The sequence below is a fragment of the Mumia xiangluensis genome, from assembly GCF_010994095.1.
Taxonomy (GTDB): Bacteria; Actinomycetota; Actinomycetes; order Propionibacteriales; family Nocardioidaceae; genus Mumia; species Mumia xiangluensis.
This window is the reverse complement of sequence record NZ_WJYO01000003.1, coordinates 1-229,493: the sequence shown is the minus strand read 5'-3', so window position 1 is coordinate 229,493 and position 229,493 is coordinate 1. Positions and strand designations below refer to the sequence as shown.

General features: G+C 71.0%; 206 protein-coding genes and 1 pseudogene (1 of these 207 running past the window's edge). 118 read left to right on the top strand and 89 right to left on the bottom strand.

What is annotated here, in order from left to right; all coding sequences use genetic code 11:
* The 7 genes from GH747_RS11410 to GH747_RS11380 form a co-directional block, all read right to left on the bottom strand.
* A protein-coding gene (locus GH747_RS11410) for a serine hydrolase (protein WP_149769711.1) crosses the window boundary here: on the bottom strand, positions 1-195 show its 5' portion. Its footprint begins 609 nt before the window's first position; 195 of the gene's 804 nt are visible here — the first part of the coding sequence; the start codon lies at positions 193-195; its stop codon lies off the left edge, out of view.
* 1 nt (position 196) lies between these two features.
* A complete protein-coding gene (locus tag GH747_RS11405; protein ID WP_149769710.1) occupies positions 197-946 on the bottom strand; it encodes a type 1 glutamine amidotransferase in 750 nt (249 codons plus the stop codon).
* A complete protein-coding gene (locus tag GH747_RS11400) occupies positions 930-1,985 on the bottom strand; it encodes an ABC transporter ATP-binding protein (protein WP_149769709.1) in 1,056 nt (351 codons plus the stop codon). The genes GH747_RS11405 and GH747_RS11400 overlap by 17 nt, the downstream gene beginning before the upstream one ends.
* Positions 1,972-2,994 carry an ABC transporter ATP-binding protein gene (locus GH747_RS11395; RefSeq protein ID WP_205602906.1) on the bottom strand — a complete coding sequence of 341 codons (1,023 nt, stop codon included), beginning with the start codon at positions 2,992-2,994 and terminating at the stop codon, positions 1,972-1,974. Before GH747_RS11395 ends, GH747_RS11400 begins: the two co-directional genes overlap by 14 nt.
* Positions 2,995-3,002: 8 nt before the next feature.
* Positions 3,003-3,938 (bottom strand): ABC transporter permease, encoded by a 936-nt coding sequence (locus tag GH747_RS11390; protein ID WP_149769707.1) that lies wholly within the window; start codon positions 3,936-3,938, stop codon positions 3,003-3,005.
* Positions 3,931-4,935 (bottom strand): ABC transporter permease, encoded by a 1,005-nt coding sequence (locus GH747_RS11385; protein WP_149769706.1) that lies wholly within the window; start codon positions 4,933-4,935, stop codon positions 3,931-3,933. Before GH747_RS11385 ends, GH747_RS11390 begins: the two co-directional genes overlap by 8 nt.
* A gap of 106 nt (positions 4,936-5,041) precedes the next feature.
* On the bottom strand, positions 5,042-6,673 hold the full coding sequence (locus GH747_RS11380) for a peptide ABC transporter substrate-binding protein (RefSeq protein WP_163695528.1): 1,632 nt from the start codon (positions 6,671-6,673) through the stop codon (positions 5,042-5,044).
* Positions 6,674-6,940: 267 nt separating this feature from the next.
* On the opposite strand from GH747_RS11380, the gene GH747_RS11375 reads away from it, so the two are divergent.
* Positions 6,941-7,819 (top strand): Bax inhibitor-1/YccA family protein, encoded by an 879-nt coding sequence (locus tag GH747_RS11375; RefSeq protein ID WP_149769704.1) that lies wholly within the window; start codon positions 6,941-6,943, stop codon positions 7,817-7,819.
* A gap of 61 nt (positions 7,820-7,880) precedes the next feature.
* Here the strand turns inward: GH747_RS11375 and GH747_RS11370 are convergent, their stop codons facing one another.
* Positions 7,881-8,450, bottom strand: a complete 570-nt coding sequence (locus GH747_RS11370; RefSeq protein ID WP_149769703.1) for a hypothetical protein — start codon at positions 8,448-8,450, stop codon at positions 7,881-7,883.
* A gap of 25 nt (positions 8,451-8,475) precedes the next feature.
* Entirely contained in the window at positions 8,476-9,444 is a 969-nt protein-coding gene (locus GH747_RS11365) for an SGNH/GDSL hydrolase family protein (protein WP_149769702.1), read from the bottom strand.
* A 41-nt stretch (positions 9,445-9,485) separates the two neighbouring features.
* Between GH747_RS11365 and GH747_RS11360 the strand changes: the two genes are divergently transcribed.
* From GH747_RS11360 to GH747_RS11330, 7 genes are all read left to right on the top strand, one after another.
* Positions 9,486-10,859 carry a cystathionine beta-synthase gene (locus GH747_RS11360; RefSeq protein WP_149769701.1) on the top strand — a complete coding sequence of 458 codons (1,374 nt, stop codon included), beginning with the start codon at positions 9,486-9,488 and terminating at the stop codon, positions 10,857-10,859.
* Positions 10,860-10,987: 128 nt separating this feature from the next.
* The gene (locus GH747_RS11355) at positions 10,988-15,970 is read left to right on the top strand and encodes a DUF7927 domain-containing protein (RefSeq protein WP_149769700.1); all 4,983 of its coding nucleotides are present in this window, start codon (positions 10,988-10,990) and stop codon (positions 15,968-15,970) included.
* 24 nt (positions 15,971-15,994) lie between these two features.
* Positions 15,995-16,933 (top strand): LLM class F420-dependent oxidoreductase, encoded by a 939-nt coding sequence (locus tag GH747_RS11350; RefSeq protein ID WP_149769699.1) that lies wholly within the window; start codon positions 15,995-15,997, stop codon positions 16,931-16,933.
* The gene (locus tag GH747_RS11345; RefSeq protein ID WP_149769698.1) at positions 16,926-17,651 is read left to right on the top strand and encodes a tyrosine-protein phosphatase; all 726 of its coding nucleotides are present in this window, start codon (positions 16,926-16,928) and stop codon (positions 17,649-17,651) included. Before GH747_RS11350 ends, GH747_RS11345 begins: the two co-directional genes overlap by 8 nt.
* A gap of 146 nt (positions 17,652-17,797) precedes the next feature.
* Positions 17,798-18,439 (top strand): hypothetical protein, encoded by a 642-nt coding sequence (locus GH747_RS11340; protein ID WP_149769697.1) that lies wholly within the window; start codon positions 17,798-17,800, stop codon positions 18,437-18,439.
* 211 nt (positions 18,440-18,650) lie between these two features.
* A complete protein-coding gene (locus GH747_RS11335) occupies positions 18,651-18,950 on the top strand; it encodes a DUF1540 domain-containing protein (protein ID WP_149769696.1) in 300 nt (99 codons plus the stop codon).
* A gap of 51 nt (positions 18,951-19,001) precedes the next feature.
* Complete coding sequence (locus GH747_RS11330; RefSeq protein WP_149769695.1) at positions 19,002-20,039, top strand: PHP domain-containing protein; 1,038 nt, start codon at positions 19,002-19,004, stop codon at positions 20,037-20,039.
* A 30-nt stretch (positions 20,040-20,069) separates the two neighbouring features.
* Here GH747_RS11330 and GH747_RS11325 read toward each other — a convergent pair whose 3' ends face one another.
* Positions 20,070-21,683, bottom strand: coding sequence for an FAD-binding oxidoreductase (locus GH747_RS11325; protein ID WP_149769694.1), 1,614 nt, complete (start codon positions 21,681-21,683; stop codon positions 20,070-20,072).
* Between the two features lie 73 nt (positions 21,684-21,756).
* Between GH747_RS11325 and GH747_RS11320 the strand changes: the two genes are divergently transcribed.
* Positions 21,757-22,035, top strand: a complete 279-nt coding sequence (locus GH747_RS11320; RefSeq protein WP_149769693.1) for a DUF2277 domain-containing protein — start codon at positions 21,757-21,759, stop codon at positions 22,033-22,035.
* A gap of 22 nt (positions 22,036-22,057) precedes the next feature.
* On the opposite strand, the gene GH747_RS11315 is transcribed toward GH747_RS11320, so the two are convergent.
* Positions 22,058-23,152: an alpha/beta hydrolase family protein gene (locus tag GH747_RS11315; RefSeq protein WP_163695525.1), complete on the bottom strand. Its 1,095-nt coding sequence runs from the start codon at positions 23,150-23,152 to the stop codon at positions 22,058-22,060.
* 92 nt (positions 23,153-23,244) lie between these two features.
* On the bottom strand, positions 23,245-23,880 hold the full coding sequence (gene msrA / locus GH747_RS11310; RefSeq protein WP_149769692.1) for a peptide-methionine (S)-S-oxide reductase MsrA: 636 nt from the start codon (positions 23,878-23,880) through the stop codon (positions 23,245-23,247).
* 108 nt (positions 23,881-23,988) lie between these two features.
* Between msrA and GH747_RS11305 the strand changes: the two genes are divergently transcribed.
* From GH747_RS11305 to ilvA, 6 genes are all read left to right on the top strand, one after another.
* Complete coding sequence (locus tag GH747_RS11305) at positions 23,989-25,359, top strand: HNH endonuclease signature motif containing protein (RefSeq protein ID WP_149769691.1); 1,371 nt, start codon at positions 23,989-23,991, stop codon at positions 25,357-25,359.
* A 16-nt stretch (positions 25,360-25,375) separates the two neighbouring features.
* A complete protein-coding gene (locus tag GH747_RS11300) occupies positions 25,376-25,972 on the top strand; it encodes a hypothetical protein (RefSeq protein ID WP_149769690.1) in 597 nt (198 codons plus the stop codon).
* A gap of 146 nt (positions 25,973-26,118) precedes the next feature.
* Complete coding sequence (locus GH747_RS11295) at positions 26,119-27,270, top strand: glycerophosphodiester phosphodiesterase (protein WP_149769689.1); 1,152 nt, start codon at positions 26,119-26,121, stop codon at positions 27,268-27,270.
* A gap of 60 nt (positions 27,271-27,330) precedes the next feature.
* Entirely contained in the window at positions 27,331-28,485 is a 1,155-nt protein-coding gene (locus tag GH747_RS11290; RefSeq protein WP_205602905.1) for a cystathionine gamma-synthase, read from the top strand.
* On the top strand, positions 28,482-29,942 hold the full coding sequence (locus tag GH747_RS11285; RefSeq protein ID WP_228552894.1) for an AI-2E family transporter: 1,461 nt from the start codon (positions 28,482-28,484) through the stop codon (positions 29,940-29,942). Before GH747_RS11290 ends, GH747_RS11285 begins: the two co-directional genes overlap by 4 nt.
* Before the next feature lie 9 nt (positions 29,943-29,951).
* Positions 29,952-31,169, top strand: a complete 1,218-nt coding sequence (gene ilvA / locus GH747_RS11280; protein WP_149769687.1) for a threonine ammonia-lyase — start codon at positions 29,952-29,954, stop codon at positions 31,167-31,169.
* Between the two features lie 46 nt (positions 31,170-31,215).
* On the opposite strand, the gene greA is transcribed toward ilvA, so the two are convergent.
* Both greA and GH747_RS11270 read right to left on the bottom strand, forming a co-directional pair.
* Entirely contained in the window at positions 31,216-31,728 is a 513-nt protein-coding gene (gene greA / locus GH747_RS11275) for a transcription elongation factor GreA (protein ID WP_149769686.1), read from the bottom strand.
* Between the two features lie 92 nt (positions 31,729-31,820).
* Positions 31,821-32,222 (bottom strand): DUF4307 domain-containing protein, encoded by a 402-nt coding sequence (locus tag GH747_RS11270; protein WP_163695522.1) that lies wholly within the window; start codon positions 32,220-32,222, stop codon positions 31,821-31,823.
* 48 nt (positions 32,223-32,270) lie between these two features.
* Between GH747_RS11270 and mca the strand changes: the two genes are divergently transcribed.
* Together mca and GH747_RS11260 are read left to right on the top strand one after the other, a co-directional pair.
* Positions 32,271-33,140 carry a mycothiol conjugate amidase Mca gene (mca, locus tag GH747_RS11265; RefSeq protein ID WP_228552893.1) on the top strand — a complete coding sequence of 290 codons (870 nt, stop codon included), beginning with the start codon at positions 32,271-32,273 and terminating at the stop codon, positions 33,138-33,140.
* Between the two features lie 59 nt (positions 33,141-33,199).
* Complete coding sequence (locus GH747_RS11260; RefSeq protein WP_149769684.1) at positions 33,200-33,400, top strand: hypothetical protein; 201 nt, start codon at positions 33,200-33,202, stop codon at positions 33,398-33,400.
* Positions 33,401-33,406: 6 nt separating this feature from the next.
* On the opposite strand, the gene GH747_RS11255 is transcribed toward GH747_RS11260, so the two are convergent.
* On the bottom strand, positions 33,407-34,051 hold the full coding sequence (locus GH747_RS11255) for a Pr6Pr family membrane protein (protein WP_149769683.1): 645 nt from the start codon (positions 34,049-34,051) through the stop codon (positions 33,407-33,409).
* Between the two features lie 78 nt (positions 34,052-34,129).
* On the opposite strand from GH747_RS11255, the gene GH747_RS11250 reads away from it, so the two are divergent.
* Complete coding sequence (locus GH747_RS11250) at positions 34,130-34,507, top strand: MmcQ/YjbR family DNA-binding protein (protein WP_163695519.1); 378 nt, start codon at positions 34,130-34,132, stop codon at positions 34,505-34,507.
* Positions 34,508-34,531: 24 nt separating this feature from the next.
* Here GH747_RS11250 and GH747_RS11245 read toward each other — a convergent pair whose 3' ends face one another.
* The gene (locus tag GH747_RS11245) at positions 34,532-35,356 is read right to left on the bottom strand and encodes a DUF1206 domain-containing protein (RefSeq protein WP_228552892.1); all 825 of its coding nucleotides are present in this window, start codon (positions 35,354-35,356) and stop codon (positions 34,532-34,534) included.
* An 88-nt stretch (positions 35,357-35,444) separates the two neighbouring features.
* Between GH747_RS11245 and GH747_RS11240 the strand changes: the two genes are divergently transcribed.
* Positions 35,445-36,938 (top strand): APC family permease, encoded by a 1,494-nt coding sequence (locus GH747_RS11240; protein ID WP_149769682.1) that lies wholly within the window; start codon positions 35,445-35,447, stop codon positions 36,936-36,938.
* Between the two features lie 13 nt (positions 36,939-36,951).
* Complete coding sequence (locus GH747_RS11235) at positions 36,952-37,164, top strand: helix-hairpin-helix domain-containing protein (RefSeq protein ID WP_149769681.1); 213 nt, start codon at positions 36,952-36,954, stop codon at positions 37,162-37,164.
* Here GH747_RS11235 and GH747_RS11230 read toward each other — a convergent pair.
* Entirely contained in the window at positions 37,161-37,691 is a 531-nt protein-coding gene (locus GH747_RS11230) for a DUF1269 domain-containing protein (protein ID WP_149769680.1), read from the bottom strand. The two genes, GH747_RS11235 and GH747_RS11230, sit on opposite strands and share 4 nt — an antisense overlap.
* An 85-nt stretch (positions 37,692-37,776) precedes the next feature.
* Between GH747_RS11230 and GH747_RS11225 the strand changes: the two genes are divergently transcribed.
* Positions 37,777-39,789, top strand: a complete 2,013-nt coding sequence (locus GH747_RS11225) for a thioredoxin domain-containing protein (RefSeq protein WP_149769679.1) — start codon at positions 37,777-37,779, stop codon at positions 39,787-39,789.
* Positions 39,790-39,902: 113 nt separating this feature from the next.
* On the opposite strand, the gene trhA is transcribed toward GH747_RS11225, so the two are convergent.
* Entirely contained in the window at positions 39,903-40,595 is a 693-nt protein-coding gene (gene trhA, locus GH747_RS11220; RefSeq protein ID WP_194842907.1) for a PAQR family membrane homeostasis protein TrhA, read from the bottom strand.
* Between the two features lie 63 nt (positions 40,596-40,658).
* Between trhA and GH747_RS11215 the strand changes: the two genes are divergently transcribed.
* The 12 genes from GH747_RS11215 (at position 40,659) to GH747_RS11160 (ending at position 51,910) form a co-directional block, all read left to right on the top strand.
* Complete coding sequence (locus tag GH747_RS11215) at positions 40,659-41,420, top strand: isoprenyl transferase (RefSeq protein WP_149769678.1); 762 nt, start codon at positions 40,659-40,661, stop codon at positions 41,418-41,420.
* Positions 41,417-41,935: a DUF3592 domain-containing protein gene (locus GH747_RS11210; protein ID WP_149769677.1), complete on the top strand. Its 519-nt coding sequence runs from the start codon at positions 41,417-41,419 to the stop codon at positions 41,933-41,935. Before GH747_RS11215 ends, GH747_RS11210 begins: the two co-directional genes overlap by 4 nt.
* 259 nt (positions 41,936-42,194) lie before the next feature.
* Positions 42,195-43,502, top strand: a complete 1,308-nt coding sequence (locus GH747_RS11205) for a PhoH family protein (protein ID WP_377035980.1) — start codon at positions 42,195-42,197, stop codon at positions 43,500-43,502.
* 149 nt (positions 43,503-43,651) lie between these two features.
* The gene (locus tag GH747_RS11200; protein ID WP_149769675.1) at positions 43,652-44,974 is read left to right on the top strand and encodes an extracellular solute-binding protein; all 1,323 of its coding nucleotides are present in this window, start codon (positions 43,652-43,654) and stop codon (positions 44,972-44,974) included.
* A gap of 31 nt (positions 44,975-45,005) precedes the next feature.
* Positions 45,006-45,947: a carbohydrate ABC transporter permease gene (locus GH747_RS11195; RefSeq protein WP_149769674.1), complete on the top strand. Its 942-nt coding sequence runs from the start codon at positions 45,006-45,008 to the stop codon at positions 45,945-45,947.
* Between the two features lies 1 nt (position 45,948).
* Positions 45,949-46,947 (top strand): carbohydrate ABC transporter permease, encoded by a 999-nt coding sequence (locus tag GH747_RS11190; RefSeq protein ID WP_149769673.1) that lies wholly within the window; start codon positions 45,949-45,951, stop codon positions 46,945-46,947.
* 5 nt (positions 46,948-46,952) lie between these two features.
* Positions 46,953-48,140 carry an ABC transporter ATP-binding protein gene (locus tag GH747_RS11185; RefSeq protein WP_149769672.1) on the top strand — a complete coding sequence of 396 codons (1,188 nt, stop codon included), beginning with the start codon at positions 46,953-46,955 and terminating at the stop codon, positions 48,138-48,140.
* Between the two features lie 136 nt (positions 48,141-48,276).
* Complete coding sequence (locus GH747_RS22050) at positions 48,277-49,053, top strand: aggregation-promoting factor C-terminal-like domain-containing protein (RefSeq protein WP_194842906.1); 777 nt, start codon at positions 48,277-48,279, stop codon at positions 49,051-49,053.
* A gap of 19 nt (positions 49,054-49,072) precedes the next feature.
* Positions 49,073-49,243 (top strand): hypothetical protein, encoded by a 171-nt coding sequence (locus GH747_RS11175; RefSeq protein ID WP_153816624.1) that lies wholly within the window; start codon positions 49,073-49,075, stop codon positions 49,241-49,243.
* Between the two features lie 101 nt (positions 49,244-49,344).
* Positions 49,345-49,983 carry an alpha/beta hydrolase-fold protein gene (locus GH747_RS11170; RefSeq protein WP_163695516.1) on the top strand — a complete coding sequence of 213 codons (639 nt, stop codon included), beginning with the start codon at positions 49,345-49,347 and terminating at the stop codon, positions 49,981-49,983.
* A complete protein-coding gene (locus tag GH747_RS11165) occupies positions 49,980-51,449 on the top strand; it encodes a DUF2079 domain-containing protein (RefSeq protein ID WP_149769670.1) in 1,470 nt (489 codons plus the stop codon). The genes GH747_RS11170 and GH747_RS11165 overlap by 4 nt, the downstream gene beginning before the upstream one ends.
* Positions 51,450-51,475: 26 nt before the next feature.
* Positions 51,476-51,910 (top strand): hypothetical protein, encoded by a 435-nt coding sequence (locus GH747_RS11160; RefSeq protein ID WP_149769669.1) that lies wholly within the window; start codon positions 51,476-51,478, stop codon positions 51,908-51,910.
* A 14-nt stretch (positions 51,911-51,924) separates the two neighbouring features.
* Here GH747_RS11160 and GH747_RS11155 read toward each other — a convergent pair whose 3' ends face one another.
* The 11 genes from GH747_RS11155 to GH747_RS11105 all read right to left on the bottom strand — a co-directional run bounded on the left by GH747_RS11155 (position 51,925) and on the right by GH747_RS11105 (position 62,685).
* A complete protein-coding gene (locus GH747_RS11155) occupies positions 51,925-53,307 on the bottom strand; it encodes an HNH endonuclease signature motif containing protein (RefSeq protein ID WP_163695513.1) in 1,383 nt (460 codons plus the stop codon).
* Between the two features lie 104 nt (positions 53,308-53,411).
* Complete coding sequence (locus GH747_RS11150) at positions 53,412-54,377, bottom strand: sugar phosphate isomerase/epimerase family protein (protein WP_149769667.1); 966 nt, start codon at positions 54,375-54,377, stop codon at positions 53,412-53,414.
* Between the two features lie 204 nt (positions 54,378-54,581).
* On the bottom strand, positions 54,582-55,976 hold the full coding sequence (locus GH747_RS11145) for a class II fumarate hydratase (protein ID WP_149769666.1): 1,395 nt from the start codon (positions 55,974-55,976) through the stop codon (positions 54,582-54,584).
* A gap of 72 nt (positions 55,977-56,048) precedes the next feature.
* Positions 56,049-56,687: a spermidine synthase gene (locus tag GH747_RS11140; protein WP_228552890.1), complete on the bottom strand. Its 639-nt coding sequence runs from the start codon at positions 56,685-56,687 to the stop codon at positions 56,049-56,051.
* A complete protein-coding gene (locus GH747_RS11135; RefSeq protein WP_228552889.1) occupies positions 56,671-57,570 on the bottom strand; it encodes an alpha/beta fold hydrolase in 900 nt (299 codons plus the stop codon). Before GH747_RS11135 ends, GH747_RS11140 begins: the two co-directional genes overlap by 17 nt.
* The gene (locus GH747_RS11130; protein WP_149769665.1) at positions 57,567-58,487 is read right to left on the bottom strand and encodes a carbohydrate kinase family protein; all 921 of its coding nucleotides are present in this window, start codon (positions 58,485-58,487) and stop codon (positions 57,567-57,569) included. The genes GH747_RS11135 and GH747_RS11130 overlap by 4 nt, the downstream gene beginning before the upstream one ends.
* A gap of 7 nt (positions 58,488-58,494) precedes the next feature.
* Positions 58,495-59,532: a class II fructose-bisphosphatase gene (gene glpX / locus GH747_RS11125; RefSeq protein ID WP_149769664.1), complete on the bottom strand. Its 1,038-nt coding sequence runs from the start codon at positions 59,530-59,532 to the stop codon at positions 58,495-58,497.
* A 105-nt stretch (positions 59,533-59,637) separates the two neighbouring features.
* Entirely contained in the window at positions 59,638-60,639 is a 1,002-nt protein-coding gene (locus tag GH747_RS11120; RefSeq protein ID WP_149769663.1) for an ABC transporter ATP-binding protein, read from the bottom strand.
* Positions 60,636-61,475: an ABC transporter permease gene (locus tag GH747_RS11115; RefSeq protein ID WP_149769662.1), complete on the bottom strand. Its 840-nt coding sequence runs from the start codon at positions 61,473-61,475 to the stop codon at positions 60,636-60,638. The genes GH747_RS11120 and GH747_RS11115 overlap by 4 nt, the downstream gene beginning before the upstream one ends.
* Positions 61,476-61,486: 11 nt before the next feature.
* On the bottom strand, positions 61,487-62,272 hold the full coding sequence (gene modA / locus GH747_RS11110; RefSeq protein ID WP_149769661.1) for a molybdate ABC transporter substrate-binding protein: 786 nt from the start codon (positions 62,270-62,272) through the stop codon (positions 61,487-61,489).
* Positions 62,269-62,685 (bottom strand): TOBE domain-containing protein, encoded by a 417-nt coding sequence (locus GH747_RS11105; protein WP_205602903.1) that lies wholly within the window; start codon positions 62,683-62,685, stop codon positions 62,269-62,271. The genes modA and GH747_RS11105 overlap by 4 nt, the downstream gene beginning before the upstream one ends.
* Positions 62,686-62,786: 101 nt before the next feature.
* Here GH747_RS11105 and GH747_RS11100 point away from each other — a divergent pair, with 101 nt between their 5' ends.
* Complete coding sequence (locus tag GH747_RS11100) at positions 62,787-63,344, top strand: DUF4245 domain-containing protein (RefSeq protein WP_163695510.1); 558 nt, start codon at positions 62,787-62,789, stop codon at positions 63,342-63,344.
* 133 nt (positions 63,345-63,477) lie between these two features.
* Positions 63,478-65,238 carry a sulfatase gene (locus GH747_RS11095; RefSeq protein WP_163695508.1) on the top strand — a complete coding sequence of 587 codons (1,761 nt, stop codon included), beginning with the start codon at positions 63,478-63,480 and terminating at the stop codon, positions 65,236-65,238.
* A 379-nt stretch (positions 65,239-65,617) separates the two neighbouring features.
* Here the strand turns inward: GH747_RS11095 and GH747_RS11090 are convergent, their stop codons facing one another.
* Both GH747_RS11090 and xseA read right to left on the bottom strand, forming a co-directional pair.
* Positions 65,618-65,857 (bottom strand): exodeoxyribonuclease VII small subunit, encoded by a 240-nt coding sequence (locus GH747_RS11090; RefSeq protein ID WP_149769657.1) that lies wholly within the window; start codon positions 65,855-65,857, stop codon positions 65,618-65,620.
* Positions 65,857-67,098, bottom strand: a complete 1,242-nt coding sequence (xseA, locus tag GH747_RS11085) for an exodeoxyribonuclease VII large subunit (protein ID WP_149769656.1) — start codon at positions 67,096-67,098, stop codon at positions 65,857-65,859. Before xseA ends, GH747_RS11090 begins: the two co-directional genes overlap by 1 nt.
* A gap of 100 nt (positions 67,099-67,198) precedes the next feature.
* Between xseA and GH747_RS11080 the strand changes: the two genes are divergently transcribed.
* The 3 genes from GH747_RS11080 (at position 67,199) to GH747_RS11070 (ending at position 71,273) form a co-directional block, all read left to right on the top strand.
* Positions 67,199-68,200, top strand: coding sequence for a 4-hydroxy-3-methylbut-2-enyl diphosphate reductase (locus GH747_RS11080; protein WP_163695505.1), 1,002 nt, complete (start codon positions 67,199-67,201; stop codon positions 68,198-68,200).
* Between the two features lie 17 nt (positions 68,201-68,217).
* Positions 68,218-70,770: a bifunctional FO biosynthesis protein CofGH gene (locus GH747_RS11075; RefSeq protein ID WP_149770039.1), complete on the top strand. Its 2,553-nt coding sequence runs from the start codon at positions 68,218-68,220 to the stop codon at positions 70,768-70,770.
* Positions 70,771-70,892: 122 nt separating this feature from the next.
* Positions 70,893-71,273 carry an SHOCT domain-containing protein gene (locus tag GH747_RS11070; protein ID WP_205602902.1) on the top strand — a complete coding sequence of 127 codons (381 nt, stop codon included), beginning with the start codon at positions 70,893-70,895 and terminating at the stop codon, positions 71,271-71,273.
* A 93-nt stretch (positions 71,274-71,366) separates the two neighbouring features.
* Here GH747_RS11070 and GH747_RS11065 read toward each other — a convergent pair whose 3' ends face one another.
* Genes GH747_RS11065 through GH747_RS11055 form a run of 3 tightly spaced genes read right to left on the bottom strand, consistent with a single transcriptional unit; the run spans position 71,367 to position 74,326 of the window.
* Positions 71,367-71,831 (bottom strand): DUF6542 domain-containing protein, encoded by a 465-nt coding sequence (locus GH747_RS11065; protein ID WP_149769655.1) that lies wholly within the window; start codon positions 71,829-71,831, stop codon positions 71,367-71,369.
* 27 nt (positions 71,832-71,858) lie between these two features.
* The gene (locus tag GH747_RS11060; RefSeq protein WP_149769654.1) at positions 71,859-73,037 is read right to left on the bottom strand and encodes a DNA recombination protein RmuC; all 1,179 of its coding nucleotides are present in this window, start codon (positions 73,035-73,037) and stop codon (positions 71,859-71,861) included.
* On the bottom strand, positions 73,034-74,326 hold the full coding sequence (locus tag GH747_RS11055; RefSeq protein WP_205602901.1) for an MFS transporter: 1,293 nt from the start codon (positions 74,324-74,326) through the stop codon (positions 73,034-73,036). The genes GH747_RS11060 and GH747_RS11055 overlap by 4 nt, the downstream gene beginning before the upstream one ends.
* A gap of 56 nt (positions 74,327-74,382) precedes the next feature.
* Between GH747_RS11055 and GH747_RS11050 the strand changes: the two genes are divergently transcribed.
* The 3 genes from GH747_RS11050 to ychF are packed head-to-tail and all read left to right on the top strand — an operon-like array spanning position 74,383 to position 77,090.
* The gene (locus GH747_RS11050; RefSeq protein ID WP_149769653.1) at positions 74,383-75,396 is read left to right on the top strand and encodes an ArsR/SmtB family transcription factor; all 1,014 of its coding nucleotides are present in this window, start codon (positions 74,383-74,385) and stop codon (positions 75,394-75,396) included.
* On the top strand, positions 75,393-76,007 hold the full coding sequence (locus GH747_RS11045; protein WP_149769652.1) for a GNAT family N-acetyltransferase: 615 nt from the start codon (positions 75,393-75,395) through the stop codon (positions 76,005-76,007). The genes GH747_RS11050 and GH747_RS11045 overlap by 4 nt, the downstream gene beginning before the upstream one ends.
* A 6-nt stretch (positions 76,008-76,013) precedes the next feature.
* Complete coding sequence (gene ychF, locus GH747_RS11040) at positions 76,014-77,090, top strand: redox-regulated ATPase YchF (protein WP_149769651.1); 1,077 nt, start codon at positions 76,014-76,016, stop codon at positions 77,088-77,090.
* A 42-nt stretch (positions 77,091-77,132) separates the two neighbouring features.
* Here the strand turns inward: ychF and GH747_RS11035 are convergent, their stop codons facing one another.
* Both GH747_RS11035 and GH747_RS11030 read right to left on the bottom strand, forming a co-directional pair.
* A complete protein-coding gene (locus GH747_RS11035; RefSeq protein ID WP_149769650.1) occupies positions 77,133-78,311 on the bottom strand; it encodes an MFS transporter in 1,179 nt (392 codons plus the stop codon).
* Between the two features lie 43 nt (positions 78,312-78,354).
* Positions 78,355-79,923 (bottom strand): HD domain-containing phosphohydrolase, encoded by a 1,569-nt coding sequence (locus GH747_RS11030; protein ID WP_149769649.1) that lies wholly within the window; start codon positions 79,921-79,923, stop codon positions 78,355-78,357.
* 77 nt (positions 79,924-80,000) lie between these two features.
* On the opposite strand from GH747_RS11030, the pseudogene GH747_RS22500 reads away from it, so the two are divergent.
* The 4 genes and pseudogenes from GH747_RS22500 to GH747_RS11010 all read left to right on the top strand — a co-directional run.
* Positions 80,001-80,954, top strand: a pseudogene (locus tag GH747_RS22500) (FAD-dependent monooxygenase); the annotation flags it as partial.
* A gap of 196 nt (positions 80,955-81,150) precedes the next feature.
* Complete coding sequence (locus GH747_RS11020) at positions 81,151-81,933, top strand: alpha/beta fold hydrolase (protein WP_149769648.1); 783 nt, start codon at positions 81,151-81,153, stop codon at positions 81,931-81,933.
* Positions 81,934-81,982: 49 nt separating this feature from the next.
* Complete coding sequence (locus GH747_RS11015) at positions 81,983-83,488, top strand: CYTH and CHAD domain-containing protein (protein WP_149769647.1); 1,506 nt, start codon at positions 81,983-81,985, stop codon at positions 83,486-83,488.
* A gap of 97 nt (positions 83,489-83,585) precedes the next feature.
* Complete coding sequence (locus GH747_RS11010; protein ID WP_149769646.1) at positions 83,586-85,568, top strand: LPXTG cell wall anchor domain-containing protein; 1,983 nt, start codon at positions 83,586-83,588, stop codon at positions 85,566-85,568.
* A 63-nt stretch (positions 85,569-85,631) separates the two neighbouring features.
* Here GH747_RS11010 and GH747_RS11005 read toward each other — a convergent pair whose 3' ends face one another.
* Positions 85,632-86,321 carry a M23 family metallopeptidase gene (locus tag GH747_RS11005; protein WP_228552887.1) on the bottom strand — a complete coding sequence of 230 codons (690 nt, stop codon included), beginning with the start codon at positions 86,319-86,321 and terminating at the stop codon, positions 85,632-85,634.
* On the bottom strand, positions 86,318-89,080 hold the full coding sequence (locus GH747_RS11000; RefSeq protein ID WP_149769645.1) for an LPXTG cell wall anchor domain-containing protein: 2,763 nt from the start codon (positions 89,078-89,080) through the stop codon (positions 86,318-86,320). The genes GH747_RS11005 and GH747_RS11000 overlap by 4 nt, the downstream gene beginning before the upstream one ends.
* A gap of 194 nt (positions 89,081-89,274) precedes the next feature.
* On the opposite strand from GH747_RS11000, the gene GH747_RS10995 reads away from it, so the two are divergent.
* Together GH747_RS10995 and GH747_RS10990 are read left to right on the top strand one after the other, a co-directional pair.
* On the top strand, positions 89,275-90,063 hold the full coding sequence (locus GH747_RS10995; protein WP_205602900.1) for an ABC transporter ATP-binding protein: 789 nt from the start codon (positions 89,275-89,277) through the stop codon (positions 90,061-90,063).
* Positions 90,045-91,610, top strand: a complete 1,566-nt coding sequence (locus GH747_RS10990; protein WP_149769644.1) for a hypothetical protein — start codon at positions 90,045-90,047, stop codon at positions 91,608-91,610. The genes GH747_RS10995 and GH747_RS10990 overlap by 19 nt, the downstream gene beginning before the upstream one ends.
* A 9-nt stretch (positions 91,611-91,619) precedes the next feature.
* Here the strand turns inward: GH747_RS10990 and GH747_RS10985 are convergent, their stop codons facing one another.
* Positions 91,620-92,018, bottom strand: a complete 399-nt coding sequence (locus tag GH747_RS10985) for an antibiotic biosynthesis monooxygenase family protein (protein WP_149769643.1) — start codon at positions 92,016-92,018, stop codon at positions 91,620-91,622.
* A 43-nt stretch (positions 92,019-92,061) separates the two neighbouring features.
* Entirely contained in the window at positions 92,062-92,499 is a 438-nt protein-coding gene (locus tag GH747_RS10980) for a hypothetical protein (protein ID WP_149769642.1), read from the bottom strand.
* Between the two features lie 95 nt (positions 92,500-92,594).
* Here GH747_RS10980 and GH747_RS10975 point away from each other — a divergent pair, with 95 nt between their 5' ends.
* Positions 92,595-93,722 carry an N-acetylglucosamine-6-phosphate deacetylase gene (locus GH747_RS10975; RefSeq protein WP_205602899.1) on the top strand — a complete coding sequence of 376 codons (1,128 nt, stop codon included), beginning with the start codon at positions 92,595-92,597 and terminating at the stop codon, positions 93,720-93,722.
* Between the two features lie 16 nt (positions 93,723-93,738).
* On the opposite strand, the gene GH747_RS10970 is transcribed toward GH747_RS10975, so the two are convergent.
* Together GH747_RS10970 and GH747_RS10965 are read right to left on the bottom strand one after the other, a co-directional pair.
* Positions 93,739-94,974 carry a YibE/F family protein gene (locus GH747_RS10970; protein ID WP_149769640.1) on the bottom strand — a complete coding sequence of 412 codons (1,236 nt, stop codon included), beginning with the start codon at positions 94,972-94,974 and terminating at the stop codon, positions 93,739-93,741.
* Between the two features lie 45 nt (positions 94,975-95,019).
* Positions 95,020-95,334, bottom strand: a complete 315-nt coding sequence (locus tag GH747_RS10965) for a 4a-hydroxytetrahydrobiopterin dehydratase (RefSeq protein ID WP_149769639.1) — start codon at positions 95,332-95,334, stop codon at positions 95,020-95,022.
* Positions 95,335-95,406: 72 nt separating this feature from the next.
* Here GH747_RS10965 and GH747_RS22265 point away from each other — a divergent pair, with 72 nt between their 5' ends.
* Entirely contained in the window at positions 95,407-96,123 is a 717-nt protein-coding gene (locus GH747_RS22265) for a (deoxy)nucleoside triphosphate pyrophosphohydrolase (RefSeq protein WP_228552886.1), read from the top strand.
* A gap of 166 nt (positions 96,124-96,289) precedes the next feature.
* On the opposite strand, the gene GH747_RS10955 is transcribed toward GH747_RS22265, so the two are convergent.
* From GH747_RS10955 to GH747_RS10940, 4 genes are all read right to left on the bottom strand, one after another.
* Positions 96,290-98,416: a S9 family peptidase gene (locus tag GH747_RS10955; RefSeq protein ID WP_149769638.1), complete on the bottom strand. Its 2,127-nt coding sequence runs from the start codon at positions 98,414-98,416 to the stop codon at positions 96,290-96,292.
* A gap of 23 nt (positions 98,417-98,439) precedes the next feature.
* The gene (locus GH747_RS10950; protein WP_149769637.1) at positions 98,440-99,603 is read right to left on the bottom strand and encodes a zinc-binding dehydrogenase; all 1,164 of its coding nucleotides are present in this window, start codon (positions 99,601-99,603) and stop codon (positions 98,440-98,442) included.
* Positions 99,600-101,096, bottom strand: coding sequence for a flavin-containing monooxygenase (locus GH747_RS10945; protein ID WP_149769636.1), 1,497 nt, complete (start codon positions 101,094-101,096; stop codon positions 99,600-99,602). Before GH747_RS10945 ends, GH747_RS10950 begins: the two co-directional genes overlap by 4 nt.
* Positions 101,097-101,197: 101 nt before the next feature.
* Positions 101,198-102,193: an AraC family transcriptional regulator gene (locus GH747_RS10940; protein WP_228552912.1), complete on the bottom strand. Its 996-nt coding sequence runs from the start codon at positions 102,191-102,193 to the stop codon at positions 101,198-101,200.
* A 33-nt stretch (positions 102,194-102,226) separates the two neighbouring features.
* Between GH747_RS10940 and mshB the strand changes: the two genes are divergently transcribed.
* Genes mshB through GH747_RS10920 form a run of 4 tightly spaced genes read left to right on the top strand, consistent with a single transcriptional unit; the run spans position 102,227 to position 105,938 of the window.
* On the top strand, positions 102,227-103,141 hold the full coding sequence (mshB, locus tag GH747_RS10935) for an N-acetyl-1-D-myo-inositol-2-amino-2-deoxy-alpha-D-glucopyranoside deacetylase (RefSeq protein ID WP_149769634.1): 915 nt from the start codon (positions 102,227-102,229) through the stop codon (positions 103,139-103,141).
* 10 nt (positions 103,142-103,151) lie between these two features.
* Positions 103,152-103,538: a DUF6113 family protein gene (locus tag GH747_RS10930; protein ID WP_149769633.1), complete on the top strand. Its 387-nt coding sequence runs from the start codon at positions 103,152-103,154 to the stop codon at positions 103,536-103,538.
* Entirely contained in the window at positions 103,535-104,137 is a 603-nt protein-coding gene (locus tag GH747_RS10925) for a flavin reductase family protein (RefSeq protein ID WP_228552885.1), read from the top strand. The genes GH747_RS10930 and GH747_RS10925 overlap by 4 nt, the downstream gene beginning before the upstream one ends.
* 34 nt (positions 104,138-104,171) lie before the next feature.
* A complete protein-coding gene (locus GH747_RS10920) occupies positions 104,172-105,938 on the top strand; it encodes a VanW family protein (protein ID WP_163695501.1) in 1,767 nt (588 codons plus the stop codon).
* Positions 105,939-105,959: 21 nt separating this feature from the next.
* Here GH747_RS10920 and GH747_RS10915 read toward each other — a convergent pair whose 3' ends face one another.
* Positions 105,960-106,973 carry a GNAT family N-acetyltransferase gene (locus GH747_RS10915; protein ID WP_149769631.1) on the bottom strand — a complete coding sequence of 338 codons (1,014 nt, stop codon included), beginning with the start codon at positions 106,971-106,973 and terminating at the stop codon, positions 105,960-105,962.
* Between the two features lie 120 nt (positions 106,974-107,093).
* Between GH747_RS10915 and fdxA the strand changes: the two genes are divergently transcribed.
* From fdxA to GH747_RS10895, 4 genes are all read left to right on the top strand, one after another.
* Complete coding sequence (gene fdxA / locus GH747_RS10910) at positions 107,094-107,417, top strand: ferredoxin (RefSeq protein WP_149769630.1); 324 nt, start codon at positions 107,094-107,096, stop codon at positions 107,415-107,417.
* A complete protein-coding gene (gene dapC / locus GH747_RS10905; RefSeq protein WP_149769629.1) occupies positions 107,417-108,577 on the top strand; it encodes a succinyldiaminopimelate transaminase in 1,161 nt (386 codons plus the stop codon). The genes fdxA and dapC overlap by 1 nt, the downstream gene beginning before the upstream one ends.
* Positions 108,578-108,705: 128 nt before the next feature.
* Complete coding sequence (locus GH747_RS10900) at positions 108,706-109,731, top strand: hypothetical protein (RefSeq protein WP_149769628.1); 1,026 nt, start codon at positions 108,706-108,708, stop codon at positions 109,729-109,731.
* A gap of 87 nt (positions 109,732-109,818) precedes the next feature.
* A complete protein-coding gene (locus GH747_RS10895) occupies positions 109,819-110,412 on the top strand; it encodes a hypothetical protein (protein ID WP_149769627.1) in 594 nt (197 codons plus the stop codon).
* 1 nt (position 110,413) lies between these two features.
* Here GH747_RS10895 and GH747_RS10890 read toward each other — a convergent pair whose 3' ends face one another.
* Together GH747_RS10890 and dapD are read right to left on the bottom strand one after the other, a co-directional pair.
* A complete protein-coding gene (locus GH747_RS10890; RefSeq protein ID WP_149769626.1) occupies positions 110,414-111,391 on the bottom strand; it encodes a VldE C-terminal domain-containing protein in 978 nt (325 codons plus the stop codon).
* Positions 111,392-111,396: 5 nt separating this feature from the next.
* Positions 111,397-112,332, bottom strand: a complete 936-nt coding sequence (dapD, locus tag GH747_RS10885; protein WP_149769625.1) for a 2,3,4,5-tetrahydropyridine-2,6-dicarboxylate N-succinyltransferase — start codon at positions 112,330-112,332, stop codon at positions 111,397-111,399.
* A 74-nt stretch (positions 112,333-112,406) separates the two neighbouring features.
* Between dapD and dapE the strand changes: the two genes are divergently transcribed.
* From dapE to GH747_RS10855, 6 genes are read left to right on the top strand one after another with little or no spacing between them, the layout of a single operon-like run.
* On the top strand, positions 112,407-113,489 hold the full coding sequence (gene dapE / locus GH747_RS10880; protein ID WP_149769624.1) for a succinyl-diaminopimelate desuccinylase: 1,083 nt from the start codon (positions 112,407-112,409) through the stop codon (positions 113,487-113,489).
* Complete coding sequence (locus tag GH747_RS10875; RefSeq protein ID WP_205602898.1) at positions 113,482-114,237, top strand: LOG family protein; 756 nt, start codon at positions 113,482-113,484, stop codon at positions 114,235-114,237. The genes dapE and GH747_RS10875 overlap by 8 nt, the downstream gene beginning before the upstream one ends.
* Positions 114,238-114,288: 51 nt before the next feature.
* On the top strand, positions 114,289-114,888 hold the full coding sequence (locus GH747_RS10870; RefSeq protein ID WP_149769623.1) for a TetR/AcrR family transcriptional regulator: 600 nt from the start codon (positions 114,289-114,291) through the stop codon (positions 114,886-114,888).
* A gap of 54 nt (positions 114,889-114,942) precedes the next feature.
* A complete protein-coding gene (locus tag GH747_RS10865) occupies positions 114,943-115,314 on the top strand; it encodes a DivIVA domain-containing protein (protein ID WP_228552884.1) in 372 nt (123 codons plus the stop codon).
* Positions 115,307-115,882 (top strand): DNA-3-methyladenine glycosylase I, encoded by a 576-nt coding sequence (locus tag GH747_RS10860; protein ID WP_149769622.1) that lies wholly within the window; start codon positions 115,307-115,309, stop codon positions 115,880-115,882. The genes GH747_RS10865 and GH747_RS10860 overlap by 8 nt, the downstream gene beginning before the upstream one ends.
* Before the next feature lie 15 nt (positions 115,883-115,897).
* Positions 115,898-116,695, top strand: a complete 798-nt coding sequence (locus tag GH747_RS10855; RefSeq protein ID WP_149769621.1) for a M14 family zinc carboxypeptidase — start codon at positions 115,898-115,900, stop codon at positions 116,693-116,695.
* Positions 116,696-116,764: 69 nt separating this feature from the next.
* Here GH747_RS10855 and GH747_RS10850 read toward each other — a convergent pair whose 3' ends face one another.
* On the bottom strand, positions 116,765-117,559 hold the full coding sequence (locus GH747_RS10850; protein ID WP_149769620.1) for an enoyl-CoA hydratase-related protein: 795 nt from the start codon (positions 117,557-117,559) through the stop codon (positions 116,765-116,767).
* Between the two features lie 101 nt (positions 117,560-117,660).
* On the opposite strand from GH747_RS10850, the gene GH747_RS10845 reads away from it, so the two are divergent.
* On the top strand, positions 117,661-117,822 hold the full coding sequence (locus GH747_RS10845) for a DUF3117 domain-containing protein (RefSeq protein ID WP_149769619.1): 162 nt from the start codon (positions 117,661-117,663) through the stop codon (positions 117,820-117,822).
* Complete coding sequence (locus GH747_RS10840; protein ID WP_149769618.1) at positions 117,823-118,173, top strand: hypothetical protein; 351 nt, start codon at positions 117,823-117,825, stop codon at positions 118,171-118,173. It abuts the gene before it with no gap.
* Positions 118,174-118,248: 75 nt separating this feature from the next.
* On the opposite strand, the gene GH747_RS10835 is transcribed toward GH747_RS10840, so the two are convergent.
* Both GH747_RS10835 and GH747_RS10830 read right to left on the bottom strand, forming a co-directional pair.
* Positions 118,249-120,408 carry an alpha/beta hydrolase gene (locus tag GH747_RS10835; protein WP_149769617.1) on the bottom strand — a complete coding sequence of 720 codons (2,160 nt, stop codon included), beginning with the start codon at positions 120,406-120,408 and terminating at the stop codon, positions 118,249-118,251.
* Positions 120,409-120,503: 95 nt separating this feature from the next.
* Positions 120,504-121,580, bottom strand: a complete 1,077-nt coding sequence (locus GH747_RS10830) for a class I SAM-dependent methyltransferase (protein ID WP_205602897.1) — start codon at positions 121,578-121,580, stop codon at positions 120,504-120,506.
* A gap of 133 nt (positions 121,581-121,713) precedes the next feature.
* Between GH747_RS10830 and GH747_RS10825 the strand changes: the two genes are divergently transcribed.
* Positions 121,714-124,476: an AAA family ATPase gene (locus GH747_RS10825; protein ID WP_163695499.1), complete on the top strand. Its 2,763-nt coding sequence runs from the start codon at positions 121,714-121,716 to the stop codon at positions 124,474-124,476.
* Positions 124,477-124,723: 247 nt separating this feature from the next.
* Here GH747_RS10825 and GH747_RS10820 read toward each other — a convergent pair whose 3' ends face one another.
* Entirely contained in the window at positions 124,724-125,407 is a 684-nt protein-coding gene (locus GH747_RS10820; protein ID WP_276208345.1) for an O-methyltransferase, read from the bottom strand.
* A 213-nt stretch (positions 125,408-125,620) separates the two neighbouring features.
* Between GH747_RS10820 and sigE the strand changes: the two genes are divergently transcribed.
* The gene (gene sigE, locus GH747_RS10815) at positions 125,621-126,226 is read left to right on the top strand and encodes an RNA polymerase sigma factor SigE (RefSeq protein ID WP_149769615.1); all 606 of its coding nucleotides are present in this window, start codon (positions 125,621-125,623) and stop codon (positions 126,224-126,226) included.
* Entirely contained in the window at positions 126,226-127,485 is a 1,260-nt protein-coding gene (locus tag GH747_RS10810; protein WP_149769614.1) for an anti-sigma factor family protein, read from the top strand. Before sigE ends, GH747_RS10810 begins: the two co-directional genes overlap by 1 nt.
* Before the next feature lie 65 nt (positions 127,486-127,550).
* Here the strand turns inward: GH747_RS10810 and GH747_RS10805 are convergent, their stop codons facing one another.
* The 7 genes from GH747_RS10805 to GH747_RS10775 form a co-directional block, all read right to left on the bottom strand.
* Positions 127,551-127,895, bottom strand: coding sequence for a sec-independent translocase (locus GH747_RS10805; RefSeq protein ID WP_149769613.1), 345 nt, complete (start codon positions 127,893-127,895; stop codon positions 127,551-127,553).
* Positions 127,896-127,927: 32 nt separating this feature from the next.
* Entirely contained in the window at positions 127,928-129,073 is a 1,146-nt protein-coding gene (locus GH747_RS10800) for an Mrp/NBP35 family ATP-binding protein (protein WP_149769612.1), read from the bottom strand.
* Between the two features lie 28 nt (positions 129,074-129,101).
* On the bottom strand, positions 129,102-129,647 hold the full coding sequence (locus GH747_RS10795; RefSeq protein WP_149769611.1) for a DUF1003 domain-containing protein: 546 nt from the start codon (positions 129,645-129,647) through the stop codon (positions 129,102-129,104).
* Positions 129,644-130,891, bottom strand: a complete 1,248-nt coding sequence (locus tag GH747_RS10790) for a magnesium transporter MgtE N-terminal domain-containing protein (RefSeq protein WP_228552882.1) — start codon at positions 130,889-130,891, stop codon at positions 129,644-129,646. The genes GH747_RS10795 and GH747_RS10790 overlap by 4 nt, the downstream gene beginning before the upstream one ends.
* A gap of 104 nt (positions 130,892-130,995) precedes the next feature.
* The gene (locus GH747_RS10785) at positions 130,996-131,745 is read right to left on the bottom strand and encodes a hypothetical protein (RefSeq protein ID WP_149769610.1); all 750 of its coding nucleotides are present in this window, start codon (positions 131,743-131,745) and stop codon (positions 130,996-130,998) included.
* Between the two features lie 110 nt (positions 131,746-131,855).
* The gene (locus tag GH747_RS10780; RefSeq protein ID WP_149769609.1) at positions 131,856-134,108 is read right to left on the bottom strand and encodes an FdhF/YdeP family oxidoreductase; all 2,253 of its coding nucleotides are present in this window, start codon (positions 134,106-134,108) and stop codon (positions 131,856-131,858) included.
* Positions 134,105-134,659 carry a hypothetical protein gene (locus GH747_RS10775; RefSeq protein ID WP_149769608.1) on the bottom strand — a complete coding sequence of 185 codons (555 nt, stop codon included), beginning with the start codon at positions 134,657-134,659 and terminating at the stop codon, positions 134,105-134,107. Before GH747_RS10775 ends, GH747_RS10780 begins: the two co-directional genes overlap by 4 nt.
* Between GH747_RS10775 and GH747_RS10770 the strand changes: the two genes are divergently transcribed.
* From GH747_RS10770 to GH747_RS10755, 4 genes are all read left to right on the top strand, one after another.
* Positions 134,658-135,620, top strand: coding sequence for a DMT family transporter (locus GH747_RS10770; protein ID WP_205602896.1), 963 nt, complete (start codon positions 134,658-134,660; stop codon positions 135,618-135,620). The two genes, GH747_RS10775 and GH747_RS10770, sit on opposite strands and share 2 nt — an antisense overlap.
* 109 nt (positions 135,621-135,729) lie before the next feature.
* The gene (locus GH747_RS10765; protein WP_228552881.1) at positions 135,730-136,707 is read left to right on the top strand and encodes an HpcH/HpaI aldolase/citrate lyase family protein; all 978 of its coding nucleotides are present in this window, start codon (positions 135,730-135,732) and stop codon (positions 136,705-136,707) included.
* 61 nt (positions 136,708-136,768) lie between these two features.
* Complete coding sequence (locus GH747_RS10760; protein ID WP_149769607.1) at positions 136,769-137,965, top strand: acyl-CoA dehydrogenase family protein; 1,197 nt, start codon at positions 136,769-136,771, stop codon at positions 137,963-137,965.
* Between the two features lie 163 nt (positions 137,966-138,128).
* Positions 138,129-140,276 (top strand): RecQ family ATP-dependent DNA helicase, encoded by a 2,148-nt coding sequence (locus tag GH747_RS10755; protein WP_149769606.1) that lies wholly within the window; start codon positions 138,129-138,131, stop codon positions 140,274-140,276.
* A 19-nt stretch (positions 140,277-140,295) separates the two neighbouring features.
* Here the strand turns inward: GH747_RS10755 and GH747_RS10750 are convergent, their stop codons facing one another.
* From GH747_RS10750 to GH747_RS10740, 3 genes are all read right to left on the bottom strand, one after another.
* Positions 140,296-140,682: a hypothetical protein gene (locus GH747_RS10750; RefSeq protein WP_149769605.1), complete on the bottom strand. Its 387-nt coding sequence runs from the start codon at positions 140,680-140,682 to the stop codon at positions 140,296-140,298.
* Between the two features lie 245 nt (positions 140,683-140,927).
* A complete protein-coding gene (locus GH747_RS10745; RefSeq protein WP_149769604.1) occupies positions 140,928-143,315 on the bottom strand; it encodes a phosphoketolase family protein in 2,388 nt (795 codons plus the stop codon).
* A gap of 10 nt (positions 143,316-143,325) precedes the next feature.
* Positions 143,326-144,555 (bottom strand): acetate/propionate family kinase, encoded by a 1,230-nt coding sequence (locus GH747_RS10740; RefSeq protein WP_149769603.1) that lies wholly within the window; start codon positions 144,553-144,555, stop codon positions 143,326-143,328.
* Between the two features lie 170 nt (positions 144,556-144,725).
* Between GH747_RS10740 and GH747_RS10735 the strand changes: the two genes are divergently transcribed.
* The 9 genes from GH747_RS10735 (at position 144,726) to GH747_RS10695 (ending at position 152,786) form a co-directional block, all read left to right on the top strand.
* Entirely contained in the window at positions 144,726-145,271 is a 546-nt protein-coding gene (locus GH747_RS10735; RefSeq protein ID WP_149769602.1) for a YflT domain-containing protein, read from the top strand.
* Positions 145,268-146,326 (top strand): DUF2332 domain-containing protein, encoded by a 1,059-nt coding sequence (locus tag GH747_RS10730; RefSeq protein WP_228552880.1) that lies wholly within the window; start codon positions 145,268-145,270, stop codon positions 146,324-146,326. The genes GH747_RS10735 and GH747_RS10730 overlap by 4 nt, the downstream gene beginning before the upstream one ends.
* Positions 146,327-146,334: 8 nt before the next feature.
* Positions 146,335-146,904: a histidine phosphatase family protein gene (locus tag GH747_RS10725; protein WP_149769601.1), complete on the top strand. Its 570-nt coding sequence runs from the start codon at positions 146,335-146,337 to the stop codon at positions 146,902-146,904.
* Positions 146,905-146,923: 19 nt separating this feature from the next.
* Positions 146,924-148,099: a cation:proton antiporter gene (locus GH747_RS10720; RefSeq protein WP_149769600.1), complete on the top strand. Its 1,176-nt coding sequence runs from the start codon at positions 146,924-146,926 to the stop codon at positions 148,097-148,099.
* A gap of 62 nt (positions 148,100-148,161) precedes the next feature.
* Positions 148,162-148,695, top strand: a complete 534-nt coding sequence (locus GH747_RS10715; RefSeq protein ID WP_149769599.1) for a MaoC family dehydratase — start codon at positions 148,162-148,164, stop codon at positions 148,693-148,695.
* 58 nt (positions 148,696-148,753) lie between these two features.
* The gene (locus GH747_RS10710; RefSeq protein WP_149769598.1) at positions 148,754-149,203 is read left to right on the top strand and encodes a MarR family winged helix-turn-helix transcriptional regulator; all 450 of its coding nucleotides are present in this window, start codon (positions 148,754-148,756) and stop codon (positions 149,201-149,203) included.
* A gap of 14 nt (positions 149,204-149,217) precedes the next feature.
* Positions 149,218-150,825, top strand: coding sequence for a DHA2 family efflux MFS transporter permease subunit (locus GH747_RS10705; RefSeq protein ID WP_149769597.1), 1,608 nt, complete (start codon positions 149,218-149,220; stop codon positions 150,823-150,825).
* Between the two features lie 104 nt (positions 150,826-150,929).
* A complete protein-coding gene (locus GH747_RS10700; protein WP_149769596.1) occupies positions 150,930-151,769 on the top strand; it encodes a PHP domain-containing protein in 840 nt (279 codons plus the stop codon).
* Positions 151,770-151,880: 111 nt separating this feature from the next.
* Positions 151,881-152,786 (top strand): glycoside hydrolase family protein, encoded by a 906-nt coding sequence (locus GH747_RS10695; protein ID WP_149769595.1) that lies wholly within the window; start codon positions 151,881-151,883, stop codon positions 152,784-152,786.
* Between the two features lie 15 nt (positions 152,787-152,801).
* Here GH747_RS10695 and GH747_RS10690 read toward each other — a convergent pair whose 3' ends face one another.
* The 4 genes from GH747_RS10690 to GH747_RS10675 all read right to left on the bottom strand — a co-directional run bounded on the left by GH747_RS10690 (position 152,802) and on the right by GH747_RS10675 (position 157,596).
* Positions 152,802-153,773 carry a sulfotransferase family protein gene (locus tag GH747_RS10690; RefSeq protein WP_149769594.1) on the bottom strand — a complete coding sequence of 324 codons (972 nt, stop codon included), beginning with the start codon at positions 153,771-153,773 and terminating at the stop codon, positions 152,802-152,804.
* Between the two features lie 85 nt (positions 153,774-153,858).
* A complete protein-coding gene (locus GH747_RS10685; RefSeq protein WP_149769593.1) occupies positions 153,859-155,253 on the bottom strand; it encodes a YlbE family protein in 1,395 nt (464 codons plus the stop codon).
* Positions 155,250-156,776: an FdrA family protein gene (locus GH747_RS10680; RefSeq protein ID WP_149769592.1), complete on the bottom strand. Its 1,527-nt coding sequence runs from the start codon at positions 156,774-156,776 to the stop codon at positions 155,250-155,252. The genes GH747_RS10685 and GH747_RS10680 overlap by 4 nt, the downstream gene beginning before the upstream one ends.
* A 19-nt stretch (positions 156,777-156,795) precedes the next feature.
* On the bottom strand, positions 156,796-157,596 hold the full coding sequence (locus GH747_RS10675) for an oxamate carbamoyltransferase subunit AllH family protein (RefSeq protein ID WP_163695496.1): 801 nt from the start codon (positions 157,594-157,596) through the stop codon (positions 156,796-156,798).
* Between the two features lie 35 nt (positions 157,597-157,631).
* Here GH747_RS10675 and GH747_RS10670 point away from each other — a divergent pair, with 35 nt between their 5' ends.
* From GH747_RS10670 to GH747_RS10640, 7 genes are all read left to right on the top strand, one after another.
* A complete protein-coding gene (locus GH747_RS10670) occupies positions 157,632-159,323 on the top strand; it encodes a PucR family transcriptional regulator (protein ID WP_149769590.1) in 1,692 nt (563 codons plus the stop codon).
* Positions 159,324-159,470: 147 nt separating this feature from the next.
* Positions 159,471-160,859, top strand: coding sequence for a uracil-xanthine permease family protein (locus GH747_RS10665; protein ID WP_205602895.1), 1,389 nt, complete (start codon positions 159,471-159,473; stop codon positions 160,857-160,859).
* Positions 160,856-161,740 (top strand): FAD binding domain-containing protein, encoded by an 885-nt coding sequence (locus tag GH747_RS10660; protein WP_149769589.1) that lies wholly within the window; start codon positions 160,856-160,858, stop codon positions 161,738-161,740. The genes GH747_RS10665 and GH747_RS10660 overlap by 4 nt, the downstream gene beginning before the upstream one ends.
* Positions 161,737-162,255, top strand: a complete 519-nt coding sequence (locus tag GH747_RS10655) for a (2Fe-2S)-binding protein (RefSeq protein ID WP_149769588.1) — start codon at positions 161,737-161,739, stop codon at positions 162,253-162,255. The genes GH747_RS10660 and GH747_RS10655 overlap by 4 nt, the downstream gene beginning before the upstream one ends.
* Positions 162,252-164,666 (top strand): aerobic carbon-monoxide dehydrogenase large subunit, encoded by a 2,415-nt coding sequence (gene cutA / locus GH747_RS10650; protein WP_149769587.1) that lies wholly within the window; start codon positions 162,252-162,254, stop codon positions 164,664-164,666. Before GH747_RS10655 ends, cutA begins: the two co-directional genes overlap by 4 nt.
* Positions 164,663-165,406, top strand: a complete 744-nt coding sequence (locus tag GH747_RS10645) for an SRPBCC family protein (protein ID WP_149769586.1) — start codon at positions 164,663-164,665, stop codon at positions 165,404-165,406. The genes cutA and GH747_RS10645 overlap by 4 nt, the downstream gene beginning before the upstream one ends.
* Positions 165,403-166,821 carry an amidase gene (locus tag GH747_RS10640; RefSeq protein ID WP_149769585.1) on the top strand — a complete coding sequence of 473 codons (1,419 nt, stop codon included), beginning with the start codon at positions 165,403-165,405 and terminating at the stop codon, positions 166,819-166,821. The genes GH747_RS10645 and GH747_RS10640 overlap by 4 nt, the downstream gene beginning before the upstream one ends.
* Positions 166,822-166,824: 3 nt before the next feature.
* Here the strand turns inward: GH747_RS10640 and GH747_RS10635 are convergent, their stop codons facing one another.
* Positions 166,825-167,457, bottom strand: coding sequence for a TetR/AcrR family transcriptional regulator (locus GH747_RS10635; protein ID WP_149769584.1), 633 nt, complete (start codon positions 167,455-167,457; stop codon positions 166,825-166,827).
* Positions 167,458-167,541: 84 nt separating this feature from the next.
* Here GH747_RS10635 and GH747_RS10630 point away from each other — a divergent pair, with 84 nt between their 5' ends.
* On the top strand, positions 167,542-168,516 hold the full coding sequence (locus GH747_RS10630; RefSeq protein WP_205602894.1) for a hypothetical protein: 975 nt from the start codon (positions 167,542-167,544) through the stop codon (positions 168,514-168,516).
* A gap of 44 nt (positions 168,517-168,560) precedes the next feature.
* Positions 168,561-169,817: a methyltransferase gene (locus tag GH747_RS10625; protein WP_149769583.1), complete on the top strand. Its 1,257-nt coding sequence runs from the start codon at positions 168,561-168,563 to the stop codon at positions 169,815-169,817.
* Between the two features lie 58 nt (positions 169,818-169,875).
* On the opposite strand, the gene GH747_RS10620 is transcribed toward GH747_RS10625, so the two are convergent.
* The 3 genes from GH747_RS10620 to GH747_RS10610 are packed head-to-tail and all read right to left on the bottom strand — an operon-like array spanning position 169,876 to position 172,942.
* On the bottom strand, positions 169,876-170,835 hold the full coding sequence (locus GH747_RS10620; protein ID WP_149769582.1) for a phosphotriesterase family protein: 960 nt from the start codon (positions 170,833-170,835) through the stop codon (positions 169,876-169,878).
* Complete coding sequence (locus tag GH747_RS10615; RefSeq protein ID WP_149769581.1) at positions 170,832-171,437, bottom strand: TetR/AcrR family transcriptional regulator; 606 nt, start codon at positions 171,435-171,437, stop codon at positions 170,832-170,834. The genes GH747_RS10620 and GH747_RS10615 overlap by 4 nt, the downstream gene beginning before the upstream one ends.
* Positions 171,434-172,942: an AMP-binding protein gene (locus tag GH747_RS10610; RefSeq protein WP_205602893.1), complete on the bottom strand. Its 1,509-nt coding sequence runs from the start codon at positions 172,940-172,942 to the stop codon at positions 171,434-171,436. The genes GH747_RS10615 and GH747_RS10610 overlap by 4 nt, the downstream gene beginning before the upstream one ends.
* A 199-nt stretch (positions 172,943-173,141) precedes the next feature.
* Between GH747_RS10610 and GH747_RS10605 the strand changes: the two genes are divergently transcribed.
* The 4 genes from GH747_RS10605 to GH747_RS10590 are packed head-to-tail and all read left to right on the top strand — an operon-like array spanning position 173,142 to position 178,758.
* Positions 173,142-175,253: a hydantoinase/oxoprolinase family protein gene (locus GH747_RS10605; protein ID WP_149769579.1), complete on the top strand. Its 2,112-nt coding sequence runs from the start codon at positions 173,142-173,144 to the stop codon at positions 175,251-175,253.
* A complete protein-coding gene (locus GH747_RS10600) occupies positions 175,250-177,271 on the top strand; it encodes a hydantoinase B/oxoprolinase family protein (RefSeq protein ID WP_149769578.1) in 2,022 nt (673 codons plus the stop codon). The genes GH747_RS10605 and GH747_RS10600 overlap by 4 nt, the downstream gene beginning before the upstream one ends.
* Positions 177,268-178,089, top strand: a complete 822-nt coding sequence (locus tag GH747_RS10595) for an SDR family oxidoreductase (protein ID WP_149769577.1) — start codon at positions 177,268-177,270, stop codon at positions 178,087-178,089. Before GH747_RS10600 ends, GH747_RS10595 begins: the two co-directional genes overlap by 4 nt.
* A gap of 30 nt (positions 178,090-178,119) precedes the next feature.
* On the top strand, positions 178,120-178,758 hold the full coding sequence (locus GH747_RS10590; RefSeq protein ID WP_149769576.1) for a LysE family translocator: 639 nt from the start codon (positions 178,120-178,122) through the stop codon (positions 178,756-178,758).
* 24 nt (positions 178,759-178,782) lie between these two features.
* Here GH747_RS10590 and GH747_RS10585 read toward each other — a convergent pair whose 3' ends face one another.
* A complete protein-coding gene (locus tag GH747_RS10585) occupies positions 178,783-179,088 on the bottom strand; it encodes a DUF4333 domain-containing protein (protein ID WP_149769575.1) in 306 nt (101 codons plus the stop codon).
* 156 nt (positions 179,089-179,244) lie between these two features.
* Between GH747_RS10585 and GH747_RS10580 the strand changes: the two genes are divergently transcribed.
* The 4 genes from GH747_RS10580 (at position 179,245) to bar (ending at position 182,312) form a co-directional block, all read left to right on the top strand.
* A complete protein-coding gene (locus GH747_RS10580) occupies positions 179,245-179,679 on the top strand; it encodes a hypothetical protein (RefSeq protein ID WP_149769574.1) in 435 nt (144 codons plus the stop codon).
* A gap of 9 nt (positions 179,680-179,688) precedes the next feature.
* Positions 179,689-180,132, top strand: a complete 444-nt coding sequence (locus GH747_RS10575; protein WP_149769573.1) for a hypothetical protein — start codon at positions 179,689-179,691, stop codon at positions 180,130-180,132.
* A gap of 63 nt (positions 180,133-180,195) precedes the next feature.
* Positions 180,196-181,155 carry a carbamate kinase gene (locus tag GH747_RS10570; RefSeq protein WP_149769572.1) on the top strand — a complete coding sequence of 320 codons (960 nt, stop codon included), beginning with the start codon at positions 180,196-180,198 and terminating at the stop codon, positions 181,153-181,155.
* A gap of 50 nt (positions 181,156-181,205) precedes the next feature.
* The gene (gene bar / locus GH747_RS10565) at positions 181,206-182,312 is read left to right on the top strand and encodes a barbiturase (RefSeq protein WP_149769571.1); all 1,107 of its coding nucleotides are present in this window, start codon (positions 181,206-181,208) and stop codon (positions 182,310-182,312) included.
* Positions 182,313-182,385: 73 nt separating this feature from the next.
* On the opposite strand, the gene GH747_RS10560 is transcribed toward bar, so the two are convergent.
* Both GH747_RS10560 and GH747_RS10555 read right to left on the bottom strand, forming a co-directional pair.
* On the bottom strand, positions 182,386-183,264 hold the full coding sequence (locus GH747_RS10560; protein WP_149769570.1) for an alpha/beta fold hydrolase: 879 nt from the start codon (positions 183,262-183,264) through the stop codon (positions 182,386-182,388).
* The gene (locus GH747_RS10555; RefSeq protein WP_149769569.1) at positions 183,261-184,019 is read right to left on the bottom strand and encodes an SDR family NAD(P)-dependent oxidoreductase; all 759 of its coding nucleotides are present in this window, start codon (positions 184,017-184,019) and stop codon (positions 183,261-183,263) included. The genes GH747_RS10560 and GH747_RS10555 overlap by 4 nt, the downstream gene beginning before the upstream one ends.
* 35 nt (positions 184,020-184,054) lie before the next feature.
* Here GH747_RS10555 and GH747_RS10550 point away from each other — a divergent pair, with 35 nt between their 5' ends.
* Together GH747_RS10550 and GH747_RS10545 are read left to right on the top strand one after the other, a co-directional pair.
* Positions 184,055-184,843 (top strand): ParA family protein, encoded by a 789-nt coding sequence (locus tag GH747_RS10550; RefSeq protein WP_228552879.1) that lies wholly within the window; start codon positions 184,055-184,057, stop codon positions 184,841-184,843.
* Positions 184,844-184,892: 49 nt separating this feature from the next.
* Positions 184,893-185,645, top strand: coding sequence for a L,D-transpeptidase (locus tag GH747_RS10545; protein WP_149769567.1), 753 nt, complete (start codon positions 184,893-184,895; stop codon positions 185,643-185,645).
* 134 nt (positions 185,646-185,779) lie between these two features.
* On the opposite strand, the gene GH747_RS10540 is transcribed toward GH747_RS10545, so the two are convergent.
* Positions 185,780-187,219, bottom strand: coding sequence for a DEAD/DEAH box helicase (locus GH747_RS10540; RefSeq protein WP_228552878.1), 1,440 nt, complete (start codon positions 187,217-187,219; stop codon positions 185,780-185,782).
* A 321-nt stretch (positions 187,220-187,540) separates the two neighbouring features.
* Between GH747_RS10540 and GH747_RS10535 the strand changes: the two genes are divergently transcribed.
* The gene (locus tag GH747_RS10535) at positions 187,541-188,248 is read left to right on the top strand and encodes a ferritin-like fold-containing protein (RefSeq protein ID WP_149769565.1); all 708 of its coding nucleotides are present in this window, start codon (positions 187,541-187,543) and stop codon (positions 188,246-188,248) included.
* Between the two features lie 185 nt (positions 188,249-188,433).
* On the opposite strand, the gene GH747_RS10530 is transcribed toward GH747_RS10535, so the two are convergent.
* Both GH747_RS10530 and GH747_RS10525 read right to left on the bottom strand, forming a co-directional pair.
* Positions 188,434-188,658 (bottom strand): DUF3107 domain-containing protein, encoded by a 225-nt coding sequence (locus GH747_RS10530; protein WP_149769564.1) that lies wholly within the window; start codon positions 188,656-188,658, stop codon positions 188,434-188,436.
* A gap of 128 nt (positions 188,659-188,786) precedes the next feature.
* A complete protein-coding gene (locus GH747_RS10525; RefSeq protein WP_149769563.1) occupies positions 188,787-189,428 on the bottom strand; it encodes a TetR/AcrR family transcriptional regulator in 642 nt (213 codons plus the stop codon).
* A gap of 261 nt (positions 189,429-189,689) precedes the next feature.
* On the opposite strand from GH747_RS10525, the gene moeZ reads away from it, so the two are divergent.
* From moeZ to nudC, 6 genes are all read left to right on the top strand, one after another.
* Positions 189,690-190,865 (top strand): adenylyltransferase/sulfurtransferase MoeZ, encoded by a 1,176-nt coding sequence (moeZ, locus tag GH747_RS10520; protein ID WP_149769562.1) that lies wholly within the window; start codon positions 189,690-189,692, stop codon positions 190,863-190,865.
* A 273-nt stretch (positions 190,866-191,138) separates the two neighbouring features.
* The gene (locus GH747_RS10515; RefSeq protein WP_149769561.1) at positions 191,139-192,110 is read left to right on the top strand and encodes a hypothetical protein; all 972 of its coding nucleotides are present in this window, start codon (positions 191,139-191,141) and stop codon (positions 192,108-192,110) included.
* Positions 192,111-192,238: 128 nt separating this feature from the next.
* Positions 192,239-192,730, top strand: a complete 492-nt coding sequence (locus GH747_RS22035; protein WP_228552877.1) for an MGMT family protein — start codon at positions 192,239-192,241, stop codon at positions 192,728-192,730.
* Positions 192,731-192,743: 13 nt separating this feature from the next.
* Complete coding sequence (locus GH747_RS10505; RefSeq protein WP_149769560.1) at positions 192,744-196,283, top strand: ATP-dependent helicase; 3,540 nt, start codon at positions 192,744-192,746, stop codon at positions 196,281-196,283.
* A complete protein-coding gene (locus tag GH747_RS10500; protein WP_228552876.1) occupies positions 196,280-199,588 on the top strand; it encodes an ATP-dependent DNA helicase in 3,309 nt (1,102 codons plus the stop codon). The genes GH747_RS10505 and GH747_RS10500 overlap by 4 nt, the downstream gene beginning before the upstream one ends.
* Entirely contained in the window at positions 199,581-200,453 is an 873-nt protein-coding gene (gene nudC / locus GH747_RS10495) for an NAD(+) diphosphatase (protein ID WP_228552875.1), read from the top strand. The genes GH747_RS10500 and nudC overlap by 8 nt, the downstream gene beginning before the upstream one ends.
* A gap of 24 nt (positions 200,454-200,477) precedes the next feature.
* Here nudC and GH747_RS10490 read toward each other — a convergent pair whose 3' ends face one another.
* Entirely contained in the window at positions 200,478-200,729 is a 252-nt protein-coding gene (locus tag GH747_RS10490; protein ID WP_149769559.1) for a mycoredoxin, read from the bottom strand.
* 130 nt (positions 200,730-200,859) lie between these two features.
* On the opposite strand from GH747_RS10490, the gene GH747_RS10485 reads away from it, so the two are divergent.
* Entirely contained in the window at positions 200,860-202,920 is a 2,061-nt protein-coding gene (locus GH747_RS10485; RefSeq protein WP_149769558.1) for an ATP-dependent DNA helicase UvrD2, read from the top strand.
* Between the two features lie 415 nt (positions 202,921-203,335).
* Positions 203,336-203,605 (top strand): WhiB family transcriptional regulator, encoded by a 270-nt coding sequence (locus GH747_RS10480; RefSeq protein ID WP_149769557.1) that lies wholly within the window; start codon positions 203,336-203,338, stop codon positions 203,603-203,605.
* Between the two features lie 191 nt (positions 203,606-203,796).
* Here the strand turns inward: GH747_RS10480 and GH747_RS10475 are convergent, their stop codons facing one another.
* On the bottom strand, positions 203,797-205,182 hold the full coding sequence (locus tag GH747_RS10475) for an ABC1 kinase family protein (protein WP_149769556.1): 1,386 nt from the start codon (positions 205,180-205,182) through the stop codon (positions 203,797-203,799).
* Entirely contained in the window at positions 205,179-206,132 is a 954-nt protein-coding gene (locus GH747_RS10470; protein WP_149769555.1) for a hypothetical protein, read from the bottom strand. Before GH747_RS10470 ends, GH747_RS10475 begins: the two co-directional genes overlap by 4 nt.
* Before the next feature lie 433 nt (positions 206,133-206,565).
* Between GH747_RS10470 and GH747_RS10465 the strand changes: the two genes are divergently transcribed.
* Together GH747_RS10465 and GH747_RS10460 are read left to right on the top strand one after the other, a co-directional pair.
* On the top strand, positions 206,566-207,147 hold the full coding sequence (locus tag GH747_RS10465) for a M48 metallopeptidase family protein (protein WP_149769554.1): 582 nt from the start codon (positions 206,566-206,568) through the stop codon (positions 207,145-207,147).
* 144 nt (positions 207,148-207,291) lie between these two features.
* Positions 207,292-209,190 (top strand): bifunctional metallophosphatase/5'-nucleotidase, encoded by a 1,899-nt coding sequence (locus tag GH747_RS10460; protein ID WP_149769553.1) that lies wholly within the window; start codon positions 207,292-207,294, stop codon positions 209,188-209,190.
* Between the two features lie 323 nt (positions 209,191-209,513).
* Here the strand turns inward: GH747_RS10460 and GH747_RS10455 are convergent, their stop codons facing one another.
* On the bottom strand, positions 209,514-210,065 hold the full coding sequence (locus GH747_RS10455; protein WP_149769552.1) for an NUDIX domain-containing protein: 552 nt from the start codon (positions 210,063-210,065) through the stop codon (positions 209,514-209,516).
* The gene (locus GH747_RS10450; protein ID WP_205602892.1) at positions 210,062-211,597 is read right to left on the bottom strand and encodes a zinc-dependent metalloprotease; all 1,536 of its coding nucleotides are present in this window, start codon (positions 211,595-211,597) and stop codon (positions 210,062-210,064) included. Before GH747_RS10450 ends, GH747_RS10455 begins: the two co-directional genes overlap by 4 nt.
* Positions 211,598-211,644: 47 nt before the next feature.
* Between GH747_RS10450 and GH747_RS10445 the strand changes: the two genes are divergently transcribed.
* From GH747_RS10445 to GH747_RS10425, 5 genes are read left to right on the top strand one after another with little or no spacing between them, the layout of a single operon-like run.
* A complete protein-coding gene (locus tag GH747_RS10445; RefSeq protein WP_149769551.1) occupies positions 211,645-212,070 on the top strand; it encodes a molybdenum cofactor biosynthesis protein MoaE in 426 nt (141 codons plus the stop codon).
* Positions 212,071-212,130: 60 nt separating this feature from the next.
* Positions 212,131-212,397, top strand: coding sequence for a hypothetical protein (locus tag GH747_RS10440; protein ID WP_149769550.1), 267 nt, complete (start codon positions 212,131-212,133; stop codon positions 212,395-212,397).
* Positions 212,394-213,443: a YlbL family protein gene (locus GH747_RS10435; RefSeq protein WP_149769549.1), complete on the top strand. Its 1,050-nt coding sequence runs from the start codon at positions 212,394-212,396 to the stop codon at positions 213,441-213,443. Before GH747_RS10440 ends, GH747_RS10435 begins: the two co-directional genes overlap by 4 nt.
* Entirely contained in the window at positions 213,434-213,952 is a 519-nt protein-coding gene (locus GH747_RS10430) for a PPA1309 family protein (RefSeq protein ID WP_149769548.1), read from the top strand. Before GH747_RS10435 ends, GH747_RS10430 begins: the two co-directional genes overlap by 10 nt.
* A 60-nt stretch (positions 213,953-214,012) precedes the next feature.
* The gene (locus GH747_RS10425) at positions 214,013-216,955 is read left to right on the top strand and encodes a UPF0182 family membrane protein (protein ID WP_149769547.1); all 2,943 of its coding nucleotides are present in this window, start codon (positions 214,013-214,015) and stop codon (positions 216,953-216,955) included.
* Between the two features lie 638 nt (positions 216,956-217,593).
* Here GH747_RS10425 and GH747_RS10420 read toward each other — a convergent pair.
* Complete coding sequence (locus tag GH747_RS10420) at positions 217,594-220,491, bottom strand: FAD/NAD(P)-binding protein (protein ID WP_205602891.1); 2,898 nt, start codon at positions 220,489-220,491, stop codon at positions 217,594-217,596.
* Positions 220,492-220,646: 155 nt separating this feature from the next.
* Between GH747_RS10420 and GH747_RS10415 the strand changes: the two genes are divergently transcribed.
* On the top strand, positions 220,647-221,936 hold the full coding sequence (locus GH747_RS10415) for a chloride channel protein (RefSeq protein WP_149769546.1): 1,290 nt from the start codon (positions 220,647-220,649) through the stop codon (positions 221,934-221,936).
* A 256-nt stretch (positions 221,937-222,192) separates the two neighbouring features.
* On the opposite strand, the gene GH747_RS10410 is transcribed toward GH747_RS10415, so the two are convergent.
* The 5 genes from GH747_RS10410 to GH747_RS10390 form a co-directional block, all read right to left on the bottom strand.
* A complete protein-coding gene (locus GH747_RS10410) occupies positions 222,193-223,728 on the bottom strand; it encodes an HAD family hydrolase (RefSeq protein WP_149769545.1) in 1,536 nt (511 codons plus the stop codon).
* Complete coding sequence (locus GH747_RS10405; RefSeq protein ID WP_163695491.1) at positions 223,725-224,969, bottom strand: PucR-like N-terminal domain-containing protein; 1,245 nt, start codon at positions 224,967-224,969, stop codon at positions 223,725-223,727. The genes GH747_RS10410 and GH747_RS10405 overlap by 4 nt, the downstream gene beginning before the upstream one ends.
* Before the next feature lie 351 nt (positions 224,970-225,320).
* Positions 225,321-225,947 (bottom strand): hypothetical protein, encoded by a 627-nt coding sequence (locus tag GH747_RS10400; RefSeq protein ID WP_149769543.1) that lies wholly within the window; start codon positions 225,945-225,947, stop codon positions 225,321-225,323.
* Positions 225,948-226,189: 242 nt separating this feature from the next.
* Positions 226,190-226,816, bottom strand: coding sequence for a hypothetical protein (locus GH747_RS10395; protein ID WP_149769542.1), 627 nt, complete (start codon positions 226,814-226,816; stop codon positions 226,190-226,192).
* A 104-nt stretch (positions 226,817-226,920) separates the two neighbouring features.
* A complete protein-coding gene (locus GH747_RS10390) occupies positions 226,921-227,550 on the bottom strand; it encodes a hypothetical protein (RefSeq protein WP_149769541.1) in 630 nt (209 codons plus the stop codon).
* 236 nt (positions 227,551-227,786) lie between these two features.
* Between GH747_RS10390 and GH747_RS10385 the strand changes: the two genes are divergently transcribed.
* Positions 227,787-228,788 carry a hypothetical protein gene (locus tag GH747_RS10385; RefSeq protein ID WP_149769540.1) on the top strand — a complete coding sequence of 334 codons (1,002 nt, stop codon included), beginning with the start codon at positions 227,787-227,789 and terminating at the stop codon, positions 228,786-228,788.
* A 58-nt stretch (positions 228,789-228,846) separates the two neighbouring features.
* On the opposite strand, the gene GH747_RS10380 is transcribed toward GH747_RS10385, so the two are convergent.
* On the bottom strand, positions 228,847-229,493 hold a 647-nt coding region (locus GH747_RS10380; RefSeq protein WP_205602890.1), incomplete at its 5' end, for a hypothetical protein.

Sequence of the window (229,493 nt, the reverse complement as noted above, 5' to 3'; positions counted from 1 at the left end):
GATCAGGGGTGTGTCGAGCGTGAGGTCGCCCGACTCGAGCAGACGGACGGCAGCGACGAGCGGGGCGACCTTGATCGTGCTCGCGGCATAGAACGCCTCACCGGCGTTCCGCTCGGCGAGCACGTCGCCGGACGCGGTGGCGACCCGGAAGGCGATCACCGGCGTGCCGTCGCTGTAGGTGCCTGTCGCGGACATCTCATTCTCCCTTCTGGGCGGAGTCGCGTACGACCCGCGCGAACGCCTCGACGAGCGTGCGGGACTGCCGCTCGTTGACCTCTGCGTCGGCCTCGGCGGCAGCCACGAGTGCGGCGCGGTCGAAGCCGTCGTTGGCGAGCTCGGCCTCGTTCCACGTCCGCAGGCGCTCGTGACCGGTCTCGGGGTGGAACTGCAGGCCCCACGCGCACACGCCGACGCGGAACGCCTGCACCGCGCACGCGTCGCTGGTGGCGAGCAGGTCGGCGCCCGCCGGCAGCGCGGTCACGCTGTCGCAGTGGTTCTGGATCATCCGCAGCGACGTCTCGGCCGCGAGCTCGGCGAAGACCGGGTCGTCGGCCGCGGCGGGGAGAAGGTCGACGGGACAGGAACCGCGCTCGGTCTCTCCCGAGTCCGCCGTGACCTGCCCACCGGCGCAGAGCGCGAGCATCTGCGCCCCGAGGCAGATGCCGAGCAGCGGCACCTCGCGCTTGAGCGCCTCGACGGTGAGCTCGCGCTCGCGGGGCAGCCACGGCGCACGCTCGTCGGCGTCGGGCATGAACCCGCCGCCGAGGGTGACTACGCCGTCGTACGCGTCGAGCGACCGCGGCAGGTCCGCGCCGTCGACGACGTGGCTGTCGACCCCGGCCGCCTCGAGCCAGGCGACGAGGCGCCCGGGCCCGCTGGTCGGGGAGTTCTTGACGACGAGGACGGCGGGGCGAGCCGTCTCGTCCGCCTCAGTGAGCGGAGACATCGTCGGCGAAGTGGCAGGCGGCAAGGTGGTCGGGAGACTCCAGCGCACCGAGCTTCGGGCTCTCGGTGCGGCAGATCGTCGGGATGGAGCGTGACTGAGAGCCGGCCGGGTCGACGCGGGACTCCATCAGCGGCGCGAGCCAGCACCGCGTGTGGAAGTGACAGCCCTGGGGTGGGTCGACGGGCGAGGGCATGTCGCCCTCGAGGACGATCTCCCGCCGCTGGTCGCGAAGCGACGGGTCAGGAACGGGGACCGCGGACATCAGCGCTCGCGTGTAGGGGTGGCTGGGCACCTCGTACACCTCCGCGTCGGTGCCGCTCTCGACGAGACGGCCGAGGTACATCACCGCGACCTCGTCGGCGATGTGCCGGACGATCGAGAGGTCGTGGGCGATGAAGAGGTACGAGAGCCCGAGGTCGTCCTGGAGCTCCTCGAGCAGGTTGATGACCTGGCCCTGGATCGACACATCGAGCGCGGACACCGGCTCGTCGCACAGCAGGATCTTCGGGCGTACGGCGAGGGCTCGCGCGATGCCGATGCGCTGGCGCTGCCCGCCGGAGAACTGGTGGGGGTAGCGGTGGATGTGGTCGGGGTTCAGGCCGACCCGGTCGAGGAGCTCGCGGACGGCCTTGGCCTTGCCGCCGGCCGGGACGGCGTCGGGATGGATCGCGTACGCCTCACCGACGATCTCGCCGACGGACATGCGCGGGTTGAGCGAGGTGTAGGGGTCCTGGAACACCATCTGGATGTGGCGGCGCAGCTCCCGGCGCTCGGCGCGGCCGAGGTTCGACACGTCCTCGCCGTCGACGAGGATCTGCCCGCGGGTCGGCTTCTCGATGCCGACGAGCACCTTGGCGAGGGTGGACTTGCCGGAGCCGGACTCGCCGACGAGGCCGAGGGTCTTGCCGCGGCGCAGCGACAGGGACACCCCGTCGACCGCCTTCACCTCTCCGACGTGACGCTTCAGGACGATGCCTCGGCGGACCGGGTAGAACTTCGCGAGGTCGCGGACCTCGAGCACGACGTCAGTGCTCGTCATGGTTCATCACCTCCTCGGCGAAGTGGCAGGCGGACGTGCGGTCGAACGGCAGGGAGACCGTCGGTGGTGGGGGGTCGGCCCGGCAGACGTCCTCGGCGAACGCGCACCGCGGATGGAACGCGCAGCCGGCCGGGACCTGGGTCGGATCCGGCGGACGCCCCGGGATGACCGCGAGCCCGCCGCCCTTCTGGTCCAGCCGCGGGATGGAGCCGAGCAGCGCGCGCGTGTACGGGTGGGCGGGCGCCGCGTAGATGTCGAAGACCGAGGCCTGCTCCACGGCCCGACCGGCGTACATGACCGTGACGTCGTCGGCGACGTTCGCGACGACCCCCATGTCGTGGGTGATGAGGATCAGCCCCATCTGGCGCTCGGCCTGGATCTCGCTGAGCAGCCGCATGATCTGGGCCTGGACGGTGACGTCGAGCGCTGTCGTCGGCTCGTCGGCGATGAGGACCTCCGGGTCCATCGAGAGTGCCATCGCGATCATCACGCGCTGGCGCATGCCGCCGGAGAACTGGTGCGGGTACTCCTTCACCCGCTGCTTGGCGTTCGGCACCTTCACGAGGTCGAGCAGCTCGACGGCGCGGGCGGTGGCGTCGCGGCGTGACATCCCGTGCCGGGCGCGCAGCGCCTCGGTGAGCTGCCAGCCGACCGTGTGGACGGGGTTGAGCGCGGCGAGCGCGTCCTGGAACACCATCGCGATGTTCTCGCCGCACACGGCGCGGTGCGCCTTCTGGCCGAGCGACAGGAGCTCCGTGCCGCCGAACCGGATCGAGCCACGGACGATGCGGGCCGGCGGCTGCTGCAGCAGGCCCATCACGGCGAGCGAGCTGACGCTCTTGCCGCTGCCCGACTCGCCGACGATCGCGAGGGTGCGGCCGGCGCTCACGGAGTACGAGAGCCCGTCGACCGCACGGACGACGCCGTCGGGTGTGGCGAACTCGATCGCCAGGTCATCGACCTGCAGGAGGGGGACGGGTGTGCCGTCCCGGGTGGGATCAGTGGTCACGTCAGCCCTCACTTCAGCTTCGGGTCGAGCGCGTCGCGGAGGTTGTCGCCGATCACGACGAACGCCAGCACCGTGGCCATCAGGCAGCCGAGCGGGAAGAGCAGGAGGTACTCGGAGCCGCCGGTGAACCACTGCGACCCCTCCTCGATCATGATCCCCCAGCTCACCGCCGGCGGGCGGACCCCGATGCCGAGGAACGCGAGGACGGCCTCGGTGCCGATCACGGCCGCGATGGCCGTGGGGACAAGGGCCGTCACGGTGCCGATCGCGTTGGGGAGGACGTGACGCACCATGATGCGGAGGTCCGAGGCGCCCAGCACCCGCGCCGCCGTGACGTAGTCGAGGTTCTTGGTCTCGAGCACGCTGGCGCGGACGTAGCGGGTGTATCCCATCCACGCGAACATCGTGAGCACGATCGCGGGCTGCGCGATCGTGGACACCGGGCCGTCCCCGAGATCGATGTTGCGGAACAGCGACAGCAGCAGCAGGGCCGCGAGCAGGAGCGGGATCACGAGGAAGACCTCGACGATCCGCGAGACGACGGCGTCGACGATGCCGAGGTAGTAGCCCGACACGGTGCCGAGCGTGACGCCGATCAGCACCGACACCCCGACGACGATGAACGCCAGGAGCAGGGACGGACGCGTGCCGTGCACGAGCTGCGCCAGCACGTCGCAGCCGTACGCGTTGGTCCCGAACGGGTGCTCCCCGCCGAACCACTGCGGGGGGAGGCGGGACTCGGCGATGTCGCAGCGCTGCGGGTCCTTCGACGTGAAGAGGAAGGGGAACAGCGCCACGAGCAGGAAGAAGACGGCGACGATCGTTGCGAGGATGACGTCGGGACGGCGCCGGAGCGTACGGAACGCCTCCGACCACAACGACCGCGACGGGACGCCGCTCTGGGTCTCCTCCGCGATGAGCGCGGAGACGCTGGGGTCACTCATAGCGGATCCTCGGGTCGAGTGCGGCGTAGACGACGTCGACGACGAGCATCACCACGACCGTGACGGCCGCCAGGAGGGTGACGACGCCGATCACGACGGAGACGTCGCTGTCTTGGACTGCCTTCCACAAGACGCCGCCCATCCCGTAGATGTTCATCATCCCCTCGGTGATGACGGCGCCGGCGAGGGCTTCGGTGAAGACGATGCCGACGGCGGTGACGACGGGGATGGCGGAGTTGCGTACGACGTGGTGGCGCGAGACGTGACGCTCGCTCAGGCCCTTGGACCGGGCCGTACGGACGTGGTCGGCGTTGTAGGTCTCGAGCTGTGCGGCCCGCACCAGGCGGATGAACGCGGCCGAGCCGGCGAGGCCGAGCAGGATGCCTGGCACGATCAGGGTCGCCCATGCGTGCTGCGGCGAGAACGACGGTTTGAACAGGAGCGCCGGGAGGCTGTCCGACCCGAAGGTGTCCTTCGCCCAGCGGCTGAGGGGCACGGAGAAGATGTACTTGTAGACGAGCAGCAGCACGAAGATCGGCAGGGCGTCGATGAGGATCGAGAGGCCGCGGATGCCGTGGTCGCTGGCCTTGCCGCGGCGGCGTGCCGCGATGCCGCCGAGCGTCATGCCGATCGCCAGCCACGTGATCGTGACGACGACGAAGAGGCGCAGCGTGTTGGGTGCGGCGGTGGAGACGATGTCGGTCACCGGGCGGCCGCGGAGGCTCTCCCCGAAGTCGCCCTGCGCGTAGTCGCCGAGCCGCTCGACGAACGGCCCGATGCAGGGGTTGCCGAGCTGGTCGTAGCAGGGGTCGTCGAGGCCGTACCGCGTCTCGACCGCCGCCAGCTGCGACGGGCTCGGCGTGCGGTCACCGAAGAACGCCTGGGCCGGGTTGCCGTTGAGCTGGATCGCCAGCGTCGTCAGCAGGTGCAGCAGGAACATCACCAGGAACAGCGTGAGGAAGCCCTGGAGCACCCGCCGTGTGATGTAGCGACCCAAGTCTCGCTCATCTCCTCGAATCAGGGCCGTACGACGCGGCGCACCGATGCGTACGGCTGGGGGACCGGTGGCCGGTGCCGCTGGGGGCACCGGCCACCGGCCGTGGTCAGTTCACCTGCAGCAGACGCAGCTTGACCTCGCCGCTGAACGGGTCGAGGACGACGTTGTCGAGACGGTCGCTGTAGAACATCACGTTCTTGCTGAACGCGACCGGTGCCGACGCCATGTCGGAGGCGAGGACCTTCTCGGCCTCCTGGTACTTCGTGACCGCGGTCTCGAGGTCGGGGGCGGCGTCGCCCTCCTGGATGAGCGCCTCGAAGTCGGCGTTGTAGTAGCCGAAGTTCGTGTTGCCCTCCTTCGGGTCACCGCTGGCGTAGACCGGAGCGAGGTAGTTCTCGTTCAGCGGGTAGTCCGGGAACCAGTTCGCCCGCATGATGCCCGTGAAGTCGCGAGCCGAGCGACGGTCGAAGTAGTCCGGCGTCGGGTCCAGCTCGTACGGGATGCCGAGGTTGAGCTGGATCGAGTCGCCGACCGCCTTGAAGATGGCCTCGCTCTCGGGGTCCTCACCGAGGTGGATGATCAGCTTCTTGTCCTTCGGCCAGCCGCCGGCCTTGGCGAGGGCGGCCTTGGCTGCATCGGGGTCGAACGTGCAGAACTCGCAGGTGCCGGCGACACCACCGGGCACACCGTCGGGAACCACCCAGCTGTCGGCAGCGACGAAGCGCCCCGGCACGACCTTCTCGATGATGGTGTCGCGGTCGATCGCCATCGAGATCGCCTTGCGGAACTCGACGTCGTCGAACGGCTTGCCGAGGTACATCGGGAAGCCGACGTAGCTCAGCGCGGCGCCCGGTCCCTCGACCATGCGCGACGAGAGGTCGGGATCGCTCACCGCGGCCTGCCACTCGGCGGGCGGCGGGAACGACGCGTCGATGTCGCCGGCCTCGAAGTCGGCCCAGTCGGAGTCACCGGAGTACTCGGTCCACTCGATGCGGCTGAAGTCGGGCGTCTCCTCGAGCGAGTAGTCGTCCCACTTGTTGGCGGTCAGCGACTGCCCCTGGTCCCACTCCTCGATCTCGAACGGGCCGTTGCCGATCGGCTGGGTCGAGCAGGCCTCGATGTCGTCGAGGCACTCCTGTGCGATCGGGAAGAAGCCGGTGTAGCCGAGCATCGTCGCGAAGCCGGCGAACGGGCCGTTCAGGGTGACCTCGAGGGTCTGCGGGTCGACGACCTTGACGCCGCTGAGCTCCTTGGCGGTCGGCTCGGTGGTGACGGTGACGTTGCCCTCGTCGTCCTCCTCGTACTCGCCCTGCATCTCGTCGTAGCCGGCGACGCGCTCGAAGAAGTAGTTGTTGCCCATCGCGTTGGGGCCGTATGCGGCGTAGTTCCACGCGCGGGCGAACGCCTCGGCGTCGACGGGCTCGTCGTTCTGGAACGTCAGGCCGTCCTTGATCTTGATCGTCCAGACGGTGTTGTCGCTCGACGAGATGTCCTCGGCGACGTAGTTGTAGGGCTTGGTCGTCTTCGGGTCGTACCGGACGAGGCCGTCGTAGACGACGTCGAGGACGCTGATGTTGTCGCTGACGTTGGAGTCCATCGGCAGGAGCGTGTCGACGTCCTGGCTGAGGGTCAGCTTGACCGTCGCATCCCCGTCGCCCTCGGACTCGTCGCCGCCTCCGCAGCCGGTCACCACCAAGGCCAGGGCCGTGAGCCCCGCAGCCAGTCGAGCTGTCTTCACGTTTGCCTCCAAGAGTGGGCCCCCCATCCGCCCGGGAGGCTGTGTCGATCCTGCCCCACCGCAAGGCGGCGAAGGAACAGCCGTAACGAATTCGTGACCGCGATTCTGTGAAAGTTACGCTCCGGAAACCGTCCTCGGCAACCCCTGATTCTCTGAGATATCGGCGAAACTGCCCCAGGAAACCGTACGTAAGTTTGGGTTGCCTTGCTTCCGGTAGGGTTGACATCGACGGACTCTCGTCCGAGCCCGCCCGCGTACGGAGGATTGATGAAGAGCAGCAACCCCGTCTTTGCCCGCAGCGACGAGTTCAACGGTCGCGCGGCCCAGCCCGGCACCGCGCCGACCGGCTACACGGACCCCAGCACCTGGCAGGTCGGTGGGCAGCCCGGAGGCCAGCCCGACGGCTTCGGCGGTGGCTCCGGCCAGCCGCCGTACGGCGTGGCCGTCGACGACCGCATGACGATCGACTCGGTCGTTCAGAAGACCGCCCTGACGATCGGCCTCACCGCGATCAGCGCCGCGGTCGCCTGGTACTTCATCGGCGACATCAGCGGGGCCGACACCGACGCCATCGCCAAGGCCGGCGCGCTCGCCACCGGCGGCGCGATCATCGGTTTCGTCCTGGCGATGGTCAACTCGTTCAAGAAGGTCATCAGCCCCGCGCTGGTCCTCGCCTACGCCGTGGTCGAGGGTGTCTTCGTCGGCGCCTTCTCCAAGATCATCGCGTCGTGGGTCGGCGACACCGCGATCGTCGCGCAGGCGGTGCTCGGCACGATCGCCGCGTTCGCCGGCACGCTGTTCGTCTACCGCTTCTTCAACATCAAGGTGACCGACAAGTTCCGCCGGGGACTGACGGCCGTCATGTTCGGCTTCGTCGCGCTGCTGCTGGTCAACTTCGTGCTCAGCTTCTTCGGTGCCGATTTCGGCCTGCGCGACATGACCGGGCTCGGCCTGATCGTCAGCGTGGTCGCGGTCGTCCTCGGCGTGCTGTGCCTGATCCTCGACTTCGACTTCGTCGAGAACGGCATCAGGGCCGGGCTCCCGGAGCGCGAGTCGTGGCGTGCGGCGTTCGGCCTCACGGTCACGCTGATCTGGCTGTACCTCGAGATCCTGCGCATCCTCGCGATCCTGCGGGGCGACAACTAGCAGGTCGCACCCTCGGCGCCCCGTCCCTCCTCTGAGGGACGGGGCGCTGTGCGTTCGGGGGTCACTGGTCGGTGAGGTACGCGGCTCCGCGCGGCGAGATCCGGTAGCCGACCTCGAGGCTCTCGGTGAGCCCCAGCTCCTTGAGGCGGCGCACGCGCCGTTTGAAGAGGAACCGCTCCAGGTCGAGCGATGCGGCGAGCTCTGTCGAGACGACCGCGGGTCGGTCTCGGATCGCCTCCAGCGCCGCGCGCGTCCACGGCCGGTCCGCCGCAGCATCCATCCGGGCGAGCCGCCGGTCGAGGTCGGCGCGGGCGTCCGCATCGATCGTGGCGTCGTTGCGCAGCGCCACGCGAGGGTCGGCGCCGACGAGGTGCACCGCGACGCACCACACGTCGCCGTCCTTGCGGGCAAGTTTCTTCCTGAGAGTCGCTGCGTCGCGCTGCCCGGCCGCGCGCGCATCGGCGTCGGAGATGGCCTCGGCGTCGACGCGTACGACGTCACCGAACCCGATCACGCCGACTGCCGTGCGCTGCTGGCCGCCGGGCTTCACCTGCGGTCGGGTCCAGCGCCGGTACGCCCGGTCGACCCGGCCAGCGACGATCCCGTCGAGCGTCGGCCGGTCGAAGATCATGGCCACACCGTACGGCGCGGCGTGGTCAGCGGCGTACGACGCGCAGCGCGGCCCAGCGTCCGCGCGGGCCGCGGTCCGCTCCGCCGACCTCGGTCCGGGAGACCTCGGTGCCGGGGATGTCGGCGGCCTCGGCGGCGGCGAACGACACGGGGAGCACGACACCCTCGGGGTAGCGGGCGTCCTCCTCGTCGTCGTCCCAGACACCGATCGCGACGGCGACGGACGGCAGCATCGCCGCCACCAAGCTGGCGTACCCCGCGACCGACGGGTGGAACCGGTCGTCGCCGAACATCTCGGTCGGTGCGATCCAGAAGTCGCGCTGGAGGAGGTCGCTGAGCGACACCGCGCGTCCGCCCGCCTCGACCACGGTGATCATCTGCGCGGCAGCGAGCCGGCGGCTGATCCGGCGGGCGACGAGTCTCAGCGGCACGCCCAGCGGGCGCACGGTGCCGAGATCGGGACACGTGCCGACGACGACCTCGCACCCGTGCTCCCGCAGCGTGCGGACCGCCTCGCCGAGCGCGGCGACCGCGCCAGGGACGCTCTTCACGTGCGTGACGTCGTTGGCCCCGATCACGACGGCGGCGACCTGCGGCCTCGACGGCAGGGCCCGCTCGATCTGGCCCGGGAGGTCCTTCGACACGGCGCCGACCACGGCCTGGCTGGTCACCTCCACCGGGCGTCCCGCGATCTGCGACAACCCCGCCCCGAACAGCGCGGGGGGTGTGTCCTCGGCTCGCGTCATGCCGTACCCGACGCCCGTCGAGTCGCCGAGCATCACGAAACGGATCGGCTCGCCAGGGAGGTCGGCGCCGTACAGGCCGTCGGGTGCCGGCGGTCGCTCGTCGGAGACACCGATCGCCTTGCGCGCGTGCCCGGCCTGGAGCTTGAGGATCCCGAAGGCGCTTCCACCGAGGAGTCCGAGGACGCCGAGGCCCTTGCCGCCGACGACGGCGGCTGCTGCGAGGTTGCGTGCCGCCCGTGCTCGAGTCATCGCCTCGGGCCACCGTTCCTTTCCGACCTACACTGCGAAGTGTGGACTACGCTAACGCGCTTCTTGACCTCGTCGGCAACACGCCACTGGTCAAGCTCAGAAGAGTGACGGACGGCGCACCAGGCCTGGTGCTCGCCAAGGTCGAGTACCTCAACCCGGGCGGCAGCGTGAAGGACCGCATCGCCACGCGGATGGTCGAGGCGGCCGAGGCGTCGGGGGAGCTGAAGCCGGGCGGCACGATCGTCGAGCCGACCAGCGGCAACACCGGGGTCGGCCTCGCCATGGTCGCGCAGGAGAAGGGCTACCGCTGCGTCTTCGTGTGCCCGGACAAGGTGAGCGAGGACAAGCGCAACGTCCTCAAGGCGTACGGCGCCGAGGTAGTCGTGTGCCCCACGGCGGTCCCGCCGGAGCACCCGAACTCCTACTACGAGGTCTCGGACCGGCTCGTCCGCGAGATCGACGGGGCCTGGAAGCCCAACCAGTACGCGAACACCAACAACCCGCGCGCCCACTACGAGACGACCGGTCCCGAGCTGTGGAAGCAGACCGAGGGACGCATCACCCACTTCGTCGCGGGCATCGGCACGGGCGGCACGATCTCGGGCACCGGGCGCTACCTCAAGGAGGTCAGCGACGGGCGCGTCCAGGTCATCGGTGCAGATCCTCACGGCTCGGTCTACTCCGGCGGCACCGGTCGCCCGTACCTCGTGGAGGGCGTCGGTGAGGACTTCTGGCCCGACACCTACGACCGCGACGTGGCCGACCGCATCATCGAGGTCAGCGACGCCGACTCGTTCGCGATGACCCGCCGCATGGCGCGCGAGGAGGCGATGCTGGTCGGCGGCTCCGCCGGGATGGCGGCCGCGGCGGCCGTCCGGCTGGCCCAGGAGCTCGACGACCCGGAAGCCGTCATCGTGGTCCTCCTGCCCGACGGCGGACGCGGCTACCTGACGAAGGTGTTCGACGACGAGTGGCTCTCCCAGTACGGCTTCCTCACCCCGCCGCGAGGCCAGCGGACGGTCGGAGACCTGTTGCGCGGCAAGGACGGCCGCCTGCCCGACCTGGTGCACACGCACCCGCACGAGTCGGTGGCGGAGGCCGTGAAGATCCTCCGCGAGTACGGCGTCTCCCAGATGCCGGTGCTGCGCGCCGAGCCGCCCGTCCGAGCGGCCGAGGTCGCCGGCGCGGTGAGCGAGCGCGACCTCCTCGACAAGCTCTTCCACGGCGTGGCGGCGTTGTCGGACATGGTCGAGGACCACATGGCTCCGCCGCTGCCGAGCGTCGGAGCCGGTGAGCCGGTGGAGGAAGCGGTCGCGGAGCTCGAGAACGCGGACGCCGTGCTGGTGCACGAGGACGGCGACCCCGTGGGCGTGCTGACCCGGCAGGATCTCCTGGGGTACGTCGCCACGCTCTGACGTCGCGCCGTCGGTCGCGGGTCGCCCCGTCGCGCGAAACGTCCTCCAATTCGGGTGCACATGTCGGATTTGCGGCATGATGCAGGGGTCTGTCGGCTGCGCTGGCAGACCGCTGGATTGGGGGATCCATGGTCACAGGCAACGTTTCGGGACGTTGGCGACGAGTTGCGGCAGTTCTCGGAGCGACGGCACTGACGGCCGGGCTGGGTGCGGTCTCCGCGCCCGCCCCGGCACTGCTGCCTGAGGTCGTCATGCCGCAGGCGGTCCCGCCGGCCACCGGCAACAACGCGGTGATCACCGTCAAGGTCGGCGGGAGTCGTTCGGGAACGAGCGGCGTGACGAGTCTCGCGGGAGTAGAGCTCGGGTTCTACGACGCCGCGACCGGTGGGACTCCGGCCTTCACCTGCACCTCCGACGCCGACGGCGACTGCTCGATCGTCGTTCCGAACACGCAGGCTGTCGGAGGAGTCAACCGCAACCGCCGGTTCTGGGTGCGGCAGGTCGCCGCCCCGGCCGGCTGGTACACGAACCCGAGCCTGGGCACCGGCACCACGGTCGCGGCCGACCCGTACCGGTTCCAGACCGGTACGGCCCTCCAGAACGGCCAGACCTACAGCTCGACCGTGAACTTCATGATCGGTACCGGCAACGAGAACAACCAGGCCTCGGGCGGCATCTGGCAGAACTCGCTGGACAACCCCGACTTCCCCGCACAGTGCGGAATCAACGTCGCGATCGTCCACGACCTCTCGAACTCGGTCACCGACGCCCAGCTGGTGAGTCTCAAAGCTGCCAGCCAGTCGTTCGTCGACTCGCTCACGGGGACGCCGTCTGCTGTCAGCACCTTCACGTTCGCGAGCAACGCCCCCGCCACCGGCGCGACCAACACGACGCTCCCGCTCACCTCGGTCGCCACGGCGGCCGGTGCGACCTCGGTGAAGAACAAGATCGCCGGGTTCACCAAGCCTGGCGGCAACGCGGGCGGCACGAACTGGGACCGCGGGTTCGCCCAGGTCGCCGAGTCGACCTCGTCCTTCGACGTCGCTGTCCTCATCACCGACGGCAACCCGACCTTCTACGGCCAGAACGTGGAAGGGCCCGGCAGCCGTACGCGTTTCCGCGAGGTCGAGAACGGCATCTTCTCGGCGAACGCGATCAAGGCGACCGGAACGCGCGTCGTCGCCGTCGGTGTCGGAGACGGCGTCGGCAATGCCGGAAGCGGGCAGAACCTGCGGGCGATCTCCGGGACGACGTTGAACGACGACTACTACCAGTCCGCGAACTACGCCGAGGCCGCGCAGCAGCTGCGGGCGCTCGCGCTCGGCTCGTGCCAGGGCTCGGTCTCGGTGGTCAAGCAGGTCGTGCCGCCGAGTGCCCCGCCCGGGTCGACCGCAGGAGCGCTCCCCGCCCCGGGCTGGACCTTCACGGCGACAGGCAGCGCGCCTGGCGTGACCATCACCCCGCCCGCGTTCCGCGTCACCGGCGAGACGGGTGCCGTCAACTTCCCGCTCGAGTTCGCGGGTGGGACGACCTCGGGCGCGGTCTCGTTCATCGAGGAGGTGCAGGGCGGATTCACGCTCCAACCGGTGAACGGGTTCAACGCGACCTGCGTCCGGACCGACACGGGCGCAGCTGTGCCCTCGACCAACTCCGGCGCGGTCGGCTTCTCGGTGACCGCGAACGCTGCCTTCCCGATCAGCTGCACGGTCTACAACCGCGCCCCGAACCCGCCGGTGACGGTGACGGTCAACAAGCAGTGGGTGATCGACGGTACGCCGTTCGCGGACGGGGCTCAGCCGAGCGGGTTCATCGCGGCCGGGAGCATCGACGGGGTCGACGCGCCTTGGGGGGTGGCCCAGAGCGGCTACTTCCTCAACGACGTCGTCGAGATCGGTGAGGTCGTCGACCTGTCGACCCGCCCGGGTTGCACCCTGGACTCCCAGCAGCTCACGTCGCGCAACGGCACGCCCGTCTCCGTGAGCCTGCCAGCGGACGAGACCCTCACGCAGACTGCCAACACCTACACGGTCACAAACGTGGTCACCTGCACGTCGCGGCTGACACTCGAGAAGCAGATCCGCGGAGGGACGGGCGACCCGACCGACTGGACCCTGACGTCGATCGCCCCGGACGGCGCGCTCGAGGGTCCAGCGGGTGCGACCGGAAGCGACAGCGCGACCTTGATCGAGGTGACGCCGGGCGTGCGTTACGGGCTCACGGAGTCTGAGGGCGACGTGAACTTCGTCCAGTTCGAGGATCCCAACGCCGTGATCCCGGCCGGGAACTCCGGCAGCTGGACCTGTCAGCAGATCGGGCCCGACGGCGAGGTCATCCCGGGCTACGCAGACGGCCTGAACGGCGGCGTGAACGTGCCGCTCGGCTACGACGTCCGGTGCACCACCTTCAACGACACCGCGAGGCTAGCGCTGCGCAAGGTCGTGGAGAACCCCTTCGGTGGGAGCGCAGTGCCGTCCGACTGGTCCCTCACTGCGACGCCGGTGAATGGACCGGCGGGTCTGCAGCCTGTGACCGTGACCGGCTCGACGGCCGTGGAGCCGTTCAACATCCGACCCGGCGTGGAGTACACGCTGACCGAGTCCGGAGGCCCGCCGGGATACACGTTCGTCGACCTGACGTGCGCGATCGGGCCGGCGATCCCAGCCAGCACCCGGAACATCACCATCCAGGCTCAGTTCGCCGGTCTCTGCACCTTCACGAACCGAGAGCAGCCGGCGCACCTCACCCTGGTGAAGGACGTGACGAACGACGACGGTGGCACTGCCGAACCCGAGGACTGGACGTTGTCCGCGGACGGGCCGACGCCGATCTCCGGCGCGTCCGGTTCTGCGGCGGTGACCGGCGCGGAGGTCAGCTCGGGCAGCTACGACCTGTCGGAGGCCGGCGGTCCGACGGGCTACACCGCGGGTGACTGGGACTGCGGCGACGCGACGCTCGAAGGCGCGACCGTCACCGTCCCGAGCGGTGGCGACGTGACGTGCACGATCGTCAACGACGACGAGCCGGGGACGTTGACGTTGGTCAAGGAGGTCACGAACGACAACGGCGGCACGGCGGAGCCGACGGAGTGGACGTTGTCCGCGGACGGGCCGACCACGGGCGTCAGCGGGCCGACCGGATCGGTGACGGTCACGGGCGTGACCGTGAACGCGGGGTCGTACGCGCTGGCCGAGACCGGCCCGTCGGGATACACCCCCTCGGACTGGGTGTGCATCACCACCGACGGCGAGCTTCCGGTCGTCGCCGGAGCAGTCTCGGTCGCCAACGGCGCGGACGTGACCTGCACCGTCGTGAACGACGACGAGCCGGGCACGCTGACGCTCGTCAAGGAGGTCGTCAACGACGACGGCGGTACGGCGGAGGCGACGGAGTGGACGTTAACGGCTGACGGTCCGACGTCGATCACGGGTACGACCGGGGCTGCCGAGGTCACCGGTGCGACGGTGGACGCGGGGGCGTACGACCTGTCGGAGGCCGGGGGTCCGGTCGGCTACACCGCGGGTGACTGGGATTGCGGCAGTGCGACGCTGGAGGGTGCGACCGTGACAGTCCCGAACGGCGGCGATGTCACGTGCACGATCGTCAACGACGACGAGCCGGGGACGTTGACGCTGGTCAAGGAGGTGACCAACGACGACGGCGGCACCGCAGAGGCCACGGAGTGGACGTTGACGGCTGACGGCCCGACGTCGATCACGGGCGCTACCGGGACTCCGGCCGTGACTGCGGTCGAGGTCGACGCCGGCGGGTACGCCCTGTCCGAGACGGGCGGTCCTGCCGGGTACACAGCCGGTGACTGGGACTGCGGCGAGGCGACCATGGAGGGCGCCAACGTCGCCGTCGGTCTCGGCGCGGACGTCACCTGCACGATCGTCAACGACGACGAGCCAGGCTCCTTGACACTTGTCAAGGAGGTCGTCAACGACAACGGCGGCGCGGCAGATCCGACCGACTGGACGTTGGCAGCGACCGGTGGCGAGACGACGATCACGGGTGTGACGGGCGCCCCCGCGGTCACAGGTGCCGAGGTGGATGCGGGCGACTACGACCTGTCGGAGTCTGATGGGCCTGCCGGTTACACGCCGTCCGAGTGGGACTGCGGGGAGGCGGCGCTCGCGGGCGCAACCGTGACCGTCCCGAATGGCAGCGACGTGACCTGCACGATCACGAACACCTACGACGCGCCGACACTGACGCTCGTCAAGGAGGTCGTGAACGACGACGGGGGGACCGCGGCAGCGACGGACTGGACGCTGTCGGCGACTGGGCCGAGCACCCACAGCGGGGTGACCGGCTCCGATGCCGTGACCGCGGTGTCGACCGCCGCGGGCGCCTACGCCCTCGCCGAGAGCGGTCCTTCGGGCTACACCGCCTCCGATTGGGAGTGCGTCGCGACCGCCGGCGAAGCCGCGCTCGACGGTGCGACGATCACGCTTGCCCCCGGTGATGACGTCACCTGCACGATCACCAACGACGACGACGCGGTCCCGCCCGCCAGTACCTGGACGGTGGTGAAGTCGAGCGACCCGCCTTCCGGGTCGGACGTCGATCCCGGTGACGTCGTCACGTACACGGTGCGGGCTGGAATCGTCTCCGGCACGAGCGTCGACGGGGTCACCGTGGTCGACGACCTCTCGCGGGTCCTCGACCACGCGACGCTGGTCGAGGGCAGCATCACGGCGAGCGCCGGTTCGGCGAGCGTCTCAGGGACGACGTTGACGTGGGCGGTCGGCACGCTGACCGGCACCCAGACGCTCACCTATCGGGTGACGGTCGACGACGACGCCCGCGACGTGGTGCTGCGCAACGTGGTCACCGGGGACGGCGCGCAGCCTTGCCCGCCGGACGGACCTGAGCTGTCGTCCGCACGCGCGGCGGCCGCTGCAGAAGACTGCCGGACCACGACGCACGAGACGCCGCCAGAGGCGACGCCGCCGACGCCGCCCCCCGACCTGCCGTTCACGGGCGGACCGGCGGGCTGGATCTCCGTGCTCGCGCTGCTGATGCTGGTTGTGGGCGCGTGGCTCATCGCGTCGCGGAACCGCCGAGCGGCTGCAGACGACGAGGGGGAGGGGACCCTGGAGAAGCCCTGACCACCCTGATGGCAGAGTGAACGCATGGAGCTGCGTATCTTCACCGAGCCACAGCAGGGCGCGACGTACGACGACCTCCTCGCGGTCGCTCGCACGGCCGAGGACCAGGGATTCGGTGCCTTCTTCCGGTCCGACCACTACCTCGTGATGGGTGACGGGGCGGGCCTGCCCGGGCCGACCGACGCGTGGACGACGCTGGCAGGACTCGCGCGGGACACGAGCACGATCCGGCTCGGCACGCTGATGACGTCGGCGACGTTCCGCCACCCCGGTGTCCTGGCGATCCAGGTGGCCCAGGTCGACCAGATGAGTGGCGGGCGCGCCGAGATCGGGATCGGTGCGGGCTGGTTCGCTGCGGAGCACGAGGCGTACGGCATCCCGTTCCCGACGACGGGGGAGCGCTTCGACCGGTTCGAGGAGCAGCTCCAGATCCTCACCGGCCTGTGGGAGACGCCGGTCGGCGAACGCTTCGACCACGACGGCAAGCACTTCACCCTCGTCGACTCCCCGGCGCTGCCGAAGCCGGTGCAGGCGCCTCGGCCGCCCGTGCTCGTCGGTGGCAAGGGAGCGCGCCGCACGCCTGCCCTGGCGGCGCAGTACGCCGACGAGTTCAACCTCCCGTTCGTCCCGGTGGACGAGCACCGTGCGATGTACGACCGGGTGCGCGCGGCGTGCGAGGAGATCGCCCGCGATCCTGACGACCTTACGTACTCCAGCGCGCTGGTGGTGTGCTGCGGGCGCGACGACGCCGAGGTCGCGCGCCGCGCTGCCGCGATCGGGCGCGACGTCGACGAGCTCCGCGTGAACGGGCTCTGCGGGACCCCTGACGAGGTCGCCGAGCGGATCGCCGCGTACGCCGCCGAAGGCTCGGAGCGCATCTATCTCCAGGTGCTCGACCTGGCCGACCTCGACCACGTCGCACTCCTCGGCGAGCAGGTCCTGCCGGCGGTGGCCGATGTCTGAGGCGACCCTGGTCCCGAACCTCCGCGACCTCGGCGGTCTGCCGACCGAGGACGGCGCGGCGACGTCGTACGGCGTGCTGTTCCGGTCGGCCATGCCGAGCGCAGACGACCGCGGGCTCGACGGCGTCGCGTGGCCGCCGAGCCTGGTCCTGGACCTGCGGTCGTCGGCGGAGTCCGGGCCGGACCACCCGCTCGCCGTCGCCGGCTCGACGGTTCGCCAGATCTCCCTGCTGGAGGCGCTGCGACCGGACGGCCCGCAGTCGGCGAGTCCCGAGATCGTGGCGCGCATGGCGACCGGCGGGCTGGAGGCCCTCTACCTCGGCATGCTCGAGGTCGCACGGGCAGAGCTGGCGCAGGTCGCCACGCTGGTCGCCGACCACGACGGCGCGACCCTGCTTCACTGTGCTGCCGGCAAGGACCGGACGGGTGTCGCCGTGGCGATGCTGCTCCGTACGGCGGGGGTCGAGCGCGACGCAGTTGTGAAGGACTACCTGGCGACGGGGGCGTCGATGGACGCCGTCCTCCAACGATTGAGGCTGGCACCGCCGATGGACGTGTCGCGTCCTGCGCCACGGTCGTACCTCGCGATCCCTCAGGAGGCGATCGACGCCGTCCTCGACGTCTGGGACGCACACCCCGGCGGCACCGCGGGCTGGCTGCACGACGCGGGCGCGGAGTCGGCGGTGATCGACCGCGTGCGGGAGCGTCTGGTCGGCTGACCGCTCCCTAAGGTGAGGGTGTCGTCAGGTTTGTAACTGAGGGTTGCAGCACACGTTACTTCTCAGTACTGTTCGTGACCTACGACACAGAGACGGCTCAGCCCGAGGGCAACCCCGACCGTGCCGTCCGACTGGGAGGGAGACCCATGTCCATCACCAAGCGCTTTGCAGGTGCCGCCGCGGTCGGCGCCATGATCTTCGGTGGCCTCGCAGCGACGGTCACGCCGGCCAACGCTCAGCCCGTCACGCTGCCGATCACCGGGACGACCACCGTCGCCGCCCAGAACGCGACGCTCACGATCCCCGAAGGCGCATCGCTCGATGGCGACTTCAGCTTCGGACCGCCGATCTCGGTGGTCGGTGACGTCAACATCCCGACGATCAACGCCCAGATCCGACTCCTCGGCATCCCCGGCCTGGGTGACACGACGTCCAAGGTGAACCTGGTCCAGACGGGACAGACCAAGGCATCGGTCGGTGACGGCGGCATCGTCAACGTCGACCTCACGTTCCGCCTCGACGTCCCCCGGGTCTCCTCCGACCTGCTCCCGTTCATCAACATCGTGCGCAGCGGCTGCCACACCGGCGAGATCAAGACCACGCTGCACTCCACGTCGCCGTTCTCGCTGACCGAGCCGGTCAGCCTCGAGGGCGAGTTCACCATCCCGAAGTTCGAGGGCTGCGGCTTCAAGATCGGTCCGACCAGCGGCCGTGACCTGCTGCTCACCTCGCTGCTGTCGGGACCCGGCAACACGATGTCGCTGAAGGCTGGCCCGATCCAGTTCTGAGCACCCTGACTGAGCGCCGCGCGTGATCTGCCCACGGTCGCGCGCGGTGCTCGACGAACCACTGGGTCCGGTGTCCGGGAGGGACGGCACCGGACCCAGTGTCGTGCACGGGTGCGGCGAGGCTGGCCTTAGCGCCGCTGCCCTGAGTCTTGCCTTACGCCAGACCCCCAGGCCTAGCCTGGGACCACGGTCATCGATCAGGGGGTCGGGCATGAGTGTCATGGAGCTTCCCGAGGTCCACGAGTGCGCGGCCGCAGGCTGCTCCTACAACCACGAGCACGCGTGCCACGCAGGCGCGATCACCATCTCCGGGAGCCCGCACGACGCGACGTGCGGCACGTTCATCGACCTGGGAGCCAGCGGAGGGCTGGCCAAGGTGGTGGCGCGCGTCGGAGCATGCCACCGTACGGACTGTGTCCACAACGACGAGCTCGAGTGCAGCGCCGACGCCATCCGGGTCGGTCCCGGCAAGGACAAGGCCGACTGCCTCACGTACCAGATGCGGGTCTGAGCACTCCGCTCCCATCCGTGCCTCGCAGGGCCTGACGGTCCGGAGTCGCGCGTGACGACCGTCGCCCCCGGACCGTCGGCTGCGCTGCGGGAGATCGCGTACTGGCTCGAACGCTCCCGGGCCGAGCCGCGGCGGCCGATGGCGTACCGCAAGGCGGCCGACGTCTACGACGGCCTCGACGACTCCCGACGCGAGGCGCTCGCGCGCCGTGACTCGTGGTCGGAGCTCGCGGGGATCGGGCCGAAGACCGCTGCGGTCATCACCCAGGCGCTGGCCGGCGAGGTTCCCGAGACCCTCGCGCGGCTGCGAGCCGGCGGCGAGCCGATCGACGGTGACGACACCGCGCTGCGGGCAGCGCTGCGTGGCGACCTGCACACGCACTCGACCTGGTCGGACGGCGGCGCGTCGATCGACGAGATGATGCGGACCGCCGTCCGGCTCGGTCACGACTACTGCGCGCTCACCGACCACTCGCCGCGGCTCACGGTCGCACGGGGCCTCTCGCCGGAGCGTCTGCGTGAGCAGCTCGACGTCGTAGCCCGGCTGAACGAGGAGCTGGCACCGTTCCGGATCCTCACCGGCATCGAGGTCGACATCCTCGACGACGGCAGCCTCGACCAGGAGCCGGAGCTCCTCGAACGGCTCGACATCGTCGTGGCAAGCATCCACTCCCGGCTGAAGGACGACGCCGACACCATGACGCGCCGGATGGTCGCGGCGGTCGCGAACCCGCACACCGACGTCCTCGGCCATGTGACCGGCCGGCTGGTCGAGGGGTCCCGTGGCACGCGAGGGGAGTCGTCGTTCCACGCCGAGCTGGTGTTCGAGGCGTGCAAGCAGTTCGGGACGGCGCTCGAGATCAACAGCCGCCCGGAGCGCCGGGACCCTCCGTCCCGCCTGCTCGAGGTCGCCGTCGAGCGCGGATGCCTGTTCTCGATCGACACCGACGCGCACGCGCCGGGCCAGCTGTCGTGGCAGGGCCTCGCGTGCGTACGGGCCGAGGCGGTCGGCATCACGGCGGACCGCGTGATCAACACCTGGCCGCTCGGCGACCTGCTCGCGTGGACCGGCGGTGGCGGACGGGGCTGAGCGTGACCGTGGGAGCGGGGCGGTCGTACCTCAGAGCAGGACGCCGGGGTTGAGGATCCCCGCGGGGTCGAGCGTACGTTTTGCTGCCGCGAGCGCCGCGGCGAACGGGGTCGGCCGCTGCTCGTCGTACCAGGGTCGGTGGTCGCGCCCGACCGCGTGGTGGTGCGTGATCGTCCCGCCGTGGCCGATGATCGCCTCCGAGACCGCCGCCTTCACCTCGTCCCACTGGGCGACGAGGCTGTCCCACCGCCCCCCGGCGTAGACGCCGTAGTAGGGCGCCGGCCCGTCGGGATAGACGTGGGTGAACCGACACGTCACGACGCCGACGCCGCACACCTCGCGGATCGCCTCGGTCGCGGCAGCGGTGATCGCTGCGTGCAGTGCAGGGAAGGCAGCCCAGGTGGTGGCGGTCTCGAAGGTCTCCGCGATCACCGACCGTTGCGCGAGCGCGTCGCGCTGATAGGGCATCCGGAGGAAGGACGACCGCCAGGTGGAGGCGGACGCGTCGCGAGCCGCGCTGGGCTCGTCGCCGGCGGTCGCGCCGTCGGCCGGAGCGGCGGGCACGCCGCCGTGGTCGCGGCAGATCTCGACCGCGCGTGCCAGGGCGCTGTCGACGGGGTGGTCGGCCGACTCGAACCCGAGCACGAGCACGCCGCCACCGACCGCCGCACCGGCGTTGAGGTAGGCCTCGGCCGGGTCGAGGAGGCGGCAGTTCGCAGGGTGCAGGCCGGACTGCGCGACGACGCGGGTCGCGGTGACGGCGTCGTCCCAGTCGTCGAAGTGCACGGACGCCCCGGCGCGCCATCGTGGCCGCTCCTGCAGGCGCATCCACGCCTCGGTGATCACGCCGAGCGTGCCCTCCGAGCCCAGGAACATCCGGTCGGGTGACGGGCCGGCGCCGGAGCCGGGGAGGCGCCGCGACTCTCCGACGCCGCACGGCGACACGACCCGCAGCGACTCGGTGAGGTCGTCGATGTGCGTGTGGAGGGTGGCGAAGTGGCCGCCCGCCCGGGTCGCGAGCCATCCACCGAGCGTCGAGAACTCGAACGACTGCGGGAAGTGCCGCAGCGTGAGGGCGTACGGGCGGAGCTGGTCCTCGAGGTGCGGGCCCAGCACCCCGGCCTGGATGCGGGCGGCTCGGCTCGTCCGGTCGACCTCGAGCACCTGGTCCATCGCGGTGACGTCGAGCGAGACGGCTCCCGCGTAGTCGCCGTCGAGCCTCGCCTCGACGCCCCCGACGACGGAGCTCCCACCGCCGTACGGGACGACGGCGACGCCCGCCCCGGAGCACCAGTCGAGCACGTCGACGACGTCACGCTCGGTGCGAGGGCGGACGACGACGTCCGGAGCGTGGGCGAGGTCGCCGCGGAGGTTGCGTACGACGTCGCGGTACGCCTTGCCGTGCGTGTGGCCGGCGCGGTCGACGGGATCGGTGCTGCACAGGTCGGCCAAGGACGCGGGGGGCTCGACCCGGACGGCGGGAAGCACGTCCGCAGCAGGGATCGGTGGCTCGTGAGCCGTCAGGTCGGTGTCGGGCAGCATGCCCGAGACACGCTGGACCAGGGACTGTGTCTCGTGGGGGTCGAGGGCTCCGTCGAGCGTGCCCCAGCCCCACCACGACCGCGTTGCGTCGTTGCCCGCCATGGCGCGGGACTCTACTGCACGTGGCCGGTCGGGTCGGCTGACGTCGTCAGTGCCGCGGCGTAGCGTGGGGGACATGTGCCGCAACATCCGAACCCTTCACAACTTCGAGCCGCACGCGACCGATGACGAGATCGAGGCCGCGGCCCTCCAGTACGTCCGCAAGGTCAGCGGGATGACCAAGCCCTCGCAGGCCAATGCCGACGTGTTCGAGAAGGCCGTCCACGAGATCGCGCACATCACGCAGCACCTCTTGGACGACCTGGTCACCCAGGCGCCTCCGAAGGACCGCGAGGTCGAGGCCGCGAAGGCCAAGGCCCGCGCGGCGAAGCGCTACGGGACGCTGGCGAGCTAGACCCACGCCGTACGCGTCGCGGTCACGACATCTGGGCCTGCAGGAACCGTACGGTCCGACGCATCGACGCGGGCCACTGCGGGCCGAAGGCGTGGCCCTCTCCCTCGTACCAGACCAGCTCGACGTCCTTGCCGGCCCTTTCGAAGGCGGCGGCGGTCCGGCGGGCCCACCGCGGTGGGCAGGTGTCGTCGACGGTGCCGTGCAGGATGAGCAGCGGCTCGGTCGCACGCTCGACGTAGGTGCGCGGTGAGGCTTGCTCCCAGAAGTCCGGGTTCTCCTCGGGCGAGCCGTGTGCCCGCACGATGTCCGCGGCGACCTCGGGACGGTCCGCGGCGATCCAGCGCTCGTAGTTGTCGACGGTGTCGCTGCTGACCGACGCGAACACCACCGCGGCGTCGACGAGGCCGGGTTGGGTCACCAGCACGTTCTGGACGACCCCGCCGCCCATCGAGCGCCCGACGAGACCTACGCGGTCTCCGTCCAGCCGCGGGTCGTCGGAGCCGCGTACGGCGAGGACGGCGTTGATGACGTCCTCGGTGTAGCCCAGTCGGAGGTCGCGCTCGGCGGTCGGGTCGTCGTCGGAGCCCGCATGGTTGCGGTAGTCGACGTGCAGGACGGCGAAGCCCTCACGTGCCAGGTAGTCCTGCTCGCGCATCATGCCGCGGCCTGTCGTGTAGATCGCCGGGTCGATGTAGCCGTGCGCCAGGATCGCCACCGGGAACGGGCCGTCACCGCGGGGGAGGTTGAGGATGCCGGAGATCCGCAGGTCGCCGCTGCGGTAGGTGACGGCGTGACGGACGTACGCGTCGGTGCGAGCGAGGACCCGGCGCAGGCGCAGCGCACGGCCGTCGTACTCCTTGGCCATCAGCGCCGGGAGCGAGACCGGGCTCTCGGCGGTGGGGAGAGGGGCCGGCGTCGCTGTCGGGCTGGCAGTCGGGGTTGTGCTCGGTGCGGCGTCCGTCGACGGCGCGGTGGTCGTCGTGGCAGTCGGGGACGTCGTGGCGGTCGCTGGTGCGCCCGCGTTCCCACTGTCGTCGTCCGTAGGCTCGCCGGTGCACGCCACGGTCGCCAGGAGGGCGAGCGCGGCCACCCCTGTGCGTACCGGCGTGACCCGCATGGCACCAGTCTGCCTTGCGGGACCCAGGTCTGGCGGGGCACGAGAAGGCCCACCGTCCCCGAGGGGAGCGGTGGGCCGCAGTGCTCAGACGATCAGCTCGTCGCGTACTTCACGCCCGTGGAGTGGTTCGGGCAGTAGCCGAACGGGTTCTTCACGAGGTACTGCTGGTGGTAGTCCTCCGCGTACCAGTAGTCGCCCAGCGGGGCGATCACCGTGGTGATCTCGCCGTACCCCGAAGCGGTCATCCGCCTCTGGTACGCCGCCCGCGACGCCTCGGCGAGCTCCTGCTGCTCGGGGGTGGTGGTGTAGATGACCGAGCGGTACTGGGTGCCGCGGTCGTTGCCCTGGCGCATCCCCTGTGTCGGGTCGTGGTTCTCCCAGAAGACCGTGAGCAGGTCGTCGAAGGAGACCTTGGCGGGGTCGTAGATCACGCGTACGACCTCGGCGTGACCGGTGCGACCCGAGCACACCTCCTCGTACGTCGGGTTCTGCGTGAACCCTCCGGCGTACCCGACCGACGTCGACCAGACGCCTGGGACGTTCCAGAAGGTCTGCTCCTCACCCCAGAAGCATCCGAGGCCGAACACCACGACCTCGTATCCCTCGGGCGGGTCGGCCATGATCGGCGTCCCCAGGACGAGGTGCTTGTCGCCGACCGCGAACGGGCGGTCCTCCCGGCCCGGCAGCGCCTGGTCGGGGGAGATGAGGTGCGTCTTGAACGAGAACATTCTTTTCCTCCTCGGGTCCACCACGCACAACCATCGCACCCGCCCGCATGTTCCCGTCATGGCCTTGTGGAGGACCGAACGTGTGTCCGTCGCGCTAGAATCGAACACATGAGCGATCCGATGGCGCACCGTCTGATCGCCGACCTGATCGACCGGGTCGGCGAGGCTGCGGGCGCGGCCGCTGTCCGGGTCGACGCTGCGCACGAGTTCGAGGTGGCAGCCGGCGCGGGAGCCGTCGAGGTGGTCGCGTTGATGGAGACGGTGGTCCGGATCGCCCAGGGACTTCAGGCCGACGCGGTGGCTGATCTCGATGCTCGGCGGCGTGACTTCACAGGACCGTCGATCGACGAGCGTGAGCTCTCCCGGTCGCTCTTCGCCGAGATCGGGCTCGCGCGGCAGGTGTCGGCGACGGCAGGCGAGACGACGTACCGGCTGGCTCGTGACCTCGCCGACCACCCGGAGGCGCACGCGCAGCTCCGAGACGGCGTCGTCAACCAGTCCGTCGTCGCAGCGGTGTGCCGGGAGACGGTCTTCCTCGATCCTGCGCGGCGCGCGGAGGTCGACGCGGAGCTCTCCCCGTACCTCGCGGGCCTCGGCCCGATGCGTGCCTCTGCGGCGGCACGCCGGCTCGTCCTCGACAAGGATCCGCACGCGGCGTTCGAGCGCACGGTGAGAGCACGCCAGGAGCGCCACCTCCGGCTGCGGCCGGAGCTCGACGCGATGGCGACCCTCTCGGTGTATGGCCCTGCGGCGGCGCTGACCGCCGCGTGGCAGCGGCTCGACGACGAGGCATCGGCTCGACGGTCCGACGGTGACCCGCGCACGATCGCCCAGATCACCTGCGACCTCGCCACCGAGGCGCTCAGCGGTGCGGCCGTCGCGCCGGACGGCTCGACCGCGATCGGCGTCGAGGTCGGGGTCCTGATGCGGCCCGAGACGCTCCTCGGGGCCGACGACGCCTCGGCCGACCTCCAGGGCTACGGTCCGATCCCGGGCGAGCTTGCACGCCAGCTCGCGAGCGGCGAGCGGAGCTGGCTGCGGCGCTTCTTCACCCGACCCGACGGCCACCGGCTCGAGACGGTCGACCCGAGGCGACGCAGATTCCCGGCAGGTGTCGCACGGATGGTGCGCGCCGCCGATGCGCTCTGCGAGCGCCCGTGGTGCGAGTGCCGCGCGCGCGAGATCGACCACACGACGCCGTACGCCCGTGGTGGAGAGACGACCATCGACAACGCCGCCGGCACGTGTCGCGCAGACAACCTCGTCAAGGAGTCGCGTGGCTGGCGGGTCGAGCAGGACCCGGTCGGCCTGCGGACCTGGAAGACTCCGACCGGCCATCGATACGCCTCCCGACACGGCACCGGTCCGGCGGGCGCCGGCGCGTCCAGCCCCAGCGCGGAGATGAGCATGGCGGTGATGAGCAACGGTTCGGTGATGGAGGACCGGCTGCGCCATCTGCTGACAGTGGCGCGGCGCTGATCGCTAGGGTGCGCGCATGGCATGGATGACGTGGGACGACGTGTCGTGCTTCCACTGCCGTGGCGACGCGGCTGTGCAGGTCGGGACCGGGCCGGAGGATGCCCGCAGCCGCTCCTTTCTCTGCGCTGCCTGCGACGACCTGCGTCAGGCGGGGGACGTCGAGGCTCTGGCACAGCGATGGGTCGACGCCGACGGGGGCCGCCGAGGGGCCAGCCACGCGCCCGGTGCCGCTGCATCGGTGCTGAACCGCGCGCTCGAGAAAGTCCGACCACCCGCGTCGGAGGATCAGGCGTTGCGGCCTCTGATGACGAACTTCCACATCATCGAGTGGGGCGAGAGCTCGTGCAACGTCTGCGACACCCGCGGGACCGTCCTCGAGCTCCTCGTGTTCGGTGATCCTGCGAAGAACGAGTTCTTCGCGTCGGCGCACGCGCTCTGCGCGACGTGCGCCGACTTGTGGCTGGCTCGCAACGCGGCTGGGCTCCGCAAGCGATTCGGCGGATCCACAATGGTCGCGAGCGTTGAACAGCTTCTCGCGGGTGAGGTGCACGAGAGCCGCCCGCGCCGTGCCGACGGCTCGTACGTGACGTCGAGCCGCCGTACGCGTGACTGACGTCGGTCGCTCACGACTGACTGACGTCCGCCGCGCACGACTGACTGACGTCCGCCCGCCCCGCCGCTCCCGGCGTTCGCCGATCGTTCACGCGACCCACCTCGGGCAGCCGCGTTGACGCAACCCGACGCCGATGGCATCGAGGCATGAGATCGATTCGCACCACCGTCCTCGCAGGCGTCGCGGCCACGCTCGTCGCGCCGATGCTCGTGACCGCTGCCTCCGCTTCGGCCGCCTCCGCCTCCTCCCACGACCGTGACGCCTCCGCGTCCCGCGGCCACGCCCGCGATGCCATCGTCATCGCCCACCGCGGCGCCTCGGGCTACCGCCCCGAGCACACGCTGGCCGCGTACAAGCTCGCGATCCGCCAGGGTGCGGACGTCATCGAGCCCGACATCGTCATCACGAAGGACAAGGTCCTCGTGGCGCGCCATGAGAACGAGATCGGCGGCACCACCGACGTCGCCGATCACCCCGAGTTCGCCGCCCGCAAGACGACCAAGACTATCGACGGGCGTCCCGTCACGGGCTGGTTCACGGAGGACTTCACCCTCGCCGAGCTCAAGACTCTGCGCGCCAAGGAGCGTCTGCCGCTGGTCCGTCCGGGCAACACCGCGTACGACGGGCTGTACGAGGTGCCGACCCTCGACGAGGTGCTCGACCTGGCCCTCAAGGAGTCCATCCGACGCGGCCGCGTCATCGGTGTCGCCCCCGAGACGAAGCACCCCACCTACTTCCAGTCGATCGGGAACAACCTCGAGGATCCGCTGGTCCGCATCCTCAACCGCCGCGGTCTGAACCACCGCTGGTCGCCGGTCACGATCCAGTCGTTCGAGTCCGCGAACCTCAAGTCGCTGTCCAAGCGGGTGCGGGTGCCGATCGCCCAGAACGTCAACCCGACGGGCGCGCCCTACGACCACGTCGTCGCGGGTGACCCGACGACGTACGCCGACATGGTGAAGCCGGCGGGTCTCAAGGCGATGGCGAAGTACGCCGACGTCCTCAGCGCCGAGAAGTCGGTCCTGATCCCGCGGACGGCGTCGGGTGCGCTCGGCACGCCGACGACCGTCGTACGCGATGCCCACCGGGCTGGCCTGGACGTCTACTCGTGGACGTTCCGCGCCGAGAACCAGTTCCTCCCGGCGGACTTCCGCGTGGGCACGGACCCGAACGCTCACGGCGACCTGGACGGCGAGCTGCGGGCGTTCTACGCCCTCGGCATCGACGGTGTCTTCTCCGACTTCCCGGATCTCGCCGTCCGTGCCCGGTCCGGCCGCCAGGCGTCGGTGACCGGCTGACGGTCACCTCACCGGGCTCCTGTCCCGCATGCGATGGCCGCAGACGATACGCTCGCAAAGGTGAGTGACTTCGGTTTCGAGACGCGTGCCATCCATGCGGGCCAGGAGCCCGACCCGCGTACGGGGGCGGTCGTCCCCGCCATCTACGCCACCAGCACCTACAAGCAGGACGGGGTCGGTGGCCTGCGTGAGGGCTACGAGTACTCGCGCAGCGCGAACCCCACCCGTACCGCCCTCGAGGAGTGCATCGCCTCGCTCGAGCTGGGGGTCCGCGGTTTCGCGTTCGCGAGCGGGCTCGCCGCCGAGGACACCCTCCTGCGGGCGCTGACGAAACCCGGCGACCACGTGATCATCCCCGACGACGCGTACGGCGGCACATACCGGCTGTTCGACAAGGTCGAGTCCCGGTGGGGGCTCGCGTACGATCCCGTACCGATCAGCGACGTCGATGCCGTCCGTGCCGCCATCGGCCCGCAGACCCGCATCGTGTGGGTGGAGACGCCGACGAACCCGCTGCTGGGCATCGCCGACATCGCGGCGCTCGCCGAGGTCGCGCACGCCGCAGGGGCCCTGCTCGTCGTCGACAACACGTTCGCGTCGCCGTACCTCCAGCAGCCGATCGCGCACGGCGCCGACGTCGTCGTGCACTCGACGACGAAGTACGCCGGCGGCCACTCCGACGTCGTCGGCGGTGCGCTGGTGGCCCGTGAAGAGGCGGTGGCCGAGCAGATCGCGTTCCACCAGAACTCGATGGGAGCGGTGGCCGGCCCGTTCGACTCGTGGCTCGTGCTCCGGGGACTCAAGACGCTGGCTCTGCGGATGGAGCGCCACAGCGACAACGCGGAGCAGGTCGTGGAGTTCCTGCAGAGCCGACCCGAGGTCTCCCACGTGATCTATCCCGGGCTGGCGGAGCACCCGGGCCACGCCGTCGCCGTCCGTCAGATGAAGCGCTTCGGCGGGATGGTGTCGTTCCGGATGGCAGCCGGCGAGCAGGCGGCGCTCGATGTCGTGGAGCACACCGAGCTGTTCACGCTGGCCGAGTCGCTGGGCGGCGTCGAGTCGCTCATCGAGCACCCCGGTCGCATGACGCACGCGTCCGCGGCCGGGTCCCCGCTCGAGGTGCCGGCAGACCTCGTACGGGTCAGCGTGGGCATCGAGACCGGTGCCGACCTCGTCGCCGACCTGGCCCACGCGTTCGAGCGGCTGGCCCGGTGACCGCTGGCAGCGGGGGTGGCGGCGAGCAGCTCCCACCGGGCGGCTCCGACGACGCTGCCCTCGCGGACGAGGCTCAAGCGGACGAGGCTGCCCGTGCGGACCAGGCTCTCGCGGACGAGGCCCTCGCCGACTCAGCCTTCGGTGACGCGGTCCAACCGGATCAGGCGCCCGACGAGGCGTCCGCACGCTCGCGGCGCGAACGGCTGGACGAGCTCGTCGAGCGGATGCGCGCGACCGCCCGCCGCGACATCGCCATGCTCGAGGAACGCCGAGGGGTGCTCGGCGACCCGGTCCCGACGACCAGCCCGTACGCCGCCCTCGCGGCCGCGACGCAGATCGCGTCGCACCACGACGAGACGACCCCGCACGTGCCGTACGGCATCCGTCTCGCGGCAGCCTGGGGATGGCGCATCATCGTGATCGCGGGCGCCGGCTTCGGGGTGCTGTGGCTGCTCGGCTACTTCTCCGAGATCACCATCCCCATCGCCGTGGCGATCCTCGTGACCGCACTGGTCCGCCCTGCCGTCGACCGGGTCGTGAACCTGCACGTCCACCGCGGCCTCGCGACGCTCCTGGTGATGATCCTCGGGCTCGGGGCGGTGGTCGGCATGCTGACGCTCGTCGGCCAGCAGGTGTCGACGCAGTTCGACGACCTCTGGACGAAGGTCGTCGACGGGCTGGAAGAGATCCAGGACTGGGCGCGCAACGGACCGCTCGGGCTCAGCGACGCCCAGCTCAACACCTGGATCGACCGGGCGACAGAGTCGATCGAGGAGTGGGGGAGCAGCGGCACGGGTGTGGTCGACCGGGTCACAGAGGTCGGCACCACGGTGACGCACTTCTTCGCCGGCTTCTTCATCGTGCTCTTCGCGACGTACTTCTTCCTCTACCAGGGTGGCCGGATCTGGGACTGGGTCGTGCGGCTCTTCCCGCGCAACGCCCGTGAGTCCGTCGACACGTCGGGCCGCATCGCCTGGGCGTCGCTCACGTCGTTCGTCCGGGCGACCGTCCTCGTGGCCCTCGTCGACGCGATCGGCATCGCGGTCGTCGCCTGGCTGCTCGGCGTGCCGCTGGTCCTCGCGATCGCGACCCTGGTCTTCCTGGGCGCGTTCATCCCGATCGTCGGCGCGTTCGTCTCGGGGCTGGTCGCGGTGCTGGTCGCGCTCGTCGACCAGGGGCCGTGGGTCGCGCTCTTCATGCTCGCCGGCGTCATCGCCGTCCAGCAGGTCGAGGCGCACATCCTGCAGCCGTTCCTCATGGGCCACCTCGTGCAGCTGCACCCGCTCGCGATCATCCTGGCGATCGGCGCGGGGCTCACGGTGGCGGGCATCGTCGGGGCGCTCATCGCGGTGCCGCTGGCCGCCTGCATCAACGCGGTCGTACGCCACCTGTCAGCGAGGGCCGAGGCTGCCCAGGCTGCGTCGGCCGGTGAGCCGCCACCCGTCGCGGCAACTTAGGCTGGCGCCATGACCGTGACGCTCGACGACGTCCGCGCGGCCGAGAAGCTGCTCGCCGGTGTGACCACGCGGACCCCGATCGAGTCCTCGCGTCCGCTGGCCGAGCGGCTCGGGCGTCCGGTGCTGCTGAAGTGCGAGAACCTGCAGCGCGCGGGTTCGTTCAAGATCCGCGGCGCGTACGTCAGGATCGCTCGGCTGTCGGCTGAGGAGAAGGCCCGCGGCGTGGTGGCGGCGAGCGCCGGCAACCACGCGCAGGGCGTCGCCCTCGCCGCGTCGCTCCTCGGCACCAGCGCGACCGTCTTCATGCCCGAGGGCGCCCCGCTCCCGAAGCTGGCAGCCACCCGGGACTACGGCGCGACGATCGAGCTCGCCGGGTCGTCGGTCGAGTCGGCGCTCGAAGCGGCGCACGCCTTCTCGGCGCGCACCGGCGCCGTTCTCATCCACCCGTTCGACCACGCCGACATCGTCGCCGGGCAGGGGACGCTCGGCCTCGAGCTCCTCGAGCAGGTGCCGAATGCCTCCACGATCGTCATCCCGGTCGGCGGCGGCGGTCTCGTCGCTGGCGTCGCGCTCGCCGTACGGGCGCTGCGGCCGGACATCCGGGTGATCGGCGTGCAGTCCGAGCGCGTCGCCCCGTACCCGATCTCCCTCGAGCAGGGCGCGCCGACCACCATCGAGGCACAGCGCACGATGGCCGACGGCATCGCGATCTCACGGCCGGGCGACGTCCCGTTCGCCGAGATCTCCCGCTGGGTCGACCGCATCGTGACCGTGACCGAGGAGTCGCTCAGCCAGGCGCTCCTGCTTCTCCTCGAACGCTCGAAGCTCGTGGTCGAGCCGGCCGGTGCCGCCGGTGTCGCGGCGATCATGCAGCACCCCGAGGTCTTCGACGACGGCAGCGACGCACCCGTCGTGTGCGTCCTGAGCGGCGGCAACATCGACCCGCTGCTGCTGATGAACGTCGTACGCCACGGGCTGGCCGCCGCCGGACGGTTCCTGTCGTTCCGGGTGAGGATCTCCGACCGCCCCGGATCCCTCGACGTGCTGCTCCGCGTGCTCGCCGAGATGGCTGTCAGCGTCCTCGACGTCGTCCACGAGCGGACGGCCTCGACCCTCGCGATCGACGAGGTCGAGGTGACGCTCAGCGTCGAGACCCGAGGGCCTGAGCACCGCTTCGCCGTCGAGCAGGCGCTGCGCGAGCACGGCTACGTCATCACCTACACGTGACTCACCCGCCGCCCGGCGGGCGACGGGTGAGTCCAGCGCGTGCGGGTCAGGCGACGTACGGCTTGGCGTCCACGATCTCGACCGCGACCTCGCGGCCGTTCGGGGCCTCGTAGCTGGCGGTCTCGCCCGCCTTCTTGCCGACGATCGCAGCACCGAGGGGCGACTGCGGCGAGTAGACGTCGATGTCGACCGACGCATCGAGGCTCAGCATCTCGCGCGACCCGAGAAGGAACGTCTCGGTGTCGTCGTCGCCGGCGAACTTGATCGTCACGACCATGCCGGACTCGACCAGGCCGTCGTCGGCACGCTGCTCGCCGACCTCGGCCCGACGCAGCATGTCCTCGAGCTGGCGGATGCGGGCCTCTGACTTGCCCTGCTCCTCGCGGGCGGCGTGGTAGCCGCCGTTCTCCTTCAGGTCGCCCTCGTCGCGGGCCTCCGCGATCTTCGTGGCGATCTCCGTGCGTGCCGGCCCGCGAAGATGGTCCAGCTCTGCCTGGAGGCGGTCGTACGCCTCCTGGGTCAGCCAGATCGTGTTCGTCTCTGCGTTGGGCGTGGTCATGGGGATGGCTCCTCGGATGTAACAAACCCCAGACAAATGCCTGGGGCTGGAAACAACGAGCCTAGCAAGGCCTGGGCGCAGGGCCAAGGACTTCAGTCGAGGAGTCGACACTCCTGGACGACCGCCGTCACCGCCCGCCGCTCCGTGGCGATCACGTCGGTGACGATCGAGTCGTCCCCGTCGGTGCCCGGAATCGCGAACGTCGTCTCTCCGACGTAGGTGTGATCGGCCGCCTGGGCCGCCACGTCGCACTCCGCGGGGTCGCCCGTCGAGTGGTTCACACGGATCGTGACGGAGATCGTGTGGTCGGACGTCGCGTCGAACGCCATCACGTCGGCGTCGAACCGGTTGCTGGTGGCGTAGTCGGCCACGAACCACGCCGCGACGACGCCGAGCGTGATCCCGACGGCGGAGATGATCGCCCACGTCCGCCGCGACAACGGCTTGCGGCCGCCGTACCGACTGGTGGACAGGTCAGGCTCCGTGCTGGGCATGACACCATTGTGACGGAGTGAGTCACGCGACCGACCGGAGGAGTGGCAGTGGCCGACAAGCTGCGCCTGATGCACGTGCACGCCCATCCCGACGACGAGTCGAGCAAGGGGGCGGCCTCGACGGCGAAATACGTCGCTGAGGGCGTCGACGTCCACGTGGTGACCTGCACAGGTGGCGAAAGGGGTTCGATCCTCAACCCCAGCTTCGAGCACCCCGGCATCCTCGAGAACCCCGAGCTGATCGGCGAGATCCGGCGCGAGGAGATGGACCGCGCCCGCGAGATCCTCGGGATCAAGCAGGACTGGCTCGGATTCGTCGACTCCGGCTGGCCCGAGGGCGACCCGCTGCCGCCGCTGCCCGAGGGCTGCTTCGGCCTGGTGCCGGTCGAGGAGGCCGCCAAGCCGCTCATCGCGCTGATGCGCTCGTTCCGGCCGCACGTCGTGACGACGTACGACGAGAACGGCGGCTACCCGCACCCCGACCACATCATGTGCCACAAGATCAGCGTGCACGCGTTCGAGAAGGCGGGAGACGCCGACGCGTACCCGGAGCTCGGGGAGCCCTGGCAGCCGCAGAAGCTGTACTACCACCGCTGGTCGCGCGCGCGGTTCGAGGCGATCGACGCTGCCATGGAGCGGCACGGGCTCGAGCCGCCGTACAAGGACCGGCTCAAGGACTGGACCTTCGACCCCGAGGACGCGAAGCGGCTTACGACGAGGGTGCCGTGCTCCGACTACTTCGGTGTCGCCGACGACGCTCTGCGGGCGCACGCCACGCAGATCGACCCCGACGGGCACTGGTTCGCGATCCCGCAGCAGATCCGGGCCGAGGCGTGGCCGACCGAGGACTACGAGCTGGTGACCTCCCACGTCGAGACGTCGCTGCCGGAGGACGACCTGTTCGCGGGGCTGCGCTAGCCCGGTGACTGCAGGGCTGCGCCAGCAGTCCGCGCCGACCACAGGCGTACGCTGGGACCATGTCCACAGACGTCCTCGTCGCTGCCTCGCAGACCAACTTCAAGCCTGCGGGCTGGGTGGCGCTCCTGATCATCCTGGCGCTGTGCGTCGGCCTCTTCTTCCTGATGCGCAGCATGGCGCACCAGATGAAGAAGGTCGACTTCGACGAGAAGGCCACCGAGCGTCCTCGCCCGACGAGCCCGCCGCGCGACGAGGAGTGATCGGGCTCAGCGGGCGATGCGTCGGCTGATGCCGATCACAGCGCCGCCGATGACGAGCGTAAACACCGCGATCACCGTCAGCGTCAGGGCGACCTGGCCGTAGCCGAGGCTGTCCGCGTCCAGGAAGTCGTACGGCACCGGCATCGGGGCCTCTCCCTCCGGGCCCGGGAACCGCGGATCGGCGATCGCGCCCCGGACGAGGGTGTACGCGGCCCACGCCACCGGCCACACCAGGAACCACCACGCGCGCCGGTCGAGCCTGGGGCGGAGCAGGAGGAACCCGGCGACGGCGCCGATCGGCACGAGCGTGTGGAGCACGAGGTCGTACCAGACGGAGATGCCCTCGAGCGTCTGCTGGCCGGCCAGCAGCAGGTGGAAGACGACGCCGGTGATGACGATCCCGACGACGCCCGCGACGTAGGCCGGCTGCCACCAGCCCTCGAGGCGTCCGCGTACGGCCACCGCGACCGCTGTGATCAGCACGAGCAGGTTGGACTGGATCGTGAAGTACGAGAAGTAGTTCACGAGGCTCCGGCCCTCGGACACCGACTGGATCGCCTGACCGACGACGGCCCAGGCGCCGAGGACCGCCAGGGCCGTGAATGCGACGCGTACCGGTGTCGCACTGCGTACTGCTGCCTGCTCGCTCACCGCGTCACTGTAGCGATCGGTGGCGCCGGCGACGCGGCGGCGCGGCACTGTGTCAGACGTGTGCGCCAGTCTGGTCCCGTGGCTGAGCGACCCGAGGTTCCGATCGAGATGGTGGAGCGGCTCCGTGCGACGCTCGGCGGGCTGCCGTCCTGCGTCGAGGAGGACGCGTGGGTCGGCGTCCGCTGGCGCGTCGGCACGGCGACCGTGGCCCACGTCTTCGGTGGCGAGGACGAGCTGTTCCGCATCACCTTCCGGGCCGAGGCCGGCGAGCTGATGGCGTTCGAGCAGCTCGGGCCGCCCTACTTCCGTGCGGAGTGGGGCGACAACGTGGTCGGCCTGGTCCTCGACCGCCACACCGACTGGGACGAGCTGGCCGAGCTGCTCGTCGACGCCTATTGCCTGCAGGCCCCCGCGCGGCTCGTCGCGCAGGTCCAGCGACCCGGCGCGGAGGCGTGAGCGGCGCCGCGCCGAGCAGCAGGGTCAGCGCCGCTTGACGTGCCGGGCCCAGCCGAAGCAGTACGCGCCGAACGCGGCGAGCCCGACGGCCACCAGCGTGAGCAGGAACGGGCCGAACGGCTGCTCGCGCACGGTCTTGAGCGCGTCGTCGAGACCGCCGGCCTTCTGCGGGTCGTAGTCGATCGCGGCGATGACGAACAGGATGCCGATGATCGTCAGCGCGATGCCCTTGGCGGTGTAGCCGACCTGTCCGAGCCGGACGATCGCCGTCCCGCTGGTGCCGCTCGTCGCGGAGCTGTCGAGCTCGTTCTCGAAGCGGCGCGAGAGACCGCGGTACCCCTGGTAGAGCCCAGCGGCGACGATCGCGACACCGATGATCCCGACCAGCCAGCGGCCGGCGGGAGCACTCATGATCCGGGCGGTCAGGGTCTCCTCGCCGTTTCCCGACCCCCCGCCCGAGCCCATCGCGGACTTGAAGGCGAGCCCGGCCAGGAACCCGTACAGGACCGCGCGGCCAGCAGCCTTCGCCTTCTTGAACGCCTTCTTGGCGCCGTCCTCGTCGGCGAACCCGAACACGGCGTCGGAGAGCTGCCAGAAGACCAGCGCGACGAATCCGATCGCGGTGACCCAGAGGAGCGCGACCCCCACCGGGTTGTCCGACATCATCGCCAGCGCGCCACCCTGGCTCGCGTCGCCCCCGCCGGACCACGCCACCTGGAGCGCGATCCAAGCGATCAGCAGGTGCACGACCCCGTACGCGGCGAGGCCGATCCTCGCGCCCGTCTCGAGGGCTTTGCTGTTGCGGACCTCGCGGCCTGCGCGGTGGGTGTTGTTCGTCAATCCGGTCACGTCACTGATGCTGCCAGTGCTGGGGCGCGGTGTCAGGAGGCGGAGGACCTCCCCTGACAGCGGCCGGGTCTGGCCCTACGTTCGAGCGATGGGGATCACTCGCCGGAAGAGTGTCGACACGGTCGTCCATCAGAACGAGCTGCCTCCCGCCGACATCGACGGCGAGGGACGCCTCCACCAGGACCTCCGTGCCCGCGACCTGGTCGGATTCGGCATCGGGATCGTGATCGGGACCGGCATCTTCACCCTCACCGGCCTCCAGGCGAAGGAGAATGCCGGCCCCGCGGTGATGGTGTCGTTCCTCATCGCAGGCGGCGTGAGCCTGCTCGCCGCGCTCTGCTACGCGGAGCTCGCTGCGGCCGTCCCGACCGCGGGCAGCTCCTACACCTACGCCTACACGACGATCGGCGAGGTCTTCGCCTGGATCATCGCGTGGGACCTCGTGCTCGAGTTCGCCCTCGGCGCTGCCGTCGTCGCACGCGGCTGGTCCGGCTATCTCGCCGGCGTCTTCGACCTGCCCGACCGCTGGTTCGCCGAGGAAGGGTCGACGGTGAACGTCGGCGCCATCGCGATCGTCCTCGTCCTCGGCTGGGTGGCGATGCGCGGGATCCGCGAGTCCAAGTGGGTCACGAACGGCCTCGTCATCGTCAAGGTATCGGTGTGCCTGTTCGTCATCGCCGTCGGCGTCTTCCACATCGACCCGGACAACCTGGTCCCGTTCGTCCCGCCGGCCGAGCCCAGCAGCGGGGATGCGACCGGGACGCTCCAGTCGCCGCTGTGGCAGTTCCTCTCGGGCGTGGAGCCGACGCACTTCGGGATCGCGGGAGTCGTCGTCGCGGCCGCCGTGGTGTTCTTCGCGTACTCCGGCTTCGAGGCGGTCGCGAACCTCGGCGAGGAGACCCGACACCCGGCTCGCGACATGCCCCTCGGCCTGCTGGGCACCATCGGGATCTGCTCGGTCCTGTACGTCGGGGTGTGCCTCGTTGTCACGGGGATGGTCGACTACCGCGAGCTGAGCGAGAGCGACGCGGTCGCCCAGGTCTTCCGCGACGTCGGGCTCGAGTGGGCCGGGGTGCTCATCGGCATCGCCGCTGTCGCCGGACTGACGTCGGTCATCCTGGTCGACATCGTCGCGATGGGGCGGATCGGCTTCGCGCTCGCCCGCGACGGACTCATCCCGCCGCGGATCGGCGCCGTGCACCCGACGTGGGGGACGCCGTTCGTGATGACGGCGATCACGGTCGGCTTCGTGGCCGTGCTCGCCGGCCTGGTCCCGATCGCCGTGCTCGCGGAGATGGTCAGCATCGGGACGCTCTTCGCGTTCGTGGTGGTCGCGATCGCCGTCGTCGTGCTGCGGCGCACCCGGCCGGACATGTCGCGCCCGTTCCGTACCCCGCTCGTGCCCCTCGTCCCGATCCTCGCCGTGGTGTGCTGCGTCGGGCTGATGGCGAGCCTCGCCGTCGAGACGTGGCTGCGGTTCCTGGTCTGGCTGCTGCTAGGTTTCGCGGTCTACTTCGGCTACGGCTACCGTCACGCGCAGCTGGCGCGACGCGCCGATGCCGACGCCTCCACGCAGAGCTGAACAGGAGTGCCCGATGCCGCCCGAGGACTCTCCCGTCCCCACCGAGTACCCCCGCGAGATCGGCCGCACCGCACGGCGCGAGCTCGCGCACCACGGGTTCACCACGTACGCCCAGCTGGCCACGGTTCGTGAGAAGGACCTGCTCGCGATCCACGGGGTCGGGCCGAAGGCGGTGCGGATCCTTCGCGAGGAGCTGGCCGCACGTGGGAGCGCGTTCGCGGGCTAGGCCCCGGTCGCCTTGTCGATCTCCGCCTCGAGCGCCTTCTCGTCCGCGCGGAGCTGCTTCTTCGCGAGCTTTCCCGCGCGCTTGATCGCCTCCTGGACGTGCGCCTCCATGTCGGTGGCTGCCACCACGACGAGGCCGCTCTGACCCTCGTCGAGCGTCTCGCCGAGGTCTTTCAGGTCGCTGCGGCTCATCCCGCCAGCCACGTGCCCGGCGAGGGCGCCGAGAGCACCGCCCGCCGCGCCGCCGGCCACGAGGGCGCCGCCGATCGCGACCGCGGGGAACAGTGCGATCACGGCACCGCCGACCAGTCCGATCCCGAGGCCGCCCCACGCTCCCTGTCGGGTCGGCTGCTCGTGCTTCTTGACGATCTTGACCTTGCCGTCGTCGTGCTTCGAGATCACCGCCGCGTCGTAGGTGTCGATGAGGCCGCTCTCCTGGTAGAAGTCCTTGACCGCCTCGTAGTCGGCGATCGCGTCGTCCTCGTCCGCGTAGCTCGCCGCGAAGACCACCATCGTGTCGAATGCCATCGTCGTTCCCCTTCGTCGATACGGTGCCCTGACGCTATCGACTCCGCGCGGGTTCGCACCCCGTGATTGCGCCTACGGTGGAGGCATGGCCAACCGACTCAGCCGAGCCACCAGCCCATATCTCCTCCAGCACGCCGAGAATCCCGTCGACTGGCACGAGTGGGGGGACGAGGCGCTGGCGCTCGCGGCGGAGCGGGACGTGCCGGTGCTGCTCAGCGTCGGGTACGCCGCGTGCCACTGGTGCCACGTGATGGCGCACGAGTCGTTCGAGGACGAGGCGACCGCGGCCTACCTCAACGAGCACTTTGTCCCGGTCAAGGTCGACCGGGAGGAGCGCCCGGACGTAGACGCCGTCTATATGCGGGCGACGACGGCGATGACCGGTCAGGGCGGCTGGCCGATGACGGTGATGCTGACGCCGGGCGGGGACCCGTTCTTCGCCGGGACCTACTTCCCTCCCGAGCCGCGACACGGGATGCCGGCCTTCCGTCAGGTGCTCGAGGCGGTCGTCGACGTGTGGGAAAACCGCCGCGGGGACGTCGACCGGATCAGCGCCGAGGTCGTCTCGCACCTGGGCGCGCTCGAGGCCGGCGACGGACCGGCGCTGGACGCCGATGCGCTCGACCAGGCGGTGCGCGGGCTCGCAGCCCAGTACGACGCCGTACGCGGTGGGTTCGGCGGAGCGCCCAAGTTCCCTCCGTCGATGTGTCTGGAGCAGCTGCTCCGCGCAGCCGACCGCACCGGCTCCGCCGACACCCTGGCGATGGTCGAGCACACCTGCGACGCGATGGCGCGCGGAGGCATGTACGACCAGCTCGGCGGAGGCTTCGCGCGCTACAGCGTGGATGCCGGCTGGGTCGTGCCGCACTTCGAGAAGATGCTGTACGACAACGCGCTGCTGGTGCGGGTCTACCTGCACCTGTGGCGGCAGACGGGGTCCGAGCTGGCGCTGCGGGTGGTCCGGGAGACGGCCGACTTCCTCCTGACCGACCTCGCGACCGCGGAGGGCGGGTTCGCGTCTGCGCTCGACGCCGACACCGACGGCGCGGAGGGCACCTACTACGTCTGGACGCCTCGGCAGCTCGTCGAGGTCCTCGGAGAGGACGACGGCGCGTGGGCGACCCGGCTGCTGTCGGTGACGGACGCGGGGACGTTCGAGCACGGCACGTCGACCCTCCAGCTCCGCGAGGACCCCGACGACGCGGCACGGTGGGCGTCGGTGCGTGAGCGCTTGGAGACGGCGCGACGCGCGGAGCGTACGGCTCCGGCGCGCGACGAGAAGGTCGTCGCCGCCTGGAACGGGCTCGCCGTCACGGCGCTGGCGGAAGCGGGGGTCCTGCTGGGCGAGCCCGAGTACACGGACGCCGCCGTCGTCGCAGCCACCCTGCTCGCGACCGTGCACACCGACCCGCACGGCCGCCTGCTGCGGACCTCGCGTGACGGGATGGCGTCGACCAACGCAGGCGTCCTCGACGACTACGGCTGCGTCGCCGAGGCATACCTCGCGGTCCTCGGGGTCACCGGCGACGCCGTCTGGCTCGAGCGCGCGACGACTCTGCTCGACGCGGTTCTCGACCACTTCGCCGTCGGCAGCGACGCGGGCGCCACCGGTTTCTACGACACCGCCGACGACGCCCAGCGCCTCGTCGTACGCCCGCGCGACCTCGGCGACAACGCCACGCCGTCCGGTACGTCGTCGGTGGCTGCAGCCTTCCTCGCGGCCGCCGCGGTCACGGGCGAGGACCGTTTCCGCACGGCGGCCGAGGACGCGGTCCGGTCAGCCTCCGCGCTCGCGACCGGTGCGCCGCGGTTCGCCGGGTGGACGCTCGCCGTCGCCGAGGCGATGCTCGCCGGTCCGCTCGAGATCGCCGTCGTCGGCGACGGCGAGGACGCCGCGCGTCTGCACCGTGCGGCGCTGGCGCTGCCCTCGCCAGGAGCGGTGGTCGTCGCCGCGCCGGTCGGGACACCGGTGCCGCTGTTCGCCTACAAGGACCTGGTCGACGGCCACGCGGCGGCGTACGTGTGCCGGGGGTTCGCCTGCGAGCGCCCCGTGACGGACCCGGGCGAGCTGGGGGGTCTCGATACGCCCCTCGCCTAGCGGCTCGGGGCTACTCGACCAGCGGGGGCGATGGGGGTCTCGATACGCCCCTCGCCTAGCGGCTCGGGGCTACTCGACCAGCGGGGGCGACCGGCGGGGGCGACCGGCCGGGGTCAGGCCGCGTACGCGGCGAGCGAGATGCCCACGTAGTGCACGACGAACGCCGCGATGGTCAGCGTGTGGAACACCTCGTGGAAGCCGAACCAGCGGGGGAACGGATCCGGGTAGCGCAGTCCGTAGACCACGGCACCGAGCGAGTAGAGCGAGCCGCCCACGATGATCAGCACGAGCACGGCCGTCGAGGACGCCGCGGCGAACTCGTCGAGCCACAGCAGCGCCGCCCAGCCCAGCAGGACGTAGATCGGTGTGTAGAGCCAGCGCGGGGCGTGCACCCAGAACACCCGGAAAGCCACGCCGCCGATCGCGCCGACCCACACCAGCGTCAGCAGCATCGCGGCGTCGCGCGGCTGCAGCAGGATGAGCGCGAAGGGCGTGTACGAGCCGGCGATCAGCAGGAAGATGTTGGCGTGGTCGAACCGCTTCAGCAGCATCTGAGTGCGCGGACCCCAGCGTCCGACGTGGTAGACCGCGCTCACGCCGAACAGCAGCAGAGCGCTCACCATGTAGACGGCGACGCCGGTCTTGGACTTGGCGCCCGGGGCGAGCACGAGCAGCACGATGAACGCCGCCAGCGCGAGGGGCCAGGTGGCGGCGTGCAGCCAGCCGCGCAGTCTAGGCTTGATCTCGACGACGGCATCGCGGATACGATCGCCGACGGGGTAGGGGACAGCCTGCTGGTTGGTCACAACAGGACCTTATCCAACGAACCTACGGAAGCGTAGGTAAGACTCCTCACGAGAGGCCGATCGGTGTCGGTTCGAGATCTGCTCTACTCGGCGTACGAGCGCCAGCTGCTCGGCAGGCTCCGGCCGGACCAGGTCCCGGCGCACGTCGGCGTCATCGTCGACGGCAACCGGCGCTGGGCGAAGGGTGCGGGCGGCGACGTCGTGAGCGGCTACCAGGCCGGTGCCGACAAGATCATCGACTTCCTCGGCTGGTGCGACGACCTCGACGTCAAGGTCGTGACGCTCTGGCTGCTCTCGACCGACAACCTGCAGCGCCCCGAGCCCGAGATCCGCGTCCTCCTCGGGGTCATCGGCAACCTGGTCGACCAGCTCACCGCGCTGCAGCGCTGGCACGTGCGCCTCATCGGCAACCTCGACCTGCTGCCGTCCGACCTTGCCGGCTCGCTCGAGGCTGCTGCCGCGTCGACCAGCGGCGTCGACGGCATGGAGGTCAACCTGTGTGTCGGGTACGGCGGCCGCCAGGAGCTCACGGACGCCGTACGCTCCCTCCTGCGCGAGCAGTCCGAGCAGGGTCGCACGATCGACGAGGTGGCCGAGGTCCTCGACGTCGAGCACATCGCCGAGCACCTCTACACCAAGGGCCAGCCGGACCCGGACCTCGTCATCCGCACGTCCGGTGAGCAGCGGCTCTCGGGCTTCCTCCTGTGGCAGAGCGTCCACAGCGAGTTCTACTTCTGCGAGGCCCTGTGGCCCGCCTTCCGGCGCGTGGACTTCCTGCGTGCGATCCGCTCGTACGCGGAGCGCGAGCGCCGGTTCGGCCAGTGAGGTACGGCGCCGTCGTCCTGCTCGGCGGGATCGGCGCCCTCCTCTTCTGGCTCACGGGACTCACCGGCAACAGCGGGGCGGACGACCTGGCCGAGCTCGAGCGGCTCCGCGCCGGCGCGGGTGTGAGCGTGACCGGGACGATGACCGACGTGCACGAACGCGAGCAGCGCTCGGGCGGGCGTCGCGGCATGCGGGTCCACACGGTGTTCTGCCCGGTCTACAGCTTCGCCGACGGCGACCTCCGCTCGACGATCATCGGGGACTGCGAGCGCGACCGGGACGACCTCCCCGCACTCGGCTCGACGATCCCGGTGATCTACGACCCCGACGGCTACACGCGGTTCATCGACACCGACGAGGTCGCGTCCGGCCTCGCCCGCAGCGGTCGCACGTACCCCTGGTACCGCTGGGGAGGCCTTGCGCTGGCCCTCGTGTGCGGTCTCGTCGTGGTCGGCGCGATCGGCCGCGGGATCGCCGGCGGGATCCGTCGGTCGACCGCGGCGCGGCGCCGCTGACCGCGTAACCAGACGTTCATCTGGCCGGTGGCGTGTCGCAACGGATCACACCCGGCTGCGGCGTACCGTCGTGCACGTCGGCGGGGCAACCTCCCACCGGCACCGGGAGGTCCTTCGTGCATCACCGAACGCTCGGCGCAGGCGCTGGTTCGGTGCGCACGTGGGGAGGTCGGCCCGCCCCCGGGCCTGCTGTCCTGCACCCGGCTCCATTCGCGAGAGAGTGAGCCGGCGCGGGGCGCGCGTGGGCTCGTACGAGGAGATTGCCGTGGCTGCTGACATCCCCACCACGTACGTGATCGACACCAGCGTGCTTCTCGCCGACCCGCGGGCGTTGACCCGGTTCGCCGAGCACGAGGTCGTCATCCCGGTCGTCGTCATCACCGAGCTCGAGGACAAGCGGGCTCATCCCGAGCTCGGCTACTTCGCACGCTCGGCGCTCCGACTCCTCGATGAGCTGCGCGTCCGCCACGGCACGCTCGACAGCCCTCTCCCGGTCAACGACGACGGCGGCACCGTCCGCGTCGAGCTCAACCACACGGACTCGAGCGCACTGCCGTCGGGATTCCGGCTGGGGGACAACGACACTCGGATCCTGTCGGTCGCCAAGAACCTTGCCGACGAGGGCAACGACGTCACGCTGGTCTCGAAGGACCTGCCGATGCGCGTCAAGGCGTCGGCGATGGGCCTGCCGTCCGAGGAGTACCGCGCTGAGCTCGCGCTCGAGGCCGGCTGGACGGGCATGGTCGAGCTGGAGGTGATCGGCGAGGACGTCGACGCGCTGTACGAGAGCGGTGTCGCGGACCTCCCGGAGGCGCGCGAGCTGCCCTGCCACACGGGCCTCGTCCTGCTGTCGGAGCGGGGGAGCGCGCTCGGACGCGTGACGCCCGACAAGCGGGTCAAGCTCGTCCGCGGTGACCGCGAGGCGTTCGGTCTGCACGGCCGTTCGGCCGAGCAGCGGGTCGCGCTCGACCTCCTCCTCGACCCCGAGATCGGCATCGTGTCGATGGGCGGACGCGCAGGCACCGGCAAGTCCGCGCTCGCACTCTGCGCCGGCCTCGAGGCGGTGATGGAGCGCCGGCTCCACAAGAAGGTCGTGGTGTTCCGGCCGCTGTACGCGGTGGGCGGCCAGGAGCTCGGCTACCTGCCCGGCTCGGAGGCCGAGAAGATGGGTCCCTGGGCGCAGGCGGTGTTCGACACGCTCGGCGCCGTCACGTCAGGCGACGTCGTCGACGAGGTCATCGACCGCGGCATGCTCGAGGTCCTTCCGCTGACGCACATCCGTGGCCGGTCGCTGCACGACGCGTTCGTGATCGTCGACGAGGCGCAGTCGCTCGAGCGCAACGTGCTGCTGACCGTGCTCTCGCGGATCGGCACCAACTCGCGGGTCGTGCTCACCCACGACGTCGCGCAGCGCGACAACCTCCGCGTCGGCCGGTACGACGGCGTGGTGGCCGTCGTCGAGAAGCTCAAGGGACACCCGCTGTTCGCGCACGTGACGCTGACCCGGTCGGAGCGCTCACCGGTCGCGGCACTCGTCACCGAGATGCTCGAAGACACGACGTTGTAGTTCGGCGCGCTGTCCGCGAAAAGCGGCCCCGGGACCCGGTCGGCTCCCGGGGCCGCTGCTTGGTCTGCAGCGCACGCTCCGGTGTGCTTCAGTGAGGGAGGTCACGTACGTCAGGCGCGGGCCAGCGCCGCAACGGACGGGAGCGTTCGATGGGGATCAGGGCTCGACGGCGGGTCGCGGCAATCGCCGCGGTCGCCGGTGCGGCGGCGGGGCTCGCCGCGTGCGGCGGAGAGTCGAGCGGAGACACGCCGACACTCAACTGGTACATCAACCCGGACGTCTCGAACCTGGAGGCGTACGTCACCGACGAGGACGGCAACCAGGCCCCGGGTGGACAGGCGTACCTGGCTCTGAAGTGCTCCGAGGAGTCGAACGGTGCGTACGACATCACGGTGCGCCTCCTCCCCAACGACGCCTCCCAGCAGCGCGAGCAGCTCGTGCGGCGTCTCGCGGCGGAGGACGAGTCGATCGACCTCATGAGCCTCGACCCCGCGTTCACCGCGGAGTTCGCCAACGCGGGCTTCCTCCAGCCGATCCCCAAGGAGCAGCAGACCCAGCTGTCCGAGGGCATGCTCGACGGCGCGGTCGAGGCTGCGACGTACGACGACAACCTGGTCGCCGTGCCCCTGTGGTCGAACACGCAGATCCTGTGGTTCAAGAAGTCCGTTGCCGAGAAGGCCGGCCTCGACATGACCAAGCCGGTCACCTGGGACCAGATCATCGACGCGGCCGAGCAGACGCAGACCACGGTCAGCGTGCAGGCCAAGCGCTACGAGGGCTACTCGGTGTGGATCAACGCGCTGATCTCCGGCGCAGGCGGCCAGATCCTCGAGGACCCGCAGGACGGCAAGGACGCGAAGATCACCATCGACACCCCTGAGGGCAAGGCGGCCGCGGAGGTCGTCTCCAAGCTCGGCAACTCCTCGGCGGCACCACCGGCGCTGTCGAACGCCGACGAGGGTGGCACGGTGGCGTCGTTCTCAGCAGCCGACGGCGGGTTCCTGGTCAACTGGACGTACGTCTACTCCGACCCGAACGTCGCTCCGTTCAAGGACGACCTCGGCTGGGTCCGCTACCCGCAGACCACCGACGACGACGAGAGCCGCCCGCCGTACGGCGGCATCAACATCGGGGTGTCGAACTACGGCAAGCACACCGACGCCGCGTACGAGGCTGCCGCCTGCCTGACGTCGGCGGAGAGCCAGAAGACGTACGCGCAGTCGTCGGGCAACCAGCCGGCGCGGTCGGCGGTCTACGACGACCCGGAGATGAAGGAAGCGTTCCCGATGTCCGCGCTGTGGCGCGAGAGCATCGACGCCGCGGCACCGCGGCCGCTGACGCCGTACTGGAGCGACATCAGCACGGCGCTCTACTCGAGCTGGCACCCGCCGTCGTCGGTCGATCCCGACACGACTCCGGAAGAGTCGCAGCAGTACATCGAGGACGTCCTTCAAGGCAAGGCCCTGCTGTGAGAAGCGCTGCTGTGAGCGGGAGGCGATGACGATGGCGAGCACGACGACGCTCGAGCCGACGAAGGCGGCGCCCGGCGGGCGGCGTGCGAAGGCGCGGTCACCGGAGAGCGCGGAGAACCGGCTCGGCTGGAAGCTCGCCGGCCCTGCGGTCGCGGTCATGCTGCTGGTGACCGCCTGGCCGATGCTGCGAGCGCTCTACCTGTCAACGTTCAGCTACCGCCTCACGGACCCGGACAACCGGGAGTTCGTCGGCATCTCGAACTACGGGGTCGTGCTGTCGGACTCGCTGTGGTGGCGCGCGGTCGGGGTCGCCGTCTTCATCATGGTCGTCACCGTGGCCGTCGAGCTCGTGATCGGCTTCGCGTTCGCGATGGTGATGAACAACATCCTGGTCGCTCGCGGTCTCGTCCGAGCCTCGATCCTCGTGCCGTACGGCATCATCACGGTCGTCTCGGCCTATGCATGGCTGTACGCGTTCCAGCCGACCACCGGGTTCGTCAACCAGTGGCTCCATCTCGACCCGGGCACGAACCTCTTCGACGACTTCTGGGGTTCGATCTTCGTCATCTGCCTGGCCGAGATCTGGAAGACGACACCGTTCGTGTCGCTGCTGCTGCTCGCCGGGCTCTCGCAGGTGCCGAACGACGCGATCGAGGCGGCGACCGTCGACGGCGCGACGTGGACGCAGCGGCTCACGAAGGTGATCCTGCCGTCGATGCGGGCCGCGATCATGGTCGCCGTTCTCTTCCGGGCGCTCGACGCGTACCGGATCTTCGACAGCCCGTTCATCATGACCGGGTTCGCCAACGGCACCGCGCCACCGTCGGGGCTCGTCTACAACGCGATGATCCAGCGCGTCGAGCTCGGCCTCGGGTCCGCCATGTCCGTGCTCCTGTTCCTCTCGGTCCTCATCATCGCGTTCGGGTTGATGAAGCTGTTCCGGGTGGACCTGAGCCAGGTGAGGGGAGACTGACATGTCACCGCGACGCAAGTCCCGCGTGGTGTGGTCGCTCGCCGCGATCGCGATCGGCCTGATCTTCGCCGGCGCCGGGCTGTGGCTCATCGACCGTCCGGACCTCTGGCTCTGGCTGATCACCGGCACGGTGTTCGTGCTGACGGGCGCCGTCGGCCTCGCCATCGGCGACAACGCCCCGCAGATCTCGTGGGCCTCGATCGTCGGGGCCGAGCTGATCGTGCTCTACACGCTGACGCCGGTCGTCTATCTGGTTTCCCTGTCGCTCAAGGGTGGCAACGCCGACGTGAACCAGGGCGGGTTCCTGCCGCACGACCCGGGCTTCACCAACTACGAGACAGTCTTCGAGTTCAGCCTGTTCCAGCACGCGCTGTTCAACTCGTTCGGCATCTCGATCATCTCGACGTCGATCTCGGTCGTGCTCGCCACCTTCGCGGCGTACGCGGTGGCCCGCCTGCGGTTCCGCGGCAAGAAGCTGGTGCTCTCGGTCGCGCTGGCGATCGCGATGTTCCCGGTGGTTGCACTGGTCGGCCCGCTGTTCGACATGTGGCGCGCGATCGGCATCTACGACACCTGGATCGGCCTGATCATCCCGTACCTCTCGTTCACGCTCCCGATGTCGATCTGGGTGCTGTCGGCGTTCTTCCGCGAGATCCCGTGGGAGATGGAGCAGGCGGCCGAGGTCGACGGGGCGACGGCGTGGCAGGCGTTCCGGAAGGTGATCGTGCCGCTCGCCGCGCCGGGCGTCTTCACGGCGGCGATCATCACGTTCTTCTTCGCCTGGAACGACTTCGTGTTCGGCATATCCCTGAGCTCGACCGAGAGATCGATCCCGGTGCCGGCGTCGTTGGCGTTCTTCACGGGCGCGTCGCAGTTCGACCAGCCGATCGCGGCCATCGCGGCTGCCTCGGTCGTCGTGACGATCCCGATCTTCGTCATCGTCCTTCTGTTCCAGCGCAAGATCGTCTCCGGGCTGACCTCCGGTGCAGTGAAGGGTTGATCACCATGGCCACCATCGAGATGAAGAACATCGTCAAGCAGTACGGCGACAACGCGCCGGCGGTGCGCGACGTCAGCCTCGAGATCGACGACGGGGAGTTCGTGATCCTCGTCGGCCCCTCCGGATGCGGCAAGTCCACGCTGCTGCGGATGATCGTCGGCCTGGAGGAGATCACCTCCGGGGACATGATGATCGGAGGCGAACGCGTCAACGAGAAGCCGCCGCGCGACCGCAATCTCGCGATGGTCTTCCAGAACTACGCGCTCTACCCGCACCTCAGCGTGTACGAGAACATCGCCTTCCCCCTGCGCCTGCACAAGGGTGCCAAGGAGGACGAGATCGACAGGAAGGTGCGCGACGCTGCGGAGACGCTCGAGCTGACCGAGTTCCTGGAACGCAAGCCGGCCAACCTGTCGGGCGGCCAGCGGCAGCGCGTCGCGATGGGACGCGCGATCGTCCGAGACGCGCAGGCGTTCCTCTTCGACGAGCCGCTGTCGAACCTGGACGCGAAGCTGCGCGGCCAGATGCGTACCGAGATCGCCCGGCTGCAGCGCAAGCTCGGGGTGACGACCGTCTACGTGACGCACGACCAGACTGAGGCGATGACGCTCGGCGACCGCGTGGCGCTGCTCAAGAAGGGCGTGCTGCAGCAGGTCGCGACGCCGCGGGAGCTCTACGAGAAGCCGGTCAACCTGTTCGTCGCCGGCTTCATCGGGTCGCCCCCGATGAACATGCTGCCCGCGCGGCCGAAGGGCGACCAGATGGAGCTGCCGTTCGTGACGTTCACGATGCCGCCCGAGATGGCGAAGGCAGCCGAGGGGCACGAGCTGCTGATCGCGGGGATCCGCCCGGAGCACTTCGTCGACGCGTCGTCGCCGCAGCCGCCCGAGGGAGCGGTGAGCTTCAACGCCGACGTCGACGTCGTGGAGTGGCTCGGCAACGAGCAGTACGCCTACATCCCGTTCGAGGCGCCGGAGCAGGTGCGGAAGACGCTGGACGATCTGGCGAAGGACCTCGACGGCGAGAAGATGCAACAGCAGATCGTGGTCAGCCTCGAGCCGACGACCCGGGTCGGGGTCGGCGAGCAGGCCGAGCTGATCATGGACGTGTCGAAGCTGCACCTCTTCGATCCCGAGACAGGGGACAACCTGCTCCTGGGGGCGAAGGAGAAGTCTGAGGACGCGCAGGCGTAATTCTCAGGAAGTGCCATCGGTGCAGGTCAGGGCGGCGATCCGGCCGCTTTGATCGGTTTGTCCGTTTGATAACGATTCTGTCTCGACGCATGCTGGGGACTTCTGACCCGCGACTCCTTCCCCCGGAGGACCACGAGTGCATTCCCCCCACAAGTCTGGCCCCCTCACGCCTGCGCGCCGTCATGCCGCCCAGGGCGGTAAGCGCAAGGCCGCGCGCGCCTCGACCGCCTCGCGGCTGCTGGCGCCCGCGTCGCGCCGCCGGATCGCCGTCGCAGCTGCCGCCACGGCTGCCGTCGCCTTCGTCGGCGGCGGTGTCGTCAGCGCTTCGGCAGCTCCTGAGACGGACAACACGGCCGCAGGTGCCGGCGGGCTCGGACGTGCCGACGTCTCCGGCGTCGTCGCCGATCGTGGGGAGACCGACGTCTCCCGTTCCTCCGAGCGACCTGCGGTCGCCGACGAGAAGGCTGCCCCGGCGAGGACAGCACCGGACAAGGCTGCCACCGAGAAGGCTGCACCCACGAAGGCTAGGTCGATCGCTGCCGCCAAGAAGCAGCAGGTCGCCAAGGCCGCCGGCGCGAGCAAGATCATCACCAAGACGGCACGCATGCAGGATCGCGACCCTCGCCAGATCGCCAAGGCGCTCCTCTCTGACTTCGGCTTCGGCGCCGATCAGTTCAGCTGCCTGAACGACCTGTGGGTCGGCGAGAGCAACTGGCGCTGGAACGCCGACAACCCCACCTCGAGCGCGTACGGCATCCCGCAGGCGCTGCCAGGCTCCAAGATGGCCTCGGCCGGTGCCGACTGGGAGACGAACCCGGCGACCCAGATCACGTGGGGACTCGGCTACATCAAGGACGTCTACGGCACCCCGTGCGCCGCGCAGTCCTTCAAGCAGGGCGCGGGCTGGTACTAGCGGCGGCCACAATGTGTCCATGCCTCGCGCCGACGACGACCCTCCAGCGCCCGCTCGGCTGTCGAGGCGGCGGCTTCTCCTCGGCGCAGGTGTCGTCGCAGCCGCAGCGGGAGGAGGCTTCGCGGCGCTCACGTGGGCGAGCGACGGTGAGGACGGGTCGTTCCCGGCAACCGGCCCGGACGTCTGCTGAGCGGATCCATCACGTCCGCCGCCCGCCGTGGGAAGCAGTGCGGCTGGTCCATCGCCTGGCCGCCCGGCGGCTCCGGCCCGGCTGAGCGCGCCGAGCTTCCGGTGGTAGTCGTCCTTCACGGCCGCGGCAACGACCACGCGTCGGCGTTCAGCCGTCGCTACCTCGCGCTCGACCGGTTCCTGGCCTCCGTCGTAGCAGGCGGCACTGCGCCGTTCGCGCTCGCGAGCATCGATGGAGGCGAGACGTACTGGCACGCCCGGGACGACGGTGAGGACGCCGGCGCCATGGTCGTCGACGAGTTCCTCCCGCTCCTGGCGGGCCACGGGCTGCGCACCGACCGGATCGGCTTCCTCGGTTGGTCGATGGGCGGCTTCGGTGCGCTGCACCTGGCCAGGACGCTCGGGCCGGAGCGGGTCGCGGCTGTCGGTGCGATGAGCCCGGCACTCTGGCACCACTTCAAGGACACGGCTCCCGGGGCGTACGACGACGCGGAGGACTTCGCCGACGTGGACCTGATGGGACGCCAGGACGACCTCGCCGGAATCGCCGTACGGATCGACTGCGGGAGAGGCGATCCGTTCCTCGCGGCGTCACGTGACTTCGTGCACGGGTTCGAGGCCCGACCGGCGGGCGGTTTCCAACGCGGCGACCACGACCGCGGCTACTGGCGGCGGATGGCGCCGGCGCAGCTGACCTTCCTGGGCTCGGCCCTCGAGGCTCCGGCTAACGTGTCCGCATGACCGACCCGCTGACCGACGACGACCCTCGCGTCGAACAGCGTTCGAGAGCCACCATCCTCGAACCCGCCGTCGTCGGCCCCGCCGTCCTGGCGCTGCTGTGCGGCACCGCGTACGCCGCCCTGTCGCTGCTGCGCTTCCGGCGCTTCGAGACCCCGTCGTGGGACAACGCGATCTTCGAGCAGGCGATCGCCGCGTACTCCCGGCTCGAGGCGCCGATCGTCGACATCAAGGCCCCGGGCTACAACATCCTCGGCGACCACTTCTCGCCGATCACGGCCCTGGTCGCACCCTTCTACCGCGTGTTCCCCGACGGTCGTACGCTGCTGGTCGCCCAGGCTGTCTTGATCGCACTGTCGGTCTACGTGATCGCCCGTGGTGCGGTCCGCCTGCTCGAGACGGCGGCAGGTCTCGCGGTCGGTGTCGCGTACGGGCTGTCCTTCGGGATCGCATCGGCCGTGTGGGTCGACTTCCACGAGGTCGCCTTCGGCGTGCTGTTCCTGGCTCTCGCCGGCATCGCGTACGTCGAACGGAGGTGGATGGCTGCTGCGCTGTGGTCCCTCCCGCTCCTGCTGGTCAAGGAGGACCTGGGCCTCACCGTCCTCGCGGTCGGTGTCGTGCTCGCGCTGTCGGGTGCACGCCGCATCGGCCTGGCGACCGCCGCGATCGGACTCGGTGGCTTCCTGCTCACGCTGTTCGTCATCATCCCGGCGTTCAACCCGGGAGGTGGCTACGACTACGTCGGCGTCATCGGCGCGGACGGGGACGGCGGACCGGGGCCGTGGACGACGTTCTGGACCGGATGGGACCTCAAGCTGCCGACGCTGCTCACGACGTTCGGCATCACCGGTTTCCTGGCGCTGCGCTCGCCGTGGGTGCTGGTCGCAGGCCCGACGCTGCTGTGGCGGTTCGTCGGCGACAACGAGTACTACTGGGGCACGGACTGGCACTACGCCCTCGTGGTCATGCCGGTCGTCTTCGCGGCGATGCTCGACGCGATCGCTCGACTTCGTACGGCGGACGAGGTGGACGCGGCGGACGCCGGCGCGGACTCGGCGTGGGCGTCACCGCCGTGGCTGCGTCGCTATGCGACGCACGTGCCCGCGATCGCCGCCGCCGTGGCACTCGCGCTGCTCCCGCAGTATCCGCTGTCCCGCCTCGTCGACCCAGCGACGTACGAGCCGAGCCCACGAGCAGCCGCAGCCCAGGAGGTCCTCGACCTCGTCACCGAAGGGTCCAGCGTCGAGACCGACATCGGGATGATCACGCACCTCGCCACCGGTCGCACCGTGTACTGGACGGGCACGGTCGGCGACGCCGTCCCGGAGTGGATGGTCATCGACGCCTACACCGGCTGGGGCGATCAGGCTCCCGATGCGGCTGCGTACGCCAGCCAGCAGCACCCCGGCACGTCGTGGGAGGTCGTGCTGGACACTGACGGCTATCAGGTGGCCCGCCGCACCGACTGAGCCGCGGCTGCGCCACACTGTCCGTCATGCCGCGTGCTGTCGTGCTGCTCATCGGTCTCGTTGTCGGCGTCCTCGTGGCCGTCGCAGGCATCCTGGGCGCACGTGTCGCGATCAGCTCGACGAGCCTCGGAGTGACCGAACGGACCCTCGCCTGCGGCACGGAGAGTGGCGCGGACAGCGGCACGGACAGCGGCACGGACAGCGATGCGGCCGGGAGCGATGCGGCCGAGGTGTGCGTCATACGGTTGTCGCGGCCAGAGCTCATCCTGGTGCCGGGTCGGCGGGAGATCCAGGTGCGGTGGTCAGACGCTCCGCGCGCCTTGTACGCGGAAGACCCGTTCGGCGGGCACGTCGACGACGACGAGCTCGAGATCGATCTGGACGACGGCGTCATCGTCCAGGGCCCTGCGTACGCACTCTCCTGGAGCGCCGACGAGGTCGCGTCGCTGCTCACGGACTGACCTGGTCAGGGTGATCACGCGGCCGACGCCGCCGGCGCCGTCGACGGACGCCACCGGTCGTTGCGCCGTGGCGTGCGACTCGGGTCGAGCCGGGTGGGCGGGATGAACTCGGGCAGCCCGTCGCGGGCGATCCGCATGACCCAGCCGGCGTGGTGGATCTGGCGGTGATGGTGGCCGCAGACGAGTGCGCCGTCGGAGCTGTTGGTGGAGCCGCCTTCGGACCACGCGTCGGCGTGGTGGGCTTCGCACCATCCCGGCGGCCGGTCGCAGCCGGGGAAGGCACAACCGCCGTCGCGGAGTGCGAGGGCCAACCGTTGGGCAGGGGAGAAGAGTCTTCGTCTGCGACCCAGGTCAAGAGCGACACCATCGCCGCCCAGCACGGCCGGCAGGAGGGACGCGCCGCAGGCCATTGTCCGGAGCTCCGTCGGCGAGACCCGCGTGCCGTGGCTCGTCGTCCCGGCGCGCTCCAGCTCGCCGGTGAGCGTGCCCGCCTCGACCGTGACGACGAGCGTCGCAGCGATGCCGCCGTGGTTGCCGTACGCGTCGGTGGGTAGGTGACGCAGCACGTCCATGAACGCTCGGCCGAGCTTGTGCGTGTGGTCGGGTGCCTCGCTCGGGACCGCTGGCTCCCCGTGATCGTCGTGAGCGCTTGCGGCCCCGTCCCCTGAGGCGTGGGCGGCCTCCCGCTGCTCGTCGCACGTGCTCTGCCGACGAGGCGCGGTGTGGGCCTCGAGCGCGGAACGCAGGATGTCTCCGGTCAGTGCGTCGACGACGAAGCCGCCCTCGACCATCCCGTCATCGCTCGGGCGCGTCATCCAGAAGGTCGCCTCACGACGTGCGCGCGTCTCCTCGGCCTCCAGTGCGGCCGACTCGAGTCGGTCAGCGCGTGCGACGTCGATGCTCTCGACAGCGCGTCGAGCGGCGCGACGAAGATCCTCGTACGAGTGCCTCTGGGCCTTGTCGACGAGGTCGGACTCGACGGTGTCGCGCTCGTCCGCAGTCAGGTCCCGGGGGAGCTTGCGCAGGGCATCGTTGATGACCCGTGCCTTGTCCGTGGACATCCCGGGCCGGCTCAGCGCCTCGCGCGTGCGGGGTGCGTGGGTGGAGAGATCACGCGCCAGCTCGACGTCACGCGATGCGTCGCGCTGGGACACGCCCGCTGTCTGCGCCAGCCAGCTGGTGGTCGAGGTCGCTCCCTGGGACTTCGCGACCTGCGTGCGGTCGGCGACGGCAGTGGCATCCACGAGCAAGGCCCCAGCCGTGCGGCGGACGGACTGCGCCAGCAGCACGACAGACGCCAGCTCGCTGGCCGACAGTCGTGCCAGTCCGTCAGCGTCGGACGCTGCGCCCCTCGCGCGCTCGACGGCGGCGAGGGCGTCCTTGAGCTCGGCGATCACGGGAGCCCTCCTCTCGGCGCCACCGCAGGCCTGGATCGAACGGATGTTCGATTCTATCAGTCAGGGTGACGCCGAGGGAAGGGCGACGAGCGGCGATGTGGAGATCAGAACCGCAGCGCGCGCAGGTAGTCGTACCCGACCTCTGCGGTCTGGCGCGGCGTGACGTTCGGCCGGTCGTTCTCGACGATGTACTCGTCGACCTGGTGGTGCGCGAAGATCCGGGCGAAGTCGAGGTTGCCTGTGCCCAGGTCGCACATGACGCCGGTGTCAGGGTTGCGGTCCTTGACGTGGTACTGCCGGACCTTCAGCGCGGCGTCGTCGAGGTGCTGCGTGATGAAGCCCTCCGGGTCGTCGACGCCGTCACCGCTCTGGATCGCCCCCGTCGCGATCCAGTAGAGGTCGACCTCGAAGTGGACGAGCACGGGGTCGAGCTCGGCGTTCAGGATGTCCCACGGGCGCTGGCCGTTCGCGAGCGGCAGGAACTCGTGCGCGTGGTTGTGGTAGCCGTAGCGCAGTCCCTCGCGCTGGGCGGCGGCCGCCTCGCTGTTCATCTGGTACGCCCACCTCTTCCACTGCTCCGGGTCGTCGTTGACGAGGTACGGGACGACGACGTAGCGCTGCCCGAGCGTGTTGGCGTTGTCGAGCTTGGTGTAGAGCGCGGTGCGGGTCGTGGAGAGCCCGTCGTGGCTCGACGACGTCCGGATCCGCAGGCGGTCGTGGAACTTGCGCAGCTCGCGCGCCGTACGACCGTAGTAGCCCGCCTGCTCGACCTTGCGGTAGCCGGCCCCGGCCACGTATCGGAGCGAGCTGTCGTAGTCCTTCGCGAGGTCGTCGCGGAGCGAGTAGAGCTGGATGCTGATCGAGTCGGGGTCGAGCCGCCGCCTGCCCTGGTGGGGTTTGCCCTTGCCGTTGGTCGCCGGGCTCGCTGCCGCGGCGGTGCCGGGCACGCCGAAGGCGAGCGCTCCGGCGGCCGCGGTGCCTGCGAGGCCCTGGAGTAGCCGTCGCCGGTTCAGTCCGCTGCGTTCTGCGGCCTCGTCGAGCGCCTTGTCGCCGTCGAATCCGTAGCACATGGTGATCCTCCTGTCGGTGGGATGTGTCGAACGTAATGCAGATCACACCGTACTTACAACAGGAGGCGACGACCTTTTGTGCGTGTCACGCCAAAAGTGCCCAAGAAGCACGCCCCGAACGCCGCAGGGGCCGTACCGCCTGAAGCGGTACGACCCCTGCGGTCGCGCTGGTCCGTACGACGCCGGCGGGCGTCGCCGGTCAGCTCACGGGTGCGTCATGGAGAGGACGTCGAGGGCGGCGTCGAGCTGCTCGACCGTCACGGTGCCGTCGTTGACGAAGCCCATGTCGAGGACGGTCTGACGGATCGTCTTCTTCTCCTTGAGGGCCGTCTTGGCGACCTTCGCGGCGTTCTCGTAGCCGATGTACTTGTTGAGCGGCGTCACGATCGACGGCGACGACTCGGCAAGCTCGGCGCAGCGCTCCTCGTTGGCGACCGTGTCGGCGATGCACTTGTCCGCGAGCACCGTCGAGGCGTTGCCGAGCAGGCGGATCGACTCCAGCAGCGCCCGCGCCATCACCGGCATCTGGACGTTGAGCTCGAAGGAGCCCGACTGCCCGGCGACCGTGATCGCCGTGTCGTTGCCGATCACCTGCGAGCAGACCATGAGCACGGCCTCGGGGATGACCGGGTTGACCTTGCCCGGCATGATGCTCGATCCGGGCTGCAGGTCGGGGAGGAACAGCTCGCCCAGACCCGTACGCGGTCCGGAGCCCATCCAGCGCAGGTCGTTGTTGATCTTGATCAGGCTGACCGCGACCGTCTTGAGCTGGCCGGACAGCTCGACGAGCCCGTCACGGGCGCCCTGGGCCTCGAAGTGGTCGACGGCCTCCGTCATCGGAAGGCCCGTCTCCTCGGCGAGGATCGCGATCACGCGCTGCGGGAAGCCGGCCGGCGTGTTGATGCCGGTGCCGACCGCCGTGCCACCGAGCGGCACCTCGGCGACACGCGGGAGCGTCGACTGCACGCGCTCGATGCTGCGGCGGATCTGGGCGGCGTACCCGCCGAACTCCTGGCCCAGGGTGACCGGCGTCGCGTCCATGAGGTGCGTACGGCCGGACTTCACGATCTGTGCCCACTCGGTCGACTTCGCCTCGAGGGCGGTCGCCAGGTGGTCGAGGGCCGGGATCAGCGCGGTGACGACCGCCTCCGTCGCGGCGACGTGGATCGACGTCGGGAACGTGTCGTTGGACGACTGCGACGCGTTGACGAGGTCGTTGGGGTGCACCTCGCGGCCCAGGCTGCGGGTCGCGAGGGTCGAGATGACCTCGTTCATGTTCATGTTGCTCGACGTGCCCGAGCCGGTCTGGAAGACGTCGATCGGGAACTGGTCGTCGTACGCACCGGACGCGACGTCCTTCGCGGCACCCATGATGGCGTCGGCGACGTCCTGGTCGATGACGCCGAGCTCGGCGTTGGCCTTCGCGCAGGCGTACTTGACGAGGGCGATCGCACGGATGTGCTGGGGCTCCAGGGTCGTGCCGGAGATCGGGAAGTTCTCGACGGCGCGCTGCGTCTGGGCCTTGTAGAGCGCGTTGGCGGGCACCTTGACCTCGCCCATGGTGTCGTGCTCGATGCGGTACTCGGTCTCAGTGCTCATGGGACCGAGATTATCCGCACCAGCGCAGGCACCGGCGCAGAGGTCGGGCCATGGACTCGGCGGCACCGGAGGTCAGCGGCGGGGGACCCGCCCGCGGAGCAGCCAGTACTTCTCGGCGCGGCCCTGCAGCCGGACCGGGACCTGCTCCGCGTACACGTGGTCGAACGACGCCGCCAGGGCGTCCCGGACCGGCGCGGAGTCGTCCATCGACCAGATGCACAGCTCGCCCAGGTCGCTGAGCCGGTCGGCGCAGGCGGCCACGAACGGCGCTTGGTACACCGCTGCGTTCCGGTCGTGGACGAGGAAGTCGGGCCCGTTGTCGACGTCGAGCAGGATCACGTCGACGCTGCGCTCGCCGAGGCTGCGGACCACCTCGCGGACGTCGTCGACGTGGAGCTCCACGCGCCGGTCGGCGAGGAGGTCGGCGCCGGGGAGCGTGCCCTCGCGCATGAACTCGGGGATGGCGGGCTCGAGCTCGGCGACGGTCACGCGTGACACGCGCCGGTCGGCGAGGATCTCGCGCAGCGTGAAGCCCATCCCGAGACCGCCGACGACGACGTGCCGCGGGTTGGCGGCGCCGGCGAGGGCGGCGCGGGCGAGCAGACGCTCCGACGTGGTCTCGACGTCGTCCATCACGAAGACGCCGTTGACCCTCAGCTCGAGGGCGCCGTCCTCGCGTCGCCGGACGACCGCGTCACCGCGCGTGTGCACGGGACCTCCTCGCGCTGGCACCGATCGCTGCGGCGAACACGCCCTCGAGGGCGACCGGGATCTCGTGTGCCATGTCGGGGACGAGCAGGAGCTCGGCGCGGGGGACCGCGGCGGCAGTGGCGCGTCCGCCGGAGACGTGCACCATCGGGTCCGCGGTGCCGTGGATGACCAGGGTCGGGACGTCCAGGCTTCCCAGAGCCACGGTGCGGTCGGGCTGAGTCATGACGGCAAGCATGTGACGCATCGTGCCCTGGATCGACCAGCCACGCGCGTAGGTCTCACGGGCGCGCGCCTCGACGGCCTCGGGCGCGAGGCCGTACCGGGTGCTCGAGATCGCGCGGGCGCTGCGCAGCGACCGGCGTACGTAGCCGTCCTCGCCGGGACCCGGCGCCGCGAGCAGCATCGACGCGAGCCGCGGGTGCTGCCAGCCGACCGTACGACGGCCCGTCGTCGACATGATCGACGTGAGCGAGAGGACCCGCTCGGGGTGTTCCACGGCGACGGTCTGGGCGACCATCCCGCCCATCGACTGCCCGATCAGGTGCGCCTGGTCGAGGCTGAGCGCATCGAGCAGCCCGACGGCGTCGGCGGCCAGGTCGGACATCGCGTACGGCGTGGCGCGCCGCCGGCGCGCGAAGGTGGCCGCAACCTGCGCCCGCGACACCGGTCGCTCGTCGAAGCGCGTCGATCGGCCCGTGTCGCGGTGGTCGTACCGGACGACGTAGAAGCCCTCGGAGGCGAGCACCTCGCAGAACTCGGTGCGCCACCAGTTCATCGGGCAGCCGAGGCCCATGACGAGGAGCGCGGCGGGATCGGACTCGTCTCCGAACGTGTCGTAGGCGAGGGAGATCCCGCTGTCGAGGTGGGCGAGGCGCTCGGTCACGACCCCATCGTAGGTCGCAGCTCGTGACGCCACGGAGGGTCCGCCCCGGGCCGCGAGCAGGTGATCGCCGCAGCGCGCACCGCGAGCTCTCCGAGCCAGGTCAGAGCCTCGCGGTCGTACCCCTTGCGACCCGTCCAACCGGCCATCAGGATGCCCGCGAGCAGGCCCGCCATGAACGAGTCGCCGGCGCCGATCGTGTCGGCGACCTCGGTCGGCGGCGGGGCGACCTCGACGACGAGGTCACCGCTGATCAGCACCGCACCGTCGCCCCCGCGGGTGAGCGCGACGAGCCGCGGGCCGGCGGCGGCGAGACGCACGGCGTACGCCGTCGGGTCGAGGTCGGGGCGCAGCGCGGTCGCGTCCTCGTCGCTGAGCTTGACGACGGCCGCGTAGCCGACGATCCGGTCCACGCGGTCGCGCACGACCTCGAGGTCCGGGGTGATCGCGAGGCGGATGTTGGGGTCGTACGACACGGGCACCCCCGCGCGTACGGCGTCGTGGACGAGCCGCTCGACCGCGTCGGCGCCCGGGGCGAGCACCGTCGCGATGGAGCCGACGTGGACGAGGTCGAACGCCTCGGGCGTCGGCATCTCGGAGGGGTCCCAGGCCAGCTCGAACCGGTACGTCGCGACACCGTCGTCGTCGAGCTCGGCGAGCGCGACGGCGCTGTCCTCCCGGTGCGGCGGGAGCGAGCGGAGGTCGACGTCGGACGCGTCGACGTGCTCGCGCAGCAGCTCGCCGTGGTCGTCGTCGCCGACCTGTGCGGCGAGGACCGTCGGGACGTCAAGGCGCGCCAGGCCGACCGCGACGTTGAGCGGGGAGCCGCCCGGGTGGGCGGACTCGTGCCCGGAGCGGTCACGGGTGAGATCGATCAGGGCCTCGCCGACGACCAGCGCGCGGCCCACGACCGCAGGCATCGTCGGCTCAGCTCTCGTAGTCGATGGCGGCGTACGCGCGGAGCTTCTCCATGCGGTGCTCCGAGATGATCTTGCGGTACGTGCCGGAGCGCGAGCGCATCACGAGGGACTCGGTGATCGCGATGCCGGAGCCGTAGCGGACGCCGCGCATCAGCTCCCCGTCGGTGATACCGCTGGCGACGAAGAAGCAGTCGTCGCCCTTGACCAGGTCGTCCGTGCCGAGGACGGCGTCGACGTCGAGCCCGGCGTCGACGGCCTTCTGACGCTCGTCGTCGTCGGTCGGCCAGAGCTTGCCCTGGACCGCGCCGCCGAGCGCCTTCATCGCGCAGGCGGTGATGATGCCCTCGGGGGTGCCGCCGACGCCGGCGAGGATGTCGACGCCGGTGCCGGGGCGTGCGGCGTAGATCGAGCCGGCCACGTCGCCGTCGGTGATGAACTTGATGCGGGCACCGGTCGCGCGGATCTCGTCGACCAGTCCCTGGTGGCGGGGACGGTCGAGCACGCAGACGGTGACCGAGGAGACCGAGAGGTTCTTGGCCTTCGCGACCAGGCGGATGTTCTCCGAGATCGGCAGGCGGATGTCGATGACGTCGGCGGCCTCGGGGCCGACCGCGAGCTTGTCCATGTAGAAGACGGCCGACGGGTCGAACATGGATCCGCGTGGTGCGACCGCGAGGACGGAGACCGCACCGGGCATGCCCTTCGCGGCGAGAGTCGTGCCGTCGATCGGGTCGACCGCGACGTCCGCCTCCGGGCCCGTGCCGTCGCCGACCTCCTCCCCGTTGAACAGCATCGGCGCGTTGTCCTTCTCGCCCTCACCGATCACGACGACGCCGCGCATGCCGACGGTGTTGATTAGCGACCGCATCGCGTTGACCGCGACACCGTCCGCGCCGTTCTTGTCGCCGCGGCCGACCCAGCGGCCCGCAGCCATCGCCGCGGCCTCGGTCACGCGGACCAGGTCGAGGGCAAGGTTGCGGTCGGGGGCCTCGGCGGCGGGGGTGAGGTGGCCGGGCAGCTTCGATCCTTGCGAGGCGTCGGTCATGGCCGCATCCTACGTTGGCCGTACGGGGTGGTCAGGGTCGGCATTTTGGCGTCCGGTCCGACAATTCCGACTCTGCCTGAGGGCCCACGCAGACGGGGGAGGCGCTCAGTCCTCGAATGTCGTCACCTCGGTCTCCTTGACGCTCGCCCACACCTCGACCCCCTCGTGGAGGTCGAGGTCGGCGACCGCGGCGCGGGTGACGTCGGCGACCAGGGCGACCGGCCCGCGCAGCTGCAGGCGTACGGCGTCGCCGTGCGGGACGACGCTCGTGATCCGCAGGCGCCACAGGTTGCGCGCGGACGTGACGGGCTCCTCGCGGTAGAGCGTGACCGCGGTGGGGGAGAACGTTCGGTAGACGTCACCGTCGCGCATGAGGTTCATCCCCATCAGGTGCGCGACATAGTCGGTCCGCGGTCGTCGGGCGATCTCGTCCGGCGTCCCCTGCTGCGTGACGCGGCCGTCCTCGAGGACGGCGACGCGGTCGGCGAGCACGAAGGCGTCGAGCGGGTCGTGGGACACGAGGACGGTCACGCCGCCGAACTCCCGGACGTGGCGCCGCAGGAACGCGCGTACCTGGGCTGTGATCGCGACGTCGAGCGCCGACGTCGGCTCGTCGAGGAGGAGGAGCGCCGGGTCGCAGGCGAGGGCGCGGACGGTCGCCACGCGCTGCCGCTGGCCCCCGGACAGGTGCGCGGCCTTGCGGTCCGCGAGGTCGGACAGCCCCGTACGAGCGAGCGCCTCGTCGGCACGCGAGCGGGCGTCGCGACGCCCGACCCGCCCCGCGCCCGGGTGGTGCCGTAGCCCGAACGCGACGTTGTCGCGTACGGACAGGTGCGGGAAGAGGAGTGGATCCTGGAACACCATCGTGAGATCACGCTGCGGCACGGGAACGCGTACGCCCGTCTCCGAGTCCTCGAGCACGGTGCCGCCGAGCGCGACGTGGCCGGTGTCGATCGGCGTCAGACCGGCGAGCGCGCGCAGGGCGCTGCTCTTGCCGGCCCCGTTCGGACCGACCAGCGCGAGGACCTCGCCAGGGGGTACGGCGAGCGCCACGTCGATCTCCAGCGGTCCTCGCCGCAGCACGACTCGTGCATCGAGGCCTGTCATGCGGCGTCCAGCCCGTCGCGGCGCGCCCAGGCCCGACCGGTCCAGCTGCTGTGCAGCGCGACCAGGACGGCCACGCTGATCGCGAGCAGGATCACGCTGAGCATGATCGCGGTGTCCGTGTCGGTCTGCATCGCGTTGTAGATCTGCAGCGGCATCGTCCGGGTCACCCCGGGCACGCTCCCGGCGAACGTGATCGTCGCTCCGAACTCGCCGAGCGCCCGTGCCCACGCGAGCGCCGCCCCCGCGGCGATCCCGGGGCCGGCGAGAGGGAGCGTGACCCGCCAGAACGTGACCAGTCGTCGCGCCCCGAGAGTGGCGGCGACCTCGTCGTAGCGCGGATCGGCCGTCCGCAGCGCACCCTCGACGCTCATCACGAGGAACGGCATCGCGACGAACGTCTGGGCGAGCACCACCGCGGCCGTCGTGAACGGGATGGTGACCCCGAACGCCTCGTCGAGCCACTGGCCCACGACGCCCCGCCGCCCGAACGCCATGAGGAGCGCGACGCCGCCGACGACCGGCGGGAGCACGAGCGGCACGCTCACCAGCGCGCGTACGAGTCCCATCCCGCGGAACGTCGTGCGCGCCAGCAGCCACGCCAGCGGCACCCCGAGCACCAGGCAGAGGAGAGTCGCGACGGTCGACGTCAGCAGGCTCAGCCGCAGCGCGTCGAGGATCGCGGGATCGCGGACCCGGTCCAGAAAGGTCGACCACGGGGCGCGGACCAGCAGCGCAGCCAGGGGGACGAGCAGCAGGAGCAGACCGATCGCCGACGGGACGACCAGGGCCACCGGCGTACGCCCCAGCGCCGGCCGGTCACGCACGGTCCCGTTCATCGGTGCCCTTGTCACGAGGCTGCCGGGCCGAACCCGTGCGCCTCGAGGACCTTCTGACCCTCGTCGCTCAGGACCAGGTCCACGAAGGCCTGGGCGTCGTCGGCCACCGCAGAGCCCGAGAGCACCGTGATCGGGTTGACGTTGACCACCTCGGACGCGTTCTGCGCCTCGACGGTCGTGACGGCGTCGCCCGCCGCCAGCGCGTCCGTGCGGTAGACGAGCCCGGCGTCGACCTCGCCCAGCGTCACCTTGGTGAGGACGCCCTTGACGTTGTCCTCCTCGGTCGTCGGTGTGGCCGTGCTGCCGTCGAGCTCGAGAAGTCGCTTGGGCGCGTCGCCGCAGGGTGCTTGGGGCACGCAGACGGCGAAGGTCGCGTCGCCGAGGTCATCGATGCCAGTGACGTCTCCGGGGTTGTCGGGCGGGGTGACGATGACGAGCGTGTTGGTCGCGAACGACGTCGGCTCGCCCTCGGCGTTGCCCTCGTCGACGACCGACGCCATCGTCTTGGCGTCTGCCGTCGCGAGCACGTCGGCCGGGCTTCCCTGGTTGACCTGCTCGGCCAGGACGGCCGACGAGTCGTAGGAGAGCTTCACCGTGACGCCCGCGTGCTCGGACTCGTACAGATCGGCGATCTCGTCGAACGACTCCGTCAGCGATGCGGCGGCGAGGACCGTGAGCGTACGAGGCTCGCCCGACGCGCCGTCGCCGCTGCCGTCGTCGCCACCCCCGCAGGCCGCGACGGTGAGCAGCGCGGCGGCGGCCACGGCGAGGAGGGGTGCGCGGCGGGGGGCGGTCATGGGCCTACCTCGAGGGTGACGTTGGTGGACTTCACGCCGGCCACGGCCACGACGCCCACCTCGAGCCCGAGATCGCGCACCGCCTCGGTGCTGATCAGGGAGACGACGCGGAACGGGCCGCAGCACAGCTCGACCTGGGCCATCACGGTGTCGGCGACGACGCGGGTCACGATCCCGCGGAACTGGTTGCGGGCGCTGCGCGCGTGGGCGCGGGCTGGGTCATCGGCGCCGTCGGCGAGCTCGACCGCCAGTGCGGCGAGGTCGGCGCCGTCGATCGCGGCCGCTCCGGACGCGGTCCGGGTCGGCGTGAACCGGCCCTGATCCCCCCACCGACGGATCGTGTCGTCACTGACGCCGAGCAGGTCGGCTGCCTCGGTGTATCGGTACGCAGGCACGGAAGCAACGTAGCGCATGTGCCGCATATGCGGCAGAGATGCGGCAGATCTCGCCGTGTGTGCGGTCCCCATGCCCGACCTGTGCCCGACGGCTGGGGTCTGCCTGGGAGAATGTCCCCGTGAGCAGCCCCGACCCCGCGCCGACGAAGACGAAGCCCCGTTCGTCGTACGGCAACCCCTCCTTCGCCGACATCGCGCGCTCGATGGTGGTGATCGGGGTGATCGTGGTCGGCCTCGTCGTCGTGGGCAACTTCTTCTGGGGGAACACGCCCGACGAGCGCCCCCCGGTCGAGTACGAGCAGACGGTGCAGGAGGTGCGCCGGTCGGCGCCGTACCCGGTCTATGCCCCCACCTCGCTCCCCGAGGGATGGGGTGCCAACGGCGTGACCTACGAGCCCGGTCGTAGCGGCAGGTGGCACCTCGGGATGCTGACCGACGAGCCGCGCTACATCGGGCTCGAGCAGGCGATCGACTCCGCGCCGCGGATGGTCGAGACGCACGCGCCGAAGGTCGAGCAGGTGGGCGACGTCGAGGTCGCCGGCAAGACGTGGCAGCTGTGGACCGGTGACGGCGAGACGACGTTCGTCCGCGAGGAGGGCGAGATGACCGTCCTCGTCACCGGCTCTGCGTCCCGCGAGGACATCGAGCGCTACATCGGTCTGCTCGCCACGAGTTAAACGGCGCTTCATCGGGCTCCCTGATGAGACGGGGCCGATCTGGCGATAAAAGTATCTTTAGTCTCTTGGAATGGTTGACTTAAGACGGTCTAAGGCCCGGCAGTCTGAACTCGGTGCGCGAGCAGCGGCTTCCGTGATCGCCGCACCCGTGGCGATCGCTCTCTGCGCGGGCCTGTTGACGGCGCAGCCGGTCCACAGCGTCGAAGCTCCTGCCCCGGCGCCCCAGGCGCTGGCGCCCCAGGCCCGTACGACGACCCAGCCCAACATCGTCCTCGTCCTTGCCGACGATCTCGGCTGGGCCGACACCAGCACGGGTCGCTCCAGCCTCGGCGCACGGAGCAGCTTCAACGACACACCCGCGATCGGACGCCTGGCACGGGAGGGCACGTCGTTCGACAACGCGTACGCGGCGCCGAACTGCGCGCCGACACGTGCGGCGCTGCTCACCGGCGCGTACGCGCAGCGGCCGCAGAACAACATCTATGCCGTCTCGGACCTGAATCGCGGCCGTGGTCGTACGCTCCTCGTCGGCCCGAAGCAGGGGATCAACAACGACGAGGTGCTGCCCGCATCAGCGGTGACCGTGGCGGAGACGGCCAGACGGGCCGGGTACGCCACCGGGTACGCCGGCAAGTTCCACGTCACGAAGACACCCCGGCAGATCACCGCGGTCCACGGGTTCGACGAGAGCTGGGGCGGGAGCCGGGCCGGCCACGCGACCGTGTACCACGCCGAGAACGGCAGGTTCAACGCGCGGATCTCGCCGTCGCTGGACCGGTTCGCCGCGGACTACACCCAGGAGTACGTCGACGAGCGCATCAAGCCGTACGCGAACGGGACCTCGTACGCGGCCATCGACGACCTCGTGGGGACCTCGAAGCACGTGACCGATGCCGTGGCCGACGCGACGATCGACTTCATCGCCCGCAAGAAGGCGCAGCCGTTCTTCGCCGTGATGGCCGAGTACGCGGTGCACGAGCCTGTCGACGACGCGCAGGCCCGCAAGGATCTGCTCGGGAAGTACCGGAGGAAGCCTGCAGGCTCGAAACGGAATCGTCGGGCGTACGCGGCGATGACCGAAGGGCTCGACCAGACCGTCGCACGACTGACCCACTACCTCGAGACGACACCTGACCCGCGCCGCCCGGGCCACGACCTGGCCGACAACACCGTGGTCATCTTCACCTCCGACAACGGGGGGCGGACCGACCGCGGAGCCTCCAACGGACCGCTGAGGGGGCAGAAGAGCGAGATGACCGAAGGCGGCGTCCGGGTGCCCTGGATCGTCTGGAGCGCGAACCCGAAGCTGGTCCGTCCAGGTCGGGTCAACCACTCGCCGATCAACGGGACCGACCTGCACCCGACCGTCGCCGCGCTCGCCGGCGTACGGCTCCCTCGAGGTGTCACCCTTCGAGACGCCCTCGCAGGCTCGAGCTCCTCAGGACAGGCGATCGACGGCACCAGCCTGGTCGGCGCCTTCAGGACAGGAAAGCGGATCACGCTGCCTCGCTTCGTGCACTTCCCGGGATACATGCGGGGAGGATCGCGCGACCAGCGACCGCAGTCGTTCATCCGTCAGGGGCGATGGAAGCTCGTCTACTCGTACGAGACCCAGAGCTGGCAGCTGTACGACCTGCGGCGCGACATCGGCGAGCGGCGCAATCTCGCGCAGCGCCGACCTAAGGTGACGCTGCGGCTCGGCAAGCGGTTGATTCGCTGGCTCGATCGCACGAACGCACCGCTGGCGACCGTGCGAAAGGGGAAGCGACCGATCAAGGTGAGGGTCCGCGGGTGGGCCTACGCCAACGGGAAGGTGAAGCGATATCGCCGTGCGAAGACCATCACCGTGCGGCCGCGCGCCGAGATGCCGGTGGTGCTGAGGCGCGTGCGGTAGGGAGGCGGTCGAGGTCTCGATCGCTTCGCGCCTCGACCAGCGGGGCTGGGGCTTCGCGCCGCGCGGGAACCTCGCTGGTCGAGGCCGGAGCGCGGGAATCTCGCTGGTCGAGGCCGGAGCGCGGGAATTTCGCTGGTCGAGGCCGGAGCGCGGGAATTTCGCTGGTCGAGGCCGGAGCACGGGAACCTCGCTGGTCGAGGCCGGAGCACGGGAACCTCGCTGGTCGAGGCCGGAGCGCGGGAATCTCGCTGGTCGAGGCCGGAGCGCGGGAATCTCGCTGGTCGAGGCCGGAGCGCGGGAATCTCGCTGGTCGAGGCCGGAGCGCGGGAATCTCGCTGGTCGAGGCCGGAGCGCTAGCGGAGGATCGAGACCCCGTGGATCACTCCGCGCGGTCGTTCGACTGCTGCTGGGCGCGCTCCAGGCGTGCGCGAGCGCCGTCGAGCCACTGCTGGCAGATCGCGGCGAGCTGCTCGCCGCGCTCCCACAGGGTCAGCGACTCCTCGAGCGTCGTGCCTCCCGCCTCGAGCTTGCCGACGACCTCGGCCAGCTCCTCGCGCGCTTGCTCGTAGGGGATCTCGGGGTTGCCGTCTGCGGTCTCCGCCGCGGGGGTGTCGGACATCAGGACTCCTCGTCGAGATCGGTGTGCGGAGCGGCGGTCGTGGACAGCGTACGGAGGAGGGCGTGGCCGTCGACGACGCGCAGCGACACCTCGTCGTCCGGCCCGACCTGGCCGATCGACGTGACCACGGTGCCGTCGGCGGTCTGGGCCACGGCATAGCCGCGCTCCAGCGTCCGCAGGGGTGACAGGGCGCGGATCCTGGCGAGCTGTGCGGCCGCCTCGTGGTGCGCGAGGTCGAGCCGGTGCCCGAGCGAACGACTCGCCCGAGCACGCAGATCGTCGACCCGGCGCGTCTGCTCGTCGATGAGAGTCGTCGGCCGCGCGATCGCGGGCCGGGTGCGCAGCGCGTCGAGCCGGTGCTGCTCGCGTGCCAGCCGCTGGTCGACCGCGTAGCGGGAGCGACGCCGCAGCTGCGTGAGGTGGTGCAGCTCGTCGGCGACGGCGGGCACGACGCGCTTGGCGGCATCGGTCGGGGTCGAGGCACGGAGGTCGGCGACGTAGTCGAGCAGCGGCGTGTCCGGCTCATGACCGATCGCGCTCACCACGGGCGTACGGGCTGCAGCGACTGCGCGCACCAGGCCTTCGTCGGAGAACGGCAGCAGGTCCTCGACGGAGCCGCCGCCGCGAGCGATCACGATGACGTCGACCGACTCCTCCGCGTCGAGAGCGCGGAGCGCAGTGATGACCTGGGCAGCGGCCTGGTTGCCCTGCATGAGGGCGTAGGAGACGTCGAACTCGACGCCAGGCCAGCGGAGGCGGGCGTTCTCGAGGACGTCGTGCTCGGCCGCCGACCCCTTGCCGGTGATCAGGCCGATGCGGTGCGGGAGGAAGGGCAGCGGCTTCTTGCGGGCGGCATCGAAGAGGCCCTCGGCGGCCAGCAGCTGGCGGCGCTGCTCGATGCGGGCGAGCAGCTCACCCATGCCGACGGGGCGGACGTCGCGTGCGTTGAGCGAGAGCGAGCCGTTGGCGGGATAGAAGTCGGGCTTGGCGTGGATCACCACGCGCGCGCCCTCGGTGATCGGGGTGGGCGAGCGGTCGAGCACCGAGCGGTGGCACGTGACCGACATCGAGATCTTGGCGTCGAGGTCGCGCAGGGTCAGGAAGCAGACGCCCTGGCGGCGCGTGAGCTGCGCGATCTCGCCCTCGATCCACTGCGCACCGAGCCGCGCGATGTAGTCGCTCATCAGCGACGAGATCACGCGCAGCGGTGCGGGGGAGTCCGGGCTCGTCTCGAGGGCCATCCCGCCACCCTAGGGGCATCAGCGGACAGCCCGGCGGTGGCGGCGCCGGGACCTGTGGACGCCGCCGGGGCCTGTGAACGGCTCCCCGTACGATGGGGGCATGGCTTCGGACACGGTGACACTCGGCATGCCCGCGCTCGGCGCGGACCGCGATCTGCTGCTCGCCGCTCCCCGCGGATACTGCGCGGGCGTCGACCGGGCCGTGATCACCGTCGAGAAGGCGCTCGACCTGTACGGCGCCCCCGTCTACGTCCGCAAGCAGATCGTCCACAACAAGCACGTGGTCCAGACTCTCGAGCGGCGCGGCGCGGTCTTCGTCGAGGAGCTCGACGAGGTCCCCGGCGGCGCGACCGTCGTGTTCTCGGCGCACGGTGTGTCCCCTGCCGTCCACGACCAGGCCGAGGAGCGCGGGCTCAAGACCATCGACGCGACCTGCCCGCTCGTCACGAAGGTCCACCACGAGGCCAGGCGGTTCGATCGCGAGGGCTACCAGATCCTGCTGATCGGCCACGCCGGTCACGAGGAGGTCGAAGGCACCGCGGGCGAGGCTCCCGAGGTGATCACGCTGGTCGAGACCGTCGCCGACGTCGAGGGCCTCTCGTTCCCCGACGACACCAAGCTCTCGTGGCTCTCGCAGACCACGCTCAGCGTCGACGAGACCATGGCGATCGTCGACGCGCTCCGCGAGAAGTTCCCGCAGCTGGAGGACCCGCCGAGCGACGACATCTGCTACGCCACCCAGAACCGCCAGCTCGCGGTCAAGGAGATCTCCGAGGGGGCCGACCTGATGATCGTCGTCGGCTCCGCGAACTCGTCCAACTCCGTCCGCCTCGTCGAGGTCGCGCTGGAGGCCGGCGCCAAGGCCTCGTACCGCGTCGACGACGTCACCGAGATCCGCGAGGAGTGGCTCGAGGGCGTCGACAAGGTCGGTGTCACGTCGGGAGCTTCGGTGCCCGAGGACCTCGTCGAGGGCGTTCTCGCCTTCCTCAACGAACGCGGCTTCCCCACGGCCACCGCTGTCCACACGGCCGAGGAGAGCTTGATCTTCGCGTTGCCGCCGGAGCTGCGACGCGACCTGCGCGCCGCCGGCCAGCCCGCCTGACGAGCCGCTCCGTGACGATGACCAGCGACCGCGAGATCCGACGGGCGCTGGCGCGTGCCGAGGCAGGCAAGTCCCTCGACCACGCCGAAGCGGTGGCGCTCGCGTCCGCCCGCGGCGACGACCTCGTACGCCTGAGCGCTGTGGCGACCCGCGTCCGCGACGCGGCGATGGTCGCCGCCGGACGGCCGGGTGTCGTCACCTACTCGCGCAAGGTCTTCATCCCCATCACGCGACTGTGCCGGGACCGATGCCACTACTGCACGTTCGCGACCACGCCCAACCGCGTCGAGGTGCCGTTCCTGTCGCCCGACCAGATCGTCGCGATCGCCGCCCAGGGTGCCGCGCAGGGCTGCAAGGAGGCCCTGTTCACTCTCGGCGACCGCCCGGAGGACCGGTGGCCGCAGGCCGCGGAGTGGCTTCACGAGCACGGCTACGACGACACCCTCTCGTACGTCCGCGCGATGGCGATCCGTGTCCTCGAGGAGACGGGGCTGCTCCCGCACCTCAACCCCGGGGTGATGTCGTGGGCGGAGCTGCAGCGTCTCAAGCCCGTCGCGCCGTCGATGGGCATGATGCTCGAGACGACGGCGACGCGGCTGTGGTCGGAGCCCGGTGGCCCGCACTACGCGTCGCCGGACAAGGACCCCGCGCTGCGGATCCGGGTGCTCGAGGACGCCGGCCGCATCGGCATCCCGTTCACGACCGGCATCCTCGTCGGCATCGGCGAGACCGTGGCCGAGCGTGTCGACGCGCTGTTCGAGCTGCGGCGGATCGCCCGGACGTACGGCGGGGTGCAGGAGGTCATCGTCCAGAACTTCCGCGCCAAGGACGACACGGCGATGCGCAACGAGCCTGACCTGGGCGTCGAGGAGTACCTCGCGACCCTGGCGACCGCACGCGTGGTGCTCGGTCCTTCGGTGACGCTCCAGGCGCCGCCGAACCTGTCCGACCCGGGCTCCATCGCGCCGCTGCTCGCCGCCGGCGTCGACGACTGGGGCGGCGTCTCACCGGTCACGCCCGACCACGTCAACCCCGAGCGCCCGTGGCCGCAGATCGACGACCTCGCCGCGTGGACCGCCGAGTCGGGCCTGCAGCTGGCCGAGCGGCTGACCGCCCACCCCAGATACGTACGCGAGACGCTGTCCGGCGAGCGCCCGTGGTTCGACTCGCGCCTCGTCCCGCACGTGTCCGCGCTCGCCACGCCGGACGGGCTCGCCGAGGCGGCCGCGCCGGTGGTGGGCCGGCCGTGGCAGGAGCCGGAGACCCCGATGGAGGCCGCCGGGCGCACCGAGCTCCACACCGAGGTCGACACCGTCGGGCGCACCTCCGACCGGCGTACCGACTTCGCCGGTGCCGACGGCGCGAGCGCGGACGGCGCCGGCGTCTATGGCGATTGGGAGGAGGTGCGCGAGCACGCGGCCCGCACGTCCGAGCCCCTCGGGCTCCCCAGCGTGCCCGCCCGCGTGGACTCCGACGTCCGTACGGCGCTGGCTCGCGCCGAGATCGATCCTGCGGGTCTCTCCGACGACGACTACCTCACACTGATGACCGCGGACGGCCCGGCGCTCGACGCGGTGTGCCGCCTCGCTGACGACCTGAGGCGTGACGCGGTCGGCGACGAGGTCACCTACGTCGTCAACAGGAACATCAACTTCACCAACGTCTGCTACGTCGGGTGCCGGTTCTGCGCCTTCGCCCAGCGGAAGACCGACGCGGACGCCTACACGCTGTCGCTCGACCAGATCGGCGACCGGGTCCGCGAGGCGGCGGAGCTCGGCGCGACCGAGATCTGCCTCCAGGGAGGCATCGCCCCCGACCTCGGTCCTTCCGCGTACGCCGACATCGTCCGCGCGGTCAAGGCGGCGTCCCCCAACATCCACGTCCACGCGTTCAGCCCGATGGAGATCGTGACCGCATCCGCCAAGGCGGGTCGCTCGATCCGCGACTGGCTGATCTCGCTGCGTGAGGCCGGCCTCGACACCATCCCGGGGACGGCTGCCGAGATCCTCGACGACGACGTCCGGTGGGTCCTGACGAAGGGCAAGCTGCCCGCCGCACAGTGGATCGAAGTCGTGGAGACCGCGCACTCGCTGGGGATCCGGTCGAGCTCGACGATGATGTACGGCCACGTGGACAACCCGCGCCACTGGGTCGGGCACCTGCGCACGCTCGCGGAGGTGCAGGAGCGCACGGGCGGCTTCACCGAGTTTGTCGCGCTGCCGTTCATCCACACGAACGCGCCGATCTATCTCGCCGGGGTCGCGCGACCAGGACCCACGATGCGCGACAACCGTGCGGTCCACGCACTGGCCCGGATCATGCTCCACGGCCGCATCGACAACATCCAGACCTCGTGGGTGAAGCTCGGCGTCGAGGGCACCCGGTCGATGCTCACCGGTGGCGCCAACGACCTCGGCGGCACCCTGATGGAGGAGACCATCAGCCGGATGGCCGGCTCTCAGCACGGCTCCTCCAAGACGGTCGAGGACCTGCGCCTGATCGGTGAGGGCATCGGACGGCCGGTCCGTGAACGCCGGACCGACTACGCGCACCAGCGCGCCACCGTCTGACCCGAATTTCCGACTCACCCTCCGAGGGCGATGCCTGAGCGGCCGAGCGTGGCAATACTGGCCACAGCGGCGTCCGCGCGACGCCCGTTGCGCCGTGAACGCCCTCGTGAAAGGCATGTGCTGTGAACGATTTCTGGGACTTCTTCTGGCTCCTTCTCTGGAGCTTCGCCTTCGTCGCGTACCTGATGATCCTCTTCCAGATCATCGGCGACCTGTTCCGCGACCACGACCTCAGCGGCTGGTGGAAGGCGGTGTGGATCATCTTCTTGATCATCGCGCCGTTCCTGACCGCGCTGATCTACGTCATCGCACGCGGTAGCGGCATGGCTCAGCGGCAGGCCGCAGCGATCCGCGCCGCCAGGGCCGAGACCGACCAGTACATCCAGCAGACGGCCGGACAGACGAGCCCGGCACACCAGATCGAGACGGCTAAGGCCCTGCTGGACTCGGGCACGATCACCCAGGCCGAGTTCGACCAGCTGAAGGCCAAGGCGCTCAGCTGACGTCTGGACCAGCGCCGAGCAGGGCGCGCGGTCGCGAGCCTGGCCCTCGAGGTTGTCACCTCGGGGGCCAGGCGCTTCGCGTTCGAGGGGCGATCAGCCTCGGACCGCAGTGCGGCGCCAGGCAGTGATGCCGAGGACCGCGCCCAGCGCGATCGCCCACGCGAGGGCGTGGTGGATGATCGCGATGGCGACCAGCTGGACGACCGAGGCGTCCGGCGGCGAGCCGGGCTCGTCGACTGCGCCCGGTCGGATCACTGCCACGACGATCAGCACGGCAAGGAGCACCACGGGCGGGGTCACCATCGCGGCGTACAGGGCGTCGCGTGACGCCGCGAGGGCGTTCGTCACCGAGACGAGCACGAACATCACGTCGAAGAACCACCCGAGCCGCCCTGTCGTGGCGATCTCGAGCCAGGCCGTCGATGCGCCGACGAGGATGGCGATCGTGACGACGCTGCGCGCAGTGAGGTCGTGCTCGGCCGCGCGAGCCGTCCACGACCTGCGCCGTCGTGGCGCCGGTCGCCGAGAACCACGGGGGAGCCGGGCCCAGTGCTGCACGTCTTCACGCTAGGCCGTCCCGCGGAGTCACCCCGTACGGCGCGCCGATCCGTCACGGCCGTCGCTCGTGCCGGTCCGGCCAGCCTCGGCGCGGCTGACCTCCGCCCGGGCGACCTCCGATGACACGATCTCCTCGACGAGCGGGTCGATGAGCTCAGGCGCCTGGAGCGGTCGTGCGAGTGCCTCGACAGGCTCCGGTGCGGCGAGGTCGGTGTCGGGGGCGTGCAGCTCCGACATCCGGCGTGCGGTCACCAAGACACGGGTCTCGAGTGAGCCGACAGCGCTGTTGTAGGCCTTGACCGCGCTGTCGAGGCTGCGGCCGACCTTGCCGACATGGGCGCCGAGCGTGCCGAGCCGGTCGTACAGCTCGCGGGCGAGCTCGTGCACCTGGCGCGCCTCGTCGGCGAGCTGTGCCTGGCCCCACGCGAACGCGACCGTGCGGAGGAGGGCGATGAGGGTCGTCGGCGTGGCGAGGACGATGCGCTTGGCCGCGGCATCCTCGATGAGGGTGCGATCCGTCTCGAGCGCGGCGGACAGGAACGCCTCGCCCGGGACGAACAGCACGACGAACTCGGGCGTGGTCGAGAACTGGCGCCAGTAGCCCTTGGCTGCAAGGCCGTCCACGTGGGTGCGCAGCTGGCGTGCGTGCCGGGCGAGGTGCGCGGCCCGCTCGTCGTCGTCCTCGGCCTCGGTGGAGTCGAGAAAGGCGTCGAGCGGCACCTTGGAGTCGACGACGACCTGCTTGTCGCCGGCGAGGTGGACGACCATGTCGGGACGCAGCGCAGCACCGTCGTCCCTCACGGTCGTCTGCAGGTCGAAGTCGCAGCGCTCGACCATGCCGGCCAGCTCGGCGGCGCGCTGGAGGTGCATCTCTCCCCACCTGCCCCGGACCTGCGGCTTGCGCAGAGCGGACGAGAGGGCGGCGGTCTCGCGGCGCAGGGACTCGCTCGTCGCCCGCACCTGCTCGACCTGCTCGCGCAGCTGGCTGTGCCACGCGATGCGGCTGGACTCGAGCTCGCGCAGTCGCGTGTCGAAGCGGTCGAGGCTCTCCTTGACCGGACCGACCGCCTGCGCCGTCGCGTGCGCCGACAGCTGCACGTGGTCGGCGGTCGTGCTGTCGTGGCGGCGCAGCAGGCCGCTGCCGAGGACGACGCCGGCAGCGAGGCCGGCGAGCAGGGCGAGCAGCGCGACGAGGAGGAGCGTCATGGGGTCAGCGTGACAGCGGGGACGGACACTTCCGCGCCAGACACGTCGGGGGAGACCGCCGTGCGCTCGGCAGCGCGCCGTGCGACGAGTGCGGCGCCGGTCCCCGCGGCGACGAACATCGCGGCGAGCGCGATCCACCCGGGCGTCCCGTGCTGGATCGCGGTCGCCGTCACGAGTGCGGGCGCGACCATGGACGCCACGGCGTACCCGGTCTGGGAGAGCCCCTGGTACGCCCCCGCGCTCTGCGGGTCGGCCAGCTCGAACGCCATGCCCCACCCGCCGGCCTCGCCGAGGATCTCGCCGATCGAGTGCGCGAAGCCCGCGGCGAGAAGCAGGCAGCACGCGGTCACGAGGTCGCCGTACCCTGCCAGCGCGTACCCCACGCACGCCGCCGCCAGCAGCCACGACCCGCGGCGTACGGCGATGCCCGCCCGACGGACGTCGTGCGTCCCCCGAGACGCGCGGACCTGCAGCGACGCGACGACCACGGTGTTGAGGACGAGGAGCGCCGACACCATCGCGGTCGGGGCGTCGGTCGTCGCGACCCAGAGCGGCACTCCGATCGTCTGCAGGCTGAAGTGCATCGCGACCACGGCGTTGAGCGTCACGCTCGCGACGTACGTGCGGTCCTTCCAGGGCGATCGTCCGCGTGCGGCGACGCCGTCCGCGTCGTGCGCGGTCGGGGCGGTGACCATCCGTGCCGCGAGCTCGGGCACCAGGCGCGGGAGCCGTACGAGGGGGATCGTGGCGACGAGCAGCAGGACGCCGACCGACAGCATCGCGACCTGGTACGCCGCTGCTGTGCCGACCACGAGCGCGGCCGCGGCGACGACCGTCCCGAGCCCGATGAACACGTTCGTGACCACGCGCATCCGGGCGCGGACCGACACCCGGTCGGCGCCGGTGTACCAACGGGCCAGCATCGCCTGCTTCGACGTGCCGGTCGCCGAGCGCATCGCCACCGCGAAGCAGGCGATCAGCGTGAACGAGACGGCGTCGGCGGCCAGGGCGTAGGCCAGCATCGCGACGCCGTTGAGGCCTGTCGACCACGACTGGACGCGGTGCGCGCCGACGCGGTCCGAGAGCCGGCCAGCCCCGTACGACGCGAGGACCCCGGCGCCTCCGGCGATCCCGAGACCGAGCCCCACCGTCGTCGCGTCGAGACCGATCACGCGCGTGAAGTAGAGGGCGCTCACCGTGTAGAACACGCCGCTCGACAGTGCAAACGCGATGGTGCTGAGCGTCAGCGAGCGGGCGACGCGGTCGGTGGGGAAGAAGGTTTCGATCACGGAATCAGTTGTCGCCGATTCCGGTGAGAGAACAAAAAGATATAGCGTATGGCTTCATGGTTGGCCTTCTCGAGTACGAGCTGAGCGGGTGGGACTTCGCGGAGGTCCGCTTCGCGCTGTCGCCGATCAACGAGCTGACCCTCTCGCTGCGGACGTTCCGCGAGCCGGGCCGCTATCCCGTGCACCTCCCGTGGCTGCGCGAGACCCAGACGGCACGCGAGAAGCTCGACGTGACCATGCTGCGTGCCCTCACGAACGACGCCCTGTCGACCCCGGACTTCCTCACCCCGCGCCCGTACTCGCCGCTCACCCGCATCGACGACGAGCTGCGCGCGGTCGCGCGAGTCGATGACGAGCGCGTCCGCTCCGACCTGCGCGCGATCCATCCCGGCCGGCTGCCGTACGCGCTGCGCGGGCCGGCCGACGAGGTCCGCGCGCGGATGATGCGGGCCCTGCGGGCGTACTGGGACGCCTGCTTCGCCCCCTGGTGGCCCCGGATGCGGGCCGTCCTGCAGGCCGACATCGTCTACCGCGGGCACGTGACCGCGAGCGAGGGCGTCGCCGCGATGTTCGGAGGGCTCAGCGACCGGATCACGCTCGACGGTGACGTCGTCCGGGTCCGCCTCAACAGCTCGACCCGCTCCCGTCGGCCCACCCGCGGCGCCGGCCTGACGCTCGTCCCGAGCCTGTTCACTCGAGGCGCCAGCGTCCCGATCGGCGAGGACGAGCCGCCGATGATCATGTACGGCGTTCGCGGGGCGGGCACCCTCTGGCAGGCCGAGCCCCGGCGCTCCCCGGCGGTGCTGGCCGACCTTCTCGGGGTTGCGCGCGCAGGTCTGCTCACCGCACTCTCGACGCCGGCGTCGTCGACCGAGCTCGCGGGACGCCTCGGGGTGACGACACCGGCGGTCAACCAGCACCTGCGGGCGATGCGTGACGCCGGACTGCTCACCAGTGCGCGTCACGGTCGGTCCGTCCTCTACCTGCGGTCCGAGCTCGGCGACGCGCTGGTCGCCGGCGGGGCGGTCCGAGGTGGGCCGGTGGCGCTCGGTGGTACGACAGTGGGGTGACCGGACTGCCTCCCCGCACCACGCTCGCGCTGCCCCTGCACACCGACCGCCTCAGCCTGCGCCCGTACGCCCTCGACGACGCCCCGCGGGTGCTGGACGTCCAGAGCCGGCACGACGTCATCCGCTGGCTCGGCGACCCGCCGTACGTCCCGATGGAGACCCTCGACCAGGCGCAGACCTGGATCAACGACCTCAACGCCCTGCCCGACGTCGACCCGCGCTGCATCGGCCTCGCCGTCGAAGCCGTCGAGACCGGCGTCGTCGTCGGCACCATCATGCTGACGACCCTCCCGAAGACCGACCCGGTGGAGCTCCAGGTCGGGTGGCATCTCCACCCGGACTCGATCGGGCACGGCTACGCCACCGAGGCCGCGCGGGCGCTGTTCGACGCGGCGTACGCGCACTTCGACGGCAGCGACGGGCGACCCGAGGTGGACCGCGTCTGGTGCGACATGTTCGCGGACAACCACCCCTCGGCCGCCGTCGCCGTCCGCCTCGGCCTCCGCGACACCGGCATCCGCGACGACCCCTGGTACGACGGAGAGGGGCACATCTTCGTGACCACGCGCGCCGACTGGACGGCGGGCCGCGGGGGTCGCCCCGTACGCTAGTTCCTCGTGGCACTCAGCATCGGCATCGTCGGACTCCCCAACGCGGGCAAGTCGACCCTCTTCAACGCCCTCACCAAGAACGACGTCCTCGCCGCGAACTACCCGTTCGCGACGATCGAGCCCAACGTCGGCGTGGTCGGAGTCCCCGATCCGCGCCTCGACGAGCTCGCCAAGATCTTCGGCTCGGAGCGCATCCTGCCCGCGACGGTGCAGTTCGTCGACATCGCCGGCATCGTGCGGGGCGCGTCGGAGGGTGAGGGGCTCGGCAACAAGTTCCTGAGCCACATCCGTGAGTCCGACGCGATCTGCCAGGTCACCCGCGTCTTCCGCGACCCCGACGTCACCCACGTCGACGGCAAGGTCTCGCCGAGCGACGACATCGAGACCATCCGCACCGAGCTGATCCTCGCTGACCTCCAGACCATCGAGAACGCCCTCCCGCGCCTGGAGAAGGACGCCAAGAAGGACAAGGAGCTCGTCCCGAAGGTCGCCGCTGTGCAAGAGGCACGGACGCACCTCGAGGCGGGCACCGGCGTGTTCGCCGCGGGACTCGACCTCGAGCACCTGCGAGACCTGCACCTGCTGTCGGCCAAGCCGCAGCTGTTCGTCTTCAACTGCGACACCGACGAGCTCGCGGACGAGGAGCTCAAGGCGCGCATGCGCGAGATCGTCGCGCCCGCCGAGGCCGTCTTCCTGGACGCCAAGATCGAGGCCGAGCTGGTCGAGCTCGATGATGACGCCGAGGCGCTCGAGATGCTGCACGAGATGGGCGTCGAGGAGCCCGGACTCGACGTGCTCGCGCGCGTCGGCTTCGAGACCCTCGGGCTGCAGACGTACCTCACGGCCGGCCCCAAGGAGTCCCGCGCGTGGACCATCAAGAAGGGCGCGCCGGCCCCTGAGGCTGCCGGTGTCATCCACACGGACTTCCAGAAGGGCTTCATCAAGGCCGAGATCGTGTCCTTCGACGACCTCGTCGCGGCCGGCTCGATGAGCGCCGCGAAGGCCGTCGGCAAGGTCCGCATGGAGGGCAAGGAGTACGTGATGGCCGACGGTGACGTGGTGGAGTTCCGCTTCAACGTGTGAACGGGCGCGAGGCGGGCGGCGGCGCGTGACTGCGCGTGATCTCTACGCGGCTGGTCGCCCGACGGCGCGTCGAGCGAGCAGCATCGTCCACGCAGTCCCTGCCAGGGTGACCGCGACGCACGCCGCGAACCCCCGCCCGATGCCCTGCTGCTCCGCGACGAGTCCGACCATCACCGGTCCGGCCGCCAGGCCGAGGTCCAGGGCGACGCTTGCGGTGCCGGACGCTGCGCCGCGCTCCGAGGGCGACGCGGTGGCGAAGATCGCCGAGAAGAACGCCGGGGTGCTGAACACGATCCCGAACGCGGTCAGCGCGCTCCCGGCGAGGACGCCCGCCGGAGTCGGGACGAGCGTCAAGAGGAGCATCCCAAGGCTCATCGTCGCGAGTGCGGCCGCTCCGAGAGACAGCGGAGGCACCCGGTCGACGTACCGGCCGAACGCGATCCGCCCCAGGACCACGGTGCTGCCGTAGACCATCAGGGGGAGGCTCGCATGGGGGAGTCCGGACCGCTCGGCATGCAGAGCAGCGAACGTCAGGAACCCGCCCATCGCCACGATCGAGGTCAGGAAACCGAGGCTCGGGGCGATAGCGGGCACGTGCACCAGCCCACCGGGTTCTGAGTCTGCCGCTGGCTCGCGGGTCTCCCCGACGAGGCGAACGAGCAGGATGGCCGCTGCAGCGAGCGCGGCCGCGACGAGCCAGGCTGCCCGGAATCCGCCGATGCTCACGACCTGCTCGCCCAGTGGGGGCCCGAGGGTCAGCCCGAGGTAGAGGCCGAGCGAGTTGTAGCTCATCGCCTCCCCGATCCGGCTCGGCGGCGCGAGGTCGGCGACCGCCGCGATCGCGGCGACGAAGAACGCGGCCTCGCCCAGCCCGAGCAGGAGCCGCAGCGCGACCACAACGGTCAGAGACGGAGCGTACGCCGTCAGTGCGAGGCCGACCGCAGCCGTCGCCGCGCCGACCGTCATCAGCGGGAGGCGTCCCCACGTGTCGGTGAGCCGGCCGGCGATCGGACGCCCGACAAGAGCCGTCACCGCGAAGGCAGCGAACGCCAGCCCGGCCCCGGCCTCGGTCCCGCCGAGCGGCCCGGTCACCTGGAGGGGGAGCGCCAGGATCGCGATGCCGTCGGCCGTGAAGTACGCCAGCTCGGCAAGAGCGAGGGCGACAAACGGTCGCGTCACCAGTGGTTCGGTCAACTCCGTACCGGCAAGTGGGGTGGTCATCTCCGCATCGTCCGGCGACCGGCGACGACGGACCTGCGTGTTCCTACCCAATCTCGCCTTCGTGCCCGGCCCCGCCTCCTGAACCCTGGACCGGTCCGGCCAGCCCGTGCTCGATGGTGAACATCGCGGCAGCGGCGCGGCTTCTCACCCCGATCCGCTCGTAGACGTCGCTGACGTGTCTGTCGATCGTCCGCGGCGATACTCCGAGGCGGCGCGCGATCTCACGGTTCGACATGCCGTGCGCGACGAGCCGCAGGACCTCGAGCTGTCGCGCGGTCAGGCCGACAGCACCACTGGGGCGGCGCCGGGTCGCCCCACCCGCGGCTGCGAGCACCGCGGCCACGGCGTCAGCATCCAGCAGGCCGGCGCGTACGTCGGCCTCGAGCCGCTGTCGTGCCTGCGCGGCGGGCAGCCCCGTACGATGCGGCCGGTCCTCGATCAGCGTGCGGTAAGCGTCGGCCGCTGCCAGCAGGCGCGCGCCGATGACGAGCATGTCTCCGCGCAGTCCGCGGTGGTACCCGCTGCCGTCACACCGCTCGTGGTGCGCGGCAGCAATGCCTGCGATCCGCTCCAGCTCGGGAGTCCGGGCCAGCACCCGCTCGGTGTGGTACGCGTGAAGTCGTGCCTGGTCCTCCTCGGCGGCCGTCCACGGGCGGGTGAGGTCCCAGATCCGGCTGCTGATCCCGACCCGTCCCACGTCGTGCAGGTGCCCGGCCACGCGTACCTCTCCTGCTTCCGCGAGGCCAAGGACCTCCGCCGCCGCGCCAGCAAGGTCACCGACGGCGGACGAGTGCCCGTGCAGCCATGGGCTCTTGAGGTCGACAAGGTCGCCGAACACCCGAGCAACGTCGAGCAGTCGGTCGTCGTCGACCCACACGACCGGATCGGGCTCGGCGTCGAGTGCTGCCTGGAGAGGGTCATCCGCGTCGAGACCGTCCAGCAACTCGCCCGACCTGCGGACGAACACCGCTGCGAGATGCGGGTCCAGCTCGCCGCCGGCGCGTCGGCGTACCTGCTCGACAGCGGCCTCGTCACCCCCCAACCCTCGAAACAGCAGAGCGGTCCCGGCCACATGCATGACGCGCGCCGGGAACGGGATCTGTTCGCCGCCGGTGCGTGGGAACCCCTTGCCGTTCCACATCGCGGTCATGTGGCCGAGCGAGTCCTGCGCGACCTTGGACAGCCCGAGCCGTCGACCCGCCTCCTGGGCCACCTCACAGGTGGCCACCGGCGCGTCGCGGGACATGGTGCGCATCGTCCTGGCCATCGTCACGGCGACGCGGGGCAGCGAACGCCCGGTGCCCGAGGCGACCGTCGGAAGGAAGGTCCGGAAGGCATCGAGGGCCGAGTCGGCGTCGGTCATCAGCGCCGCGTGCGTCGTAGCGATGTCGTCGCCCCAGACCGCGGCAGCCTCGTGAGCGTACGCCGTGCATCCGACGTGCTCGAGCAGGGACACCACCACGACGTCCCCGACCACCGACTGGTCGGCATCGACGGCTCGGGCCAACCGGCTCGCCACGACGCAGCGGCGGAGGGACTCGTCGGGCTGACCTCCGGTCCCGAGATCAGTGGCGCCGGCGAGCCCGGCCAGCAGACCCAGCAGCCGGAACACACCTTCAGGGTGCCGCTAGGGGCGGGTGTGCGCCAGAGGATGGGTAGTTCTGCCCATGCGGCGGGGACGGTCTCCGGATGAGGCTGAGGGCAAGTTCCCGCAACGAGAGGAGCAGGGCGATGCGTGGAGACGGCGTACGAGTGCTGGTGGTCGGTGCCGGCATCGCCGGACTCGCGGCCGCTCGCACACTGCGCGGGTGGGGCGCCTCGGTCGAGGTCGTCGACCGGCAGCCGACACCCCCCGTCGAAGGCGCCGGGATCTTTCTCCCCGGGAGCGCGGTGCGTGCCCTCGACAGCGTCGGGTTGGGAGACGAGGTGGCGCGCCGCGCCGTGGGCATCCATCGGCAACGAACCCTCGACCACCGGGGCCGCACGCTTTTCGAGATCGAGACCGGTGATCTGTGGCACGGTGTCGCGCCGTGCCTGGCGCTACCGAGGGCGGACCTGCACCAGGTGCTCCTGGCGGGTGTCGGTGAGGTCCCGGTGCGCTGGGGGGAGAGCCCCGAAGCGGTGGCGTTCGACGATGCCGGCGTCCACGTCACCGTGGCTGGGACGGCGACCTCGTACGACCTCGTGCTGGGCGCGGACGGGATCCACTCCACGGTCCGGCAGCTGGTCTTCGGACGCGGCGGTGTCCGGCAGCTCGGCCAGTACGCGCGACGCTTTGTCGTCAAGAACGACGTCGAGCCAGCGACCTGGTCGGTGCGTCTCGGGCCCGGATCGGCGTTCCTCACGATCCCGATCGGGGAGCACGAGGTCTACTGCTATGTCGATGGTCCGCTCGACGGTCCTCGGTCCCTGCGCGAGCTGCTGGCTGGCTATGCCGATCCGGTGCCGGCCCTGCTCGACTCGTGGGAATCGCTCGACACCGCGGCCGCCGTGCAGGCGGGCGAGATCGAGGAGGTCGTGCTCGACTCCTGGGCGCGGGACACGGTGCTCTTGATCGGTGATGCCGCCCATGCGACCTCACCGAACATGGCCCAGGGTGCGGGCTTGGCGGTCGAGGATGCCATCGTGCTGGAGGAGAGCCTCGGCTCGGCCGGAACCCTCGCCGAGGCATTGGCAACCTTCGAACGTCGCCGTCGACCACGCACACCGACTGGGTCCGCGAACAGACCCACCGACGCGACCACGCCCGGGGCATGCCTCCTGCGCTCCGGAACCTCGTGCTCAAGCACTTCGGTGCCCGCATCCAGCGGGCCAACTACCGACCGCTGCGGGCCCGTCCGTGACGCAGCACGTCGAGGTCGGAGGACTCCGCATCGGTTACGAGCGCGCCGGGACCGGGCCGGCAGTGCTCCTGGCGCACGGCTTCGTCGGCGACGCCCGGTCGACGTGGGGCCGTCAGATCGAAGCGCTCTCCGACGAGTTCACCGTGGTCGCCTGGGACGCCCCCGGGATGGGCGGCTCGTCCGACCCCCCGGAGGACTTCGGGATGGACGCGTACGCCGACTGCCTGGCCGCGTTCCTACGGGCGCTGCAGATCGGGCGCGCGCACCTCGTCGGGCTGTCGTTCGGTGCGGCTCTGGCGCTCGCGACGTTCCACCGGCACCGTGGGCTCGCGTCGTCGCTCACCCTCGTGAGCGGATACGCCGGCTGGCTCGGCTCGCTCGGCCGGGACGAGGCAGACGTGAGGTTGGCACGGTCGCTGGAGGCATCGCAGCTGACTCCCGATGAGTTCGTGGCCGCGATGGCGCCGTCGATGTTCTCGCCGTCGGCCGCCGGCGAGAACCTGGCTCCGTTCCTCGACAGCGTCCGCGCGTTCCATCCGAGCGGGTTTCGTGCGATGGCACGCGCGAGCTATCCGGACCAGCGCCATGTGCTCAGGGAGATCGACGTACCGATGCTTCTCCTGTACGCCGACCACGACCTGCGCGCGCCGGTGTCGATCGGTGAGGCGATCCACGGCGCAGTGCGCGGGTCCGAGCTCGTCGTCCTCACGGGTGCTGGCCACGCGAGCACGGTGGAGGCCCCGGACGACGTCACTCGTGAGCTGCGCCGCTTCTTGTGACCGGGCCGCTCGATCGGTGCTGTTCACCGTCCTCGGGTAGGCAGGATTCATGAAGATCCAGCACGAGGTCGAGGCGACGTACGCCCTCGCTGACGACACGGTCGTGCCGGACCTGCTCCTCCTCGACGGCGTCCAGGAGGTCCGGCAGCAGCCGGCGTTCAGCCTCACTGCGGCGTACTTCGACACCGCCGACCTCGCGCTGCTGCGTTCGGGCGTCAGTCTGCGGCGCCGTACGGGTGGTGTCGCCGACGGCTGGCACCTGAAGGTGCCGGCAGGAGGCGGGCGCGACGAGTTCCACCGGCCGCTCGGCAGATCGACGGCGACTCCACCGAAGCCGCTGCGTGACCTCGTTGCCGGGTGGGTGCGCGGCGAGCCCCTGGTCCATGTCGCAACGGTGCACACCGACCGGACACCGTCGCTCCTGCTCGGCGCGGACGGCCTCGTGCTCGCGGAGCTCACGGACGACCGGGTCACCGGGTCGACGCCCGAGGGCGAGACCGTCGCGTGGCGGGAGTGGGAGCTCGAGCTCGTCGACGGCACGGCGGACCTCTTCGACAGTGCCGATCAGGTGTTCGCGGCGGCGGGGGTCCACCGTGCCGAGGTGAGCAGGAAAGTCGCACGAACGCTGGGTGACCGTGTGCCGCCGGCACCGCGACTGTGGATGCCCGCAGCGGACGAGCCCGTCTCACGCCTCGTCCACGCTCGGCTGGTCGAGCAGGTCGACGTGCTGGGTCGCCGCGACGTCGACGCGCGTCGGGGCACCGATGAGGGCGTGCACAAGATGCGGGTCGCCTGCCGCCGGTTGCGCGCGCTGCTCGGCTCGTTCCGGCCGGTCCTCGACCGTGAACAGACGGATCCGGTGCGCGACGAGCTGCGCTGGCTCGCCGGCGTCCTCGGTCAGGCGCGCGACGCCGCGGCCATCCACGGACGGTTGCGAGACCTCCTTGCCGACGAGCCTCGCGACCTGGTTCACGGACCGGTGCTGGGTCGGCTCCGCTCGGTGTACGAAGGACGGGGCAAGGACGAGGTGCTCGCTGCCCTCGGCTCCCAGCGCTACTTCGACCTCCGTGATCGCCTCGACCAGCTCGCAGCAGACCCGCCCTGGACGGAGCGTGCCGAAGCCTCGGCGCGCGACGTGGCTCCGAAGGTGCTGCACAAGGAGTTCAAGCGCTTCCGCAGACGGGCCGATGCCGCGGCAGCCGACGAGCCCGAGCCTGCGCTCCACGAGGCGCGCAAGGCCGCGAAGCGGCTGCGGTACGCCGCGGAGACGGTCGAGCCCGTCGCGGGTAAGAAGGCGCGACGGCTCGACCGAGCCGCGCACCACGTGACCTCCCATCTCGGGGAGCTCCAGGACACCACCGTCAGCCGCTCCGAGCTGCTCGCGGTGGCGCAGGTCGCGAGCGAAGCCGGCGAGCCGACGTTCGCCTACGGCAGGCTGCACGCCCTGGACGAGGCACGAGCCAGCACGCTCATCGCCGCGTTCCGGGTCCGAGCGACCGTCGCTCGTCTGAAGGCGCGTACCCGCAAGGCCCGGAAGGCGTTGCGGAGGACTTGACCGGATGACCTCGCACGAACCTGGACATTTTGCCACGCGCGACCCCCTCCGGTACATACGCTCATGCCACTGTGCGCCTTGAGGGGGGAAGCGTGGGATGAAGAAGTTCCTGGTTCTAGCCGTTGCGATCCTGCTGTCCGTCGGCATCCAAGTGAACGTTGCCGCGTACGCCGACGGCGAGAGCGGCGACTCCGCCGCACCCGCTCAGGCGGAGTCCGATGCTCCGAAGGACGAGGAGCCCGACCCGAAGGCCGCCGAGGAGCCGGCTGAGCCGAAGGCGCCCGACGAGCCGGCTGAGCCGCAGAAGGACGAGCCGGCCGAGCCCAAGAAGGACGAGCCGGCCGAGCCGAAGGACGAGGCACCGAAGGGTGACGGGAAGGACGACTCGTCGGAGGCGCCGGCCAAGGACGAGTCCGCGGCGGAGCCGGACGAGTCGCCCTCGTCCGAGCCGGCGACGGACGACCAGCCCAAGCCCAAGAAGCAGAAGGCCAAGGCTCAGGCAGCCGCAGCCTTCGAGCCGTACGAGGTCGAGGTCTGGTGGAGGATGGCGCGCGTCAGTGACACCGCCGTGTGGGACTCTCCGCAGATCTACGCCGGCACGTCTCGACCGGCCGCCACCTGCAAGCCGGTCTCCTACCAGGTCGATTCTTACAACATCGAGGATCAGGCCGACGAGGACCTCCTCAACGAGCTGAAGGCGAAGGGGCTGTCCGCTCCGGGCCAGGACTCGGCTCTGGACCCGGCGCCCTGGCGTTTCGTCACTGTCAAGGACCCGTACTCGTGCGGACCGGAGGTCACGCCCGTCACCCCGACGGTCGTGCAGGCGATCTGCACCGGCCCAGGGCAGTACACCCCACCGTCTATCACCCTGCCGCTGGACACCGACCTGCTGACCTACTCGCTACGGGAGCTCGGCACGAACCTTCCCGTGACCGCGGTCGAGCCTGGCAAGACGTACGTCGTCCGTGCGGTTCTGGACGACACCGCCGATCCCAGGCCGGAGTTCGTGGACCTCCCCGACGGGTGGGTCGTGAACGGCGGCTACGGGTATGCCGAGCTCAAGATCACGATCACCGTCCCGGACTGCGGTGACTCGGCGACACCGCCGGAGCCCGCCTGGGTCGACGACTGCGGACCCGGCAACGGTCACTGGGAGTTCACCGACACCGAGGCGTACTCGTACACCGAGACGGTGAACGAGGACGGCTCGATCACGATCAAGGCCACGCCGAACGAGGGATACGAGTTCCCCGAGGGCACCGTGACCGAGTGGACCGAGACCGACTCCAACGAGCCGTGCGTCGTCGAAGCGCCGCCTCCGGTGTGGACCGACGATTGCGAGACGGTCGGCAGCTGGGCCGTGCCGCCGGACGGCGAGCACTACCACTACGAGGTCACGGAGGGCACCGACGGATCGCAGACGGTCACGCTGGTCGTCGACGAGGGCTACACGCTCCCGCCGGGCTCGGTGATGACGTGGACGGAGACCGAGGACGCAGGCGACTGCGACCTGCTGCCGGGTGACATCGAGTCGCAGTGCGTCAGTGCCGTCCCGTACCTCTCGTACGCAGTGACGCTGCCTCCGGGTCTGACCGACCCGGGCGCCAACCCGGTGACCATCACCTTCGTCAACCCCGACGGTGACGACTACGTGGTGTCGGGACTGCCGCTGAACGGCCGACTCCTGTGGCCGGGGGCATCCGCCACGGAGCCGCTCCAGTGGCCGGGCTGGGAGCTTCTGGAGGACGGCACGTACGTCGAGACCGACGGCAACTTCGCGTGGACGCGCCAGGGGATCACGGTGCGGTTCGATGTGAACCCGACGTACTCGACCACCGTCCAGTACCCGTCGGAGACGTCAGCCTGCGCCAACCCGCCGAAGCGCGTTCCGGAGAACCCGGATAACCCGGACAACCCGGATACGCCGGACACGCCGGTCGGTTACAACCCGCCGCCGACGGGCTCGACGCCGCCTCTGCCGAACACGGGTGGCACGTCGCTCGTGCCGGCGGTGCTCGGAGCGCTGCTCGCACTGACGGGCGGACTCGTGCTCGGCCTGCGCCGACGCTTGAGCTCCTAGCGACGCACGACGCAGGACCAGACACCGCGGTCGGATCCACGACCGCGGTGTCTGGTCCTTTGGTCAGGGGCGGTCGTGCCGGGGTCCCACGACCGACCGCTCAGCGGGGATCCCCTCCGCGAGCTCCGCCGGGTCGGCGCCGCCGCGCGGCCACTGGCGGAAGTCGCGGAACACGACCGGTACGCCTCGCGCGGCCGCGAAGTCGATGCTGTCGGTCGCCTGCAGGTGAACGTGGGGCTGCGTGGAGTTGCCCGAGTTGCCGCACTCGGCGACCTGCTGCCCGCTCTCGACCACGTCACCGGGCCGGACATCCAGCGAGCCGCGCCGCAGGTGCGCGAGCGTGACGAACGCCGCGCCGTACGCGATCGTCACGTGGTTGCCCGCGATCGCGGCGACACCCTGGCGTGCGCGCGACGCCTGGCCCAGTGCGTACGGCACGAGCGCGAGCTGCGAGCGGCGAGCCTCGTGGTCGGCCTCACCGTCGTGCGCCACGACGACCGTCCCAGGGCACGGGGCGAGGATGGGGCGTCCGTAGGCGAAGAACCGTTCCGGCGGCTCGGTCGCGAGGGCACTGCGCCAGTCGCGCACAGACGCCGTACGGCGGTGGTCGTCGACGCCGACGAAGTCGATCGCGTAGCGGGAGCCGAAGCGGTCCGTGCCGTGGCTCGGGACGCGGCGGGCCGGGCTGTTCTGGACCAACCACAGGCCGGTGAACGGGAGGTCGAGCACGCACGACATGGCTTCGGTGGTCACGCCTCGTCGTCGTGCCTGCGGCGGCCGCCGACGATGAGGACCGCGCCGCCGATCAGCAGCGCTGCGGCCACGACGATCGCCGACATCGCGATCGTCGTACCCGTGCTCGGCAACCCGTCACCTGCGCCGCCGGTGCCCGCGCCGTCGTCGGTCCCCCCGTCGCCGGTCGGGGTCGCGGTCGTCGGCGGTGTGGACGCCGTGGGAGCGGTGGTCGGCTCCGTGGGTGCGGTCGTGGGCGGAGTGGTCGGAGCGGTGGTGGGTGGTGTGTCGTCGAACGTGTTCGTGATCGTGCAGGTGGCTTCGTCGCCGTCCTCGAGCGTGATGGCGTCGCCCTCGAGGGTGCCGTCGCCCTCGCAGGACCACGGGCCCGCCTCGTACCCGTCCGGGCCGCCGGACTCCGCAAGCTCGTACGTCCCTGCTGTCAGCGACGCACGCGTGACGACGTTGTCTCCGGTCGTCCCGCTCACCGTCTGAGGACCGGTCGCGGAGAGCGTCCAGTCGGTCGGATCTGCCGCGCCGCCGTCGACCGCCTTCACGAGCGTGAGGATCGGCCCGGCCCACAGGTTCGTCGCCGTGCAGGTGACCTCCGCCTCGGTCGGGACCGTCACCACCGCGCCAGCGATGTCTGCGCCGGTGCACTGCCAGCCGTCCAGCACGTAGCCGTCCGGTCCTCCGGACTCGGCGAGGGCGTAGTCGCCCGGGGGAACGGGGACACGGGTGACGGCGGTGCCGGCGCTCTGTCCGCTGAAGGTCGTGCCGCCGGTCTCCGGACCCCCGGTCGCCGACAGCATCCACTCCTGCGGAGCGGCGTCCTCAGGATCGACGACCTTGACGAGCGTCAGGAACGATCCGACCCAGCGGTTCTCGACAGTGCAGGTGACGTCGTCCCCGGCCTCCAGCGTGAGCACGCTCCCGTCCAGCGTCCCTCCGGTGCAGGTCCAGCCGTCTGAGGCGAATCCGGGCGGTCCGCCGCTCTCCGAGAGGTCGTACGTCCCCGGCGCCACGGGGACGTCCGTCACCTCGTCGGAGCCGGTCGGGCCGGCGTGTGTCGTCTCGCCGACAGCGGTGAGGGTCCAGTCCGTGGGCTCGGCGCTCCCGCCCTCGCCGTTGTCGAGGTCCTTCTCGAGCGTCAGGTTCGCCCCCTGCCAGGTGTTCGTGATCGTGCAGACCACGTCTTCGGACGGGGAGACCAGCGTGACCACGCCTCCCACGACCGGACGTGGCTCGCCGTTCACCGTGCAGGTCCAGTCGCTCGCGTCGTACAGGGCAGGGGTCGGGCCGGACTCGCTGAGCGCGTACGGCCCCACCGGCACCGTCACGTGGCTGACATCGTTGCTGCCGCTCGCACCGCTGATGACGGTGCCGTCGGGACTCCGCGCCGTCAGTGTCCAGGCATCGGCCGGATCGGGACCGCCGACGACCTGCTTGATCAACGTCAGGTGCGGCGGGACCCACGTGTTGACGGCGTCGCAGGTGACGCTCTCACCGCGGGTGATCGTGACCGTCGTGCCGCTGAGAGCGCTCGCCGGAATGCATACCCATTCCGTGAGCTCGTACCCGGTCGGCCCGTCCGCCTCGGCCAGGTCGTACGTGCCCGCAGGCAGGCCACCCGAGACGCCGTCGGTCCCCGAGAGCTGGCCTGTCTCACTGCTCGCACTGAGCGTCCAGGCCGAAGGTGACGCGCTCCCACCCTCGACAACCTTGAACAACGTGAGCCGGCCGCCCGTCCAGGTGTTGGTGACCGTGCAGGTCAGGTTGTCGTCGACGCCGATCGTCACCGAGCTGTCGACCACCGCGACCGGGTCGCCGTCGTTCGTGCACACCCAGTCGCTCGCGTCATAGCCCTCGGGGCCGGGGGACTCGCTCAAGGTGTAGGTGCCGGTGTCGACCGAGACATGAGAGACGTCGGCGCTTCCGCTGGTTCCGGACACCACCTGGCTGGGTGACTGGGCGGTGAGCGTCCAGTCGGTGCGATCAGCGGTCCCGCCACCATCGTTGACGACGTCCTTGACAAGTGTCAGGTGGGGGAGATCCGCGGTGTTCGAGATCTCGCATCGAACCGCCTGGTCGAGACCGATCGTCACTTGGTCGTTGGTGACGACGAGGTCCTGCGTCGTACCGTCGGAGGACGTGGCATTGCAGATCCACGGGCCGGCATCGAAGCCAGTCGGGCCGGCCTCGGACAGGGTGTAGGTGCCGATGCGAACCTTCTGGTTGGTGACCGCCTCGGAATTGCCAGGGCCCGTCACCGTCGTGGGACCTTGAGCGGTGAGCTGGAAGTCTGCGGGCACGGCCGACCCGCCGCCGAACACGTTCTTGACGAGAGTCAGCGTCGGCTCGATCGCCTCGTTGTCGACCGTGCACGTGAGGTTGCCGCCCGGCGGGACGGTGATCGTCGGGGACGGATCCGTCGACTCGAAGCCGTCGCTGCAGCTCCAGTCCTGGAACCGGTATCCGTCGACGCCGCCGCTCTCCGAGATCACGTAGTCGCCGTCGGGGACCGTACGGCTTTGGAACCCGTTGAGGCCGTCGCCGGAGAGCTCCTCGCCGGTCGCGACGTGCGTGGCGTGCATCTCCCACAGCTGCCGACGGCCTTCGCTGGCCCCGCTGTCGAGGTTCTCGATGCGTTTGAAGAGGGAGAGGGTGCCGGGTTCCTGCCCCTGTGCGGGCGCCCCGATCGAGACGGGGACGGCCGCCAGGGCGATGGCGGCAGCGAGCGCGAGCGCCTTCGCCGGACGACCCCACGGATTCTTGCGCACGCAGCCCCCTACGCCAGCCCGAACCGCGGTGTCCGAGCACCACGAAACTAACAAATCGGACGCACCGATGCCGATCTCCGTCTGACACCCGAGGACACATACGGTGGGAGCGTCGTCCACCCCCTCGAGGAGCTGATCCCTTGTCCACCTCGGACGCCCCCCGTCCCCCCTCCGGGCCCGTCCCTGCTCCGCACGTGCAGCCGCCCACGACCGACTCGCCGCTCGATCCCGCCGCCGCGCTGTCCCTCCGCAACCTGAGCAAGTCCTTCGGTGACAAGCTCGCGGTCGGCAGCGTGAACCTCGACATCCCCTCAGGCTCGTTCTACGGGATCGTCGGGCCCAACGGAGCCGGCAAGACGACCATGCTCTCGATGGCGACGGGTCTCCTGCGGCCCGACCTCGGACGCGTCTCGGTGCACGGCGTCGACGTCTGGCGCGAGCCCGATGCGGCGAAGCGGCAGCTGGGCGTCCTCCCGGACGGCCTGCGGCTCTTCGACCGGCTGACCGGTGCGCAGCTCATCGCGTACGCCGGCGAGCTGCGCGGCCTCGATCGCGAGACGGTGCGCGCGCGCACCCACGACCTGCTCGCCGCACTCGGGCTCGCCGACGCGGCCGACACGCTCGTCGTCGACTACTCCGCCGGCATGACCAAGAAGGTCGCGCTCGCGTCCGCCCTCGTCCACGCGCCGCGGGTGATCGTCCTCGACGAGCCCTTCGAGTCCGTCGATCCCGTGTCGGCGGCCGGCATCCGCGACCTGCTCACGGACTTCGTCGCGAGCGGGGGCACCGTCGTCGTCTCGTCGCACGTCATGGATCTCGTCCAGCGGATGTGCAGCCACGTCGCGGTCATCGCACGCGGTGTCCTGCTCGCCTCGGGCACCGTCGAGGCGGTTCGCGCGGGGGAGTCGCTCGAGGACCGGTTCGTGGAGCTCGTCGGTGGACGGCAGGCGACGGAAGGACTGTCGTGGTTGCGGTCCTCCTGAGACTCAAGGTCACGCTGATCCTCAACGGCTTCCGCCGGTCGGTGTGGCAGACCATCGGCTTCGTGCTGGCCGCGCTGTATGCGTTGTCCGTCGTCGTCATGGTGGCCGCCGCATCGGTCGGGCTGTCGTTCCTGCCCGACGACGAGGCCCGCGCGTGGCAGGTCGTGTGCGGCTCGCTCGTGGTTCTCGGCTGGTGGCTGCTTCCTCTTCTCGCGTACGGGCTCGACGCGACGCTCGACCCTCGCCGCTTCCAGCAGTACGCCATCCCGCGCCGCGAGCTCTTGATCGGGCTCGCGCTGGCCGGCCTCGCCGGAGTCCCCGGCATCGCCACCCTCCTGTCGGGTCTCGCGACCGGCCTGACGTGGTGGGACGCGCCGCTCGCACTCCTCGGTGCGCTCGTCGGTGCCGTGCTCGGCGTCGCGGTCTGTGCCGTCGGTTCACGGATGCTGGCCGCCGTCGTGGCGCCGCTGCTGGACTGGCGCCGCTTCCGCGAGGTCGCCGTCGTCGTGGTGGTGGTCCCGATCATCATGCTCGCGCCGCTGCTCGGCCAGGTCCTCGACGACGTGTCGGGGGTCGACGACTGGCTGCCGGGCGTCGCCGACGTCCTCGCGTGGACACCGCTCGGCGCGCCGTGGTCCATCGCAGGCGACATCGCCGGCGGCTCCTGGCTGCTCGCTCTCGCGCGGATCGCCCTCACTCTGGCGACGCTCGCGCTGATGCTCCTCGTGTGGGGGGCGGCGCTCGCCCGGACGCTCGAGCGCCCGCCGTCACGAGGGCCTGTCGCGCAGGCGCACGGCTACGGCTGGTTCGACCGCCTGCCGGCCACTGGCGCCGGCGCGATCGCGGCGAGGTGCCTCACGTACTGGCAGCGCGACCCCCGCTACGCCGGCTCCATCGCCTTCGTCCCGTTCATCCCCGTGCCGTTCATCGTCTTCGGCGGCCTCGAGGGCAACGAGAGCCTGCTGTGGCTGGGCCCGATCATCGCGTACATCATGGGGTTCGCGATCTCGGCCGACCTCGCGTACGACTACACCGCGTTCTGGCTGCACGTCGTCTCGGGCGTACGCGGTGCCGCCGACCGGGCCGGTCGCGTGATCGCGCTGCTCGTGGTGGCACTCCCGCTGGTGACGCTCCTCGCGGTCGGCGGGGTGTGGGCGGTCGGAGACTGGGGCACGCTCCCTGCGGTCCTGGGTGCGTCGCTCGGGGTTCTGCTCGTCTCAGCAGGAGCCTCGTCGGTGCTGTCGGCGACCTACCTGTATCCCGTCCAGAAGCCGGGCGAGGGTCTCTTCGCACAGCCGCAGGGTGGCACGACCGCGATCCTGATCGGCCAGACGCTCGGCATCGTCGTCGTCGCCGTGCTCTCCGCGCCGACGCTCGTCGTGTTCGCGGTGTCCCTCGCGACGGGCGCGACGTGGGCGGCGATCCTCACGGCTGTCGTCGGGCTGGTCTCAGGAGCGGTCGCGCTCGTCGTCGGCATCCGCAAGGGTGGCGCGGTCATCGACCGTCGCGGCCCGGACCTGCTGCAGAGGATGGCTGCCTGGAGCTGAAGCGACGTGTCAGTCGCCGGTGCCGCCGGCGACCTCGTACGACCACAGCTCGGCCGACACGCTGACCGGACGCTCCCCGTGACCTGCGTGCTCGCCGCCGTGCCCGTGACCTGCGTGCTCGCCGCCGTGCCCGTGACCACCGTGCCCGTGGCCTGCGTGCTCGCCGGCCGGCGTACCGCGGTGTCCGTGCGCGAACGCAGGCGAGGACTTCCACGCCTCGAACGCGGCCTCGTCACGCCAGCGCGTGATGACGAGCCAGACGGTGCGGTCGTCGGTCGGCTTCAGCAGCTCGAAGCCTTCGAAGCCGTCGGTGTCGTCGACGGCCCCGGCGCGTGCCGCGAACCGCTTGGCCAGCTCGTCGCCGGAGTCGGCAGGGACGGTGATCGCGTTGATCTTGATGACGCTCATGGGTCCGATGCTAGGCGCTCCGGGTGGATCGGGGAGCCCGAGGTCACGACGACCGCAGCAGCCTGACCCCCAGCCGCGTGAGGAGCACAGACAGCAACGCGGCGACCGCGGCGACGGCCAACCAGGCTCCGCCGCTCACCGTCGACCCGATCGCGTCGTCGAACAGTGGCGTGACGCTCAGGAGGGCGTACGCGGTCGCACCCACGAGCAGCGGGACGAACACCAGCGAGAGTGCCCCTGTGATCGCGCGGGCGTACCCGGTGCCGGAGGAACGCCCGATGATCAGCCCCGCCACGATGCCGGCGACGAGCAGCTCCACGATCGGGACGGCGAGGAAGACGATGTGGTCGCCCGTCTGGATGTCGTCGTTCATGAAGTAGGCGAGCATCCACGCGAGCGGCAGGGCGAACAGCAGCACGACGACGGATGCGATCAGCGGGCCGGCGACGCGTGCGACAGGTCGGCCGGTCTCGGTGCTCATGCATCCTCCAGCGGGCGACCGTGGCAGTTCTTCACGGGTCGATCGTCGCATCCGTGGGTGTCGGGAGACACGCGCCCCCGTCTAGGGTGGTGGCCGTGGCGCCTCCTCCGATCACCCTGCCCGAGCACGTCGACGCCGATCGCGTCGTGACCGCGGACGGCATCATCGACAACGGCTGGGTCGAGCACCGCGACGGCGTCGTGACCGGCGTCGGACGCAACGAGGGCCCGGTGCCCGGTGCGTACGCGTGGCTGTTCCCCGGTTTCGTCGACATCCACTGCCACGGCGGCGGACGAGCGTCGTTCGACGGCGGTCTCGACGAGGCTCGTACGGCGGCGCGGACCCACGCCGCGCACGGGACGACCGCGATGCTGGCGAGCCTCGTGTCAGCGCCGGTCGACGTACTCGTCAAGCAGGTCCGCGGGCTCGCCGACGCGATCCGTGGCGGCGACCTGGGGCCGGTGCGCGGCATCCACCTCGAGGGCCCGTTCCTCTCTCCGACGCATCGCGGCGCGCACGACCCCGAGGCGCTGGTCGCACCGACCGAGGAGTCCGTCGCGGCGCTGCTCGAGGCGGGCGGTGGTCTCGTCCGCATGGTCACGGTCGCGCCCGAGCTGCACGGCGGGATGGCGGCGATCAGCCAGCTCGTCGAGGCAGGCGTGGTCGCTGCGGTCGGGCACACGGACGCCGACTACCAGCTGGCGACGGAGGCGTTCGCGCGGGGCGCCACCATCCTCACCCACGCCTCGAACGCCATGCTGCCCATCCACCACCGCGCGCCCGGTCCGATCGTGGCGGCGCTCGACGCTCCGGGGGTCCACCTCGAGGTGATCCTCGACGGCATCCACCTGCACGACGCATGGGCGCGGAGACTGCTCGCGGACGCGGGGCCGTACGCGGTCCTGGTGACCGACGCGATGGCTGCCGCGGCAGCCAGCGACGGGACGTACTCGCTCGGTGGCCTGATGGTCGAGGTCGCCGAAGGCACTGCACGCCTCGCCACCACGGGCGCGATCGCCGGAAGCACGCTGACGATGGACACCGCCGTACGCCGTGCGCTGGGGGTGCTCGGTGTCGATCCCGTCGCTGTCGCTCGCGCCGCGTCGACCGCTCCGGCCGCTGCGGTCGGCCTCGACGGCGGTGTGATCGCGGTGGACGCCCCGGCCCGGCTCGTGGCGCTCGATCGCGAGTACGCGGTCGTCGGAGTGCAGCCCGCGGCGTGACCCCCGCCCTCGCCCGTCACACGAGCTGAGGGTCCTGACCGGCGGTGGCGAGGGTGTCGGCGGGCTCTGTCGGCGGTGGCGCGAGATACACGGCGATCGCCGTGGTCGCCGGCACCGCGAGAACCAGTCCGATGAGCCCGACCAGGGTGCGTGCGATCTCTGCGCCCACCTGCTCGGTGCTGGCGATCTCCAGCAGCGAGCGGTCGTACGCGGTGACGAGGAGCAGCACCGTCGTCGCCGTCCCCGCGTACGCGAAGACCAGCGTGTAGACGCTCGACGCGATGTGGTCGCGCCCGATCCGCATCGCCGACACGAAGGTACGGCGCCGGCTCGCAGCGGGCTGAGCCGCGCGCAGCTCCCAGACAGCGCTCGCCTGCGTCACCGTGACGTCGTTGAGCACACCGAGACCGGCGATCACCATCGACGCCGTGACGACGCCGGACAGGCTGATCTGGTCGGCGATCGCCATCAGGATCTGGTCGTCCTCCGACGAGATGCCCGTGAGATGGGTCCAGTCGGTCGTGAGCCAACCGAGGACCGCGGTCAACGCGATGCCGATGAAGGTGCCGAACAGTGCTGCTGTCGTACGGATCGAGACGCCGTGGACGAGATACAGGACGACCAGCATGATGGCGCTCGACCCCACGACGGCGACGACGAGCGGGTTCTCACCGGCCAGCAGCGCAGGGAGCACGAACACGACGATCGCTCCGACCGTCGCGACCACGCCCCCGATCGCGAGCAGGCCGCGCCAGCGCGCGACGGCGACGATGACGACGGCGCAGGCGAGCGCGAGCCAGACCAGCGGCATCCCGCGGTCGAAGTCGAGGAACTCGTACGTCGCGGTGGCCGCGCCTTCGGGCTGGATCCGGATCACGTCGACCGCGTCACCGACCTCGACCCCCGACCGGAAGACGGCCGGTTGGACCGTGACCGTGGCCGACTCGTCGTCGGTGGTACGGACGAGCAGCTCGCCGCACTCGCCCTGGACCGCAGGCAGACCGTCGGGGCCGACCGCACCGCCGCCGCAGTCGACGGCCCGTACGTCGGTGACGGTGCCGGAGACGATGCTGACACCCTGCGTGCCGTACGGGTTCGGAGCCTTGGCGACGTCGTCCCCGTCCGGCCACAGGACCCACACGCCGATCGCGAGCGTGACCGCGATCAGCCCGACGACGACGGCGAGGACGGTCGCGAGCCCGCGACGTCCGTGGTCTTCGCTGCCCGTGAGGTGGCCGTGCGAGTGAGTCACGGAACCAAGCCTGTCATGGCCGGCGTCCCGCGCACGCCTCCCGGGTCAGTCGTCGATGCCCGCGGCCAGCTCGTCGATCGTCGCGGCGAGCCCGAAGTCCTTGGCGGTCAGACCACCGGCCGAGTGGGTCGACAGCGTGAAGGTCACCTCGCGCCACCGGATCGTGATGTCGGGATGGTGGCCCGCGGCCTCGGCCGCTGCGGCGACGGCGTCGACCAGGCCGATCCCGTCGAGGTAGGTGGCAGCCCGCACCGAACGGACGATCGTGTCCCCGTCGCGGACCCAGCGTGGCTGGCTCTCCAGCGCGGTCGCGACCTCCGCCTCGGACAGCAGGGTGTCGGAGTGCTCGGATGCGTCCATGTCTCGACCGTACGCGCTCACGCCGTCGTCTGCGGATGGCCGCCCGCGATAGTCTCGCCGGTTGTGGATCCCGTGACCTCTGAGACTCCCGAGCGCACGCCGCCACGCGTCGTGGTGGGCGTGGCGCTGGTGCAGGACGGGCGCGTGCTCGCGGCCCGGCGGACGCGACCGGCGTCAGCCGCGGGCCGGTGGGAGCTGCCCGGAGGCAAGGTCGAGCCGGGGGAGTCGGAGATCGAGGCCGCGCGTCGCGAGGTCGCCGAGGAGCTCGGCTGCGACGTCGCCGTCGGCCGGCGGTTGGCGGGCGAGGTGGAGCTCGCCGGCGGCATGGTGCTGCGTGCCCACGTCGGCGAGGTCGTGTCGGGTGTCCCGGAACCGACCGAGCACGACCTGCTGCGCTGGCTCGGCGCCGAGGAGCTCGACACGGTGCCGTGGCTCGATGCCGACAGACCGTTCCTTCCCGAGATCGCCGAGCTGCTGCGGCGTACGGGGTCGTCCGTGCCCGTCGAGGCCCACTTCGACGAGGGGGAGGACGCCGAGGAGGTGCTCGCGGCGCTGCACGCGGAGGGCTACGCGGCGTACCTGCACCGCGAGGGCTTTGCCGGCGAGGACGACAGCGAGGATCGCGCGTGGCTCGTCCGGGTCGAGGACCCGGCAGCCGCCGTACGCCTCGACGAGCTCGTCGGAGACGTGGACCTGGCGTGGATGGTCGAAGCCGGTACGGCGCCCGCCGCGCCGCCGGCCACGCCCCCGCCGCTCCCGTCGGCCCCGAAACGGCTCAAGCGGGATTGACGCCGGGCTGCACGGCGATCCAGTAGCGCCGCTCGCGTCAGGCCTCACCCGGCTCAGCGACGGTGTGACGCCCCCGGCGCTTCGGTCGACCCGTCGCCGAGGGAGCCAGTTCGGCGCCGACTCGCGGAGTGGCGCCCGGAGAGGTGACCCGGGGACGCCAGGGAGGTCAGGCGCGCAGGGAGCGGCGCAGGAAGTCGACCTGGAGCTGCGCCAGGTTCTCGGCGACGACCTCCTGCGGCGTCATGTGAGTGACGCCGGTCAACGGCAGCACGGCGTGCGGCTTGCCTGCAGCGAGCAGCGCTGACGACAGCCGCAGGGTGTGCGCGACCACGACGTTGTCGTCGACCATGCCGTGCACGATCATCAGCGGCGGCAGGTCCCCGACCTCGTCGAGCCCGTTCAGCAGCGAGTTCGCGTCGTAGACCTCGGGCTGCTCGTCGGGATGCCCCAGGTAGCGCTCGGTGTAGAAGGTGTCGTAGAGCCGCCACTCGGTCACGGGCGCACCCGCGACCGCTGCGTGGAAGACGTCCGGGCGGCGCAGCACGGCAAGCGCGGACAGGTAGCCGCCGTAGGACCAGCCCATGATGCCGACCCGGGTCGGGTCGACGTCGGCACCGTACTTGTCGGCCACCGCCTCGAGCGCGACCACCTGGTCGTCGAGCGTGACGCCCGCGAAGTCGTCACGGATCGCGCGGTCCCACGCGCGGCCACGTCCGGGCGTCCCCCGACCGTCGGCGACCACGACGCAGAAGCCCTGGTCGGCGATCCACTGGGCCTCGAGGTACGCCTTGGCGGAGTGCAGGACGCGCTGCGCGTGCGGACCGCCGTACGGGTTCATGATGATCGGCAGGCGAGCGACGTTGCCGTGCTCGTGCGACCGCGGGAAGATCACGGCCGTGCGGATCGCGTCCTCGCCGGCCTCCAGGAAGCGCACCTCGGGCTGGAAGCCGGGGTCGAGCGGGTTGGACGCGATGGTGCCGACCGTGGAGCCGTTGCGCATGACGGTGACAGCGGGGAACGGTGAGTCGAGCGACGCCCGGACGCGTACGGCGGTGCCTCCGCGCTCGGTCCCCGACCACACGCCTGGCCCGTCGGTGAGCAGGACGACCTCGCCGTCCCAGCCGATCGCGGCGACGTGGACCTCGCGCGGCTCCTCCGACGCCGTGACGATCGCACCGTCCGCGCCGAGGGAGACGACCCGCCGGACCTGCAGCCCCTTGGGCGAGACCGGTGCTCCGTCGACGAACAGCGTCGCGGTGTCGTCGTGGTCCTCGATCGTCACGAGCCGACCGCCCGGCGCGTACGCGGGGACACCCGTCATCAGGTCGACCCAGACGTCGTCGCTCTGCGCCCGCACGAGGGTCGTCTCGCCCGTCTCGAGCTCGACGGCGAGCACCGCGGCATGCTTCTGGTCGCGCGACATGACCTGGACGAGAGGGTCGCCGTGCGGGGTCCAGGAGACGCGGGTGAGGTACGGGAACGTGTCGTGGTCCCAGGCGATCTCGGCGCGCGTGCCGTCGAGGTGCACGAGCCACAGCGACACGTCGGCGTCGTCGGTCCCGGCGGCCGGGTAGCGGTGCTCGACCGGCGGCCGCGAGGGATCGGCCGGATCGGCGACGAACCAGGTCGCGACCGGCGACTCGTCGTAGCGCTCCACCAGCAGCGACTCGCCGTCGGGGGCCCACCAGTAGCCGCGGTGACGGTCCATCTCCTCGGCGGCGACGAACTCGGCGAGTCCCCACGCCACGTGCTCGCCGTCAGGCTCGACGACCGGGTAGTCGAGCGTGCCGTCGACGCCGATCACGCGCAGCGCGCCGTCGGCGACGTACGCGACGCGACGGCCGGTCGGGTCGACGCGTGGGTCGATCGCGGCACCCGCGGTCGGCAGCGCGGCCGCCTGGCCGGAGTCCGTACGGCAGACCCACACCTTGCCCGACAGGGCGAACGCGGCGACCGTGCACGCCTCGTCCATCGAGTACGCGACGACCCCGGCGGCCGACTCGCGGCTGCGCTCACGGCGCGCTCGCTCCTCTGCTGACAGCTCCTCGCCGCCGTCCCCGAGCAGCGTGGTGGCATCGGCGAGGCAGGCCTCCTCACCGGTCTCGGCGTCGAACGCCCACAGCGACCCGGTGCGGGTCGAGCCGTCGGGCGTACGGACGAAGAAGACCTTCGACCCGTCCGGGCTCACGGTCAGGTCGCGCGGGACGCCGAGCGTGAAGCGCAGCGACCGCGCCTGCAGCCGCGGGTAGGACACGTTCTCCACGAGAGGGGACTCGTCAGCGGGACTCGTCATGCCTCCGAGCGTATCGGGGCGGGTCAGGGCACCGAGACGTCGCTCGCCGGATCGATCAGGATCTTCGCGTGGCGCTCCGGGTCCCCGAGGGCCTCGAACGCGGCGGCGACACCGTCGAGACCCACGGTGCCCGTCAGCAGCGGCGACGGGTCGATCGTGCCGTCCGCGATCATGTGGAGCGTCTCGTAGAACTCGTCCGGGCCGTAGGCGAAGACGAACCGCAGGTCGATCTCCTTGTTGATCGCCATCGACGGACGGAACGTGTCCGGCTCCATGCACACCCCGACGACCACGACGCGCGACAGCAGCGGCGCGTGCGTGATGACGTCCTCGATCATCCCCAGCACACCGACGCACTCGAAGACGACCGGTCCGCGCGGCGTCGCACCGACCTTCTCGGCGGCGCGCATCACGCGCCACCACGGGAGGCCCGGGACGCGTCGGAGCACCTTCATGGTGTCCATGCCGAGCTCGATCAGGCTCGGAGCGGTCCGGAGGTGGCCCTTGCGCTCGCCGTACGCCGTCCACGGCGCGTGGACCCGCGGGTCCACCACGATGTCGGCGCCGCACCGGGTCGCGAGGCTCCGCCGCGCTGCCGACAGGTCGCTCGCCACGACCGTGCGCACGCCGGCTGCCTTGAGCATGAGGATCACCGCGAGCCCGATCGGTCCGCAACCGACGACGATCGCGACGTCCTTCTTGCGGACCTCGCTGCGGCGTACGGCGTGGTACGCGACGGCGAGCGGCTCGGTCGTCGCGGCGTGGTCGTCGCTCACGCCGTCCGGGATCGGCATCGTCATGACCTCGGACACGAGCATCTTCTCGGCGTAGCCGCCTGGCGCGCGGACCGAGAGCCCGGTCAGGTGAGCCCCGTCGTCGTGGCGGAGCACCGGGAGCGACACCACGCGGGTGCCGATCGGCCACGACTCGCGGCACCCCGGCCCGTAGCCGAGGACGCGCCCGGCGAACTCGTGGCCCATCACGACCGTCTGCTCGGCGCGCATGAACGCGTCGTACCCGATCTCGGCGGCGCCGTCGGCGGTGAGGTCGCTGTGGGTGCGTGCGTGCAGGTCGGACCCGCAGATCCCGCACCGCGTGACCTCGATCAGGACCTGGCCGCGCGCGGGGACGGGGTCGGGGACCTCGGCGACCGCGAGCTCGCCGCGGTGGCAGGTGACGACCCTCATGCGCTCGCGCCCGTGCCCGCGCTCGTACGCGTCCGGTTGCGCGCCGACCGGCTCCAGGCGAGGCCGTCGTCGAGGTCGGCACGGTTCGTCGCCCACGCGTCGACGACGACGTTCTGCCGCATCGACCACGGGTAGTCGGACGTCGCGCGCGGCTGCAGGTGCGCCCCACGGCGGATGTAGCCGGACTCCATGTCGAACAGCGGGCGGGAGTCCGGGGTGCCGTCGATCACGGGTGTCACCGTGTCGGCGCCGGAGTCGCGGAGACGGTTGACGATGCGGGCGACCAGGCGCGCGGTCATGTCCGAGCGCATCGTCCAGGAGAGGTTGATGTAGCCGATGCAGAACGCCAGGTTGGGGACGCCGCTGAGCATCGTGGCGCGGTACGCGTAGGTGTGCGCGAGGTCGACCGGAGTCCCGTCGAGGCTGATCCGCGTCCCACCGAGGAGCTTGAGCGCGAGCCCGGTCGCGGTCACCACGACGTCGGCCTCGACCACCTCTCCGTCGGCGAGGCGGATGCCCTTCTCGACGAAGCGGTCGATGTGACCGGTCACGACGGAAGCCCTGCCGTCGCGGATCGCCGCGAACAGGTCGCCGTCGGGCGAGATGCACAGACGCTGGTCCCACGGCTGGTACGGCGGGGTGAAGTGCGCGTCGACGACCTCCTCCGAGCCGGTCCCCGCGACCGCGCCCTTGCGGAACAGGCCCGCCATCTGCTTCGGCAGGCGACGGCACGCCTGGTAGAAGGTCCACTGCAGCGCGGTGTTCTTGCTCCGCATGGCCAGATGCCCGGCGCGGGCCGGGAGGACCTTGCGCAGTGCGTTGCCGAGTGCGTCCTGCTTCGGCTGCGCCACCACGTACGTCGGGGTCCGCTGCAGCATCGTGACGTGCGCCGCCGTCTCCGCCATGGCGGGCACGACCGTGATCGCGGTGGCGCCGCTGCCCACGACGACGACCCGCTTGCCGGCGTAGTCGAGGTCCTCCGGCCAGAACTGCGGGTGGACGACGCGCCCCGCGAAGTCCTCGACGCCCGCGAAACCGGGGTCGTACGGGGCGTCGTAGTCGTAGTAGCCGCTGCAGAAGAACACGAACCGCGCCTCGTACGTCTCCTCGACCTGGTCGCGTCCCGTGGTGACCGTGACCGTCCAGCGGGCCCGCTCGGCCGACCAGTCGGCGGCGAGGACCTTCGTCGAGACGCGGACGTGGTCGCCGATGCCCGACTCGCGCACCGTGTCGAGCAGGTAGTCGCGGATGTGCGCGCCGTCGACGATCGAGTCCTCGCCGCGCCACGGGCGGAAGGGGAACGAGAGCGTGAAGATGTCGGAGTCCGAGCGCACGCCGGGGTAGCGGAACAGGTCCCAGGTGCCGCCGATCGCGTCACGCGCCTCGAGCAGCGCGTACGTGGTGCCGGGGCTGCGCTCCTGCAGGCGGTACGCCGCGTTGATGCCGGACAGGCCGGCGCCGACGATGAGGACGTCGACGGTGCGGTCGGCCATGGGTTCTCCTTCGGGTGGTCTCGTCCGCGACGGATCGAGGTCCGTCTCGCGTTCGATTGTGACGCGGGCCACGCGGGAGAACTTGACTCTCGACGACAATCTCAGGTGGTGCCGTGGCGGACGGCCCGCGGTGTCTGGCCCCACCATCGCCGAGCGCTCCGGGTCAGCGTCGCCTGCTCGGCGAACCCCACCGCCGCCGAGATCTCGTGCAACGGCATCGAGGTCCGCGTCAGGTAGCGGTGGACGGTCTCGCGACGCACGTCGTCGACGATCTGGGCGAAGCCGGTGCCCCGCTCGGCGAGCCGCCGCTGCAACGTCCGCTCCCCGACGTTGAGGATGCGCGCGACGTGGCTCATCTGCGGCGGGACGAAGGCGAGCGTCTCGTGCACGATCGCGCGGGTCCGGCCCGGGAAGTCCTCGAGCTCAGGCGGCAGCACCGACTCGAGGTACGCCATCGCGCGGGCGCGGTTCGCCTCGTCCGCACCGGCGATCGGCGTGGACGCGAAGTCTGCCGGGATGCGCAGGTACGTCGTCGCGGCGCCGGTCACGACGGGGACGCCGAAGAAGTCCTCGTACGCCGTGAGCGGTGCGACGGGCTCGTACGACAGGTGGATCGACCGCAGCCCGTAGCCGGGTCCCGTGATCTCGACGAACGTGCGGTGCACGAACCCGATCCCGGCATCCATCGCCTGCACGGGCGGCTCGGCGCCGACGTCCTGCGCGTACGAGAAGGCGGCGGTCTCCGGCGCGCCGCTGGGATCGGGTCCGAGGCCGACGTGGATGGTGTCGGCGTGGAAGCGCAGGTAGCGTGCGACGGCCGCCAGCGCTTCCCCGGTGGTCGGCGAGTTGACGAGGACGATCGCGAGCGGCCCGAGCAGGTCGAGCCCGTGACGGGCCGCCATGCGCAGGCCGAGATCCGGGCACGCGAGGGCGTGCGCGCTCTCCTCGAGGAGGTCGGCGAGCAGCCAGTCGGCGACGAGGATGTCGTCCTCGTCGAGCACCGCCGGGTCGAGGCCCACGCGGCGCGCCAGCGCGTCGGCGTCGCCGCCGAGCGACTCGACGACCGCGCGGAAGCCCTTCACGCCCGCTGACCGCATCGTCGCCACGGGTCGGAGTCTAGGCTTGCCTGCATGTCCGACCTCCCCGATCGCCGCATGCTCCTCGTCCACGCGCACCCCGACGACGAGACGATCACCACCGGCGCCACGATGGCCAAGTACGCCGCGGAGGGCGCGCACGTCACGCTCGTGACCTGCACGCTCGGCGAGATGGGCGAGGTCCTCGTCCCCGAGCTCGCGCACCTGGCCGCGGACCGTGACGACCGGCTCGGCGAGCACCGGATCACCGAGCGCGACGCCGCGATGAAGATCCTCGGTATCACGGACACGCGGTGGCTCGGCGGCGCTGGCACGTACCGCGACTCGGGCATGGCCTGGTCGGAGTCCGGCGCGGCGACCGTCGCCCCCGACGTCGCGCCCAACGCGTTCTGGCTCGCCGACCTGCGCGAGGCGGCCGACCATCTCGTCGCGATCATCCGTGAGATCCGGCCGCAGGTCCTGATCACGTACGACGACTTCGGCAACTACGGTCACCCTGACCACGTCCAGGCGCACCGGGTGGCGACGTACGCGGTCGCACTCGCGGCCACCCCGTCGTACCGGCAGGACCTCGGAGAGTCCTGGGACGTCGCGAAGGTCTACTGGACGACGAGCTCCGAGTCGTGGCTGCGCGAGGGCCTGCGCCGACTGCGCGCGGCCGGCGACCACACGACGTTCGAGGGCATGGACCCCGACAGCGACCTCTCGTTCATGGCGGTGCCGGACGACCAGATCGCTGCCTCCGTGGTGGCTGACGAGTACGCCGAGGCGAAGATCGACGCGATGCGCGCCTACCCGACGCAGATCCAGGTCGACAGCCCGTTCTTCGCGCTCTCGAACAACCTCGGCGCCTACGTGTGGGGGACGGAGTTCTACCGGATCGCGAAGGGCACGCCGGTCCCGGGGGAGGACGCGTTGGAGCATGACCTCTTCGCCGGCACGCGGTAGGCGAGCCGGAGTGCCGCGACCCCTCGCGCTCGCCCTCGCCGCGCTCCTCGGCGTGGCGCTGTGCGTCGCGGGTCTCGTCGTGCACCGGCACGTCGACGCGTCGATCCCGTGGGGGCTGGTCCTCACGCTCGCGACGGTCGTGGTGACGATCCGAGCGGCGGGGTACGCCGTCGGCAAGGCGGGTGCCTACGTGCTGGCCGGCGCGTACGCGGTCGTGCTGTTCCTGGGGACGTCGTCGCGGCCGGAGGGCGACTACCTGGTGGCCGCCGACACGCTGGGCTACGCGTTCCTCCTCGGGTCGCTCGCAGCCCTCGTGGTGGGCATCGTCTGGACGACACGAGGCGCGGGTCACACCGTCCCCGGTCCGGCGGGCGGTCCCCGTACGCTGGGATCGTGAACTCCGCGTCCCACCCTCTGGATCCCGCGACGTCACGGGCCTTCCGTGACGTCCTGGGCCGCTTCGCCAGCGGTGTGACCGTCGTGACGAGCGTCGCCGACGGGGTCGACCATGCGATGACGGCGAGCGCCTTCACGTCGGTCTCGCTCGACCCCGCGCTCGTGCTCGTCGTCGTGGACCGTCGCAACCGGTTCCACGACGCCGTGCTCGACTCGGGCACGTGGGGCGTCTCGATCCTGTCGGAGGACGGCCAGGACGACGCGACGTGGCTCGCGCACCGGGGCCGCCCGCTGGAGGACCAGCTCGCCCGGGTGCCGCACCACCGCGGCGCCGAGACCGGTGCCGCGCTGCTCGACCGCGGCATCGCCTGGCTCGAGTGCACCACCTGGCAGACGTACGACGGTGGTGACCACACGATCGTCGTCGGGCAGGTCCTCGCCGCCTCCGTCCGCAGCGATGCGGAACAGTCTGGTCTCGATCTGGACCAGACCCGGCTCGGCGAGCCGCTGCTCTACTACCGTTCGCACTACGGTGCCCTCGTGCGCTCTCCCGAGAGCGAGAAGAACTCGGGCCCGTCGCCGGTCGAGCAGCATCGCTGACCGGCACGCACTCCCCGGAACACGAGGACACCCATTGGCCACCGCACCGACGCTCTCCGAGCAGGACCCGACGCTCCAGGAGCAGAGCCGCAAGCGCGGCAACATCATCGCCCTGATCGTGCTCGCCGCGGTCGGGATCGTCGTCGTGGTCGGCTACGTGGTGCTCCATTTCGCGACCTCCGACCGGGTGCCGTCGGGGACCGAGATCGGAGGCGTCGACGTCGGGATGCTCTCCCTCGACGAGGCCCGCAGCACGCTCGGCGACGCGCTGAAGGAGCCGGCGGCTGAGCCCGTCCGGATCGTGCGCGGCAAGAAGACGTACGAGCTGACGCCCAAGGAGGCGGGCCTCGCGGTCGACCTCGATGCCTCGATCGACCAGACGGGTGCTGCGTCGTCCGTCTGGAACCCCCTCACCATGATCGACGTGCTGATCGGGTCCGAGGACTTCCCGGTGGAGCTCGACGTGGACCAGAAGACTCTCGACAGCGCCGTGGTGTCGATCGCGGAGGACACCGACCGCGAGGTCGCCGAAGGACGCATCGACTTCCCCGACGGTCGCCCCGAGGTCACGGAGCCGAAGGCCGGCCGCGCGGTCGACCAGGAGGCGACGGTGGCGATGGTGCGCGATGCCTACCCGCTCGAGCACACCGCGCTGGAGCTCCCCGTCGACTCGCTGGAGCCCAGCGTCACCAGCGACGACCTGACGGCGGCCGTGTCCGAGGTCGCCGAGCCGGCCGTCTCCGGGCCGGTCAAGATCGTGGTCGGCAAGAAGTCGGCCGAGCTCGAACCCGCCGACTACGCCGCGGCGCTCAGCATCCAGGTGACCGACGGCAAGCTCGAGCCGGTCCTCGACCCCAAGAAGCTCGCCGAGCCGCTGGCGGAGGCGACCTCGGGCATCGGGACGCCGGCGAAGGACGCCACGATCGCGATCCGCAACGGCGCACCGACCGTCGTTCCCGGCACGCCGGGTGTCGGCGTCGCGGCTGCCGACGTCGCGACGGCGATCGTCCCCGTGCTCGCGAAGTCCGGCGACGAGCGGGTCCTGACTGTCGAGGCCTCGAAGAAGCAGCCCGACCGTACGACCGACGACCTCAAGAAGCTCGCGATCGTCGAGAAGGTCAGCTCGTTCACCACGCGGTTCCCCTACGCCACCTACCGCAACATCAACCAGGGCCGCGCCGCCGAGCTCGTGAACGGCACGATCCTGGAGCCCGGCGAGACGTTCAGCTTCAACGACACCGTCGGTGAGCGCACCGCCGCGAACGGCTTCACGGCAGGCTTCATGATCAGCAACGGCGTCTTCCGCGAGGACCTCGGCGGCGGCGTCTCGCAGGTGGCGACAACCCTCTACAACGCGGGCTTCTTCGCCGGGCTCGAGGACGTGAACCACAAGCCGCACAGCTTCTACATCGACCGCTACCCGGTCGGTCGTGAGGCGACCGTCGCCTGGCCGACGCTCGACCTGAAGTTCAAGAACACGACCGATCACGGCATCTACATCCAGGCGTGGGTCAACAAGAGCACGCCGTCGTCCCAGGGCTCCATGAACGTCACCATGTGGGGCACCAAGAAGTGGGACGTCACCGCGGGCGTGTCGAGCAAGCGCAACTTCCGCTCACCGGCGACGCGCTACGACGCGACCGACAAGTGCGTCCCGCAGTCCGGCGTGACCGGGTTCGACATCGACGTCTACCGGACGTTCAAGATCGACGGCAAGGTCGTCGACCGCGAGACGATCACCGCGAACTACAACGCCGCCGACAACGTCAAGTGCCAGAAGCCGCCGAAGAAGCGCGACTGACACCCGCGCCGATCTCGCGACTCACGCGGGTGGGGTGACGTACCTGTACGAGTGGTGCGTCACGAAGCCGTACCCCGCGTAGAGCGAGAGCGCAGGCGTGTTGTGGCGCATGGTCTGCAGGTAGACCTTGTCCGCGCCGCGCTCGGCGGCCCAGCGGGTGCTCTCCTCGAGCAGCCGGGCAGCGTGCCCGCGCCTGCGCGCGTGCGGGAGCGTGTGGACGCTGGAGAGCCCTGCCCACTCGCCGGTGACGACGATGCGCGCCACGGCCTCGACGCCCTCGGCTCCCTCGACGACCGCGAAGCCGACCACCGGGGGGGACGCGAGCACGAAGCCGACGTCCTCGCTGGTCACGGAGGTGGTGTCGCGCTCGGCGGCCTCGAGCCACGCATCGGTCAGGGCGTCGTCGATCCGGACCTGGGGCGTACGGGCCGGGTCCGCGTCCGTGGTGGTCACGGCCGGCGCAGCCTCGATCGTGGCCACGTCGGCGACCTGGACCACGGCGTGGTCGTGGGTGCCGCCGATGCCGACCCAGCCTGCGTCTGCGAACCGTGCGGCCCAGACGGTCTCGTCGATGACCTGGGCCTTCGCCGGGAGGTCGTGCGAGGCGTAGTAGGCCTGCACGTGGGCGAGCGCCTCAGGCAGCGGCGTACCGGGGTCTCCGTGGACCGCCACGGAGTTCGCGCGCCCGGTGAAGCCCCCGGAGGCGCGGAGCGTCCACTCGCCGAGCGGCTCGGAGAACCGCGGCGGCCAACCGCGGGTGCAGATCCGGGCGAGCTCCTCGGGCGAGAAGTCTCCCGCCGGCCGCGTGCGGACCCGGGCACGGCCGTCGGGCACGGCTTTGGCAGCGACGACACCGGCGGTGTCGACCTCGACCTCGGAGCCGTCCCGGCGCTGGATGCGCAGGCGCGCGCCGTCGTGCTCGAGCAGCCGTCCGATGACGTCGGTGTAGGCGGGTCCGCCGGTCGGGCCCCGCTCGCCGGGCACGGTCGACCGGACGACGACGCGCTGCCCGACGAGGGCGTCGTAACGGCTCACGGGTAGTCTCCTCAGTGAAATTGGAACAGCGTTCCGTCCGTAAGGCGGACCTTACGCACGGGCCCTCCACGCCGAGGGTGATACTAGTTCCGACAGCTCGACAGAAGGAGTGGACCCCTCGTGACGTATGTCATCGCTCAGCCGTGCGTGGACCTCAAGGACCGTGCCTGCGTGGACGAGTGTCCGGTCGACTGCATCTACGAAGGCAAGCGGATGCTCTACATCCATCCCGACGAGTGCGTCGACTGCGGCGCATGCGAGCCGGTGTGCCCTGTGGAGGCGATCTTCTACGAAGACGACACTCCTGAGGAGTGGAAGGACTACTACACCGCCAACGTCGACTTCTTCGACGACCTGGGCTCGCCCGGCGGTGCCGCCAAGATGGGGGCGATCGACAAGGATCACCCGATGATCGCCGCACTGCCCCCGCAGAACCAGGACTGATGCTCGACCCGACATCGTCTGCGCCGCCACGCCCGAGCGTGGCGGCGCGTCTGTCGTCCGGAGCGGTCTCGCAGCGCCTGCCCGACTTTCCGTGGGACTCGCTGGCCGAGGTCAAGGCGCGTGCTGCCGCGCACCCTGACGGGATCGTGGACCTGTCGATCGGGACGCCGGTCGACTCCACACCACTCGTCGCCCAGGTCGCGCTCACCGCCGCGGCCGATGCGCCCGGCTACCCGCAGACGGTCGGTACGCCCGCGCTGCGGCAGTCCGCCGTCGACTGGCTGGCGCGCCGGCACGGCGTCACCGGGCTCGACATCGACGGTGTGCTCCCGGCGATCGGCTCCAAGGAGCTCATCGGCGCGATGGCCCTGCACCTCGGGCTCGGCGCCGGCGACACGGTCGTGATCCCGGAGCTCGCCTACCCGACGTACGCGGTGGGTGCGCGTCTCGCCGGTTGCGACGTCGTGGTCTCCGACTCCACCGTCGCGCTCGGCCCCACGGCCCCCGCGATCATGTGGATCAACTCGCCGTCCAACCCCAGCGGGCGCGTCCTCGGCGCCGACCACCTCCGCAAGACCGTGGAGTGGGCGCGTGAGCGAGGCGTGCTGCTGATCTCGGACGAGTGCTACCTCGAGTGCGCCTGGGACACCGTCCCGCAGTCGATCCTCCACCCCGACATCAGCGGCGGCTCGCACGACGGCATCCTCGCGGTCCACTCGCTGTCGAAGCGGTCGAACCTCGCGGGCTACCGCGCGGCCTTCGTCGCCGGTGACACGGCGATCGTCAAGGAGCTGCTCGAGGTCCGCAAGAACCTCGGCCTCATCATGCCGGGGCCGATCCAGCACGCGATGCGCGCGACCCTCGACGACGACACCCACGCCGATGCGCAGCACGCGCTGTACGCCGCGCGCCGAGCCGTGCTGCGTGACGCCCTGCTCGGCGCCGGGTTCCGGATCGACCACTCCGAGGCCGCGCTCTACCTGTGGGCGACCCGTGACGAGCCAGCGCGCGACACGGTGGCAGCGCTGGCCGAGATCGGCGTGCTCGTGGCGCCCGGCGAGTTCTACGGTGCCGCCGGCGCCCGTCACGTCCGCATCGCGTTCACCGCGACCGACGAACGCATCGCGACAGCGGCGGACAGGCTCGCCTCCTTCGCCTGATCGCGCGACGCGCCGAGGGTCTCTCGCGTGTCGGTTGCGGACAGGTGGCCCCTGACCTCGATAGCCTCGCAAGGGAGAGCGTGGGGACCGCATTCCCTGCGCCGTACCTCAACGGAGGAGATCGGTCGATGAGCGACCCCCAGAACCCGCCCGGCGGCGAGCCGAACGACGGCCAGCCGGGCAGCACGCCCTCCGGGGGCGAACCGCCGAGCGGACCGCCCCCGTACGAGCCTCCGCCCGGGCCGCCCGGTGGATACCCGCCGCCGCCCCCGCAGGGCCCTCCTCCGCAGGGGCCGCCGCCCCAGGGTCCGCCGCCCGGCGGCTACGGACCCCCTCCGCAGGGCCCGCCGCCCGGCGGTGGCTACGGCCAGCCGCCGCAGGGCCCGCCCGGTGGCTACGGACCTCCGCCCGGTGGCGGCTACCCGCCTCCGCCCGGAGGCTACGGTCCGCCTCCCGGCTACACCGGTGGACCTGAGGCGTACGGCGAGCCCCCGGCGCTGAGCGTCGGCGACGCGATCTCGTACGGCTGGAACAAGTTCAAGGCGAACTGGGCCGTCTGGGTCGTGATCACGCTCATCTTCTTCGTGATCCAGGCCGTCATCGGCGGTATCGGCACCGCTGCGCAGTCCGGCAGCGACAGCGCCATGGACAACGGCGTGTGGGCGGCTGCCGGCGGGTTCTCGTTCCTCGCGCTGCTGTTCAACCTCCTGAACACGCTCGTGAGCTGGCTCATGCAGGCCGCCCAGACTAAGGGCGCGCTGGCCGAGACCGAGGGCCGCAAGCCGGGCATCGGCGACTTCTTCCAGTGGGGAGACCGCGCCGGTGCGGTCATCCTGACCTTCCTGCTGCTCGCCGTCCTGTCGTTCGTCGGCTTCCTCCTGTGCATCCTGCCGGGCATCATCTTCACGTTCTTCGCCTGGTACACGCTGTGGTTCGTCCTGGACCAGCGGCAGAGCCCGATCGACGCCCTGCAGTCGAGCTTCAAGCTCGTCGGCAACAACCTCGGCCCGATCTTCCTGCTGGCGCTGGCCCTCATCGGCATCAACATCCTCGGTGCGATCCTCTGCCTCGTGGGTCTGCTGGTGACGGTCCCGCTGACGCTGCTCGCGACCGGCTACAGCTACAAGTTCCTGACTCGTCAGCCGATCGGCTGACGGGAGGACGACCGATCTCGAGGGGTCGCGGCGATCTCGCCGCAACCCCTCGAGATCGCTGCGTCTCCGGACCCTAGACTCCGCGGCATGACGTCTCGGATCGCCGCCCTGTCGTTGCTCGTCGGTCTCGCGCTCACCGGCTGCGGCAGCGCGGGGGACGCCGTCGACTCCCCCGGGAGCGAGGCCACCGGTACGCCTGCCTCGGCGTCCACGACGTCGGTGCCCGCAGCCGACGGTGAGACGGTCGAGGGCGACGGCTACTCCTACCGCATCCCCGAAGGCTGGGGCGAGCCCGACGAGGAGGTCGCGGGCTTCGACCCGGACACGCTGATCTCCCAGGACGACGTCTCCGACGGTTTCGGCGACAACCTCAACGTCCTGAAGCTGCCTGCCCCACCCGATGCCGACGCCGACGCGGTCGAGGAGCAGGCGCTGCAGGAGCTGCGCGCCGTGGGCGCCACGGAGGTGGAGGTCGGTGAACGCGCGGTGATCGACGGTGCCGAGGCCGCGCACGTGAGCGGGGTGATGTCGCTCGGCAGTCAGAAGTACACGATCGAGCAGTACTACCCCGTACGCGACGACAGCCTGTACGTCGCGACGTTCTCGTTCAGCCCGACGGTCGACCAGGCCGCCCGCGACGATCTCGCGCGCTCGGTGCTCGCGTCGTGGCAGTGGAGCTGAGTCAGGCCACGTCGACGTGCACGTGGTCGCGGTGCTCCAGGATCGCCCGGTCCCCGCTCCGGTCGGGGACCGTGTAGTCGCGCCAGCCCTGCTGCGAGCGTCGCGCCGTCCAGATCTTCGCGTCGAAGATGACCGTGGCGATGCCGAGGCGATCAGCGTTCGCCACGAGGTACTGCGCGACTGCCCAGCCGTCCTTGGTGTTCTCCGGGGTCACCGGCCTGAAGAACACGTCGACGGCCTTCCCCTCGTAGTGCTTCGAGCCCTCCGAGTGGCCCGTGCTGACGCCCTCGGGCGCGTAGCCCCCGGTCGGGAGCCGCCCGAACGCCTCCCGCAGGTCGACCCGTACGGCGTCTGCCGCGGGCGTCAGCCCGTTCGTCCCGGGAGCAGCGGTCTCGGCCTCGGCCGGTCTGATCTCGCACGAGAACGCCGCCGGTGAGTTGCCGGGGAGCGCCGACGCGAGCGCACGGCCGTACGCCTCGTGGTCGGCGTACGCCTCAGGGAAGCCCGACCGCTGGACCGCCTGCGCCGCCTCGGTGACCGACATCGAGCGGTAGCCGTCGACCTTCTCGAGCCCGTCGTAGAAGCGGTTGATCGCGTACCGCGGCCGCATGATCTGCTCGGGGGTGCCCCAGCCTTGCGAGGGGCGCTGCTGGAAGAGTCCGAGGGAGTCGCGGTCGCCGTAGTCGATGTTGTGGAGCTTCGACTCCTGGAACGCCGTCGCGATGGCGATCGTCACCGCGCGCGCGGGCAGACCCCGGCGTACGGCGATGGCGGCGATCAGCGACGCGTGCTCGGCCTGCTCGAGGTCCAGCGTCGCGGAGGTCTCGCCGACCTCGACGGTGCACTCCTCGCCGCGCAGCGTGGGGACGAATCCGCTGCGGGCGAGCACGGCGATGCCTGCGGCCACCACCCCGACGAGGACGAGGAGGACGAGCAGGGCGACACCGGCACGACCCGAGCGTCGTGCGATGGCGTCCATGGCGCTCAGTTGGCGTGCAGCGCCGCGTTGAGCTCGATCCCGGAGCCGGTGCGCGGGCGCACCTCGAGGCGGCCCGTCTCCGAGTTCGTGAGGAAGAGCAGCCCGTCGCGCCCCGACAGCTCGGACGCCTTCACGACGCTGCCGTCCGGGAGCGTCACCTTGGCGCCCGCGGTGACGTAGCAGCCGGCGGCGACGACGCAGTCGTCCCCGAGCGAGATGCCGATGCCGGCGTTCGCGCCGAGGAGGCAGTTGCGGCCGAGGCTGATGACCTGCTTGCCGCCACCCGACAGCGTGCCCATGATCGACGCGCCCCCGCCGATGTCGGTGCCGTCGCCGACGACCACACCGGCACTGATGCGGCCCTCGACCATCGCGTGGCCGAGCGTGCCCGCGTTGAAGTTCACGAAGCCCTCGTGCATCACGGTCGTGCCCTCGGCGAGGTGGGCGCCGAGGCGGACGCGGTCGGCGTCGCCGATGCGGACGCCGCTGGGCACCACGTAGTCGGTCATCCGCGGGAACTTGTCGACGCTCGTCACCGCCACGTGGAGGCCGGCCGCACGGGCGCGCAGGCGCGTCTCCTCGAATCCGGCGACCGCGCACGGCCCGATCGTCGTCCAGACCACGTTGGCGAGCAGCCCGAACAGGCCGTCCAGGTTGGCACCGTGCGGCTGGACGAGTCGGTGCGAGAGCAGGTGGAGGCGCAGATAGGCGTCGTACGCGTCCGCCGGCGGTGCGGCCAGGTCCGCGATCTCGATCCGGACGAACGTCTTCCGGACTTGGCGTACGTCGTCGGCGCCCTCGAGCGCCGTCAGCCCGGTCGGCTCAGCCGTCCCGTCGTACGCGCCGAGGGCCGGATTCGGGTACCAGACGTCGAGGACAGTGCCGTCCTCGGTCAGGGTGGCGATCCCGTAGGCCCAGGCTGGCTGCACAGTGGAGGTCATGCGAGACAGGCTATCGAGCGACCCCAGCGCGCCGAGCCGCACCGTTGCGCCGTGGACGTGATGGGATGGGCGACATGATCTCGCTCGACCTCGACGCCGACGTCGTCTCCCTGACGGCTGCCCTCGTCGACATCCCCTCCGAGAGTCGCCAGGAGGCGGCGATCGCGGACGCCGTCGAGGCCGCCCTGCGTGCGTACGCCCACCTCGACGTGGTGCGCGACGGGCACACCGTCGTCGCTCGCACCAGCCTCGGCCGCGACAGCCGTGTCGTCATCGCAGGGCACCTCGACACCGTCCCCGCCAACGACAACTTCCCGTCGCGGCTCGACGGCGACCAGCTGTGGGGGCTCGGCTCGTGCGACATGAAGGGCGGCGTCGCCGTCGCCCTGCGTGCTGCCGCCCAGCTCCCCGAGCCTGTCCGCGACGTGACCTACGTGTTCTACGAGGCCGAGGAGATCGAGGCGTCCGCCAACGGGCTCGGCCGACTCGCCCGTGAGCGGCCCGAGCTCCTCGCCGGTGACTTCGCGATCCTCATGGAGCCGTCGAACTCCGTGATCGAGGCCGGGTGCCAGGGTGTGGTGCGCGTCGACGTGATCGCCCGCGGGGAGCGAGCCCACGTGGCCCGCTCCTGGATGGGCAGCAACGCGATCCACCTGCTCGAGCCGGTGCTTCAGCGGCTCGTCGCCGCGGTCCGCCGTACGCCGGTCATCGACGGCCTGACCTACCACGAGGGCCTCAACGCCGTCGCCGTGTCGGGCGGCGTCGCGTCGAACGTCGTGCCCGACGAGGCTCGCGTCTCGCTGAGCTATCGCTTCGCGCCGGACCGTACGGAGGCGGAGGCGCTCGAGTACCTCCAGGAGCTCTTCTCCGGCTTCGAGGTCGTCGTCACCGACTCGTCGCCCGCTGCCGCGCCCGGCCTGGACCGCCCGGCGGCCGCAGCCTTCGTCAAGGCGATGGGCGTCGAGGTCAACCCGAAGTTCGGGTGGACCGACGTCGCGCAGTTCACCACGATCGGCGTGCCGGCCGTCAACTTCGGGCCCGGTGACCCGCTGCTCGCCCACAAGCAGGACGAACGCGTCCCTGTCGACCAGCTCCGTCTGACGGAGCAGCGCCTGTTCCGCTGGCTGCGGGGCGAAGAAGGAGGCCGTGATGAGTGACGACGTGCGCGACCAGATGGACGCCGAGATTCACGACGACGAGCGGGTCAAGGGCCCGGTGCTGCTGCGCCGCGACCAGATCCCCGCCACCACGACCGACCAGCGGCTGCTGGACGACTCGGGCCGGGCCGACTGGCTGCACACCGACCCGTGGCGGGTCATGCGTATCCAGGCGGAGTTCGTCGAGGGGTTCGGTGCGCTCGCGAAGCTCGGTCCCGCGGTGAGCGTCTTCGGGTCTGCCCGGACGAAGCCCGACTCGCCCTTCTACACCGCTGCCGAGGACCTGGGCCGACGTTTCGCCGAGGCGGGTATCGGCGTGATCACCGGCGGCGGCCCCGGGATCATGGAGGCCGCGAACCGCGGCGCCTGCGAGGCCGGTGGAGTCTCCGTGGGCCTCGGCATCGAGCTGCCGTTCGAGGAGCGCATGAACCCCTGGGTCGACCTCGGGGTGCACTTCCGCTACTTCTTCGCCCGCAAGACGATGTTCGTGAAGTACGCACAGGGTTTCGTGGTGTTCCCCGGCGGGTACGGCACGTTCGACGAGCTCTTCGAGGCGCTGACGCTGGCGCAGACCCGCAAGGTGACGCAGTTCCCGGTGGTCCTGTACGGCACGGCGTACTGGGCGGGCCTGATCGACTGGTTGCGCTCGGCGGTGCTCGAGCACGGCGCGATCTCCTCGGCAGACGTCGACCGGCTGATCGTGACGGACGACCTGGACGAGGTCGTCGCGCAGTTCGTGCCCTCCTGACAGGCGGCGTGCGGCACAATCAGGGGGACAAGGTCGAAGGACGGAGAACACGTGCGGGTCTCGTCGGAGGAACGACGCGAACAGCTCATCGAGGCCGCTCTGGTCGTGGCGAAGCGTGAGGGCGTGGGCGGGGTCAGCACCCGTACGGTCGCCGCCGAGGCCGGAGCCACCCCCGGGATCGTGCACTACGTCTTCTCGTCGATGGAGGAGCTGCTGCGCGCGATGATCTCGCGGATGGCCGAGGACTACGTCGTCAGCGTCAGCGAGCTGCCGCCCCCCGACGAGGCTGACGTGACAGGGCTCCTCGAGCAGAGCTTCAGCCACATGTGGTCCTCCGTCGAGACCGACCCTGAGGGGCACCTGCTGACCTTCGAGGTCGCCGCCCACGCGCTTCGCAACGCCGGCTTCGACGACCTCGCCCGGTGGCAGTACGACACCTATCGCGCGGTCGCTGCTCAGGCGCTGGAGCAGGTGGCCTCGGTCTGCAAGATCGAGTGGACGGTGCCGGTCGAGCTGCTGGCGCGGATGGTCGTCGCGATCAACGACGGTGTCGTGCTGGCGTGGCTGGTCGACCGGGACGCCGCCAAGGCTCGCGAGGTGTACGGGACGTTCATCCGCCAGTTCGCCACGTTCGCGCGGCCGCTCGCGTAGTCCGCGCGGCGGGCGCGGTCCCGGCTCGTCGCACGTCCATGGCACGATCGTGGCGTGATCTGGATCGGAGTGGTCGTCGTCGCGGTGCTCGTGGGTGCTGCCGTCACGTGGATCGCCGGACGCACCGGGGCACTCGCTCCGCTGCCGTCCTCGCGCCGGGACGTCCTCGTGCCCGCCGACCGCGCGCTGACGGCCGAGGACCTGCGCGCGGTGCGCTTCAGCTGGGCGTGGCGCGGCTACGCCCGCGACGAGGTCGATGCGCTGCTCGATCGGCTGGAGCGAGATCTGGCCTCGCGTGCGACGCCTGAGGCCGAGGCGCCCGGGCCAGCGCCCGAGCCAGCGCCCGAGCCCGAGCCCAAGCCCGCGCCCAAGCCAGCGCCAGCGCCAGCGCCCAAGCCCGAGCTGCGTGAGGGCGCAGATGAGTGACGCGGTGATCGGGCCCGACGGCCTGGCGCGGTGCCCGTGGGGCGCGACGCCGGGGGAGATGCAGACCTACCACGACACCGAGTGGGGTCAGCCCGTCCGCGACGAGCGGGGCCTGTTCGAGCGCCTGACCCTCGAGGCGTTCCAGTCGGGTCTCTCGTGGGCGATCGTGCTGCGGAAGCGGCCTCGTTTTCGCGAGGTCTTCGCCGACTTCGATCCGGCCGTCGTCGCCGCGTACGACGGCAGGCGGGTCGCCGAGCTGCTCGACGACGCCGGCATCATCCGCAACCGCACGAAGGTCGAGGCGACGATCGCCAACGCCACCGCCGTGCGCGCGCTCGACGGCGGCTTCGCTGAGCTCGTGTGGTCCTTCGCGCCGGCGCCGCGCCCGCGGCCCGCCACGCTCGAGGACGTGCCCGCGGTGACTCCTGAGTCGAAGGCGCTCGCGGCGGGGCTCAAGAAGCGCGGTTTCGTCTTCGTGGGACCGACGACGGCGTACGCGATGATGCAGGCCACCGGGATGGTCGACGACCACCTCGCCGACTGCCACGTGCGGGTTTCGACGAGCTGAGCAAGGATCGGCGTCATGGTCCGAGCACCGCGTGGCGCCCTCGTCGGCACCGTCCTCTCGGGGGTGGCTCTCGCCCTCGTCGCACCGTCGCCCGCCGAGGCCGCGGTGGTGGACTCCTCACCCCGTACGGCGGCACCGCGCCCTGCGGTCGTCGAGCGCGTCGTCATCGGGCACTCCCGCAAGGGCCGGGAGATCCTGGCGTTCCGGCTGGGCGACCCCGACGCGAAGCGGTCGGCCGTGGTGATCGCGGCGATGCATGGAGACGAGCGCAAGCCGCAGGCCATCCTGCGCAACCTGCGCGACGGGGCTCCCATCACCGGCCTCGACCTGTGGGTGATCCCCAGCGCCAACCCTGACGGGGTCGCGCGCAAGGCTCGACGCAACGCCCGTGGCGTCGACCTCAACCGCAACTTCCCCCGCAGGTGGAAGCGGTCGAAGCGCGGCCCGACGTGGTCCGGTCCGAGCGCGGCCTCGGAGCCGGAGACGAAGGCGATGATGCGGTTCCTCCGCAAGGTCCAGCCGGACCAGGTCGTGTCGTTCCACCAGCCGCTGTATGGGATCGACACCAGCGGTACCGGCAACCGCCCGCTCGCGCGGCGCCTCGCCAAGCACCTGCGGCTCCCGAAGAGGACCTTCTCCTGCGGCTCCGGGTGCCACGGCACGATGTCGCAGTGGTTCAACCACCGGCTCGACGGTCAGCTCGTCACTGTCGAGCTCGGCCGGCGCCCGACCAAGGCGTACCTGACCCGCACCGCTCCGCGCGGCCTGCTGAAGGCCCTTGGCGGCCGCCGCCCCGTCCCGTCCACGATTTGACGGGTTCCGCAAGGAATTCGGCAGCGGTTTCCTTGCGGAACCCGTCAAATCGCGGACGGGACGGACGTCTCAGCGACCGACGAAGGTCGGCTTCTCCTTCGCGAGGAACGCGTCGACGGCGACCTTGTGGTCCTCCGACGCGCCGGTCAGCGCCATCAGGCGAGCCTCGTTGGCGAGGGACTCGGGCAGCGAGTGGCTGGCCGAGAACGCGAGTGCCCGCTTCAGCGACGCGTACGCGAGGGTCGGCCCGTTCGCGAGCCGCGCCGCGAGGTCCTGGACGGTCCCCGCGAACGCGTCGTCGGCGACCACCTGGGTCGCGAGCCCCAGCTGCAGCGCCTCCTCGGCGCGGATGGTCCGGGGGAGCAGGAGCAGCTCGGTCGCCTTAGGCAGCCCGACGAGCCGCTGCAGCGTCCACGAGGCACCGGTGTCGGCCGACAGCGCGATCCCGGCGAAGGCGAGGTTGAACCCGGCCGACTCCGCCACGATGCGGAAGTCCGCCGCGAACGCGATCGAGGCCCCCGCACCGGCGGCGATCCCGTTGACGGCGGCGATCACCGGCTTCGGCATCGTGGTGATCGCGAGTACCATCGGGTTGTAGTGCTCCTCGACGGTGGAGTTCAGCTGACCCCCCTCGCGCATCTGGGCGACGTGCTCCTTGAGGTCCTGACCTGCGCTGAAGGCGCGTCCGGATCCGGTCAGGACGACGCAGCGGACGGCGTCGTCGGCGGCCGCCGTGTGGAGGTAGTCACGGAACGCGACCTTGGTCGCGTCGTCGAAGGAGTTGAGGGAATCGGGGCGCGCCAGAGTGATCGTGGCGACCCCGTCGACGACCTCGTACGAGACGGGAGCATGGGGTTCGGTCATGGCCTCAGTCTGCCGCATTCACTCCTGACGCTGGCGTGCGCGATAATGGGTGTATTCAAAGGTGCACGCGCCCGCGCTGCGCACGGAGGAGAGGGGAACGCATGGCGGCCATGAAGCCTCGGACCGGGGACGGCCCGCTGGAGGTCACCAAGGAAGGACGCTGCATCGTGATGCGGGTTCCGCTCGAAGGTGGCGGACGACTCGTCGTCGAGCTGACCAACGACGAAGCCTCCGATCTCGGCGACGCCCTGAAGGCTGTCTGAGTGGCCTCGCAGCCCGGTCTGACGGTCCGATGGTCGCTGCGTGACGCCCCCGTCGGCACGCTCGACCAGCTGAAGACCTACGTCCGGGACACCTCCCACGATCGGTTCACCGGCATGGACGGCCTCGCGTACAAGACCTGGCGTGCCCGTGAGGGTGCTTGGTTCGAAGGCGTGTACGTGTTCGTCGACGATGCTTCTCGCGCCGCCTTCCAGGAGTCTTTCGCGGCCACCGCGGAAACCGCCCCTGGGTCGCAGATCATCGGGAGCGGGCCGGAGCTGATCGAGGAGTGCGAGGTCGTGGCGATCGCAGAGGGTGCAGGGGGCTTCGTGCCCACCCCGTCCTTCGGCTAGCCCGCACGACACAGGACTGCGGTAGTCCACGGTCGGGATCCGACCGCGGACTACCGCAGTTCGTGGTGCCTGCACTCAGACGAGGTCGGCGAGCATCGCTGCCGCACGGTCAGCGCCGTCGGTCTCCACTGCCGGTCCCGCCGGGACAGTACGCAGCTCCGCGAGCAGCGCGGCAGTGAGCTGGTCCGGATCGACGGCGTCCTCGTACGCGAGACGCCGGCCGGCGCCGTACTGCGCGAGCCGCTGCGGCACGTGGACGTTCTGCTCGAAGTGGTGGCGCAGCGGGACGTACACGAACGGCACGCGCTGCGCGGTGAGCTCCATGCACGTCGTCAGGCCGCCCTGCACGAGGGCGACGTCGGCGGCGCCGAGGTGCCGGTGCAGGTCCGGCACGAACCCGCGCACGTGCACCCCGCGGCGGCGCGGGAGCGTACGCGGGTCGATCCGTGGGCCGGTGACCACGAGGAACCGGAGGCGCGGTTCTTCGCGGCGCAGTCGAGGCACGGCGTCGAGCACACGTCGCAGGAACGCCTCACCGACGCCGGAACCGCCCACCGTGACGACGCACAGCAGCTCGTCCGGCCCGACGCCGACCGTCGCGCGAATCGCGGCGCGGTCGGCCTCGCTCACCGGCTCGAACCCGGTGACGTAGCCGGTGAACGCGAAGTGGTCCTGGGTCCACTCGCGGATCCCCGGCAGCCCGGGTCCGAAGGTCTGGTCGACGACGTCGGCCGGGTTGCCGACGAACAGCGAACGGTCGCGGATGCGCGCGAGGCGGGCCCGCTGCTCGAGCATCTCGGCGTTGTAGTCCGCTGTGAGCGCCGCCTCGGCCGCACCGCCGTCGGGCATCGGCATCCACCCGACGAAGTCGGTCAGCCACGCGAACGCGAACCGTTTCAGCTCGGGGTTCTCGTGGAGGTAGTAGTCGACGTCCCAGGCTTCGTCGCCCACCACCAGGTCGTACGGCTCGGCGCTCACGAGGTCGTCGAACACCCCGAAGTTGGCGACGAGGATCTCGTCCATCCGGCGGATCGCCTGGAAGGCGTGCAGGTCGTGCTCGGCGGCCTCGTCCTCGATGTGGGCGCACTCGCTGGCAAGGTGCGCCGATGCGGGGTGGACCCGCTCGCCCGCCCGCTCGAGGACGCCGGTCGCGGGCGCCTGCGTCAGCCAGTCGATCTGGAGCTCGGGGCGCCGCTTGCGGAGGGCGTCGGCGATCGCGATGTCGCGCCGGACGTGGCCGAGGCCGATCGGGGACGTGAGGAACAGCGCGCGAGGGGTACGGCGGCCCGCGCGCGTCCAGGTCGTACGGACGGGATCGGGCGCTCCGGGCCACAGACGCTCCAGGAACCGGCCCATCGCGCGGTTGACGACGACGGGCTCGCGGCTGTGCGGAGCGTGCCCACCGCCCTCGATCGTCAGCAGCGAGCCGTGCATCGCGTCCGCGAGCGCCACGGCCTCGGTGCTGGGACGGACGTGGTCGTCGTCGCCGTGGATCACCAGCAGGGGGACGTCGACCGCGGTGACGGCCTGCGCGAACCCCGGGCGACGGCACACCGTGCGTGCCAGCTCGGTGTCGACGAGCCGCTCGGGTCCGATCTCGTGCCCCCACCCGACGCAGTCCTCGATCTGCTTGGTCGAGTGCGGCTCGGTGTACATCCGGCCGAAGAAGAACCTCAGGAACGCGTCGTAGTCGCCGTGGAGCCAGGTGTGGCGGTTGTACGATGCCCAGCCGGTCAGGTCCGGCGTGCGGGGGGCGTCGGCGGGCTCGGGCGGGTCGGCCAGGAAGACCGCCTGGTCACGTTCCTTCAGACCCGGGACCAGCCCGACAGCCGGGCCGATCGCGACGATCCCGGCGACCCGTTCGCGCGCCTCGAGGGCGAGCGCCAGCGACCACGCTACGCCGCACGAGAACCCGACAACGGCCACCGGCGCGGTGTCGTCGGGTCCGCGGCGCGTCGCGTCGAGCACAGCCAGGGCGTCGGCGACGAACTCCTCGTCGAGGTACGCGCGCTCGCCGACCGGGCGGTCGGAGGCGCCGGAGCCTCGCCCGTCGAAGGTCACCACGCGATAGCGCCGGGCGAGGTACGGCACCTGCGCCTTCCAGGAGCGCGACGTGATGATCGACCAGGTCGGCATCAGGAGGACGGTGTGCGGTGCGTCGCCGAACACCTCGTACGCCAGTCTCACGCTGTCGCGCTCGACGAATCCCGTGCTGTCGGGTTCCCTGGCTCGCATCGCTCTCCTCCCGCCGACGGGCCGCAGCACCCAGTCTGCTCCCGCAGACGGGTGCGACGGCCCGAGGTTGTCAGCCCGGCGGTGGTGGACCGACGTCACTTGCGTACGGCGATCACCCGGTGGAAGGGCGTCTCGGCCACCGAGGCGAACTGCGTGAACCCCGCCGCGGACGTGATCTCGCGGATCTTCGCCGGACCGGCCTGCGTGCCGATGGCCAGTCCGACCTCCTGCGACAGCGAGGCAGGCGTGCAGAGCAGCGTCGAGAAGCCGTAGTAGGCCCGCCCGACGGGGTTGAGGTTGTCCTCGACCCGGTCGCCGGCCATCGGCTCGACGATCATCCACACGCCGTCGTCGGCCAGCGCGCCGTACACGTGCCGCGCCGCTCCGACGGGATCGCCCATGTCGTGCAGGGCGTCGAACGTGGTCACCACGTCGTACCCCGCCTCGCCCAGCCGCTGCGCAGGCTCCACCGTGAACCGCGTGCGGTCCGAGACACCGGCGGCCGCGGCGCGCTCACGGGCCACGTCGATGGATGCTGCGTGGTAGTCCGACCCGACGAACGTCGAGTTCGGGAACGCCTCGGCCATGAGGATCGTGGACGAGCCGTGGCCGCAGCCGATGTCGGCGACGGTGGCGCCGGAGCGCAGCTTGTCGGTCACGCCGGCTGCTGGCAGCCAGGCGTCGACGAGGTACGCCAGGTAGCTGGGGCGGAAGAAGCGCTCGCAGCCGAGGTGCACGTCGCCGTTGTGCTCGTGCCAGCCGACGCCGGCGGAGTCGCGCGCAGCCTCGACGATGCGGTCGGAGTCGGCGACCGTGCCGAGCGCGATCTGGAACAGCCCCGGCAGGAAGGCGGGACTGGACTCGTCGGTGAGCGCGACGGCGTGCTCGGCCGGCAGGACGTACCGGCCGGTGTCGGCCTCGTACCGGACGAACGATCCGGCGGCCTGGGCGTTGAGCCACTCCCGGGCGTACGGCTCGGCGGTGCCGGTGCGCTCGGCGAGCTCCGCCGGCGTGAGTGCGCCGCCGTCTGCGAGCGCCTGGTAGTAGCCGAGCTTGTCGCCGAGCACGACCAGAGCTGCGTTGAGCGTCGCCCCGACCTCGTCCACGGCACGGAACACGAAGGACATCAGTACGCCTTCGTCGATCTGCTCAGCGTCGATCTGTGTGGTCATGTCACCCTCCTAGGTGAGCTGGTTGTCGTGGTCCTGACGCTAGGAACCAGCGCTGTCCCGGGGCATCCGGCGACCCCCCTGGTTGATGGCAGACCAGGGGCCAGGGGCCCTCTGGACGGGCTACATTCGGGGCATGCTCGTCGGGCGGGCGCGGGAGACCTCCGCGATGCTCACGCTGCTGGAGCGCGCTCGGCACGGCACCAGCGGCGCCGTCGTGGTCCTCGGCGAGGCCGGGATCGGCAAGTCGACGCTCCTCGCGCAGGCCGTCGACGCGGCGGCACCCGACATCCGCGTGCTGGCGACCTCGGGCGCGGTGCCGGAGCGCGAGCTGCCGTTCGCGGGCCTCGCGCAGCTCCTGCGGCCGATCCTGGGCCATCTCGACACGCTCCCCGCGGTCCAGTCCGAGGCGCTGGCCCAAGCCCTCGCGCTCCGCGCCGGAGGACGAGGGGAGGCGCCGACCGGGCCGGGCGAGCGCTTCGCGATCTCCGCGGCGACGTTGGGCCTGGTGAGCCGCGCGGCCGAGGACGAGCCGCTGCTGCTGCTCGTCGACGACCTGCACCATCTCGACCGCCCCTCCGTCGACGCGATCCTGTTCACGGCCAGGCGGCTGCTCACCGACGCCGTCGCGGTGGTGGTCGCGGCGCGGGTGGGGGAGGGCGTCGACGACCTCGTCGCCGATCTCGACACGATCGAGCTCGGCGGACTGTCGCGCGAGGAGTGCAGCACCCTGGTCGCGACGCGAGGCCTGTCGAGCACGCAGGTCGAGCGGCTGCACGTGGTCAGCGGAGGCAACCCGCTCGCGGCGCTCGAGATGGCCCGTACGCCCGACCTGCTGGCACGTGACCCGGGCACGATGCCGGTGCCGCGCCTCATCGAGGAGGCGTTCGCGGGTCGTCTCGACGCGCTGGCTCCCCAGGCACGCACCGCGATGACCGTCGCCGCGCTGGCCGGAGACGTCGACCTCGGGACGATCGCCCGCGCGTGCGTCGCTGCCGGGTGCGCCCTGAGCGACCTCGGTGAGGCCGAGAACGCCGAGCTGATCGAGGTCGACCCGGACCGGGTCCGGTTCCTGCACCCGCTCATGCGGGCGTCGCTGGTCCAGGCGACCGAGCCGTCCGTACGCCGTCGGCTGCACCGCACGATCGCCGGCGCGCTGCCCCCGGGCGATCTCGACCGCCGAGCGCTCCACCTGTCGGCGTCGACCATCGGCCCCGACGCCGAGGTCGCTGCCGTCCTTGACGCGGCGACCGCGTCGGCGGCGCAGCGGCGCGCGTACGCGGTGGCGTCCGGCTGGGGTGAGCGCGCTGCCCACGCGAGCGACGACCCCGAGGAGCGTGCCCGCAGGCTGGTGGCCGCGGGTGAGCACGCCTGGCTCGGCGGGCTGGCGGACCGTGCTCTGGAGATCTTCGGCGAGGCCGTCGCGAGCGCACCGACCGATGCGACGCACCGCCGCGCACTGGCCCTGCGCGGCGTCGTCAGCGCGCGCTGCGGCTCGTTGGTCGAGGCACGAGACCTGCTTCTCGAGGCATCAGCCCCGATCGCCGTCGACGATCCCGACACTGCGGTGCTGCTGCTCGCGGAGGCTGCGTATGCGTGCGTGTACCTGTGTGATGCCGCAGCCGCACGGACCGTCATCGCCCGCCTCGACGGGGTCCAGGACCGGACCGAGCACGACCGGAGCCGGATCATCGGCGATCTCGCGGGCGGCATTGCTCGTGTGATCGTCGGCGAGGGCGACGAGGGCGCGGAACGCATCCGGCGCGCCGTCTCGGCATCGGGGGCCGGGGACCTCCTCGAGGACCCGAGATGGCGAGCCTGGGGGCTCCTCGGGCCGATGTGGCTGCGCGAGTCCGGCGACGCCCGCGCGCTGGTCGAGGCAGTGGTGAACGACGCCCGCGGGCAGGCCGCCGTGGGGACGCTGCCGTTCCTGCTGTTCCACGCCGCGCGCGACGACGCGGCGACCGACCGCTGGACCTCGGCAGAGGCCGCGTACCGGGAGGCGATCGCCCTCGCCCGCGAGTCCGGCCAGCGCACCGACGAGGCGATCGCGCACGCCGGCCTCGCATGGCTGCTCGCGCGGCGCGGGCGCGAGGACGAGATGCGTGCCGTGGCGCAGGAGGCCGAGCGCCTGTGCGTGCGCAGCCGGCTGAACTTCGGCAAGACGTGGCTGCGGTTCGCGTGGGGCGACCTCGCGGCCGGGCTCGGGCAGCACGAGGTGGCGGTCGGGCAATATCGCGACCAGCAGGCACTCGTACGCCGTCTCGGAGTCGACGACGCCGACCTGTCACCCGCGCCGGAGCTGGTCGACTGCCTCGTACGCGTCGGCGACGCCACGACCGCCCGGACAGAGGCGGAGGCGTTCGAGCGGCTGGCGGAGGCGAAGGGGCAGCCCTGGGCGCGGGCCCGTGCCCACCGCGCGGTCGCGCTGGCCGGGATCGACCCTGAGGAGCGGTACGCCGCAGCCCTCGCCGAGCACGCGCACAGCCCGGATGCGTACGAGCGGGCGCGCACACAGCTGGCGTACGGCGCGTACCTGCGGCGCGAGCGTCGCCCGAGTGAGGCCCGTGACGTCCTGCGCGAGGCCGTCGCCACGTTCGACCGGCTGACGGCGGCACCCTGGGCGGAGCAGGCGTCGGCCGAGCTCGCAGCGAGCGGGGAGCGGGTGCAGCGCCGGGCGGTGGGGGCTGAGCAGCCGCTGACCCCGCAGGAGATCCAGGTGGCGCGCCTCCTCGGGGACGGGCGTACGACGCGGGAGGCCGCCGCCGCGCTGTTCCTGAGCCCGAAGACCGTCGAGTACCACCTGCGGCACGTCTACATCAAGCTCGGCATCTCCACGCGTGCGGAGCTTGCCGCGCGGCTGAGCGAGGACGCCGAGCTGCGCCGGTCCGCCGGGTGAGCGAGCGCACCCTCCCGCTGGTTGGGCAGATGCGCCCTCCGCTGGTTGAGCATGTGCACCCTCCCGCTGGTTGAGCGAGCGCAGCGAGTCGAAACCCCGGTGCGGTGGTTTCGACTCGCAAGCTCGCTCAACCAGCGGGGATGAGGGGCTCGCTCAACCAGCGGGGACGACGGCTCGCTCAACCAGCGGGGACGACGGCTCGCTCAACCAGCGGAAATAGCTCGCTCAACCAGCGGGGACCGCTCGCTCAACCAGCGGTGATGGCCAGCTGCGCGACCAGGAGCCCGTCGCCGACCGGCAGCAGGGCCGGCAGGAACCGCTCGTCCTCGAGGAGCGTGCGACCGAGGTCGCGGACTGCGACGGTGTCCTCGTCCCGACGGGCGGGGTCGGCCACACGGTCGTGCCACAGGGCGTTGTCGAACGCGAGGACCCCGCCGGGGCGCAGGAGACGGACGGCCTCGTCGACGAACTGGGGGTAGTCGCGCTTGTCCGCGTCGACGAACACCAGGTCGTACCCCCCGTCGGCCAGACGGGGGAGCACCTCGAGGGCGGAACCGGAGATGAGGCGGAAACGGTTGGCGGCGATGCCTGCCTCGGTCAGCGTCGCTCGTGCGAGCCGTTGGTGCTCGGCCTCGCGGTCGACCGACGTGAGCACGCCGTCGGCACGCATGCCGCGCAGCAGCCACAACCCGGAGACCCCGGTGCCCGTGCCGACCTCGACGACGGCACCGGCGTTGGCGACCGCGGCGAGCAGCCGCAGTGCGGCTCCGCCACCGGGTCCGATCGGTGCCACGCCCACCTCGTCCGCACGGGCGCGCGCGTTCTGCAGGTGCTCGTCCTCGACGACGAACTCCTCGGCGTACAGCCAGCTCTGCGGGGTGATCGCGGTGGCGATGACGGACTCCTCTCGCACGCCGGGGAGGCCCGGCACCTGGCCCACAGCCTAAGGCATCCGCGCCGGAACTCCGGGGATCTCCGGGCCGCCTCGCCGCAGCCGCTGCAGGCCGTGTGTGGCGATCATCACCCCGCCGCCGGAGGCACGGGCGACGAACCGGCGTCATAGGGAACGCCCAGCCCCGTCTCATCGTTGTCTCAGGTTGTCGGGAGACGATCGGGATCCGAGCAGCACAGGAGGTCGTCACACATGGGCACCACCGGAACCCCGGCCGGATCGCAGACTGCCTCCGGCGCGACCGTCGGCAGCTGGGAAGAGATCGTCGAGCAGCACTCGGCTCGCGTCTTCCGGCTGGCCTACCGCCTGACGGGCAACCAGCACGACGCGGAGGACCTCACGCAGGAGGTCTTCATCCGCGTGTTTCGCTCACTCGACTCGTTCAAGCCCGGCTCCTTCGAGGGCTGGATCCACCGCATCACCACCAACCTCTTCCTCGACCGCGTCCGCAGGAAGTCGAAGTACCGGTTCGACCGCTTCGGCGAAGGGGCCGAGGAGCGGCTCCGTGCCGCCGACCCGTCGCCTGAGCTTGCCTGGTCCGACGCGAACCTCGACGCCGACGTCGAGGCCGCGCTCGCGGCGCTCCCCGACGACTTCCGGGTCGCCGTCGTCCTGTGCGACATCGAGGGCCTCTCGTACGAGGAGATCGCCGACGTCCTGGGCGTCAAGCTCGGCACCGTCCGCTCGCGCATCCACCGCGGCCGCAAGCTGCTCCGCGCGTCGCTGGAGCACCGAGCGCCCTCCGGGACGCGCACCCGGTTCGCCGGGCCGATGGAGCCGGCGGTGGCCCCCCGCTGATGGCACACCTGGGAGATCGCGTCGCGGCGTACGTCGACGGGCAGCTGCCCGCCGACGAGGCGTCGCGTGCGGACTCCCACCTCGCGACGTGCGAGGCGTGCCGCGAGGCCGTCCGTGCCCAACGAGCGCTCAAGCGCCGGATGACCGGCCTCGGTGCGACACCGGCGCCGTCGACGACGCTGCTCTCAGCCCTCTCGGATCCTGAGCGCCTCGCCGCGGCCGGCCCTCCCTCGCGCCTCACGGTGATCTTCGACCACCTTGTCGTGCGCGCCACCATCGCGGCTACCGGTGCGACCGCGGTCCTGGCCGGCATCGCGTACGTCGTCGGTGCCCCGCACCAGCCGGTCGAGACCGTGACCCCGCCGGTCGGCCAGCTCGTCTCCCAGTTCCAGGGCGCAGCGGACCCCGTGTCGCAGAGCGTCCGCGCGGCGGCACCCGCGGAGGTCTCGGTGGCGTCCCTTCCCGCCCACGCCACATCCCCGGCGGACGAGGCCGCCGAGCGCGAGGCAGTGACGCTGCTCGAGCGGGCGCTCGGGTCGGCGGTGAGCGTCCAGCTGCTCGCCCACCGGTACGACCTGTCGGTCGTCCGCCCGCGTACGGGCGTGGCCGAGGTCGTCGTCGCGTCCGGCGGGCAGCGGGTCGCGACCTACGCGCTCGACGAGGCGTCCGGCAAGGTCCGCGAGGTCGTCCGGTACGCCCAGCACGACGCGCTCGACTCCGTGGTCCGCGCCATCCGTCCGGTCGCCCGCGGCGCCTCGACGGCGGTCCGCACGCACCCGTCCGGCCAGCAGCCGCAGAGTGCAGGGGGTGCCCAGCCGATCGAACCCGCGGTGATGGAGCGACTCGTCGCCGACGGCTGGCCCTGCCACGAGCGGCTCGGCACCACGCTCGAACGCGTCGAGGCGCACTGGATCGACGTCCAGGGTGAGCGCGTGATCGCCCTCACCTACACCGACGGAGAGTCCACCCTGACCGTCTACGAGCAGCACGGCTCCCTCGACAAGGCGGCCACTGAGGGCTACGAACGCGTCCAGGTCGGCAAGGACGCGATGTGGGTGCGCGACGGGTCTCCCGCGGTGGCGACCTGGGACGCCGAGGGCGTCGTCTACACGGCGGTCACCGACGGCTCGGTGGACCACCTCCGCGAGGCCGTCGCCGACCTGCCGCAGCGGCCGTACGACGTGGGTCCCCTCGACCGCGTACGCACCGGTCTCGGCCGCTTGACCGCCTGGGTGACGCCGGGGTCGCGCGACTCCTGAGCCGTCGTCGTCGTACGGTGCCGGGTCGCCGCGGTGCAGCCGGTCGTACGGCCAGCTCGGCAGTCTCAGGTGGCGTCGACGTCGAACGGCGCAGGCTCCCCGGCCGCCAGCGGGCGCTGGCCGGGCGACTTCGCTGCCGACGAGGGCTCGTCGTCGTCGTCGTCCGGGTCGGAGTCGACGGCGCCCTTGATCATCTCGCGCGGGTCGAGGCCCTTCAGCTCGTCGCGCAGGGACGTGTAGTCGTCGCCCATCTCGCGCTGGAGGTCAGCCTTGGCGTTGTCGGCCATCTGGCGGACGGTGCGCACGAGCCGGCCGAGCTGACGCGCGAACTCGGGGAGTCGCTCCGGCCCGAAGACCACGATCGCGACGATGGCGATCACCATCATCTCCGGAATCCCGATGTCGAGCATGCGGGAAGCCTAGCCCGTAGACCGGCAGCGGGTCAGCGGCCGGTGGGCGAGAGGCCGAGCTGCATGCCCGCGAGACCACGAGCGCGACCCGACAGCGTCTGCGCGACCTGCAGCAGGGCCTTGCCGGCCGCACTGTCCGGAGCCTCGTCGACGATGGGGACGCCGGTGTCGCCGCCGACCCGCATCTGCTCGTCGAGCGGGATCTGGCCGAGCAGCGGCACGTCGTAGCCGAGTCGCTGGCTGAGCGTGGTGGCGACCTGCTGGCCACCGCCGGACCCGAAGACCTCCATGCGGTCGCCGTTCGGGAGCTCGAGCCACGACATGTTCTCGACGACCCCGACGACGCGCTGGTGCATCATCGACGCCATCGTGCCCGCGCGCTCGGCGACCGACGCGGCGGCCTCCTGCGGCGTGGTCACGACGACGACCTCGGCGTTGGGGAGGTGCTGGCCGAGGCTGATGGCCATGTCACCGGTGCCGGGCGGGAGGTCGAGGAGCAGCGCGTCGAGGTCGCCCCAGTAGACGTCGGACAGCATCTGCACGAGAGCACGGTCCAGCATCGGTCCGCGCCACGCCACGACCTGGTCCTTGCGCGGCTTGAGCATGCCGATGCTCATGACCTGCATGCCGCCGACGGGCACGGGCATGATCATGTCCTCGACCTGCGTCGGCCGGGCGTCGCCGACGCCGAGCATGTCGGGGATCGAGTGTCCGTAGATGTCGGCGTCGACGATGCCGACCTTCAGGCCCTGCGCGACGAGCGCCGCGGCGAGGTTGACGGTGACCGACGACTTGCCGACACCACCCTTGCCCGACGCGATCGCGTAGACCTTGGTGAGGGAGCCGGGGGCCGCGAACGGGATCTCGCGCTGCGCCTGCCCACCGCGCAGGACCTCCTGGAGGTTCTTGCGCTGGTCGTCGTTCATGACGCCCATCGGGACGCTCACGTCGGAGACGCCGTCGACCTTGGACACGGCCGCGGTGACGTCGCGCGTCAGGGTGTCCTTGAGCGGGCAGCCGGCGACGGTCAGCAGCAGGTGCACGGTGACGGACCCGCCGTCGATCTCGACCCGGTCCACCATGCCGATCTCGGTGATCGGTCGGCGGATCTCGGGGTCGTTGACGGTCGACAGCGCCTGGTTGACGGCGTCGGGATTCACCACGGTCTCTACGGGCATGACTCCGATGCTACGTGCGTGGTGGGCATCACCGAGGGGTCGGGTCGGCCAGCCCGTCGGTCGGCTCCTCCTCGCCGCCCGCCAGCCGGTCCTCGAGGTCGCTGACGAGCCCGCGCAGCTCCGAGCGCATGAAGTCGCGCGTCGCGACCTCGCCCAGCGCCAGCCGGAGGCTCGCGACCTCGCGCGCCAGGAACTGCATGTCGGCGTGGGCCCGGGCGGTCTGCTCGCGGTCCTGCTCCTGGGTCACCCGGTCACGCGCCTCCTGGCGGTTCTGGGCGAGCAGGATCAGCGGCGCGGCGTACGAGGCCTGCAGCGACAACATCAGCGTGAGGAAGATGAACGGGAACTCGTCGAAGCGCCACGAGGTAGGTGCGAGCGTGTTCCAGAGGATCCACGCCGCGACGAACACCGTCATCCACGCGATGAACGTCGCCGTCCCCATGAACCGCGCGAACCCCTCGGCGAACTTGCCGAACGTCTCGGCGTCCATCCGGCGCCGCCCCTCGCGGCGCCAGCCTCGACCGGCCTCGCGCGGCTGGTCGAGCCGGACGCGACGATCTTCGCGGTCGCTCATCGAACGACCTCTGACTCGTGGTCGCGCCAACCCTCGGGCAGCAGCTCGTCCAGGACGTCGTCGACCGTGATCGCGCCGACGAGGTGGTTGGACTCGTCGACGACGGGACACGCCACCAGGTTGTACGTCGCGAGGATGCGGGCGACCTCGTGCAGCGACGTGTCGGGGCGCGGCCAGTCGATGTCGTTGACGGCGATGGCTCCGACCAGTGACGACGGGGGTTCACGGAGCAGGTGCTGGAAATGCACCACGCCGAGGAAGCGCCCCGTCGGTGTCTCGACCGGCGTCCGGGCGACGTACACGAGGGCAGCGAGCGACGGCGACAGCTCGGGCTCCCGGATCCGGGCGAGTCCCTCGGCGAGGGTCGCATCCGGGGGGAGGATCACCGCGTCCGAGGTCATGAGGCCGCCGGCCGTGCCCTCCTCGTAGACCATGAGGCGTCGGACGTCCTCCGCCTCGTCGGGCTCCATGAGCGCGAGCAGCGCCTCGGCGGTCTCGAGCGGCAGCTCCGCGATCACGTCGGCCGCGTCGTCGGGGGACATCTCCTCGAGGACGTCGGCGGCGCGCTCGGGATCGAGGCGCCCGAGGATCTCGACCTGGGCGCCCTCGGGCATCTCCTCGAGGACGTCGGCGAGCCGCTCGTCGTCGAGCTCGGCGGCGATCTGCGTACGGCGCTGGACCGGCAGCTCTCGCAGCGCGTTGGCGAGGTCGGCCGGGCGCATCGTGTCCATCGTGGCGAGCAGGTGCGTGGCGCCCTGCGAGGGCTGCTCTCCCGTGAGGTCGGCCACGTCGTTCCAGGCGACGACGACGCCGTGGCCGCGTCGGCTGAACCGCTTCGAGCGCTCGCGGACGGCGACGTCGGAGAGGTGCCAGTCGTGGCTGCGGTCCTCCTCCATGGCGACGTCGTACACGTCGCCCGTCAGTCCCAGCGACGGCACGTTGACCGTCCGGTCGAAGAACTCACCGAAGACCAGCGTCTCGGTCTGCCGCTTCTCGAACCTCCGAAGGTTGAGGACCCCCGTCGTGATGATCTGCCCGCCGTCCAGCGACGTCACCCGCGTCATCGGGAGGAACACGCGCCGACGCCCCAGCACCTCGATCACCAGGCCGAGGACACGAGGGAGCCGGCCGGCGCTGCGTTGGGTGACGACGACGTCACGCAGCTTGCCGACCTGGTCGCCAGCGGGGTCGAAGACGGCATGCCCCGCCAGCCTGGCGAGGAAGATGCGGCTCGTCGAGGTCACGGGGTCAGCCTAGCCGTGGTCTGCTCCCGCGCCGGACGTACGACGCCCCGCCACCGCTGCGCGGTGACGGGGCGTCGAAGGAGTGCTCGGGCGAGCGACCTGTGTCAGGCCTTGCCGTAGGTGGTGAAGACACCGCCGGCCGTGGTGGAGGTGCCCTTCACGACGAACCGGTACTTGTACTTCTTCGACGAGCGGAAGGTGTACTTGGCCTTGCCCTTGCTGTTGAGCTTGAGGGTCTTGACCGTGCGCCACTTGCCGCTCTTCTTGCGCTGCAGCTTGACCTTGGTCTTGTAGTTCGTGTACTTCCCGTTGGACGAGAAGCGCTGGAGCTTGATGTTGGCGACCTTCTTGGAGGAGCCGTACCAGTAGCGGACCTTGCCGCTGGCCTTGAGGCCGGACTTCACCGAGAACGTGCGGCCGGCGACGCTGGAGTCGACTGCGGTCTGCTTGACGTAGTTGGCGTCGTTCCACTGGACCCGCACGTTGGAGACGTAGAACGGGCCACGACCCCAGCTGTTCTGGACCGTGAGATAGCCGGTCATGTTGGTGTAGCCCGAGCCGATGTAGGCGGCCTGGACGTTCGCGGCGACACGCGTGCCAGCCCGGTAGACGTCGACGTAGATGGTCGCCGAGTAAGGGATGGGGGCGACCTGGCGCGCGGTCGTCGCGATCCGGTAGCCCTTCGTCGACGCGTTGATGGCCGTGCCGCCGTACGACGGGTAGACCTTGATGCCGGTGACGTCGACCGGGGACACCGCGGCGGCGGCCGGGGCGGCGGACGCGACCGCGAGGCCGGAGAACGCGAGAGCGCCACCCGCCACGACGGCGGAGGCGCGCTTGAGGAGGGTCTTCACAGGGGGTGCCTTCCTGGCAGGACGAACGATGCTACAGAAAGATAACCGATGAAAGGTCCATCCCTCGCATCGCGGTCATGTGGTATGGGTTTCAACGATCTCGCTGGGGTCTAGCGGCGCTCCAGCCGCACCACGACCGACTTCGACGTCGGGGTGTTCGACCCCACCGCGACCGAGTCCAGCGGTACCAGCGGGTTGGTCTCCGGGTAGTACGCGGCGGCCGTCCCGCGAGGCACGTCGTAGGCGACGACCCGGAACGCCGGCGCGCGCCGTTCGGAGCCGTCCTCGGCCACCGACACCAGGTCGACCACGTCACCGTCGTCGTACCCGAGTGTCGCGATGTCCTCGCGGTGGACGAAGACGACGTGGCGCCCGCCCTCGATCCCGCGGTAGCGGTCGGACAGCCCGTAGATGGTGGTGTTGAACTGGTCGTGGCTGCGCAGCGTCTGAAGGAGGAGGTGCCCGTCCGGCACCTGGAGCACGTCGATCGGAGAGACGGTGAGCACGGCCGCGCCCGCCGGTGTCGGGAACGTCAGCGAGTCCCGGGGCGGGTGCGGCATCACGAAGCCGCCCTGCCGGTCGGTGTTCGCCTCGTACCCGGCGCACCCGGGCACGACCCGCGCGATGTGGCGGCGTACGACGGTGTAGTCGTCGCGCATCGCCGCCCAGTCGATCTGCGGCGCGCCGGGGCGACGCGCCAGCGTGTGCTCCGCGACGTGGCACACGATCGCCGTCTCCGACAGCAGCATCTCGCCCGCCGGCTCGAGGCTTCCGCGCGACGCGTGGACGACTGACATCGAGTCCTCGACGGTCACGTGCTGCTCACCGGACGGACGGCGGTCGATCTCGGTGCGGCCGAGGGTGGGGAGGATGAGCGCGGTGCGACCGCAGACCAGGTGCGAGCGGTTGAGCTTGGTGGACACCTGCACGGTGAGGTCCGTACGCCGCAGCGCGTCCGCGGTCACGCCGGTGTCGGGCGCTGCCTGGACGAAGTTGCCCCCGAGCGCCATGAACACCTTCACGCGACCGTCGCGCATCGCCCGGATCGCATCGACCGTGTCGTAGCCGTGCTCGCGCGGTGGCTCGAACGCGTACTCGCGCGCGAGCGTGTCGAGGAAGTGCTGCGGAGGGCGCTCCCAGATCCCCATCGACCGGTCGCCCTGCACGTTCGAGTGGCCGCGTACCGGGCACAGCCCCGCCCCGCGCCGGCCGATGTCGCCGCGGACGAGCGCGAGGTTGACGACCTCCTTGATCGTGGCGACCGCGTTGCGGTGCTGGGTGAGGCCCATCGCCCAGCACCAGATCGTCGCCTTCGAGCCCCGCAGCATCTCGGCGGCCTCGGTGATCTGGCCCCGCGTCAGACCGGTCGCCGACTCGACCACCGCCCAGTCGACGGCCGCGACGTGGGCGGCCCAGGCGGGGTAACCACGAGTGTGCCGCGCGACGAAGTCGTGGTCGATCGCGTCCCACTCGACCAGCAGCGACCCGATCGCCTGCAGCAGCGCGAGATCGCCGTTGACGCGCACCGGGAGGTGGAGGTCCGCCAACGGGGTGCCGGACCCGACGACCCCCCGGGCCTTCTGCGGGTTCTTGAACGCGACCAGGCCGGTCTCGCGCAGCGGGTTGATCACGAGGATCCTGGCCCCGCGGCGCTTGGCGGTCTCGAGCGCGCTCAACATGCGGGGATGGTTGGTCCCGGGGTTCTGTCCCGCGACCACGATCAGCTCCGCGTCGTACAGGTCGTGCAGCTGGACGCTGCCCTTGCCGATGCCGATCGTCTCCTGCAGCGCTACGCCGGTGGACTCGTGGCACATGTTCGAGCAGTCCGGCAGGTTGTTGGTGCCGAAGGCGCGGGCGAACAGCTGATAGGAGTAGGCGGCCTCGTTCGAGGCGCGGCCCGAGGTGTAGAACGCCGCCTCGTCGGGCGAGTCGAGCGCGGCGAGATGCTCTGCGATCAGGTCGAACGCGTCGTGCCAGCCGATCGGCTCGTAGTGCGTCGCTCCAGGTCGTTTCACCATCGGATGCGTGAGGCGACCCTGCTGGCCGAGCCACATCTCGTCGTGGGCGGCCAGCGCGGCGATCGAGTGCGACGCGAACAGGTCGGGCGTCGCGCGACGGCGGGTCGCCTCCTCCGCGACGGCCTTGGCGCCGTTCTCGCAGAACTCCGCGACCGACCGGTGCTCGGGATCCGGCCAGGCGCAGCTCGGGCAGTCGAACCCGCCGACCTGGTTGAGCTGACGGAGCGTCTTCGTCGCGCGCACGGGTCCCATCGCCCGGACGGCGCGGTCCAGCGCGACGGCGACACCCGTGACGCCTGCGGCAGCCTTCTTCGGACGGCCGACCTCCAGCTCGGGGTCGGTCATGAGTCCGTCGGCTCGGACAGCCGGGGCGCGCGGCGCTGCCGGTGCAAGGAGAACGGCCTGGCGCGTACGGTCCGGGCGGGCGACTCCAACGGACGTTCGCGCTGGTCCGAGTCGCCGAGCCCTCCGCCTGGCGAGGCGAGGAGGTCGGTCGGCCGCAGCCGGACGACGACGCACTCGCGGGCCCACCGCGCGGCAGCCTCGTCCGCCTCGAACAGGTTGAGGCGGTCGGCGGCGAGCGCGGCCGTGATGTCGTCCCAGTCCGGGTGGTCGGGGCTGATGACCTCGACGTCGGCCCGGACCTTCGCGACCTGGGCGCGGGTCGACTTCGCGCGGAGGTCGAGCACGACCTCGCGCTCGCCACTGATCCCCGGCAGCGGCTGCTCGTCACCACCGGCGACGACGCAGACGGCGTCTCCGTGCCACACGTGCCAGACGGGGTGCCAGGTGCCGGCGTACAGGATCCAGAGCAGCCCCGACTTCTTGGCGACCTCCGCCACGAAGGCTCGGCGGAACAGGGCATCGAAGTCGGCGACAGGCTCGACAGGCTCCATGAGCGACAGCATAGGCGTCCCCAGCCACGGGGCGGTGGTCGTCGACCGGGGGCCGTACGCCGCAGCGCATACTGCCGAGGTGAACGTCCTCCTCGCCGCCGTCGCCGTGCTCGGCGTGTCCCTGTCGGGTCCGCTGATGGCGGGGACACCGGCACCGGCGCTCGCGATCGCGTTCTGGCGCAACGCCCTCGCCGAGGCCGTCCTGCTGCCGGCCGTCCTCACCACGCGCAACCGGCGCGAGCTCCGGACGATGACCCGCGCCGACGTGCGTACGTGTCTGTTCGCGGGGGCAGCGCTGGCCGCCCACTTCGCGACCTGGGTGACCGCGCTCAAGCTGACGTCGGTCGCCGCTGCCATCGCGCTCGTGTCGATGCAGGTGGGCTGGATCGCCCTCATCGACCGGCTGCGCGGGAAGGCGATCGCGCCGGCGGTCCTGCTCGGTGTCGGGCTGGCGTTCAGCGGGGTCCTCGTCATCACCGGGGTGGACCTGACGCTGTCGCGCGACGCGCTGATCGGCGACCTGCTCGCGCTCGTCGGCGGGCTGACGGCGGCGATCTACACCATCACCGGGGCGCGGGCGCGGGAGTCGCTGTCCACGACCACGTACACGTTCCTCTGCTACGGCTCCTGCGCGGTGATCCTGTTGATCGGGTGCCTGGTCGGCGGCGTACCGCTGGTCGGCTTCAGCGCCCAGGCGTGGGCGGGCATCCTGGCGGTGACGGTCACCGCGCAGCTTCTCGGGCACTCACTCATCAACCATCTCCTCGCGGTGATGAGCCCGATGCTGGTGTCGCTGATCCTCTTGATCGAGGTCCCGGGAGCGGCGCTGCTCGCGACCGCGATGCTCGGTCAGGCGCCTGGCGTGGGGGTCTATGCAGGGCTCGCGCTGATCCTGGGAGGGCTCGCCGTCGTCGTCACGCGCAGGCCCCCGCGGCCGAGCGAGGTGCCCGACTCCGACTGAGTCGCGGGGCGTGAGAAGCAGGTCACACTGACCTCGCTGTTACTAGTCGTTAACACTACTCGTAGGTACAGTCAGGCCTGATCCCGTCCCCGTAGCACCGAGGTGACCCGTGTCTGCTGTGTCCCAAGAGAACAAGTCCCTGCGTTCGCGCCGCTCGTGCCTCGCCGTGCCCGGCTCGAACCCGCGCTTCCTGGAGAAGGCCAAGGGCCTGCCCGCAGACCAGGTCTTCCTCGACATCGAGGACGCAGTCGCGCCGCTTGCCAAGCCGGACGCCCGCAAGAACATCGTCGCGGCGCTCAACGAGGGCGGCTGGGGCGACAAGGTCCGCGTGGTCCGCGTCAACGACTGGACGACCCAGTGGACCTACCGCGACGTGATCGAGGTCGTCGAGGGCGCCGGCGCCAACCTCGACTGCATCATGCTCCCGAAGGTCCAGACCGCCGAGCAGGTCATCGCGCTCGACGTCCTCCTCACCCAGATCGAGAAGACGATGGGCTACGAGGTCGGCCGCATCGGCATCGAGGCGCAGATCGAGAACGCCCTCGGCCTGACCAACGTCAACGCGATCGCTGCCGCGTCGCCGCGCGTCGAGACCATCATCTTCGGCCCCGCCGACTTCATGGCGAGCATCAACATGAAGTCGCTCGTCGTGGGCGAGCAGCCCCCGGGCTACGACGTCGGCGACGCCTACCACCACATCCTCATGAGCATCCTCATGGCGGCACGCGCGTACGACAAGCAGGCCATCGACGGCCCGTACCTCCAGATCCGCGACACCGACGGCTACAACCGCGTCGCCTCGCGCTCGGCGGCCCTCGGCTTCGACGGCAAGTGGGTCCTGCACCCCGGCCAGGTCGACGTCGCCAACGAGGTCTTCAGCCCCCGCCAGGAGGACTACGACCACGCCGAGAACATCCTCGACGCGTACGACTGGTTCACGTCCGAGGCCGGCGGCAAGAAGGGCTCGGCGATGCTCGGCGACGAGATGATCGACGAGGCCTCTCGCAAGATGGCGCTCGTGATCTCGGCCAAGGGCCGCGCCGCCGGCATGCAGCGCAGCTCGACGTGGGAGCCGCCGACCGAGTGAGGTCGGCTGACAACCTCAGCTGCCGTCGTACGAGCGCACCGATCAGAGAAGAGAGAAGAGCATGGGCCGCCTGGTCACCACCGACGGACTGACCGACATCCAGCAGGAGATCCTCAAGACCGTCCGCGAGTTCGTGGACAAGGAGATCATCCCGGTCGCGACCGAGCTGGAGCACAAGGACGAGTACCCGCAGGCCATCGTCGACGGCCTCAAGGAGCTCGGCCTGTTCGGGCTGACGATCCCCGAGGAGTACGGCGGCCTCGGTGAGTCGCTGCTGACGTACGCGCTGGTGGTCGAGGAGATCGCGCGCGGGTGGATGAGCGTCTCGGGCGTCATCAACACGCACTTCATCGTCGCCTACATGCTGGTGCAGCACGGCACGGAGGAGCAGAAGCAGAAGTACCTCCCGCGGATGGCCACCGGCGAGGTGCGCGGTGCGTTCTCGATGTCGGAGCCGTCGCTGGGCTCGGACGTGTCGGCGGTCGCGACGAAGGCGACGAAGCAGGACGACGGGTCGTACAGCATCACCGGTCAGAAGATGTGGCTCACCAACGGTGGTTCGTCGAACCTGGTCGCGGTGCTCACCAAGACCGACGAGGGTGCCGACTCCGTCTACCGGAACATGACGACGTTCCTGGTCGAGAAGGAGCCGGGGTTCGGCGAGACGGCCCAGGGCATCACCGTCCCGGGCAAGATCGACAAGATGGGCTACAAGGGCATCGACACGACCGAGATGATCCTGGACAAGCACCAGATCTCGGCCGAGCAGATCCTTGGTGGCGAGCCGGGCAAGGGCTTCTACCAGATGATGGACGGGGTCGAGGTCGGCCGCGTCAACGTCGGCGCCCGTGCGGTCGGCATCGCGAACCGTGCCTTCGAGCTCGGCATCGCGTACGCGCAGCAGCGCGAGACCTTCGGCAAGCCGATCGCGCAGCACCAGGCGATCCTGTTCCGCCTCGCGGAGATGGGGACCAAGGTCGAGACCGCGCACGCGATGGTCGTGCGGGCCGCGCGCAAGAAGGACGCCGGCGAGCGCAACGACGTGGAGGCCGGCATGGCCAAGATGGTCGCCTCGGAGTACTGCAACGAGGTCGTCGAGGCGTCGTTCCGCATCCACGGCGGCTACGGCTACTCCAAGGAGTACGAGATCGAGCGGCTCTACCGCGAGGCGGCGTTCATGCTGATCGGCGAGGGCACGAGCGACATCCAGAAGATGATCATCGGGCGCAGCCTGCTGAAGGACTACAAGCTCCGCTGACCCCGCTCGGGCGTTTGCCACGCCCGCACCGCAAATGCCTCTGGTGCACCGTGAATCTGCGGTGCACCAGAGGCATTTGCGTGGGGAGCGTGGCAAACGCCGCCGGCCGGAGCCTGTGGATGCCGTACGACGCGTGTCGGCGTGGATGCGTACGGTGGACGCCATGCCCCCCGCCGCAGCTGCCACGCTCTCGCCGTCCCGTGCCGCCGTCGCTGACCGGGTCATCGGTGCGCTCGCCGGCCCGGGGGCGACGCTGCGCCCCGACCAGGTCACCGCCGTCGCGGCCCTGTCCGAGCCGCGGGCGCGCGTCCTCGTCGTCCAGGCAACCGGGTGGGGCAAGTCGGCGGTCTACTGGGCGGCGACCGCGATCCGTCGCGACGAGGGCCACGGCACGACCCTCGTCGTCTCGCCGTTGCTGTCGCTGATGCGCGACCAGGTCGCGGCCGCAGCGCGGGCGGGCCTGCGGGCCGAGACCCTGAACTCCTCCAACATCGAGGAGTGGTCGCGCATCGAGGGTGCACTGCGCGACGGCGAGGTCGACGTGCTCCTGGTGTCGCCGGAGCGGCTCGCCAACCCGGGCTTCGGTCGCCGGGTCCTCGACGCGCTGGCCGGCCGCATCGGCCTCCTGGTCGTCGACGAGGCCCACGCCGTGTCCGACTGGGGGCACGACTTCCGGCCCGACTACCGTCGGGTCTCCGACGTCCTGCAGCAGCTCAACCCCGACACGCCGGTCCTCGCGACGACGGCGACCGCCAACGCCCGCGTGACCGACGACGTGGCCGCTCAGCTGCGGAGCAAGCAGTCCGGAGAGCTCGGCGACGAGACGCTCGTGCTCCGCGGTCCGCTCGCACGTTCGAGCCTGGAGCTGTCGGTCGTCGACCGGCTCTCGCCGCTCGAGCGGTACGCGTGGGTGGTCGACCACCTGCCGACGCTGCCGGGCTCCGGCATCGTGTACGCGCTCACGGTGGCCGACGCTCATCGGCTGACCGCGGCCATCCAGGCGGTGCACGGCCCGTCGGTGCCGGTCGCCGCCTACACCGGCCAGCTCGAGGCCGCAGAACGTGAGCGCCTCGAGGATGCGCTCCGCGACAACCACGTCAAGGCGCTGGTCGCGACGTCGGCGCTCGGGATGGGCTACGACAAGCCCGACCTCGGCTTCGTCGTGCACGTGGGTGCGCCGCCGTCGCCGGTCTCCTACTACCAGCAGGTCGGGCGTGCGGGGCGTGCGATCGACCATGCCCACGCGGTGCTGCTTCCGTCCGGTGCCGATGACGGTGTCTGGGACTACTTCGCAACCGCGACGATCCCGAAGGCCGACCAGGTCGAGCGGATGCTCGCGGCGATGGGCGACGCGACCCCGGACGCGCCCGCGACCGTGGTCAGCCTGGAGGCCGAGACGGGCCTGCGGCGCGGCCGCGTCGAGCTGATGCTCAAGCAGCTCGCCGTCGACGGCGTGACGGAGCGTGTCGACCGCGGGTGGATCCTGACGGGCACTCCTTGGACGTACGACGCCGCGCACTACGACGGAGTCGTGGCCGTGCGGCGCCGCGAGGCCGACATCATGCGCGCCTACACCCGCGGCGAGCGGTGCCTCATGCAGCTGCTGCAGGAGTCCCTCGACGATCCGGAGGCCGCGCCGTGCGGGCGCTGCTCGGTGTGCCGCGGCACGCTGCCCGACGGACTCGCCGCCGCTCCCACGCCCGACACCGTACGCGCGGTGGCGGGCGTCCTGCGCGGCGAGGACCACCTGCTCGAGCCGCGCAAGATGTGGCCCGGGGGAGCGTTCGGCACGCGTGGCCGCATTCCTCCCGACCGTGCCGTCGAGCCCGGTCGGGCGATCGTGCACGCCGACGCGCCCGAGTGGCGCGAGGCCGTGCACACCATGTTCGCCGCCGACGCTCCCGCGCCGCAGGAGGTGCTCGACGCGTCCGTCCAGGTGCTCGCGCGGTGGAAGTCCCAGTGGCGGAGCCGACCGGAGGTGGCGGTCGCGCTCCCGGCAGCGGGTTTCGGCACGCTCGTCGGCAGCGTCGCCGACCACCTCGCCACGGTCGGACGGCTCGACCGTGCCGATCTCGAGCTCGCGCCCCGCACCGGCCCCGACGTCCGTGACCTCACGTCGGCGGACGAGGCGGCGCTGTGGCGCGACTCGGTGACGGTGCCGGCCCAGACGCGGTCCGCGGTGGCCGGCCGTACGGTGTTGCTCGTCGCCGATGCGTCCTCGTCGCAGTGGCCGCTCACGGTCGTCGGCGCGGCACTGCGTGACGCCGGTGCCTCGGCGGTGCTCCCGCTCCTCCTGCACCGGCGCGTGTGACGACGCACCACCTGCTCCGTCACGTCACTCGGAGACGGTCCCACTCCACGACCAGGTCGTACATCGCCTGCGCGAGCCCGTGGTCGTGCTCCGACGCCGGACGCCACCACGTCTCCAGCTTCGCCCACACCTCGGCGGGTGCAGCACTGCTGCGGCCGCCCTTGCGCCGTACGGTCGTCGCCCCGTAGACCAGCCCCACCGGCAGCACCAGCGCGTGGGTCGCGTCCTCCACCGGCACCGGCACCGGCAGGATCCAGCCGACCGTGACGGGTTTGCGCGACGCCGTGTAGGTGAGGAGCCGCCCCTGCGTGGTCTGCACCCGCGCGTAGACGTCCTCGGTCGGGATGCGGCGGTACTCGCAGGCGGCGATGAACGCAGTGAGGTTCTCCCGTGCCTGGGTGCCCATCCCGGGAGGCTACGTGCGGTGTGTTACATCTGCGTCACACGAACGGACGTGACCGAAATCCGGCGCCCCCGGCGGTGAGGCTGGTCCCACGCGAAGGGGCTCGGGTGGGACCAGGCTCACCGCTCGGGTGCGCGAAGGGGCTCGGGTGGGACCAGGCTCACCGCTCGGGGTGCGCGAAGGGGCTCGGGTGGGACCAGGCTCACCGCTCGGGGTGCGCGAAGGGCCTCGGGAGCTGGGTACGCGGCTCAGGTCGCCGGGTTCAGCACCCAGTCCTTCACCTCCGGCATGTCTTCCAGGTGCTCCCGGATGTAGGAGTGGTGCCGGTCGAGCATCTGCTGGCAGTGCTCGCGCAGCTCCTGAGCGCCGGCCGGAGTCGCTCGCGTGTTGTTGAGGACGTCCGCGACGAGCTGGTAGCGCGACGTCTCGTTGAGGACCGTCATGTCGAACGGTGTCGTCGTGGTGCCCTGCTCGATGAACCCGCGGACGTGGAAACGGTCGGCGCGAGGGCGTCCGTGGACGAGCTTGTGGATCGCGCCGTGGTAGCCGTGGAACGCGAACAGCACGTCAACGTCGTCGGTGAAGAGCGCGCTGAACTCGGCCTCCGACATCCCGTGCGGGTGGTCCTTCTGGCGCGGCAGCGTCATCAGGTCGACGACGTTGACGACCCGGACGGTCAGGTCGGGCACCCACTCCTTGAGCAGCTGCGCCGCGGCGATCGTCTCCGCCGTCGGCACGTCGCCGGCGCACGCCATCACGATGTCGGGCTCCTTCCCCGAGCCCTCCTCGTTGCCCGCCCAGTCCCAGATGCCGGCGCCCTTCTCGCAGTGCACGGCGGCCTCGTCGATCGTGAGGTACTGCAGGTGCGGCTGCTTGTCGATGACGATGAGGTTCACGTACGACTTCGACCGGAAGCAGTGGTCCGCGACCGACAGCAGGCAGTTGGCGTCCGGCGGCAGGTAGACCCGCGACACGGCCGACCGCATGTTGAGGACCACGTTGATCAGTCCCGGGCCCTGGTGGGAGAAGCCGTTGTGGTCGTTGCGCCACGTGGTCGACGTCAGCAGGATGTTGAGGCTCGGGATCTTCGCCCGCCACGGCAGGTGGTTGGCCTCCTCCAGCCATTTGGCGTGCTGCACGGTCATGGACGCGCTCACCATCGCGAACGACTCGTACGTCGCGAACAGGCCGTGCCGGCCCGTCAGGTTGTACGCCTCCAGCCAGCCGTGGCAGTTGTGCTCGCTCAGCACCTCCATGACCCTGCCGTCACGCGACAGCTTCACGTCGTCGGGCGTCACCCGCTCCATGAACGCACGGTCGGAGACGTCGAACACGGCGCCCAGGCGGTTGCTGTTGGTCTCGTCCGGGCAGTAGAGCCGGAAGTTGTGCGGGTTGTCGCGATAGAGGTCGGCCATCATCGCGCCCAGGAGCCGCGTCGACTCGAGGCGTTCGCCGGCCGGGTTGATCACCTCGACCGCGTAGTCGCGGAACGGGCGGATCGTGAGCTCCTCGGTCAGCACACCGCCGTTGGCCATGGGGTTCGCGCTCATCCGGAGGTCGCCCTCGGGGTTGTTGGCGTCGATCAGCTCCGACGGGACGCCGCCGGGGAACAGCTCGTCGGGCCCGTACGACTTCATCCACGACTCGAGGATCGCGAGGTGCTCGGGGTTCTCGCGGACTCCCGACAGCGGGACCTGGTGCGCGCGCCACGTGCCGGTGACGCGGACGCCGTCGACCTCCTCGGGACCGGTCCATCCCTTCGGGGTGCGCATGACGATCATCGGCCACTTCGGCATCGCGCCGTCCCAGCTGCCGTCGCGCGCCGCGGTCTGGATCGCGTGGATCTTCTCGTACGCCTCGGCGAGCACCGCGGCGAAGCGGTGGTGCATCCCGGGAAGGTCGTCGCCCTCGATCTCCAGGACGTCGTACCCGTGGCCGGTGAACAGGGCGCGCACCTCCGCGGGGTCCTTCCGGGCGAGCACCGTCGGGCCGGCGATCTTGGCGCCGTTCAGGTGCAGGATCGGCAGGACGGCGCCGTCACGCTCGGGGTTGACGAACGAGATGCCCTTCCACGAGCCCTCGAGGGGGCCGGTCTCTGCCTCGCCGTCGCCGACCACGCAGATCGAGAGCAGGTCGGGGTTGTCGAAGACCGATCCGAAGGCGTGGATCAGGGCGTAGCCGAGCTCACCGCCCTCGTGGATGGAGCCCGGGGTCGTCACCGAGACGTGGCTCGGGATGCCGCCCGGCGAGGAGAACTGGCGGCAGAGCCGGGTGATGCCCTCGGCGTCGCGCGTCACGTCCGGGTAGACCTCGGAGTACGTGCCCTCGAGCCACCCGGCGGCGACCAGCGTCGGCCCACCGTGCCCGGGGCCGGAGAAGTAGATCGCCCGCTGCCCGGTGTGCCGGATCAGCCGCGACACGTGGGCGTACACGAACGCCTGACCGGGGCCGGTGCCCCAGTGGCCGAGGAGTCGCGGCTTGATGTCGTCGGCCGAGAGCGGGCGTTCGAGCAGCGTGTCGCTCTTGAGGTAGATCTGGGCGACGGTGAGGTAGTTCGCTGCCCGGAACCACGCGTCGAGAGCAGCGACCTCGTCGTCGGTCGGGTTCGCGAGCGTGGAGGTGGTCGTCGCTGTCATGGAGCTCTCCTCAGGTCTGGGAGTGGTCGGCCACGTGGTCCGCGGACGGCGATCTGCCGCGGACGAGAGTGACGGTGTGGTGGGCGATCTCGGCTTCCTCGTCGGTCGGGACGACGGCCACCGGGATCGGGCCGTCGCCGACCACGACGCTGTCGTCGACGGCGAGCGCGTTGCGGCGTGGGTCGATCTCGATGCCGAGATGGACGAGCGGGCCACAGACCGCGGCCCGGAAGGCGGCGTCGTTCTCGCCGATGCCGCCGGTGAACACGAGCGCGTGGACGCCGGGGACGAGCGCGAGGTAGGCGCCGACGTAGTGACGGACGCGGTACGCCGCGAGCTGCACCGCCCGCTGCGCTGCCTCGTCGCCGGCTGCGGCATGGTCGCGGACCGTCGCCATGTCGGAGTCGCCGGTCATCCCGAGCAGGCCGCTACGGCGTTCGAGGAGCTCGGCGACGTCTTTCGTCGACATCCCGGCCTCGTCCAGGAGGTAGAGCACCGCGGAGGCGTCGAAGTCACCCGCGCGGGTGCCCATCACGAGCCCCGACAGCGGCGTGAACCCCATCGACGTGTCGACGCTGCGACCGCCTTGGACGGCGGTGATCGAGGCGCCGTTGCCGAGGTGGCACACGATCAGGTTGACGTCGTCCTCCTCGATGCCTAGCAGCTCCGCGGTGCGGCCGGTCACGTACTCCACCGACGTGCCGTGGAAGCCGTACCGCCGCAGCCGGTGCGCCTCGGCGACGTCCTCCGGGATCGCGAACGCGTACGCCTCCCTGGGGAGCGTCGCGTGGAACGCGGTGTCGAAGACAGCCACCTGCGGAAGGTCCGGGTCGCGCTCCTTCATCAGCCGCAGGCACTCGACCGCGACGGGGTTGTGCAGCGGAGCGAGCGACGACAGCGCATCGATCTGCGCGAGGACGTCGTCGTCGACCACCACCGGCTCGCTGAAGGCCGTGCCTCCGTGCACGACGCGGTGACCGACGCCGATCAGGCCGTCGAGCCGTTCACCCGCCTCGTCGAACCGCCCGAACATCGCGGCGATCGCATCGGCGTACGAGGCTCCGGGCAGCGGCTGCTCGACGGCGGACCCGCCGGACACCTGGTAGCGCAGCGCTGTGCCGTCGTGGCCGATGCGGGAGATGATCCCGCGCCCGAGTCGGGCGCCCCCGGAGGCGTCACGCAGCTCGTACTTCAGCGACGACGAACCGGCGTTGACGACGAGCACCGTCTCGTCCGGCATCGACCCTCCTCCCGGGCAGCCATCGGCGGCACGTGCGGCACCCTTCCGTGCCAGTCTGTCGTCGCCGCTGCCCGAACGCACGCCGAGAGCGGTGCCTCGCGAACGTGGCGGTCCGGGCGCCGGGCGACGGTAGTCACTAGGGTGATCAGCAGTCGACGAGGAGGATTCGGATGGTGCAGCAGCAGGGCAGGGAAGGGTTCACGCTGGAGTACCCGCAGCACCTCGCGTACTTCGAGAAGTACGCGGACGCGCAGCGTGCGGTGGACTATCTCTCGGACCAGCGATTCCCGGTCGAGAACATCATGATCGTGGGCACCGACCTGAAGCAGGTCGAGCGTGTGACGGGGCGTCTGACCTGGGGCAAGGTCGCGGGGTACGGCGCCGCGACCGGCGGGTGGTTCGGCCTCCTGCTGGGCCTGATCGTCGGGATCTTCGCCGAGCCCGGCCGCTGGCTCGCCGTGGTGCTGTCGGCGATCCTCATCGGCCTCGTGTTCGGCCTGATCTGGGCGCTGATCGGCTACGCGTTCACCGGTGGGCGCCGCGACTTCACGTCGATCTCCCAGGTCGTGGCCTCCCGGTACGAGCTCCTGGTCGAGCACAAGCTCCTGGCTGACGGGCAGCAGGCACTGTCCGGACTGATCCACCCGACGCAGCAGTCGACGCCCCAGCAGCAGTCGTCGCCGCCGCCCCAGCCGCCGACCGCGCCAGGGGTGTGAACGAGCAGGGGAGCGCACGCGCGGCCGAGGCCCTGGACTGGCAGGCACGCGCCTGCGGCCGGCTCGGCTCGCCGATGTACGCAAGCCTGCTGGCCGCCCTCGCCGAGGACGTCACCTCGGGCGGACCGACCCGTGCGGTGCTCGGTGACCTGCTCGACGACGACGCTGAGCTGCCGACGGCGCTCGGCCTCCGCCTGGTCGGCGGGCTCCACCGGCTCGTGCTCGACGGCGAGGCGCCGAGCCTCGCTCCGTACTACGCGAGCGTCGGCGGACGGTGGGACCAGGCCGCCGCCTGGCCCGTCGTACGCGCGGTGCTCGAGGAGCGTCGCGACACCCTCCACGCTGCGCTCGACCGTGTGCCGCAGACCAACGAGGTCGGGCGGTCCGCGGCGTTGATCGGCGGTCTGCTGCGCGTCGCCGACCGCTTCGCGCTGCCGGTCCGGCTGGTCGAGATCGGCGCGAGCGCCGGGCTCAACCTGCGGGCGGACCACTTCCGGTTCAGCTCGCCACGAGGCTGGTGGGGCCCGCCCGAGTCGCCGGTGGTGATGCCGGGCGCGTGGGCCGGTCTCACGCCCGCGGTGGACGCTCCGCTCGAGGTGGTCGAGCGGGTGGGCTTCGACGTGGCTCCGCTCGACCCGACGCGCGCCGAGGACCGACGCACGCTCGAGGCGTACACCTGGCCCGACATGGTGGAGCGGCTCGACCGGCTGCGCGCAGCGTGCGACGTCGCGCAGCAGGTCCCGGCGGTCGTCGAGCGGGCGAGCGCCGCGGACGGGCTCGACCGGCTCGAGCTCGCGGAGGGCACGGCGACCGTGGTCTGGCACTCCGTGATGTGGATGTACGTCGACGACGCCGAGCGCTCCCGGATCGACGCGCGGCTGGCAGCCTTGGCCGAGGGAGCAGGCGCCGACCGGGTCCTCGCCCGGGTGACGCTGGAGAGCAGCGGCGAGCTCGGCGGCCCGTACGACGTGGTGCTCACCACCTGGCCGTTCGGGGAGGCGACCGTGATCGGCTCAGCTCCACCGCACGGGCTTCCGACGACGTGGACGGGGTGAGGACGGGGATGACGGTTTCGTTGTGGATGGTCCGGCACGGGCCGACCGAGTGGGCCGAGAACGGACGGCACACCAGCCGTACGGACCTGCCGCTGCTGCCGAGCGGTGAGGAGCGGGCCCGCGAGCTCGCCGCGCGACTGGCGGGTACGGAGTTCGCCGCGGTTCTCACGAGCCCGCGGCTGCGCGCCCGTCGGACGGCCGAGCTCGCGGGGTTCCCCGACGCCGAGGTCGAGCCGGACCTCGCGGAGTGGGACTACGGGTCGTACGAGGGCCTGACCACGCCGCAGATCCGGGAGCAGGTGCCGGGCTGGACGATCTGGACGCGGGGTGCCGCGGACGCCGGCGGCGAGAGCGCCGACCAGGTCGCGGCGAGGCTCGACCGCGTCGTCGCGCGGGTGCGCGCGAGCGACGGCCGGGTGCTCGTCTTCGGGCACGGCCACGCGCTCCGCGCGCTCACGGCGCGGTTCCTCGACGAGCCCGTCACGATGGGGGCCCGGCTCGCGCTCGGGACCGCGACGCTCTCCATCCTCGGCTACGAGCACGGCTCGGACCCCGTGATCGAGCGCTGGAACAGCTGATCGGCCAGGGGGCGCGCGCGTGGAGTCGCTGTTCTGGATCGTGCTGGTGGCCGCGATCGCGCCCGTCGTGGCCGCGGCGGTCCCTCGGCGTCTCGTCCCCGAGGTCGTCCTGCTGCTGGCCGGCGGGATCCTCATCGGGCCGTTCGGCTTCGACGTTGCGACGGTGGACGCGCCCATCGATCTGCTCAACGAGCTCGGGCTCGGGATGCTCTTCCTCCTCGCCGGCTACGAGATCGAGGTCGACGAGCTGCGGGGGCGGGGAGGGCGGCGCGCGCTGGGGACGTGGCTGACGTGCCTCGTGCTCGCGTTCGCGACGGTCGCCGTTCTCGGTTCGGCGGACGAGCGTCACGCCGAGGTCGCGGTCGCCATCGCGCTGACCTCGACGGCGCTCGGCACGCTGCTGCCGATCCTCAAGGACATGGACCTGATGGGGACACGGTTCGGACGGACCGTCGTGAACCACGGGACGTTCGGTGAGCTGGGACCGGTCGTGGCGATGGCGATCCTCCTCGGCGTCAACGGCCCTGAGCGCTCGGCCATCACCCTCGCGATCTTCGTCGGTGCCGCGATCCTCGTCGGGGCGGTGCCGACACGCCTCTACCCGCGCGCGTCGATCGTGCCGGGCCTCGTGCGGGCCGGAGCGGAGACGACGGCCCAGACGACGGTCCGGTTCACGGTGCTCCTGCTCGTGGCTCTGAGCGCCCTCGCGGTGGTGTTCGAGCTGGACACGATCCTGGCGGCGTTCGCGGCCGGCTTCATCCTGAGAAGGGTGCTCCCCGGCGGCGACGAGCGCCTCGAGACCAAGCTGGACGGGCTGGCGTTCGGCTTCCTCGTCCCGATCTTCTTCGTGACCTCGGGGATGGGGATCGACCCCGGCGCGATCGCTGCCGAGCCGCTGGTCCTGGTCACGTTCGTCGCGCTCATCCTCCTGGTCCGGGGCGGCCCTGTGCTGGTGGCGACGCTGCGCCAGCGCGAGCCGGACGGCACCAAGAGCTTCGACACGAGGGACTCCGTACGCATCTCGTTGTGGGCCTCGACCGGCCTGCCGTTGATCGTGGCGGTGACGGCGGTCGCGGTGGACGCGGGCGAGATGTCTCCCGAGACCGGCTCGATCCTGGTCGCGGGTGGTGCGATCACCGTCCTGGTGCTTCCGATGACGGCGACGCTGCTCCGGCGGGAAGTGACCCGCCGGTAGGTTTCGCGCGGCGGTCGGTCATGATGACTCGCAACGGCAGCCACCTGACGCGAGGAGTCCCCATGCAGTTCGGCCGCAGCTACGAGGAGTTCGAGGTCGGCGCGACCTACAAGCACTGGCCCGGGAAGACGGTCACCGAGTACGACGACCACCTCTTCTGCCTGCTCACGATGAACCACCACCCGCTCCACATGGACGTGAACTACGCCGAGAAGACGACGCAGTTCGGCCAGAACGTGGTGGTCGGCAACTACGTGTACTCGATCCTGCTGGGCATGAGCGTGCCGGACATCTCGGGCAAGGCCATCGCGAACCTCGAGATCGAGTCCCTGCGCCACGTCGCTCCGACGTTCCACGGTGACACGCTGTACGGCCAGACCACCGTGCTGGACAAGTGGGAGAGCACCTCGAAGGACGATCGCGGCGTCGTGCACGTCGAGACGATCGGCTACAACCAGGACGGCAAGGTGGTCTGCATCTTCCGCCGCAAGGTGATGGTGCCGAAGGAGAACTACCTCGAGGCGCGCGGGGGCGAGCAGCCCGGCCGCCCGGTGCCCGAGCCGGACAAGAACTGGCCCGGCCCGTCCGCAGAGTGATGTACCTCACGCAATAATCGCTTTCGTGAAACATTTGCGTTCGGGTTAGTATTTTTCGGTGACGACGCCTGAATCTCTCGCCGGCCACCTGGAGGAGTTCTTCCTCCAGGTGGCTGCGTGCTGTGAGGAGGAGGGGCTGGACGCCTTCGTCGAGGCCGACCTCTCCGCCACCCAGGTGCGCACTCTGCTGCTGGTCTCGTCCCGCGCGGCCGAGACGCAGATCACCGACATCGCCCGAGCACTGGGCATCTCGGTCGCTGCTGCCGGCAGGGCCGTGGACCAGCTGGTCGGCGTCGGGCTGACGAGCCGCCACGAGTGCCAGCAGGACCGTCGCGTACGGGTCGTCACCCTCACCGACGAGGGACGTGACCTCGTCGCCCGACAGCTCCGGACGAAGCGGGTCGCCCTGCTAGAAATCGTTCGCGATCTGTCCGAGCCCACACGTAGCCTTCTTGATCGTGCGCTGACAGCCGCGATCGCCGAACGCCAACCCACCACCCCCGGGTAAGGAACCGCTTTTACATGAGTCAAGACATCCAATCCGCGCCGGGCGGCGTGCCCGGCAACGTGGACCCGCAGAGCGACAAGCTCGACGCGGCCGTCCTCAAGATCGCCGGCGTGGTCGTGCTCGGCGCGATCATGTCGATCCTCGACATCACCGTCGTGACGGTCGCGCTGCCGACCTTCCAGAACGAGTTCAACGCCTCGTACGCCGAGGTCGCCTGGACCATGACCGCCTACACGCTCGCGCTCGCGACCGTCATCCCACTGACAGGGTGGGCTGCTGATCGTTTCGGCACGAAGCGTCTCTACATGATCGCGCTGACGCTGTTCACGCTCGGCTCCGTGCTCTGCAGCCTCGCCGGCGGCATCACCGAGCTGGTCGCGTTCCGCGTGATCCAGGGCCTCGGCGGCGGCATGCTGATGCCGTTGGGCATGACGATCATGACCCGTGCTGCCGGTCCGCACCGGATCGGTCGCGTCATGGCCGTCCTGGGCGTCCCGATGCTGCTCGGACCGATCCTCGGCCCGATCATCGGCGGTTGGCTCATCGAGAGCCTGACCTGGCACTGGATCTTCCTGATCAACCTCCCGATCGGCATCGCCGCGCTCGTCTACGCGTGGCGCGTGCTCCCCAAGGACTCGCCCGAGCCGTCGGAGTCGTTCGACTGGACGGGCATGCTCCTGCTGTCGCCCGGTCTCGCGCTGTTCCTGTTCGGCGTCTCCTCGATCCCTGAGGAGGGCACGATCTGGGCGACCAAGGTGCTCGTCACGGCGGCCATCGGCGCTGTGCTCATCGTGGCGTTCGTGTTCCACGCCTTCCGGCCGGAGCACCCGCTGGTCGATCTTCGCCTCTTCAAGCACCGCAACCTGACGGTGGCCGTGATCACCATGGCCGCCTTCGCGGTCGCGTTCTTCGGAGCGAGCATCCTGTTCGCGGCCTACTTCCTGCAGGTGCGCGGTGAGTCGACGCTGATGGCCGGCTTCCTGCTCGTCCCGCAGGGTGTCGGCGCGATGCTCACGATGCCGATCGGCGGCATGCTGACCGACAAGATCGGGCCCGGCAAGATCGTCCTGACCGGACTCGCGCTCACTGCGGCCGGCATGGCGGTGTTCACCCAGGTCGCGGCGGACACCTCCTACTGGATCCTGCTGCCGGGTCTGTTCGTGATGGGCCTCGGCATGGGTCTGACGATGATGCCGACGATGACCGCCGCGCTCGCGACGCTCACCGACCACACGATCGCTCGTGGCTCGACGCTGATGAACATCGTCCAGCAGGTCGCGGCGTCGATCGGCACGGCGGTGTTCTCGGTCGTGCTCACCAACCAGCTGTCGGGGGGCACGACACTCGCCGAGGCGACCGGTGCTCCGGCGACCAAGGAGACCGACATCCCGCTCGCCGGCCTCGCCATCGAGTCCTGGGACAGCGCGCGGATCCTCGACATGGTCCCGGCGAACCTGCTGCGCCAAGGCTTCGCCGAGGCTGCGGACGCTTTCGGCACGACGTTCGTCCTCGCGACGATCCTCATCGCGCTGACGTTGATCCCGGCGGCGTTCCTGCCGCGCAAGCGGATCGAGCGTGACACCGAGGAGGGCGCTGCAGCGGCTCCGGTCGTCATGCACTGACGCTCACCCGCGCCACCCGTCGGCGGTGGGTCGGTCGTCACCAGCACGCGCTGGTGGCGGCTCGGCTCACCGCCGACGTCGTTCCCGGCCGGTAGCCTGACCGCGTGCTCATCGACCTCCACACTCACTCGCGGCGCTCCGACGGCACGGACAGCCCGACGGAGCTCGTCGAGAACGCCGCCCGGGCGGGTCTCGACGTGGTCGCGCTCACCGACCACGACGCGATGACGGGGTGGGACGAGGCGCAGGCCGCAGCCGATCGCGTCGGTGTCACCCTGGTGAAGGGTCTCGAGATCTCGTGCCGCTACCAGCACCGCGGGGTGCATCTGCTCGGCTATGAGCCCGACCCGACGGACACGGCGCTCCTCGTCGAGCTGGAGCGTGTCCTCGGTGGCCGCCAGGACCGTCTCCCGAAGACGATCGCGCGCCTGCAGGACCTCGGCATCGACATCGACGAGGCCGACGTGCTCGCGGTCTCCGGCGACGCGGCGGCGACCGGACGGCCGCACGTCGCCGACGCGCTGATCGCGAAAGGGGTCGTCCTCAACCGCGACGAGGCGTTCGAGCGCTTCCTGATGCCCGGCCGCCCTGCGTACGTCGACCGGTACGCCGCGGACCTCGAGGAGATGATCCGGCTGCTGGTCGCGGCCGGAGGTCGTCCCGTGATCGCCCACCCGTGGACGCGGCAGAGCCGGTCCGTGCTGACCGCTGACGCGGTGGCTCGACTCGTCGACGTCGGTCTCGTCGGCCTGGAGGTCGACCACAACGATCACGACGCGGACACGCGTGCACGGCTGCGCGCGATCGCGCACGAGCTCGACCTCGTCGTCACCGGGTCGAGCGACTACCACGGGACCGGCAAGATCGGCTACGACCTGGGCGTCAACACCACGGCGCCCGACCAGGCGGCGCGCCTCCTCGGCGACCGCGTCTCCCTCTTCTGACCGGTTCACTCCCTGGCGTCTCCGAGTCACCTCCCGTACGCCGTACGCCTCCGCCGCGCGCGGATGAGCGAAACCCGAGACCGAACTTGAGTCTTTTTGTAGACTTTCCCGGTGAGCATCATCGTCGAATCGGCCCTTCCCCGCTTCGACGGCGCCGAGGTCGTCGTCGAAGCCCCCGCGCCCGGCCCCGGAAACTGGACCGGCGCTCCGTCCGCGATCTACGCCGACGGCGCGTTCTGGCTCGCCTACCGCGTACGCCGCCCGATCACCGCGGGTCGTGGCGTCAGCGTCGTGGTCGCCCGCTCCGAGGACGGGGTGCGGTTCGAGACGGTCGCCGAGATCTGGCGCGACGACTTCGGTGCGGAGTCCTTCGAACGCCCGGCCCTCGTCCACCGCGGCGACGGCGGCTGGCGGGTCTACCTCAGCTGCGCCACCCCCGACTCCAAGCACTGGTGGATCGAGGCCGTCGACGCGGCGACGCCGGAAGGCCTCGCCGCCGGGCGTCGTACGGTGGTGCTCCCCGGCGACGACACGGTCGGGGTCAAGGACCCTGTCGTCCTCCGCGACGACGACGGCTGGCACATGTGGGTCTGCTGCCACCCGCTGGACGTCCCGGGCGCTGAGGACCGGATGACGACCCGGTACGCGACCAGCGCCGACGGTCTCGCGTGGACCGACCAAGGGGAGGCGCTCGCGCCCACCCCCGGCACGTGGGACGCCCGAGGGGCCAGGGTCACGGCGGTGCTCGGTCGAGATCCGCTGACCGTGCTGTACGACGGCCGTGCGGATGCCGCGTCGAACTGGTTCGAGCGCACGGGCCTCGCGCGGGAGCGGAGCATCCCCGGGATCCTGGACGCTGTCGGCGAGGCGCCCGTGGCTGCGTCGCCGGAGTCCGACGGGGCGCTGCGCTACGCGTGCGCGGTCGAGCTGCCGGACGGGCGCACCCGCTTCTACTTCGAGGCCGCGCGCTCCGACGGGTCCCACGACCTCATGACGTCGGTCGCCGCCGCGGGGTGACGCCGTAGAGCTCGGTCACGCGGTGCCGGCGCGGCTGGCGAACGACCCGCCGCTCTCCTCGTTGCGCCAGTCGTCGAACGACTGGCCGGTCACCTTCTCGAGGAGGTCGATGTCCTCGCGGTAGTGGTCGATGAGCGCGGCCCGCTCGGCAGGATCGAGCTTCGGGCGTACGGCGGGGCTGCGCCACTGCATCGCCGACAGGAGCGGCCGGCTGGCACGGCGCCACAGCGAGGGATGGGTCAGCGCACCGGCGCGGGCACCCGCCCGGACGACACGTGCGCCGATGTCGCGGCGCCAGCCGGGAGCGACGTACGGCCGTGAGTTGTCGCGGGGGATCTCGCGGACGAGTCCGGGTTCGAGGCCGAGGAACACGCAGACGCGGTCGAGGGTGTCGACGGGCTTCTCCACCAGCTCGCGGTAGCGCAGGACCAGGATCCGGTCGCTGTCCGCGTGCCGGTAGAGGTCGTCCAGCTGGGCTCCGTACATGCCGAGCCGCCGGTAGTGCCAGAACGGCGCCCAGCCCGCGGCGATGCGCTCCTCCTCACGCCCGAAGGCGTCCACGAAGTCGCTGACGGGCTCGAGGCCGTCCGACCACAGATGCATCCAGTTCGAGTAGGCGCGGTCGACCGGGTCGCGGACGACGGCCACCAGCCGCGCGTCGGGGAGCTCCTCGGTGATCCGCCGTCGGGCGTTGCGCAGGTACAGGTAGAACGGCGTGCTCTCGAGGCGCAGCTGGTCGCCCCGCGCGTCGGCGAACAGCTGCTCGTAGTCCTCACGACGCCAGATCCACTCGCGCTGGCTGTGGGCGTCGCCCGGGCCGCGGTACGCCGGCGGCGGGGCGTCGGCGCACATGAAGTACTTCGGCTCCTTGGGTCGGCTCGAGTACACCTGCGGATGGACGGCGAGTGCGGCATGCAGCGCACTGGTGCCTGCCTTGGGTGCGCCCACGAGAAAGGCGTCCGGGCGAGGTGTGCGAAAGGTCCCCATGGCGAGATGGTAAGAAGCCACTCCACGAAGGTCGAGAGTTTAGGTCACCGGTCTTGGGGTACGCCCCGACACCGACCCGGCGGGGTCAGCGAGCGCGACGTCGGGCGCGCTCGGCCAGCGCCGCGAGCGCGGCCGGGAAGATCTCCGCAGGTGGGGTCACGAGTCCGGCGCCGACCTGGCCCGTGCCGGCGACGCGGCCCGCCATGCCGGTGTTGATCTGCGGCAGGATCCCCGTCCGGCACACGCGGGCGACGTCGATGCCGGTCGGCGTCCCCGCGAACTCCAGGACCGGGATCGTCCAGCGCGGGTTCTCGGCGAGCGCGATCTCGCCCATCCTCCGCGTCGTCGCGAGCGCGTCCGGCACCGAGCCGCCGACCAGCCGGACGATCGCGGGCGCGGTCGCCATCGCGAACCCGCCGATCCCCGCCGTCTCCGTGATGGCCGAGTCCCCGATGTCGGGGTTGGCGTCGTCGGGACCGTACGACCCGAGGTACAGGCCGTCGGCGACCTGCGCCGGCCCGGTGAACCACTGGTCACCGGTGCCCGACACCTGGATGCCGAAGTCCGTGCCGTTGCGTGCCATCGCGACCACCATCGTGGAGCCCTCGATGTCTCGGGCGGCGTCGAGGGCGAGCTTGCAGGCGGGCATGGCGAGGTTGAGGAAGAAGTGGTCGTTGCCGCCGACGAACGCGACCGCGTCGGCCACGTCGCCGGCCCGCGAACCCGAGCGGATCATCGCCGGCACCAGGTCGCGCAGCAGCATGAGCGTGCCCGCTCGGTTGCGGTTGTGGGCCTCGTCGCCCATCTGGAGCATCTGCGCCAGGAGCGCGGTGATGTCGACCGGACCCGCGGCCCGCACGGCCCGCTGCAGGACGGGCCCGAGGACCGACGACATCCAACGGAGCCGCGCGAGCACGTCCTCGGAGTACGCCCCGTAGCGGAGCACCTTGCCGAGCCCCTCGTTGAGCGAGCAGTACGTGCGTGCGCCGGTGGAGGCGTCCTCCAGCACGAACACCCACATCGACGGCGAGATGATCCCGGCCATCGGGCCGACGGCATGGTGGTGGTGGCAGGGGTCGAGCGTGTAGCCGGCCCCGGACTCGAAGAAGGCAGGTGCCTCCTCGGCGTCGGCGACGATCCCCTCGAAGGCCGCGGCGCCCATCAGCGCGCCGCGCATCGGCCCGGACGCCCGCTCCCAGGTGATCGGCGGGCCGGCGTGGAGGAAGTCGCCAGGCCGGAGTCCGAGCGCCTCGGAGGCAGGAAGGACGTCGACGAGCTGGGCGGTGACGCCGAGGTAGGCGTCGACGGCCCTGGCGTTCGCCGCTGCCCGCAAGGGGTCGGCGGCAACGGTGGCGAGGTCGTCGGCGGTCCCCGGCACCGGCGGCTGCCAGTCGACGCGACGGGCGGAGACGGCCTGGTCGTCGATCGCGTCGGCGAGCAGGCTCGTACCGACGGTGACGACGGTGGGTGCGGCAGTCATCGGAGCTCTCCTGCGGTCGGGACGGGCGCGGGCACGGCGGTCAGCGCGACGGCGTGCCGGGTCGCCTCGGCGTTGGACGAGAAGACGTACGCCCCGGCGGAGACGAGCGCTGCCGCCTGTCGCTCGAGGTCCTGCGGGTCGGCCGCGGTGCCGACGAGGGTGACGACGACGGGGAGCGTACGGCCGTGCTCGGCCACCGCGACGGCGCGGGCGTCGGCGATGGCGGGCGCGAGAGCGGCTGCGGGGTCGGGCTCCGCGCCGTGGCCCAGGACCACGTCAAGCAGGACGACGGCCGTGGCGGGATCGGCCGCGGTACGCGCGAGCGCCGCCAGGCGAAGGCTCGGGTCGATCATGGGATGCGCCCGGCCGACGGTGAGGGCGTCGTCGCCGAAGTCGATCATCGCGTGCGCGTCGCCGAGGTCGCCGGCCAGCACGGCGGCGGCATCGAGCGCGTCGCCGCCCGCGAGCGGGATGTTGCTGCGGATCTCGCCGAGCGTGGCGGATGCGATCAGCATCGCCTCGTCGCACAGCGTGCCGCCCACGAACAGGCCTCGGAGCGCGCCGGGTCCGCCCGCCTCCTCGGGCTCGCCCCATCGCCGCCAGGGTGCTGCCGGCAGGTCGAGGCTGGCGAGCAGCGCCTCCGTGCGCCCGGTGAGGTCGGTGTCGGGGGAGAGCAGCGCGAGCTCGACCGGGACCGACAGCGACGCCGCGTACGCGGTGATCCCGTCGGCGATCTCGGCCGCTGGTGGTTTGGACACCAGCACCACGTGCGTCGTCTGCGGGTCGGCGTCGAGCCTGGCCAGCGCCGTACGGGTGGATCGACCGCCGACCGCCGCCGAGAGGTCGCGTCCGCCCACGCCGAGCGCCGCGCTGACGCCGACGCCGACCTGGTCGAGCAGCGCGAGCACCTGCTGGGTGCCGGTCCCGGACGCGGCGACGATGCCGATCGGACCGGGACGCACCACGTTGGCGAAGCCCAGCCCGACACCTCCGACGACCGCGGTGCCGCAGTCGGGACCCATGACGAGGACGTCGCGCGCGGCTGCGGCCTCCTTCAGCGCGACCTCCTGCTCCAGCGGCACGTTGTCGCTGAACACCATCACGTCGTGCCCGGCCTCGACCGCGTCCATGGCCTCGACGAACGCGGACGGTCCAGGCACGGACACCATCACGATCGTGCCCGCAGGAGCGTCGCGCAGCGCGCTCGCCGTGGTCCGCGGGGGAGCTACCGACGTGTCCCCCGACGCGCGGGGTGCGCTCGCGGCGGCGAGCGCGGCGTCGACCGCGGCCATCGCGTCGTCGAGGGATGCGCTCTCGAGACGCAGCGCCACCACCATGTCGTTCGGCGACGCGTCGGCCGGCACGTCGAACCCCATCACCGCGAGGGTCTCGAGGTTGAGCGGCGTCGCCATCGCGACCTGGGCCTCGCGTACGCCGGGGGTTGCGGCGACCTGCTTGCTCACCTGGAGCAGGGTCACCGAGTCGGCGTACGCGCCGGAGCGGAGGCTGACGTGGTCGGTCATGGGACTCCTTGGATCGAGGTCACGCGGCGACGGTCGCAGGACGGCGTACGGCGAGGGCGACGCCGAGCGCGAGCCCGGCGCCAGAGGTGTGCCCCACGCGGAGCAGGTCGGAGAGGCGCTCGTCCGTGCCGGCGTCACCGAGCCCGTCGACCAGGGCGCGCAGCTCGGGCACGGCCTCGCCCCGGACGGCGTGGGCGAGCAGCGTCGCGGAGACCGTGGTCGTACGGGTCGAGGCCACCGCGAGGACTCGGTCGGCCACCTGGCCGCCCCGCGCACCGGCGGCGTACCGGGTGACGAGCCACCCCGCAAGGACGTCGTCGCCGAGTGGTGTCAGGCCGGGGCCGCGTCCGAGCAGGGCATCGACGGCGCGTGGATCGTCGCCGCCGAGGCGGTCGTACGCGGTCGTGCCGCCGGGAAGGTTGGTGGCGACCGCGGAGAGCAGCGCGGTGCGGGGGAGATCGTCGGTGAGGCCGTCGGGCCGGACGGCGACGCACGCCTCGACGTAGCGGGTGACCCGCAGCGCGCGACCGTCGACGACGCACTGGCCCTCCCCGAGCACGACGGTGCGGACGCCGTCGAGGTCGGGCCACGTGGTGAGCAGTCCGCAGGGTACGGCGACCGCGTCGCGGGCGACCACGGCGAGGCAGCGCTCGGCGTCGCGGACGTACACCGCGTGCCTGCTGCGGTGGACGATCTCGGCCGTCCGCCGCGGCCCGTGCAGCCGGGCGGCGACCTCTGCGGTGGCAGCGGTTGGATGCGCGTCGCGCCGAGGACCGACGGATCGGGCGGCATCGGCCCGCGATGTGATCGTCGCGACCATGGCGCCAGCGTAGGAGCGTTCGCTACGGTGAGCCGATGGCGAGACTTGCCAACGATGGATCCGATCCGGCCCAGAACCTGACATCAGACGCGCACGGGCTCCCGCTCGCCGACGTCATCGCTGTCGACGCCCTCCAAGGGTCGAAGATGCTCGCCGGTCACACCGGGAGCCACCGCACCGTGACCGGCCTGAACGTCATGGAGGTGCCGGACGTCCTCGCGTGGGTCAAGCGGAACGAGCTGCTCGTCACCACCGGCTTCCCGCTTCTCGACAGCTCGCGGCGCCTCGACGTGCCTCGCACGGAGGCACTGGTCCAGGGCCTGTACGACGCGGGTGCGGCCGGCTTCGCCATCAAGCTCGGCCGGTACGTCGACGAGGTTCCCGAGAGCGTGGTCGCCCTGGCCGACGAGCTGGGGTTCCCGATCGTGCAGATCCCGGAGGACGTGGCGTTCGACGACGTCCTCAAGGACGGCTACGCGGCGCTCAACACCTTCCAGTCACGAGTCCTCGCGCAGATCGACGCCCTCCACGCGGCGCTCACCCTGATCGTCCTCGAGGGCGGCGACCTCGAGCAGATCGCCGCGGAGGTGTCGAAGGTGCTCGACATCGGCGTCATCGTGACCTCGACCGACGGACGCGAGTGGGCGGGGGCGCTGAGCGACGAGCTCCGCGCCAGCCTCGAGGTGAGCGAGTTCCTCGACGTCTCCGGACGGATCCGGGTCGAACGCATGCGCCGGTCGCGACCGTTCGGCGCGGGAGAGATCCGGGCCCTGCACGTCGCGGCGTCCGGCACCGAGCTCGCCCGGTTGGTCGTGGTCAGCGAGAAGCGGACCCTGCAGGCGACCGACGTCTACGCGCTCGAGCGGGCGGCCACCGTCGCCGCGCTGCACATCACGCGGCTGCAGGCGGTGGTCGCCGTCGAAGGCAAGTACCGCGGCGACTTCCTCCGCGACGTGCTGACGGGGCGGGCCGAGAGTCCTCAGTACGTCATCGAGCACGCCGAGAGTCTCGGGTGGGACATCGACCGGCCGCTCGTCGTCGTGGTCGCCGAGCTCGACCCGCCGGGCGCCGACGAGCCCGTGGTGTCGAGCCGTACGCGCCGTGGGTTCCAGGACCGCTTCGCCGCGGCGTGGCGCCAGGTCGTGGAGCGCCGCGGGCGGTCCATCGCCGTGGCGGACTTCTCGTCCCAGGTGGTCGCGCTGCTCCCCGTGAGCCCCGACGGCTCGGACGTCGTGGACGTCGTCGAGGAGGCGCTGGCCGCCGTCCGCGGTGACTCGGGCGGCGGGCGGCGCCCGTTCTCGGCAGGGATCAGCCGGGTCGTCGCCGGGGTCGAGCGGCTCCCCGACGCGTACGCGCGGGCTCACAAGGCGGTCGACGTCGGCCGGCGCATGAAGGGGAACAGCTCGACGACCTACTTCGACCGGCTCGGCGTACGCCGCCTGCTCTCGCAGGTCGAGGACCAGGGCGAGCTCGCCGAGTTCGTCACCGAGGTGCTCGGGCCGCTCGCGGACGACACTCCCGCCGCCGCTGACCTTCGGGCCACGCTGCAGGTGCTGCTGGACGTGAACCTCAACGTCGCCGAGGCGGCTCGCTCGCAGCACTTCCACTACAACACGATGCGCTACCGGGTGACCAAGCTCGAGACGATCCTGGGACGCTTCAGCACCGACCCGCAGATCCGGCTCGACGTCGCCGTCGCGCTGCAGATCCTGCACATGAGGGAGTGACCGAGCAAGGGCTGCCAGCGCGACACGGGGGCAGTTGGCATGTTCGCACCATGCCGGGGGCTCCGCGCCGCCACTAGGGTCGCGTCATTGGACCGGGTGCGCTGCCCGAACCCCCGGCGGCCGCTCGCACACTCTGAGGAGACCGGGATGTCGATGTTCAAGTGGGACGTGGTGCACGACGGCAGGACGCCGCCACCCGGAGAGGCGGTCGGACCGCGCGAACGCCTGAGCTGGGGGCGTACGGCGGGGCTCGGCGCGCAGCACGTGGTGGCGATGTTCGGTGCGACGTTCGTCTTCCCGGTGGTGATGGGGCTCGACCCGAACCTCGCCATCCTCTTCTCGGGCATCTGCACGATCATGTTCCTGCTCATCACCAACAACATGGTCCCGAGCTACCTCGGCACGAGCGCCTCGTTCGTCGCAGCGGTCGCCGCGATCCGAAGCCAGGGAGGTGACTCCGCCGACGTCACCGGCGCCATCCTCGTCGCTGGTCTGGTGCTGGCGGTCGTGGGCGTCGCCGTGCACTTCGCAGGCACGTCGTTCCTGCACAAGCTCCTCCCTCCGGCGGTGACCGGCGCGGTCGTCATGCTGATCGGCTTCAACCTCGCGCCGGTCGTCGCCGGCGTCTACTGGCCCCAGGACCAGTGGATCGCGCTGCTCACGGCGGGCGTCATGGTCGCGGCGGCGGTGCTGCTTCCAGGCTTCTGGGGACGCATCGCGGTCCTGCTCGCGCTGATCTTCGGCTACGTCGTCTCGTGGCTCGCCGATGTGGTGTTCGGCCCGATCACGTCCTTCGTGCCTGCCGCCGGCGAGGAGGTCGCGCACGACCGCGTCAGCTGGGCCGCCGTGGAGGCCGCGGACTGGGTCGGGTTCCCGTCCGGAGACCTCGCCGACGGGGTGTCGGTCGTCCACGGCCCGAGCTTCAGCCTGACCTTCATCCTCCTCGTGCTCCCGGGAGTCATCGCCCTGATCGCCGAGAACACCGGTCACGTCAAGGCGGTCGCGGAGATGACCGGCGACGACCTCGACCCCTACATGGGTCGCGCGATCGGCGCCGACGGTCTCGCCACCGCGTTCGCGAGCGCGTTCGGCGGCTCTCCGACCACGACGTACGCCGAGAACATCGGCGTCATGTCGGCGACCAGGATCTACTCGACCGCCGCCTACTACTTCGCGGCGCTCGTCGCGATCCTCCTCGGCCTCTGCCCGAAGTTCGGCGCGATCGTCAACGCGATCCCCGGCGGCGTGCTCGGCGGCATCACCGTCGTCCTGTACGGCATGATCGGCCTGGTCGGTGCCAAGATCTGGGTCGAGAACCGTGTCGACTTCGGCGATCCGATCAACATCGTCGGGCTCGCTGCCGGCATCATCATCGGCGTCGGCAACGTCACGCTCGTCTTCTCCGACGACTTCCAGCTCGGGGGGATCGCGCTCGGCACGATCGTCGTCATCGTCTTCTACCACCTGGTCGCCTGGAAACGACCCGGCACGCGCCGTACCGACGAGGGCGGAGAAGAGGTGACGAGAGCACTGTGAAGCCTGCGCCGTTCTCCTACGTCCGTCCCGCCACGATCGATGAGGCGCTGGCGACGCTCGCTGCCGACCCGCACGCGAAGGTGCTCGCCGGCGGTCAAAGCCTCGTCCCGCTGCTGTCGATGCGGCTCGCGCAGCCGAGCACGCTCGTCGACATCAACGGGCTGAGCGAGCTCGCCTTCGTGCGGACGGACGAGAGCGGCGTACGCATCGGTGCGCTCGCGCGGCACCGCCAGGTCGAGGACGACGGGGATGCGTGGCGGGCCCAGCCCCTGCTCCGGCAGGCGCTGCGGCTCGTCGCGCACCCGACGATCCGCAACCGCGGCACGACCCTGGGGTCGGTCGTCCACGCCGACCCGGCGGCCGAGATGCCCGCGGTCGCCGTGCTGCTCGGTGCGCGGGTGGTCGCAGCCTCGGTCGACGGACGCCGCGAGATCGACGCGGCGGACCTCTTCGTCGGACCGCTCGAGTCGGCGCTTCGCTCCGACGAGCTCGCGCTGGAGATGGTGGTCCCCGCGAACCCGCCCCGTACCGGCACGGCCATCGACGAGATCGCCCGCAGGCACGGCGACTTCGCGCTGTGCGGGGTCGCGGCGGTCGTCTCCGTGGGAGAGAACGGAGCCATCGAGACGGTGCGCGCCTCGTACCTCGCCGTCGCTCCGACGCCGCACGTCCTCGACCTGTCGGAGGCGTTCGTCGACGGCACGGCGAGCGACCGCAACCTCGACGCCGCGGCCGAGATCGCGTCCGGCGCGCTCGACCCGGACGCCGACATCCACGGCACCGCCGACTACCGCCGGCACCTCTCGGGTGTCCTCACCCGCCGCGTCGTCCGCGACGCGTACACCCGGGCGACAGCCCCCGACGCTCAAGGAGCCCGATGACGACCCCGCCGCAGGTCTCCGCACCCGACGCGCTGCACGCCGTGTCGCTGATCGTCAACGGCACGGCGTACGCGCTCGAGATCCCGGCGCGCCGGCTGCTCTCCGACGCGTTGCGGCACGACCTCGGCCTCACCGGCACGCACGTCGGCTGCGAGCACGGTGTGTGCGGCGCGTGCACGATCCTCGTCGACGGACAGCCGATGCGGTCGTGCCTGCTCCTCGCCGTCTCGATGGACGGCGCCGAGCTGACCACGGTCGAGGGGCTGACCGAGGAGGGCGACCGGCTCGGCCCGGTCCAGCAGGCGTTCCAGGACTGCCACGGGCTGCAGTGCGGGTTCTGCACACCGGGGTTCCTGACCACGATCACCGCCGGGCTGCGCGACGACCCGGACCCCACGCCGGAGGCGGCACGCGAGATGATCGCGGGCAACCTGTGCCGGTGCACCGGATACCAGAACATCGTGAAGTCGGTGCTGCGGGCGGCGGAGCTGCAGCGAGGCGGTGGCGACGCGTGACGACCAAGGCGTTCGGCGCGCGCGTCGCTCGGGTCGAGGACGAGCGGTTCCTGCGAGGCCGCGGTCGCTACCTCGACGACCTCGCGGCCGACGCGCTGCACGTGGCGCTGCACCGCTCGCCCCACGCGCACGCGCGCATCACCGACATCGACGTCGAGGCCGTCCTCGACGTGGACGGTGTCGTCGCCGTCTACACCTACGAGGACCTCACCGGCGCGATGGCGGACCCTCTCCCGCTGCTCATCCCGCACCCCGACCTGACCCACGGCCGCACCCAGTACGCCCTCGCGAAGGACCAGGTGAACTACGTCGGCGAGGCGATCGCGATGGTGGTCGCGGTGGACCGCTACGTCGCGGAGGACGCCGCGGCCCGGATCGTGGTGTCGTACGAGTTCCTGCCGCCGGTCGTCGGGCTCGACGCCGCCCGCGCCGCCGACCACCTGGTCCACGACGACGTCCCGGGCAACCTCGCTGCCACCTCGACGCAGGCGACCGGTGACGCGATGGCGGCGATCTCGCGGGCTCCGCACCGTCTCGCGCTTGACCTCGACATCGAGCGGAGCGCGTGCACACCGCTCGAGGGCCGCGGCACGGTCGCGAAGTGGGACACCGACAACGGTCGCCTCGAGGTGTGGTCGTCCACGCAGACCTCCACCGGTGTCCGCGCCGCGGTCGCCGCGAAGCTCGGCCTCGACCTGTCCGTCGTCGACGTCATCACGCCCGACGTAGGCGGTGGGTTCGGCGTCAAGGTCGTCCACCCGTGGCCCGAGGAGGTCCTCGTCCCGATGGCGGCGATGGCGCTCGGCCGGCCGGTGAAGTTCACCGAGGACCGCCGCGAGCACTTCATCTCCGCCGCGCACGAGCGGGCGCAGCAGCAGCACGTCGAGGTCGGCTTCGACGACGACGGTCGCATCCTGGGGCTCGACGTCGAGATCTGGCACGACAACGGCGCCTACATCCCGTACGGCCTGATCGTCCCCATCATCACCACCACGCAGCTCCTCGGGCCCTACAAGCCCCCGGTCTACAAGGCAACGTTCCACAGCCTCTACACGAACACCGTCATCGTCACCCCGTACCGTGGCGCCGGCCGCCCGCAGGGCGTGTACGCGATGGAGCGCACGATGGATGCGATCGCGGCGGCGCTGGGCAAGGACCGGGCCGAGGTGCGCGCGGCCAACTTCATCCAGCCCGACGAGTTCCCGTACGACCAGGGGCTGATCTTCCAGGACGGCAAGCCGCTGATCTACGACTCGGGCGACTTCCCGCAGATGCTCGACAAGGTCAAGGCCCTCGTCGGCTGGGACGAGTTCGCGGCCTTCCGCGACGAGATGCGCGCCGAGGGCCGCCGGGTCGGGATCGGGCTCGCCTGCTACGTCGAGGGCACGGGCGTCGGCCCGTACGAGGGCGGTCACATCCAGGTCGAGACCACCGGCAAGGTCAAGGTGTCGACCGGGCTGACGACCCAGGGACAGGGCCACCAGACCGTGTTCGCGCAGATCGTGGCCGACGAGCTCGGGGTGCGGTTCGAGGACGTCGAGGTCGTCACGGGCGACACCCGGCGCATGCCGTACGCCGTCGGCACGTACGCCTCGCGCGCGGCGGTCATGAGCGGTTCGGCGATCGCGCTGACCGCACGATCGGTGCGACGCAAGGCCCTCGAGCTCGCCGCCGAGGCGCTCGAGGCGAACGTCGACGACCTCGAGATCCGTGACGGCGTCGTCGAGGTGCGGGGTGCGCCGGGCGCGCAGATCAGCCTCGGCACGCTCGCCGTGCTGAGCAACCCGCTGCGCTACGCGTTCGACGAGGCGAGCAAGGCGGCGACCCAGTTCTCGGTCGGCGACCCCGACAAGGTGCCGGTGCCCGAGGGGACGTCTCCCGGTCTGGAGAGCCGCGACTTCTACTCGCCGCCGCGCTCGACGTTCGCCTCCGGCATGCACGCCGTGATCGTCGAGACCGATCCCGACACCGCTGAGATCCGCATCCTCAAGTACGCCGTCGTCCACGACTGCGGCCGACTGATCAACCCGATGATCGTCGAGGGACAGATCCACGGTGGCGTCGCCCAGGGCGTGGGCGGCGCGCTGTACGAACGCATGGTCTACGACGAGCACGGCCAGCTCCTCAACGCGTCGTTCATGGACTTCCTCATGCCGTACGTGACCGAGGTGCCGGAGACGATCGACGTCGACCACCTCGAGACACCGTCGCCGCTCAACCCGCTCGGCATCAAGGGCGCCGGCGAGGCGGGCGTGATCCCGAGCGCGGCGGTGTTCGCCTCGGCGATCGAGGACGCCGAGGGCATCGTGATCACGCGGATGCCGATCTCGCCGAGCGAGCTGTACGACCTGCGGCGTACGCACGCAGGTTCCGACGAGGCGGCCGTGGCCGCGGTGGAGGGAGACTCATGAAGGTAGCCGGAGAAGCCGTGCTCAACGCCCCCGTCGATGCCGTCTGGGAGGCGCTGCTCGACCCTCGGGTCCTCGTGCGGACCATCCCCGGCTGCGAGGTGCTCGAGACCACGGGCGACAACGCGTACGCGATGACGGTGAACGCCGGCGTCGCTGCGATCCGCGGGACGTACGCAGGCACATGCCGGCTGAGCGACCTCGTCCCGCACGAGTCGTTGGTGCTGCGGGCCGAGGGTGCAGGCGCGGGCGGCACGGTCGCCGCCGATGTCGCGGTGCGGTTCGCCGACCGAGGAGACGGCACGACCGGCGTCCGGTACGACGCCGACGCCATCGTCGGGGGCATGCTCGGCGGCGTCGGTCAGCGCATGCTCGCGGCGGTGAGCAAGCGGATGGCCGGCGAGTTCTTCGGCGCTGTCGACGACGCGATCGCCGCCGGCCCCCCGCCGGCCGAGGGCGCCACCCCTCCGCTGGCCGAGGCCGCCGCCCCTCCGCTGGTTGAGGGCGCCGCCCCTCCGCTGGTTGAGGGCGCCGCCCCTCCGCTGGTTGAGGGCGCCGCCCCTCCGCTGGTTGAGCGAGCGCAGCGAGTCGAAACCACCCCCGGCGAACGCTTCACCGCTCCGCCGCGCGCACCCCGTCGTACGGGCTCCCACGACGACTTCCTCCGCGGCGCTGTCGTCGGGGGAGCGCTCGTCCTCGCGGGCGTGCTGGTCGGGAGCCTGTTCGGTCGTCGCTCGCGATGATCGACGTCTACAGCAGCGCTCGCGCGATGGCGGCTGCGGTCGCTGCTCGGGAGATCTCCGCGCGGGAGCTGCTCGCCCTGCATCTCGCACGGATCGAGCAGGTGAACGGCACGGTCAACGCGCTGGTGTCGATCGACGCCGACCGTGCCTACGTGCAGGCAGCCAAGGCGGACGACATCGCCGCGTCGGGGGCCCGGCTCGGTCCGCTGCACGGGCTCCCGTACGCGGTGAAGGACACCCACCACGTCGCCGGGTGGCGGACCACGTTCGGCTCGCCGGTGATGGTTGACCATGTGTCGACGTACGACGACCTGGTCGTCGAGCGGGTGCGTGCCGCCGGTGCCGTGATCGTGGCGAAGTCCAACACGCCCGAGTTCGCCGCCGGCTCGCACACCTTCAACCCCGTCTTCGGCACGACGCTCAACCCGTACGACACCAGCCGCTCGGCCGGAGGGTCGAGCGGTGGGGCCGCTGCGGCGCTCGCGTCCGGGATGGTGGCGCTGGCCGACGGGTCGGACATGGGTGGCTCGCTGCGCAACCCTGCGTCGTTCTGCAACGTCGTCGGGCTGCGGCCGAGCTGGGGGCGTGTGCCGACCTGGCCGACGTGGAACCTGTGGGAGACGGTCTCCGTGCAAGGCCCCTTGGCCCGCGACGTCGACGACCTCGCCCTGCTGCTCAGCGTCCTCGCCGGGCCGGATCCACGGGTGCCGTCGGCCGACTCGACACCGGGCGGCGTCTTCGCGGATCCGGCACCGGTCTCGCTCGACGGTCTGCGGGTGGCGTTCTCGATCGACCTCGGCGGTGCGTTCGAGGTCGACACCGCGGTCGCGGCCGTCGTCCGCACCGCCCGTGCAGAGCTCTCCGACGCGGGCGCGGTGGTCGCCGACGCGTGGCCGGACCTCCCGGACGCGGAGGCGGCGTTTCGGACCCTGCGGGCGTGGCTCATGGAGTATGCCCTCGGCGACGTCCTCGATGCGCACCCGGGTGAGGTCAAGCAGTCGCTGGCCGACAACATCCGTGCGGGTCGGCCGCTGTCCGGTCACGACGTCGCGGTCGCGTACGCGCAGCGCTCGGCCCTCGCCGAGAAGGCGCGCGAGTTCTTCGAGACCTACGACGTGCTGGTGATGCCGGTCAGCCAGGTGCCGCCGTTCCCTGCGGACCAGGAGTTCCCGGCCGCGATCAACGGCCGGCCGCAGGAGTCGTACCTCGACTGGATGCGATCGGCGTTCTTCGTCACCGTGACGGGGTGTCCGGCGATCAGCGTGCCGGCCGGCTTCACGCCCGACGGTCTGCCGGTCGGGGTGCAGCTGGTCGGCCCCGCTGGGTCGGAGCGCCGTCTGCTCGCGGTCGCTCGGGCGTACGAGGCCGTGTCGGGCGCGGGCATCGGCGCCGGCGGCCCTCGACCTGCACTCTGACGGTCACCGTCCGGCGCGGGGCGTACGGCGGGGGAGCCGCATGGTCAGCAGCTTCGCGCGCGGCGCGATCCGCCCGGCGAGCGCGAACACCGACTCGGTCCGCGACTGGTCGGGATCGATCACCGAGAACAGGTTCACGCCCAGGTAGAACGTGATGGCAGCGTGGGCGACCTCGCGCGCGGGGAGCAGCCGCCCGAGCGGGGAGCCCGCCGTCACCTGCTCCCAGCACTCCTCGACGAAGGCGACCCACGGGTTCGCGCGCTCGACGATCGCGGCACGCAGCTCGGGACGCGTCAGCGCTGCGCCGACGATCTCGCTGAACTGCGCCAGATAGCCGCGTTCGAGGTCGGCGCGATAGATCTGCCGTGCCGCGGCGACGAGGTCCTCGACCGTGCGGACGTCCGCGACGGTCCGTCGGTGCATCGCCATGCGCTCCTCCGAGGACCGGTCGAGCATCGCGAGCAGCAGCGGGTCGACGCCGCCGAAGTGGTAAAAGACCAGCGCCGAGTTGACTCCGGCCTCGGAGGCGATCGTACGGGCCGATGTGCCCGCGTAGCCGCGCTCGCGCAGCACGACGTCCGCGGCGTCGAGCAAGCGCCTCCGGGTGTCCTCGCTGTCCTGACGTGCCTTCGCCATGGGGTCCCTTCCCTCCGTCGCGACCTTCATCATATGCTTTAATCACTCGATTAAAGTGTGAGAACGCGGACGAGAGGTGCTCCTATGGAGTCGCACGACGGCGGACCTCCGCCGTACCCCCGAGGCGAGACGCCGCCGCCACCGTCCGGTGGCCGAGCAGCCCGCCTCCTCCTCGCCGGCATCACGCTCGCACTGTTCGCCGCGATGCTCGCCGCTGACGCGCTCGGCAGCACCGGCCTGGAGGAGACCTCGCTGTTCTACGTCGGGATCCCGGCCCTGATCGCCGTCACCGTCATCCTCACCGCGCGGCCCAAGAACGCGGTCGGCGTCGCCCTCGCGACCACCACCGTCGGGCTGGCGCTCGCGGGCCCGCTGCTCGACGAGGGCGTGGTCTGTCTGATCGTCGCGGCGCCGCTCTTCTACGGGGTGGCGGCGTTCGTCGGCCTGGTCGTGCAAGCGGTCCGTCGCCCCGGCCACCGTGCGCTCGTGGCAGCGCCCCTGCTCCTGCTCGTCGCCCTCGAAGGCGTCGGCGGGGTGACCGTGATCCCGCGTCAGGATGCGGCGAGCGCGACCGTCACCGTGTCCGCGACGCCCGTCCACGTCGCGGCCGCCCTCGCCGCGCCGCCGGAGTTCGGACCGTACGAGGCGGCGTTCCTGCGGTCCCTGCCGTTCCCGAAGCCGGTGCGCGCCAATGGGAGCGGGTTGGCCGTTGGAGACACCCGCCTCATCACGTTCAACCCTCGTCGCAGCCTCGGCCTCGGCTCGACGTCCACTCCCCGGTCGATGGAGCTGCGGGTCGTCGAGGCGGTGACGACCGCCGCGGGCGGTCGCGTCGTCTTCGACGTCACCGCCGACTCGACCTTCGCCCGCTGGCTCGACCTGCGAAGCGCGGTCGTCACGTGGACCACGTCGGGCGACACCACGCGGATGACCTGGCGCCTCGACTACGCCCGGACCTTCGACCCGTCCTGGTACTTCGGCCCGATCCAGCACCACGCGGTCGGGGACGCGGCGGGCTACCTCGCCGAGACCTTCGCCGACATGGCCGAGGCGGGCTGAGCGATGAGGTGGGCCGACGGGGCTGCAGCGGTGAGGGCGGGCCGATGAACGACCCTGGGACGGTTCGGGCACTCGGACTCGCCGTGCCGGTGCTCGCGGTGGTCGTCCTCGCGGCGTGGCGGCGGCCGGACGACCGCCGGCTCGCCGCCGTCCTCGTCGCGACTGCGTGGACCGCGGTCGCACTCATGCCCGTCAACCTCCTCGCCGTCGCGCTCGGGTGGTGGTCCTTCGCCGCCGACGGGGCGGTGTGGCGCGGCGTACCCATCGACCTGTGGCTGGCCTGGGCGCTCCTCTGGGGTGCTGTTCCCGCCCTGATCACCCCCGCCCTCTCGCCGCTGCTCGTCGGCGCGGTGCTCGTGTGGGTCGATCTCGCCTTCATGCCGTGGGGGGAGCCTGTCGTCCGACTCGGCCCGTCGTGGCTGGTCGGCGAGGTCGTGGCCGTAGCCGTCGCACTCGTCCCGGCGTACGCGCTCGCCCGCTGGACCCTCGCGCAACGGCACGTGAGCCTGCGCGGCTGGGCGCAGGCGTGGTGCGCGGGTGCCCTCCTCGTCGGGGCGCCTCTCGTCGTGCTCGGCGTCGCGCCGCGGTGGTCCCACGAGGTGACGGCCGCAGGCATCCAGGTGGCGGTCGTGGTGAGCGTCCCCGCAGTCGCCGCGATGCGTGACCTCGCACGGGTGGGTGGCGGCACGCCGCTGCCGTACGACCCGCCGTCGCGACTGGTGACGGTCGGTCCGTACGCCTACGTCCGCAACCCGATGCAGGTGTCGATGGCGGTGCTCTTCCTGGTCCTCGCCGTCACGGTCGGCGACCCGCGGCTCGCCTTCGGCGCCGTCGTGACCGTCGTCTACTCGGCAGGGCTGGCCGCCTGGCACGAGGGGGAGCGAATGGCGGAGGTGTTCGGTCCGTCATGGACGTCGTACGCGGCTGTGGTGCCCGCATGGGTCCCACGCTGGCGTCCGTACGAGGGTCGTACAGCCCGGCTGTACGTCGCCGCCGACTGCTCGATGTGCACCGGCCTGGGACAGTGGTTGCTGGAGCGGCGGCCCGTCGCGCTCGACGTGCTCCCGGCCGCCGAGCATCCCGACATGCTGTGGCGGCTGACCTACGAGGCGGAGGGTGTTCGCGACCAGGGTGTCGCGGCGTTCGCCCGTGCGCTCGGCCACGTGAACCTGGCCTGGGCGCTGGCCGGATGGACCCTCGCGCTGCCCGGGATCTGCCACTTCGCCCAGCTCGGCGCCGACGCCTTCGGTGCTGGCCCGCGTCCCGCGCGCGCTGACGTCCACCGCGCCGCGGGCCGGTGAGGACGAAGCCGTGCGACGCGCCGGGGGTTAGCGCGCCGCACGGCGGTCTGGGTCGCGCCTACTCGAAGTGGCGGCGCGGGTTGTCGACCAGGATCGTCTGCAGGTCGTCCTCGGTGACGCCCCGCTCGAGCAGGGCCGGGATGACGTCCTCGCTGATGTGCCGGAAGTTCCACCGCGGCACCACGGCCTCCTTCGCGCCCGGCGGGAACCAGTCGATGAAGCAGGACGCGTCGTGGGCGATGACAACGTTCTCGACGAACCCCCGGCGTACGAGCTCGACGATGGTGTTCACGCGATCCTCGAAGGGGAGCAGCACGTCGAGGCCGAACCGGTCCATCCCGAGCAGCGACCCTGCCTCGGCGACCTTGCTCAGGTAGTCGACGTCGGTGGTGTCGCCGGAGTGCCCGATCACGACCTTCGTCAGGTCGACGCCCTCCTCGGCGAGCACCCGTTGCGCGACCAGCCCTGAGCCTGTGTGCGGGTTGGTGTGCACGGTGATCGGCGCGCCGGTCTGGGCGTGCGCCTGCCCCACGGCGCGCATGACGCGCTCGACGCCCGGCGTGAGCCCCTGCTCCTCGATCGCACACTTCAGGAACGCGGCGCGGACGCCGGTGTCGGCGATGCCCTCGGTGAGGTCGCGCACGAACATCTCGGTCAGCGGCTCGGGGACGTCGAACAGCAGGCCGGGGCCGGAGTAGTGGAACTGGAACGGGATCTCGTTGTAGGTGTAGAGCCCGGTCGCCGCGATCACGTTGAGGTCGATCTGCTCGGCGATGCGCTGGATCCGCGGGATGTAGCGACCGAGCCCCAGCACCGTCGGGTCCATGATCGTGTCGATGCCGAGGGCCTTCAGCTCGGTCAGGTCGCGGACGGCATCGGCGACCTTGGCCTCCTCGTCCCAGTCGTCGGCGTAGTTCTCGCGGAACTCCTCACCGACGATGATGATGTGCTCGTGGACGAGCGTACGACCGAGGTCGGCGCTGTCGATCGGTCCGGTGACGGTCTGGACGGTGCTCATGAAGCCTCCAGGCTCTTGAGGGTGAGGGCGTTGCGCCAGATGCGGTTGGTGGTCGCGACGAGCTCGTCGACGCTCATGTCCTCGCCCAGCACGAACGCGTAGTAGGCGAGGTGGGAGACCAGACCGTCGAGGGCGCGGGCCGTCGGATAGGGGTCGAGCTCCGGGTCTGCGACGCCACGCTCCTGCAGGGCCGCGATGACCTCGGCCGTCCGGCGGGCGAGCGCCTCACCGCGTCGGCGCCGTACGTCGCGGAAGGTCGGGTCCAGTGCGGCGATCTCCTCGAGCACGAGCATCAGCCGGGCGTTGCTCGCGTAGTTCTCGAAGTAGCGACGATGTCCCTCTGCCAGCGCCACGAACGGATCGGGCGCGTCGACGTCGAGCGTGGGACGCATGACGTCGTGCTGCGCGTCGTACAGGACGGCCGCGAGGATCTCCTCCTTGCTCGTGAAGTACGTGTAGAACGACCCGGTCGCGCACCCCGCCTCGCTGGCGATGTCGGCGATGCGCGCGTCGGTGAACCCGTCGCGCTCGAAGACCGTGCGAGCACCGACGAGCAGGGCGGCACGGGTGCGCGCGCCGCGAGCGGTCGCGGGCTCGGTCACAGGCCCGGGCCGCGCGGACCGGTCAGCGCGTCGCGGTCGATCGCCCGCTTGAGGATCTTGCCCGACGGGCCCTTCGGGAGGGCGTCCGCGAACTGGAAGAGCCGCGGGACCTTGTAGGCGCTGAGGCGTTCCTTCGCCCAGGCGCGCAGCTCCTCTGGCTCGACCTCGGCACCCGCAGCGAGGACGATCACGGCGCCGATCTCCTCGCCGTACGTCGGGTCCGCGACGCCGACGACGGCAGCCTCGACGATCGCGGGGTGCTCGTACAGGACCTCCTCGACCTCGCTCGGGTAGACGTTGTAGCCGCCGCGGATGATGAGGTCCTTCAGCCGGTCGACGATGCGGAGGTCTCCGTCGTCGTCGAGCGTGCCGAGGTCACCGGTCCGCAGCCAGCCGTCCTGGAGCACGGCCGCCGTCGCCTCGGGCCGGTTCCAGTAGCCCTTCATGACGATCGGGCCGCGGATCCAGACCTCGCCCACCTCGCCGGTGGGGAGCGCGCTGCCGTCGAGGTCGCGGATCTCGATGTCGACGTTGTGCACCGCGCGGCCGACAGCACCGATCTTCGGCTCGGTCTCCAGCGGCGCGAAGGTGGCCCACCCGCAGGTCTCCGACAGGCCGTACCCCTCTCGGATCCGCGTCCCGAACCTGTCCTCGAACGCCCGGATCACCTCGACCGGCAGCGACGCCCCACCGGACGAGGCGAGGCGCAGCCGGGCAAAGTCCTCCGGGGAGGCGTCGCCGGCGGCGTGCAGCATCGCGACCCACATCGTCGGCACGCCCGACACGACGGTCAGCTCGTCGTCGCGGATCATCTCGACGAGCCTGCGCGGGTCGAACGGGTGCAGCAGCGACACGGACGTGCCGAACGAGATCGCCAGGTGCATCACCATGATCTGGCCGAAGACGTGGAACAGCGGGAGCGCGGTCCCGGAGCGGTCGTCCTCGCTGAACTCGAGGACGTGCTCGGCCGCGTCGACGATCGCGGCGATGCCGGAGACGGCCAGCTCGGCGCCCTTGGGGCGGCCGGTGGTGCCTGAGGTGTAGATGATGATCGCGGTCGCGTCGTCGGGGAGGTCGACCGGCTGGTCGAGCTGGTCGGCGGTGTCCCAGTCCGCGAGCGGGTCGATCGTCCAGAACGGGAGGCCACGTCCGGTCGCTGCCTTCTCGGCCGCCTCCGCATTGGCCTGCCACGCGACGACGAGACTGACCCCGGCGTCGTCGATCACGTACTCCATCTCCGGTGCCGTCGCCATCACGTTCATCGTGATCAGGGTGGCTCCGGCGGCGTGGAGCCCGTAGTACGCGGCGACGAACTCGGGGATCGTCGGCGCGACCAGGAGCACGCGGTCGCCGGGGGAGACGCCCGCGTCGACGACCCGCTTTGCGAACGAGGCGACCGCGTCACGGAGCGCCCCGAACGTGATCTCCGCTCCCGCGGCGCGGACGGCGACGCGGTCGGGCTCGGTGCCTGCGTGCTCGAAGACGGCGGTGGCGACGTTGCTCAAGAGTCCTCCTCGGACGAGTGTGACCGGCGTCACGGACGCTACCTGAATCATGATTCAGGTTTCAAGGATCACCCCGTACGGCGTGCGCCTGGCAGGTACTGCCAAGGAACGTTCGGGGGGTCCGGCGATCTTCGCCGTGGGGGCCGCGCGCCTGGTGCGTTGGAATCGAGGGGCAGCCGCACACCGACCGAGGAGCGTCATGACGTCAGGCCCGAGCCGTGCAGGGAGTCTCCGGATCGGGATCGACACCGGTGGCACGTTCACCGACGTCGTCGCGTTCGACGAGGCCAGCGGGGCGCTGCTGACGACGAAGACACCGTCCACCCCGCACGACCCGGCCGAGGGCTTCCTCGCCGGCATCGACAAGATCCTCGCCGCGAGCGGGGCCGCCCGCGACGCGATCGCTGCCGTCTCGCACGGCACCACGGTCGCGACCAACCAGCTGCTCGAGGGTCACGTCGGACGGCTCGGCTTCATCACCAACACCGGGTACGAGTCGGTCCTGGAGATCGCCCGCCAGTCCGTCCCCGACGGCTACGGCAACTCGTACTTCTGGGTGAAGCCCGACCGCATCGTCCCGCGCGACCGCGTGAAAGGCGTCGGAGGCCGGATGACCTGGACGGGCGACGAGCTGCGCCCGTTCGACGTCGACGAAGCCCGCACCGCCGCACAGTGGTTCCGCGAGCAGGGCATCGACACGCTCGGCGTCTGCTTCCTGCACAGCTACGCCAACCCGGCCCACGAGCAGGCGATGCGCGCGATCCTCGCCGAGGAGCACCCGGATGCGGTGGTGTCCATCTCGTCGGAGGTGCTGCGCGAGTACCGCGAGTACGAGCGGTCGATGACGACGCTGGTCGACGCCGCCGTGAAGCCGAAGGTCGCCGCGTACGTACGCCGCATCGCGCACAGCCTCGAGGAGTACGCCGACGGTGGTGTCCCGTTCTACGTCATGAAGTCGAACGGCGGGGTCTTGTCGGCGACCGAGGTCGTGAACCAGCCGATCAGCACGGTGCTGTCCGGACCGGCCGCCGGCGCGCTCGGGGCCGCGCTCATCGCGTCGGTCGCAGGATTCGACCGCGTCCTGACCTGCGACGGCGGTGGCACCTCGACCGACGTCTCGGTCGTCATCGACGGCGAGCCGACACTGACGACCGAGGGGAGCGTCGGCGCGTACCCGAGCAAGATCCCCATGATCGACGTCGTGACCGTCGGTGCCGGCGGTGGGTCGATCGCGTGGCTGTCGCCGGAGGGCACGCTCAAGGTCGGCCCTCAGTCCGCGGGCGCTGATCCCGGGCCGCTCTGCTACGCCACGGGCGGCACCGACGTGACGATCACCGACGCCCACGTCGTCCTCGGCCGGATCCCGCCGCACCTGCTCGGCGGCGAGATCCCGCTGGACGTCGACGCGGCCCGCAAGGGCATCGAGGCCCTCGCCGGCAGGCTCGGCATGAGCGTCGAGGAGACCGCGACCGGCGTCCTCGAGATCTCCGCCTGGAACCAGGCCAACGCGCTGCGTCAGATCACGGTCAAGCGCGGCCTCGACGTACGCGACTTCACGCTGACCACGTTCGGTGGCTCCGGCTCGCTCCTGCTGTGCCGCTTGATGGACGTGCTCGGCATCCCTACCGTCCTCGTGCCTCCGAACCCGGGCAACGTCTCCGCGTTCGGGCTGCTGACGGTCGACGTGAAGAACGACTACGTGCAGACCGCCGTACGCCTCGCCACGGATCTCGATGCGCGCGAGGTCGAGGACCTGTACGGCGGGCTCGCCGAGCGCGCCTCGCTCGCGCTGGAGGCTGAGGGGTTCGCGCCGGCGGACCGGCGCTTCGTGCGCACCGCCGACCTGCGCTACTTCGGCCAGGCGTTCGAGGTCCGGGTGCCCGTGCCGGAAGGCCCGCTCGACGCCGGGGCGCTCGACGAGGTCGCCGCGGCGTTCCACGCCGAGCACCGCACGCTGTACGGGTACGACTTCGCGGGTGACGACAGCCAGCAGGTCGAGTGGGTGAACCTCCGGGTCTCGGGCATCGGTCCGCTCCGACGGCCGACGATCCGCCGCCACGAGCGCGAGGCGAGCGCTTCTCCGTCGCGACCGGCCACGCCTTCGAGCCGCCGGCCGGTCTGCTTCGATGCCGAGCAGGGGTACGAGGACAGCGGCGTGTACGACCGCGCGACCCTGCTGCCGGGCGAGGAGGTCCGCGGGCCTGCCGTGATCGAGGAGTACGGCTCGACCGTGCCGATCCACCCGGGCTTCGTGGCACGCATCGACACCTACCTGAACGTGATCGTGACTCGAGAGGATGAAGAGAAGTGAGTGGGTCTCGATCGACTTCGTCGCCTCGACCAGCAAGGGGAGAGTCGCAGCCAGCAGGGGGAGAGTCGCAGCCAGCAAGGGGAGAGGCGCAGCCAGCAGGGGGAGAGTCGCGGCTCGCCCCGACGCAGTTCCCGTTCGGGACGCTCACCGACGACGCCGGCGCCGCGGCAGACCCGGTGCTCGTGGAGATCGTCCAAGGAAGCCTCGCGTCCATCGAGCACGAGGTCGAGACGGCGATCGCGCGGACGTCGCGCTCGCCGATGATCCGTGACGCGCACGACTTCCGTGCGGGGATCCACGACCGGCTGCTGCGCAAGCTGACCGGCCGCTCGTACTCGGCCCTGGTCCACCCTGTCGCCCGCGACTTCCCGCTCGCGGAGATGAGGCCGGGCGACGTCTTCTTCCACAACGACGTCTACCGGTCCGAGGGCGGCATCGGGCACCTGCCGGACCTGTGCGTCACCGTGCCGGTCTTCGCAGGCGGCCGCGTCGTCGCGTTCGTGCAGGCGTTCGGCCACCACGACGACATCGGCGGCGCGGTGCCGGGCTCGATGCCGAGCGCGGCGACCAGCGTGTACGAGGAGGGGCTGATGGTCCCGCCGATCAGGCTGTGGGACGCCGGCACCCCGAACCGCGCCGCGCTGGCCATCATGACCCGCAACTCCCGGATGCCGGAGTCGCTGGCCGCTGACCTCGACGCAGAGTGCTCGGCGTGCCTGATGGGCGCGCGACGGCTCGGTGAGCTGTTCGAGCGGTACGGAGTGGAGGCAGTGGAGGCGTGCTTCGACGCGATCATCGACCGCACCACGCAGACCTACCAGCGCGAGATCCTCGCGAAGATCCCGGTCGGCAGCTGGGTGTGGGAGGACTACGCGGAGCACGACGGCGTCGACGAGCCGATGCTGCACACGCAGCGCATCACGCTCACGCGCACGGGTCCCGAGGATCCCGGCGGCGAACGCGTGATCCTCGACTTCGCCGGCACCTCCCCGCAGGCGAAGGGGCCGATCAACCACTGCGGCGACTACTCCGACGGCGTCTTCCTCAAGAAGTGGCTCGCGCCGATCCTGCGCAACCTCGCGGACACGCCGGAGCGCATGGCCGAGCTCGACGTCAACGAGGGCGTCGTGCCGCTGATCGAGATGAGGTTCCCGCCGAAGGGCACGCTGCTGACGCCGGAGTTCCCGGCGCCGACCAACGCGCGTACGTTCGTCATCCTGCGGCTGCTCGGCGTGCTCGCGGGCGTCCTGGCCAAGGCTGTCGACGGACGGATGCCCGCCGACCAGGAGACGATCCGCTACACCGGCGTGTACGGCATCGACCTCGCCGGCCGCCCGTACCTCATGCGCGAGGTGCTCGGCGGCGGTTCCGGCGGTCGCTACTACGCCGACGGCGAGGACACGATCCACGTCGTGCCCGACTCGCGCAACCTGCCGACGGAGTTCACCGAGTCGCGCTTCCCGTTCGTGGTGGAGTCGCTGTCGGTCGCGGTCGACTCGGGCGGTCCTGGCAAGTTCCGTGGCGGGCTCGGTTACGAGAAGCAGCTGCGGATGCTCGCCGACGCGCACTTCATGTCGATCGCGGACCGGTCGATCCTCGCGTGCTGGGGCGTCAACGGCGGCCTCGCCGGACGCCCGTTCGCGGTGGTCGTCGATCCGGGCGGGCCGGACGAGCGGACGGTCGACGCGCTCGCCGATGCCGAGCCCGTACGCGCCGGCGAGGTCATCCGGATCCGCACCACCGGCGGCGGAGGCTGGGGCGACCCGCTCGAGCGCGACCCCGCGCTCGTCGTGCGAGACGTGCGCTGGGCGAAGGTGTCCTCGGACGGCGCGCGCGACGACTACGGCGTGGTGCTGACCGGCAGCGGCGACGAGCTCGCGTACGACGCGGGCGCCACCGCAGCGCTGCGCGCCGACCGGATCGCCGAGCGGGGCGAGAGCGAGGTGTTCTTCGACCGGGGCCCGGGCTACGCGACCCTCGCCGACGGGGCCACGCACGCGGCCGTCGACGTCCGGTGACCTCCGCCCCGGCACCCGTCGCCGTCGTCGGCGCCTCGGGCAAGACCGGCAGGCACGTCGCGGACGCGCTCGACGCCCGCGGCGTCCCCGTCCGTCGCCTCGGCCGGGCCGAGCTCGCCGACCCGGTCGGTGCCTTCACCGGCACGGCGGCGGCGTACCTGATCGCGCCGAACCTCCACCCCGACGAGCCGTCCCTCGTCGCGGGCTGGCTCGACGCGCTCCGTACGGCCGGGGTGCCCCGAGTCGCGTACCACTCCGTCGCCTGGCCGTACGCCCCCGCGATGCCGCACCACCTCGCGAAGGCGGTGACCGAGGACCTCGTACGCCGCAGCGGGCTGGCGTGGACCGTCCTGCAGCCGTGCGCGTACGTCCAGAACCTCCTGCCCGGCCTCGCGGGCGACACGCCGGAGGTCCGGGTCCCGTACTCCGTCAGCACGCCGCTCGGGCTGGTCGACCTCACCGACGTGGGCGAGGCTGCCGCCGTCGTGCTCACGGAGGACGGCCACGTCGGCGCGACGTACGAGCTCGGCGGACCGGCGCTCGTCACCCTCGCCGACGTCGCGGCTGCTGCGTCGGAGGTGTTGGAGGTGCCGGTGGTGGCCGAGCGCCTCGATCCTGACGCGTGGGCGGACGGGCTGGGCGCAGCGATGGTCCCGCGCGAGCGTGACTGGTTGAGGGCGATGTTCGCGTTCTACGACGCGTACGGCCTCCCGGCCGGCGGTCTGCCGCTGCGCGCCCTGCTCGGGCGGACGCCGCACGACGTCGCGAGCGTCCTCCGCCGTGAGCTGCGCGGCCTCGGCTCGGTCCGCGAGGCCTGAACGCGAGCAGGCGGGCGTACGATTCCGTGCATGGTCCCGCTCCACGACGTCGTCGGCTTCGCGATCGCGTCTGCCCTGCTCATCATGATCCCGGGCCCGAGCGTGCTGTTCACGATCAGTCGGGCGATGGTGCTCGGGCGGCGTGCCGCGCTCGTCAACGTCGTGGGCAACGCGACCGGTGCCGCGGTGCAGATCGTGGCAGTGGCCGCAGGGCTCGGCGCGCTGGTCGCGCAGTCCGTGGCGGCGTACACCGTGGTGAAGTGGGTCGGCGCCGCGTACATCGTCTATCTCGGCATCCAGGCCATCCGCCACCGCCGCGCGGGCGAGGAGGCGGTCGAGATCACTCGATCGGTGACGAAGACCTCCCGCGTCTACCGCGAGGGCTTCGTCGTGGGCATCACGAACCCGAAGACGATCGTGTTCCTGGTCGCCGTCCTGCCCCAGTTCGTGGCGCGGGAGCTCGGAGCGGTCCCGGCGCAGATGCTCGTCCTCGGAGCGGTGTTCATCGCGATCGCGCTGTGCTTCGACAGCCTGTGGGCGCTCGGTGCCGGAGCGGCGCGCGACTGGTTCGCGCGGTCGCCGAGCCGGATGCAGCGGCTGCGCGCGGCCGGCGGGACGATCATGGTCGGCCTCGGCGTCAGCATCGCCGCCGGCGGCCGTCCCGACTGACGACGCCGATCAGCGCGGCGTACGTCAGCCCGACTCGTCGTCGATCGCGAACTTCAGCTTCGCGACGCCGTTCTCGAGGGAGACGACCCGCACGGTCATCGAGTACTTCTGCTCGCTCCCGTTCGGGTCGGAGAGCGTGCAGCTCATCGTGGCGCCCGAGCGGGAGACGAGATCCTCCGGGCAGTCGACCACCGGCGCGAGCCCGATCTGCTTCGCGAGCTCCTCCGACGCCTTCTGCTCGACCGCCTTCTCGGGCATCGGTGCGTGCCCGCACCCTGCGAGAAGCACCAGTGCGAGAGGCACCAGGGCAAGGAGACGGCGTCGGGACATGGGCACAGATTAGAGGGCAGTCTCAGCGCTGGGGAGAGGAGGCGTGCAAAAACCTCACCCATGCCTAGCATTCCTAGGTAACGTCGTCCGCGATCGGAGCACGCGGCGACGGCGTCGCTGCCCGGGGGATCACGGGGGACAGTGATGGGTCGAGTGATGAGAGCGCTCGCGCGGGCGGTGCTCGTGGGTGTGCTGTGCGGGGGGCTGGCACGGGCACTGATGCGAGCCGTCGCGCTGCTCACCGGCGCCGAGCCCGCCTTCACCTGGTCGGGGACCGTCGCGATCGCGGCACTGTTCGTGGTGGCCTCGGTCGGCACGGCCGTCGCGGGCATGCTCCGGGTGCACCTCGCCATCCGGCTGCTCGTCGCCGCGGCGTCGTCCGGGCTCCTGATCGTTGCGGGGATCGGCATCGGGTCCTCGGAGATCGCCTTCGCCGCTGAGCACGGTGAGCCCGGATCGATGGTGTGGGCAGTCGTCATCGCGGCGGCGATCGCCGGGCTCGTCGTCGCCGCGATCGTCGTCCCGTGGCGGGACGCGTCGCGCCGGCGGCGCGTGCCGCAGCAGCGCGCGCGCGTCCTGGTCGAGGCGTAGGGGGGAGCCGTGACCAGTCATCGGACCGTCCTCGCCCAGGCCGTTCTCGTCGGCACGCTGTGCGGGGTGGGCGCACGCGTACTCATGCGGATGATCACCGACCTCTCACGCAACCTCCCGGAGTTCACGTGGGGCGGGACGCTCGCCCTCGTGATCATCTTCGTGATCGCAGCAGTCGCTGCGGCCGGGGCGGCCCTGGCTCGGGGTCCAGTCCTCGTCCGGGCCGTGCTCGGCTTCCTCCCGGCCGCGCTCATCGCGTTCGTCGCCGTCATGAACACGGTCCCGCAGGTCGAGGACGTGCTCGCTGTGCCCAGCTCGGACCACGTGCGTCTCACGGCGATGGCGGTCGGGATCGTCGTCCTGGCGCTCGCGACCGCCGCCGTCCCGTGGACGCTCGGCCTGCGCGCGCGTCGTACGGCCGTGGTGGGTGTTGCGGCAACTCTTCACCAGTGATCGGCGCCTTGTTGGCGATCTTCGCCAATGATTGCGGTGGCCCGGCAGCCCTAGATTCGAGCCATGCGTCTCGTCATCGCTCTGGGCGGCAACGCCATGACCTCACCGGACGGCTCCGCCCGGCCTGAGGATCAGCGAGCGGCGATCGTCGAGGCGATGCGGAGCGTCGCGGATCTCGTCGAGGCCGGGCACGAGATCGTCCTCACCCACGGCAACGGCCCGCAGGTCGGCAACCTCCTTCTCAAGAACGAGCTCGCTGCGGCCGTCGTGCCGCCGGTCCCGTTGGACTGGTGCGTCGCGCAGACCCAGGCCACGATCGGCCGTCTCGTGCTCGACGCGCTCGACGACGAGCTGGCCGGCCGAGGGCACGAGTCGAGGACTGCCGTCGTCGTCACGCGGACCCTCGTCGACGCCGACGATCCCGGCTTCCTGGTGCCGAGCAAGCCGATCGGCCGCTACGCCAGCGCCGAGGAGGCGGCGGCGATGCGCGTCCACGGGCAGCACTGGACCGAGGTCCCCGGCCGGGGCTGGCGCCGCTCGGTCGCCTCGCCCGAACCCCGCGTGATCCTCGAGGTCGGCACCGCCCGTTCCCTGCTGGCCGACGGCTACGTCGTCGTGTGCGCTGGCGGTGGCGGCATCCCGACGGTGCGCGAGGACGGCCGGTACGCCGGGGTCGAGGCCGTCATCGACAAGGACCTCACCGCCGCACTCCTCGCAGCCCAGATCGACGCCGACCAGCTCGTCATCGCGACCGACGTCGAGGCGGCCGTCGTCGGCTTCGGCACTCCGGACGCTCAGCCGCTCGGTGCTGTCGACCTCGCCGAGGTCCGCCGGCTCGCGACCACCGGCGCGTTCGCGGCGGGGTCGATGGGGCCGAAGGTCGAGGCCGTCGCGCGCTTCGTCGAGCACACCGGACGCCCCGGCACCATCACGTCCCTCGCGCGCATCGCCGACGCCGTCGCCGGGCAGGCCGGCACCCGCGTCGTCGCCGCCTCGTTGCCGACCCCCGAACCCGCACCATGACGACCCCCGTCGAGAGCGTCCCCACCGCAGCCCGATCCGAGAGGCAGGCCATGCCAGCAGCCATCGAAGTCCGCAAGGTCCCGATCCACTCCGTCGCCGACGCCAGCGAGCTGGAGAAGCTGATCGACGACGGCGTGCTGGAGGCGGACCGCGTCGTCGCGATCATCGGCAAGACCGAGGGCAACGGCGGCGTCAACGACTACACGCGCATCATCGCCGACCGGGCGTTCCGCGAGGTGCTCGTCGCGAAGGGGACGCGTTCCCCCGAGGACGTCCGGCAGGTGCCGATCGTGTGGTCGGGCGGCACCGACGGGGTGATCAGCCCGCACGCGACGATCTTCGCGACCTTGCCCGACGGCGCCACCCCGGCCACCGACGAGCCGCGCCTCAGCGTCGGCTTCGCGATGAGCGACGTGCTGCTCCCGGAGGAGATCGGCCGGACCCCGATGGTCGAGAAGGTCGCCGCCGCCGTCCGTGTGGCCATGGAGCGCGCCGGCATCACCGACACGGCCGACGTCCACTACGTGCAGACCAAGACCCCGCTGCTGACCATCGACACGATCCGCGACGCGAAGTCGCGCGGCAACACGGTGTGGACGGAGGACACGCTCGCCTCCATGGACCTCTCCAACGGGACGACGGCGCTCGGCATCGCGGTGGCGCTCGGCGAGATCGAGATGCCGACCGACGACGACGTCCTGAACGACCGCACGCTGTTCTCGTCGGTCGCGTCGTGCTCGTCGGGAGTCGAGCTGGACCGCGCCCAGGTCGTCGTCGTCGGCAACGTCCGCGGGATCGGTGGCCGCTACCGCATCGGTCACGCCGTGATGGACGACGCGCTCGACGCCGACGGCATCTGGGACGCGATCCGTTCGGCGGGTCTCGAGCTTCCCGAGCGCCCGCACACCAGCGACCTCGACGGTCGGCTCGTCAACGTTTTCCTCAAGTGCGAGGCCAGCCAGGACGGCATGGTTCGCGGGCGGCGCAACGCCATGCTCGACGACTCCGACGTCCACTGGCACCGCCAGATCAAGGCTGCCGTGGGCGGTGTCACCTCCGCGGTGACCGGCGATCCCGCGGTGTTCGTGTCGGTGTCGGCGGCACACCAGGGCCCCGACGGCGGCGGGCCGGTCGCGGCCATCGTCGACGCCGGCTGAAGGCGCGGGCGGCGTGACCGATGGGGGTGGGTCACGCCGTCCGCTTTGACGTCGGGCCGTCCGGCGCCCGGGGTCACACTCCGAGCCGCTCCCACGCCCCCAGCAGGAGCGCAGCGGTCGCCTCGGGGGCGTCGGCCGCGGGGGAGTGCCCGGCGCCCGGGATCACCTCGACGACCGTCCCGAGCCGCTCGGCCAGCCGGTCCTGGCTCGCGTGGGGCCAGGCGTCGTCGTCGCTCCCGCGCCCGACCGCGACCGGGACGTCCGTCGCGGCGAGCGCGTCGACCTGGTCAGGTGCGTCGATCAGGTGCTGCGCGATCGCGCACAGCGACTCGGGAGAGCTGGCGAGGAAGCGCGATCGGAGGAACGCCCGCACGTTCGGGGTGACCTCCGTGTCGGCGTGCTGCCGCTCGAACACCTCCTCGAGCCCCACCGTCGGGACGGCTGCGATGAAGGTGGCCAGCATCCGCGGCGACGCCTCGGGATCGTCGGCCAACGCGGCGACGTCGGGGTTGCTGAACCCGGCCGGACCCGAGCACAGCAGCGTCAGGCTCCGCCAGGCCGAGGCGTCGTCGAGCACCGCGTGCTGGGCGACCAGCCCGCCGAACGAGTGCCCCACCAGGTGCGAGCGGCCGTGCGGTGCGAGTGCCTCCTGGAGCGCGAGTGCGTCGGCGGCGAAGCCGCGTACGGAGTAGTCGTCGTCAGGCTTGCCCGCCGTCTCGTACTGGCCGCGCTGGTCGTACGCCGTCGCGTGCCACCCCGCCCGCGCGAGCAGCGGCAGCACGAACGCGAAGTCCTCCTTGCTGCCCGTCCAGCCCGGCACGAGAAGCACGTGGCCGCGTCGCGTCGTCCCGCTCGGGACAGGGGCGTCCAGGACGGCGAACGACCCTCGCGGTGTCGTGACGGTCCGCGGCGTCAGGGCGTCGTACGCGGCCCGCGTGCGTGAGGTGCTCATCCGGCGATCTTCCTGCCCTTCTTGGCGACAGCGGCGACCAGGCTGGCCGGCGCGTAGCGTGCGACCGTCCCGAGCACCTTGTAGCGCACGGTCGGGATCGAGATCGGCTTGCCCTTCTCCAGGTCCGCGAGCGCTCCGCGGACCTGCGTCTCGGCGCTGGTCCACATCCACCCCGGCACGTCGCTGGGGTCGACGCCCATCCGCTGGTGGAACTCCGTACGGACGAAGCCGGGGCACAGGACGGTTGTGACCACCCCCTCGCGGGCGTACTGGATGTTCATCCACTGGCTGAGGTTCACGATCCACGCCTTGTGCGCGGAGTAGGTGCCGCGCGGGGTGAACGCGGCGATGCTCGCGACGTTGAGGATCCGACCCGACCCGCGGGGTCGCATCACCTCGAGCGCTGCGGCCATGAGGTCCATCGGCGCCTTCACCATCAGATCCAGCTGGGCGTCCTCGGCGGCGACGTCGGTGTCGCCGAAGAACTTCCCGATCGACGACCCGGCGTTGTTGACGAGCAGGTCGATGCGTCGCTCGCGGATCGCGTCCGTGGCGGCCGCGACGCCGTCCCGGGTGGCGAGGTCCGCGGGAACGACGTGGATCGTACGCCCGGCTGCACGCAGCTCGTCGGCGAGCGTGCCGAGCCGGTCGACGTCGCGTGCGACGAGCACGAGGTCGTCGCCGCGCCGGGCCAGCTCGCGTGCGAAGGCGAGGCCGATCCCGGATGTGGCGCCGGTCACCAGTGCCAGAGACATGGGCAGATCCTCGCAGATCGTGAAGAATGGCCGCTGTGACCCCTCGCACCGCGGAGACCCGGAGCGGGCCGCGCGTGCTCGCGGTCGCCAACCAGAAGGGTGGCGTCGCCAAGACGACGACGGTCGCGTCCCTCGGCGTCGCGATGGCCCAGCGCGGCGCGCACGTGCTGCTGGTCGACCTGGACCCGCAGGCGAGCCTGACGTTCTCGCTCGGGGTCGATCCCGAGGAGCTAGACCTGTCGGTCCGCGACGTGCTCGTGGGCAGCAAGAGCGTGCAGGACGTCATCCTCGTGACCGACGAGGCGGTGCACCTGCTCCCCGCGACGATCGAGCTCGCGCAGACCGAGGAGACCCTCGCGTCGATGACCGGCCGCGAGCAGCGGCTGCGGGTCGCGCTCGAACAGGTCGCGGACGACTACGACTGGATCCTGCTGGACTGCCCGCCGTCGCTCGGCGTCCTCACCGCCGCCGCGCTGACGGCGGCCACCGACCTGCTCATCCCGTTGCAGTGCGAGACCCTCGCGCACCGCGGGGTCGGTCAGCTCCTCGACACCGTGCACGATGTCCGTGCGTTCACCAATCCGGACCTGTCCGTGATCGGCGTGCTCCCCACCGCGTACGACGGACGCACCCGGCACGCCCGTGCGGTGCTCGAGGCGATCACCGAGTCGTACGGCCTGGAGGTCGTCGAGCCGCCCATCCCGCGCACGGTGCGGTTCGCCGAAGCGCCGGCGTACGGGAGATCGATCCTGCAGACGGCGGCGACCCATCGGGGCGCGATCGCCTACCGCGACGTGGCTGATCGACTGCTCGCCTCCACGTGACTGCGGGTGGGCATTCCGCGCGACCGGCGCGACGCGTACGCTGACCCCTGTGAGCACGCGCGGTCGACGTCCTGACGCATCGCGCGGACGCCATTCCGCACCCCGCAGTCGCCGCCCGCGCTGGCGTCTCTTCGCCACCAGCACCGTGGTGTGCGGCCTCGCCGCGACCGGCTTCGTGCTGCGCGAGGACCTCGTCCCCGCACAGTGGGTCGACACCGCGATGGAGCCGGCCGCTGCGGCCACGCACGGCGATCCGCCGCCGGTCGGCGTCTACCCGCCCGAGGTGCCTCCGGTGAGCGACGCGCAGGTGCTCCTGCCCGACACCTCGCGCAGCGGCGTACGCCCTCCAGCACCGACGCCCGACCCCGCGGCGACGTCCGCCCGCGCGGCGAAGGCACCGCTCCCGGCGAAGTCCGGCAAGGGCCGACGCATCGTGTTCTCGATGAGCGAGCAGCGCGTGTGGCTCGTCCGCAAGGACGGCACGGTCGCTCGCACCTATCTCGGCTCCGGCAGCAAGCTCGACAACCTCGACCCCGGCTCCTACGCGGTCTACTCGCGCTCGCGGCACGCCACGTCGTACGACCTCGGCAGCACCATGGAGTACTTCGTCCGGTTCACCCAGGGCGAGAACGCTCCCATCGGCTTCCACACGATCCCGGTGGACGGCGACGGCGAGCCGCTTCAGACCCGGGCCCAGCTCGGGACGCCGCTCTCCTCCGGCTGCATCCGGCAGAAGCCGGCCGATGCGATCGCCCTGTGGCAGTTCGCGCCGATCGGCACGAAGGTCGTCGTCGTCGCCTGACACGCCCGTCGTCGCCGACCGTCTCCGTGGGCGCCGGTTGCGTGACATCTCGACCGTTTGCGTGGTTCCCCACGCAAAGACGTCACCCCACCGCATTCTCGCGGTGGGGTGACGTCCTTGCGGTGGTGCGTCGGCTACTCGGTCGGTGCCGGTGCGCTCTCGGCCGCAGCGGTCTCGCCGGTCGCGCCCGACGGACGACGACGGCGGCGACGGCGACGGCGAGGCGCGCCCTCTGCTGCGTCAGCGCCGTCCTCGACGGGGGACGCCGATGCGGGTGCGGCCTCGGCCGACGGTGCGGCCGAGGTCTCGTCGCCCTCGGTCACCGGCTGCCCACCGCGCGTACGGCGGCGGTTGCGGTTGCGTGTCGAACGCTCGCCGTCCTCGCGACGGTCGCTGCCACGCTCGCTCCGCTCGCCCCGTGAACGCTCGGCCTTCGGCGCTGCCGGGGCCGGCGGCGCGATGCGGCCGGTGACGTCGCTCGGGATGCCGAGGTCGTGGAAGAAGTGGTCCGACGTGGAGTACGTCTCGGCCGGGTCCTCGAACGGGAGTCCGAGGTCGCGGTTGATCGTCTTCCAGCGCGCGACGTCGGCCCAGTCCACGAGCGTGATCGCGTTGCCGCTCTTGCCCGCGCGACCCGTACGGCCGATGCGGTGGACGTACGTGCTCGAGTCCTCCGGGCAGCTGTAGTTCACGACGTGGGTCACGTCGGCGACGTCGATGCCGCGGGCGGCGACGTCGGTCGCGACGAGCGCGTCGACCTTGCCCTCGCGGAACTTGGCCATCGCCTTCTCGCGGGCGACCTGCGCCATGTCACCATGCAGCGGCGCGGCGTTGAAGCCACGCTCGGCGAGGTCGTCGGCCAGGCGCTGTGCCGCCCGCTTGGTGCGGGTGAACACGACGACGCGACCGAAGTCGTCTGCCTGCATGATGCGGGCGACCATCTCCGGCTTGTCGAGGTCGTGCGCCTGGTAGACGAACTGCGCCGTCGCCGGCACCATCGCCGAGTCGGCGCTGGACTCGGCACGGATGTTGACCGGGTGGCGCATGTGCACACGAGCGAGCGCGACGATGGCGCCCGGCATCGTGGCCGAGAACAGCATCGTCTGACGCAGCTCCGGGGTGCGCGAGATCAGAGCCTCGACGTCGGGAAGGAACCCGAGGTCGAGCATCTCGTCCGCCTCGTCGAGGATGAGCGCCTTCACGTGCGAGAGGTCGAGCGCCCGGCGCTTGGCCAGGTCGAGGAGGCGCCCCGGGGTACCGATGACGATCTCGACACCGGTCTCGAGGGCCTCGAGCTGCGGCTCGTACGGGACACCGCCGTAGACGGTGAGGACGCGGGTGCCTCGCTTCGACGACGCCGCGGCGACGTCGGACGAGACCTGGAGCGCGAGCTCACGGGTCGGCGCGATGATGAGGGCCTGCGGCTTGCCGGGCGCGCTCAGCATCTCGAACTCGGGGTCGTGCGGTGCGATCGAGCGCTGCACGACGGGGATGGCGAAGGCCAGCGTCTTGCCCGTGCCAGTGCGGGCTTGTCCGATCAGGTCGTTCCCCAGCAGTGCGATGGGGAGCGTCATCTCCTGGATCGGGAATGCGTCGGTGATGCCCTGGTCCTCCAGGGCTTCGGCGATCTCGGGGAGAACGCCCAGGTCTTTGAACGTGGTCAGGGGTCTACTCGTTTTCTATGTCGTTCGTGCCGCGCATCTTGGGCGGCTTGGTCTCCTGTGGTCGTACGCGGCAGCGCGACGGGGGTCCCGACGTGCCGCTCAGCAGCGACCGCGCGGCCCGGCGACGAGGCTCGAGAGAGGTCTCGATCCATGCCTGGGCACTACCACTCTATCGTGGCGGCCTCAAGGGACGGGGCAGGCGACGCCGCAGGAGGTCGATACGCTTCGGTCATGGCCGACTCGACGCCCGCTTCTGACACGCCCGCCGCCTTCGGGGATCCGATCTACCGCGAGGGTGTGATCGAGCTCCTCGGCGTCATCGCGTACGGCGAGCTGTCCGCGTTCGAGCGCCTCGCCGAGGACGCCAAGCTCGCCCCGAGCCTGCGCGACAAGGCGGAGCTCGCCCAGATGGCGCAGGCCGAGCTGGGCCACTTCTTCGGCCTGCGCGATCGCCTCGAGAGCCTCGGTGTCGATCCGTACGCGGCGATGGAGCCGTTCGAGGAGTCGTTCACGCGCTTCCACGTCCAGACGGCTCCGTCCGACTGGCTCGAGGGTCTGGTGAAGGCGTTCGTGGGCGACGGCCTGGCCGCCGACTTCTACCGCGAGATCGCCGCGTACCTCGACGTCGACACCCGCGCCCTCGTGCTCGAGAGCCTGGACGGCACCGGCAACTCGGCGTTCGTCGTGACGCGGGTGCGGGAGGCGATCGAGGCCGACCCGACGATCGCCGGGCGCCTCGCGCTGTGGGGTCGGCGGCTGATGGGGGAGGCGCTGAGCCAGGCCCAGCTGGTGGCCGCCGAGCACGACGGGCTCACCGCGGTCCTGGTCGGAGGATCCGACCGCGCCGGCGGGATGGACCTGGCCGCGATCGGGAGGATGTTCGCGCGGATGACGGAGAACCACGCGGGGCGGATGGCCGAGCTCGGACTGGATTCCTGAGCCCGGCCCCCGTCTCCCGCTGGTTGAGCGAGCGGAGCGAGTCGAAACCCGCCTGGTCGAGTAGTCGGCGAGCGGCCGCTGGTTGAGCGAGCGGAGCGAGTCGAAACCCGCCTGGTCGAGTAGTCGGCGAGCGGCCGCTGGTTGAGCGAGCGGAGCGAGTCGAAACCCGCCCGCCCGCTTCCCGCCTACGACTCTCCGAAGCCGACCCGTCGGCCGCCCTCGCCGGAGAACTCGAGGTAGTTGATCTTGTCCACCGGGATCACGACGCTGCGGCCGCGCTCGTCGGAGAGGGCGAGGAGCCCGTCGCCGGTGCCGGCTTCCTTGAACGCGCTCAGGATCGCGTCCTTGCTGTCCGAGGTCTCCAGCGACAGCTCGCGCGGGCTGTGCTGGATACCGATCCGTACCTCCACGTCGTGGCCTCTCTTCTCGTCTCTCGGGTGCCTGCCCGTGAGGGCTGCAGGCAGGATCACGCTATCTCGCCGCCGGTCGACGGCCCACGCGCGTTCGCTCGCCGCGTACGCGGCGCCGGCCCGGACGGTCAGGCGTCCTCGGGCTCGTCGGTCCGGGGGAAGCCGCCGATGCCCCGCCACGAGAGCGTGCTGACCATCGCGACGGCCTGCTCCTTCGTCATCGCCGAACCCTGGTCGAGCCAGTAGCGGGCGCCCACGTGGGCCATGCCGACGAGGCTCATCGCGAGGAGCTCGGCGGCGACCTCGGGAAGGGCCGTGTCCTCGTGGATCACCACGGCGATCGCCGACGCGGTCTCGCTGTTCACGCGGTCGACGCGGCGGCGTACCTCGGGGTCGTTGGTGATGTCGGACTCGAAGACCAGCCGGAACGCGGCCTGGTCGCTCGCCACGTAGCTGTAGAAGACGTCGATCGTCGCCTGGACCCGAGCCTTGTTGTCCTCCGTCGAGGCGAGAGCCTCGCGGACGGCGTCCACGACCGTGTCGCACGCGGCGTCGAGCAGCGCGAGGTAGAGCTCGAGCTTGCCCGGGAAGTGCTGGTAGAGGACCGGCTTGCTCACGCCGGCCCGCTCGGCGATGTCGTCCATCGCCGCGGCGTGGTAGCCGTTGTCGACGAAGATCTCGCGGGCGGCCTCGAGGAGCTGGGCTCGCCGAGCGCTGCGCGGAAGACGGCCGCCGCGTGGGCGGGGGGCTGTCGTAGTGGTCTCGGTCACGTGGCCGATGGTATCCGGTTCCTACTGACGGGTACGTGCGGCGCGTCGGCCGGCCCCGGTCGTACGGCGTCGGTCCGGGTAGGGCTCCGCTCGTCCGAACAGCAAGACGGGTGTCCGGCAGGCGGGACGCGCGAGGCATCATGGAGATACGCCGGACGCGGGAACACCGCACCGACGCACGGCGTTGATGCACCACAGCGAGGGTTTCCTCGCACCGTTCGCAACGCCACCTGAACGCAACGCACCGACCGAGGAGACGTCGTGGCACTAGCACCCCTCGTCGAGCCCGCCGACGAACTGACCGTCGACGAGGTTCGCCGCTACAGCCGGCACCTGATCATCCCCGACGTCGGGATGGCGGGCCAGAAGCGCCTCAAGAACGCCAAGGTCCTGGTGATCGGCGCCGGCGGACTCGGCAGCCCGGCGCTGCTCTACCTCGCCGCAGCCGGCGTCGGCACGCTCGGCATCATCGACTTCGACACCGTCGACGAGTCCAACCTCCAGCGCCAGGTCATCCACGGCCAGAGCGACATCGGCAAGTCCAAGGCCCTGTCGGCCAAGGAGTCGGTCGCCGAGATCAACCCGTACGTGAACGTCGTCCTCCACGAGGAGCGCCTCGACGTCGACAACGTGCTGCAGGTCTTCGCCGACTACGACCTGATCCTCGACGGCACCGACAACTTCGCGACCCGCTACCTCGTCAACGACGCGGCCGTGATCCTCGGCAAGCCGTACGTGTGGGGCTCGATCTACCGCTTCGAGGGCCAGGTGTCGGTCTTCTGGGCGCAGGAAGGCCCCCAGTACCGCGACCTCTACCCCGAGCCCCCGCCGCCGGGCATGGTCCCGTCGTGCGCCGAGGGCGGCGTGCTCGGCGTGCTGTGCGCGTCGATCGGGTCGGTCATGGTGAACGAGGCCATCAAGCTGATCACCGGCATCGGTGACCCGCTCATCGGCCGCCTGCTTGTGTTCGACGCGCTCGAGATGCGCTGGACCGAGCTCAAGATCCGCCGCGACCCCCACGGCGAGCCGCCGACGGCGCTGCTGGAGGACTACGAGGCGTTCTGCGGCGTGCTGTCCGACGAGGCTGCGGACGCCGCCGCCGACTCGACGATCTCCGTCACGACGCTGTCGAGCTGGCTCAAGGAGCGCGAGGAGGGCACGCGCGACTTCGTGCTCGTCGACGTGCGTGAGCCCAACGAGTACGAGATCAACAAGATCCCGGGCTCGGTCCTCATCCCGAAGGGCGAGTTCCTCGCCGGCAACGCGCTCTCGCAGCTGCCGCAGGACAAGCAGGTCGTCCTGCAGTGCAAGTCGGGCGCCCGCTCCGCCGAGGTCCTCGCGATCCTCAAGAGCGCGGGCCTCGAGGACTCCGTCCACGTCGGTGGCGGCGTCGTCGCGTGGGTGAACCAGATCGACCCCTCGCAGCCGTCGTACTGACGCCTCTGCGCTGACGCCCCGGCACCCCGTCTCGTACGGCGGTGCCGGGGCGTTCCCGCGTTTGCCACGCTCCCACCGCAAATACCCGCCACGCACCGCAGATTGACGGTGCACGGCAGGCATTTGCGGTGCGAGCGTGGCAAATGCCGGGGCGCCAGCGCGGGTTGGCGTACGGCGATGGGCGCGGCGTGATCCACAGGCCGGTGCGGCGCCCGCGCTCGAGGGTGTGGACGGCCGACGCGGTACGACGGCGATCCGCGCCACCATCGCTGCATGGATCCCGACACGCGGCTCGTCCTCCAGGCGCTCGCCGACGCGCGCGGGGGCTACTTCGTCCGCGCAGACCTCGACGCGCTCGCGATCGATCCTGAGGTGCTGGGTCCGTGGATGCGCCAACGCCACGTCCGCCGCATCCGGCACGGCGCGTACGCTGTCGCGGCGTCGTACGACCCGCTGAAGGAGGCAGAGCAGTACGCCGTCCGGTGCCTCGCTGTCGCCGACAAGCTTGCTCCCAACGCGGTGCTGTGCGGCCCGTCGTCGTTGGCCGTGCAGGGCAAGCCGCTCGTGGGTGCCGACCTGTCGCGGGTTCACGTCGTACGACGGGACGGTCAGACCGGGCGCGACCAAGCCGGTGTTCGGCACCGAAGGTTCGCGGTGTCCGATGAGGATCTCGTCGAGATCGACGGTCGCCTGATGACGTCGGAGGTTCGCGCGATCTGGGAGTCCGGTGTCTGTAACAGCCCGCGAAGCTCGTTGGTGCTGATGGACCACGCTCTCCTCGCGGAGACGGTGACGCGCGACGACCTCGAACGCGTCGGGGACGTCTTCGCGAGCTGGGCGGGGTCTCGGGCGCCTCGTACGGCACTGGCGCTCGCCGACGGCCGCGCCGAGTCCGCCGGCGAGTCGGTCACGCGCTGGTTCTTCCACGTCTTCGACCTCCCGATGCCCGACCTCCAGTTCGTCGTCGTCGATGCGTACGGCGAGCCGATCGGACGCACCGACTACGCGTGGCACGACCACCGGCTGCTCGGCGAGTTCGACGGGAAGATCAAGTACGCCCGAGGGTTCGTCGAGGGCAAGGACCCCGACGACATCGTGATGGACGAGCGCGAGCGCGAGAAGCAGCTGTGCGCTCGCCGCTACGGGATGATCCGGTTCGTATGGCGCGACGTCTGGCGCCCCTCGGTCGCCGAGGCGCGGCGCGTGCGCGACGAGCTCGAGGCCAGCCGTCGTCGTTTCCTGTGACGCGGTTGCCTCGCCATCGCAGGTCGCGCTACGACGGCGCCCGCCCCCCCCGTTTGCCACGCTCCCACCGCAAATGCCGGCCGTGCACCGCAGATTCACGGTGCACCGCGGGCATTTGCGGTGCGGGCGTGGCAAACGCCGAACGCGCCGGCCCGCACGTGCAGTGGGAGCACCGCAAGCGCCGACCGCGTGGCATCGTGGGCCACGTGAGCGAGGACGTGAGCGGGCACGTGAGCGAGGACGTGGGCCGCGTGAGCGAGGACGTGAGCGGGCACGTGAGCGAGGACGAGCCGCTGGACCCGGACGCGTACGTCGAGGCTGTCCTACGGATCGCCGAGCAGGTCCCGCCGGGGCACGTCGTGTCGTACGGCCAGGTGGCCGCCGCACTCGGCCGCGGGGGGCCGCGTCAGGTCGGCCGGGTGATGGCGACGTACGGCGCCACGGTGCCGTGGTGGCGTGTGATCCGGTCCGACGGGACGCTGCAGGAATCGCTGCGCGGACGGGCTCGCGAGCACTACCTCGAAGAGGGCACGCCGCTACGTAACCGGCTCGACCAGGAGGTCCGCGTCGACATGCGCGCCGCGGCGTTCGAGTTCCACGGAACTGTCGGTCCGCTCTGATCGAATAGACCTCATGACCGACCACCCCCGGCCACCGGCGTACGCGCTGGTGCCACCCCCGGCCGAGCGTGCGCCCGCCCCGACGCTCGACGCCGACCAGCAGTCGGTGGTCGATCATCGGGGCGGTCCTCTGCTGGTCCTCGCCGGCCCCGGCACGGGCAAGACCACGACGCTCGTCGAGACCGTGGTCGACCGCATCGAGCGTCACGGGCTGCGCCCCGAGCAGGTGCTCGTCCTCACCTTCAGCCGCAAGGCCGCCGAGGAGCTGCGTCATCGCGTGAGCGCCCGCCTCGACCGGACGGTGTCGACGCCGCTGGCGACCACGTTCCACTCGTTCTGCTACGGCCTCGTGCGGGAGTTCCAGGACCCCAAGAGCTACTCCGAGCCGTTGCAGCTGCTGTCCGCGTCGGAGTCCGACTCCCGCATCCGTGAGCTGGTCGTCGGCGGGCTGGACGACCGTACGATCGCGTGGCCGGCGCGACTCGGCCCGGCCCTGCGGACGCGAGGATTTGCGGTCGAGCTCGAGCGGCTGATGACGCGCACCCGGGCGCTGGGCCTGGACCCGGTCGACCTCGCGGCCGCCGGCGCCGCCGCGGGACGGACCGACTGGGGAGCAGCGGCCGAGTTCTTCGAGGAGTACCTCGACGTTCTCGACGCCCAGAACCTCATCGACTACGCCGAGCTCGTGCACCGGGCCGGCATCGTCGCAGCCGACCCCGAGCACCAGCCGACGCTGCGCGACCGGTTCCGGTTCGTGATCGTCGACGAGTACCAGGACACCGACCCCGCCCAGGTCGCGATGCTGCGCGCGCTGGCGGGCGACGGGCGCGACCTGGTCGTGGTCGGTGACCCCGACCAGTCGATCTACGCGTTCCGCGGCGCCGACGTCTCCGGCATCCTCGGGTTCTCGCACACGTTCCGCACGACGACGGGCGCGCCCGCGCCGGTGGTGTCGCTGCGCCGTACGCGTCGGTTCGGACCCCGCATCCTGGCAGCGTCGCGCGCGGTCGCGCAACGCATCCCGCTCGGGCGCCTCGCGGTCGAGGCTCGGGGGTTCCGTGACCCGGAGCCGAGCCGGCCGGTCGGCGGCGACGAGGTCTGGGTCCGCAGGTTCGCCGACCCGGCCGCCGAGGCCGAGCACATCGCGTTGATGCTGCGCCGTGCGCACCTCGAGGAGGGGATCGGCTGGGACGACATGGCTGTGCTCGTGCGAGCAGGTACGGCGATGCCGCGGCTGCAGCGTGCCCTCCAGGCCGCGGGGGTGCCGGTCGAGGTGGCGGGCGCCGAGGTGCCGCTGCGCACGGAGCCAGCCGTCGCCGCGCTGCTGGGCGCCCTGCGGCTCTCCGTGACGCTGTCGGAGGGCGCCGACCTCGATCCTGAGGCCGTCGAGCGCTACCTCACCGGTCCGCTCGGCGACCTCGACGCAGCCGAGCTGCGCATCCTCTGTCAGGAGCTGCGCCGCCGCGACGCGTGGGACGACGACGGCGAGCGCCGGCTGCCGCGCAGCTCGCGCGAGCTGCTCGTCGAGCTCGTCCGGATGCCGCTGACGGTCGCCCCGCTCGTGGACGGTGCTCACCGGGGTCGCGCGGGCGACGTCGCCGCCCGGGCGTACGCCGCCGCGGTGCTGCTGGCGGACGCCGCCCGGCTGGTCGCCGCGCAGGCTTCCCCGGAGCAGGTCCTGTGGACGATCTGGCGCGGCACCCGCTGGCAGGGGCGCCTCCTCGCCGCGATCGAGGGCGCACGGGGCGACACGAACGCCGGTGGTGCGGTTGCCGGGCCTGCCGGTGGTGCAGTCGCCGACCGCTCGCGGGAAGCCGTCGCCGACCGCTCCGGGCGCCCGGATGGAGCGGTCGCGGACCCTTCGGCGGAGACCGGTGGTGCTGCGGGTGCCGTCGGTGCCGAGCCGCTCGACCTGGCCGACACCGAGGCCGCCGCAGCCGCGCACCGGGACCTCGATGCGGTCGTCGCGCTGTTCGCCCTCGCCGCTCGTGCGGAGGAGAGCCAGCGCCGCCAGAAGGTCGCGGCGTTCCTCGACGAGGTGGCGCACCACGAGGTGCCGACCGACACCCTCGCCGAGCGCGGGCAGCGTGGTTCCGCGGTGCGTCTGCTCACCGCCCACCGCGCCAAAGGGCTCGAATGGGACCTGGTCGTGGTCGCCGGGGTCCAGGAAGGCACCTGGCCCGACGCGCGCCACCGAGGGTCGCTGCTCGCTGCCGAGCGGCTCGCGCCGGGTGACGTCCACGCGACGAGCGACCCCGTCGACGCCGCAGCTCCCGCCCGCCTGGGCCTCCCGGCGACGACGGCGGAGCTCGTGGCCGAGGAGCGCCGCCTGTTCTACGTCGCGGTCACCCGCGCCCGTTCTCGCCTCGTCGTCACGGCCGTGGCGAGCCTCGACCCCGATGGCGACCAGCCCTCCGCGTTCGTCGCCGACGTCGAGCGCCACGCGAGCAGCGCGTCGACTGCACCGGAGCGCCGACCACGGCGTGGCATGTCGCTGCGGGGGGTGATCGCGGAGCTGCGCGAGCTCGCCGAGTACGGCGCAACGCCTGCGGTGCGCGATGCGGCAGCGCGACGGCTCGGCACCCTCGCGGCCGCACCCGTCCCCGCCGCGGCGCCGGCGCACCCCGACACGTGGTGGGGCCTGCGCGAGGTCACCCGTTCCGAGCACCCGGTCCGCGCGCTCGACCAGCCCGTGCAGCTCTCCGGCAGCTCGCTCGACGCCATCAGCTCGTGCTCGCTCTCGTGGTTCCTCACCCACGAGGCCAAGGGCGAGACCGTCAGCTCCACCGCGCAGGGCTTCGGCCTGCTGGTGCACGCCCTCGCGGCCGACGTCGTACGCGGTGGGACCGCCGCCGACCCTGCGGCGCTCGACGCGGCGCTCGACGTCGTGTGGGAGCGCCTCGCGTACGCCGCACCGTGGGTCGCGCAGCGCGAGCGCGAGGAGGCCCGGTCGGCGATCGGTCGGTTCGCGCAGTGGCACGCCGACCAGGAGCAGGCTGCCCGTCGCCGCCCGCTCGCGGCGGAGCACGGCTTCGAGGTCCGCCTGCGGGTGGCCGACGACGACGTGATCCTGCGGGGGTCGATGGACCGCGTCGAGGTCGACGTCGACGGGTTCGTGCACGTGGTCGACTTCAAGACGGGCAAGTACGCCCCGACCGGCAGCGACATCGCCGAGCACGCCCAGCTCGGCGTCTACCAGCTCGCGATCGAGCACGGAGTCGCCGACGGGCTGCTGGGTGAGCCGGGCGAGGTGGTCGCGAGCAGCGGCGGTGCCGAGCTCGTCCAGCTGCGTGTGCAGGACTCCGCCCGACGCCCGACCGCCCCCAAGGTCCAGCCGCAGGACCCGCCCCGCGAGGACGCGCCCTTCTTCGCCTACGCGTTGCTCGAGGACGCCGTCCGCACGGTCCGTTCCGAGCAGTGGATCGCCACGCCGAGCCCCAAGGCCTGCCAGTTCTGCCAGTTCGCCCGCGTCTGCCCGGCCAAGCCGGAGGGATCCTCCGTCCTCGATGCCGTCGCCCCGACCACGCTCGGCACGGAGGAGCAGGCGTCGTGACCGCGCCTGCCGTCGAGCTCCCGCAGCTGATCCACGACGCCGACCACCTCCGTACGGTCCTCGGCATCCCGTTCTCCGTCGAGCAGATGGCGGCGATCCAGGCGCCGACCGACCGCCCGAGCGCGATCATCGCCGGGGCAGGCTCGGGCAAGACCACGGTCATGGCCGCGCGGGTCGTGTGGCTCGTCGGTCACGACGGCGTGCTCCCAGGAGCGATCCTCGGGCTCACCTTCACCAACAAGGCAGCCTCCGAGCTCGCGCACCGCGTCCGTCAGGCGCTGGAGACACTGGCGCGCGAGGCGGGCGTGCCCGACCTGCTCGAGCGGTACGGCACGCCGACCGTCTCGACCTACCACGCGTACGCCGGCGCGCTCATCACCGAGTACGGCCTCCTGCGCGGTTTCGAGCCCGACCTGCGGGTCACGACCGATGCCTCTCGGTTCCAGCGCGCGTTCCGGGCCATCGCCTCCTACCCGGGCTCGCTCGTGTACGCGAGCACGTCGATTCCGACCGTCATCGGCGAGGTGCTGTCGCTCGACGGACAGATGGCCGAGCACCTCGTCACACCCGACGAGGTCCGCCGGTTCGACGCGGAGATGCGCGTCGACGTCGAGCGGGCGACCGTCGAGCAGAAGCCCGTCAAGCTCCACCGCGAGCTCGCCGACGTCACGCGCCGGCGTGACGAGCTGGTCATGCTCGTCGAGCGCTACCGCGCCGGCAAGGCCGACGACGGGGTCGTCGACTTCTCCGACCAGATGGAGCGGGGGGCCCGGCTCGCGCTCGAGTGCGACGAGGTGTCCCGGTCGCAGCGGGAGCGGTTCTCGGTGGTCCTCCTCGACGAGTACCAAGACACCTCGGTCGCCCAGCGCGACATGCTGCGAGGGCTGTTCTCCGGGGAGAGCGGCGACGGGCTCGGCCACTGCGTGACCGCGGTGGGAGACCCGTGCCAGGGCATCTACGGGTGGCGGGGTGCCGCGGCGAGCAACCTCACGTCGTTCCTCGACGACTTCCCGGCCGACCCCGACCGCCGTGGCGCGAGCCGCGAGGAGGACGCCACCCGCGGGAGCCTCTTCCACCTGCTGGTCAACCGTCGGAGCCGCGCGGAGATCCTCGACGTCGCCAACCACGTGGCCGCCCCGTACTACCACGCGACCGAGGTCGTACGCCCGCTCGTGGCCGCCGATGGCACGGACGGCGGGACCGTGCGTGCCGCGCTGCACGAGACCGTCACCGACGAGGTCGACTGGATCGTGGACGAGGTGGCAGCGGCGCGCACCGACCCAGCGGGCGGGGTCACGCCGTGGTCCGAGATCGCGGTCCTCGTCCGCACCAAGTCCGAGATCCCTGCGCTCGTCGCCGCGCTGCGCGCCGAAGGCATCCCTGTCGAGGTCGTCGGCCTGTCCGGACTGCTGGCTCAGCCGGAGGTGTCCGACGTCGTGTCGGTCCTGCGTGTGCTCGCCGACCAGACGGCCAACGCAGCCCTCCTGCGGCTCCTGACCGGGCCGCGGTGGCGGATCGGCCCCCGTGACCTCGCACTGCTCGGTCGCCGCGCCAAGCAGCTCGTCGGCGCGGTCCGTGAAGCGCCGAGCGCGTCGCTGGAGGAGGAGCTCGAGCGCTCGGTCCGCGGCACGGACCCGACCGAGATCGTGTCGCTCGCCGACGCGGTCGACAGCCCGGACGACCGCGGGCACCCTCTCCCGTACTCGCGCGAGGCCCGCACCCGCTTCGCCGAGATGTCGCGGCTGCTGCGGAGCCTTCGTCGGCGTTCGAGCGGGTCTCCCGCCGACACCGCGCGCCTCGCGGTCACCGCCCTCGGCATCGACGTCGAGCTGGCCGCCACACCCGGCACCGCGGCGCGGGTCGCCCAGGACAACGTCTCCCGGCTCCTCGACGTCATCGCGGACGTCGTGTCGACCGACCCCTCTGCCGGGCTGGCGGCGATCCTCGCGTACCTCGACGCCGAGGAGGACTTCAACGGCGGCCTCGAGGTCGCGTCGCCCAGCGACTCCGACTCGGTCAAGCTCCTCACCGTCCACACAGCCAAGGGCCTGGAGTGGGACGTCGTGCTGGTCCCGTTCCTCACCGCCGACGTCTTCCCGTCGACCCGGTCGCGGCCCGCCTGGACCAAGAGTGCGTCCGCCCTCCCGCACGACCTGCGCGGCGACGGGGCCGAGCTGCCCGTGGTCGAGGAGCTCAGCAACGCCGGCCACAAGGACTTCCAGGCGGCGATGAAGGCAGATGCCGCGATGGAGGAGGTCCGGCTCGCCTACGTCGCTTTCACCCGTGCCCGGCGTCTGCTGATCGCGAGCGGTCACCGCTGGAGCCGGACCCGCAAGGACCCGTCCGAGCCCAGCCCGTACCTCGAGACCGTCGCCACCTGGTTGCGTGGCCGCGGCTCCGACGCCGAGCTGTGGTCCCCGGAGCCGGAGCACGACGCCGACAATCCCCTGCGAGGGCGCGCCGAGTCCGTGGTGTGGCCGGTCGAGCCGGCCGAGGACGACCTCGTACGCCGCCGCGCGGCCGCCGCGCTCGTCCGCACGTACGCCGCCGAACCCCCCGCCGAGCCGCAGCCGATGCTCATCGAGGTGGGGGAGGCCGACTCGCCGGAGGAGTCCGCGCAGCTCGCGCGCCTCGCTCTGATCGACGAGGAGGTCGAGCGGCTCCTGACCGAGGCGCGGCGGACCCAGGCCGAGACTCTCGAGGTGCCGCTACCCCCGAACCTCTCCACGACGTCCCTGATGGCGATGCGCAAGGACCCCGCGGCGTTCGCGCGCAATCTCGCGCGGCCGCTCCCGCGCCCCCCGGCCCCCGCCGCGCGCTTCGGCACGCGGTTCCACGCATGGATCGAGGCCCACTTCGGTCAGCAGACGCTCATCGGCGACGACGAGCTGCCGGGGCTGCGCGACCACGACATCGAGGACGAGGTGGAGCTCGCGGAGCTGATCCGCGCGTTCGAGTCCGGACCGATGGGAGACCGCACCCCGTACGCGATCGAGGAGCCGTTCACCCTGCGCCTCGGCGGGCAGCTCGTCAACGGTCGCATCGACGCGGTCTACCGGGACGGCGACGCGTTCGAGGTCGTCGACTGGAAGACCAACCGCACCGCCGACGCCGATCCGCTCCAGCTCGCCGTCTACCGTCTGGCCTGGTCCGAGAAGCACCAGGTGCCGCTCGAGCGCGTGACCGCGACGTTCCACTACGTGCGCCTCGGTGAGTCGGTGACGCCGACCGACCTGCCCGATCGCGCTGCGCTCGAGGACCTCGTGCGGCCGGTCGGCGACGGCGTAGGCTCGCCGCGTGACTGAGGCATTCACGTTCGCGGACGGCGCATACAACCGGCACTCCGAGCGGCGTGTGGACGACGCCTTCATGGACAAGCTGTGGACGGACACCGACACCCGCGTGCTGCTGGTCGGCGGCGAGCACGTCTCGGCCGACGCCGACGGGCTGGTGTGGCGCAGCCCCGACGACGTCCCGGACGGCGACCGGCTCTACCTCGGCACGGTCGACGGCACGGAGCACGCGGCTGTCCTGGTCGACCGGGTGCCCGACCCGGCACGCGCCCTGCGCGTCGCCGCGCACGACCTGGTGACGACGCAGGCCCGGCTGGCGGTCCACGCGGTCGGCGTCGCCCAGTGGCACCGGACGCACCCACGGTGCTCGCGCTGCGGCAACCCGACCGCCGTCGCCGAGGGCGGCCACGTACGCCGCTGCCCGGAGTGCGGCGCCGTGCACTTCCCTCGCACCGATCCCGCGGTGATCATGCTCATCACCGACGACGAGGACCGTGCGCTCCTCGGGCGGCGTCCTGACTGGCCCGAGGACAGGTTCTCGACGCTGGCCGGGTTCGTCGAGCCGGGGGAGTCGCTCGAGGACGCGGTCCGCCGCGAGACGTGGGAGGAGACGGCGATCGAGGTCGGTGAGGTGTCGTACGCCGCGAGCCAGCCGTGGCCGTTCCCGTCGAGCCTGATGCTCGGGTTCTTCGGCAAGGCGCGGACGACCGACGTCGTCGTCGACGGCACGGAGACGGCCGACGCGCGCTGGTTCAGCCGTGAGGACGTCCGGCGGATGACGGCGTCCGGTGAGCTGCTGCTGCCCGGGTCCGTCTCGATCTCGCGCTGGCTGATCGAGCGCTGGTACGGCGCACCGCTGGCCGGCTCCTGGCGCTGAGTGCGCCCCTGGTCGGCCGAGGCGTCAGACGCTGAGCGCCTCGAGCTGGGCCTTGACCTGCGCGACCGACGGGTTCGTCAGTGCGGAGCCGTCCGCGAAGACGAGCGTCGGCACGGTCTGGTTGCCGCCGTTGGCCCGCTCGACGACGAATGCGGCGTCCTCGTCCTGCTCGATGTCGACCTCGGTGAACGCGATGCCCTCACGGTCGAGCTGACTCTTGAGGCGCTTGCAGTATCCACACCAAGGTGTCGAGTACATCGTGAACGTGGCCGACATTCGTGTCCTTCTCTCCAACTACGCTGGGTGGCGGAACGGTAGCCGCCGCACGCCACAACGTCGTGCGGCGCCCAGCCTATTCCGCCCAGTGCGGGCACCCCAGCCCGACCGACGACCCCCGAGGAGATCCGTGCCGTCCGCCGACAGCTTGCTCGACGCCCTCGATCCAGAGCAGCGGGAGGTCGCCCTGGCGCTGCGCGGCCCGGTCTGCGTGATCGCGGGTGCAGGCACGGGCAAGACGCGGGCGATCACCCACCGCATCGCGTACGGCGCCGCGACCGGCGTCTACAAGCCGACCGAGGTGCTCGCGGTGACCTTCACCGCACGCGCGGCGGGGGAGATGCGGGGGCGGTTGCGGCAGCTCGGCGCCGACGGCGTCCAAGCGAGGACCTTCCACGCGGCCGCGCTGCGGCAGCTCGGCTACTTCTGGCCCAAGCTGTACGGCACGGGGTTGCCGGACCTGATCGCGTCCAAGATCCCGCTGGTGGCCGAGGCGGCGAAGCGCTGCCGTGTGCAGACCGACTCGGCGCTGCTGCGCGACCTTGCCGCCGAGATCGAGTGGTCGAAGGTCTCGAACGTCCGACCCGACGACTACCCGCGCCTCGCACCTGGTGCCCACCGGGGCCTCGACGCGGTCGACGACGCGACCGTCGCACACGTCATGGCGGCCTACGAGGAGGTCAAGCGCGACCGTGGCCGCATGGACATGGAGGACATCCTGCTCTGCACGGTGTCGATGCTCGCCGAGCACGAGCGGGTGAGCGCGGAGATCCGCCGACAGTACCGATGGCTCGTCGTCGACGAGTACCAAGACGTCAACCCGCTCCAGGCGGCCCTCCTCGAGCAGTGGCTCGGTGGTCGCCACGACATCTGCGTGGTCGGCGACCCGCAGCAGACGATCTACTCGTTCGCGGGGGCGTCGCCCCAGCACCTGCGCGAGTTCCCCAAGCAGCATCCGGGCACGCAACGCATCGAGCTCGTCCGCAACTACCGCTCGACGCCGCAGGTCGTGGCCGCCGCCAACGCGGTCTTCGCCCGTGCCGGCCGCGACGGCGTGGTCCTGCGCGCTCAGCGTGACGCCGGGCCGGCCGTCACCTACACGCCCTACTCCGACGAGGTCGCCGAGGCCGAGTCGGTCGCCGCCCAGATCCTGCAGCTCCGCGAGGGCGGCACGCCGCTGCGCGACGTCGCCATCCTCTTCCGGACCAACGCCCAGTCCGAGGCGTACGAGGAGGCGCTCGCGGCGCGCAACCTCCCGTACGTCGTGCGGGGCGTCGAGCGCTTCTTCGACCGGCCCGAGGTCCGCCAGGCGGTGACGCTGCTGCGCGGTCAGGCCCGCAGCGGCGACATGGGAGAGGACGGACTGGTCCCCGACGTACGCACGGTGCTCGCGTCGATGGGCTACACCGAGACCGCCCCGACGACTGCCGGCGCCCAGCGCGATCGGTGGGAGTCCCTGCACGCGCTCGTCTCGATGGCCTCCGATCTGCACGCCGCGCAGCCCGACGCCGACCTCGTCGCCCTCGTCGACGACCTCGACCGACGGGCCAAGCACGCGCACGCCCCGATCGCCGAAGGGGTCACGCTGACGACCCTCCACGCGGCCAAGGGTCTCGAGTGGGACGCGGTCTTCCTCGTCGGCATGCAGGAGGGGACGGTCCCGATCACGTACGCGACCGACGATGCCGGCATCGCCGAGGAGCGGCGCCTGTTCTACGTCGGCGTCACGCGCGCCCGCGACCGGCTGGAGATCTCGTGGTCGCTCGCCCGGACGCCGGGTGGTCGCGGCAACCGCCGGCCGACCCGGTTCCTCGACGGGCTGCGGCCGGCCGACGAGGAGGTCTCCCCGGGAGCGTCGCGGAGCCGCCGTACGCGCAAGGAGCGGTCGATCGCTCGCTGCCGCACCTGCGACACCGTGCTGACGACCGGCGCCGAGCGCAAGCTCGGACGCTGTCTCGACTGCCCCTCGACGTACGACGAGGAGCTGTTCGAGCGTCTCCGTGGGTGGCGCAGCGAGCAGGCGACGTCCCAGAAGGTCCCCGCGTACGTCGTCTTCACCGACGCCACGCTCACGGCGATCGCAGAGGCGAAGCCACAGGAAGCGACCGACCTCCTCAAGGTGCCGGGGGTCGGGCGCACCAAGCTCGAGAAGTACGGCGCCGAGGTGCTGGCCCTGTGCGAGTCGGCCTGATCTGGGGTTGGCCGAACATTTTGCAAACGTGTCGTTAATTGGTTTGCGCCTTGTCGCAGGTGCAGCGTAGGGTTTTGACTCGTCAGCCCGGATCGATCTGAGAGAGGAGCGTGCGCGTGATGGATACGACGAAGATCAACATCAATGGCGTCGGTGCTTGTGGCACCCATGTCGTTTCGACGCGTACGCGAGTCCTCGGGTGGTTTATGCCGTCCGCCGACCTCACGTCGGAGACCGCCATGAAGCGCCAGTCCCCGGGATCTGCCCGCCGGAGTCCTGATTCGACCTAACCGTTGATCAGACGCCACTCAGGCCGCGGAACCCACACCCGGGATCCGCGGCCTTTCTGTCGTTTATCGGCAGGTCGCGTTGCCCACCACCAGCAACCAAAACCTCTCTCAGTCCAGGAGAAACCATGACGACCGCCGTGCTCGAGCATTCGGTGCAGCACACGACGATCCCGTGCCACACGAACGATCCCGAGCTCTGGTTCGCCGAGACGCCCGCTGGCGTCGAGGAGGCAAAAGCACTCTGTATCGAGTGCCCGATCCGACGTGAGTGCCTGGCGGGCGCTCTCGACCGCGCTGAGCCGTGGGGCGTCTGGGGAGGCGAGCTCTTCCTGAAGGGCGCTGTCATCCCCCGCAAGCGGCCGCGGGGCCGCCCCCGCAAGGACGCCGTCGCCTGACGGGGTCCCCACGACATGTCGAAGGAGTTCCACCATGTTCGATCGCCTCGTACGCGTCGCGTACGGCGCGCGCATCCGGCTGGCCCGGATGCTCTAGCAATCGCACCACCCGAGGAACGGGCGGCTCCCGCACTGCGCGGGGTGCCGCCCGTTCTGCTGTTCTCCGCTGGTTGAAGGGTCGAAACCCGCCCTCAGTCCGCGAAGCCCGGGAGGCTCTCCTCGAGGATCCCGCGGAACGGTGCGGTGGCGCCGAGCTGGCTGAGGATGGCCAGGCCGCCGCTCCAGACGCGGTGGATGAGCAGGTACGAGGGGGGCAGGTTGATCTTCATCGCGGTGCCGAGGCCTTCGCGGGCTGGACGCGAGACGCGCTGCGCCTGCTCACGCATCCAGTCGCGGTCGAACGTGAAGAGGTCGTGGCGGGCGGGCTCGACGAAGGGCTCGAGGTACGACCGGATGATCTCCTCGTCGATCCGGACGCCGGGCTTCAGGAAGCCTTCGCTGCGGAGCCCGTCGACGACCGTCGCGTAGTCGTCGTCGACCGCCGCGCGTAGGAGCCGCCCGATCACCGGGGGCAGTCCGCCGGGGACTCGTGCCACCGCGCCGAAGTCGACGACGCCGAGGCGACCGTCGCCGATGATCCGGTAGTTGCCAGGGTGCGGATCGGCGTGGAGCATGCCGGCGCGCGACGGTCCGGCGAACAGGAACCGGGCGAACAGCTCGCCGTAGTGGTCGCGCTCGCTGGGCAGACCGTCAGTGATCACCTGCGCGAGCGAGCCCTTGGACTCCATCCACGTGGTGATGAGGATCGTCTCGGTGTGCGTGACGACCTCGGGGACGATGATCTGCGGATCGTCTGCGAACGCCGCCGAGAACTCTCGCTGCGCCTGCGCCTCGAGGCCGTAGTCGAGCTCCTCGCGGACGCGCTCGGCCAGCTCGTCTGCCAGCGGCTTGACGTCGATCGACGGGAACGCGACGGCGAACATCCGGCTCAGTCGACCGATCTGGCGCAGGTCGCTCCGCATCGCGCCTGCAGCGCCCGGGTACTGGACCTTCACGGCGACCTCGCGACCGTCGTACCAGCGTCCGCGGTGGACCTGGCCGATCGAAGCGGCCGCCGCCGGTGACTCGTCGAGCTCGATGAGCTGCTCGCGCCACTTCGGACCCAGCTCACCGGCAAAGATCCGGTGGACGGTTGACGTCGGCATGGGTGGGGCGTCGTCCTGCAGGCGTGTGAAGGCGTGGCGGTACGGCTCGACGAGCTCGGGAGGCATCGCCGCCTCGTACACGCTCATGGCCTGGCCGAACTTCATCGCGCCGCCCTTGAGCTCGCCGAGCACGGCGAAGATCTGCTCGGCAGTCCGGATCTGGACCTCGGTGAGGACGGCGTTTGCGGGTGCGCCGACCAGCCGGCGACCCATGCCGAGCGTGGTGCGTCCGGCGAACCCGATGGGGAGCGAGGCGAGCTTTGCGGCTCGCGAGATCGAACGCTGCGGGACGCCTGAGTCGCGGCCGCTGTTGCGGGATCGCGCTCCGCCCGTGCCGGGGCCGTCGTCGGACGTGGTGCCGCCGTCGCTCATGCGGTCATTCTGACACCTCGGGCAACTCGGACGCGGCGATCGAAGCTCCCGCCGTCCGAAAGGATCTGGCAGCTGCAGTCCGGTTGGAGAGCCACAGGCGACGGCGGGCTCGTACGGCGGTCGTCGCCGAGGATGGTGACGGCACCGTCCACGTCGGTGGGGAGCCCGTCGCAGTAGGCGAGCACGTTCGCGGCGAGCTGGAGCGCGACCGTGTGGCCGGTCAGCGCGTCGAAGGCGTGCGGGTGCGCGGGCGAGGCCTCGGCGATCGGTCGCGCGAGCTGCTGGAGGAGCAGGGGCCACACGGGTTCGTACGACGCTCGGTCGACGTCGTCGCAGCGGACGCACGGCGTCAGCCCGGGGCGTACAAGTGGGCCGACGCGCACGTGGCGAGCCTCGTGCACGACCGGCAGGTGCGGGACCCCGGCGCCGGTCAGGACGTCGAAGGCCTCGCGCGGGCTCGGCCCGGCGGAGATCACGACGACGAGCGCCGGCAGGTCGACGGGGCCGACGGTCGCGGACGCGCCGGCATCGGTGAGGATCCGCTGGAGGCGGTGGGCGAGCTGGTCGGTGTGGGGCTCGCAGGTGATCTCGACCCGAGCGGCGGCCCGGGTAGCGAGCCGGGCGCCGACCTCCGCGCGAGGACTGCCGTCGATCGCGAGCGCCCGGGCCTCGCCGATCAAGGCGGTGCCTCCGACGTCGTCCCACGACTCGGCATCGACCACTGCGCCCGACCGGACCAGCGTGTCGGCGGCGGCGACCACGTCGGCGACGGGGACGCCGGACGTCGCGGCGATGGTGAAGAGGTCTCGGGTGCCGTCGGCGGCTCGCAGCACGGCAGAGACCCCTGCGGCGTCTGCGACGACGACCGACGAGCCCGGGACGGTGCCGATCTGGAGCGCGCGCGGGCTGCGGCGTACGACGGCACTGCTGGGACGGAGAAGCGGCTTCATCCGGGGAGGCTCCTCGGGCATGGTGGGCGAGGGGGTCGGTCCACCCTGCCCGAGGAACGAGGTGCGGAGGGATGCCGTCCACAGCGGTGTCGGCCATCCACAGTGTCCGCACGAGTGGGTCCCGGCCAGGCCGGTCGCCTGCCTTCCCCTGCCGACGTCCAGCCCGGCCAGGACCCGATCTCACGCCACGCTAGGTGGACCGCGTGAGGTCGGCAATCCCAACCCGCGTGTCGTTGTCCACGCCTGTGGAAAACCCTGGGGATGACCTGTGGGAACCGCCGGGACAGACTGTGGAGATCGGGGGGTGACCGGTGCACAAGCGGGGGAAACGGCACCGGTCTCCACCTTGTACACAGCAGGTGACCTGCCGTAATGCGGACAACCACCTGTGGATGCAGAAAATGTGTCCGCAGGCGAGGCGTACCGTGGCGCCATGACCTCCCCCCTCGACCGCCCGCCAGGTCCCGGGACCGCCGCGAAGGCGGCCGGGCCTCAGGTGGAGATCCGCCGCAGCGCCCGCAGACGCAAGTCCGTCCAGGCCTACCGCGACGGCGACCGCATCGTCATCCTCATGCCCGCCGGCTTCTCGCGGGCGGAGGAGCAGCGCTGGGTCGACACGATGGTGGCCAAGATCGAGCGGCGGGAGCGGCGTACGCGCCTGGACGACACCGACCTGCGCACCCGTGCCGACCGGCTCAGCGCCGAGCTCCTCGGCGGCGCAGCGACCCCGACGAGCGTCCGCTGGGTCGACAACCAGAAGCGGCGTTGGGGGTCGTGCACGCCGGAGGACGGCACCATCCGTCTGTCGAGCCGGCTGCGCGACATGCCGGACTGGGTCATCGACTACGTGCTGGTGCACGAGCTCGTCCACCTCCTCGTCCCGCACCACGGGCCGGAGTTCTGGGCGTACGTCGAGCGATATCCGCGGACCGAGCGTGCCCGCGGCTTCCTCGAAGGCGTCGCCGCGGGTGCGGGATGGCGGACGGGAGAGGACGACGAGGCTGACGCCGACTAGAAGACCATGCCGGAGATCGGAGCAGATCCCGTCACCTTCTGCCGAGGCGCGACCGACCGTGCAAGGCGCAGGATGGCCCCATCACTGTGCTCGTACGACAACACTGTGCTCGTTCGATCAATGAGCTCGCCCCGGAGGAGTCCCATGACTGCGCAGCAAAACCCTGAGTCGCAGCTCGAGCCCGGCACGGCCTCGCCGTCGCACCCGCTCCGACGCCGCACCGTTCTCACCGGATCCGCCGCAGCCGCCGCACTGGCTGCCGCCGGCTACTCGGCACCGGCTTCCGCCCACGGCAAGGGCCACGGCCACGGCCACGGGCACGGAGACCGCACCACGACCTTCACCGTGCTCGGCACGACCGACCTGCACGGCAACGTCTTCAACTGGGACTACTTCAAGAACGCCGAGTACACCGACTCGGCCCACAACGACATCGGCCTCGCCAAGATCTCGACGCTCGTCGACGCGATGCGCGAGAGCCACACGAGCCCGTGCCCGCTGCTGATCGACGCCGGCGACACGCTGCAGGGCACCTCCCTCGCGTACTACTACGCCAAGATCGAGCCGATCGGCCGTCGCGTCGTCCACCCGATGGCGCGTGCGATGAACGCGATCGGCTACGACGCAGCGGCGCTCGGCAACCACGAGTTCAACTACGGCATCCCGCTGCTGCGGACCTTCGAGCGTCAGTGCGACTTCCCGCTGCTCGGCGCCAACGCGCAGGACGCGACGACGGGCCTCCCGGTGTTCCCGCCGTTCGTCATCAAGAAGGTGCGCGTCGGTCGCGAGACGATCCGCGTCGGCATCCTCGGCCTCACGAACCCCGGGATCGCGATCTGGGACAAGGCCAACGTGGAGGGCAAGATGGTGTTCCCAGGCCTCGTCGAGGTCGCGAAGCACTGGGTCCCGAAGATGCGCCGCGCCGGTGCCGACGTCGTCATCGTCTCCGCGCACTCCGGCGCCGACACGTCCTCCTCGTACGGCGACTCTCTCCCGTACCCCGAGAACGCCTCCACCCTGGTCGCCGAGGAGGTCCCGGGCATCGACGCGATCCTGGTCGGCCACGCCCACGTCGAGATCGCGCAGCGGATCGTCAAGAACAAGGCGACCGGCAAGGACGTCATCCTCACCGAGCCGCTGCGCTGGGGCATGCGCCTGTCGGCGATCGACGTGACCGTCAAGCGCAAGCGGCGCGGGTCGGGCTACGAGGTCGTCGGTGTCACCTCCCAGGTCCTCAACGCCAACACGGTGGCCGAGGACCCGAGGATCGTGAAGCTCCTCCAGGCCGACCACGAGAAGGTCGTCACCTACGTCAACTCGGTGATCGGCACGTCGCTCGCGGCGATGTCGGCGGCGACGGCGCCGTGGGAGGACACCGCGGCGATCGACTTCATCAACTACGTGCAGGCCGACGCGGTCAAGAAGGCGATCGCCGGCACGCCCGAGGCGGACCTGCCGATGCTGAGCATCGCGGCGCCGTTCAACCGCGCGGCGGCGATCCCGGCGGGTGAGGTCTCCGTACGCGACGTGGCCGGCCTCTACATCTACGACAACACGCTGCTCGGCGTCGTGTTCACGGGAGCCGAGGTCAAGGCGTACCTCGAGTTCTCGGCGCGCTACTTCAAGCCGGTCAGCGGCACGGGGCCGTTCCCGTCGAGCCAGGTCACCAACGCCCCCACCGACACGGCGCCCAACGGCACGCCCGACTACAACTACGACATCATGGGCGGGCTCGACGCCGCGCTGACCTACGACGTCGACCTCTCGCAGCCCGTCGGCTCGCGGATCGTCGGGCTCGCGTACGACGGGGTGCCCGTCGCGGCGGACCAGCGGTTCGTCATCGCGATCAACAACTACCGGCAGTCCGGCGGCGGCAACTTCCCGGGCGTGAAGACGGCGCCGGTCGTCTACAACGCGCAGGTCGAGATCCGGCAGCTGCTCATCGACTGGGTCACCGAGGTCGGCACGATCGATCCCGCGGTGTTCGCGTCGGTCGACTGGCGCCTCGTGTACGCCGGCGCGCCGATCACGGTCACGCCGTAGCCGCCACGCGGTGCGGCGCCGCCCGGAACCCGAGCGGCGCCGCACCGCCCTCCGCATTTGCGGTGCTCCCGTGGCAAGTTCCCGCCATGCCCCGCAGGTTTGCGGTGCAGCAGCGGCGTTTGCGGTGCTCCCGTGGCAGGTGCGGTGCGGCGCCTTCCGCGTTTGCGGTGCTCCCGTGGCAAGTGCCCGCCATGCCCCGCAGGTTTGCGGTGCAGCAGCGGTACTTGCGGTGCTCCCGTGGCAAACGGGGGCGGAGCCGGGACGGGCGCGGGGGGCCGGGGCGGGGGCGGAGCCGGGACGGGACGCGGCAGCGGGGACGGGCGTCAGGCGAGGGCTTGGGCGAGGCGTGACTGCGCCGCGGCCACCAGGGCGCGTACGGAGTCGTCCGTCTCGGGCAGCTCGTCCACGTCGAACCACGCGAGGTCGAGCGACTCGTCGCTCATCGCGGGTACGGCGCCGGCTGCGGCGACCGCGAGCATCTGCACGTCGAGGTGCTGGGCGTCGTCGCGTCCGCCGCAGGTGAGGCTGTGCCGGTCGAGCCGTAGCGGCTCCGCGTCGACCTGGAGGCCGGCGATGCCCGACTCCTCGGTCGCCTCGCGCAGCGCCGCACCGCGGATCGTGACGTCACCGTCCTCGCAGTGCCCACCGGTCTGCAGCCACCGCCGCAGCCGCCGGTGAAGCGTCAGCAGCACCTGCGAGCCATCCGACGACACGATGAGCGCACTGGCCGTCAGGTGATGAGGAAGGCAGCTGCGGTCCAGCGCGTCAGGCCTGTCGCGCAGGAGCGCCAGGTAGTCGTCACGGAGCGTCGCCTGGGCGTCGTCTGGCGCGTCCCAGCCAGACAGCAGGGCGTACGCGTCGGAGTGCAGGCTCAACGATCGGTGCCCGAGGAGTCGTCGCCGGTGTCGTCACCGTCGGCGCCCGGCCCGCCACCCGCGCCACCGTCCGGCTCGCCAGCCGCGTCCCCGCCAGCCGCGCCACCGTCGCCACCACCCGCGCCGCCCTCGAGCAGGTCGGCGAGCGCGGCGTCGAAGTCGGCGTCAGTGGATGCTTCGGCGGCGGCATCGCCATCGCCGTACGCGAAGCCGAGCGGGTCGTCGAGATCCGCGGCGGTCGGCATCAGGTCGGGGTGCGACCAGACGGCGTCACGGGCCTCGGCTCCGCGGTGGTCGCGCAGCGCTGCCCACAGCGCGGCGGCGTCACGAAGGCGGCGCGGCCGCAGCTCGAGACCGACGAGTGCGGCGAAGGTCTGCTCAGCGGGTCCGCCTGCGGCACGGCGTCGCCGCATCGCCTCCCGCAGGGCCGGCGCGCTCGGCATCCGGCCGTCGGTGGCCTGCGTGACGACGTCGTCGACCCAGCCCTCGACGAAGGCGAGGAGAGCCTCGAGTCGGTTGAGCACCGCCTGCTGCTGCGGTGTGCGCTCGGGCTCGAACAGGCCGCCCTGGAGGGCTTCCTGGGCGGCTTCGAGGTTCGTCGGGTCGAGTCCGCGCATCTTCTCCTCGATGGAGGAGACGTCGATCGTCGTGCCGCGGCCGAACTCCTCGATCGTCGAGAGCAGCCGTCCGCGGAGCCACGGGGCGTGCGCGAAGAGACGCTGGTGCGCGCACTCGCGCAGCGCGGCGTACAGGAAGACGTCGGTGTCGGTCTGGTCGAGGCCCTCGCCGAACGCGCGGATGTTCGCGGGGAGCAGCGCCGACACGCCGGCCGGTCCGAGGGGGAGCCCGACGTCGGTGGTGGACAGGACCTCGGTCGCCAGCGTGCCGATGGCCTGGCCGACCTGGCTGCCGAACATGGCGCCGCCGGCCTGGTTGAGGATGCCGACCAGCGGGCCGGCCATTGCCTTGGCCTCCTCGGGGAGCGCGTTGCCCATCGCCGCGACGACGTGCTCGGCGATCGGCTCGACCATCGCGCGCCACGTCGGCATCGTCGACTCGACCCACTCCGAGCGGCTCCACGCCGCCGTGCGGGTGGACGCGGCGGGGATGTCGGTGGCGGTGTCGAGCCAGACCTCCGCGAGACGCATGGCGTCGTCGACCGCGGACGTCTCGGTGCTCAGCGGCGAAGGGTCGGGCTGCGCCACGACCGTACGGCGGGCCACGTCGGTCGCCAGATCCCAGTTCACGGCGCCGTCGTGGGGCGCGAACATGCGCTGCATCTGCTGCATGAGGAGGTTCATGTCCGGCATCTGGCCACCGGACCCGAACATGTCGCCGAACCCGCCGAACAGACCCTCCATCGGAGTCCCCGCGAACGGGTTGTTGCCCGCGGACGAGCCGCCGGCGCCCTGCGAGGGGCCGGGAACCTTGCCGAACCCGATGCCGTGGTCGGGCGTGCGGTCGTCGCCGCTCGGCTTCCCCTCGGGGTCGTCGGGCAGGTCGTCGGGCTGGCGGTCCGCGTCGTCAGGCATGCTTCCAACGTACCCGCGAGGGCCGATGCACCCTAGGCTTGTTCGCCATGAGCGATGTACTCCGGTTGATCGACGTGCGCGACGAGCCTCTCGACATCTCCGAGGTGTACGAAGCGGTGGCCGACGACGGCGCCGGAGCGGTCGTGCTGTTCGTCGGCGCAGTCCGGGACCACGACTCGGGCAAGGAGGTCGACGGGCTCGAGTACTCGGCCCACGCCCGCGTCCTCCCCGTCATGCAAGCACTGGCCGCGGAGGTCACAGCCGGGACGCCCGTACGCGGGATCGCCGTGGTGCACCGGGTGGGCGACCTCGACATCGGCGAGCTGGCGGTGGTCGCCGCGGTGTCGGCTCCGCACCGGCCGGAGGCGTTCGAGGTGTGCCGGACGTTCATCGAGCGGCTGAAGGCGGAGGTGCCGATCTGGAAGCACCAGCTGTTCGACGACGGCACCGACGAGTGGGTCGGGACGCCGTAAGGGTTTCGACTCGCAGGCGCGCTCAACCATCGAGCACGGCAAGGTGCCTAGACTGAGCGGGTGAAGATCCTGCTGTGGCTGGCGGTGCCGCTCGCCGTGACGTCGCTCGCGATGGTGTGGGCTGCGTGGTACGCCCGCCGCGGGGCCGACGATCTGGCGCGCAGCGGCACCCGGGCCGGCCGTTCGTGGGGTCCCGGCGACCCGGCGTACGCACGGTTCAGCGACGCCGTACGCCGCCCGCTTCCCGACGTCGTCCACGCGCGGCAGGCGCCGCAGCGTGCCAGCGGCGTCGTCGTACGCCGTACCGGGGTGAACGGGCACCGATGACTCGACGTACTTCCACCCTGGCTGCGGCCGGGTTGCTGGTCGTGACCTTGTTCGCGGTGGCGATGCTCCTCCCGGTCCCGTACGTCACGATGCGCCCGGGGCCGACGGTCGACGCGCTCGGCGAGTACGAGGGCAAGCCGGTGCTCGAGATCGAGGACGCCAAGACGTACCCGACCGACGGCGAGATCCGCCTGACGACCGTGTCGGTCACCCGCGCCGACTCGCGGGTGAGCCTGCCGCAGGCATTCATCGCGTACTTCAACCCGAAGGAAGCCGTGGTCCCGCGGGACCTCATCTATCCCGAGGGGCAGACGGCGGAGGAGTCGAAGCAGGAGAACGCCGTCCAGATGCAGTCCTCGCAGCTGACGTCGGAGGCGGCGGCGCTGACCGAGGCCGGCTACGAGGTCGAGTCGGTCGTCACGGTCGCCTCGGTCGCCGCGGACGGGCCGTCGGCCGGCAAGCTCGAGGTCGACGACGTGCTGGTGAGCGTGGACGGCGAGAAGGTCACGGGCACCGAGCAGGCGGTGACTCTGGTCTCCTCGCAGGAGCCGGGGTCGGTGATCACGCTCGACGTCCGGCGCGACGGCAAGGCGCAGACCGTCAAGGTCACGTCGGAGAAGTCGCCGGACGACCCGACGAAGGCCCGCATCGGCGTCAGCCTCGGCTCCGACGTCGAGCTGCCGTTCCCGATCAGCAACAACCTGGGGGAGTCGATCGGCGGGCCGAGCGCCGGCCTGGTGTTCGCGCTCTCCCTGTACGACATGCTCACCCCGGGCGCACTCACCGACGGCAAGACCATCGCCGGCACCGGATCGATCGACGCTGCCGGCACGGTCGGTCCGATCGGTGGCGTCCAGCAGAAGCTCGCCGGCGCCGCCGACGCGGGCGCGACCGTCTTCATGGTCCCCGACGGCAACTGCGAAGAGGCGGCGGCCTCGGACGACTTCGGCATGCGACTCGTACGGGTCGCCACGCTGGACGACGCCATCAACGCGCTCGAGAAGCTCTCCGACGATCCGAAGGCCACGGTGCCGACATGCAGCTGATGCCCACGAACCCTCTCCGCGAGACCGCGCTCGAGATCGCCGAGGTGGCGCAGAGCTCCGGCTGGGACCTGCCGCCCCGCCTGTACGCGTTGGTGCGTACGGCGTCGCTGATCGCCGACGAGCCTGCGCTCGCCCGAGAGCTCGGGGTCGGGCCCGACGACGCGGACGACTCGTTCACCGCGGTCGAGCAGGACGAGCTCCCGGGGGAGCGGTCGTTCGAGGACTTCGTGGCCGAGATCGTCTGGCCTCCGCAGGTCGACGGTACGGCGGTGGTGCTGGAGCGCCTGATGCTCCCGCCGGAGGTCGAGGAGTCTCTGCCCGAGGACGAGTCCGTGGTCGACTTCGCCGCCGAGCACCCGGACCGCCAGGAGGTGCGTCTCACGGTGGCGGTCACCCGCGACGGCCAGGCGCACTGCATCGTCGAGGCGCGCGGCAACGACGAGCTCGCCGAGGGCCCGGATCTCGTTCCGGGGCTGGTGTCGATGCTCCGGCAGACGCTTGTGGAGTGACCTGGCACACTGGCATCCCGGAACGCATCCGTGCGCGAGCACACCCACTGAAGGAGACTCGTGAGCGAAGGATCCGCCGCTGCCCGACCTCAGGCTGATGCCGGTCGGCAGGGACGACGTGTCCTCATCCCCACCATCATCACCTTGGTGGCGCTGCTCTTCCTGGGCGCCATCTTCACGGGTGTGTGGACCGACCGGCTGTGGTTCAGCTCGGTCGACTACGCCGGGGTCTTCTCGACGATGCTCAGCACGCGAGTGCTGCTGTTCGTCGTCTTCGGCGTCCTGTTCGCGGGCGTCGTGCTGCTCAACGTCTGGCTCGCCTACCGGTCGCGTCCCAAGCTTCCGGCGATGGCCCGCCCGAACGACCCCGTCGTCCGCTACCGCGAGGCGATCCACCCGCTGCGCAAGCCGGCGATGGCGGCGCTGGGCGTGGTGCTCCTGCTGTTTGCCGGCTCGTCGGCCGCTGGTCAGTGGCGCACGTACCTGACGTGGCGCAACGGAGCGTCCTTCGGCAAGGACGATCCGACGTTCGGCCGCGACATCTCGTTCTTCGTCTTCGACTACCCGTGGCTGCGTTTCCTGACCGCGTACGGGTTCGCGCTGCTGATCGTGTCCGTGCTGGCGGTCGCGTTCGTCTACTACGTCTACGGCGGCATCACGCTGTCGGGCAAGAACCGCCGCATCTCGCGCGCGACGCAGACGCACGTGTCGATCCTCATCGGCCTGATCATGCTTCTGAAGGCCTTCGCGTACTGGCTCGACCGCTTCGGGTTCTCCGTCGACGCGGGCAGCCTGCTCACGGGCATCTCCTACACCGACGCCAACGCACGCATCCCGAGCAAGAACATCCTGCTCGCCGTGTCGCTGCTGTGCGCGCTGCTGTTCTTCGCGAACGCGATCTGGCAGAACTGGCTCCTCCCCGGCATCAGCCTCGCGCTGCTCGTGCTGACGTCGGTGCTGATCGGTGGCATCTGGCCGGCGATCATGCAGTCGTTCCAGGTCAAGCCGGACGAGCCGGACCGCGAAGAGCCGTACATCGCCAAGAACATCGAGGCGACCCGCGACGCGTACGGCATCGCCGACGTCGAGGTGCGCGACTACAACGCCCAGACGAAGCTCACGCCCGAGCAGCTGACCGAGTCGGCGGAGTCGCGCGTCAGCACGCGACTGCTCGACCCGACGCTGGTCTCGCCGGCGTTCGAGCAGCTGCAGCAGGTCCGTGGCTACTACAACGTGCCGCCGACGCTCGACGTCGACCGCTACGAGCTCGAGGGCAACGACGTCCCGCAAGACATCGTGATCGCGGCGCGCGAGCTCGACCTCTCGGGCCTGCCCGACAACCAGCGCAACTGGAACAACGACCACACCGTCTACACCCACGGCTACGGCGTGATCGCGGCGCAGGGCAACCAGCGCGACAGCCAGGGCGAGCCGGTGTGGGTCGAGCGTGACATCCCGCCGGTCGGCGAGCTGAACCTCGACAAGCAGCCGCGCATCTACTTCGGTGAGAACTCTCCCTCGTACTCGATCGTCGGACGCCCCGACGGCGCGAAGCCGATCGAGGTCGACATCCCGCGCGGCAACGGCACGACGGCCGACGCCGACGGCGCCGACGCTGCTGACGCCGACGCCAAGGGCGAGACGGCCACCCAGAACACGTACGACGGCGAGGGTGGCGTCGGCGTCGGCAGCATGTTCCGCAAGCTGCTGTACGCGGTGAAGTTCAGCGAGCCCAACATCGTCCTCTCGGACCGTGTCAACGAGAACTCCAAGATCCTGTACGACCGCAACCCGCGCGACCGTGTCTCCAAGGTCGCGCCGTGGCTGACGATCGACGGTGACCCGTATCCCGCGGTCGTGGACGGCCGCGTCGTGTGGATCGTCGACGGATACACGACGTCGTCGAACTACCCGTACTCCGAGAAGGTCTCCCTCGACGAGGCGACGTCCGACACCCTGACGGGTTCGGGCGCGCAGGCGCTGCTGCCGTCGGACCAGGTCAACTACATGCGCAACGCCGTCAAGGCGGTCGTCGACGCGTACGACGGCACGGTCGACCTGTACGAGTGGGACACCGAGGACCCGATCCTCAAGACGTGGATGAAGGTGTTCCCGGACACGGTGAAGCCGAAGTCCGAGATCTCCGCCGACCTGCTGCAGCACCTGCGCTACCCGGTGGACCTGTTCAAGGTGCAGCGGAGCATCCTCGGCGCCTACCACGTCACCGAGCCGCAGACGTTCTACGAGGGTGGCGAGCGCTGGAAGATCCCCGAGGACCCGACGTCCAAGGGTGCGATCCAGCCGCCGTACTACCTCTCGATCCAGCGCCCCGGCGAGGAGCAGCCGCGGTTCTCGCTGACGAGCGTCTATCTGCCCAACAACCGTCAGAACCTCGCGTCATTCGTCTCGGTGAACTCCGAGGCGAGCGACGCCGAGAACTACGGCAAGCTACAAGTCCTACAGCTGGGCTCTGCCACCACGGTGGACGGCCCGAACCAGGTCGCCAACAAGTTCGAGGCCGACAGTCGTGTCTCGCAGGCGTTGCTGCCGTTCAAGTCGGCCGAGACCAAGGTGCTGTTCGGCAACCTGCTGACGCTCCCTGTGGGCGAGGGACTGCTGTACGTCCAACCCGTCTACATCCGGCGAACCGCGGCCGAAGGCTCGTACCCGGTCCTGCAGTTCGTCATTGCGACGTTCGGCGACGGCATCGGCTTCGGCCAGGACCTCGACGAGGCACTGCGTGTCGCCCTTGGTATCGAGGGGGCACCCGAGCCGGATCCTGACGAAGGCGGCACGGGCGGCGACGGCACCGAGACCCCGGCGCCGACACCGCAGAGTGTCGAGCAGCTGCTCGAGCAGGCCGACGCCGCCTACGCCGCTGCGCAGAAGGCGCTCGAGGAGGGCAACCTCGGCGAGTACCAGAAGCAGGTCGACGAGATGGGCCGTCTGCTCGCCCGGGTCCAGAGCCAAGTCGCGCAGCCGACAGCAACCCCGTCGCCGTAGGTTCTCGCTGGTCGAGGCCATCCCCTTCGCTGGTCGAGGCCATCCCCTTCGCTGGTCGAGGCGCGAAGCGATCGAGACCTGGGGTGGTCGACGCCTTCACTCTCGCTGGTCGTGGCGCGAAGCGATCGAGACCCGGGCTGGTCGACGCCTTCACCCTCGCTGGTCGAGGCGCGAAGCGATCGAGACCCGGGGGTCTCGATCCTCCGCTGGCGCTCCGGCCTCGACCAGCGGGTGTGGACCCGGGGGTCTCGATCCTCCGCTGGCGCTCCGGCCTCGACCAGCGGGTGTGGTTGGTCGAGGCGTTCACCCTCGCTGGTCGAGGCGCGAAGCGATCGAGACCTGGGGTGGTCGATGCCTTCACCCTCGCTGGTCGAGGCGCGAAGCGATCGAGACCTGGGTCTCGATCCTCCGCTGGCGCTCCGGCCTCGACCAGCGGGGGTGGACCCGGGGGTCTCGATCCTCCGCTGGCGCTCCGGCCTCGACCAGCGGGGGTGGACCTGGGGTCTCGATCCTCCGCTGGCGCTCCGGCCTCGACCAGCGGGGGTGGACCCGGGGTCTCGATCCTCCGCTGGTGCTCCGGCCTCGACCAGCGAGGGGGTTTCTGGCGCTCCGGCCTCGACCTGCGGGGCCGGCGGGCGCTATACCGTCACGCCGCCGACGAGCAGCGACGACCGCCGCCGCGCATCCAGCAGCGACGGCCGCCGGTGCAGGCGCGCATCGAGCAATGCGTGCGCCCGCTCGGCGTGACCCGCGCTGACGAGGCAGAACAGCAGGGTCTCCTCGACGATCTCGCGCTGGGCCGCGGACCCTCCGACCTTCGCGAGCACCGGCACGGTGTCGTCGAGCAGCGTCGCGGCAGCGTCCCACCTGCGCTCGGCAGCAGCGAGCAGGGCGTCGCAGACGGTCGCCACGACCGTACGCATGGTGGCATCGTCTGACCGCCGGCAGTGCTGGGCGAGGGCGGCGAGGCGTGCCGGCTGCTCCGACGCGGCGAGGGCGATGGCGGCGTGGAGCGCGACGAACGGCGTCTCCGGGCGCTCGACCATGATTGGGTCGACCGCTTCGAGGACGCTGCCGATGGGCGGCGGGGCGGACTCGCCGGTGAACGCGTTGCCGGGAGCGTCGGGTACGCCGTGGGTCACGGCCGCGTCCCAGTCGGAGGTGGTCAACCGCCAGCGCCACAGCAGCGAGGCGGAGTCGATGAGTGCACGGACCCCCGTGACGGCCGGCGGCGCGAGCTGCGAGTAGTAGCGGCGGCGTACGGCCTCGGTGTCGCCGAGCGCGAGCTCGTGCAGCGCGGCGTGCCACGAGAAGTGTGCGCGGTGGCTGGCGGACCGGCCACTCTCCGTCACCCAGTGGTCGAGCCAGACGCGACCGCCTTCGTGCTGCCCCGTTTCGTACATGACGTGGGTCTGCGCGTGGACGGCGTGCCCGGACGACGGCTCGCACGACAGCGCGCTCTCCGCGAGGAGCCCGGCCTCTTCGAACCGGAACTGGTCCTGGCGGGTGAAGGCGAGCAGCGAGATGTACCACCAGTGGTCCCCGTACGCGGGGGCGAGCCCCTCGACGAGGTCCCACGCCTCCTGCTGGACGTCGGTGACGCCGGAGAAGGCGATGGTGGGGACGGCGGCGGAGACCGCGAGGATGTCGCGCGGGTGTCCGGCGATGTGGTTCATGAGGGCGCGCGCTCCCTGGTGGCGTACGTCCTTGACGCGCTGCGCGACGACGTCGACGAGGCTGCGTTCGCGTTCGTCGCCGCGCTTGAGCACGGCCTGCAGCGCGGCTTCGAGCGAGGCCTGGACGTCGGCGTCGGCCCCGGCTTCGTGACCGAGGAGCGCGAGGGTCGCGTGGCCGAGCGCGAAGTCGGGGTCGAGCGCGACGGCCTCGCGCAGCGGGACCTCGACGTCGTCCTGGAGACGCATGAGGCGTTCGAGTCCGGCGTTGTACGCGGTCGCCGCCTCGGCCGTCGTCGAGATGGGCAGGCCGAGCGGGTCGCGGGGGCGGGCCGCCGGGTGGTGGCCGCTGACGATCCGGCCGTCGGCGAGTCGTCGGGGCAGCGGTGCGATCGCGTCGAGGACGGCGGTCGAGACGGCGAGCGCCTGGCTGCGGATCTCGGGAACCGCGGTCGACTCCCACAGCTCGCCGCGTCGCAGGGCGCCGAGCGTCCAGAGCGGCGCGTCGGTGCGACCCTCGGAGTCGATGAGGCGGCCCTGCTCGGTGACGAACCCCATCCCGGCCATCGACACGACCGCGGTCGAGGCGCCGCCGCGCGGACGCAGGAGGTCGTCGAGGAACGGGTCGCCGAGGAGCCGGATGTCGGCCTGCGGCCCCGTACAGTTCACGACCCAGCCCACGTCGTACGAGGTGGTCTCCGAGACGCCTCCTTCGCTGGCCGCGTCCGGTGCCTCCCCCTCGCTGGTCGAGCGAGCGGAGCGAGTCGAGACCGTCACGCGCAGCCCGCCGGTCGGCAGTGGCTCGGCCTCGACGACGGAGCCGGGGGAGAGTACGAGTCGTCCGGTGTCGCGGAGCCCGTCGACGAGAGCGGCGCTCGAGGGTGGCATGCGGTGTCGGAGGACGTTCCAGGCGCCGGCGTCGGACGCGAGGAACTCGGCGCGATCCTCGTTGCTGAGCCGCCCCCAGAGCGTGGCGATCTGGAACCGCAGTCCGTCGACGGCGGGACGCCAGTCGCCGCTGTCGCGCTCGACCGTCTCGAGGTGGCGTCGGACCTGCGCGCGGATGTCGGCCAGCGAGCTGCCCCACTCGGACACGTCAGGGATCGCCGCGAGCTTGAGCTCTGGCACATGCGCTCGGGGGAGGCGCCCGTTGCGGGAGATCGCATGGACGACGCGGTCCGAGCGGTTCGCCTGGTCGGTGAGCGAGAGCGTGACGTCGACCATCGTGAGGCCGGTGCCGACGAGGAGGACGTCGCCGGGGCCCGAGCGGTCACGGCGTACGACGTCGAGCGCGCCGGCTGCCCACGGGTCGGGGACGAAGAAGGCCGAGGATCGCAGCGACTCGGGTGCCCAGGCGTGTCCGGCGGCGGGGAGGCCTGTGGCGACGACGACCGCATCGGCCTCGAGCTCGCGGCCGTCGCTGGTGGCGACGACAGCGCCAGACCCGGTACGGCGGAGGCTGACCGCGCTCGCCCGGACGTGGTGCAGCGAGGCGAACTCCCCGGGCGGGCCTTGGTAGGTCTCGGTCAGGGTCTCGTCGAGGTAGCGGGCGTACTGGCGGCGCCGCGCGAACGTCGCCGGGTCTCCGCCGTCGGTCTCCTCGCGGGTGCGCCAGCCGACGAAGTGGGCGGGGTCTTCGGGGAGCGCGCTCATGCCGGCGGCGGGGACGTTGAGGAGGTGCTGGTCGTCGAGCGTGCCGAACGAGGTGCCGCGTCCCCACCGGTCGGCGGGGTCGACGAGGACGACGTCGATGCCGGTGGAGCGTCGGCCCGCGGTCCGGGCGAGGTGCAGGGCGACGAGTGTGCCTGCTGCGCCGGCTCCGACGATGACGATGGTCGGTCGGGTGCTGCGGGTGGTCGACAAGGGGTCTCCTCGACGGCGGGATCACGGACTCGGGTAAGTGTAGTAACGAAGTCTAGTTTGACGCAGGAGGTTGTCCCCACAGGGTGCCTCCGCGGGGTGACACGCGCGAGCCGTTTGTTGCCAGCGTGTCGCGGGCAGTCAGCGGAGGTGCGACGATGGCGACCATGACGGGGGCCGAGCAACCGGGCACACTGCCGATCGCGCCCCTTGCGCGGTCTCGTGACTTCTGGGTTCTGATCAGGGACGCCGTCGTGTTCGGCGTCGTGCTCGCCTTCGGTGGACTCGTGTTCCTCGCCATCGTCGAGAACGGCGACTTCTGGGGGGATCCGCAGAGCAACGGCTGGTGGGGCGGCAGTTGGTGGTGGATCGCAGTCACGGCGGGGACCGGGCTGATCGTCGGGCTCATCCGTCATTTCCTGCACATGCCCGCGCACACCCCAGGGCTCATCGACGAGCTCGAGGAGGAACGCGTCGAGCCGCGCAGCGTGCCCGGCACCGTCGCGGTGTCGGCGATGTCGCTCGTCGGCGGGGCCAGCCTCGGGCCGGAGGCTGCTCTCGGCTCGATGGGCGGAGGGCTGGGCACGTACGTCGGCCAACGGCGTACCGATCCGGACATGCAGAAGGCGACGATGCTCACCGGCACCTCGGGGGCGTACGGCGGTCTGCTCGCGTCGCCGATCGTGGCGACGCTGCTCGTGCTCGAGATGGCCAAGCCGCACAGGCGTCGCTTCACCCACGTCGTGTTCGGCTCGCTGGTGTCGTCGACGGTGGCGTTCGCGATCTTCTACCCGATCGCGGGGACGACGTTCCTCGGCATCTACGACGTGTCGTCGTACGACTTCAAGGACTGGTACCTCCTCGCGGGCGTGGGGCTCGGCCTCGCCGCGGCGGTCGGCGCCCTGGTCCTCGCGGTGATCACCGGGATCGTACGCAAGCTGGTCGCGCCGCTGGCGGAGCGCACGATCCTGCGTCCGGTGATCGGCGGGGTGGTGTTCGGAATCGTGGCCGTCGCGCTCCCTCTCACGTTGTTCACCGGCAGCGACCAGCTCAGGACCGTGCTGGGGTCAGGCTCGGGCCTCGGGGCCGGATTCCTCTTGCTGGTCGTGCTGGCGAAGATGATCACGTTCTCCGTCTGCATGGAGTCGGGCTTCATCGGGGGACCGTTCTTCCCGATGCTGTTCATGGGCGGGACGTACGGGTACGCGATCCACCTCCTGATCCCGGAGCTTCCCGTGGCGCTGGCCTTCAGCTGCGTGTTCGCCGCGCTCCCGGGGGCGATCGTCGCCGCGCCCTTCACCCTCGTGATGCTGGCGGCCCTGATGATGAACCTCGGCGCTGTGGAGACCGTGCCGATCGCGCTCGCGGTGCTCACGTCGTACATCGCGGTGACGGGCTCGGGAGTGCTCGTCGCGATGGCGAACCGCCGCAAGCCCTCCGCTGGTTGAGCGACCCCCCTCGCTGGTTGAGCGACCCCCCCTCCGCCAGCTGAGCTCCTCCCTCCGCTGGTTGAGCGAGCGAAGCGAGTCGAAACCCCCTCACCCCACGAGGGCGCTCGCCGTCACAGCAACCGCGTACGGCCCGCTGTGCAGACCGGCGGTGGTCATGGTCGTCATCGCAGGGTGCCTCCTCGGGCGTGGGCCACACGCTAGCGACGTCGAAGGACACCGCGACGGGCCATGACCGCAGCCTGTGGACAGCGCGTCAGACGCTGAACCGGCGCAGCCGCGCCGCGCTCGCCAGCACGATGAGCGAGCTTGCCGCCAGTGCGAGGGAGGCCCCCATCGGCGGGAGCAGCCCGACAGCGGCGACGGCGACCGCACCCGCGGTGTACGCGGTGGCGACCCGCAGCGTCGAGCGCGACTGGGTGTCGATCGTCCGAGCGAGCGAGAGCGCGGTGACGGCTTCGGCGACGTCGCCCTCGGCGAGGGTCACGGTGACCGGGGCGGGTGGGTCGCCCACGGCAAGGACCAGCTCGACGGAGCTCGACTCGGCGTCCTCCGGTGCGTCGGCGAGAAGGGCGACGGCGCGGCCCTCGTTTCGCAGGTCGGAGACGAGGTCCGCCGTGGTCGTCGGCCCGGCTTCAGCGACAACCCGGTCGATGCCGAGCTGCTCGGCGAGATCCTTCGCGGTGAGCGGATCCGCCGTGGTCACGAGGACGGGGTCGACCCCGAGCGTGCGCAGCGCGGCGACGGCGGGTGCCGAGGTCGGGCGTACGGCGTCGACGACCGTGATCGTCCCGAGCGGGCGTGCATCGACCTCGACGCCGACCGTGATGCCCACCCGCTCGGTCGCGTCGATGCCGACCCAGTCGGGGCGCCCCACGCGGACAGGATGGCGGTCCACGGAGCCGCTCATGCCGAGTCCCGGGTGCGTCCGGACGCCGGAGAGGCGGCCACGTGCCGACAGCTTGGCGATGGCCTTGCCCACAGGGTTGTCGGAGGCGTGCTCGAGCGCACCTGCGAACCAGCGGATGTTCCGTTCGTGGTCGGAATGCACCGGGTCGACGGATGCGACACGCTTGCCGGTCGCGAAGGTCCGCAGGCCGTCGAGCACGAGGGTGTCGATGCGCTGGCTGACGGCGAGTGTCGCGGCGTCGTCGATGGCGACGCCGAGTGCGTCGCCGCGTCGGGTGCCGAACCGGTACGCGGCCGGGAGGGCGAGGCCGACGGCTCCGGGACAGGCCGCGATGGTGACGGCGACACCGGCGGCGAGCGCGCGGGTGGGCCGGGCGTCGATCGCGATCCACACTCCGACGGTCGCGACGGCCACGGCGAGAGCGGCGGGAACGAACCACCGCGGCACGGGTGTCGGCCCGACGGCCGCCTCCCGCCGTATCCCGTGGCACGCGAGGATCACGACACCGACCACCGCTGCCACGCCGAGGTCGAGGGTCGGTCCGCCTGCGGCAAGCGCGCCGATGGACCACGCGCTCGCGACGACGACGGCGACGAGCGACAGGGTCACCAACCCGACTCGTCGGTGACGCACCTCGCCCGTGAGCTCAGCGCGGAGCGACCAGACGCACCACAGCGAGACGGCGCTCCCTGCTGCGACCACGACCTCCCGCCAGGAAGGAAAGCGGACCACCGGTGTGGAGCAGAGCAGCACGACGCCGACGGCGACGACGGCGACCGCACCGAGCGCCATGCGTGCCGCCGGCGAGGCCGACGGTCGGTGCACAGCCAGGCGCGTACGCCGGTCGTGCGGCGCGCGGGTATCGGTCGGGGCTGTCGTCACGAAGGCTCCTCGTTGAGGTAGCGCTCGAAGTCGCTCTGGTCACCGGCGACCCACAGCGGCACGCTCGCCTTGAGCACGAGCGTGAGTTGGACGACGAACTCCGGGTCGTGCAGCGCCTCGCCGAACAGCTCGTTGATGCGCTTCCACCGGTAGCGCACCGTCTGCGCGTGCACGCCGAGGCGTGCGGCGATCGCGGGGGCACTGTCGCGGGTCTGCAACCAGTCGAGGAGGGTCTCGGAGAGGATCTCCCGGGAGTTGGGGGACTCGGCGAACAGGGGCACGAGGAGCTCTTGCGCCATCTGGCGACGCAGCGCTGGTTCGGAGTGGAGCCACAGCATCGTGCGGTAGTCGACGCACTCGATGACGTCGTCAGCGGAGATGATGCCCTTGTCGGCGAGCTCGAGTGCGCGCAGTGTCCACCGCTGTGCGTCGCCGACGTCGCTGGTCGCGACCTTCCAGCTCGCCGCGATTCGGATCGTGGGCACCATGCCTCGCAGCTCCCCGATGACCGCGTCACGATCGTCGGCGGAGCAGAGGTACGTCGCAGGGCCAGGCGACGGGTGCATGAGGACGTCGGTCTCGGAGTCGACCAGCTCCGGCATCTCGTCGCCGTCGGCAGTGTCAGCGCTCAGGACGACGAGTCGCGACGGGATCGTCCACGCGGCAGCTGTGGCGAGGGCATCGATCTCATCCTGCCCGGCTTGATCGAGCAAGGCTTCGGTCAGGCGTCGACGGGCCGCGCCGACGTCGCTGGCCTGCGCTCGGCGGGTGGCGTCGTAGCCGATCGTGACCTGGTTGCTGAGGTGGTCGAGGTAGCCGAAGACGTCGTCGCCGATCTTGCCGAGCACGTCTGCCGACAGGTGGTGCTTCGACGCGATGGTGCGGAGCTCCGTCCATGCCTCTCGGCCGGCGATCTGGAGCGCCTCGCGGATCGCGGTCAGGTCATGGCCGTCGACAGCTTCGGCGTGGCCCATCCGCCGGAAGAGATCGTCGACCCGTGCGCCGGTCGACGACGGCTTGCCGAGCACCATGTCGAGGAAGTGGCTGATCGCCCCGGTCGCGGCAGTGGTGATGAGCTTGTGGCGGCGGCCGGAGGCAGGCCCTGCGAAGGCGGGCACCTCGCGCTGGATCTTGCCGGAGATCCGCTCGACCAGACCGTCGAGTGTCGGTTTGACGAGGTTGACGAGGCCGGGCGGGATCTCACCCGGCGAAAGCGCGTGGTCGGCCCCAGCCTCGATCATGCCGGGGTCCTCGTGCTGGCTTGATGGTGATCCATGGCTGGGCCGCCCCTCCTGCGGTGTGCCGTGCATCACATGTCCTATCACAGAGAAACGACGTTACGGTCCCGCAGGGCGCCGAAAGGAGGGAGGGTATCCGGCTGCCCTGCGGGGCGTAGGACAAGCAAATCAGCGCATTCTCGAGCCTGCTAGGTGATGCGCCGGATTGGGGCAGGACTCGGACGGATATCCCAGATGCACCGCGGTCCGGGCACGATCGTTGGGATCGCTATCCCACCGCACCTGGTCGAGACGCGGGTCGGGGGTGGTGCGAGCGTCGCTCGCACCACCCCCGGGTCGCGGTTTCGTGGTGGGTCAGGGGTTGGTGGCGGAGATGAACTTGGCGTTGGTGACGGCGAGGGTCATGTTGCCGTCGCCGGGGACGAGCTGGTTGATGATGAGGGTGTTGAGCAGGCAGTGCTCGAAGTCGCCGATGGTGAAGGATCCGGCGAGGTTGCCGCCGTTGGCGATGTTGAAGATCTCGCCGTCCGGGGTGTTGGCCGAGAGGGTGACCGGATCCTTGGTGCGGCAGTTCGACCCGACGGGCGAGGGGATGCCGGCGATGAGGACGTTGGAGAGGCGGATGTAGTACGAGGCGGTCGAGTCGACGCGGGCGATGTTGCCCACACGGACGACTCGGCCGCTCAGTGGTGCGGCCTCTTCGAAGTTGACCTGTGCCTTGATCGGCAGGAAGCCGAGGACGTGGAACTTGGTGTCGGCGGGGGAGATCGGCATGTGGCCGGTGAAGGTGCCGTCGGCGCCTTGGATGGCGAGCTGCATCTTGGTGGGCTTGATCCACAGGTCGGAGTCGGTGGAGTGGATGTGGGTCCAGCCGTTGGCGTCGTACTCGTAGTTGAGGGTGACTGCGTTGGCGGGTACGGCGGTGAGCAGGGTCAGCGCGGCGGCTGCGGCCGTCACGGCGAGGGCACGGAACTTCTTCATGGATGGCTCCCTAGGGTGTGTTCGAGATCAGCGCACGCAGCGGACGCTGCATGGTGAGAGCCCATCAGAGAAGTGATGGAGATCGCACAGGCAACGGTGCATCTGCAGACAATCCCGGATGAATACACGACTGCGGGGCAGTGGGGCGCCCATGCCTCGGATAGTTGTCCGATGCCGAGACGCAGGTCGGGGGTGGTGCGAGCGTCGCTCGCACCACCCCCGGGTCGCGGTTTCGTGGTGGGTCAGGGGTTGGTGGCGGAGATGAACTTGGCGTTGGTGACGGCGAGGGTCATGTTGCCGTCACCGGGGACGAGCTGGTTGATGATGAGGGTGTTGAGCAGGCAGTGCTCGAAATCGCCGATGGTGAAAGAGCCGGCGAGGTTGCCGCCGCTGGCGATGTTGAAGGCCTCACCGGCCGGTGTGCTGACGCTCAGCGTCACCGGATCCTTGGTGCGGCAGCTCGACCCGACGGGCGAGGGGATGCCACCGATGAGGACGTTGGAGAGGCGGACGTAGTACGAGGCGGTCGAGTCGACGCGGGCGATGTTGCCCACACGGACGACTCCGCCGTTCAGCGGTGCAGCCTCTTCGAAGCTCACCTGTGCCTTGATGGGCAGGAAGCCGAGGACCTCGAACTTGGTGTCGGCGGGGGAGATCGGCATGTGGCCGGTGAAGGTGCCGTCGGCGCCCTGGATGGCGAGCTGCATCTTGGTGGGCTTGATCCACAGGTCGGAGTCGGTGGAGTGGATGTGGGTCCAGCCGTTGGCGTCGTACTCGTAGTTGAGGGTGACTGCGTTGGCGGGTACGGCGGTGAGGAGGGTCAGCGCGGCGGCCGCGGCCGTCACAGTGAGGGCACGGAACTTCTTCATGGGGGATCCTCTGGGTTGGGGTGTGGACGTGGGATGGATGGATCGACAAGGGCGGATGCGGAACAGTCGTCCGCATCCGCCCCTGGTTTCTGCCTAGATCAACGTCAGGTGATGTTGATCGGCCAGGCAGCGTTGGTTGCCGGGTTGGCCAGGTCGTACGTGCCGCTGAACGTGGCCGGGTCGCCGTTCGCGATGAGGCCGAGGCAGCCGCCGGTCATGTTGCTCACTGTGAGGCTGCTGCTGGTGATCGTCAGGTCCTGGGTTCCCTCGTCGAACGAGCCGTTGACGGAGCCGTTGACGTCGAAGGCACAGGTGGTGCCACCGACGGCGTCGACGACGTGCGCAGCGATGTTGGTGATGGTGCCGTTCCAGACCGTGGGGCCGCCGCCGGTGATGGACAGGTTCCAGCCGGCTGCCGTCGTCACGGTCATCGGCAGACCACCGGGGCCGGTGCAGCCCGTGAAGCCGATGCTCGAGATGCTGGCGTGCGGGTTGGCGACGGATGCGCCGACCTTGAGCGACCCCGTGCCGTTGGACGAGGTGCAGCCCATGCTGACCAGCGGGACGTCGAACCCGATCGCCCCGACCGAGGTGAACTTCACGCTGGCCGGGTTGGGGGTGTAGCCGCCGTTGACCTTGATGTCGTAGTTGACGGCGTGGGCGGCCGTGGCGGCTCCGCCGACGAGTGCGATAGCGCTGGCCGTGACGGCCGCGGCGCGGATGAGGTTCTTCACGGGATCTTCCTCCTGTGACTCGCTGCAGCGGGGTCGCTGCGGTGTACGACTGACCTCACCAGATCGGCACGTGATCCACATCACCCGCGGATCCGGATGAATCCACCGCATCAGCCGTGTGGAAGCTCCAGGTTTCGGATTTTCGTCTGAATCAGAGATCAGACATTTGTCCGAGTTGCTGGCCGGATTGGCCGGATGCGTTGAGGGAGGCGCCGTCTCCATGCGAGCGTGGCTCCATGAACGTGAGTGTCAGCCGCCGGGTGCGCCGTGTGATCGGGTTGGCGGCCGTCATCTTCCCGCTCCTTGTCGGGGGGATCGCCAGCGCTGAGCCTGACGCCGAGTTCCCCAACCTGCCGGCAACTCGCCTCGACGCATTGAGAGGAGGTGGGGGCACCGCGCTCGCGTTCGTCACGCCTGCGCAACAGTGGGTGAGGGCGACCAAAGTCCCGATGGCGGCAGACATCGTCACCGTCACTACACCTCCAGACGTGCTTTGCCGCGACTACTTCAAAGCATCGGACTGCCAACTAGCTCCCGGTGCGACCGCGCGCATCATCGCCGACGCGCTCGCGTACCCCACGAATCATGCGACGCCCATTGCAGAGTCGACGTTCTTCGACTTTCCCGCGATCACGGTACGAACCGTCGCATTCGGCTCGGTCCCAGTTACGGCGACTGCGGAGATTCGCTTGCCAGCGGACGCCGACGGCCTACCGGTCGGATTGAGTGCGACCACCATCATCGACAGCTATCTGAATGGCACAGGGCCCTGTCCAGTGAAGTGCATCGGCGCGGGTGTAGTGAATCCTGCCTATGACCATGTCCAAGACACCTCGGTTTCTGGCGAGGTGGACCTACGGATCCGCAACGTGACTATCGACGGCCGCGCCGTGAACGTGGGAGACCGTTGCTGGGCGCGGGATGCACGCCTGGAAGCGCTCGGGAAGGGGTACTTCACAGACATTGAAGGAACCGAGTACTACCCAAACGTGCCCAACGTCCCCATCGGCAGCTACTACGCCGCGATGGGTGGAGAACTCAACGGGACGCTGGACGTTCCACTATTCAGCGGATGCGGCTCAGGGAGCGAAGACCTGAGTCCCATGATCTCTACTCTCGCGTCGGGCAAGGGTTTCCCGCTCAAGATGTTCCAGTCGGCCATGACCGGGCTTGGCTGCCCCCGTGACGAGTCCACCTGCAACTACCCGAAGCCCTACCCGTTCCCGTCTCGAGATTGATCTGCTGTACGAGCTGTGAGCCGCCCTGCGTCCTGTCAAGGACGCAGGGCGGTCCTCGTCACGAGATGTCGATCGGCCACGTGAGGCCAGTTGCCGGGTTGGTGACGTGGTAGGTGGCGGCGGTCGTAAGCGGGTCGCCGTTCGCGATGAGGCCGAGGCAGCCGCCGGTCATGTTGCTCACTGTGAGGCTGCTGCTGGTGATCGTCAGGTCCTGGGTTCCCTCGTCGAACGAGCCGTTGACGGAGCCGGTGACGTCGAAGGCACAGGTGGTGCCGCCGACGGCGTCGACGACGTGTGCGGCGATGCCGGTGATGGTGGCGTTCCAGACCGTGGGGCCGCCTCCAGTGATGCTCAGGTTCCAGCCTGCCGATGTGGTCACGTTCATCGGTAGGCCACCGGGCCACGTGCAGCCTGTCAAGGCGAAGCTCGAGATGCTGGCGTGCGGGCTGGGGACGGATGCGCCGACCTTGAGTGACGCCATGCCACTGGACGAGGTGCAGCCCCAGCTGATAAGCGGAGTGGATAGACCGACCGCCCCGACCGAGGTGAGCTTCACGTTCGCCGGGTTGGGGGTGTAGCCGCCGTTGACCTTGATGTCGTAGTTGACGGCGTGGGCGGCCGTGGCGGCTCCGCCGACGAGTGCGATAGCGCTGGCCGTGACGGCCGCGGCGCGGATGAGGTTCTTCACGGGATCTTCCTCCTGTG

What these genes read in the sequence shown, in the direction of transcription:
- GH747_RS11405 (WP_149769710.1), bottom strand. Translation starts at nt 946, where the DNA reads ATGTCTCCGCTCACTGAGGCGGACGAGACGGCTCGCCCCGCCGTCCTC.
- GH747_RS11400 (WP_149769709.1), bottom strand. Translation starts at nt 1,985, where the DNA reads ATGACGAGCACTGACGTCGTGCTCGAGGTCCGCGACCTCGCGAAGTTC.
- GH747_RS11390 (WP_149769707.1), bottom strand. Translation starts at nt 3,938, where the DNA reads ATGAGTGACCCCAGCGTCTCCGCGCTCATCGCGGAGGAGACCCAGAGC.
- GH747_RS11375 (WP_149769704.1), top strand. Translation starts at nt 6,941, where the DNA reads ATGAAGAGCAGCAACCCCGTCTTTGCCCGCAGCGACGAGTTCAACGGT.
- GH747_RS11370 (WP_149769703.1), bottom strand. Translation starts at nt 8,450, where the DNA reads ATGATCTTCGACCGGCCGACGCTCGACGGGATCGTCGCTGGCCGGGTC.
- GH747_RS11365 (WP_149769702.1), bottom strand. Translation starts at nt 9,444, where the DNA reads ATGACTCGAGCACGGGCGGCACGCAACCTCGCAGCAGCCGCCGTCGTC.
- GH747_RS11355 (WP_149769700.1), top strand. Translation starts at nt 10,988, where the DNA reads ATGGTCACAGGCAACGTTTCGGGACGTTGGCGACGAGTTGCGGCAGTT.
- GH747_RS11350 (WP_149769699.1), top strand. Translation starts at nt 15,995, where the DNA reads ATGGAGCTGCGTATCTTCACCGAGCCACAGCAGGGCGCGACGTACGAC.
- GH747_RS11345 (WP_149769698.1), top strand. Translation starts at nt 16,926, where the DNA reads ATGTCTGAGGCGACCCTGGTCCCGAACCTCCGCGACCTCGGCGGTCTG.
- GH747_RS11340 (WP_149769697.1), top strand. Translation starts at nt 17,798, where the DNA reads ATGTCCATCACCAAGCGCTTTGCAGGTGCCGCCGCGGTCGGCGCCATG.
- GH747_RS11335 (WP_149769696.1), top strand. Translation starts at nt 18,651, where the DNA reads ATGAGTGTCATGGAGCTTCCCGAGGTCCACGAGTGCGCGGCCGCAGGC.
- GH747_RS11325 (WP_149769694.1), bottom strand. Translation starts at nt 21,683, where the DNA reads ATGGCGGGCAACGACGCAACGCGGTCGTGGTGGGGCTGGGGCACGCTC.
- GH747_RS11320 (WP_149769693.1), top strand. Translation starts at nt 21,757, where the DNA reads ATGTGCCGCAACATCCGAACCCTTCACAACTTCGAGCCGCACGCGACC.
- GH747_RS11315 (WP_163695525.1), bottom strand. Translation starts at nt 23,152, where the DNA reads ATGCGGGTCACGCCGGTACGCACAGGGGTGGCCGCGCTCGCCCTCCTG.
- msrA (WP_149769692.1), bottom strand. Translation starts at nt 23,880, where the DNA reads ATGTTCTCGTTCAAGACGCACCTCATCTCCCCCGACCAGGCGCTGCCG.
- GH747_RS11305 (WP_149769691.1), top strand. Translation starts at nt 23,989, where the DNA reads ATGAGCGATCCGATGGCGCACCGTCTGATCGCCGACCTGATCGACCGG.
- GH747_RS11300 (WP_149769690.1), top strand. Translation starts at nt 25,376, where the DNA reads ATGGCATGGATGACGTGGGACGACGTGTCGTGCTTCCACTGCCGTGGC.
- GH747_RS11295 (WP_149769689.1), top strand. Translation starts at nt 26,119, where the DNA reads ATGAGATCGATTCGCACCACCGTCCTCGCAGGCGTCGCGGCCACGCTC.
- ilvA (WP_149769687.1), top strand. Translation starts at nt 29,952, where the DNA reads ATGACCGTGACGCTCGACGACGTCCGCGCGGCCGAGAAGCTGCTCGCC.
- greA (WP_149769686.1), bottom strand. Translation starts at nt 31,728, where the DNA reads ATGACCACGCCCAACGCAGAGACGAACACGATCTGGCTGACCCAGGAG.
- GH747_RS11270 (WP_163695522.1), bottom strand. Translation starts at nt 32,222, where the DNA reads ATGCCCAGCACGGAGCCTGACCTGTCCACCAGTCGGTACGGCGGCCGC.
- GH747_RS11260 (WP_149769684.1), top strand. Translation starts at nt 33,200, where the DNA reads ATGTCCACAGACGTCCTCGTCGCTGCCTCGCAGACCAACTTCAAGCCT.
- GH747_RS11240 (WP_149769682.1), top strand. Translation starts at nt 35,445, where the DNA reads ATGGGGATCACTCGCCGGAAGAGTGTCGACACGGTCGTCCATCAGAAC.
- GH747_RS11235 (WP_149769681.1), top strand. Translation starts at nt 36,952, where the DNA reads ATGCCGCCCGAGGACTCTCCCGTCCCCACCGAGTACCCCCGCGAGATC.
- GH747_RS11230 (WP_149769680.1), bottom strand. Translation starts at nt 37,691, where the DNA reads ATGGCATTCGACACGATGGTGGTCTTCGCGGCGAGCTACGCGGACGAG.
- GH747_RS11225 (WP_149769679.1), top strand. Translation starts at nt 37,777, where the DNA reads ATGGCCAACCGACTCAGCCGAGCCACCAGCCCATATCTCCTCCAGCAC.
- GH747_RS11200 (WP_149769675.1), top strand. Translation starts at nt 43,652, where the DNA reads ATGGGGATCAGGGCTCGACGGCGGGTCGCGGCAATCGCCGCGGTCGCC.
- GH747_RS11195 (WP_149769674.1), top strand. Translation starts at nt 45,006, where the DNA reads ATGGCGAGCACGACGACGCTCGAGCCGACGAAGGCGGCGCCCGGCGGG.
- GH747_RS11190 (WP_149769673.1), top strand. Translation starts at nt 45,949, where the DNA reads ATGTCACCGCGACGCAAGTCCCGCGTGGTGTGGTCGCTCGCCGCGATC.
- GH747_RS11185 (WP_149769672.1), top strand. Translation starts at nt 46,953, where the DNA reads ATGGCCACCATCGAGATGAAGAACATCGTCAAGCAGTACGGCGACAAC.
- GH747_RS11175 (WP_153816624.1), top strand. Translation starts at nt 49,073, where the DNA reads ATGCCTCGCGCCGACGACGACCCTCCAGCGCCCGCTCGGCTGTCGAGG.
- GH747_RS11165 (WP_149769670.1), top strand. Translation starts at nt 49,980, where the DNA reads ATGACCGACCCGCTGACCGACGACGACCCTCGCGTCGAACAGCGTTCG.
- GH747_RS11160 (WP_149769669.1), top strand. Translation starts at nt 51,476, where the DNA reads ATGCCGCGTGCTGTCGTGCTGCTCATCGGTCTCGTTGTCGGCGTCCTC.
- GH747_RS11150 (WP_149769667.1), bottom strand. Translation starts at nt 54,377, where the DNA reads ATGTGCTACGGATTCGACGGCGACAAGGCGCTCGACGAGGCCGCAGAA.
- GH747_RS11145 (WP_149769666.1), bottom strand. Translation starts at nt 55,976, where the DNA reads ATGAGCACTGAGACCGAGTACCGCATCGAGCACGACACCATGGGCGAG.
- GH747_RS11130 (WP_149769665.1), bottom strand. Translation starts at nt 58,487, where the DNA reads ATGCCTGCGGTCGTGGGCCGCGCGCTGGTCGTCGGCGAGGCCCTGATC.
- glpX (WP_149769664.1), bottom strand. Translation starts at nt 59,532, where the DNA reads ATGACCGACGCCTCGCAAGGATCGAAGCTGCCCGGCCACCTCACCCCC.
- GH747_RS11120 (WP_149769663.1), bottom strand. Translation starts at nt 60,639, where the DNA reads ATGACAGGCCTCGATGCACGAGTCGTGCTGCGGCGAGGACCGCTGGAG.
- GH747_RS11115 (WP_149769662.1), bottom strand. Translation starts at nt 61,475, where the DNA reads ATGAACGGGACCGTGCGTGACCGGCCGGCGCTGGGGCGTACGCCGGTG.
- modA (WP_149769661.1), bottom strand. Translation starts at nt 62,272, where the DNA reads ATGACCGCCCCCCGCCGCGCACCCCTCCTCGCCGTGGCCGCCGCCGCG.
- GH747_RS11105 (WP_205602903.1), bottom strand. Translation starts at nt 62,685, where the DNA reads ATGCGCTACGTTGCTTCCGTGCCTGCGTACCGATACACCGAGGCAGCC.
- GH747_RS11090 (WP_149769657.1), bottom strand. Translation starts at nt 65,857, where the DNA reads ATGTCCGACACCCCCGCGGCGGAGACCGCAGACGGCAACCCCGAGATC.
- xseA (WP_149769656.1), bottom strand. Translation starts at nt 67,098, where the DNA reads ATGGCCCTCGAGACGAGCCCGGACTCCCCCGCACCGCTGCGCGTGATC.
- GH747_RS11080 (WP_163695505.1), top strand. Translation starts at nt 67,199, where the DNA reads ATGGCTTCGGACACGGTGACACTCGGCATGCCCGCGCTCGGCGCGGAC.
- GH747_RS11075 (WP_149770039.1), top strand. Translation starts at nt 68,218, where the DNA reads ATGACCAGCGACCGCGAGATCCGACGGGCGCTGGCGCGTGCCGAGGCA.
- GH747_RS11060 (WP_149769654.1), bottom strand. Translation starts at nt 73,037, where the DNA reads ATGACGCTCCTCCTCGTCGCGCTGCTCGCCCTGCTCGCCGGCCTCGCT.
- GH747_RS11050 (WP_149769653.1), top strand. Translation starts at nt 74,383, where the DNA reads ATGGTTGGCCTTCTCGAGTACGAGCTGAGCGGGTGGGACTTCGCGGAG.
- GH747_RS11035 (WP_149769650.1), bottom strand. Translation starts at nt 78,311, where the DNA reads ATGACCACCCCACTTGCCGGTACGGAGTTGACCGAACCACTGGTGACG.
- GH747_RS11015 (WP_149769647.1), top strand. Translation starts at nt 81,983, where the DNA reads ATGAAGATCCAGCACGAGGTCGAGGCGACGTACGCCCTCGCTGACGAC.
- GH747_RS11010 (WP_149769646.1), top strand. Translation starts at nt 83,586, where the DNA reads ATGAAGAAGTTCCTGGTTCTAGCCGTTGCGATCCTGCTGTCCGTCGGC.
- GH747_RS10985 (WP_149769643.1), bottom strand. Translation starts at nt 92,018, where the DNA reads ATGAGCGTCATCAAGATCAACGCGATCACCGTCCCTGCCGACTCCGGC.
- GH747_RS10980 (WP_149769642.1), bottom strand. Translation starts at nt 92,499, where the DNA reads ATGAGCACCGAGACCGGCCGACCTGTCGCACGCGTCGCCGGCCCGCTG.
- GH747_RS10965 (WP_149769639.1), bottom strand. Translation starts at nt 95,334, where the DNA reads ATGGACGCATCCGAGCACTCCGACACCCTGCTGTCCGAGGCGGAGGTC.
- GH747_RS10955 (WP_149769638.1), bottom strand. Translation starts at nt 98,416, where the DNA reads ATGACGAGTCCCGCTGACGAGTCCCCTCTCGTGGAGAACGTGTCCTAC.
- GH747_RS10950 (WP_149769637.1), bottom strand. Translation starts at nt 99,603, where the DNA reads ATGAGGGTCGTCACCTGCCACCGCGGCGAGCTCGCGGTCGCCGAGGTC.
- GH747_RS10945 (WP_149769636.1), bottom strand. Translation starts at nt 101,096, where the DNA reads ATGGCCGACCGCACCGTCGACGTCCTCATCGTCGGCGCCGGCCTGTCC.
- GH747_RS10940 (WP_228552912.1), bottom strand. Translation starts at nt 102,193, where the DNA reads ATGCGGTCAGCGGGCGTGAAGGGCTTCCGCGCGGTCGTCGAGTCGCTC.
- mshB (WP_149769634.1), top strand. Translation starts at nt 102,227, where the DNA reads ATGTCCGACCTCCCCGATCGCCGCATGCTCCTCGTCCACGCGCACCCC.
- dapC (WP_149769629.1), top strand. Translation starts at nt 107,417, where the DNA reads ATGCTCGACCCGACATCGTCTGCGCCGCCACGCCCGAGCGTGGCGGCG.
- GH747_RS10900 (WP_149769628.1), top strand. Translation starts at nt 108,706, where the DNA reads ATGAGCGACCCCCAGAACCCGCCCGGCGGCGAGCCGAACGACGGCCAG.
- GH747_RS10895 (WP_149769627.1), top strand. Translation starts at nt 109,819, where the DNA reads ATGACGTCTCGGATCGCCGCCCTGTCGTTGCTCGTCGGTCTCGCGCTC.
- GH747_RS10890 (WP_149769626.1), bottom strand. Translation starts at nt 111,391, where the DNA reads ATGGACGCCATCGCACGACGCTCGGGTCGTGCCGGTGTCGCCCTGCTC.
- dapD (WP_149769625.1), bottom strand. Translation starts at nt 112,332, where the DNA reads ATGACCTCCACTGTGCAGCCAGCCTGGGCCTACGGGATCGCCACCCTG.
- dapE (WP_149769624.1), top strand. Translation starts at nt 112,407, where the DNA reads ATGATCTCGCTCGACCTCGACGCCGACGTCGTCTCCCTGACGGCTGCC.
- GH747_RS10875 (WP_205602898.1), top strand. Translation starts at nt 113,482, where the DNA reads ATGAGTGACGACGTGCGCGACCAGATGGACGCCGAGATTCACGACGAC.
- GH747_RS10860 (WP_149769622.1), top strand. Translation starts at nt 115,307, where the DNA reads ATGAGTGACGCGGTGATCGGGCCCGACGGCCTGGCGCGGTGCCCGTGG.
- GH747_RS10855 (WP_149769621.1), top strand. Translation starts at nt 115,898, where the DNA reads ATGGTCCGAGCACCGCGTGGCGCCCTCGTCGGCACCGTCCTCTCGGGG.
- GH747_RS10850 (WP_149769620.1), bottom strand. Translation starts at nt 117,559, where the DNA reads ATGACCGAACCCCATGCTCCCGTCTCGTACGAGGTCGTCGACGGGGTC.
- GH747_RS10845 (WP_149769619.1), top strand. Translation starts at nt 117,661, where the DNA reads ATGGCGGCCATGAAGCCTCGGACCGGGGACGGCCCGCTGGAGGTCACC.
- GH747_RS10835 (WP_149769617.1), bottom strand. Translation starts at nt 120,408, where the DNA reads ATGCGAGCCAGGGAACCCGACAGCACGGGATTCGTCGAGCGCGACAGC.
- GH747_RS10830 (WP_205602897.1), bottom strand. Translation starts at nt 121,580, where the DNA reads ATGACCACACAGATCGACGCTGAGCAGATCGACGAAGGCGTACTGATG.
- GH747_RS10825 (WP_163695499.1), top strand. Translation starts at nt 121,714, where the DNA reads ATGCTCGTCGGGCGGGCGCGGGAGACCTCCGCGATGCTCACGCTGCTG.
- sigE (WP_149769615.1), top strand. Translation starts at nt 125,621, where the DNA reads ATGGGCACCACCGGAACCCCGGCCGGATCGCAGACTGCCTCCGGCGCG.
- GH747_RS10810 (WP_149769614.1), top strand. Translation starts at nt 126,226, where the DNA reads ATGGCACACCTGGGAGATCGCGTCGCGGCGTACGTCGACGGGCAGCTG.
- GH747_RS10805 (WP_149769613.1), bottom strand. Translation starts at nt 127,895, where the DNA reads ATGCTCGACATCGGGATTCCGGAGATGATGGTGATCGCCATCGTCGCG.
- GH747_RS10800 (WP_149769612.1), bottom strand. Translation starts at nt 129,073, where the DNA reads ATGCCCGTAGAGACCGTGGTGAATCCCGACGCCGTCAACCAGGCGCTG.
- GH747_RS10795 (WP_149769611.1), bottom strand. Translation starts at nt 129,647, where the DNA reads ATGAGCGACCGCGAAGATCGTCGCGTCCGGCTCGACCAGCCGCGCGAG.
- GH747_RS10780 (WP_149769609.1), bottom strand. Translation starts at nt 134,108, where the DNA reads ATGACCGACCCCGAGCTGGAGGTCGGCCGTCCGAAGAAGGCTGCCGCA.
- GH747_RS10770 (WP_205602896.1), top strand. Translation starts at nt 134,658, where the DNA reads ATGAGCGACAGCATAGGCGTCCCCAGCCACGGGGCGGTGGTCGTCGAC.
- GH747_RS10775 (WP_149769608.1), bottom strand. Translation starts at nt 134,659, where the DNA reads ATGGAGCCTGTCGAGCCTGTCGCCGACTTCGATGCCCTGTTCCGCCGA.
- GH747_RS10760 (WP_149769607.1), top strand. Translation starts at nt 136,769, where the DNA reads ATGGGCCGCCTGGTCACCACCGACGGACTGACCGACATCCAGCAGGAG.
- GH747_RS10755 (WP_149769606.1), top strand. Translation starts at nt 138,129, where the DNA reads ATGCCCCCCGCCGCAGCTGCCACGCTCTCGCCGTCCCGTGCCGCCGTC.
- GH747_RS10750 (WP_149769605.1), bottom strand. Translation starts at nt 140,682, where the DNA reads ATGGGCACCCAGGCACGGGAGAACCTCACTGCGTTCATCGCCGCCTGC.
- GH747_RS10745 (WP_149769604.1), bottom strand. Translation starts at nt 143,315, where the DNA reads ATGACAGCGACGACCACCTCCACGCTCGCGAACCCGACCGACGACGAG.
- GH747_RS10740 (WP_149769603.1), bottom strand. Translation starts at nt 144,555, where the DNA reads ATGCCGGACGAGACGGTGCTCGTCGTCAACGCCGGTTCGTCGTCGCTG.
- GH747_RS10735 (WP_149769602.1), top strand. Translation starts at nt 144,726, where the DNA reads ATGGTGCAGCAGCAGGGCAGGGAAGGGTTCACGCTGGAGTACCCGCAG.
- GH747_RS10725 (WP_149769601.1), top strand. Translation starts at nt 146,335, where the DNA reads ATGACGGTTTCGTTGTGGATGGTCCGGCACGGGCCGACCGAGTGGGCC.
- GH747_RS10715 (WP_149769599.1), top strand. Translation starts at nt 148,162, where the DNA reads ATGCAGTTCGGCCGCAGCTACGAGGAGTTCGAGGTCGGCGCGACCTAC.
- GH747_RS10705 (WP_149769597.1), top strand. Translation starts at nt 149,218, where the DNA reads ATGAGTCAAGACATCCAATCCGCGCCGGGCGGCGTGCCCGGCAACGTG.
- GH747_RS10690 (WP_149769594.1), bottom strand. Translation starts at nt 153,773, where the DNA reads ATGGGGACCTTTCGCACACCTCGCCCGGACGCCTTTCTCGTGGGCGCA.
- GH747_RS10685 (WP_149769593.1), bottom strand. Translation starts at nt 155,253, where the DNA reads ATGACTGCCGCACCCACCGTCGTCACCGTCGGTACGAGCCTGCTCGCC.
- GH747_RS10680 (WP_149769592.1), bottom strand. Translation starts at nt 156,776, where the DNA reads ATGACCGACCACGTCAGCCTCCGCTCCGGCGCGTACGCCGACTCGGTG.
- GH747_RS10675 (WP_163695496.1), bottom strand. Translation starts at nt 157,596, where the DNA reads ATGGTCGCGACGATCACATCGCGGGCCGATGCCGCCCGATCCGTCGGT.
- GH747_RS10670 (WP_149769590.1), top strand. Translation starts at nt 157,632, where the DNA reads ATGGCGAGACTTGCCAACGATGGATCCGATCCGGCCCAGAACCTGACA.
- GH747_RS10665 (WP_205602895.1), top strand. Translation starts at nt 159,471, where the DNA reads ATGTCGATGTTCAAGTGGGACGTGGTGCACGACGGCAGGACGCCGCCA.
- GH747_RS10655 (WP_149769588.1), top strand. Translation starts at nt 161,737, where the DNA reads ATGACGACCCCGCCGCAGGTCTCCGCACCCGACGCGCTGCACGCCGTG.
- GH747_RS10645 (WP_149769586.1), top strand. Translation starts at nt 164,663, where the DNA reads ATGAAGGTAGCCGGAGAAGCCGTGCTCAACGCCCCCGTCGATGCCGTC.
- GH747_RS10640 (WP_149769585.1), top strand. Translation starts at nt 165,403, where the DNA reads ATGATCGACGTCTACAGCAGCGCTCGCGCGATGGCGGCTGCGGTCGCT.
- GH747_RS10635 (WP_149769584.1), bottom strand. Translation starts at nt 167,457, where the DNA reads ATGGCGAAGGCACGTCAGGACAGCGAGGACACCCGGAGGCGCTTGCTC.
- GH747_RS10630 (WP_205602894.1), top strand. Translation starts at nt 167,542, where the DNA reads ATGGAGTCGCACGACGGCGGACCTCCGCCGTACCCCCGAGGCGAGACG.
- GH747_RS10625 (WP_149769583.1), top strand. Translation starts at nt 168,561, where the DNA reads ATGAACGACCCTGGGACGGTTCGGGCACTCGGACTCGCCGTGCCGGTG.
- GH747_RS10620 (WP_149769582.1), bottom strand. Translation starts at nt 170,835, where the DNA reads ATGAGCACCGTCCAGACCGTCACCGGACCGATCGACAGCGCCGACCTC.
- GH747_RS10605 (WP_149769579.1), top strand. Translation starts at nt 173,142, where the DNA reads ATGACGTCAGGCCCGAGCCGTGCAGGGAGTCTCCGGATCGGGATCGAC.
- GH747_RS10590 (WP_149769576.1), top strand. Translation starts at nt 178,120, where the DNA reads ATGGTCCCGCTCCACGACGTCGTCGGCTTCGCGATCGCGTCTGCCCTG.
- GH747_RS10585 (WP_149769575.1), bottom strand. Translation starts at nt 179,088, where the DNA reads ATGTCCCGACGCCGTCTCCTTGCCCTGGTGCCTCTCGCACTGGTGCTT.
- GH747_RS10580 (WP_149769574.1), top strand. Translation starts at nt 179,245, where the DNA reads ATGAGAGCGCTCGCGCGGGCGGTGCTCGTGGGTGTGCTGTGCGGGGGG.
- GH747_RS10570 (WP_149769572.1), top strand. Translation starts at nt 180,196, where the DNA reads ATGCGTCTCGTCATCGCTCTGGGCGGCAACGCCATGACCTCACCGGAC.
- bar (WP_149769571.1), top strand. Translation starts at nt 181,206, where the DNA reads ATGCCAGCAGCCATCGAAGTCCGCAAGGTCCCGATCCACTCCGTCGCC.
- GH747_RS10560 (WP_149769570.1), bottom strand. Translation starts at nt 183,264, where the DNA reads ATGAGCACCTCACGCACGCGGGCCGCGTACGACGCCCTGACGCCGCGG.
- GH747_RS10555 (WP_149769569.1), bottom strand. Translation starts at nt 184,019, where the DNA reads ATGTCTCTGGCACTGGTGACCGGCGCCACATCCGGGATCGGCCTCGCC.
- GH747_RS10540 (WP_228552878.1), bottom strand. Translation starts at nt 187,219, where the DNA reads ATGACGCTCCCCATCGCACTGCTGGGGAACGACCTGATCGGACAAGCC.
- GH747_RS10535 (WP_149769565.1), top strand. Translation starts at nt 187,541, where the DNA reads ATGGCCGACTCGACGCCCGCTTCTGACACGCCCGCCGCCTTCGGGGAT.
- GH747_RS10515 (WP_149769561.1), top strand. Translation starts at nt 191,139, where the DNA reads ATGGATCCCGACACGCGGCTCGTCCTCCAGGCGCTCGCCGACGCGCGC.
- GH747_RS10505 (WP_149769560.1), top strand. Translation starts at nt 192,744, where the DNA reads ATGACCGACCACCCCCGGCCACCGGCGTACGCGCTGGTGCCACCCCCG.
- GH747_RS10490 (WP_149769559.1), bottom strand. Translation starts at nt 200,729, where the DNA reads ATGTCGGCCACGTTCACGATGTACTCGACACCTTGGTGTGGATACTGC.
- GH747_RS10480 (WP_149769557.1), top strand. Translation starts at nt 203,336, where the DNA reads ATGACGACCGCCGTGCTCGAGCATTCGGTGCAGCACACGACGATCCCG.
- GH747_RS10475 (WP_149769556.1), bottom strand. Translation starts at nt 205,182, where the DNA reads ATGAGCGACGGCGGCACCACGTCCGACGACGGCCCCGGCACGGGCGGA.
- GH747_RS10470 (WP_149769555.1), bottom strand. Translation starts at nt 206,132, where the DNA reads ATGAAGCCGCTTCTCCGTCCCAGCAGTGCCGTCGTACGCCGCAGCCCG.
- GH747_RS10465 (WP_149769554.1), top strand. Translation starts at nt 206,566, where the DNA reads ATGACCTCCCCCCTCGACCGCCCGCCAGGTCCCGGGACCGCCGCGAAG.
- GH747_RS10460 (WP_149769553.1), top strand. Translation starts at nt 207,292, where the DNA reads ATGACTGCGCAGCAAAACCCTGAGTCGCAGCTCGAGCCCGGCACGGCC.
- GH747_RS10450 (WP_205602892.1), bottom strand. Translation starts at nt 211,597, where the DNA reads ATGCCTGACGACGCGGACCGCCAGCCCGACGACCTGCCCGACGACCCC.
- GH747_RS10445 (WP_149769551.1), top strand. Translation starts at nt 211,645, where the DNA reads ATGAGCGATGTACTCCGGTTGATCGACGTGCGCGACGAGCCTCTCGAC.
- GH747_RS10435 (WP_149769549.1), top strand. Translation starts at nt 212,394, where the DNA reads ATGACTCGACGTACTTCCACCCTGGCTGCGGCCGGGTTGCTGGTCGTG.
- GH747_RS10430 (WP_149769548.1), top strand. Translation starts at nt 213,434, where the DNA reads ATGCAGCTGATGCCCACGAACCCTCTCCGCGAGACCGCGCTCGAGATC.
- GH747_RS10415 (WP_149769546.1), top strand. Translation starts at nt 220,647, where the DNA reads ATGGCGACCATGACGGGGGCCGAGCAACCGGGCACACTGCCGATCGCG.
- GH747_RS10405 (WP_163695491.1), bottom strand. Translation starts at nt 224,969, where the DNA reads ATGATCGAGGCTGGGGCCGACCACGCGCTTTCGCCGGGTGAGATCCCG.
- GH747_RS10400 (WP_149769543.1), bottom strand. Translation starts at nt 225,947, where the DNA reads ATGAAGAAGTTCCGTGCCCTCGCCGTGACGGCCGCAGCCGCCGCGCTG.
- GH747_RS10395 (WP_149769542.1), bottom strand. Translation starts at nt 226,816, where the DNA reads ATGAAGAAGTTCCGTGCCCTCACTGTGACGGCCGCGGCCGCCGCGCTG.
- GH747_RS10385 (WP_149769540.1), top strand. Translation starts at nt 227,787, where the DNA reads ATGAACGTGAGTGTCAGCCGCCGGGTGCGCCGTGTGATCGGGTTGGCG.